The sequence below is a fragment of the Microbacterium sp. MMO-35 genome, from assembly GCF_037147555.1.
Lineage (GTDB): Bacteria > Actinomycetota > Actinomycetes > Actinomycetales > Microbacteriaceae > Microbacterium.
The window spans coordinates 110,770-333,631 of sequence record NZ_JBBCVH010000003.1; the positions used below are offsets into that span (position 1 = coordinate 110,770).

At 71.5% G+C, this 222,862-nt stretch carries 207 protein-coding genes, 3 tRNA genes, 2 pseudogenes and 1 riboswitch; of the genes and pseudogenes, 110 read left to right on the plus strand and 102 right to left on the minus strand.

Annotation, left to right across the window (positions count from 1 at the left end):
• Positions 1-34: 34 nt before the first annotated feature.
• The 3 genes from WFJ01_RS07385 to mgrA all read right to left on the minus strand — a co-directional run bounded on the left by WFJ01_RS07385 (position 35) and on the right by mgrA (position 3,216).
• On the minus strand, positions 35-1,048 hold the full coding sequence (locus tag WFJ01_RS07385) for a LacI family DNA-binding transcriptional regulator (RefSeq protein WP_251446761.1): 1,014 nt from the start codon (positions 1,046-1,048) through the stop codon (positions 35-37).
• A gap of 109 nt (positions 1,049-1,157) precedes the next feature.
• A complete protein-coding gene (locus WFJ01_RS07390) occupies positions 1,158-2,144 on the minus strand; it encodes a 4-(cytidine 5'-diphospho)-2-C-methyl-D-erythritol kinase (RefSeq protein ID WP_336628678.1) in 987 nt (328 codons plus the stop codon).
• Between the two features lie 4 nt (positions 2,145-2,148).
• Positions 2,149-3,216, minus strand: coding sequence for an L-glyceraldehyde 3-phosphate reductase (gene mgrA, locus WFJ01_RS07395; protein WP_308220712.1), 1,068 nt, complete (start codon positions 3,214-3,216; stop codon positions 2,149-2,151).
• Positions 3,217-3,444: 228 nt separating this feature from the next.
• Here mgrA and WFJ01_RS07400 point away from each other — a divergent pair, with 228 nt between their 5' ends.
• Complete coding sequence (locus WFJ01_RS07400) at positions 3,445-4,110, plus strand: DUF998 domain-containing protein (RefSeq protein WP_336628679.1); 666 nt, start codon at positions 3,445-3,447, stop codon at positions 4,108-4,110.
• 158 nt (positions 4,111-4,268) lie between these two features.
• On the opposite strand, the gene rsmA is transcribed toward WFJ01_RS07400, so the two are convergent.
• Positions 4,269-5,117: a 16S rRNA (adenine(1518)-N(6)/adenine(1519)-N(6))-dimethyltransferase RsmA gene (rsmA, locus tag WFJ01_RS07405; protein ID WP_292884490.1), complete on the minus strand. Its 849-nt coding sequence runs from the start codon at positions 5,115-5,117 to the stop codon at positions 4,269-4,271.
• 36 nt (positions 5,118-5,153) lie between these two features.
• On the opposite strand from rsmA, the gene WFJ01_RS07410 reads away from it, so the two are divergent.
• The gene (locus WFJ01_RS07410; RefSeq protein ID WP_292884488.1) at positions 5,154-6,440 is read left to right on the plus strand and encodes an MFS transporter; all 1,287 of its coding nucleotides are present in this window, start codon (positions 5,154-5,156) and stop codon (positions 6,438-6,440) included.
• On the opposite strand, the gene WFJ01_RS07415 is transcribed toward WFJ01_RS07410, so the two are convergent.
• From WFJ01_RS07415 to WFJ01_RS07425, 3 genes are all read right to left on the minus strand, one after another.
• Positions 6,422-7,306, minus strand: coding sequence for a TatD family hydrolase (locus tag WFJ01_RS07415; RefSeq protein WP_336628680.1), 885 nt, complete (start codon positions 7,304-7,306; stop codon positions 6,422-6,424). The two genes, WFJ01_RS07410 and WFJ01_RS07415, sit on opposite strands and share 19 nt — an antisense overlap.
• A gap of 4 nt (positions 7,307-7,310) precedes the next feature.
• Positions 7,311-8,888 carry a methionine--tRNA ligase gene (gene metG, locus WFJ01_RS07420; RefSeq protein WP_336628681.1) on the minus strand — a complete coding sequence of 526 codons (1,578 nt, stop codon included), beginning with the start codon at positions 8,886-8,888 and terminating at the stop codon, positions 7,311-7,313.
• Positions 8,889-9,149: 261 nt separating this feature from the next.
• Positions 9,150-9,764 (minus strand): class I SAM-dependent methyltransferase, encoded by a 615-nt coding sequence (locus WFJ01_RS07425; protein ID WP_336628682.1) that lies wholly within the window; start codon positions 9,762-9,764, stop codon positions 9,150-9,152.
• 117 nt (positions 9,765-9,881) lie between these two features.
• On the opposite strand from WFJ01_RS07425, the gene WFJ01_RS07430 reads away from it, so the two are divergent.
• Positions 9,882-10,448 carry an RNA polymerase sigma factor gene (locus WFJ01_RS07430; protein ID WP_251446738.1) on the plus strand — a complete coding sequence of 189 codons (567 nt, stop codon included), beginning with the start codon at positions 9,882-9,884 and terminating at the stop codon, positions 10,446-10,448.
• Positions 10,414-11,418 carry a CU044_5270 family protein gene (locus tag WFJ01_RS07435; RefSeq protein ID WP_251446735.1) on the plus strand — a complete coding sequence of 335 codons (1,005 nt, stop codon included), beginning with the start codon at positions 10,414-10,416 and terminating at the stop codon, positions 11,416-11,418. The genes WFJ01_RS07430 and WFJ01_RS07435 overlap by 35 nt, the downstream gene beginning before the upstream one ends.
• A 271-nt stretch (positions 11,419-11,689) precedes the next feature.
• Here the strand turns inward: WFJ01_RS07435 and rsmI are convergent, their stop codons facing one another.
• A complete protein-coding gene (rsmI, locus tag WFJ01_RS07440; protein WP_251446732.1) occupies positions 11,690-12,511 on the minus strand; it encodes a 16S rRNA (cytidine(1402)-2'-O)-methyltransferase in 822 nt (273 codons plus the stop codon).
• Between the two features lie 23 nt (positions 12,512-12,534).
• Here rsmI and WFJ01_RS07445 point away from each other — a divergent pair, with 23 nt between their 5' ends.
• The 3 genes from WFJ01_RS07445 to WFJ01_RS07455 are packed head-to-tail and all read left to right on the plus strand — an operon-like array spanning position 12,535 to position 15,293.
• Positions 12,535-14,106, plus strand: coding sequence for a dolichyl-phosphate-mannose--protein mannosyltransferase (locus WFJ01_RS07445; protein ID WP_336628683.1), 1,572 nt, complete (start codon positions 12,535-12,537; stop codon positions 14,104-14,106).
• 1 nt (position 14,107) lies between these two features.
• Positions 14,108-15,070: a magnesium transporter CorA family protein gene (locus WFJ01_RS07450; RefSeq protein WP_336628684.1), complete on the plus strand. Its 963-nt coding sequence runs from the start codon at positions 14,108-14,110 to the stop codon at positions 15,068-15,070.
• A 4-nt stretch (positions 15,071-15,074) separates the two neighbouring features.
• Positions 15,075-15,293 (plus strand): hypothetical protein, encoded by a 219-nt coding sequence (locus WFJ01_RS07455; RefSeq protein WP_336628685.1) that lies wholly within the window; start codon positions 15,075-15,077, stop codon positions 15,291-15,293.
• Between the two features lie 31 nt (positions 15,294-15,324).
• Here WFJ01_RS07455 and WFJ01_RS07460 read toward each other — a convergent pair whose 3' ends face one another.
• The 6 genes from WFJ01_RS07460 to WFJ01_RS07485 form a co-directional block, all read right to left on the minus strand.
• Entirely contained in the window at positions 15,325-15,798 is a 474-nt protein-coding gene (locus tag WFJ01_RS07460; protein WP_251446718.1) for an Lrp/AsnC family transcriptional regulator, read from the minus strand.
• Positions 15,799-15,800: 2 nt separating this feature from the next.
• Positions 15,801-17,216, minus strand: coding sequence for an amino acid permease (locus WFJ01_RS07465; protein ID WP_251446715.1), 1,416 nt, complete (start codon positions 17,214-17,216; stop codon positions 15,801-15,803).
• Entirely contained in the window at positions 17,213-18,370 is a 1,158-nt protein-coding gene (locus WFJ01_RS07470; protein WP_336628686.1) for a histidinol-phosphate transaminase, read from the minus strand. The genes WFJ01_RS07465 and WFJ01_RS07470 overlap by 4 nt, the downstream gene beginning before the upstream one ends.
• A gap of 211 nt (positions 18,371-18,581) precedes the next feature.
• A complete protein-coding gene (locus WFJ01_RS07475) occupies positions 18,582-20,351 on the minus strand; it encodes a thioredoxin domain-containing protein (RefSeq protein ID WP_336628687.1) in 1,770 nt (589 codons plus the stop codon).
• Between the two features lie 62 nt (positions 20,352-20,413).
• Entirely contained in the window at positions 20,414-21,250 is an 837-nt protein-coding gene (locus WFJ01_RS07480; RefSeq protein ID WP_336628688.1) for an aldo/keto reductase, read from the minus strand.
• A gap of 70 nt (positions 21,251-21,320) precedes the next feature.
• A complete protein-coding gene (locus tag WFJ01_RS07485; protein ID WP_336628689.1) occupies positions 21,321-21,920 on the minus strand; it encodes a TetR/AcrR family transcriptional regulator in 600 nt (199 codons plus the stop codon).
• Between the two features lie 101 nt (positions 21,921-22,021).
• Between WFJ01_RS07485 and WFJ01_RS07490 the strand changes: the two genes are divergently transcribed.
• Positions 22,022-22,807 carry an SDR family NAD(P)-dependent oxidoreductase gene (locus WFJ01_RS07490; protein WP_336628690.1) on the plus strand — a complete coding sequence of 262 codons (786 nt, stop codon included), beginning with the start codon at positions 22,022-22,024 and terminating at the stop codon, positions 22,805-22,807.
• Positions 22,808-22,853: 46 nt separating this feature from the next.
• Here WFJ01_RS07490 and WFJ01_RS07495 read toward each other — a convergent pair whose 3' ends face one another.
• Positions 22,854-23,786, minus strand: a complete 933-nt coding sequence (locus WFJ01_RS07495; RefSeq protein WP_336628691.1) for a nucleoside hydrolase — start codon at positions 23,784-23,786, stop codon at positions 22,854-22,856.
• Positions 23,787-23,865: 79 nt separating this feature from the next.
• Here WFJ01_RS07495 and hrpA point away from each other — a divergent pair, with 79 nt between their 5' ends.
• The 6 genes from hrpA (at position 23,866) to WFJ01_RS07525 (ending at position 33,842) form a co-directional block, all read left to right on the plus strand.
• The gene (hrpA, locus tag WFJ01_RS07500) at positions 23,866-27,921 is read left to right on the plus strand and encodes an ATP-dependent RNA helicase HrpA (RefSeq protein ID WP_442928038.1); all 4,056 of its coding nucleotides are present in this window, start codon (positions 23,866-23,868) and stop codon (positions 27,919-27,921) included.
• A 107-nt stretch (positions 27,922-28,028) separates the two neighbouring features.
• Positions 28,029-28,976, plus strand: a complete 948-nt coding sequence (locus tag WFJ01_RS07505; RefSeq protein ID WP_336628692.1) for a quinone oxidoreductase family protein — start codon at positions 28,029-28,031, stop codon at positions 28,974-28,976.
• Positions 28,973-29,803 carry an alpha/beta fold hydrolase gene (locus WFJ01_RS07510; protein WP_336628693.1) on the plus strand — a complete coding sequence of 277 codons (831 nt, stop codon included), beginning with the start codon at positions 28,973-28,975 and terminating at the stop codon, positions 29,801-29,803. The genes WFJ01_RS07505 and WFJ01_RS07510 overlap by 4 nt, the downstream gene beginning before the upstream one ends.
• Before the next feature lie 79 nt (positions 29,804-29,882).
• Positions 29,883-31,232, plus strand: coding sequence for an O-acetylhomoserine aminocarboxypropyltransferase/cysteine synthase family protein (locus WFJ01_RS07515; RefSeq protein WP_336628694.1), 1,350 nt, complete (start codon positions 29,883-29,885; stop codon positions 31,230-31,232).
• A gap of 76 nt (positions 31,233-31,308) precedes the next feature.
• Positions 31,309-32,127, plus strand: a complete 819-nt coding sequence (locus tag WFJ01_RS07520; protein ID WP_336628695.1) for a shikimate 5-dehydrogenase — start codon at positions 31,309-31,311, stop codon at positions 32,125-32,127.
• A 191-nt stretch (positions 32,128-32,318) separates the two neighbouring features.
• Complete coding sequence (locus tag WFJ01_RS07525) at positions 32,319-33,842, plus strand: Mur ligase family protein (RefSeq protein WP_336628696.1); 1,524 nt, start codon at positions 32,319-32,321, stop codon at positions 33,840-33,842.
• 88 nt (positions 33,843-33,930) lie between these two features.
• Here the strand turns inward: WFJ01_RS07525 and WFJ01_RS07530 are convergent, their stop codons facing one another.
• The gene (locus WFJ01_RS07530) at positions 33,931-34,788 is read right to left on the minus strand and encodes a sulfurtransferase (protein ID WP_336628697.1); all 858 of its coding nucleotides are present in this window, start codon (positions 34,786-34,788) and stop codon (positions 33,931-33,933) included.
• A 96-nt stretch (positions 34,789-34,884) separates the two neighbouring features.
• Here WFJ01_RS07530 and WFJ01_RS07535 point away from each other — a divergent pair, with 96 nt between their 5' ends.
• The 4 genes from WFJ01_RS07535 (at position 34,885) to WFJ01_RS07550 (ending at position 38,545) form a co-directional block, all read left to right on the plus strand.
• Entirely contained in the window at positions 34,885-35,907 is a 1,023-nt protein-coding gene (locus WFJ01_RS07535) for a Gfo/Idh/MocA family protein (RefSeq protein ID WP_336628698.1), read from the plus strand.
• Positions 35,908-35,935: 28 nt separating this feature from the next.
• Positions 35,936-36,850, plus strand: coding sequence for an NYN domain-containing protein (locus WFJ01_RS07540; RefSeq protein ID WP_292884444.1), 915 nt, complete (start codon positions 35,936-35,938; stop codon positions 36,848-36,850).
• Between the two features lie 85 nt (positions 36,851-36,935).
• Positions 36,936-37,562, plus strand: a complete 627-nt coding sequence (locus WFJ01_RS07545; protein WP_336628699.1) for a DUF4166 domain-containing protein — start codon at positions 36,936-36,938, stop codon at positions 37,560-37,562.
• Positions 37,559-38,545: an epimerase gene (locus tag WFJ01_RS07550; protein WP_336628700.1), complete on the plus strand. Its 987-nt coding sequence runs from the start codon at positions 37,559-37,561 to the stop codon at positions 38,543-38,545. Before WFJ01_RS07545 ends, WFJ01_RS07550 begins: the two co-directional genes overlap by 4 nt.
• 201 nt (positions 38,546-38,746) lie before the next feature.
• Here the strand turns inward: WFJ01_RS07550 and WFJ01_RS07555 are convergent, their stop codons facing one another.
• The 4 genes from WFJ01_RS07555 to WFJ01_RS07570 are packed head-to-tail and all read right to left on the minus strand — an operon-like array spanning position 38,747 to position 42,499.
• Complete coding sequence (locus WFJ01_RS07555; RefSeq protein WP_295033840.1) at positions 38,747-39,736, minus strand: epimerase; 990 nt, start codon at positions 39,734-39,736, stop codon at positions 38,747-38,749.
• The gene (locus WFJ01_RS07560; RefSeq protein WP_292884436.1) at positions 39,733-40,101 is read right to left on the minus strand and encodes a PLD nuclease N-terminal domain-containing protein; all 369 of its coding nucleotides are present in this window, start codon (positions 40,099-40,101) and stop codon (positions 39,733-39,735) included. The genes WFJ01_RS07555 and WFJ01_RS07560 overlap by 4 nt, the downstream gene beginning before the upstream one ends.
• A 56-nt stretch (positions 40,102-40,157) precedes the next feature.
• Positions 40,158-41,087, minus strand: coding sequence for an aldo/keto reductase (locus tag WFJ01_RS07565; RefSeq protein WP_251446667.1), 930 nt, complete (start codon positions 41,085-41,087; stop codon positions 40,158-40,160).
• Positions 41,084-42,499 carry a DUF2252 domain-containing protein gene (locus tag WFJ01_RS07570; RefSeq protein ID WP_336628701.1) on the minus strand — a complete coding sequence of 472 codons (1,416 nt, stop codon included), beginning with the start codon at positions 42,497-42,499 and terminating at the stop codon, positions 41,084-41,086. Before WFJ01_RS07570 ends, WFJ01_RS07565 begins: the two co-directional genes overlap by 4 nt.
• A gap of 118 nt (positions 42,500-42,617) precedes the next feature.
• Here WFJ01_RS07570 and WFJ01_RS07575 point away from each other — a divergent pair, with 118 nt between their 5' ends.
• The 5 genes from WFJ01_RS07575 (at position 42,618) to WFJ01_RS07595 (ending at position 48,437) form a co-directional block, all read left to right on the plus strand.
• Entirely contained in the window at positions 42,618-44,189 is a 1,572-nt protein-coding gene (locus WFJ01_RS07575) for an amino acid permease (protein ID WP_442928039.1), read from the plus strand.
• A 109-nt stretch (positions 44,190-44,298) separates the two neighbouring features.
• A complete protein-coding gene (locus tag WFJ01_RS07580; protein ID WP_336628702.1) occupies positions 44,299-45,867 on the plus strand; it encodes a Na+/H+ antiporter in 1,569 nt (522 codons plus the stop codon).
• Positions 45,868-45,979: 112 nt separating this feature from the next.
• Entirely contained in the window at positions 45,980-46,360 is a 381-nt protein-coding gene (locus WFJ01_RS07585) for a VOC family protein (RefSeq protein ID WP_336628703.1), read from the plus strand.
• 103 nt (positions 46,361-46,463) lie between these two features.
• Positions 46,464-48,143 carry a glucose-6-phosphate isomerase gene (gene pgi / locus WFJ01_RS07590; protein ID WP_336628704.1) on the plus strand — a complete coding sequence of 560 codons (1,680 nt, stop codon included), beginning with the start codon at positions 46,464-46,466 and terminating at the stop codon, positions 48,141-48,143.
• A gap of 9 nt (positions 48,144-48,152) precedes the next feature.
• Complete coding sequence (locus tag WFJ01_RS07595; RefSeq protein ID WP_336628705.1) at positions 48,153-48,437, plus strand: hypothetical protein; 285 nt, start codon at positions 48,153-48,155, stop codon at positions 48,435-48,437.
• Between the two features lie 10 nt (positions 48,438-48,447).
• Here the strand turns inward: WFJ01_RS07595 and WFJ01_RS07600 are convergent, their stop codons facing one another.
• The 6 genes from WFJ01_RS07600 to WFJ01_RS07625 all read right to left on the minus strand — a co-directional run bounded on the left by WFJ01_RS07600 (position 48,448) and on the right by WFJ01_RS07625 (position 54,460).
• Positions 48,448-48,654 (minus strand): DUF6458 family protein, encoded by a 207-nt coding sequence (locus WFJ01_RS07600; protein ID WP_442928040.1) that lies wholly within the window; start codon positions 48,652-48,654, stop codon positions 48,448-48,450.
• 192 nt (positions 48,655-48,846) lie between these two features.
• Entirely contained in the window at positions 48,847-50,049 is a 1,203-nt protein-coding gene (locus WFJ01_RS07605; protein WP_336628706.1) for an amidohydrolase family protein, read from the minus strand.
• Positions 50,050-50,089: 40 nt separating this feature from the next.
• Positions 50,090-51,715: an ABC transporter permease gene (locus WFJ01_RS07610; protein WP_295033826.1), complete on the minus strand. Its 1,626-nt coding sequence runs from the start codon at positions 51,713-51,715 to the stop codon at positions 50,090-50,092.
• Complete coding sequence (locus WFJ01_RS07615) at positions 51,712-52,497, minus strand: ABC transporter ATP-binding protein (protein WP_336628707.1); 786 nt, start codon at positions 52,495-52,497, stop codon at positions 51,712-51,714. Before WFJ01_RS07615 ends, WFJ01_RS07610 begins: the two co-directional genes overlap by 4 nt.
• A gap of 34 nt (positions 52,498-52,531) precedes the next feature.
• The gene (locus WFJ01_RS07620) at positions 52,532-53,575 is read right to left on the minus strand and encodes an ABC transporter substrate-binding protein (RefSeq protein WP_336628708.1); all 1,044 of its coding nucleotides are present in this window, start codon (positions 53,573-53,575) and stop codon (positions 52,532-52,534) included.
• Positions 53,576-53,689: 114 nt separating this feature from the next.
• Positions 53,690-54,460 carry an FCD domain-containing protein gene (locus tag WFJ01_RS07625; protein WP_336628709.1) on the minus strand — a complete coding sequence of 257 codons (771 nt, stop codon included), beginning with the start codon at positions 54,458-54,460 and terminating at the stop codon, positions 53,690-53,692.
• Positions 54,461-54,627: 167 nt separating this feature from the next.
• Here WFJ01_RS07625 and WFJ01_RS07630 point away from each other — a divergent pair, with 167 nt between their 5' ends.
• Positions 54,628-55,062: an SRPBCC family protein gene (locus tag WFJ01_RS07630; protein WP_336628710.1), complete on the plus strand. Its 435-nt coding sequence runs from the start codon at positions 54,628-54,630 to the stop codon at positions 55,060-55,062.
• Positions 55,063-55,137: 75 nt separating this feature from the next.
• Here the strand turns inward: WFJ01_RS07630 and WFJ01_RS07635 are convergent, their stop codons facing one another.
• Positions 55,138-55,896, minus strand: coding sequence for a patatin-like phospholipase family protein (locus WFJ01_RS07635; protein ID WP_336628711.1), 759 nt, complete (start codon positions 55,894-55,896; stop codon positions 55,138-55,140).
• Positions 55,897-56,097: 201 nt separating this feature from the next.
• Between WFJ01_RS07635 and WFJ01_RS07640 the strand changes: the two genes are divergently transcribed.
• The 4 genes from WFJ01_RS07640 (at position 56,098) to WFJ01_RS07655 (ending at position 57,534) form a co-directional block, all read left to right on the plus strand.
• Positions 56,098-56,283, plus strand: a complete 186-nt coding sequence (locus tag WFJ01_RS07640; RefSeq protein ID WP_292884419.1) for a CsbD family protein — start codon at positions 56,098-56,100, stop codon at positions 56,281-56,283.
• A 47-nt stretch (positions 56,284-56,330) separates the two neighbouring features.
• Positions 56,331-56,597 (plus strand): GlsB/YeaQ/YmgE family stress response membrane protein, encoded by a 267-nt coding sequence (locus tag WFJ01_RS07645; protein ID WP_292884417.1) that lies wholly within the window; start codon positions 56,331-56,333, stop codon positions 56,595-56,597.
• 172 nt (positions 56,598-56,769) lie between these two features.
• Complete coding sequence (locus WFJ01_RS07650; RefSeq protein WP_292884415.1) at positions 56,770-56,991, plus strand: hypothetical protein; 222 nt, start codon at positions 56,770-56,772, stop codon at positions 56,989-56,991.
• Between the two features lie 27 nt (positions 56,992-57,018).
• Positions 57,019-57,534 (plus strand): MarR family winged helix-turn-helix transcriptional regulator, encoded by a 516-nt coding sequence (locus WFJ01_RS07655; protein ID WP_336628712.1) that lies wholly within the window; start codon positions 57,019-57,021, stop codon positions 57,532-57,534.
• Positions 57,535-57,664: 130 nt separating this feature from the next.
• On the opposite strand, the gene nrdF is transcribed toward WFJ01_RS07655, so the two are convergent.
• The 4 genes from nrdF to nrdH are packed head-to-tail and all read right to left on the minus strand — an operon-like array spanning position 57,665 to position 61,513.
• A complete protein-coding gene (gene nrdF, locus WFJ01_RS07660; protein ID WP_251446618.1) occupies positions 57,665-58,642 on the minus strand; it encodes a class 1b ribonucleoside-diphosphate reductase subunit beta in 978 nt (325 codons plus the stop codon).
• A gap of 33 nt (positions 58,643-58,675) precedes the next feature.
• Complete coding sequence (gene nrdE / locus WFJ01_RS07665; protein ID WP_295034648.1) at positions 58,676-60,841, minus strand: class 1b ribonucleoside-diphosphate reductase subunit alpha; 2,166 nt, start codon at positions 60,839-60,841, stop codon at positions 58,676-58,678.
• The gene (gene nrdI, locus WFJ01_RS07670; RefSeq protein WP_251446613.1) at positions 60,817-61,260 is read right to left on the minus strand and encodes a class Ib ribonucleoside-diphosphate reductase assembly flavoprotein NrdI; all 444 of its coding nucleotides are present in this window, start codon (positions 61,258-61,260) and stop codon (positions 60,817-60,819) included. The genes nrdE and nrdI overlap by 25 nt, the downstream gene beginning before the upstream one ends.
• A 19-nt stretch (positions 61,261-61,279) precedes the next feature.
• Positions 61,280-61,513 (minus strand): glutaredoxin-like protein NrdH, encoded by a 234-nt coding sequence (nrdH, locus tag WFJ01_RS07675; RefSeq protein WP_045251249.1) that lies wholly within the window; start codon positions 61,511-61,513, stop codon positions 61,280-61,282.
• A 473-nt stretch (positions 61,514-61,986) separates the two neighbouring features.
• On the opposite strand from nrdH, the gene WFJ01_RS07680 reads away from it, so the two are divergent.
• From WFJ01_RS07680 to WFJ01_RS07690, 3 genes are all read left to right on the plus strand, one after another.
• Positions 61,987-62,598, plus strand: a complete 612-nt coding sequence (locus WFJ01_RS07680; RefSeq protein WP_292884399.1) for a hypothetical protein — start codon at positions 61,987-61,989, stop codon at positions 62,596-62,598.
• A 6-nt stretch (positions 62,599-62,604) separates the two neighbouring features.
• Positions 62,605-62,979, plus strand: a complete 375-nt coding sequence (locus tag WFJ01_RS07685) for a hypothetical protein (protein ID WP_336628713.1) — start codon at positions 62,605-62,607, stop codon at positions 62,977-62,979.
• Positions 62,980-63,058: 79 nt separating this feature from the next.
• The gene (locus tag WFJ01_RS07690) at positions 63,059-64,222 is read left to right on the plus strand and encodes an MFS transporter (RefSeq protein WP_442928045.1); all 1,164 of its coding nucleotides are present in this window, start codon (positions 63,059-63,061) and stop codon (positions 64,220-64,222) included.
• A 16-nt stretch (positions 64,223-64,238) separates the two neighbouring features.
• Here the strand turns inward: WFJ01_RS07690 and WFJ01_RS07695 are convergent, their stop codons facing one another.
• Both WFJ01_RS07695 and WFJ01_RS07700 read right to left on the minus strand, forming a co-directional pair.
• Positions 64,239-64,649 (minus strand): type II toxin-antitoxin system VapC family toxin, encoded by a 411-nt coding sequence (locus tag WFJ01_RS07695; RefSeq protein WP_292884393.1) that lies wholly within the window; start codon positions 64,647-64,649, stop codon positions 64,239-64,241.
• 3 nt (positions 64,650-64,652) lie between these two features.
• Positions 64,653-64,925 (minus strand): type II toxin-antitoxin system prevent-host-death family antitoxin, encoded by a 273-nt coding sequence (locus WFJ01_RS07700; RefSeq protein ID WP_251446532.1) that lies wholly within the window; start codon positions 64,923-64,925, stop codon positions 64,653-64,655.
• 187 nt (positions 64,926-65,112) lie between these two features.
• Here WFJ01_RS07700 and WFJ01_RS07705 point away from each other — a divergent pair, with 187 nt between their 5' ends.
• Positions 65,113-66,480 (plus strand): aspartate aminotransferase family protein, encoded by a 1,368-nt coding sequence (locus tag WFJ01_RS07705; RefSeq protein WP_336628715.1) that lies wholly within the window; start codon positions 65,113-65,115, stop codon positions 66,478-66,480.
• A gap of 103 nt (positions 66,481-66,583) precedes the next feature.
• Here the strand turns inward: WFJ01_RS07705 and WFJ01_RS07710 are convergent, their stop codons facing one another.
• The 9 genes and pseudogenes from WFJ01_RS07710 to WFJ01_RS07750 form a co-directional block, all read right to left on the minus strand.
• Entirely contained in the window at positions 66,584-67,153 is a 570-nt protein-coding gene (locus WFJ01_RS07710) for a dihydrofolate reductase family protein (protein ID WP_336628716.1), read from the minus strand.
• 53 nt (positions 67,154-67,206) lie between these two features.
• Positions 67,207-67,707 carry a nuclear transport factor 2 family protein gene (locus tag WFJ01_RS07715; RefSeq protein WP_336628717.1) on the minus strand — a complete coding sequence of 167 codons (501 nt, stop codon included), beginning with the start codon at positions 67,705-67,707 and terminating at the stop codon, positions 67,207-67,209.
• Between the two features lie 55 nt (positions 67,708-67,762).
• A pseudogene (locus WFJ01_RS07720) lies at positions 67,763-68,140 on the minus strand (sigma-70 family RNA polymerase sigma factor); the annotation flags it as partial.
• 211 nt (positions 68,141-68,351) lie between these two features.
• Complete coding sequence (locus tag WFJ01_RS07725; protein ID WP_251446521.1) at positions 68,352-69,272, minus strand: ABC transporter permease; 921 nt, start codon at positions 69,270-69,272, stop codon at positions 68,352-68,354.
• Positions 69,269-70,159, minus strand: a complete 891-nt coding sequence (locus tag WFJ01_RS07730) for an ABC transporter permease (RefSeq protein ID WP_251446518.1) — start codon at positions 70,157-70,159, stop codon at positions 69,269-69,271. Before WFJ01_RS07730 ends, WFJ01_RS07725 begins: the two co-directional genes overlap by 4 nt.
• Positions 70,152-71,345, minus strand: coding sequence for a polyamine ABC transporter substrate-binding protein (locus WFJ01_RS07735; protein ID WP_251446515.1), 1,194 nt, complete (start codon positions 71,343-71,345; stop codon positions 70,152-70,154). Before WFJ01_RS07735 ends, WFJ01_RS07730 begins: the two co-directional genes overlap by 8 nt.
• Positions 71,345-72,508, minus strand: coding sequence for an ABC transporter ATP-binding protein (locus WFJ01_RS07740; RefSeq protein WP_292884379.1), 1,164 nt, complete (start codon positions 72,506-72,508; stop codon positions 71,345-71,347). Before WFJ01_RS07740 ends, WFJ01_RS07735 begins: the two co-directional genes overlap by 1 nt.
• A gap of 158 nt (positions 72,509-72,666) precedes the next feature.
• The gene (locus WFJ01_RS07745; protein ID WP_251446509.1) at positions 72,667-72,939 is read right to left on the minus strand and encodes a metal-sensitive transcriptional regulator; all 273 of its coding nucleotides are present in this window, start codon (positions 72,937-72,939) and stop codon (positions 72,667-72,669) included.
• A gap of 10 nt (positions 72,940-72,949) precedes the next feature.
• Positions 72,950-74,611 (minus strand): helix-turn-helix transcriptional regulator, encoded by a 1,662-nt coding sequence (locus WFJ01_RS07750; protein WP_336628718.1) that lies wholly within the window; start codon positions 74,609-74,611, stop codon positions 72,950-72,952.
• A 488-nt stretch (positions 74,612-75,099) separates the two neighbouring features.
• Here WFJ01_RS07750 and WFJ01_RS07755 point away from each other — a divergent pair, with 488 nt between their 5' ends.
• The 4 genes from WFJ01_RS07755 to WFJ01_RS07770 all read left to right on the plus strand — a co-directional run bounded on the left by WFJ01_RS07755 (position 75,100) and on the right by WFJ01_RS07770 (position 79,234).
• Positions 75,100-76,374 (plus strand): DUF445 domain-containing protein, encoded by a 1,275-nt coding sequence (locus WFJ01_RS07755; RefSeq protein ID WP_336628719.1) that lies wholly within the window; start codon positions 75,100-75,102, stop codon positions 76,372-76,374.
• Positions 76,375-76,707: 333 nt separating this feature from the next.
• Positions 76,708-77,529 carry a type IV toxin-antitoxin system AbiEi family antitoxin domain-containing protein gene (locus WFJ01_RS07760; protein WP_336628720.1) on the plus strand — a complete coding sequence of 274 codons (822 nt, stop codon included), beginning with the start codon at positions 76,708-76,710 and terminating at the stop codon, positions 77,527-77,529.
• Between the two features lie 420 nt (positions 77,530-77,949).
• Complete coding sequence (locus WFJ01_RS07765; protein ID WP_295035207.1) at positions 77,950-78,852, plus strand: agmatinase family protein; 903 nt, start codon at positions 77,950-77,952, stop codon at positions 78,850-78,852.
• A gap of 7 nt (positions 78,853-78,859) precedes the next feature.
• Positions 78,860-79,234 carry a DUF2568 domain-containing protein gene (locus tag WFJ01_RS07770; RefSeq protein WP_336628721.1) on the plus strand — a complete coding sequence of 125 codons (375 nt, stop codon included), beginning with the start codon at positions 78,860-78,862 and terminating at the stop codon, positions 79,232-79,234.
• Between the two features lie 74 nt (positions 79,235-79,308).
• Here the strand turns inward: WFJ01_RS07770 and WFJ01_RS07775 are convergent, their stop codons facing one another.
• Positions 79,309-79,956, minus strand: coding sequence for an SDR family oxidoreductase (locus WFJ01_RS07775; protein ID WP_292884366.1), 648 nt, complete (start codon positions 79,954-79,956; stop codon positions 79,309-79,311).
• Between the two features lie 197 nt (positions 79,957-80,153).
• Positions 80,154-81,149, minus strand: coding sequence for a LacI family DNA-binding transcriptional regulator (locus tag WFJ01_RS07780; RefSeq protein ID WP_336628722.1), 996 nt, complete (start codon positions 81,147-81,149; stop codon positions 80,154-80,156).
• A gap of 177 nt (positions 81,150-81,326) precedes the next feature.
• Here WFJ01_RS07780 and WFJ01_RS07785 point away from each other — a divergent pair, with 177 nt between their 5' ends.
• The 5 genes from WFJ01_RS07785 (at position 81,327) to WFJ01_RS07805 (ending at position 87,255) form a co-directional block, all read left to right on the plus strand.
• Entirely contained in the window at positions 81,327-82,589 is a 1,263-nt protein-coding gene (locus WFJ01_RS07785) for a sugar ABC transporter substrate-binding protein (protein WP_336628723.1), read from the plus strand.
• Positions 82,590-82,591: 2 nt separating this feature from the next.
• A complete protein-coding gene (locus WFJ01_RS07790) occupies positions 82,592-83,728 on the plus strand; it encodes a carbohydrate ABC transporter permease (protein WP_251446485.1) in 1,137 nt (378 codons plus the stop codon).
• Entirely contained in the window at positions 83,725-84,597 is an 873-nt protein-coding gene (locus WFJ01_RS07795; RefSeq protein WP_251446482.1) for a carbohydrate ABC transporter permease, read from the plus strand. Before WFJ01_RS07790 ends, WFJ01_RS07795 begins: the two co-directional genes overlap by 4 nt.
• Positions 84,594-85,328 (plus strand): peptidase E, encoded by a 735-nt coding sequence (locus WFJ01_RS07800; protein ID WP_336628724.1) that lies wholly within the window; start codon positions 84,594-84,596, stop codon positions 85,326-85,328. Before WFJ01_RS07795 ends, WFJ01_RS07800 begins: the two co-directional genes overlap by 4 nt.
• Before the next feature lie 64 nt (positions 85,329-85,392).
• Entirely contained in the window at positions 85,393-87,255 is a 1,863-nt protein-coding gene (locus WFJ01_RS07805) for a glycogen debranching N-terminal domain-containing protein (RefSeq protein ID WP_336628725.1), read from the plus strand.
• A 162-nt stretch (positions 87,256-87,417) separates the two neighbouring features.
• On the opposite strand, the gene hutI is transcribed toward WFJ01_RS07805, so the two are convergent.
• The 3 genes from hutI to hutH all read right to left on the minus strand — a co-directional run bounded on the left by hutI (position 87,418) and on the right by hutH (position 91,984).
• On the minus strand, positions 87,418-88,659 hold the full coding sequence (hutI, locus tag WFJ01_RS07810) for an imidazolonepropionase (RefSeq protein WP_336628726.1): 1,242 nt from the start codon (positions 88,657-88,659) through the stop codon (positions 87,418-87,420).
• Positions 88,660-88,758: 99 nt separating this feature from the next.
• Positions 88,759-90,450: a urocanate hydratase gene (hutU, locus tag WFJ01_RS07815; protein ID WP_251446471.1), complete on the minus strand. Its 1,692-nt coding sequence runs from the start codon at positions 90,448-90,450 to the stop codon at positions 88,759-88,761.
• Positions 90,443-91,984, minus strand: coding sequence for a histidine ammonia-lyase (hutH, locus tag WFJ01_RS07820; RefSeq protein WP_251446468.1), 1,542 nt, complete (start codon positions 91,982-91,984; stop codon positions 90,443-90,445). Before hutH ends, hutU begins: the two co-directional genes overlap by 8 nt.
• A 291-nt stretch (positions 91,985-92,275) precedes the next feature.
• Between hutH and WFJ01_RS07825 the strand changes: the two genes are divergently transcribed.
• From WFJ01_RS07825 to WFJ01_RS07880, 12 genes are all read left to right on the plus strand, one after another.
• Positions 92,276-93,610 carry a purine-cytosine permease family protein gene (locus WFJ01_RS07825; RefSeq protein WP_295034146.1) on the plus strand — a complete coding sequence of 445 codons (1,335 nt, stop codon included), beginning with the start codon at positions 92,276-92,278 and terminating at the stop codon, positions 93,608-93,610.
• A gap of 86 nt (positions 93,611-93,696) precedes the next feature.
• The gene (locus tag WFJ01_RS07830; RefSeq protein ID WP_251446462.1) at positions 93,697-95,244 is read left to right on the plus strand and encodes a hydantoinase/oxoprolinase family protein; all 1,548 of its coding nucleotides are present in this window, start codon (positions 93,697-93,699) and stop codon (positions 95,242-95,244) included.
• Between the two features lies 1 nt (position 95,245).
• Positions 95,246-96,382 carry a DUF917 domain-containing protein gene (locus WFJ01_RS07835; RefSeq protein ID WP_336628727.1) on the plus strand — a complete coding sequence of 379 codons (1,137 nt, stop codon included), beginning with the start codon at positions 95,246-95,248 and terminating at the stop codon, positions 96,380-96,382.
• Positions 96,379-97,473, plus strand: coding sequence for a DUF917 domain-containing protein (locus WFJ01_RS07840; RefSeq protein WP_295034414.1), 1,095 nt, complete (start codon positions 96,379-96,381; stop codon positions 97,471-97,473). The genes WFJ01_RS07835 and WFJ01_RS07840 overlap by 4 nt, the downstream gene beginning before the upstream one ends.
• 135 nt (positions 97,474-97,608) lie before the next feature.
• The gene (locus tag WFJ01_RS07845; protein WP_251446454.1) at positions 97,609-98,643 is read left to right on the plus strand and encodes a DUF917 domain-containing protein; all 1,035 of its coding nucleotides are present in this window, start codon (positions 97,609-97,611) and stop codon (positions 98,641-98,643) included.
• Positions 98,640-100,202: a PucR family transcriptional regulator gene (locus WFJ01_RS07850; protein WP_336628728.1), complete on the plus strand. Its 1,563-nt coding sequence runs from the start codon at positions 98,640-98,642 to the stop codon at positions 100,200-100,202. Before WFJ01_RS07845 ends, WFJ01_RS07850 begins: the two co-directional genes overlap by 4 nt.
• Before the next feature lie 41 nt (positions 100,203-100,243).
• Positions 100,244-101,026 carry an IclR family transcriptional regulator gene (locus tag WFJ01_RS07855; RefSeq protein ID WP_336628895.1) on the plus strand — a complete coding sequence of 261 codons (783 nt, stop codon included), beginning with the start codon at positions 100,244-100,246 and terminating at the stop codon, positions 101,024-101,026.
• A gap of 220 nt (positions 101,027-101,246) precedes the next feature.
• Complete coding sequence (locus WFJ01_RS07860; RefSeq protein WP_336628729.1) at positions 101,247-102,470, plus strand: OmpA family protein; 1,224 nt, start codon at positions 101,247-101,249, stop codon at positions 102,468-102,470.
• A 31-nt stretch (positions 102,471-102,501) separates the two neighbouring features.
• Positions 102,502-103,023 carry a DUF3060 domain-containing protein gene (locus WFJ01_RS07865; RefSeq protein ID WP_336628730.1) on the plus strand — a complete coding sequence of 174 codons (522 nt, stop codon included), beginning with the start codon at positions 102,502-102,504 and terminating at the stop codon, positions 103,021-103,023.
• 1 nt (position 103,024) lies between these two features.
• A complete protein-coding gene (locus WFJ01_RS07870; RefSeq protein WP_251446442.1) occupies positions 103,025-103,741 on the plus strand; it encodes a response regulator transcription factor in 717 nt (238 codons plus the stop codon).
• Entirely contained in the window at positions 103,738-104,904 is a 1,167-nt protein-coding gene (locus tag WFJ01_RS07875; RefSeq protein WP_336628731.1) for a sensor histidine kinase, read from the plus strand. The genes WFJ01_RS07870 and WFJ01_RS07875 overlap by 4 nt, the downstream gene beginning before the upstream one ends.
• A 239-nt stretch (positions 104,905-105,143) precedes the next feature.
• Positions 105,144-106,616, plus strand: a complete 1,473-nt coding sequence (locus WFJ01_RS07880) for a glycosyltransferase family 39 protein (protein ID WP_336628732.1) — start codon at positions 105,144-105,146, stop codon at positions 106,614-106,616.
• Positions 106,617-106,741: 125 nt separating this feature from the next.
• Here the strand turns inward: WFJ01_RS07880 and WFJ01_RS07885 are convergent, their stop codons facing one another.
• The gene (locus WFJ01_RS07885) at positions 106,742-107,527 is read right to left on the minus strand and encodes a helix-turn-helix transcriptional regulator (protein WP_292884327.1); all 786 of its coding nucleotides are present in this window, start codon (positions 107,525-107,527) and stop codon (positions 106,742-106,744) included.
• Positions 107,528-107,695: 168 nt separating this feature from the next.
• On the opposite strand from WFJ01_RS07885, the gene ilvD reads away from it, so the two are divergent.
• The gene (ilvD, locus tag WFJ01_RS07890; protein ID WP_251446429.1) at positions 107,696-109,552 is read left to right on the plus strand and encodes a dihydroxy-acid dehydratase; all 1,857 of its coding nucleotides are present in this window, start codon (positions 107,696-107,698) and stop codon (positions 109,550-109,552) included.
• A gap of 88 nt (positions 109,553-109,640) precedes the next feature.
• On the opposite strand, the gene WFJ01_RS07895 is transcribed toward ilvD, so the two are convergent.
• Both WFJ01_RS07895 and WFJ01_RS07900 read right to left on the minus strand, forming a co-directional pair.
• Complete coding sequence (locus tag WFJ01_RS07895) at positions 109,641-110,450, minus strand: ABC transporter ATP-binding protein (RefSeq protein WP_336628733.1); 810 nt, start codon at positions 110,448-110,450, stop codon at positions 109,641-109,643.
• Entirely contained in the window at positions 110,447-111,106 is a 660-nt protein-coding gene (locus tag WFJ01_RS07900) for a FadR/GntR family transcriptional regulator (protein ID WP_442928041.1), read from the minus strand. The genes WFJ01_RS07895 and WFJ01_RS07900 overlap by 4 nt, the downstream gene beginning before the upstream one ends.
• Before the next feature lie 199 nt (positions 111,107-111,305).
• Here WFJ01_RS07900 and WFJ01_RS07905 point away from each other — a divergent pair, with 199 nt between their 5' ends.
• A complete protein-coding gene (locus WFJ01_RS07905; RefSeq protein ID WP_336628734.1) occupies positions 111,306-113,084 on the plus strand; it encodes a 2-isopropylmalate synthase in 1,779 nt (592 codons plus the stop codon).
• 21 nt (positions 113,085-113,105) lie between these two features.
• On the opposite strand, the gene WFJ01_RS07910 is transcribed toward WFJ01_RS07905, so the two are convergent.
• Complete coding sequence (locus WFJ01_RS07910) at positions 113,106-113,798, minus strand: TetR/AcrR family transcriptional regulator (protein ID WP_336628735.1); 693 nt, start codon at positions 113,796-113,798, stop codon at positions 113,106-113,108.
• A 67-nt stretch (positions 113,799-113,865) separates the two neighbouring features.
• On the opposite strand from WFJ01_RS07910, the gene WFJ01_RS07915 reads away from it, so the two are divergent.
• Entirely contained in the window at positions 113,866-115,359 is a 1,494-nt protein-coding gene (locus WFJ01_RS07915) for an FAD-dependent monooxygenase (RefSeq protein WP_336628736.1), read from the plus strand.
• A gap of 16 nt (positions 115,360-115,375) precedes the next feature.
• Here the strand turns inward: WFJ01_RS07915 and WFJ01_RS07920 are convergent, their stop codons facing one another.
• Complete coding sequence (locus tag WFJ01_RS07920; protein WP_336628737.1) at positions 115,376-116,386, minus strand: LacI family DNA-binding transcriptional regulator; 1,011 nt, start codon at positions 116,384-116,386, stop codon at positions 115,376-115,378.
• A 113-nt stretch (positions 116,387-116,499) separates the two neighbouring features.
• On the opposite strand from WFJ01_RS07920, the gene WFJ01_RS07925 reads away from it, so the two are divergent.
• Together WFJ01_RS07925 and WFJ01_RS07930 are read left to right on the plus strand one after the other, a co-directional pair.
• The gene (locus tag WFJ01_RS07925; RefSeq protein ID WP_336628738.1) at positions 116,500-117,948 is read left to right on the plus strand and encodes a purine-cytosine permease family protein; all 1,449 of its coding nucleotides are present in this window, start codon (positions 116,500-116,502) and stop codon (positions 117,946-117,948) included.
• A gap of 28 nt (positions 117,949-117,976) precedes the next feature.
• A complete protein-coding gene (locus WFJ01_RS07930) occupies positions 117,977-119,629 on the plus strand; it encodes an amidohydrolase (protein ID WP_336628739.1) in 1,653 nt (550 codons plus the stop codon).
• Positions 119,630-119,811: 182 nt separating this feature from the next.
• Here the strand turns inward: WFJ01_RS07930 and WFJ01_RS07935 are convergent, their stop codons facing one another.
• Positions 119,812-121,413, minus strand: coding sequence for a glycosyltransferase family 39 protein (locus WFJ01_RS07935; protein WP_336628740.1), 1,602 nt, complete (start codon positions 121,411-121,413; stop codon positions 119,812-119,814).
• 127 nt (positions 121,414-121,540) lie between these two features.
• Here WFJ01_RS07935 and WFJ01_RS07940 point away from each other — a divergent pair, with 127 nt between their 5' ends.
• The 4 genes from WFJ01_RS07940 to WFJ01_RS07955 all read left to right on the plus strand — a co-directional run bounded on the left by WFJ01_RS07940 (position 121,541) and on the right by WFJ01_RS07955 (position 129,743).
• On the plus strand, positions 121,541-124,072 hold the full coding sequence (locus WFJ01_RS07940; RefSeq protein ID WP_336628741.1) for a glycosyltransferase: 2,532 nt from the start codon (positions 121,541-121,543) through the stop codon (positions 124,070-124,072).
• 116 nt (positions 124,073-124,188) lie between these two features.
• The gene (locus tag WFJ01_RS07945) at positions 124,189-126,204 is read left to right on the plus strand and encodes a primary-amine oxidase (protein ID WP_336628742.1); all 2,016 of its coding nucleotides are present in this window, start codon (positions 124,189-124,191) and stop codon (positions 126,202-126,204) included.
• Between the two features lie 333 nt (positions 126,205-126,537).
• Positions 126,538-127,059, plus strand: coding sequence for an FHA domain-containing protein (locus tag WFJ01_RS07950; RefSeq protein WP_295034876.1), 522 nt, complete (start codon positions 126,538-126,540; stop codon positions 127,057-127,059).
• Positions 127,060-127,214: 155 nt separating this feature from the next.
• On the plus strand, positions 127,215-129,743 hold the full coding sequence (locus WFJ01_RS07955; protein ID WP_336628743.1) for an HAD-IC family P-type ATPase: 2,529 nt from the start codon (positions 127,215-127,217) through the stop codon (positions 129,741-129,743).
• On the opposite strand, the gene WFJ01_RS07960 is transcribed toward WFJ01_RS07955, so the two are convergent.
• A complete protein-coding gene (locus tag WFJ01_RS07960; protein ID WP_292884302.1) occupies positions 129,667-130,083 on the minus strand; it encodes a hypothetical protein in 417 nt (138 codons plus the stop codon). The genes WFJ01_RS07955 and WFJ01_RS07960 overlap by 77 nt on opposite strands.
• Positions 130,084-130,504: 421 nt before the next feature.
• Positions 130,505-131,161 carry a histidine phosphatase family protein gene (locus WFJ01_RS07965; protein ID WP_251446388.1) on the minus strand — a complete coding sequence of 219 codons (657 nt, stop codon included), beginning with the start codon at positions 131,159-131,161 and terminating at the stop codon, positions 130,505-130,507.
• Between the two features lie 123 nt (positions 131,162-131,284).
• On the opposite strand from WFJ01_RS07965, the gene WFJ01_RS07970 reads away from it, so the two are divergent.
• From WFJ01_RS07970 to WFJ01_RS07980, 3 genes are all read left to right on the plus strand, one after another.
• Positions 131,285-131,938, plus strand: a complete 654-nt coding sequence (locus WFJ01_RS07970; RefSeq protein ID WP_336628744.1) for a PadR family transcriptional regulator — start codon at positions 131,285-131,287, stop codon at positions 131,936-131,938.
• Between the two features lie 11 nt (positions 131,939-131,949).
• Entirely contained in the window at positions 131,950-133,716 is a 1,767-nt protein-coding gene (locus WFJ01_RS07975; protein ID WP_336628745.1) for a sulfatase, read from the plus strand.
• A gap of 79 nt (positions 133,717-133,795) precedes the next feature.
• A complete protein-coding gene (locus tag WFJ01_RS07980) occupies positions 133,796-135,163 on the plus strand; it encodes an MFS transporter (RefSeq protein WP_292884294.1) in 1,368 nt (455 codons plus the stop codon).
• Between the two features lie 73 nt (positions 135,164-135,236).
• On the opposite strand, the gene WFJ01_RS07985 is transcribed toward WFJ01_RS07980, so the two are convergent.
• From WFJ01_RS07985 to WFJ01_RS07995, 3 genes are read right to left on the minus strand one after another with little or no spacing between them, the layout of a single operon-like run.
• Positions 135,237-135,578 (minus strand): YidH family protein, encoded by a 342-nt coding sequence (locus WFJ01_RS07985; RefSeq protein ID WP_251446385.1) that lies wholly within the window; start codon positions 135,576-135,578, stop codon positions 135,237-135,239.
• A complete protein-coding gene (locus WFJ01_RS07990) occupies positions 135,575-135,937 on the minus strand; it encodes a YidH family protein (protein WP_336628746.1) in 363 nt (120 codons plus the stop codon). The genes WFJ01_RS07985 and WFJ01_RS07990 overlap by 4 nt, the downstream gene beginning before the upstream one ends.
• Entirely contained in the window at positions 135,934-136,932 is a 999-nt protein-coding gene (locus WFJ01_RS07995) for a formylglycine-generating enzyme family protein (protein ID WP_336628747.1), read from the minus strand. Before WFJ01_RS07995 ends, WFJ01_RS07990 begins: the two co-directional genes overlap by 4 nt.
• Positions 136,933-137,056: 124 nt before the next feature.
• On the opposite strand from WFJ01_RS07995, the gene WFJ01_RS08000 reads away from it, so the two are divergent.
• Genes WFJ01_RS08000 through WFJ01_RS08010 form a run of 3 tightly spaced genes read left to right on the plus strand, consistent with a single transcriptional unit; the run spans position 137,057 to position 139,843 of the window.
• Positions 137,057-137,428, plus strand: a complete 372-nt coding sequence (locus WFJ01_RS08000) for an ArsR/SmtB family transcription factor (RefSeq protein WP_336628748.1) — start codon at positions 137,057-137,059, stop codon at positions 137,426-137,428.
• A complete protein-coding gene (locus WFJ01_RS08005; protein WP_336628749.1) occupies positions 137,425-138,513 on the plus strand; it encodes a cation diffusion facilitator family transporter in 1,089 nt (362 codons plus the stop codon). Before WFJ01_RS08000 ends, WFJ01_RS08005 begins: the two co-directional genes overlap by 4 nt.
• 49 nt (positions 138,514-138,562) lie before the next feature.
• Positions 138,563-139,843, plus strand: coding sequence for an MFS transporter (locus WFJ01_RS08010; protein WP_336628750.1), 1,281 nt, complete (start codon positions 138,563-138,565; stop codon positions 139,841-139,843).
• Positions 139,844-140,134: 291 nt separating this feature from the next.
• On the opposite strand, the gene WFJ01_RS08015 is transcribed toward WFJ01_RS08010, so the two are convergent.
• Positions 140,135-140,848: a TetR/AcrR family transcriptional regulator gene (locus WFJ01_RS08015; protein WP_336628751.1), complete on the minus strand. Its 714-nt coding sequence runs from the start codon at positions 140,846-140,848 to the stop codon at positions 140,135-140,137.
• 194 nt (positions 140,849-141,042) lie between these two features.
• On the opposite strand from WFJ01_RS08015, the gene WFJ01_RS08020 reads away from it, so the two are divergent.
• The 4 genes from WFJ01_RS08020 to WFJ01_RS08035 are packed head-to-tail and all read left to right on the plus strand — an operon-like array spanning position 141,043 to position 146,395.
• Entirely contained in the window at positions 141,043-142,536 is a 1,494-nt protein-coding gene (locus WFJ01_RS08020) for a flavin monoamine oxidase family protein (RefSeq protein ID WP_336628752.1), read from the plus strand.
• Between the two features lie 10 nt (positions 142,537-142,546).
• The gene (locus WFJ01_RS08025; RefSeq protein ID WP_336628753.1) at positions 142,547-143,701 is read left to right on the plus strand and encodes a CaiB/BaiF CoA transferase family protein; all 1,155 of its coding nucleotides are present in this window, start codon (positions 142,547-142,549) and stop codon (positions 143,699-143,701) included.
• On the plus strand, positions 143,698-144,903 hold the full coding sequence (locus tag WFJ01_RS08030) for an acyl-CoA dehydrogenase family protein (RefSeq protein ID WP_336628754.1): 1,206 nt from the start codon (positions 143,698-143,700) through the stop codon (positions 144,901-144,903). The genes WFJ01_RS08025 and WFJ01_RS08030 overlap by 4 nt, the downstream gene beginning before the upstream one ends.
• A 1-nt stretch (position 144,904) precedes the next feature.
• Positions 144,905-146,395, plus strand: coding sequence for an aldehyde dehydrogenase (NADP(+)) (locus tag WFJ01_RS08035; protein ID WP_336628755.1), 1,491 nt, complete (start codon positions 144,905-144,907; stop codon positions 146,393-146,395).
• A gap of 44 nt (positions 146,396-146,439) precedes the next feature.
• On the opposite strand, the gene WFJ01_RS08040 is transcribed toward WFJ01_RS08035, so the two are convergent.
• From WFJ01_RS08040 to WFJ01_RS08055, 4 genes are all read right to left on the minus strand, one after another.
• A complete protein-coding gene (locus WFJ01_RS08040) occupies positions 146,440-147,597 on the minus strand; it encodes a TetR/AcrR family transcriptional regulator (protein ID WP_336628756.1) in 1,158 nt (385 codons plus the stop codon).
• 258 nt (positions 147,598-147,855) lie between these two features.
• Complete coding sequence (locus tag WFJ01_RS08045; protein WP_336628757.1) at positions 147,856-148,560, minus strand: hypothetical protein; 705 nt, start codon at positions 148,558-148,560, stop codon at positions 147,856-147,858.
• Positions 148,561-148,890: 330 nt separating this feature from the next.
• Positions 148,891-148,963, minus strand: a tRNA-Ala gene (locus tag WFJ01_RS08050).
• An 84-nt stretch (positions 148,964-149,047) separates the two neighbouring features.
• The gene (locus WFJ01_RS08055; RefSeq protein ID WP_251446309.1) at positions 149,048-149,941 is read right to left on the minus strand and encodes a hypothetical protein; all 894 of its coding nucleotides are present in this window, start codon (positions 149,939-149,941) and stop codon (positions 149,048-149,050) included.
• 129 nt (positions 149,942-150,070) lie between these two features.
• Here WFJ01_RS08055 and WFJ01_RS08060 point away from each other — a divergent pair, with 129 nt between their 5' ends.
• Positions 150,071-151,456, plus strand: a complete 1,386-nt coding sequence (locus WFJ01_RS08060; protein ID WP_336628758.1) for an MFS transporter — start codon at positions 150,071-150,073, stop codon at positions 151,454-151,456.
• 144 nt (positions 151,457-151,600) lie between these two features.
• On the opposite strand, the gene WFJ01_RS08065 is transcribed toward WFJ01_RS08060, so the two are convergent.
• Positions 151,601-152,227 carry a GNAT family N-acetyltransferase gene (locus WFJ01_RS08065; protein ID WP_336628759.1) on the minus strand — a complete coding sequence of 209 codons (627 nt, stop codon included), beginning with the start codon at positions 152,225-152,227 and terminating at the stop codon, positions 151,601-151,603.
• 7 nt (positions 152,228-152,234) lie between these two features.
• The gene (galU, locus tag WFJ01_RS08070; protein ID WP_251446300.1) at positions 152,235-153,131 is read right to left on the minus strand and encodes a UTP--glucose-1-phosphate uridylyltransferase GalU; all 897 of its coding nucleotides are present in this window, start codon (positions 153,129-153,131) and stop codon (positions 152,235-152,237) included.
• A gap of 73 nt (positions 153,132-153,204) precedes the next feature.
• Between galU and WFJ01_RS08075 the strand changes: the two genes are divergently transcribed.
• From WFJ01_RS08075 to mscL, 3 genes are read left to right on the plus strand one after another with little or no spacing between them, the layout of a single operon-like run.
• Positions 153,205-153,795 carry a 5-formyltetrahydrofolate cyclo-ligase gene (locus WFJ01_RS08075; protein WP_336628760.1) on the plus strand — a complete coding sequence of 197 codons (591 nt, stop codon included), beginning with the start codon at positions 153,205-153,207 and terminating at the stop codon, positions 153,793-153,795.
• A 29-nt stretch (positions 153,796-153,824) separates the two neighbouring features.
• Positions 153,825-154,100 carry an FmdB family zinc ribbon protein gene (locus WFJ01_RS08080; RefSeq protein ID WP_251446294.1) on the plus strand — a complete coding sequence of 92 codons (276 nt, stop codon included), beginning with the start codon at positions 153,825-153,827 and terminating at the stop codon, positions 154,098-154,100.
• A gap of 27 nt (positions 154,101-154,127) precedes the next feature.
• A complete protein-coding gene (gene mscL, locus WFJ01_RS08085; RefSeq protein WP_336628761.1) occupies positions 154,128-154,541 on the plus strand; it encodes a large conductance mechanosensitive channel protein MscL in 414 nt (137 codons plus the stop codon).
• A gap of 64 nt (positions 154,542-154,605) precedes the next feature.
• Here the strand turns inward: mscL and WFJ01_RS08090 are convergent, their stop codons facing one another.
• Positions 154,606-154,827, minus strand: a complete 222-nt coding sequence (locus WFJ01_RS08090) for a hypothetical protein (protein WP_251446289.1) — start codon at positions 154,825-154,827, stop codon at positions 154,606-154,608.
• Positions 154,820-158,479 carry an AAA family ATPase gene (locus tag WFJ01_RS08095; protein ID WP_251446286.1) on the minus strand — a complete coding sequence of 1,220 codons (3,660 nt, stop codon included), beginning with the start codon at positions 158,477-158,479 and terminating at the stop codon, positions 154,820-154,822. The genes WFJ01_RS08090 and WFJ01_RS08095 overlap by 8 nt, the downstream gene beginning before the upstream one ends.
• Positions 158,480-158,679: 200 nt before the next feature.
• On the opposite strand from WFJ01_RS08095, the gene WFJ01_RS08100 reads away from it, so the two are divergent.
• From WFJ01_RS08100 to WFJ01_RS08120, 5 genes are all read left to right on the plus strand, one after another.
• Positions 158,680-159,237, plus strand: coding sequence for a methylated-DNA--[protein]-cysteine S-methyltransferase (locus tag WFJ01_RS08100; RefSeq protein ID WP_336628762.1), 558 nt, complete (start codon positions 158,680-158,682; stop codon positions 159,235-159,237).
• 129 nt (positions 159,238-159,366) lie between these two features.
• Positions 159,367-160,221: a LuxR C-terminal-related transcriptional regulator gene (locus WFJ01_RS08105; RefSeq protein ID WP_336628763.1), complete on the plus strand. Its 855-nt coding sequence runs from the start codon at positions 159,367-159,369 to the stop codon at positions 160,219-160,221.
• A 77-nt stretch (positions 160,222-160,298) separates the two neighbouring features.
• Positions 160,299-160,363: riboswitch (guanidine-III (ykkC-III) riboswitch) on the plus strand.
• Between the two features lie 11 nt (positions 160,364-160,374).
• Complete coding sequence (locus WFJ01_RS08110; protein WP_251446277.1) at positions 160,375-160,701, plus strand: DMT family transporter; 327 nt, start codon at positions 160,375-160,377, stop codon at positions 160,699-160,701.
• A gap of 54 nt (positions 160,702-160,755) precedes the next feature.
• On the plus strand, positions 160,756-161,100 hold the full coding sequence (locus WFJ01_RS08115; protein ID WP_292884247.1) for a histone-like nucleoid-structuring protein Lsr2: 345 nt from the start codon (positions 160,756-160,758) through the stop codon (positions 161,098-161,100).
• Between the two features lie 212 nt (positions 161,101-161,312).
• Positions 161,313-161,762 (plus strand): winged helix-turn-helix transcriptional regulator, encoded by a 450-nt coding sequence (locus WFJ01_RS08120; protein WP_251446271.1) that lies wholly within the window; start codon positions 161,313-161,315, stop codon positions 161,760-161,762.
• A gap of 88 nt (positions 161,763-161,850) precedes the next feature.
• On the opposite strand, the gene WFJ01_RS08125 is transcribed toward WFJ01_RS08120, so the two are convergent.
• The 7 genes from WFJ01_RS08125 to WFJ01_RS08155 form a co-directional block, all read right to left on the minus strand.
• On the minus strand, positions 161,851-162,780 hold the full coding sequence (locus WFJ01_RS08125; protein ID WP_336628764.1) for an NADP-dependent oxidoreductase: 930 nt from the start codon (positions 162,778-162,780) through the stop codon (positions 161,851-161,853).
• A 70-nt stretch (positions 162,781-162,850) separates the two neighbouring features.
• Entirely contained in the window at positions 162,851-163,534 is a 684-nt protein-coding gene (locus tag WFJ01_RS08130) for a DsbA family oxidoreductase (RefSeq protein ID WP_336628765.1), read from the minus strand.
• A gap of 184 nt (positions 163,535-163,718) precedes the next feature.
• Positions 163,719-163,792: transfer RNA gene (locus WFJ01_RS08135), tRNA-Arg, on the minus strand.
• Positions 163,793-163,823: 31 nt separating this feature from the next.
• Entirely contained in the window at positions 163,824-164,321 is a 498-nt protein-coding gene (locus WFJ01_RS08140) for an HNH endonuclease (protein ID WP_336628766.1), read from the minus strand.
• Positions 164,322-164,684: 363 nt separating this feature from the next.
• Entirely contained in the window at positions 164,685-165,524 is an 840-nt protein-coding gene (locus tag WFJ01_RS08145; RefSeq protein WP_292884243.1) for a M23 family metallopeptidase, read from the minus strand.
• 274 nt (positions 165,525-165,798) lie between these two features.
• Complete coding sequence (locus tag WFJ01_RS08150; protein ID WP_336628767.1) at positions 165,799-166,605, minus strand: M23 family metallopeptidase; 807 nt, start codon at positions 166,603-166,605, stop codon at positions 165,799-165,801.
• 301 nt (positions 166,606-166,906) lie between these two features.
• Entirely contained in the window at positions 166,907-167,599 is a 693-nt protein-coding gene (locus WFJ01_RS08155) for a metal-dependent transcriptional regulator (protein WP_251446253.1), read from the minus strand.
• Between the two features lie 209 nt (positions 167,600-167,808).
• On the opposite strand from WFJ01_RS08155, the gene serC reads away from it, so the two are divergent.
• Complete coding sequence (gene serC, locus WFJ01_RS08160) at positions 167,809-168,921, plus strand: phosphoserine transaminase (protein WP_336628768.1); 1,113 nt, start codon at positions 167,809-167,811, stop codon at positions 168,919-168,921.
• A gap of 79 nt (positions 168,922-169,000) precedes the next feature.
• On the opposite strand, the gene WFJ01_RS08165 is transcribed toward serC, so the two are convergent.
• Positions 169,001-169,681: a DUF3027 domain-containing protein gene (locus tag WFJ01_RS08165; RefSeq protein WP_336628769.1), complete on the minus strand. Its 681-nt coding sequence runs from the start codon at positions 169,679-169,681 to the stop codon at positions 169,001-169,003.
• The gene (locus WFJ01_RS08170; RefSeq protein ID WP_251446244.1) at positions 169,674-170,054 is read right to left on the minus strand and encodes a cold-shock protein; all 381 of its coding nucleotides are present in this window, start codon (positions 170,052-170,054) and stop codon (positions 169,674-169,676) included. Before WFJ01_RS08170 ends, WFJ01_RS08165 begins: the two co-directional genes overlap by 8 nt.
• A 115-nt stretch (positions 170,055-170,169) precedes the next feature.
• On the opposite strand from WFJ01_RS08170, the gene WFJ01_RS08175 reads away from it, so the two are divergent.
• From WFJ01_RS08175 to WFJ01_RS08185, 3 genes are all read left to right on the plus strand, one after another.
• On the plus strand, positions 170,170-170,445 hold the full coding sequence (locus WFJ01_RS08175; protein ID WP_251446241.1) for a multidrug ABC transporter ATPase: 276 nt from the start codon (positions 170,170-170,172) through the stop codon (positions 170,443-170,445).
• Positions 170,446-170,466: 21 nt separating this feature from the next.
• A complete protein-coding gene (locus WFJ01_RS08180; protein ID WP_336628770.1) occupies positions 170,467-172,233 on the plus strand; it encodes a helicase-associated domain-containing protein in 1,767 nt (588 codons plus the stop codon).
• A gap of 77 nt (positions 172,234-172,310) precedes the next feature.
• The gene (locus tag WFJ01_RS08185; RefSeq protein ID WP_251446235.1) at positions 172,311-173,954 is read left to right on the plus strand and encodes a DNA repair helicase XPB; all 1,644 of its coding nucleotides are present in this window, start codon (positions 172,311-172,313) and stop codon (positions 173,952-173,954) included.
• Positions 173,955-173,974: 20 nt separating this feature from the next.
• On the opposite strand, the gene WFJ01_RS08190 is transcribed toward WFJ01_RS08185, so the two are convergent.
• Positions 173,975-174,112: a hypothetical protein gene (locus WFJ01_RS08190; RefSeq protein ID WP_336628771.1), complete on the minus strand. Its 138-nt coding sequence runs from the start codon at positions 174,110-174,112 to the stop codon at positions 173,975-173,977.
• A gap of 38 nt (positions 174,113-174,150) precedes the next feature.
• Positions 174,151-174,744: an NADPH-dependent FMN reductase gene (locus WFJ01_RS08195; RefSeq protein WP_292884226.1), complete on the minus strand. Its 594-nt coding sequence runs from the start codon at positions 174,742-174,744 to the stop codon at positions 174,151-174,153.
• 87 nt (positions 174,745-174,831) lie between these two features.
• On the opposite strand from WFJ01_RS08195, the gene WFJ01_RS08200 reads away from it, so the two are divergent.
• The 3 genes from WFJ01_RS08200 to WFJ01_RS08210 all read left to right on the plus strand — a co-directional run bounded on the left by WFJ01_RS08200 (position 174,832) and on the right by WFJ01_RS08210 (position 177,651).
• On the plus strand, positions 174,832-175,524 hold the full coding sequence (locus WFJ01_RS08200) for a response regulator transcription factor (RefSeq protein ID WP_251446229.1): 693 nt from the start codon (positions 174,832-174,834) through the stop codon (positions 175,522-175,524).
• 3 nt (positions 175,525-175,527) lie between these two features.
• Positions 175,528-177,228: a sensor histidine kinase gene (locus WFJ01_RS08205; RefSeq protein ID WP_251446226.1), complete on the plus strand. Its 1,701-nt coding sequence runs from the start codon at positions 175,528-175,530 to the stop codon at positions 177,226-177,228.
• A gap of 135 nt (positions 177,229-177,363) precedes the next feature.
• Positions 177,364-177,651: a WXG100 family type VII secretion target gene (locus WFJ01_RS08210; RefSeq protein ID WP_336628772.1), complete on the plus strand. Its 288-nt coding sequence runs from the start codon at positions 177,364-177,366 to the stop codon at positions 177,649-177,651.
• A gap of 65 nt (positions 177,652-177,716) precedes the next feature.
• Here the strand turns inward: WFJ01_RS08210 and groL are convergent, their stop codons facing one another.
• The 3 genes from groL to WFJ01_RS08225 all read right to left on the minus strand — a co-directional run bounded on the left by groL (position 177,717) and on the right by WFJ01_RS08225 (position 180,385).
• Positions 177,717-179,336, minus strand: coding sequence for a chaperonin GroEL (gene groL, locus WFJ01_RS08215; RefSeq protein ID WP_251446220.1), 1,620 nt, complete (start codon positions 179,334-179,336; stop codon positions 177,717-177,719).
• 118 nt (positions 179,337-179,454) lie between these two features.
• A complete protein-coding gene (locus WFJ01_RS08220) occupies positions 179,455-180,060 on the minus strand; it encodes a LytR C-terminal domain-containing protein (RefSeq protein ID WP_251446217.1) in 606 nt (201 codons plus the stop codon).
• Positions 180,061-180,127: 67 nt separating this feature from the next.
• Positions 180,128-180,385 carry a DUF3263 domain-containing protein gene (locus tag WFJ01_RS08225; protein ID WP_251446213.1) on the minus strand — a complete coding sequence of 86 codons (258 nt, stop codon included), beginning with the start codon at positions 180,383-180,385 and terminating at the stop codon, positions 180,128-180,130.
• A 106-nt stretch (positions 180,386-180,491) separates the two neighbouring features.
• Between WFJ01_RS08225 and msrB the strand changes: the two genes are divergently transcribed.
• Together msrB and WFJ01_RS08235 are read left to right on the plus strand one after the other, a co-directional pair.
• Positions 180,492-180,908: a peptide-methionine (R)-S-oxide reductase MsrB gene (gene msrB / locus WFJ01_RS08230; RefSeq protein WP_251446210.1), complete on the plus strand. Its 417-nt coding sequence runs from the start codon at positions 180,492-180,494 to the stop codon at positions 180,906-180,908.
• Positions 180,905-181,432 (plus strand): annotated as a pseudogene (locus WFJ01_RS08235) (nitroreductase family protein); the annotation flags it as partial. The gene msrB and the pseudogene WFJ01_RS08235, both read left to right, overlap by 4 nt.
• A gap of 154 nt (positions 181,433-181,586) precedes the next feature.
• Here WFJ01_RS08235 and WFJ01_RS08240 read toward each other — a convergent pair.
• Positions 181,587-182,534 carry a DMT family transporter gene (locus tag WFJ01_RS08240; RefSeq protein WP_442928046.1) on the minus strand — a complete coding sequence of 316 codons (948 nt, stop codon included), beginning with the start codon at positions 182,532-182,534 and terminating at the stop codon, positions 181,587-181,589.
• A 114-nt stretch (positions 182,535-182,648) separates the two neighbouring features.
• Here WFJ01_RS08240 and WFJ01_RS08245 point away from each other — a divergent pair, with 114 nt between their 5' ends.
• Positions 182,649-183,281, plus strand: coding sequence for an SOS response-associated peptidase family protein (locus WFJ01_RS08245; RefSeq protein ID WP_251446207.1), 633 nt, complete (start codon positions 182,649-182,651; stop codon positions 183,279-183,281).
• Positions 183,282-183,302: 21 nt separating this feature from the next.
• On the opposite strand, the gene WFJ01_RS08250 is transcribed toward WFJ01_RS08245, so the two are convergent.
• Both WFJ01_RS08250 and WFJ01_RS08255 read right to left on the minus strand, forming a co-directional pair.
• Positions 183,303-183,375, minus strand: a tRNA-Thr gene (locus tag WFJ01_RS08250).
• A 69-nt stretch (positions 183,376-183,444) separates the two neighbouring features.
• Complete coding sequence (locus WFJ01_RS08255; RefSeq protein WP_251446204.1) at positions 183,445-184,407, minus strand: DsbA family protein; 963 nt, start codon at positions 184,405-184,407, stop codon at positions 183,445-183,447.
• Between the two features lie 282 nt (positions 184,408-184,689).
• Between WFJ01_RS08255 and WFJ01_RS08260 the strand changes: the two genes are divergently transcribed.
• Both WFJ01_RS08260 and WFJ01_RS08265 read left to right on the plus strand, forming a co-directional pair.
• A complete protein-coding gene (locus WFJ01_RS08260) occupies positions 184,690-185,793 on the plus strand; it encodes an ABC transporter ATP-binding protein (protein WP_295032751.1) in 1,104 nt (367 codons plus the stop codon).
• Between the two features lie 104 nt (positions 185,794-185,897).
• Positions 185,898-187,202 (plus strand): DUF4032 domain-containing protein, encoded by a 1,305-nt coding sequence (locus tag WFJ01_RS08265; protein WP_336628774.1) that lies wholly within the window; start codon positions 185,898-185,900, stop codon positions 187,200-187,202.
• A 92-nt stretch (positions 187,203-187,294) separates the two neighbouring features.
• Here the strand turns inward: WFJ01_RS08265 and WFJ01_RS08270 are convergent, their stop codons facing one another.
• The 5 genes from WFJ01_RS08270 to ispD form a co-directional block, all read right to left on the minus strand.
• On the minus strand, positions 187,295-187,936 hold the full coding sequence (locus tag WFJ01_RS08270) for an NAD(P)-dependent oxidoreductase (RefSeq protein WP_292884207.1): 642 nt from the start codon (positions 187,934-187,936) through the stop codon (positions 187,295-187,297).
• Between the two features lie 191 nt (positions 187,937-188,127).
• Positions 188,128-189,147 carry a 23S rRNA (guanosine(2251)-2'-O)-methyltransferase RlmB gene (gene rlmB / locus WFJ01_RS08275; protein WP_251446192.1) on the minus strand — a complete coding sequence of 340 codons (1,020 nt, stop codon included), beginning with the start codon at positions 189,145-189,147 and terminating at the stop codon, positions 188,128-188,130.
• Positions 189,140-190,552, minus strand: a complete 1,413-nt coding sequence (cysS, locus tag WFJ01_RS08280) for a cysteine--tRNA ligase (RefSeq protein ID WP_336628775.1) — start codon at positions 190,550-190,552, stop codon at positions 189,140-189,142. Before cysS ends, rlmB begins: the two co-directional genes overlap by 8 nt.
• A 42-nt stretch (positions 190,553-190,594) precedes the next feature.
• Complete coding sequence (locus WFJ01_RS08285) at positions 190,595-191,572, minus strand: zinc-binding dehydrogenase (protein ID WP_336628776.1); 978 nt, start codon at positions 191,570-191,572, stop codon at positions 190,595-190,597.
• Between the two features lie 113 nt (positions 191,573-191,685).
• Entirely contained in the window at positions 191,686-192,879 is a 1,194-nt protein-coding gene (gene ispD / locus WFJ01_RS08290) for a 2-C-methyl-D-erythritol 4-phosphate cytidylyltransferase (protein WP_336628777.1), read from the minus strand.
• Positions 192,880-193,092: 213 nt separating this feature from the next.
• On the opposite strand from ispD, the gene WFJ01_RS08295 reads away from it, so the two are divergent.
• The 4 genes from WFJ01_RS08295 (at position 193,093) to WFJ01_RS08310 (ending at position 196,262) form a co-directional block, all read left to right on the plus strand.
• Positions 193,093-193,434, plus strand: coding sequence for a PadR family transcriptional regulator (locus WFJ01_RS08295; protein WP_336628778.1), 342 nt, complete (start codon positions 193,093-193,095; stop codon positions 193,432-193,434).
• Between the two features lie 4 nt (positions 193,435-193,438).
• Positions 193,439-194,329 (plus strand): permease prefix domain 1-containing protein, encoded by an 891-nt coding sequence (locus tag WFJ01_RS08300; protein WP_336628779.1) that lies wholly within the window; start codon positions 193,439-193,441, stop codon positions 194,327-194,329.
• Between the two features lie 89 nt (positions 194,330-194,418).
• A complete protein-coding gene (locus WFJ01_RS08305) occupies positions 194,419-195,447 on the plus strand; it encodes an ABC transporter ATP-binding protein (RefSeq protein WP_336628780.1) in 1,029 nt (342 codons plus the stop codon).
• A complete protein-coding gene (locus tag WFJ01_RS08310; RefSeq protein WP_292884195.1) occupies positions 195,444-196,262 on the plus strand; it encodes an ABC transporter permease in 819 nt (272 codons plus the stop codon). The genes WFJ01_RS08305 and WFJ01_RS08310 overlap by 4 nt, the downstream gene beginning before the upstream one ends.
• Positions 196,263-196,333: 71 nt before the next feature.
• Here WFJ01_RS08310 and WFJ01_RS08315 read toward each other — a convergent pair whose 3' ends face one another.
• Entirely contained in the window at positions 196,334-196,816 is a 483-nt protein-coding gene (locus tag WFJ01_RS08315; RefSeq protein ID WP_251446171.1) for a CarD family transcriptional regulator, read from the minus strand.
• A 168-nt stretch (positions 196,817-196,984) separates the two neighbouring features.
• On the opposite strand from WFJ01_RS08315, the gene WFJ01_RS08320 reads away from it, so the two are divergent.
• Positions 196,985-197,536 carry a DNA modification methylase gene (locus tag WFJ01_RS08320; protein ID WP_251446168.1) on the plus strand — a complete coding sequence of 184 codons (552 nt, stop codon included), beginning with the start codon at positions 196,985-196,987 and terminating at the stop codon, positions 197,534-197,536.
• Positions 197,537-197,607: 71 nt separating this feature from the next.
• Here WFJ01_RS08320 and WFJ01_RS08325 read toward each other — a convergent pair whose 3' ends face one another.
• Together WFJ01_RS08325 and WFJ01_RS08330 are read right to left on the minus strand one after the other, a co-directional pair.
• Positions 197,608-198,291 carry a response regulator transcription factor gene (locus tag WFJ01_RS08325; RefSeq protein ID WP_251446166.1) on the minus strand — a complete coding sequence of 228 codons (684 nt, stop codon included), beginning with the start codon at positions 198,289-198,291 and terminating at the stop codon, positions 197,608-197,610.
• Entirely contained in the window at positions 198,288-199,562 is a 1,275-nt protein-coding gene (locus WFJ01_RS08330; RefSeq protein ID WP_251446163.1) for a sensor histidine kinase, read from the minus strand. The genes WFJ01_RS08325 and WFJ01_RS08330 overlap by 4 nt, the downstream gene beginning before the upstream one ends.
• Before the next feature lie 229 nt (positions 199,563-199,791).
• On the opposite strand from WFJ01_RS08330, the gene phoU reads away from it, so the two are divergent.
• Positions 199,792-200,502: a phosphate signaling complex protein PhoU gene (gene phoU, locus WFJ01_RS08335; RefSeq protein ID WP_251446160.1), complete on the plus strand. Its 711-nt coding sequence runs from the start codon at positions 199,792-199,794 to the stop codon at positions 200,500-200,502.
• Positions 200,503-200,675: 173 nt separating this feature from the next.
• On the opposite strand, the gene WFJ01_RS08340 is transcribed toward phoU, so the two are convergent.
• Positions 200,676-201,419: a phosphoglyceromutase gene (locus WFJ01_RS08340; RefSeq protein WP_442928042.1), complete on the minus strand. Its 744-nt coding sequence runs from the start codon at positions 201,417-201,419 to the stop codon at positions 200,676-200,678.
• Between the two features lie 147 nt (positions 201,420-201,566).
• On the opposite strand from WFJ01_RS08340, the gene WFJ01_RS08345 reads away from it, so the two are divergent.
• Positions 201,567-202,532, plus strand: coding sequence for an intradiol ring-cleavage dioxygenase (locus WFJ01_RS08345; protein ID WP_336628782.1), 966 nt, complete (start codon positions 201,567-201,569; stop codon positions 202,530-202,532).
• A 12-nt stretch (positions 202,533-202,544) separates the two neighbouring features.
• Here WFJ01_RS08345 and WFJ01_RS08350 read toward each other — a convergent pair whose 3' ends face one another.
• Entirely contained in the window at positions 202,545-203,048 is a 504-nt protein-coding gene (locus WFJ01_RS08350) for a GNAT family N-acetyltransferase (RefSeq protein ID WP_295032764.1), read from the minus strand.
• Positions 203,049-203,104: 56 nt separating this feature from the next.
• Between WFJ01_RS08350 and WFJ01_RS08355 the strand changes: the two genes are divergently transcribed.
• Both WFJ01_RS08355 and WFJ01_RS08360 read left to right on the plus strand, forming a co-directional pair.
• Positions 203,105-203,926, plus strand: coding sequence for a class I SAM-dependent methyltransferase (locus tag WFJ01_RS08355; RefSeq protein WP_336628783.1), 822 nt, complete (start codon positions 203,105-203,107; stop codon positions 203,924-203,926).
• Positions 203,927-204,044: 118 nt separating this feature from the next.
• Entirely contained in the window at positions 204,045-204,404 is a 360-nt protein-coding gene (locus tag WFJ01_RS08360) for a hypothetical protein (protein WP_295032766.1), read from the plus strand.
• A 9-nt stretch (positions 204,405-204,413) separates the two neighbouring features.
• On the opposite strand, the gene pabB is transcribed toward WFJ01_RS08360, so the two are convergent.
• The 4 genes from pabB to WFJ01_RS08380 all read right to left on the minus strand — a co-directional run bounded on the left by pabB (position 204,414) and on the right by WFJ01_RS08380 (position 208,818).
• Positions 204,414-206,540, minus strand: coding sequence for an aminodeoxychorismate synthase component I (gene pabB / locus WFJ01_RS08365; RefSeq protein ID WP_336628784.1), 2,127 nt, complete (start codon positions 206,538-206,540; stop codon positions 204,414-204,416).
• Positions 206,541-206,553: 13 nt separating this feature from the next.
• Positions 206,554-207,705, minus strand: a complete 1,152-nt coding sequence (gene ygfZ / locus WFJ01_RS08370; RefSeq protein ID WP_336628785.1) for a CAF17-like 4Fe-4S cluster assembly/insertion protein YgfZ — start codon at positions 207,703-207,705, stop codon at positions 206,554-206,556.
• 2 nt (positions 207,706-207,707) lie between these two features.
• Positions 207,708-208,328, minus strand: a complete 621-nt coding sequence (locus WFJ01_RS08375; protein ID WP_292884177.1) for an FABP family protein — start codon at positions 208,326-208,328, stop codon at positions 207,708-207,710.
• Between the two features lie 199 nt (positions 208,329-208,527).
• On the minus strand, positions 208,528-208,818 hold the full coding sequence (locus WFJ01_RS08380; RefSeq protein WP_251446133.1) for a hypothetical protein: 291 nt from the start codon (positions 208,816-208,818) through the stop codon (positions 208,528-208,530).
• Positions 208,819-208,886: 68 nt separating this feature from the next.
• Here WFJ01_RS08380 and WFJ01_RS08385 point away from each other — a divergent pair, with 68 nt between their 5' ends.
• Positions 208,887-209,579 (plus strand): winged helix-turn-helix transcriptional regulator, encoded by a 693-nt coding sequence (locus WFJ01_RS08385; RefSeq protein WP_251446130.1) that lies wholly within the window; start codon positions 208,887-208,889, stop codon positions 209,577-209,579.
• A gap of 7 nt (positions 209,580-209,586) precedes the next feature.
• Here WFJ01_RS08385 and WFJ01_RS08390 read toward each other — a convergent pair whose 3' ends face one another.
• Complete coding sequence (locus WFJ01_RS08390; protein ID WP_336628786.1) at positions 209,587-210,969, minus strand: ATP-binding protein; 1,383 nt, start codon at positions 210,967-210,969, stop codon at positions 209,587-209,589.
• A 178-nt stretch (positions 210,970-211,147) separates the two neighbouring features.
• Between WFJ01_RS08390 and WFJ01_RS08395 the strand changes: the two genes are divergently transcribed.
• The 7 genes from WFJ01_RS08395 to WFJ01_RS08425 all read left to right on the plus strand — a co-directional run bounded on the left by WFJ01_RS08395 (position 211,148) and on the right by WFJ01_RS08425 (position 219,869).
• Positions 211,148-213,313 (plus strand): RNA degradosome polyphosphate kinase, encoded by a 2,166-nt coding sequence (locus WFJ01_RS08395; RefSeq protein ID WP_295034111.1) that lies wholly within the window; start codon positions 211,148-211,150, stop codon positions 213,311-213,313.
• A complete protein-coding gene (locus WFJ01_RS08400) occupies positions 213,310-214,317 on the plus strand; it encodes an NUDIX hydrolase (RefSeq protein WP_295034110.1) in 1,008 nt (335 codons plus the stop codon). The genes WFJ01_RS08395 and WFJ01_RS08400 overlap by 4 nt, the downstream gene beginning before the upstream one ends.
• Before the next feature lie 127 nt (positions 214,318-214,444).
• Positions 214,445-215,572 carry a substrate-binding domain-containing protein gene (locus WFJ01_RS08405; protein ID WP_292884078.1) on the plus strand — a complete coding sequence of 376 codons (1,128 nt, stop codon included), beginning with the start codon at positions 214,445-214,447 and terminating at the stop codon, positions 215,570-215,572.
• A 171-nt stretch (positions 215,573-215,743) separates the two neighbouring features.
• A complete protein-coding gene (gene pstC, locus WFJ01_RS08410) occupies positions 215,744-216,757 on the plus strand; it encodes a phosphate ABC transporter permease subunit PstC (protein WP_251446115.1) in 1,014 nt (337 codons plus the stop codon).
• Positions 216,754-217,848 (plus strand): phosphate ABC transporter permease PstA, encoded by a 1,095-nt coding sequence (pstA, locus tag WFJ01_RS08415; RefSeq protein ID WP_251446112.1) that lies wholly within the window; start codon positions 216,754-216,756, stop codon positions 217,846-217,848. Before pstC ends, pstA begins: the two co-directional genes overlap by 4 nt.
• 18 nt (positions 217,849-217,866) lie before the next feature.
• Positions 217,867-218,646, plus strand: coding sequence for a phosphate ABC transporter ATP-binding protein PstB (gene pstB / locus WFJ01_RS08420; RefSeq protein WP_251446109.1), 780 nt, complete (start codon positions 217,867-217,869; stop codon positions 218,644-218,646).
• 116 nt (positions 218,647-218,762) lie between these two features.
• Positions 218,763-219,869 carry a phosphate ABC transporter substrate-binding protein PstS gene (locus WFJ01_RS08425; RefSeq protein ID WP_336628787.1) on the plus strand — a complete coding sequence of 369 codons (1,107 nt, stop codon included), beginning with the start codon at positions 218,763-218,765 and terminating at the stop codon, positions 219,867-219,869.
• 75 nt (positions 219,870-219,944) lie between these two features.
• On the opposite strand, the gene WFJ01_RS08430 is transcribed toward WFJ01_RS08425, so the two are convergent.
• The 3 genes from WFJ01_RS08430 to WFJ01_RS08440 form a co-directional block, all read right to left on the minus strand.
• Complete coding sequence (locus WFJ01_RS08430; RefSeq protein WP_336628788.1) at positions 219,945-220,676, minus strand: flavodoxin family protein; 732 nt, start codon at positions 220,674-220,676, stop codon at positions 219,945-219,947.
• 76 nt (positions 220,677-220,752) lie between these two features.
• The gene (locus tag WFJ01_RS08435) at positions 220,753-221,643 is read right to left on the minus strand and encodes an aminodeoxychorismate lyase (RefSeq protein WP_336628789.1); all 891 of its coding nucleotides are present in this window, start codon (positions 221,641-221,643) and stop codon (positions 220,753-220,755) included.
• 399 nt (positions 221,644-222,042) lie between these two features.
• Positions 222,043-222,672: a DNA-directed RNA polymerase subunit beta gene (locus WFJ01_RS08440; protein ID WP_251446097.1), complete on the minus strand. Its 630-nt coding sequence runs from the start codon at positions 222,670-222,672 to the stop codon at positions 222,043-222,045.
• Positions 222,673-222,862 lie beyond the last annotated feature (190 nt).

A 222,862-nucleotide genomic window follows, 5' to 3' on the forward strand; every position in this document is an offset into this window, starting at 1 on the left:
GGCAGTGTCAAGTGCCGACGCCGATTTCGTGTCCTTACCGTGACGCGGCGGACTCGCGTCCGCACAGCACCGGCACGACCGGCCCGAACTCCGGCGCCGCGTCCCCCCGCAGCTGCGCCAGCAGGATCCGCACCGCCCGCCGGCCGAGCTCGGCGAAGTCCTGGTGCACGGTGGTCAGCGGCGGCGCGACATGCGCCGCCACCGGGATGTCGTCGAAGCCCACGACGCTCACATCGATCGGCACCCGCAGCCCCGCGTCGCGGAAGCCGTGCATCAGGCCGATCGCCATCAGGTCGTTGGCGGCGAACACGGCGGTGAAGTCACGGCGCCGCGCGAGCTCCTGACCGGCGAAGTAGCCGAAGTCGGCGGTCCAGTCGCCGCGGATGGGCGGGATGGTGGGCAGATCGGCGTCGCGCATCGCATCCAGGTACCCGCGCATGCGCGACTCGGCCTCGATCCAGTCCTGCGGGCCCGCCAGGTGCAGGATGTCGCTGTGCCCGAGCCGGATGAGGTACTCGGTGATCATGCGCGCGCCGGCGAGCTGATCCGCGGAATGGCTGAAGCCGTCCGAGCCGGAGGCGGTCTGCAGGCTGACGAACGGCACCGTCACCGCCATTCCCCGCAGCACGTTGAACACCCGCACCTGCGGCGCGAGCACCACGATGCCGTCGACGGACTCGCCGACGAGCTGCCGCACCGCGGCGCCGATCGCCTCCGGGGTGGTGTCGGGCAGGTTGAGCGTGCTGACCGAGTAGCCCTCGGCCCGCGCCGCGTCCTCGATCGCCGCGATCGAGGACGTCGGGCCGAACTCGCCGGTGGTCGCCGAGAGCACGCCCAGGATGTTCGACCGGCTCGTGGCGAGCGCGCGCGCCGCCACGTTCGGCCGGTAGTCCAGCACGCGGATCGCGTCGAGCACCCGCTCCTTCGTCTCGGGGCGGATGCTGGGGTGGTCGTTGAGCACCCGCGAGACGGTCTGGTGCGACACCCCGGCCAGGCGTGCCACGTCGCGGATGCTGGGCATCCGGGCACGCTCGGAGGAGGTCGACATGCAGAGCCTCCTCGATGTGCACGGTCACATGGATGAGTCCATTATGGAGGCCAAGCCGCCGACGCGCACGCACGGACCCGATCCGTCGGGCGCGAGACGGCGGATCGGCTCAGGACTCGATCGAGACGACGTGCGCGCCGCGCACCGGCCCGTGCGCCCGCAGCGCCGTGCGCCCCCAGCCGCGGAGCATCTCGGCGGTGGCGTCCGCCCCCTCGGCCGTCTCGCAGAGGAACGCGAGGGTCGGCCCGGACCCCGACACGATCCCGCCGACGACCGGCCCGCCGCCTCCGCCGATCACCCTGTCGATGGTCTCCTCCAATTGCGGACGCAGCCGGAAGGATCCCGCCTCCAGCTGGTTGCGCAGGCTCTGCCCGAGCTCGAACGCCTCCCCCGAGAGGAGCGACTCGAAGAAGGACGGAGGCACCTGCACGGGGTCCAGCCGGCGCCGCTCGGCGTGGCGCTCCGCATCGCTCTGCCGGTCCTCCGCCATCACCAGGTCGAAAGCCCGGTACACCGCGGGAGTGGACAGCCCCTCGTCGTCGAGAAGCAGCACCCACTCGTACCGGCCACGGGAGAGCGCGGGGGTCAGCACATCGCCGCGCCCTGAGCCGACGGCGGTGCCGCCCAGGAGCGAGAAGGGCACATCGGCGCCGAGCCTGGCTCCGAGCTCCTGCAGGCGACCGTGGTCGAGCCCCGTGCGCCACAGCTCGTTGCAGGCGACGAGGGCGGCCGCGGCATCGGCGGATCCGCCGCCCATCCCCCCGGCGACCGGCACGCTCTTGCGCACGTCCAGGTGCGCTCCCCCCGCGTACCCCGTGGCCGCGGCGAGGAGCTTCGCCGCGCGCATCGCGAGGTTGCGGTCGTCGAGCGGGACCGTGGACGGATCCGCGACGCCCGACACGCTGATCGTGAAGTCGTCGGCGGGCGTCGCGATGACGTCCTCGGAGAGGGACACCGCCTGGAAGACCGTGGACAGCTCGTGATAGCCGTCGTCGTCGAGGTCTCCCACGCCGAGGAAGAGGTTGACCTTCCCCGGAGCCCGCACGTGCACCCGGCGCACGGGCTGGTCGTCCGGCGCCTCCTCCGCGATGCTCATCGCCTCAGAGCTCCGAGGAGACCGACCACAGGTTCACATCGAGACCCGCGCCGGCCACCCGATCGATGCGCGCGAGCTCCTCGGCCGTGAGCTCGGGCGCGTCGAGCGCCCCGAGGTTCTCGTCGAGCTGCGCGGGCCGCGAGGCGCCGATGAGCGCCGAGGCCACGACGCCGTCGCGCAGCACCCACTGCAGGGCCAGCTGGGCGAGACTCTGACCGCGCTCCCGGGCGAGGTCGTTCAGCGCGCGCAGGACCCCGAGGCCCTCGTCGCTGAGCGGGCGGTCCGGCAGGGAGCCGCGCTTCTGGGCGCGCTCGGCGGTGCCGTCGTCGAGGTACTTGCCGGTGAGCAGCCCCTGCGCGAGCGGTGTGAACGCGATCGCCCCCATCCCCTCCTCGCGGAGCGTCTCGGTGAGACCGTCCTCCACCCAGCGGTTCAGGATCGAGTACGAGGGCTGATGGATCACGAGGGGCGTGCCGAGCTCGCGGGCGATGTCCGCCGCGGCCTCCGTGCGCTCCGCGCTGTAGGACGAGATGCCGACGTACAGCGCCTTGCCCTGCCGGACGAGAGTGTCCAGCGCGCCGATGGTCTCCTCGATGGGCGTCTCCGGATCCACCCGGTGCGAATAGAAGATGTCGACGTAGTCCAGCCCCATCCGGGTCAGCGACTGCTCGGCGCTGGCCAGGATGTACTTGCGGCTGCCGAGGTCTCCGTACGGCCCCGGCCACATGTCCCAGCCCGCCTTCGACGAGATGATCAGTTCGTCACGGTAGGGCCGCAGGTCCTCGGCGAAGATCCGCCCGAAGTTCTTCTCCGCGGAGCCGTACGGCGGGCCGTAGTTGTTCGCCAGGTCGAAGTGTGTGATCCCCCGGTCGAACGCGTGCCGCAGGAGGGCGCGCTGATCGTCCATCGGGATGTTGTCGCCGAAGTTCCACCACAGCCCGAGCGAGATCGCCGGCAGGAAGAGGCCGGACGACCCGACCTGCCGGAAATGGGCCCCCTCATAGCGGTCCGCGGCGGCGGTGTGGGGGCGATGGATGTCGAGGACGTCTGGGCGGAAGCGCGGCTCGGTCACCGTCCCAGGTTAGCGGCGCTGCGCCTCGTCGCACCCGATTCCCCGGCTCTCTTTCCACGGTTCGGGCGGGCCGGGGCCCCGGGCGGCGCTCGCCGATATCTCGCAGACTCGCTAGGATGATCGGCCAACCGCGGACCGAGCCCGATCCGCGTCCGATCACGCTCGCCCCCAGTGCGGATCTCCACCCGAAAAGTGCATTCGCCCGAGCGTGCGGCGACAGGATCCGTCATGCACTGGCCTCGGCGTACCCCCCTCGTGCTCCTGGCCGCGGGAGTGCTCTGCGTATGCATTCCCGCAGCCGCGCTGACCACCGCCGACCCCCGGTGGTGGCTCTCCTGCTTCAGCAGGCTCGGCGCGATGCAGGACGACTCCAGCGCGTACTTCAACCTCGGGATGGTGCTCGCGGGTGCGGTGATCGCCCTCGCCGCCGTGCCGGTCCGTCGCGGCCTCAAGAGCGGATCCCTCGCGGGAATCGGCGCGAATGCGGCTGTTTCGACGGTCGTGCCGCTGCTCATCGTCGGGCTCGGCCTCAGCCTCGCGCTCGTCGGCGTCCTGCCGCTCTCCTACAACGTGTTCGCGCATGAGCGCGCCGCCAACGGCGCCCTCGCCTCCTCCGCGGGGCTGCTCCTCATGCATCGCCTGCACCTGCGCGGGGCGTCCCGCACGCTCGACCGCCTCGCCGTCGGAGCGACGATCGTGCTCGCCGTCGGCATGACGGCCCTGGTCGCCGGGGTCATCACGCTCACGGTGTTCGAGGCGCTCGCCTTCGGCTCCGTGATCGCCTGGCTGCACACCCTCGAGACGCGGGTACGGCGCCCGCTCCCCGCCGCGCCGCGCCCATTCACGGCAAACTCTCAGCATTTGTCCTTGTCCCCCATTTGGGGGACAAGGTGATCCGGTGTTATTGTCGAGACCTCAGCTGAGGAAGTCGACCGGGATCTGGGGACTCGGTCGACGTGAAGGTACCTCCAAGTGAAGTGAATGTGCCCTCTCGGGAACCCGAAACCCGAGAGGGCACAACTTCGGGGGAAATGGATCCGGGCTCGATCCGCTCAGGCCTTCGGCGCGACCCGCGCGATGCGGTGATAGTCGTCCACGGTGAGATCCTCACCCCGCGCCGTCGGCGCGACGCCGGCCGATTCGAGCACGGCGGAGGCCTCGGCGGAACTGCCGAAGATCCCGGACAGCGCCTGACGCAGCATCTTGCGCCGCTGGTTGAACGCGGCGTCCACGATCGCGAACGTGCGCAGACGCTCCTGGTCGGATCCGCGCGGCTGCGGATCCCGATGGAACCCGACGAGCAGGCTGTCGACGTTCGGCACCGGCCAGAACACCTGTCGCGACACCGTGCCGCTGAGCTTCCACGGCCCGTACCAGGCGGCCTTGACGCTCGGGGCTCCGTAGATCTTTGAGCCGGGCTTCGCCGCCAGCCGCTCCGCGACCTCGGCCTGCACCATGACGACGCCGCGCTGGAGGTAGGGGAAGGTCTCGAGGAAGTGCAGCAGCACCGGCACCGAGACATTGTAGGGCAGGTTCGCGACGAGCACGGCCGGCTCGCCCGGCAGCTCCGTCACCCGCATCGCGTCGGCGTCCACGACGGTCAGCGCCCCCTCCGGCACGCCGCGGTCGAGCGCGGTCTGCGGCAGGCGCGCGGCGAGGCGGTGGTCGATCTCCACCGCGGTGACGCTCGCGCCCGTCTCGAGGATCGCCAGGGTCAGCGATCCGAGACCCGGGCCGATCTCCACGACCCGCTCCGACGGCTGCACGGCGGCGGCCTGGACGATCTTGCGCACGGTGTTCGCATCGACGACGAAGTTCTGGCCGAGCTTCTTGGTGGGCGTCACATCGAGTTCGGCGGCGAGCCGGCGGATATCGGCGGCGCCGAGCAGGGAGACGGTCATCTGACCATTGTCCCCTACCGTCGATAGTCTTCTCGGATGTCCTGGATCGGTGAAGTCGTCGCGCCGCGCCGCCTGGGCACCGACTTCCGCTGGCTGCTCGCCTCGAGCTGGACCAGCAACGTCGGCGACGGCGTGGCGCTGGCGGCCGCTCCCCTGTTGATCGCGTCGATGACCTCGTCGCCGATCCTCGTGGCGGCCGGCGCGATCCTGCAGTTCCTGCCGTGGCTGGTGTTCGGGCTGCACGCGGGCGCGATCGCCGACCGCTTCGACCGCCGCCGGCTGGTCATGGTGGCGAACGGTGCGCGCGCGCTCGTGCTGCTCGCGCTGTGCGCGTTCCTCGTGACCGGCGTGGCGAACATCTGGATCGTGCTGGCCTCCGCGTTCCTCTACGGCACCGCGGAGGTGTTCGTCGACACCGCGGGATCCACACTGCTGCCGATGCTCCTGAAGCCGGTGGACCTCGGGCTCGGCAACGCCCGCCTGCAGGCGGGGTTCCTCGTCGCGAACCAGTTCGCCGGTCCTCCGCTCGGCGCGTTCCTGTTCGCCGCGGGCCACGCGTGGCCGTTCCTGCTCGAGGCCGTGTGCGTCAGCCTGGCGGTCGTGCTGATCTCCCGGATCGCGCGGACTCCGGTGCCTCCGCGCGACGCGGGCGGCTCGACGACGGCCGCTGCGGATCCGCGCCCCGCGAAGGTGCACACCGACATCGCCGAGGGCCTGCGCTGGCTGTGGCGGAACCCTCCGGTGCGGATGCTCGTGGTGATCATCCTGCTGTTCAACGTGACCTGGGCGGCACCCTGGGGCGTGCTCGTGCTCTACGCGACCGAGCATCTGCGCATGGGGGCGATCGGCTACGGCATGCTCACGACCGCGTCGGCCGCCGGCGGACTGCTCGCGACGATGAGCTTCGGCTGGCTGGAGCGGCACGTGTCGTTCGCCACCATGATGCGCGTCTGCCTCTCGCTCGAGGTCGTCATGCACCTCGCGTTCGCCCTGACCACCCAGGGCTGGATCGCCCTGATCATCATGTTCGTGTTCGGCTTCTACGCGTTCGTCTGGGGCACGATCTCGACCACGGTGCGGCAGCGGCTCGTGCCGCATGAGCTGCAGGGCCGGGTGTCGTCGGTGAACTCCGTCGGGGTGTTCGGCGGGATGGTCATCGGCCAGGCGCTCGGCGGGGTGCTCGCGCAGGCGTGGGGGCTCACCGCGCCGTGGTGGTTCGCCTTCGCCGGAGCGGCGCTCACCCTGCTGTTCGTCTGGCGGCCGATCTCGCAGATCGTCTCCGCGCGTCCCGTGCTCGACGAGGTTCAGGCGAACGAGCCGTAGACCTCGAGCGTGTTCGCGGCGATCTGCGCGGCGAGCTCGTCGACGTCGACGCCGAGTTCGGCCGCCAGGAAGCGCAGCGTGATCGTGATCAGGTAAGGCGCGTTCGGGCGCCCCCGCAGCGGCACCGGCGTCAGGAACGGCGCATCGGTCTCGACGAGGATCCGCTCCCGCGGCGTGACGGCCAGCGCGTCGCGCAGGTTCTGCGCGTTCTTGAACGTCACGTTCCCGGCGAAGGAGAGGTAGTACCCGGCATCGGCGCAGACCCGCGCCATCGCCTCGTCGCCCGAGAAGCAGTGGAACACCGTGCGCTCCGGGGCGCCGACGCGGCCCAGGGTCTCCAGCACGTCGTCGTGGGCGTCGCGGTCGTGGATCTGCATCGCGATCCCGTGCTTCTTCGCGAGCGCGATGTGCGCCTCGAACGAGGCGTGCTGGGCGGCGCGCCCCGGCTCCTCGGTGCGGAAGTAGTCCAGCCCGGTCTCGCCGATCGCCCGGGTGCGCGGGCGGGCGGCGAGACCGTCGATCACCGCGAGCGCCTCGTCCAGGAGTCCGGCGTCGGCGTAGGCGGGAGCGTCGTTCGGGTGGATCGCGACGGCGGCGAGCACGCGCGGATCCGACTCGGCGGCATCGACGGCCCAGCGCGACGACTCGATGTCGCCGGAGGCCTGCACGACGCCGGCGATCCCGACGGCCTCAGCCCGGTCCAGCTGCTCGGTGAGCGACAGGCCCACGTCGCCGTCGGCGATCTCGAGGTGGCAGTGGTTGTCGTACACCGGCACCGCGAGCGGCTCGGGCGCCTCGGGGTAGCGCAGGTCCTTGCGCCCCTCGGTCGCCCGCTCGCGCACGTAGGTGTCCGGGGTCTCGCTCATGCGGTCAGGCCGTGGCCTCGATGCGCGGGAAGAGCGGTGCGAGCGCCTGCACGCGGATCCCCGCCGGCAGCTGCCCCCAGCGCCCGGCGTCGCGCAGCGGCTGCGCGGTGAGCGCGCCGAGGCCGCTCTCCGCACCCAGGGCGTCCCAGAGCTTCGCGGTCGACTGCGGCATCACCGGCGACAGCAGGACCGCGAGCGCACGCAGCCCCTCGGCGCAGGTGTACAGCACGGTCCCGAGGCGGTCGCGCTGCTCCTCGTCCTTGGCGAGCGCCCACGGCTCGTTCTCGGTGATGTAGCCGTTGAGCGCGTCGACGATCGTCCACACATCGGCGATCGCCTCGTCGATGCGGAACCGCTCGACGGCGGCGTCCGCGTCGACCGCGGCCTTCGCCACGAGCTCCTGCACCGCGAGATCCTGCGGGGTGTACTCCCCCGCCGCCGGCACGACGCCGTCGAAGTAGCGCTCGATCATCGCGATCGTGCGCGAGGCGAGGTTGCCGAACCCGTTCGCGAGCTCGGCCTGGTAGCGGGCCGAGAGGTCCTCCCAGGAGAAGGATCCGTCCTGCCCGAACGCGATCGCGGAGAGGAAGTAGAACCGGTAGGCGTCGGATCCGAAGACGTCGGTGATCTCGGTCGGCGCGATGCCGGTGAGCTTCGACTTCGACATCTTCTCGCCGCCCACGAGCAGCCAGCCGTGCGCGAACACGCCCTTGGGCACCTCGAGGCCCGCCGCCATGAGCATGGCCGGCCAGATCACCGCGTGGAAGCGCAGGATGTCCTTGCCCACCACGTGGTACGCCGGCCAGCGGCGCGCGAAGGTCTCCTCGTCGGAGCCGTAGCCGACGGCGGTCGCGTAGTTGAGGAGCGCGTCGACCCACACGTAGATGACGTGCGAGGTGTCCCACGGCAGCGGGATGCCCCAGTCGAACGTGGAACGCGAGATGGAGAGGTCCTTGAGTCCCTGCGAGACGAACGAGACGACCTCGTTGCGCGCCGAGTCGGGGCGCACGAAGTCGGGCTCGGTCTTGTAGAGCTCGAGCAGGCGGTCCTGGAACTCGCTGAGCTTGAAGAAGTAGTTCTTCTCCTGCAGCAGCTCGAGCGGCTTGGAGTGGATCGCGCAGACCTTGAGGCCCTCGAAGGGACCGGTGCCGTCGACGATCTCGGACTCGGGCTTGAACTCCTCGCAGCCCACGCAGTACAGCGCCTCGTACTCGCCCGCGTAGATGTAGCCCGCGTCGTAGAGCTTCTGGAAGAACACCTGCACGTTGGTCTCGTGCCGCTCCTGGGTGGTGCGGATGAAGTCGTCGTTGGCGACGTCGAGGGTCTTCAGCAGCGGGAACCAGCTCTCGCTGACGAGCTTGTCCACCCACTCCTGCGGGGTCACGCCGTTCGCGGCCGCCGCACGCAGCATCTTCTGGCCGTGCTCGTCGGTGCCGGTGAGCATCCAGGTGTCGTCACCCGACTGGCGGTGCCAGCGCGCGAGGGTGTCCACGGCGACGCTGGTGTAGCCGTGCCCGATGTGGGGCACGTCGGAGGGGTAGTAGATCGGCGTGGTGATGTAGAAGGACTCGCCTGCGGGCATGCGTTCGATTCTAGGCGGGATGCGGGGCGCGGTTCGGACGATGACGACGGCGGACGCTTCGCTCGGAGAAGGACGCGATCTTCGGACGGGATCCGCGGATCCCGTCCGAGCCCGGCGGGCGCCTCGCGCGGAGATGTGCGCTTCGATCGGACGGATTCACCCGTTTCGTCCGAAGCAATCGCACATCTCCGAGCGGCGCGCACGCCCCTCCGCGCGGCGGAACCCCCTGCCAGGGGCCCAGGCCCTGTCTCGACCCCGTCTTCAACGGCGTTCGGCGATCACGGCCCCGTGCGGTCGGACGCTGCCCGCGGCGCCCGGCTCTCGCTCCCGTCGTTCGGCGTGCACGACGTCGAGCCCCGCGTCGCCGAGCAGCGCGGCAAGGGCCTGCGCCGACCAGTAGCGGGCGGGTGCGACGGCGTGGGCGAACTCCTCGCCCGGTGCGCCGTCGAAGAAGCCGATGAGGATCCGGCCTCCGGGGGCCGTCACCCGCGCCAGTTCGGCGAGCATCCCCGGCAGCTCCTCGGGCTCCGCGTGGATCAGCGAGTACCAGGCGAGGATCCCTCCGAAGGCGCCGTCGAGGTACGGCAGGTCGCAGATCGACGCCGCCTCGAAACGCAGGCCGGGATGCGCGGCACGCGCCGCGGCGAGGAACTCGGCGGAGACGTCCGCCCCGATCACGTCCCGTCCGCTCTCCGCGAGGAACGCGGTCCACAGGCCCGGCCCGCAGCCGGCGTCGAGGAGCTGTCCGGGGGTCTCGTCCCGCCAGCGCGCGATGAGCGCCACATCGGCGTCCTCCAGCTGCTCGATGCTCCCGATCAGCGCGATGTACTCGGCCGCCCGCGCGTCGTAGGCCGCCGCCACCTGCTCGTCCCGCATCCTCCCAGCCTTCCCTTCGACCCGGATCCACGGCCCGCGGCGCGCCGTCGAGGACGCCGAGGAGGCCCCACCCGGAAGAATCGTGAACACGAACGACTCCTCCGAGGAATACAGGATGTGAACAACGACAACACGGTGATCGCGAGGTCGGTGACGGATCCGTCGGCCTTCGGCGAGATCTTCCACCGCTACGCAGGAGCAGTGCATCGCTATGCGGCCCGACGGGCCGGTGACGCCGTCGCCGACGACGTCACGAGCGAGACCTTCCTGATCGCGTTCCAGCGCCGCGCCCGGTTCGATCCCGCACGGGAGGATGCCCGACCCTGGCTGTTCGGCATCGCGACGAACCTCATCCACCGCCATCGCATCGCCACCGCGCGGGTGCTGAAGGCGATGGAACGCAGCGCGCCATCGCCGGTGACGACGCACCACCCCGACGAGGCGCTGGACGCGCAGCTCGCGGTCGGACGTCTCGCCGGGCGGATCCGCCGGCTCTCCGCCGGGGACCGCGACTGCCTGCTGCTGTTCGCCTGGGCCGAGCTCTCGTACGACGAGATCGCCGAGGCCCTGCACATCCCCGTCGGCACGGTGAAGTCGAGACTCAACCGCGCCCGGCGCCTGCTCCGCTCCACACCTGAGGAGGGTGAAAATGGACGACCTGACCTTGCTCCGCAGACTGCGTGACGACGTCGCCGAGCCCGACGCGGCCCGGCTCGCTCCTGCGTACCGGAAGCTCGAGACCGCGATGCGCGCGGCCGAGAAGACCTCCGCATCCCGCGCGCCGCGCCGCCGGCACCCGGTGCGCTGGGCCGCCGTCGGCCTCACCGCCGCGGCCGCCGTCGCCGCGGCCGTCGTCGTGGGCGGCGTGCTCGCCCCGCCGCATCCGCAATCGGCGAGCGCCGCGGCGATCGTGCTGCGCCAGGCCGCCGCCGAGGCGATCACCTACAGCGATCCCGAGGCGGGACCGGGGCAGTACCTGAAGTTCCACACCCGCGCCGACTGGGCCAGCTACCAGGGCACGTCCGACCAGACGGTCACGAGGCTGCCGTCGAACATCCAGAACGTCGACGTCTACATCCCCTCCGATCCGGGTGCCGAATGGGCGCTGTACCGGGACTGGGAGCACGGCCAGACCGGAGACGGCGCGTTCGTCGCGGAGACGATCCACGCCCCGGAGGGCCGGTTCTACGGCAGCCCCTGGGCCTCGCAGGACCTGAGCGCGATCCCGATCGGATCCGGCGCCGAGACCCTCGCCTACTTCGACGCGCAGTACCAGGGCGGCTCGGCGAGCCGGGACGAGGACGACTTCGTGCGGATCACGGATCTGCTGCGCACCTACCCGGTGCCGGCTCCCGTGCGCGCGCGTCTCTTCGAGGCGCTCGCGCTGATCCCGGGCACCACGTCGACCGACGGCGTGGCGAACCTCGACGGGCGGGTCGGCGTGGCGATCGGGCGTGACGAGCCGCAGCGCTCGGGCGAGCGCCAGGAGATCATCATCGACCCCGGCACGGGCCAGGTCATCGGAGAACGCCGGTTCTTCCCCGCGGGCGCGGTGGCGGCAGGCGAGGAGCAGACGGTCCTGACCGCGATGTCCGTCACGGTCGTCGACACCGCACCGCCGGCGACCACGCCCGCGCGCGACGAGAACGGGTGACGGCGATGCGACCCGCACTCACCCCCTCCGCGCTGACGCTGCCGCCGACGATCAGCGTGCCTGTGCCGCCGATCTTCCGACCGCCCGCCGATCCCGCCGTCCCCGACCCGCGGCAGTGACGCGACGACAGGATCCGGTGCTCCTCGAAGGCACCGGATCCTGTCGAGTGCACGGGAACTCCGCGCGGAAGACCCGTGCGCTCGACGGCACGGCGTGCGCTCGACAGCGCAGCGGGCGCGCGGCCGGCGCCGGAGGCACGGCGTCGGAGGGGTCAGGCGCTGCGGGCGGCGAGCGCCGCCTGGTACAGATCGCGGGATCCGAGTCCCGTGGCGGCGGCGACCTCGGCGCAGGCGTCCTTCAGCCGCACCCCCGAGGCCACCAGCGCCTGCACCTGGGACAGCGCGTCCTCCGGCGAGACGACGCGGGGCGCGGCGCCCTCCACGACGACGACGATCTCGCCCTTCACGCCCTCGGCCGCCCAGGCGGCCAGCTCGGCCGCACCGCCGCGACGCACCTCTTCGAACAGCTTCGTGAGCTCGCGGCACACGGCGGCGCGGCGGTCCGCACCGAAGGCCGTAGCCATGTCGTCCAGGGTCGCGGCCAGGCGCGACGGCGACTCGAAGAACACCATCGTGCGGGGCTCGGTCGCGAGCGCCGCGAGTGCGGAGCGGCGCTCCCCCGGCTTGCGCGGCAGGAACCCCTCGAACGTGAACCGGTCGGTGGGCAGCCCCGACACGGCGAGGGCCGTCACGACCGCGCTCGGCCCCGGGATCGCGGTGACGGTGACGCCCCGCGCGGCGGCCGCGGCGACCAGCCCGTACCCGGGGTCGCTCACGGTCGGCATGCCCGCATCGCTGAGCACCACGATGTCCTCGGAGGCGGCGAGCTCGGCGAGCTCCGCGGCCTTGGCCTTCTCGTTGTGGTCGTGCAGCGCGATGAGCCTCGGCCGGTTCGCGATGCCGAGGGCCTGCAGCAGCCGCTGCGTGGTGCGGGTGTCCTCCGCGGCGATGATCGTGGCGCCCTCCAGCACCTCGACCAGGCGCCGGGACGCGTCGCCGAGATTTCCGATCGGAGTGGCCGCGAGGATGATCACCCGCCCCAGCATAGGCTGAGCGGGTGACCGCGCCCCTGCTGCCGCCCCTCGAGGAACGGCACGACGACCGTCCCACCGGCTGGGAGCGCCTGCGCGACGCGTGGCTCGGGGATCCGGCGAGGCTGCGGCTGGTGAGCTGGCTCGCCCCGGCCCTCGTCACGCTGCTCGCCGCGGTGCTGCGGATCACGGGGATCGGGCATCCGCACGCGATCGTCTTCGACGAGACGTACTACGTCAAGGACGCCTGGTCGCTGTGGGTGCAGGGCTACGAGGGCACCTGGGGCGACAAGGCGAACGAGCTGTTCGCGTCCGGCGACACGAGCACCCTGCAGACCGCGGGCTCCTTCGTGGTGCACCCGCCGCTCGGCAAGTGGCTGATCGCGCTGGGCATCGCCGCCTTCGGCCCCGGATCCAGCTTCGGCTGGCGCATCTCCACGGCGATCATCGGCACGCTGACGGTGCTCGTCGTGTACCTGCTCGCCAAGGCGCTGACCCGCTCCGTCGTCGCGGCCACCCTGGCCGGACTCCTGCTGGCCGTCGACGGGCTCGGCATCGTGCTGAGCCGGATCGGCCTGCTGGACGGGATCCTGACGTTCTTCATCGTGCTCGGGATCCTCTTCCTCGTGTACGACCGGCAGCGGGTGATGCCCCGCCTGCAGGACCGGACCTCGCACGAGCGCGGCGACGCGCCGACGCTGTGGGGCCGGGTGTTCTGGGGCCGCCCCTGGGTCGTCCTGGCAGGACTCGCGCTCGGCGCCGCGACCAGCGTGAAGTGGTCGGGCGCCTACGTCCTCGCCGCCGCGGGGATCTATCTCGTCGTCACCGACGCGCTGGCGCGACGCCGCGCGGGCGTCGCCCTGTGGCCGACCGATGCCGTGCTGCGCCAGGGGCCGGTGAGCTTCCTGCTGCTCGTGCCGGTGGCCGCCGCCACCTACCTCGCGTCCTGGAGCGGATGGTTCCTGACCTCGGGCGGCTACGACCGCAACGCGGCGGACGGCGCGCTCGCCTCCTGGCTCAAGTACCACTCGGACATCCTGGCGTTCCATGTGGGGCTCACCTCCTCGCACCCGTACGCCAGCCCGGCGTGGCAGTGGCCGCTGCTCATCCGCCCCACCGCATTCTGGGTCGGCGGCCAGGACGCCCCCTGCTTCGGCACCGATCACTGCATCGGCACGATCACGTCGATCCCGAACCCGCTCATCTGGTACCTCGGCGTCGCCGCCGCGGTATACCTGCTGGTGCGCTTCGTGCGCGGCCTCGTGCTGCGCTCCCCGATGCCCTGGAGCTACGCGATCCCGCTGGTCGGGCTCGCCGCCACGTATCTGCCGTGGCTGGCGTTCCCCGAGCGCACGATCTTCCAGTTCTACACGGTGGTGATGGCGCCGTTCCTGATCCTCGCCCTGGTGCTCGCGCTGCGCGACATCGCCGGAAGACGCAGCGCTCCTCGCCATCGCCGCCAGGCCGGTCAGCGCACCGTCCTGGTGATCGTGGTGCTGATCGTGCTCGTCAGCGCCTTCTGGTATCCGCTGTGGATCGGGCTGCCGGTGCCGTGGTGGTTCTGGCAGGCCCACAACTGGATGATCACCTGGATCTGACATGCGCATCCTGGAGACGTTCGACGAGGAGCTCATCGCGCAGCTGCGCGCGCAGGACGAGTTCTTCTGGCTGGATCTGATCGCGCCCTCCGCCGAGGAGATCCAGCGGATCGGGACGGCGCTGGGCTGGCATCCCCTCTCCATCGAGGACACCCAGAGGATGGGGCAGCGGCCCAAGCTGGACGTGTACGGGGACGGGGCGCTGCTCGTGCTGCAGGCCGCGATCGCGGCGCACCCGGAGGACGAGAACGACCATCCGCTGGAAGAGGTGCACTGCCACCTCACCGGCGACTACGTCATCACGGTGCACGGCGGCCGGTTCACCGACCTGAGCCAGGTGCGGACCCTGCTGCAGAACTCGACCAGCCCGAAGACCGAGCGGTACTACGTCTACAAGATCATCGACGTGATCGTGGACAGCTACTTCCCCCTGCTCAGCGACCTGGACGAGGAGATCAACGCCCTCGAGGACGCGATCGTCGCGGGCGGCGGCCGCAAGGAGCTGCAGCAGACCTTCGGCCTCAAGCGCCTGCTGCTCACCCTGCGCCGCGCCGTGGTGCCGATGCGCGACCTGTTCGCCCGGCAGGTCGAGGTGATCACGGATCTCGCGGGTCTGGAGGCCGACAGCCACGACTACTTCCGCGACATCTACGACCACCTCATCCGCATCACCGATGAGCTCGACGGCTACCACGACATGGTCGCCGGCTGCACCGACCTCTACCTCTCGATGGTCGCGAACCGTCAGGGCGAGACCTCGAAGCAGCTCGCGATCATCGCATCGATCTTCCTGCCGCTGAGCTTCCTCACCGGCTTCTTCGGGATGAACTTCGATTGGTCGATCGCCCACGTGCTGTCCGGTCCGTGGTCCTTCTTCCTGCTCGGCATCGGATCCATGGTGATCTCGGGGGCGATCATGTGGTGGTGGTTCCGCCGCAAGGGCTGGACCGGGAACGACGAGTAGGACGATGCCGGCACCTTCGGGCTTCACCTACGTCGTGCGCGGCGAGGACGTCGTCATCACGCACCGCGGCGCGGTCGCGACCACGCTGCGCGGCCGTCGCGCCGCCGAGTTCCTCGACCAGGTGCAGACGCAGGATCCCCAGCTGCTCATGGCCCGGGTCACGGGGAACTACCGGCGCGGCAACGAGCGGGCCGCCCGGCGTCATCCGCGCAACAGCGGCTGAGCCGGATCCCGCCCCAGCGGCCCGCGCGGTGTCAGCCGCGGGCGGCGTGCTCCACGAGCGGCAGCACGCGTCCGCTGAGGTGCGTGCGCATCGCGATCGAGCTGGCGGTGCGGGCCACCCCGGGCACCAGCGCGATGCGGTCCAGCACCTCCTGCAGCTGCTCCGCGCTGTGCGCGACCAGGCGCAGCTGCATGTCGCTCGCCCCGGTGACGGTGTACATGTCCACGACCTCGGGGATCGCCGACGCCAGAGCCTCCGCGACGTCGTCGTGCCCGACCTTCTGGTCGATCTCGACCTGGCAGAACGCCGTCAGGGCGTATCCGAACCCGCGCGGGTCGATGCGCGGCACGATGCCCTCGATCACGCCGTTCTCGTGCAGCCGGGCGAGCCGGCTGGTGACGGTGCCGCGCGCCACGCCGAGCCGCCGCGCGCACTCCAGCACGGGCAGCTGCGGCGAGTCGGTGAGCAGCCGGATGAGGGCCGCGTCGAGGGCATCGATGCGCATCGTCAGCTCCGGAACACCTCGTCGGCGGAGTCCTTGAGCACTCCGGGACGGGACAGGCCGCGCGTGAGGCGCGCCACCACGAGCAGCACCACGGTGAGGCCGATCGTGAGCAGCAGCTGCGTGCGCGCGCCGGCGTCGAACATGGTGAGCACGATCACGGCGCCCAGCAGCACGATGGTGACGATCGAGAGCCACGGGAAACCCCACATGCGCATGGGCAGCGGGGTGCCCTCGGCGTCGGCGCGGCGGCGCAGGATCAGCTGCGTGACCGCCGTCGCCGTCCACATCACCAGCAGGGTGGATCCCACCACGTTCAGCAGGGTGGGAAGCACCTGCTCGGGCCAGATCCAGTTCAGGATCACCGTGACGAAGCTGAACGCGACCGAGGCCAGCACGGCGACGCGGGGCACCCCGGCGAGGCTCGTCCGGGTGAGCGCGAGCGGGGCGAGACCGCGCTCGCCCAGCGAGAACGCCATCCGGGAGGCGCCGTAGATGTTGGCGTTCATGGCCGACAGCAGCGCCACTATCACGATGAGGTCCATCACGAGACCGACGCCCGGGATCCTCAGGGTGTCCAGCACGGCGGAGAACGGACCGGCGAGCACCTCCTTCGAGTTCCACGGCAGCACCGCGACGATCACGAAGATGGATCCGACGTAGAACACCAGGATCCGCACCATCACCTGGCGCACGATGCGGCTGATGTTGCGCGCGGGGTCGTCCGACTCGGCTGCCGCGATCGCGACCACCTCGGTGCCGCCGAATGCGAAGACCACGATGAGCAGGGCGCCCGCGATCCCGGCGATGCCGGTGGGCGCGAAGCCGCCCTGGTCGACGAGGTTCCCCACGCCGGTCGCGGGGGTGCCGGGGATCAGTCCGACGATCGCGAGCACGCCGACGACGAGGAACGCGATGATCGCGGCGACCTTGATCGCCGCGAACCAGAACTCGAACCGGCCGTAGTTGCGCACCCCGAGCAGGTTCACGATCGTGAGCGCGAGGACGAAGAGCAGCACCCACGCCCACTCGGGCAGGCCGGGGAAGCGGTGCGCGACGATGCCGGCGGCCCCGGTCGCCTCCGCGGCGATCACGACGACGAGCTGGATCCAGTACAGCCAGCCGACCGCGCTGCCGACGCTGCGGCCCATCGCCTTCTGCGCGTAGGAGCTGAACGCGCCCGAGGACGGGTTGGCGGCGACCATCTCGGCGAGCATCGCCATCACGAGCACGACGATCGTGCCCGCGACGAGGTAGGAGACGATCACGGCGGGGCCGGCGATGCCGATCGCCTGGCCGGAGCCGACGAAGAGGCCGGCGCCGATCGCGCCGCCGAGGCCCATCATCGAGATCTGCCGACGGGTGAGCCCGGGATGCAGGCCCTTGGTCGTGGTCGTGGTCAGCGGGACTTCGGTGGTCATGCGGTCGCCTCCTCGCGAACGGCAGCGGTGGGGTGAACGGGGTCCGTCGAGGCGGCGAGGGCCGCCGCGACGCGGTCGACGTCCTGGGCGGATCCCGCCGAGATGCGCACTCCCTCACCCGGGAACGTGCGGGCGACGACGCCGCCGTCGTGCAGGAGGCCGTCGAGCTCGGCGGAGCGCTCCCCCGCCGGAACCCACACGAAGTTCGCCTCGGAGCGCACCGCGGGCCAGCCCGCGTCGACGAGCACGTCGTGCAGGCGGTCGCGCTCGGCGGTGACCTCGGCGATCCGCACCGCGAGCTCGTCCTGCGCGTCGAGCGAGGCGACGGCGGCGGCCTGCGCCAGGTCGGTGACGCCGAAGGGCACGGCGACCTTGCGCTGCGCGGCGGCGATCGCGGCGGGCGCGATCGCGTAGCCGATCCGCAGGCCTGCAAGCCCGTAGGCCTTGGAGAACGTGTGCAGCACGGCGACGTGCGGGTGGCGGCGGAACAGCTCGAGGCCCGCACCGCGCTCCGGATCCGTCGCCCCGGGGGCATCGGCGAAGTACGCCGAGCCGTCGAAGTGCACATAGGCCTCGTCGATCACGACGAGCACGTCGCGCGGCACCGCCGCCACGAAGCGCTCGAGCTCCTCGGGGCCCACGACCGTGCCGGTGGGGTTGTTCGGGTTGCAGATGAAGACGAGGCGGGTGCGGTCGGTGATCGCCGCGAGCATCGCGTCGAGGTCGTGCCGGTGCTCCGCGTCCAGCGGGACCATCACCGGGGTCGCACCCGCGATGCGGACGAGCGACGGATACGCCTCGAAGGAGCGCCAGGCGAACACGACCTCATCGCCCTCGCCCGCCACGGCGTGGATGAGCTGGGAGGCCAGCTCGACGGATCCGGCCCCGACCGTGACGAGAGCGGGGTCGACCCGGTAGCGCTCGGCGAGGCGGCCGATGATCTCGGGCGCCGCCATCTGCGGATAGCGGTGGAGGGCTCCGAGCCGGTCGGCGACCGCCGAGACCACGGAGGGCAGCGGCGGGTGCGGGGACTCGTTCGAGGAGAGCTTCGAGGCGCCGGCCGGGGCGGAGCGTCCCTGCTTGTAGGCCGGAACGGCGTCGAGCCGCGGATTGGTGGGCGGGGTCTCGGAGGGCGGGGTGACAGGGAGGGGCATCGTCGTGGCGTCCTTGCTGCGGTTCGTTCGGGCCGGAGGGCGGCGCGTCGGGCGGCAGGGCCGGAGCGGCGACGTCGCCGGGGTCCGGCCACTGTATCCAGGGCGACGATCGCTGGACAAACGGGACAGCTGAGCCTGCGCATGTCGCACAGCCTGTCGCCCTTCTACCGCTCAACCCTGGTCAGAATGTACAGCAATCGATCCGCGGCGCTCAGCGTGCCGCAGGAACGAGCGCCGGATCCGACACCGGCAGACGGCAGACGAAGCCGCGGCAGTCGTAGGCGACGCCGTCGACGCCGTCGCGCCCCTCGAATAGCGTGAAGCCGGCCTCGGCGAAGGCCCGCGCCTGCTGCGGGCTCAGCACCGCCGCGAGGTCGGCGTCCGCCGCGCGCACCGCCGCCGCGAGCGGTCCTCGCGGATCCGAGGTCACCGCGACGATCTGCCGCGGCGGGCGGGCCAGGCCCGCCGCCGCGCGCAGCAGCGCACCGGATCCGAACGGGTGGCGCAGCGCCTGCGCCGCGCCGGCGCGGACGAGGGCGGCCGCGCGCTCGCGATGCTGCTCCCCCGCGCCGAGCCGCCAGGCGGTGAGGTGCGCGGCCGCGCGGGCGGAGGCGCCCGAGGGGAGATCGCCGTCTCCGCCGTCGACGGACCCGGGAATCCCCTGCCCGGCGAGCACGGGGTCGGCGACCGCGTCGGCCGCCAGCACCTCCAGCCCTCGTGCCGCCCACCGCGGGTCGCCCGTGGCCAGCGCGAGAGCCAGCAGGCCGTCGGCGAGCAGCCCGAGGTCGGCATCGGTGGCGACGGCGGCCGAGGGAACGCCGTCGAGCGAGGTGCGCACGAGTCGCCCGCCGGCGTCGCGGTTCACCGTCAGCACGAGCTCCGCGGCGCGCACGGCGGCGTCGATCCACGAGGACTCGCCGAGATCGGCTCCGGCCCGGGCGAGCGCACCGATCGCGAGCCCGTTCCAGCCCGTGATGATCTTGCCGTCCACCGCGGGCGGCTCCAGCTGTGCCCGCGCGTGGAGCGGGACACGGTAGTAGCCGCCCTCGCTGCGCTGCCCCTCGATCCACGACTCCGAGTCCTGCGCGGCGCCGAAACCGCCTCCGGGGCGCTGCAGGACGGCGAGGAGGGAGTCCGCGATGCCCCGCGCGACATCGGCCCGTCCGGCATCGATCGCCACATCGAGCAGCTGGGCGTTGTCGATGAGCATCCGCTCGTAGTGCGGCACCGACCAGTCCTGCTGCGTAGCGTAGCGGAAGAACCCGCCGTCCTCGTCGCGGAGCTCCGAGGCCGCCATCGCGTCCAGGGCGCGCGCGACGACCTCGGTGCGGCCCTCGGCCTGCAGGAAGCGCAGGGTCGTGGCGACGGGGAACTTCGGCGCCGTGCCGAAGCCGCCGTACCGGCGATCCTCCCGGGCGACGATCTCGTCCGCGGCGGCGGCGAGCGCGCGTTCGTCCGGCAGCGGCGCGGCCTCGGATGCCGCCGAGGCCGCGAGGACCTCGGCGACCGCCCCGGCCTGCGCCTCCACCTCCCCGCGACGATCGGTCCACGCCTCGCGCACGGCCGCGAGCACCGTGCGGAATCCGGGCATCCGGCCGCGATCGACCGGCGGGAAGTACGTCCCCGCGTGGAAGGTCCGCCCGGACGGCGTGGCGAAGACCGTGAGCGGCCAGCCCAGATCGCGGGTGAACGCCGAGGCAGCCGCCAGGTATGCGGCATCGACCTCGGGGTGCTCCTCGCGATCGACCTTGATCGACACGAAGCCGCCGTTGAGCTGCGCAGCGGTGTCCGGATCCTCGAAGGACTCGCGCGCCATGACATGGCACCAGTGGCACGTGGAGTAGCCGATCGAGATGAGCACCGGGACGTCGCGGCGCCGCGCCTCGGCGAACGCCTCCTCGCCCCAGGGGTACCAGTCCACCGGGTTGTCGGCGTGCGCGCGCAGATAGGGGCTGCCGGTGCCGGCGAGGCGGTTGCTCATGGCCTCACGCTACGCCGGCCGCGGGCCGCGACCGTGCTCCCCCGCGATCCCGGGTGCGGAGGTCAGTTGACCTCGTCCGGGTGCGAGGCGACGCGACCGGATCCGTCTCCCGGGTCGAGCGCCGAGATCGCGGCGAACTCGGCATCGCTCAGCGCGAAGTCGAACACGTCGAGGTTCTCCCGCAGACGCTCGGCGCGCACCGACTTCGGGAAGACGATGTTGCCCTTCTGGAGGTGCCAGCGCAGCACGACCTGCGCCGGGGTCTTGCCGTGCGCGGCGGCCGCTTCGGCGACGGCCGGGATCCCGAACAGGTCGTACTTGCCCTGACCGAGCGGGCCCCAGGCCTCGATCTTGACGTCATGGTCGCGCGCCCAGGAGGCGACGTCGCGCTGCTGGTACGCCGGGTGCAGTTCGATCTGGTCGACCGCGGGGGTGACGCCCGTCTCGGCGACGATGCGCTCGAGGTGCGGCACGAGGAAGTTCGAGACACCGACGGAACGCGCGAGCCCCCGATCGCGGATCGCGACGACCTTCTCCCAGGCGTGCACGTAGTTGTCCTTCGCCGGGGTCGGCCAGTGCACGAGGTAGAGGTCGACGTGGTCGAGGCCGAGCTTCTCCAGGCTCTCCGCGATGGCGGCATCCGGCTCGTCGCCGTCGTGCCGGTCGTTCCACAGCTTGGTCGTGATGAACAGCTCGTCGCGCGGGATGCCGCTCTTGGCGATCGCCGCCCCGACGCCCGCCTCGTTGCCGTAGATGGCGGCGGTGTCGATGTGGCGGTATCCGATCTCGAGGGCTTCGCTGACCGCGCGCTCGGTGTCGGCCGGATCGACCTTGAACACCCCGTAGCCGAGCTGGGGGATCGTGTGGCCGTCGTTGAGCAGGATTCCGGGGATCGTCATGATTCCACCCTAGGTTCCCGCGCCGACCCGTGGGCCGACGCCCTCGTGCTCGTCCGTGCGGGGCAAGCGCTCAGCGCCCCGGCGCAAGGGCCGTGTAGGCGCGGGAGGCGAGCGCTGCCGGGGACCCGCTCCCGTGCACGCCGGCCTTCGAGCGCGACCACTCCTCCAGCCCGATCCGGATCGCCTCCGTCGCCGCTGCCGCGAGCACGCGCGCGGCGAACCGGTCGTGCTCTCCGCGCTCGACGATGAGGGCGACGAGGCGGTCCTCGGACTCGTGGTTCACCCGATGCCAGACGGCGCGCAGCTCTCGATCGTCGGCGAGGGCGCGCAGCAGCGGACGCATCCGGGCGAGGGCCTCGGCGTCCTCGGGCGTCTCCGGGGTCAGCTGCGCGGCGAGCACCGCCGGGATCGCGGCCGCAGGATCCTCCTCGGCCTCCTCGAGCGCGGCCTGCCAGCGCGCGGCGCCGATCTCGAGCACCGGCGCGACCGCGTCCTCCTTCGTCGGGAAGTAGCGGTAGAAGGTGCGCAACGAGACACCGGAGGCCTCGGCGATCTCGGCCGCGGTGACCTGCGCGACGCCCCGCTCCGCGAACAGACGCGCCGCCTCCTCCGCGATCTCGCCGGCGGTCGCCGCCTTGCGACGCGACATGAGTCCGGTACGGGTCTGCATGCTCCGAGGGTACGGGAATACCTTCCGTTTGACGGTGTTGTGTGTCAATATGACACGTTGTGCCACTTAGGCACGACAAGACTCAGAAAGAAGGATTCGACATGAACCGCTATGAAGGTCGCCGCGCTCTGGTCACCGGCGGCGGATCCGGCATCGGTCAGGCCACCGTGCTGCGCATGCTCGCCGAGGGCGGGCGCGTCGTGGCGGCGGATGTGAGCGCCGCCGGTCTCGCGGACACCGTCGCCAAGGCGGGGGACGCCGCCGGGCGCCTCACCGCGATCGAGGTCAACATCGGCGACGAGGCCTCGGTCGCCGCGGGCGTCGCCGCCGCGGTCGAGGCGCTGGGCGGCCTGGACGTGCTCGTGAACGCCGCGGGCATCCTGCGCTCCTCGCACACCGCCGAGACCACGCTCGACCAGTTCCAGCAGGTCATCCAGGTGAACCTCGTCGGCACCTTCCTCATGATCCGCGAGGCCATCCCCGCTCTGCTCGAGGGCCGCGACGCCGCCGTGGTGAACTTCAGCTCCACGTCCGCGATGTTCGCGCACCCGTACATGGCGGCCTACGCCGCGAGCAAGGGCGGCGTGCAGTCGATGACTCATGCGCTGGCGGCGGAGTACGCCAAGCAGGGCATCCGCTTCACCGCCGTGCAGCCCGGATCGATCTCGTCGGGGATGACCGACGGCTCCGGCCAGAGCGGGCAGAGCCGCGGCCCCGGCCTCCCGGAGGACGCCGACATGAGCCTGTTCACGAAGCTCGCCCCGGCCATCGGCCAGGGCTTCGCGGGCCCCGAGTCCGTGGCCGGCGTGGTCGCGATGCTCGCGAGCGCCGACGGTGCGTTCATCACGGGCACCGAGGTGCGCATCGACGGCGGCACCCACTTCTGAGCCGCGGGCTCCCGTCCAGGGAACCGCGCGAGGCGGCCGGCATCACTCAGGCGAGGGTGCCGACCGCCTCTTCGATGAGGGCCCAGAACCGGTCGACGTCGAGATCCATCGCGATCGTGGCGTTCGGCGCCGTGCCGAGCGCGCCGAGGAGGTCCACGCTCGTCGCACCGCGCGTGAACACGCCCTCGGTCTCGACGTCGAGCCGGGCGCGCACGGTCGTCGCCACGGAGGGGTCGATGAGCATCGCCACCGTGATCGGATCGTGCAGCGGCCCGTCGGGCATGTGCTCGGCGATCTCGTAGGTGGCGCAGAAGAACTCCAGCAGCTCCGCGCCGAACGCCGCGGTCCGCGTGCCGATGCGCCGGATCCGCTCCCGCACCTCTCGAGTGATGAGCGCCTGGTGCGAGATGTTCAGCCCGACCATCGTGAAGTCCACGCCGCTGTCCAGCACGAGCGCGATCGCCTCGGGATCGGTCCAGGCGTTGAACTCCGCGTACGGGGTCGCGTTGCCGCGGCCGGTCGATCCGCCCATCCAGACGACGCGGGCGACGCGGGGCAGCAGGTCGGCGTGGTCGCGCACGAGCAGGCCGATGTTCGTGAGCGGCCCGGTCGCGACGATCGTGACGGGCTCCTCGGCCTCCTCGAGCACCGCGCGCATGAGCGCCAGGGCGTCCCGCGGATCCTCCGGGACGGTCGGCTCCGGCAGCTCGGGACCGCCGAGCGCGTTCGCGCCGTGGATCTGCTCGGCGGGATGCAGCCGGCCGTGGAGCGGCCCGGCCGCACCCGCCGCGATCGGCACCCCCTCGATGCCCGCGACCGTGCACGCGATGCGGGCGTTGCGCGTCGTGAACTCCAGCAGTCCGTTGCCGCCGACGGTGGTGAGGGCGCGCAGGTCGATCGCGGGATGCGCGGCGGCGAGCCAGATCGCGAAGACGTCGTCGTGGCCGGGATCGCAGTCGAGGGTGACGGGTGTGCTCATGATGCCCCCAGTATCGCGGCTCATCGAGACGGCACGAAGACCCGATACGAGGGCTTCTCCCGCGATAGACTGGAGGGCTATGTCTGCGCCCGTGATCTCCTATCCGCCGGAACTCCCGGTCAGTGCCGCGCGCGACGAGATCGCCGCGGCGATCCGCGACCATCAGGTCGTCGTGGTCGCGGGCGCGACCGGATCCGGCAAGACGACGCAGCTGCCGAAGATCCTGCTCGAGCTCGGCCGCGAGCGCATCGCGCACACCCAGCCGCGTCGGCTCGCCGCCCGGACGATCGCGGAGCGCGTGGCGGAGGAGCTCCGCGTGCCGCTCGGCGGGCTCGTCGGCTACAAGGTGCGCTTCACCGACCAGGTCTCGGACGAGACCCGGATCGCGCTCATGACCGACGGCATCCTGCTCAACGAGATCCACCGCGATCGGCTCCTGCGCCGCTACGACGCGATCATCATCGACGAGGCGCACGAGCGCTCCCTCAACGTCGACTTCCTCCTCGGCTACCTGCACCGGATCCTCCCCGAGCGCCCCGACCTCAAGGTCGTCATCACCTCGGCGACGATCGATCCGCACAGCTTCGCGAAGCACTTCGCCGACGCGGAGGGCGAGCCCGCCCCGGTCATCGAGGTCTCCGGGCGCACCTATCCCGTCGAGATCCGCTACCGCCCCCTCGTCGAGGAGGGCGAGGACGCCGGCGCGCCCAAGTCAGCCCGCACCGCGAAGTCCGAGCCCGAGGACGAGGTCACCGCGATCGTGCGCGCGCTGCGCGAGCTCGACCGCGAGGAGCGCGGCGACGTGCTCGTCTTCCTCCCGGGCGAGGCCGAGATCCGCGACGCCGCCGACGCGATCCGCGGCGCCTACCGTTCCCAGACCGCGCCGGTCGAGGTGCTGCCGCTGTACGGGCGGCTCTCCGCCGCCGAACAGCACCGGGTCTTCGAGCCGTCGACCGTGGCGGGACTGCGGCGGCGCGTGATCCTCGCCACGAACGTCGCCGAGACGAGCCTCACGGTCCCCGGCATCAAGTACGTGATCGACACGGGCACGGCCCGCATCTCGCGCTACAGCAGCCGGTCCAAGGTGCAGCAGCTGCCGATCGAGGCCGTGTCGCAGGCGTCCGCGAACCAGCGCTCCGGGCGCGCCGGACGCACGAGCGCCGGCATCGCGATCCGCCTCTACGGTGAGGACGACTTCGACAAGCGCCCGGAGTTCACCGAGCCCGAGATCCTGCGCACCTCGCTCGCCGCGGTGGTGCTGCAGATGCTGAGCCTCGGATTCGGCGACATCGCGGAGTTCCCGTTCCTCACGCCGCCGGAATCCCGCGACGTGCGGTCGGCCTTCGACCTGCTCGTCGAGCTCGGTGCGGTGCAGGTGCCCCCGAGAACCGCGGGGACCGGATCCGAGACCCCTCGGCTCACCCGGATCGGGCGTGACATCGCGCGCATGCCGATCGACCCGCGCTTCGCCCGCATGCTCGTGGAGGCCGTGCGCACCGGCGTCGTCGCTCCCGTGCTCGCGATCGTCGCCGGGCTGTCGATCCAGGACGTGCGCGAGCGCCCCTCCGCCGACGCCCCGCAGGGCGTGCGCGACGAGGCCGAGCGGATGCACGCGCGGTTCGCGGATCCGACGAGCGACTTCCTCTCGATCCTGAACCTCTGGAACCACCTGCGCGAGCAGCAGAAGGAACTCGGATCCAGTGCGTTCCGCCGGCTCTGCCGCGCAGAGCACCTGAACTACGTGCGGGTGCGCGAGTGGTTCGACGTGCATCGGCAGCTGCGCACGCTCGTCCCCGCGAAGGGTCTCCGCGAGACGAAACGCGGCGATCTCACGGGTGACCGCGTCTCGTCTCGGTCGGCTTCGCCGTCCTCGCTCAACGACCCCATCTCCGCCGATCCGGATGCGGTGCACCGCGCCCTGCTCGCGGGGCTCCTCAGCCACATCGGGATCCTCGACGAGCGCGCCCTCACGAAGGGGCCGCCGGCCAAGGGCGGGAAGAAGGATCCGAAGCGCCGCGCCGCCGAGTACCGCGGCGCGCGCGGGATCCGGTTCTCGCTGTTCCCCGGCTCCGCGCTGCGCAAGAAGGCGCCGCGCGCCGTCATGGCGGCGGAGATCGTGGAGACCTCGCGCACGTTCGCGCGCACGGCCGCCGCGATCGACCCGGCCTGGGCCGAGGCGCTCGCGGGCGATCTCGCCAAGCGGCAGATCTCCGAGCCGCACTGGTCCAAGGAGTCGGGGGCCGCGGTCGCGTTCGAGAAGGTGACGCTGTTCGGCGTCGAGATCGTGACGCGCCGTCGCGTGCAGTTCGCCCGCATCGACCGGCCGGCCGCGCGCGAGCTGTTCCTGCGGCATGCGCTCGTCGAGGGCGAGTGGGATCCGGGCCGGATCGACAAACGGGTGTCCGCCTTCTGGCGCAGCAACGCCGAGCTGCGCAAGCGCCTGGAGAAGCTCGAGGAGCGCGAGCGCCGCCGCGACATCCTCGTCGGCGACGAGGCCGTCTTCCGGTTCTACGATCAGCGCATCCCGAGCGACGTCTTCGACGTGCGCTCCTTCGAGGCGTGGTGGCGTGACGCCCTGGCGACGACGCCGAGGCTGCTCGTGATGCGCGAGGCGGACCTGATCGACGACGACGAGCGCGCCGACCAGCAGGACTTCCCCCCGCGCTGGGCGCAGGCGGATCAGGTGCTCGGCCTCGCGTACCGCTTCGAGCCGGGAGCAGCGGACGACGGCGTGAGCGTCGTGATCCCGCTGGCCCTGCTGCAGCAGGTGCAGGACGCCGGGTTCGACTGGCAGGTGCCGGGTCTCCGCGCCGAACTGGTGACGGCGCTGCTGCGGGCGCTGCCGAAGGCGATCCGCCGGCACGTGGTGCCCGCGGCGGACTGGGCCGAGAAGTTCGGCGCCGAGCTCTCCGCCGAGGGGCCCGAGGCCCATCAGGGCCTGCCCGGCCGGAGCCTGCGCGAGGCGCTCGCGCGACTCATCCAGCCCCTCGCGAACCAGCCCGTGTCGGCCGCGGAGTTCGACCTGGAGCGCGTGCCCGCGCACCTGCGGATGAACTTCCGGGCGGTCGACGAGCGCGGACGCGTGGTGGGCTCCGGCCGGGACCTCATGCTGCTCCAGCGCGAGCTCGCGGATCGCTCGCGCGCGAGCGTCGCCCGCTCGATCGAGCGCGGCCCTGAGGCCGCTCGTCCCGCACGAGGGCGCGGCGCCGCGGCGGTGGCCGCGGCCTCCCCCGCTCCGGCCCTCACCCAGCGCGACGGCATCACGACGTGGGACCTCGGCGACCTGCCGGAGGTGCTGGACACCCGCGTGGCCGGGGGCGTGGTGCGCGGCTATCCCGCCCTCGTCGACCAGCGCACCTCGGTCGCCCTGCGGGTGGAGGCGACGGCCGAGGCGGCGCTCTCCGCGACCCGCGAGGGCGTGCTGCGGCTGGTGCTGCTCGGGATCCCCTCCCCCGCGTCGTACGTGCAGCAGCATCTGACGAGCGCCGAGAAGCTCGCGCTCGCCGCCTCGCCCTACCCGAACGTCGCGACGCTCATCGAGGACGCCCGCGCCGCGGTCGCACGGACGGCGATCGATCGGCTGACCACCCCGGCGACGGGCACGGGGACCGCGGGGATCGTCCGCACCGAGGCCGACTTCGCCCGCGTGCGCGACGGCGTCTCCGCGGTCGTCGTGGACGAGCTGTTCGCGCTCGTCTCGCTGGTCGCCAAGATCCTCACGAAGGCGCGCGAGGTCGAGCGGGCCCTGAAGGGGCAGAACTCGCTCGCCCTGCTCGGGCCTCTGAACGACATCCGCGGCCAGCTCGCGGGCCTGCTCCCGAACGGCTTCATCTCGGGTGCCGGCGCCGAGCGCCTCGCCCAGTTCCCGCGGTACCTCGACGGCATCCTGGATCGGCTGCGCACCCTCGCGGACGCCCCGGGCAAGGACCGCACCCGGCAGAGCGAGTACGAGCGCATGGCGCAGGCCTACGCCGATGCCGGGGGCGCGATCCCGCTGCCCGCCGGATCCGCGCCCCGGCTCGTCGAGGTGCGCTGGCTGCTCGAGGAGTACCGCGTGAGCCTGTTCGCCCAGCGCCTGGGCACCGCGCAGCCGGTCTCGCCGCAGCGGATCATGAAGGCGCTCGCCGAGAAGTGAGCCCGGGCGGTCGGGTGGCCTCGATCCGCCTCCGCCCCGGCCTGCGGCACCCGCGGTCCGGCCCCTTCCCCGCGCCCCGCCGCTCCGCCGCGTCGTAGCCTGGAACCATGGCGCAGGCGATCGTGCAGACCGAGCTCGGCGGACCGGAGGTCCTCACCCTCGTGGAGGTGCCGGATCCGGTCCCCGCCGCCGGCGAGGTCGTGGTGCGCATCGAGGCGGCCGGGGTGAATCCGATCGACGTCAAGCAGCGCAGCGGCTTCCGCCCGCTGCCCCCGATCACCGAGCCCCGGCACCAGGGCTTCGACGGCGCGGGCGTCGTGACCGCGGTCGGTCCCGGCGTCGACGATCTCCGCGTCGGCGATCGCGTCGCCATCCGCGACACCCGGGGCACGTATGCGACCGCGCTCGCCGTGCCGGCGGCGCACGCCTCCGTGATGCCCGACGAGGTGACCTCCGCCGAGGGCGCCGCCCTCGGCATCCCCGCCGGCACCGCGTACCAGTCCCTGCGCTCGCTCGGCGTCGGCGAGGGCGATCTCCTGCTCCTGCACGCCGGTTCCGGCGCGGTCGGCCAGGCCGCGATCCAGTTCGCCGTCGCGTGGGGCGCCGACGTCATCGCCACCGGCGGCGCGACCTCGCAGGAACGGCTGCGCGAGCTCGGCGCGATCCCCGTCGTCTACGGCGAGGGCCTCGAGCAGCGGATCCGCGACGCGGCGGGCGATCGCGAGATCACGGTCGCGCTCGACGGCGCCGGCACGGATGAGGCGATCGCCGCCTCCCTCGCCCTCGTCGCCGACCCGGACCGGATCGCGACGATCGTGCGCGGACCCGATGCCGCGTCGTTCGGGATCCGCGCGTTCAGCGGCGGGAGCCCGGTCCCGCTCACTGCGCAGGAGCTCGCCTGGCGCGCCGAGGCCGTGCCGGTCGCACTGCGGCTCATCGCCGAGGGCCGCTTCTCGATCGAGTTCGGCCCGGAGCTGCCGCTCGCGGAGGCCGCCGAGGCGCACCGCCTCGTGGAGGCGCACGCCGCGCGGGGCAAGATCGTGCTGATCCCGTGACCGCCGGCACCGCGACCTCGATGCTCGCCGTGCCCGGGGGGCGGCTCGCGGTCGAGGAGAGCGGCGCGGCCGACGGGGCACCGGTGCTCCTCATCCATGCCGGGGTGACCGACCGGCGATCCTGGGCCGGCCTCGTCGACGTGCTCGGTCCGTCCGTGCGCAGCATCCGCTACGACGCGCGCGGTTTCGGTGAGACGACGACGGAACCGCACGACGGCTGGTCTGCGCTCGAAGACGCGCGCGCCGTGCTCGACGCCGCCGCCGCGGATGCCGCCATCATCGTCGCCTGTTCGATGGGCGGACGCACGGCGATCGACCTCGCCCTCGTCGCCCCCGGATGCGTGCGGGCCCTCGTGCTCATCGCGCCGGCCATCAGCGGTTCCCCCGCGCCCGAGCTCGACGACGTCACCGCCGAGCTCGACCGCCGAGGGGACGCGGCGATCGAGCAGGGCGACCTCGCAGAGCTCAACCGGATCGAGGCCGAGCTCTGGCTCGACGGCCCCGGCCGTGCCGGACGGGTCGGGAAGGAGGCGCGCGAGCTCTTCCTCGCGATGAACGGCGCCGCCCTCGCCGCCGACGATCCCGGCGCGCGGGCGCAGGACGCCGTGGCCTGGCCGCGCCTCGGCGAGATCCGCGTCCCGACGCTCGTGCTCGTGGGCGCGCTGGATCTCCCGCACGTCCGCGCGGCGGCACGCCACGCAGCCGCGACGATCCCCGGCGCCGCCCTCGTCGAGCTCGAGGACGCGGCGCACCTCCCCCACCTCGAGCGGCACGCCGTCGCGCTCTCCGAGATCGCCGCGTTCGTGCACCGTCTCGCGGAGGTCTGACCGCGGGGCTCGCCCGCCGGATCCGCAACAGTCGGAAACATCCCAGCGCGGCCGGCACGGCGCGCCGCAGGATGGGTCCGTGACCGATCCCGCCGCCTCCGCCCCCGCCACCCGTTTCGCGACGAGGCAGGTGCAGGCGGCGTACGTGCCCGGCGCGCCGCAGAACACCGCGGTGCCGCCGCTGTACCAGTCGGCGGCCTACCAGTTCGCGAACCTCGCGGAGGCGCGCGACCTCTTCGCGCTGCGCCGCGCCGGCAACATCTACAGCCGCAACACCAGCCCCACGCAGCAGCTGCTCGAGGAGCGCGTCACCGCGCTGGAGGGCGGCGTCTCCGCGGTCGCCGTCGCCAGCGGGCAGGCCGCGGTCGCGGTCACGATCCTCGCCCTCGCGGGCCGCGGCGGCCACGTCGTCGCGGCCGACCGGCTGTACGGCGGCACGGTCGACCTGCTGCAGGACACGCTCGACGACTTCGGCATCACGGTGACCTTCGTCGACCAGGACGACCCCGCGGCCTGGCGCGCGGCCGCGAACGAGCGCACCCGGCTGTTCTTCGCCGAGTCCGTCGCGAACCCGCTCGCCCAGGTGCTCGATCTCCGGACGGTCGCCGACATCGCCCATTCCGCGGGCGTCCCCCTCGTGATCGACAGCACGGTCGGCACGCCCTTCCTGATCCGCCCCGGAGAGCACGGCGCCGACTTCGTCGTGCACTCCGCCACGAAGTTCCTCAGCGGCCACGGCACCTCGCTCGGCGGCGTCGCCGTCGACCTCGGATCCTTCGACTTCGGTGCGGACCCGGCCCGCTGGCCGCAGTTCACCGCCGTGCACGCACGGTTCGGCCCGCAGTCGCTCTGGGAGCGGTTCGGGCAGGGCTTCGCGTTCGGCGCGCTCGTGAAGGCCAAGTACGTGCACGACCTCGGACCCTCGCTCTCGCCGTTCAACGCGCACCAGATCCTGCAGGGCATCGAGACGCTCGACCTGCGCGTCTCCCGTCAGAGCGCGTCGGCCCAGGCGATCGCCGAGTCCCTCGTCGTGCACCCCGCGGTCGCCGCCGTGCACCACCCCGGGCTCGCCGGCAACCCCTGGCACGAGCTCGCCGCGCGCTACCTCCCCCGCGGGATCCCCTCGGTCTTCTCGATCGACCTGGTCTCCACGGGCGACGAGGAGCGGGATCAGGAGCGCGTGGAGCGCTTCGTGGACGGCCTGAAGGTCGTGCGCCTCGTGGCGAACATCGGCGACGCGCGCTCGCTCGTCTCGCACCCCGCATCGATGACGCACTCGCACCTGAACGCCGCCCAGCGCGCCGCGGCCGGGATCGGCGCGACGACCGTGCGCCTGTCGATCGGGATCGAGGATCCGGCCGACATCCTCGCCGACCTCGAGCAGGCGCTCGCCCTCGCCGTCGTGGAGCCGGCGCTCGCCGCGGTCTGAGCCCTCCGGGGTCGTTGAGCGAGGACGAGCGCAGCGTGCTCAACGTCCCCACCACGGTGCTCGGTACTCTGGACCGGTGCCGATCCTGAACAAAGACATGACCCTGTGCATCTCGCTCTCCGCGCGACCCAGCAACAACGGCACCCGGTTCCACAACCACCTCTATGAGGCGCTGGGGCTGAACTGGATCTACAAGGCGTTCGCCCCGACCGACCTCGCCCAGGCGATCGCCGGCGTGCGCGGACTCGGGATCCGCGGCTGCGCGATCTCGATGCCCTACAAGGAGGACGTGATCGCCCTGGTGGACCGGATGGATCCCTCCGCCACCGCGATCGACTCCGTCAACACGATCGTCAACGACGACGGCGTGCTCACCGCCTACAACACGGACTACTCGGCGATCGCGCAGCTCATCGTCCGCAACGCCCTGGATCCGGCGTCCTCGGTGCTGCTGCGCGGGTCGGGCGGCATGGCGAAGGCGACGGCCGCGGCCTTCCGCGACGCGGGCTTCGCCGACGTCACGATCGTCGCGCGCAACGAGCAGGCGGGTCGCGCGCTCGCCGGCCTCTACGGCTTCGGGTGGGCCGCCGACGTCGACGACCGCACGGCCGACATCCTCGTCAACGTCACCCCGATCGGGATGGCGGGCGGCGCCGAGGCGGACGCCCTCTCGTTCCCGCCCTCCGCGATCGACGCCGCCGGGGCGGTGTTCGACGTCGTCGCCCTCCCCGCCGAGACCCCGCTCGTGCGCGCCGGCCTCGCCGCGGGCAAGACCGTCATCAACGGCGCCTCGGTCGCCACGCTGCAGGCGCTCGAGCAGTTCGTGCTGTACACCGGGATCCGTCCGACCGATGAGCAGGTGCGCGAGGCCGAGGAGTTCATGCGCGCCGGTTGATCCCTCCTCCGGGGGCGTTTCCCCGCGCGGGTGTTCCCCATTCAGGCTGGAGAGCGCCCGAGGGGCCAAGAAGCGGTGTCCGACGTCTCCGCCGAAAGATCCAGCCTGAATTGCGCGCACCGCTTCGTCTCGCTGCCCGGTCCCCGAGCGAGCCGAAGGCGAGACGAAGAGCCCGGTAGACTCGGACGGTCATGCCCTCCGTGTCGAACTACCCCGCTCCGCGCCTGGATTCCCGCCCCGTCGAGACCTTCCGCGCCACGCTCGGCGACCTCGCCGCACACCTCGGCGCGGAGGCGCCCGACGCCGCGGACACCGGCTTCACGGGTGTCGCGCTCGGCACCGACCACGTGCGGCCGGGCGACCTCTTCCTGGGGATCCCGGGAGCGAACGCGCACGGCGCCCGGTTCGCCGAGAAGGCCGTCGCCGCGGGTGCGACGGCGGTCCTCACCGACGCCGAGGGCGCCGCGCTCGTCCCCTCGGACGTGCCGACGCTCGTCGTGGACAGCGCGCGTCTGGCCGCCGGCCCCGCCTCCGCATTCCTCTACCGCGACCCCGCCGCGTCGATGACGTCGATCGGGATCACCGGCACGCAGGGCAAGACCACCACCGCGTTCTACGTGGCCGCCGCGGCCGGCATGGCGCAGTCCGGCACGATCGGATCCATCGGCACGACCGTCGGCGACGACTTCTTCCCGCCCGTGCTGACCACTCCGGAGGCACCGGAGCTGCAGGCTCTCTTCGCGGTCATGCGCGAGCAGCACCTCGGCACGGTCGCCGTCGAGGCGTCCAGCCACGCCCTCACCCTGGGACGCGTGGACGGCTTCGCGTTCGACGCGGGCATCTTCCTCAACCTCGGGCACGACCACCGCGACTACCACCCGACCCAGGCCGACTACTTCGCCGCGAAGGCGCTGCTGCTCACCCCCGAGCACTCCCGGATCGGCATCGTCGACATCGACTCGCACTGGGGGCGCATGATGGCGGCTCAGGCGACCGTCCCCGTGCGCACGACGTCGGCGAGCGGATCCGAATCCGCCGACTGGGTCGCCTCGGACGTCGAGCTGCGCGCGCACGGATCCTCGTTCACCGTCCGCTCCCCCGAGGGCGAGCGGGTGCGGTTCACCACGCAGCTCACCGGCGCGTTCAACGTGAACAACATCCTCGCCGCGGTCGCCGCCCTCGCCGAGACGGGACGCGACCTCGCGGGGCTCGCCCCCGGCATCGCCGCGCTGCCGAGCGTCGAGGGCCGCCTGCAGCGGTTCGACTTCGGGCAGCCGTTCACCGCGATCGTCGACTCCGCGCACAAGCCGGAGGCGATCAACGCGGCCCTGCGCGCGATCCGCACCACGACGCCGGAGGGCCGCCTGATCGCGGTGCTCGGCGCGAACGGCCATCGCGACGCCGCCAAGCGACGAATGATGGGCCGCTTCGCCGCGATGTTCGCCGACGTGCTGGTCATCACCGACGACAACCCCTACGACGACGACCCCGCCGAGATCCGCGCCTCCCTCATCGACGGCGCACGCTCCAGCGTCGTGGAGATCACCGAGATCGCCGATCGCCGCGAAGCCATGGCCGCCGCGGTGCGGATGGCCCGGCCCGAGGACACCGTGGTGATCCTCGGCAAGGGGCACGAGCGGTACCACGCCCTCGCCGACGGGGAGATCGCCTGGTACGACCCCGACGTGCTCCGCGAGGTCATCGAAGCGCTCTGACCCGCCCCGCGCGGTGCCGTCCCGCGGGGTCGGCTCAGCCCTCCAGCGGGTCCGCCTCGGCTCAGCCCTCCAGCGGGTCCGCCTCGGCTCAGTCCTCCAGCGGGTCTGCCTCGGCCGGCACGGGTCCGCGTTCGACCGGGCGCCCCGGCGTGTTCGACCAGGCGCTCCACGATCCCGGGTACACGGTCACCTCCCGGCCGATCAGGGCACCCGCGAGCGCGAGCTGCGCCGCCGTCACGCCGGATCCGCAATAGGCAGCGATCGGCACCTCCTCCCCCGCGCCGACGGCCTCGAACGCGGCCTCTATCTCGGCGGGGGCGCGGAACCGCCCCTCGGCGTCGAGCACCTCGGCGATCGGCAGGTTGCGGGCTCCGGGGATGTGCCCGGCGACCGGATCGATCGGCTCGGTCTCGCCGCGGAACCGCTCGGGTGCGCGGGCGTCCAGCAGCACCCCGGTCCACGCGGCGACCTGATCGGCATCCAGCACGTCGGCCGTTCCCGGGCGGGCGAGCACGACGTCTCCCGACGGTGCCACGACCTCGCCCTCCTCGACGGCTCCCCCGGCGGCCCGCCAGGCGCCGAGTCCGCCGTCGAGCACGCGCACGTCGGCCACGCCGGCGCGGCGCAGCGCCCACCACGCCCGAGAGGCGGGAAGCGAGCGCGCGTCGTCGTACACCACGACCGCCTGCCCCTGACGGATCCCCCAGCGGCGCGCGGCCTGCTCGAGCTCGTCGTCGGACGGCAGCGGGTGACGCCCGTCCGCGGGGGCGCCGTGAGCGGCAAGCTCGCCCTCCAGGTCGGCGAAAACCGCCCCGGGGAGGTGCCCGGCCCGGTAGTTCTCCCGCCCGTCGGTGAACCCGAGTCGGTAGCGCACGTCCAGGATCCGCAGATCCTCGCCCTCGTCGAGGAGGGAGCGGAGTTCGGCGGCGGTGATGAGATCGGCCATGCCCCCATCCTCCCAGCCCGGCGACGGGACCGCACGGGCCTCGGATGCCGCGCGCACGATTCCTCCCCCATATCGGAAGCCCGTACGCTTGTGCCCATGACCGCCCACTCCCCGCAACCAGCTCTGCGCTGGGGCATCCTCGCCACGGGCGGCATCGCCGCCGCCTTCGCCGCCGATCTGCGCACCGCGGGGCTCGACCTCGTCGCCGTCGGATCCCGATCGCAGGAGTCGGCCGACGCGTTCGCCGCCCGCTTCGACATCGCCCGCGCGCACGGCTCCTACGAGGCTCTCGCGGCGGATCCCGAGGTCGACATCATCTACGTCGCGACGCCGCACCCGATGCACCACGACGACGCCCGCCTCGCGCTCGAGCACGGCAAGCATGTGCTCGTCGAGAAGGCGTTCACCCTCAATCGCGCCGAGGCGCAGGATCTCGCCGACCTGGGTCGCGAGAAGGGCCTGCTGGTCATGGAGGCGATGTGGACGCGGTATCTGCCCCACATGGTCCGGATCAGGGAGATCATCGCGGCCGGCACGCTCGGCGAGATCCGCGCGGTCTCGGCCGACCACACGCAGTCGCTGCCCACGGATCCCGCCCACCGCCTGAACGCTCTGGAGCTCGGCGGCGGCGCGCTGCTCGATCTCGGCATCTATCCGATCTCGTTCGTCCACGACCTGCTCGGCGCACCCGAGACCGTCCAGGCGACGGGGCGGCTGATCTCCACCGGCGCCGACGCCGAGGTGGCGACGATCATGACGCACGCCGGCGGGGCGATCTCGACCACCCTGTCCTCCTCGCGCGCGGCCGGTCCCAACACCGCCGTGGTGCTCGGCACCCTCGCACGCATCGAGATCGACCGGGTCTGGTACTCGCCCACCACGTTCCGGGTCATGGCGACGGACGGCACGGTGTGGGAGGAGTTCGACGGCCGCACCACTTCGGACGGGCGCGGCGGCGGTCGAGGCATGCAGTACCAGGCCCTCGCCGCGGAGCGCCACGTCGCCGACGGATCCCTCGACAGCGACCTGCTGCCGGTCGCGGAGTCGGTCGCGATCATGGGTCTGCTCGACGAGATCCGCGCGCAGATCGGCGTCCGCTACCCCGGCGAGACCGCCTGACCGCCTGACCCTTCCGGAGGAGGATCCCATGGCCGAGCCCCAGGACACCCGCGTCGCCGTCTACCTGGACTTCGACAACATCGTCATCTCCTGGTACGACCGCGTGCACGGGCGCAACGCCTACAGCAAGGACCGCCAGCGCATCCAGGACGACCCCGCCGACGCCGAGGTCGCGGAGCGGCTCAAGTCCGCGACGATCGACGTCGGCGCGATCATCGACTACGCGTCGTCGTTCGGCACCCTCGTGCTCACCCGCGCGTACGCCGACTGGTCGTCGCCCGTGAACGCCGTGTACCGCTCGCAGCTGGTCGCCCGCGCCGTCGACCTCGTGCAGCTGTTCCCCGCCGCGGCCTACGCCAAGAACGGCGCGGACATCCGCCTCGCCGTCGATGCGGTGGAGGACATGTTCCGCCTCCCCGATCTCACCCACGTGGTGATCGTCGCCGGCGACAGCGACTACGTGCCGCTCGCCCAGCGCTGCAAGCGCCTCGGCCGCTACGTGGTCGGCGTCGGCGTCGCCGGTTCGACCGCGAAGTCGCTCGCCGCCGCGTGCGACGAGTTCGAGGCGTACGACTCCCTGCCGGGTGTCGAGCGCGCCGCCGCCCAGGCCGAGACCCCGCCGAAGAAGCCCGCCGCCAAGCAGTCCCAGGGCGCGCGCAAGGAGTCCAGGGCGTCCGCGGAGAAGGACGAGCCGACCACCGACGATCAGGAGCAGGCCACGGCGACGCTCGTGCGCGCGCTGCGCCTCGGCCACGACAAGAGCGACGGCGACGAGTGGCTGCACAGTTCGGCGGTGAAGACGCAGATGCGGCGCATGGATCCGTCCTTCAGCGAGAAGGCCCTGGGCTACCGCTCCTTCAACGCCTTCCTGAAGTCGCGCGCCGACATCGCCGAGCTCGAGGAGTCCGGGCACGAGCGCCTGGTGCGCCTGATCGGGAGCTGACCGGCGCCCGCCCCGCCGACGGCCCGCCACGGGGCGAGGGACACGTTCATTCGCCTTTTTTGAACATGTTCGATATCGTGACGGCATGACACCGGACCGGCTCTCCCCCTACGCCGCGGCCCTCGGCGCACGTGCGGAGCGGCTGCATCCTCGCATGCGCGCCTACGTCGCGGCGATCCCCTCGGGACGGGTCGGGGTCGGGCACGGCGTCTTCGAGCGCGTCGGCTGCCGCAGCCGCACGGTCCGGGTGCTGCTCGGCCCGCTGCTGCGCTTGCTCGAGCGCCGTGGCGCGGTCTACGCCGGGTGGGCCGAGGACGTTCCGTTCACGGTGCGCAATCGCGACGGCGGAGGCAGATCCGCCGAGCGCACGCTGCACCTCCCGCACGGCGACCTGACGCTGTGCGATCGCGTGCGATCTCTGCCGCGGGGGCGCATCGCGGACCGCCTCGGGCAGCACGGGGTGCTCGCCGCGGTCTTCCGGGCGACGGCTTCCGACGGCGCGCTGGAGCTGCGCAGCACGCGCGTCGGGCTGCTCCTGGGAGGCCTGCGGATCCGGATCCCGTCGTGCATCGCTCCGCGGATCCGGCTCATCGACGGCATCGAGCACGCCACCGGCCTGCAGCGGGTGGCCCTGACCGTGGACGTGCCACTGCTCGGGCGGATCCACGAGTACGCGGGGACGTTCCGCTACCGGATCGAGGAGGACGCATGAACGAGGAAGACGGCCGCACCCGAGGCAGGGTCGTGCTGGGCGGGTCGACGGGGTTCATCGGGCAGGACCTGCAGCGGCGCTGGCGTGCGGCGGGGCGCGAGGTCGTGACCGTCTCCCGGCACGGCGCCGACCTGACCTGGGACGACCAGGCGGGGATCGACGCCGCCGTGGACGGGGCGAGCCTGGTCGTCGGCCTGGCCGGGAAGAGCGTGAACTGCCGGTACACGGCGGCGAACCGGGCGGAGATCCTCCGCTCCCGCGAGCAGACGACGGCCGCCCTGCGGATCGCGGTGCGCAACGCCGTCACCCCGCCTCCGCTCTGGATCAACTCCTCCACGGCGACGATCTACCGGCACGCGGAGGACCGCCCGCAGACCGAGTCCACGGGCGAGCTCGGGACGGGATTCTCGGTCGAGGTGGCGAAGGCGTGGGAGCGTGAGCTGTTCGCCGGCGACCTCCCGCGCACGCGACGGGTCGCGCTGCGCACGGCGATCGTGCTCGGCGACGGCGGCGTCCTCGGCGCCCTCCGCCGACTCGCCCGGTGCGGCCTGGGCGGAACCCAGCACGACGGCCCGTGGCCGATCGGCCGCGCCCGGCGAGCGGCGGGAACGGCGCACCACTTCCGTGCACGCGGCGGGCTCCAGCGTTTCAGCTGGGTGCACCTGGACGACCTCGCCGGCATCATCGCCTTCCTCGAGGAGCACCCCGAGCTGGAGGGCCCCGTGAACGCCGTCGCGCCGCAGGCGAGCGACAACCGCACGCTCATGGCGACGATCCGGCGCGCCCTCGACATGCGGGTGGGCCTGCCGTCGGCTCGCTGGATGCTGGAACTGGGCGCGGTCGCGCTCCGCACCGAGACCGAGCTGATCCTGAAGAGCCGATGGGTCGCCCCGGAGAAGCTGCTCGACGCGGGCTACGCCTTCGGGCACCCCGCCCTCGACGAGGCCGTCCGCGCCTCCTTCGCCCTCGCCCCCGCGCCCTGACCCCGATCCCCTGACTAGGATCCGGACCCGGATCCGTCGCGCCCCTCCCGTCGCGGATCCGGATCCGCTCCGGTCGCAAAAACTGTCGCTCTGGACGCCGCTCAGCGACATCTTTTGCGACCGGAGCGACCGTTCTGCGACCGGAACGGCGGTTCTGCGGCGGGAGCGACGGTTCTGCGGCGGAAGCGATCGGGCCGGCCGTCAGCGCCCGACGATGGCCTGCACGGCGCCCGCGAGCTGCGGGTAGCGGAACGCGTACCCGGCGTCCTCGAGCACCTGCGGCAGCACCCAGCGGCTCTTGAGCACGAGCTCCGACTCGGTGCGCAGCACCGCCATGCCCGGCTCCAGCACGAAGCGCGGCGCCGGCAGGCCGAACGGCGCCCGGACCGCGCGGCGCAGCGTGCGCATGAGCTCGATGTTGGTCACCGCGTTCGGCGACGCCATGTTCACGGGACCCGCGATCTCGTCGTGGTCACGGAGGAACCGCACCGCCTGCACGAAATCCTGCTCGTGCATCCAGCTCAGCCGCTGCCGGCCCCGGGAGTGCTCGTAGTCGGGGCGGTCGGGCTCGGTGGGGTGGGCGCCGATCCCGCGATAGCGCCGGTGCGGGAACCACCAGCCGTCGTACTGCGGGCCGCCCAGTCCCAGCCGGGCCAGGCGCAGCAGCATGTCCATCACGGGCGCGCCCCGGCCGAGTACCAGCGAGGTCCGCAGGGCGATCCGCCGCGTCCCCGGAGTCTCGCCGTCGAACAGCGCCGCCTCCCACTCCCGGGTCACATCGGGCGAGAAGCCCTTCTCGTCGAGCGGATCCGCCTCGGTGCGCGGCGAGACCAGCGAGTAGCGATACGCCGTCGCCGAACTGCCGTTCATCCACACCGCCGGAGGTGCTGCCGCCGCGGTGACCGCACGGTGCAGCGCCTGCGTCGTCCGCACGCGGGAGCGCAGGATCTCGTCGCGGTTGCGGTCGGTGTACCGGCAGTCGATCCGGCGGCCGGCGAGCCCGATCACCAGGTCGGCGCCGTCGACGAGGCGGAGGACCCCCGCCGGATCGTCCCAGCGCGCGTCCGCGCCGGAGCGGCCGATCGTGCGCACCTCATAGCCGTCGACCCGCAGGGCTCGTGCCAGCGCGGTGCCGAGGTAGCCGCTGCCGCCGCCGATCACCGCGCGGCGCAGATGCGGAGTCGCGTTCATCCGGCGTCCGTCCCGTCCTGCTTCTTGCGCTTCTCGATCTCGGCGCGCAGCCGCCATTCCTCGATCTCGCGGTCGAGGTCGGCGATCTGCTGCTCGGTGCTGCGGGTGTCCGCAGGTCGCGACGGGCCGGAGGGCGCAGGCGGGGCCGGACGTCGCTCGCGCGGGCGCGGCAGCCGGATCCCCTCCCCGTCGTACTCGCGTCCGACGAGGAACCAGATGAGGGATCCGGCCAGCGGCACGATGATCACCAGGATGATCCAGAACACCTTGGGCAGGTGCTTCACCTGGTCGTCACGGCGGGTGATGATGTCGATGAGCGCGCCGACCATCAGCACCAGCACGAGGATCGAGAACACCAGGCCCATGACGACAGCCTGCCAGAGAAGCGGGGATCCTGCGTCCGCTGCGCGCCGGACGGCGGTCAGGGCAGCGTGTGCCCCGCGGCCCGGAACAGCTCGTACCACTCCGCGCGGCTGAGCTCGACGTCGGCTCCGTCCGCCGCCTCCTGCACGCGCGCGGGCGTCGTGGTGCCGAGCACGACCTGCATGCCGGCGGGGTGCCGGGTGATCCACGCGGTGGCGATGCCGGTCGGGGTCACGCCGTGCGCGGCGGCGATCCGGTCGATCGCGGCGTTCAGCTCGGGGTAGGCCGGGTTGTCCAGGAAGACACCGGTGAAGAAGCCCGCCTGATACGGCGACCAGGCCTGGATCGTGATGCCCTCGATGCGGCAGTACTCCACGATCCCGCCGCCGTCCCGCACCACGCTCTGGTCGAGCGCGGCCATGTTCGCCGCGATGGGCTGGGAGATGATCGGCGCGTGCGTGATCGACAGCTGCAGCTGGTTCGCGACGATCGGCTGCGTCACCGCGGTCTTCAGCAGGGCGATCTGCCCCGGGGTGTGGTTCGAGACGCCGAAGGAGCGCACCTTGCCGGAGGCGTGCAGCTCGTCGAACGCGCGGGCGACCTCCTCGGGCTCGACGAGCGCGTCCGGGCGGTGCAGGAGCAGCACGTCGATCCGGTCGGTGCGCAGGGCGGCGAGGGATCCCTCGACCTGCCGGACGATGTGCTCGTAGGAGAAGTCGAACATCCCCTGCGCGGGCACGATCCCGCACTTGGTCTGCAGCGTGATCTCGTCGCGCTCCGCGGCGGACAGCCCCAGGGCGGCGCCGAAGCGCTCCTCGCAGACGTGCATGGCCCCGCCGTAGATGTCGGCGTGATCGAAGAAGTCGATGCCGTTCGCGCGCGCGGTGTCGTAGAGCTCCCGGATCTGCTCGTCGGTGCGGCCGTCGATGCGCATCATCCCGGCGACGACGGCGGGGGCGGATCCGGATCCGAATCGCACCTGCTTCATGATCTGCTCTCCTTCTGCGCAGCATCCTGCGCCGTGCTCGGTGCGGCATCGGGCGCCGCGTCGGCGGCCCGCGCGGTGAACGCGCGGTAGTCCTCCGCGGCCAGGTCGGCGTAGGCGCCCGCCCAGCTCACCAGCGTATCGGCGAGCTGGGCCCCCTTGCCCGCGTACCCGGCGATCTGCGCCGCGGCCGGCGCCTGCGCATGGGCGCGGGCGAGCGTGATCGCGCAGGCGACCGCGTACTCGCGATACCCCTCGTCCTCGATGACGTCGGTGTCGATCGAGCCTTTCATGTCGTGGAACTGGCGCACGTAGTAGTCGTCGCGGGCGCCCTTGATGTGTCCGAGGAAGGGATCCGAGAACGCCTGCAGCACCCGCTGCATGCCGACCACCCGCGCCCCCTCGCCGCGCTCGTCGACGCGCCGCTGCAGCTCGTCGGGCTGCACGATCCCGCCGTACTCCACCAGCACGCTCCGCCCTGCCTCCTTCACCTGCAGCAGCAGCGGCTCGGCGTCCGCCGTGCCGAGCACCGCCAGGTAGCAGCGGGTTCCCACGCTGCCCACCCCGACCACGCGCCGCGCCACGTCGCGCACCCGGTACTGCCGCAGCAGCAGCTGGATGTCGACGTTGGCCGTCGCCGCGTACTGCACGAAGGCGGTGTCGCTGAGCTCACGGATCCAGGGGTCGGCGTGCGTCATGACCGGGGGCTGCTCGATGAAGCGCAGATGCCCGTCGTCCCCGCGCACGGTGAGCTTGCGCGCGGCGCGCTCCCCCGTCCTCTTCTCGGCCGAGGCAATCGCCTTCTGCAGGGCGCGCTTCGAGTCGACGTCGATCCCGTCCCTGGTCGCGGTCGCGTCGAAATGCGCGAAGTAGCGCTGCAGCGGATCCGCACGGACGCCCGCGCGCAGCGCCCTCGCATACGCGAGGACGCACTGGCGGGCCGCCTCGTCCGCGACAGACGGCCCCCTGGTCTCGCGGGCGCCGATCACGACGCTCGCCACGAGGCGCTTCAGATCCCATTCCCACGGAGCCCAGGCGGCCTCGTCGAAGTCGTTCAGGTCGAACATCAGGGTGCGCTGCGGCGATGCGAAGAACCCGAAGTTGCCGATGTGCGCATCCCCGCAGGACGGCACCAGGATCCCCGTGTGGGGCGTCCGGGCCAGATCCGCAGCCATGAGGGCCGCCGTCCCCCGGTAGAAGGCGAACGGGTTCGCGGCCATGCGCTCGGTGCGGAGGGCGATGAGATCCGGCTGCCGCGTGCTGTTCTGCCGGTCGAGGATCCCCAGCGGATCCCGCCCCGACGTCTCGATCTTCGCCAGTGCCGCGCGCGGCGTGCGCTCCCGGACCGCGCGGCCCGCGGCCAGCCCCTCCGCGCGCGTGAACATGCGGTCGCCGACGAGGTTGGTTTCGGTCATGCCTCATTGTCGCCCTCCGCCGGTTCGTTCGTTGCCCTGCGCATAGGATCCCGGGCAAGATCTCCGATGCACACAAGACCGGCTGTCGTCCCGGGGCGGCCCCAGGGAAAGGCACCGCATGAGCGACAAGAACCCCGGCTCGGCCATGGATCCCGAGGACGCCCTCGAGAACGAGCGCGAGCTGACCGGCGACCGCACGATGGCGGTCGAGGACTTCTCCCGGGAGGACGCCGGCTACCACAAGGCCCTCAAGCCCCGCCAGATCCAGATGATCGCGATCGGCGGCGCCATCGGCACCGGCCTGTTCATGGGCGCCGGCGGCCGGCTCGCGTCCAGCGGCCCCGCCCTCATCCTCGTCTACGCCGTCTGCGGCTTCTTCGCCTTCCTCATCCTCCGCGCCCTCGGCGAGCTCGTCCTGCACCGCCCCTCCTCCGGATCCTTCGTCTCCTACGCCCGCGAGTTCTACGGCGAGAAGATGGCCTTCGTCAGCGGCTGGCTGTACTTCCTGAACTGGGCCATGACCTCGATCGTCGACGTGACCGCGGCCGCCCTCTACGTGAAGTTCTGGGCGCAGTACTGGGAACCCCTCCGCGCCGTCCCGCAGTGGGCGATCGCGCTCATCGCACTCGTCGTCGTGCTCTCGCTCAACCTGGTCAGCGTCAAGCTCTTCGGCGAGATGGAGTTCTGGTTCGCGATGATCAAGGTCACCGCCCTCGTCGCCTTCCTCATCGTCGGCACCGTGATCCTCATCATGCAGGCGCCGACCGACGTCGGGCCGACGGGCTTCTCGATCCTGGCGGAGCACGGCGGCGTGTTCCCGATGGGCTTCTTCGCGCCGTTGATCGCGATCTCCGGCGTCGTGTTCGCCTACGCCTCGATCGAGCTCATCGGCACCGCGGCGGGCGAGACCGCGGAACCCGCGAAGGTCATGCCCCGGGCGATCAACACGGTCGTCATCCGGATCGCGATCTTCTACGTCGGATCCATCCTGCTGCTCTCGCTGCTGCTGCCGTTCAGCACCTACAAGGCCGGCGAATCGCCCTTCGTCACGTTCTTCTCCCACCTCGGGGGCGCCGACACCGGCGCCGTCGCCGGATCCGTGATGAACTTCGTCGTCCTCACGGCGGCCCTCTCCAGCCTCAACGCCGGCCTGTACTCCACCGGCCGCATCCTGCGCTCCATGTCCGTGAACGGATCCGCGCCGCGCTTCACCGCCCGGATGAGCCGCAACGGCGTGCCCTACGGCGGCATCCTGCTCACGTCGGTCATCACGCTCGCGGGCGTCCTGCTGAACGCGCTCGTGCCGTCCCAGGCGTTCGAGATCGTGCTCGAGGTGTCGGCGCTCGGCATCATCGGCGGCTGGGCCACCATCATCCTCTGCCAGCTGAGGCTGCACGCGCTCACGAAGAGGGGCGTGCTGCAGCGCGCGTCGTTCCGCATGTTCGGCGCGCCCTACACGGGATATCTCACGCTCGCGTTCCTGCTCTTCGTGCTCGTCACGATGGGGTTCACCGAGACCGGGCGCTGGGTGCTGCTCTCGCTCGTCGCCATCGTCCCCGCGCTCATCGTCGGGTGGTTCGCCGCACGGCGCCGGATCCTCACCGCCGCCGCCGAGCGCGGGGGCTACACCGGCATGCACTCCGTGCTCCCGCACCGGCAGGCGACCCAGGCTCTCCGCGACGACCGCTGAGCGCATGCACGACGACGGGCTGAGCGCGCGAAACGTCCGCGCGCCCGGCCCGTAACAGCGCCGTCATCCAGCTGCGCCAGAGTGGATCCGTCGTCGGAGGGAGGCGCTGATGATCGATCCGCTGGGCGTGGTCGTCCTCGTCGGGACGCTCGTGGTGGCCGGGAGCTGGGCCGCACCCTGGCTGCGCCTCCCCGCGCCGCTGCTGCACCTGTTCCTCGGGCTGCTCAGCGGCTTCGTGCCCGCGGTGCGCGAGATCCATCTGCCGGCCGAGGTCGTGCTGGTGCTCTTCCTGCCCGCGCTGCTGTTCTGGGAGGCGTTCACCACGCCGCTGCGCGAGGTGCGCCGGGACATGCGGGTCATCCTGCTGCTCAGCACGCTGCTCGTCGTCGCCACCGCGTACGGCGTCGCGGGCGCGGGCGTCGCGCTGGGCTGGAGCTGGATGGCCGCGCTCGTGCTCGGCGCGGCGCTCGCCCCGACGGACGCCACCGCCGTCGGCGGCCTCGCCCGTGCGCTGCCGCACCGCAACGCGATCCAGCTGCGCGCGGAGAGCCTCGTCAACGACGGCACCGCCCTGGTGATGTTCACCATCACGGCCGGCGTGGCGGTGAGCGGCGTCTCCCTCACGGGATGGCAGGTGACGGGCCTGATCGTGCTGGCATACCTCGGCGGCGGCGCCATCGGACTGGCCGCCGGGCTGCTGGGGACCCTCGTGCTGAAGAGGCTGCCGGACGCGATCACCGCGAACGCGGCGATGGTGCTCCTGCCGTTCGCCGCCTTCCTCGCCGCGGAGCAGGTGCACGCCTCGGGCGTCATCGCCGTGGTCGTGGCCGGGCTCGTGATCAGTCAGACCGTGCCCCGCACCGGCACCGCCCAGTCGCGTCAGCAGATGACCTCGTTCTGGACGCTCACGACGCGGAGCCTCAACGGCGCCCTCTTCGTGCTCATCGGGATCGAGGCCCAGTCGGCCGTGCGCGCCGTGCCGGCCGCGTCCCTCCCCGGCCTGCTGCTCTTCTGCGGGATCGCCTGGATCGTGCTGCTGCTGATCCGGTTCGTGTTCCAGGTCCTCACCGCGTGGCTGCTCCGCCTCGTCGACCGGCGGCCGTCGCAGCGCGGCCGCCGCATGTCGCACCGTGCGAGGGTGGTCTCGACGATCGCCGGCTTCCGCGGCGCGGTGTCGCTCGCGGTCGCCCTCGCGGTGCCGTCGGGGATCCCGGGCCACGACCAGATCGTCTTCGTGGCGACGGGGGTCGTCGTGCTCACCCTCACCGTGCAGGGCGTGCTGCTGCCCTGGGCGATCCGCTGGGGGCGCTTCGAGCCGGACACCGCGATGGCCGACGAGCTGTCCACCGCCCAGCGGCGCTCGACGCTGGCCGCGCTGGAGGCCGTGGACGACCTGGCTCTGCGGGTGGGCGCACCGGACCCGGTGCGCGACAGGCTCATGGGCGAGTACCGGGACCGCCTGCGGCGCATCGACGGCGCGGGCGACGGGTCGGACCCCTCGCTCTGGGCGGCCGACCCCGAGTACGCCGCCCTCGGTCTGGCCGTACTGGAGCACAAGAGGTCCGTCCTGATCGGAATGCGCGACGGGAAGGCCATCAGCGACACGACACTGCGGGTGCTGCAGACCCGGATCGATCGTGACGTGCTGCGGCTGGCCCCGCCGCCGCCCATCGAGTGAGCATCACGGGCGGCGAGCGATCCCCGGGAGGGCGCCGATGTCGGTGCCCCGGCGTAGCGTCGTGCCCGACGGCGGATCCGCCGAGGTTCTCCCCACCGAAGGAGTGTGCAGCATGGACTGGAAGATCGAGCTCATCTTCGTGCCGGTCACGGACGTCGACCGCGCGAAGGACTTCTACACCCGGATCGGGTTCACCCCCGACCACGACCAGACGCCGTTCGACGGCCTCCGCTTCGTGCAGATGACCCCTCCGGGCTCGGCGTGCTCGATCGCGTTCGGCACCAATCTCGGGATCGACCTCGAGCCGGGCAAGCAGAACACGATCCAGGTCGTCGTGCCCGACGCCGACGAGGCTCTGGCGCACCTGCGCGGCCTCGGCGTGGAGGCCGACGGCGTGGACGAGCTGTCCTGGGGCCGGTTCGTCACCTTCGCCGACCCCGACGGCAACCGCTGGACGCTGCAGCAGCTGCCCGACCGCAGCGCACAGGCCTGAGATCGCCGGGGCGGATCGGAGCCCGGCGGCTCCGGTCCGCCCCGTGCCCCGCGGCGCGCGGTCATTTCGCACGCGCGCCCTCGCGCGGCGCTAGCGTGGGGGCATGACCTCCCCGATCGACGCCACCGCGACCCCTGCCTGGACCGAGCTCACCGCGTTGCGGGAGTCCTTCTCCCCCGATCTGCGGGGCTGGTTCGCCGATGACCCGGAGCGTGTCGAGCGCCTGACCTTCGGCCTGGCCGACCTCCGTGTCGACCTGTCCAAGAACCTGGTCACCGCGGAGGTCCGCGAGGCCCTGGTGCGTCTCGCGGAGCAGACCGGGGTCGCCGAGCGTTTCGCGGCCATGCTCGCCGGGGAGCACATCAATACGACCGAGGACCGCGCGGTCCTGCACACGGCCCTCCGCCGTCCCGCGGATGCGTCCCCGGCTCTGGTCGTCGACGGGCAGGACGTGGACCGCGACGTGCACGAGGTGCTCGACGCGATGAGCGCGTTCGCCGACCGGGTGCGCTCGGGCGACTGGCGCGGTGTGACGGGCAAGGCCGTGACCCACGTCGTGAACATCGGCATCGGCGGATCCGACCTCGGCCCGGTCATGGTCTATGAGGCGCTGAAGCCCTACGGCGGCGGGATCCAGGCCCGTTTCGTGTCGAACATCGACCCCACCGACATCGCGGAGAAGACCGCGGACCTCGACCCGGAGACGACGCTGTTCATCGTCGCCTCGAAGACGTTCACCACGCTCGAGACGCTGACGAACGCACGGCTCGCCCGCGACTGGCTCTGGGAGGGCCTCGCCAAGGCCGGCGTCGACGTGTCCACGGACGAGGCGCGCAGCACTGCGGTCGCACACCACTTCGTCGCCGTCTCGACGGCGCTCGACCGGGTCGCGACGTTCGGGATCGACCCGACGAACGCCTTCGGCTTCTGGGACTGGGTCGGCGGACGCTACTCGGTCGACAGCGCGATCGGCCTGTCCCTGGCGATCGCCTTCGGTCCCGCCGTGTTCCGTGAGCTGCTCGCGGGCTTCCACGCCGTCGACGAGCACGTGCGCACCACCCCCCTCGATCGCAACGTGCCGGTTCTCATGGGGCTGCTGAACGTCTGGTACGTGAACTTCTTCGACGCCCAGTCGCATGCGGTGCTTCCTTACGCGCAGCAGCTCAGCCGCTTCCCCGCGTACCTGCAGCAGCTGACGATGGAGTCCAACGGCAAGTCGGTGCGCTGGGACGGCTCTCCGGTCACCACCGACACCGGCGAGGTGTTCTGGGGCGAGCCGGGCACGAATGGCCAGCACGCGTTCTATCAGCTGATCCACCAGGGCACGCGGCTGATCCCGGCCGACTTCATCGCGTTCGTCAACCCGGCGTATCCGCTCACCGACGACGGACGCGACGTGCATGCCCTGTTCCTGGCGAACTTCCTCGCCCAGACCAAGGCGCTCGCGTTCGGCAAGACCGCGGCGGAGGTCGAGGCCGAGGGCACCACGGGCGCGCTCGTCGCCGCCCGCACCTTCGCCGGCAACCGTCCCACGACCTCCATCTTCGCGCCCGCGCTCACCCCGGCCGTGCTCGGACAGCTCATCGCGCTGTACGAGCACATCACCTTCACCCAGGGCGCGATCTGGGGCATCAACTCGTTCGACCAGTGGGGCGTCGAGCTCGGCAAGCAGCTCGCCCTGCAGATCGCCCCGGCCATCGAGGGCGACCAGGATGCGATCGCGGCGCAGGATCCGTCCACCCGCGCGCTCCTCGCCTACTACCACGAGCGCCGGAACGCCTGAGCGGCGCTCATGGACGACGGCATCGAGATCGGAGCGCTCGCACTGAACGTGTCGATCCCTCTTGCGCTTCGGTGGGAGGACGAGCGCCGAGGCGAGCGGTTCGAACTGCAGTCGCTGACGGTGCGCCTGCTTGCCGACGGGACGCTCGCGGCGAAGGCGTACGGACGCCCGGTCGCCGGCGGACGCGGCGCCTACGTGTCGTTCCCCGTGCGGCACTCCCCCGAGATCGACGCGCTGATCCTGGATGCCGCGACGAGCGCCGGCACTCGCTGGGCCGATCACCGGGGGCTGTGAGCGGCGCTCCTCAGAGCAGATCCTCTTCGTTCGCCGGAGGGGTGCGGCGGCTGCGCCGCGTGATGAGCAGGATCAGGCTGAGCAGGAACACGACCGCTCCGGCGATCATCAGGATGTAGCCGACGAGATGCAGGTCGATCCACGAGACCTGGACGTTGAGCGCGAACTCGAGGATCGCGCCGATGACGAAGAGGACGATGCCGGTTCCGATGCCCATGAGGAGTGTCTCCGTTCGTAGCGGGATGCCGTAGAGACCGACCGTAGGCCGGATCCCGCGGACTTCCACGGGGCTTGACAACCGGCCGCGGAGGCGTCGCGCCGGGTCCGCCCGACCGCCGTGGGTCCGGGGCCGCGGCACCCCGCCGCGGCCCCGGCTCGCTCTCCGCGCCCCGCGGAGAGCCTTCGTCGCTCAGCCTGCGACGGAGACCAGCGCGCCGTCGCGGGCCGCGACCGCGCCGTTCTTCAGGACCAGGGAGCGCGGCGCCGGCTGCACCACGACCTCCGCGACGGCCTCACCGGGAAGCACGACGAGGTCGGCGACCTCGCCGACCTCGACGCGCCGCGCGGCCGAGCCCAGCGCCTGGTGCCCGAGCGAGGTCGCCAGGCGTGCCGCGAGCTCGAGGTCGTCGTCCGTGCGCCAGTAGCTCTTGTACGACATCATCATCGCGCGCGACAGGATGTCGCCGTCGCCCCAGGGCGACCACAGGCTGCGCGAGGAGTCCGAGCCGAGGCACATCGCCACTCCGGCGTCGTGCAGGCCCTTGACGTCCGGCACCGGGAGCAGTCCGTGCACTCCGATCGAGAACGCGATGCCCGCATCCGCGAACGCGTGGCTGAGCCGCCCGAACTGCTCCGGGCTGGGCTCGGCGAGCGCGAACACATCGCACATGCTGACCCTGCCCCCCATTCCGAGCGCCCTGGTCCGCTCCGCGACCCGCTCGACGAGCCAGACTCCCAGCTCCCCGATCTCGTGCGCGTGGAAGTCGGCGGCCACCTGATACTTGTCGGCGAGCCCGAAGACGATGTCGAGCACCTGAGTGGCGTCGCGCTCGACCGCCGCGGGGTCGAGTCCGCCGATGCCGTCCGCTCCGTCCTTCAGGGCCTGCTCGAGCAGGTCCTCCGTTCCGGGCATGCGCAGGATCCCGAGCTGCGGGAACGCGACCACGCGGATGTCCGCGAAGGGCGCGAGCTCCTCCTTCAGCTCGAGCAGGGCGTGGACGCCCTGGAGGTCGAGGCCCGGGAAGACGTCGGCGTAGGCGCGGATGGTCGTGGATCCGGCGGCGATGCTCTTATGGAGGAACCGGCGCGCCCGCTCCTTGATGGACGACTGGGGCAGCTTCCACTGCTCCAGCGTGTCCTCGAACATCTGGTCCATCGTGATGTCCACCGAGTTCCGGCGGACCCAGGGCTCGCCCCACATGCTCTTGTCGCCGTGGGAGTGCCCGTCGACGAAGCCGGGGAGGACGAGCTGACCTCCGAGATCGATCACGTCATCGTCCGGCTCGACGGCAGCGGATCCGGACGGGACGATATCCGTGATCGCTCCGTCGGCGATCACGATATCGGTGGCGTCGGCCCCGTCGATGCGGCCGTTCTTGAGGATTGTGGGCACAGCGATACCTGCTTTCTTCGTTCGGAGGAGGTGAGGTCGGTCAAGCCAGGCGCGCGGCGATCCTGCGCTCCGCGTATCCGGCGAGCTGGTAGAGGAAGAGCGAGATGAGCAGGACCGCGGCGACGCCGCCCCACACGAAGTCGTAGTCCGACATGGTCGCCGCGACCGTCATCGAAGCGCCGAGCCCGGTACCGGTGGCCAGCCACTCGGCGACCATGGCGGCACCGACGGAGAGCGGGAGCGCGACCTTGATGGACGCGAACAGCGCCGGCAAGGCGTACGGGATGAGCAGCTTGCGGATCCGCTGCCCCCGGGTGGCCCCCGCGACCGAGAACAGGTCGACGGCGCCGCTCGGCGCACTGCGCATCGCGAGCAGAAGGTTCACCAGAGTCGGGAAGAACGTCATCATCGTGATGAGCACGGTGACGGCGAGGATCCCGCGACCGAAGATGAGCGCCAGTAGCGGCATGGCCGCCACGATGGGCACCGAGCGGAGGACGATCGAGACGGGCATGATGAGCGCCTCCACCGTCCGGAACTCGTGCACGACGACGGCCATCAGGATCGACAGCGCGGTGCCGACGAGGAAGCCGACGCCGGCGTCCATCGCGGTCTGCCCGAGTGAGGCGAGGAGGGCGTCGAAAGAGCTCTGCGGAGTGCCGCTCTGGCTGACGATCGTCGAGGCCGGATCCGTGAAGTACCGGAAGACGGACAGCGGACCCCGGGCCACCAACTCCCCACCGGGCACGGCCGCCGAGAGTCCCCACCAGAGCAGGATCACGACGGCGAGGGTTCCGACGACCGAGAGGACGACGCGGCCGAGCGCGAGCGGCCAGGGAGCACGCGCGACGCGGCGGACGACTGCGCGGGCGCTGATCGTCGAGCTCGCGTGACCGACCCACGGCATCGTGACCTTCACGATCCACGGGATCGCGAGGAAGGCGATGGCGGCGAGCGCCGAGGTCACCAGTGCGATCGCCCAGGCCCGCGGCACGTCGAACGCGCCCTGAGCCTGGATCATGGCGACGCCGAGCCCCTTGCTTCCGCCCATGTACTCGCCGATGATCGCGCCGAGGATGGCGCTCGGGGCGGCGATCTGCAGGCCGACGACGAGGCTCGGGATCGCGGCGGGGAGGCGGACCTTCCGGATCGCGGTCCAGCTCGAGCCACCGCTCGCGTGCACCAGGTCGAGCGCACTCTGGTCGACGTTCCCGAGCCCGAGGATCATCGAGACCAGGGTCGTGAACACGACGGCCTGCGCGGACAGGATGATTCCGGGGATGTTGTCCGAGAAGACGATCACGAGGATCGGCGCCACGGCGATGAGCGGGAGCGCGATCGCGCTGACGGCCACCCGCTCCAGGACGGCCTGCACGCGCGGAAACGGCAGCGTGAGCAGGGCGAGGACGATCGCGATGCCGTTGCCCCACAGGTAGCCGAGGCCTGCGGTCGACATCGTCTGGGCGATGTTCGCAGGATACGAGGCCGCATCCGCGCCGATCTGCCGCAGCACGGCGAGAGGGGCGGGCACGAGGGGCGTCACCAGGGACCCCAGCTGCCAGATCGCCACCAGGACGAGCACCGACAGCAGCGGGGCCATCGACTGCACGGTGACGTTCCTGCGCCGGCGGACTCCGAGATCGATCGCCCGGGTCGCGGTCGTCATCTTCCTGCCCCCTCGGCGTGGAAGAGCTTGCGCGACAGCCGGTCGCAGAGCGCATGGAACTCCGGATCCTCCAGGATCGCCGCCGTGCGGGGTCGCGGCAGGTCGATCGTCACGACGTCGACGATCGCGCCCGGCCGCGGAGACATCAGGATCACGGTGTCCGACAGCAGCACGGCTTCCCCGATCCCATGCGTGACGAGCACGGTCGTCGTCCCGCGCTCGGACCAGATCCGCTGCAGCTCGAAGTTCAGGTTCTGCCGCGTCAGGTCGTCCAGAGCGCCGAACGGCTCATCCAGCAGGAGCAGATCGGGATCGGTGACGAGGCTGCGCGCCAGCGACACCCGCTGCCGCATCCCGCCGGAGAGCTGCGCCGGGCGCGCCGTGCGGAATGACGAGAGCCCGACGAGGTCGATGAGCTCCTGCACCGTCCCCTCGTCCTTGATGCCGGCGATCTCCAACGGCAATCGGACGTTGGCCTCGACCGTGCGCCAGGGCAGAAGCCCCGCGTCCTGGAAGCCGACGCCGATGCGGTGCCGACGACGCAGCTCGCGCGGGCTCGTGCCGTGCACCTCGACCGTGCCGGAGGTCGGCGCCTCGAGATCGGCGAGCACGCGGAGCACCGTCGATTTGCCGCAGCCGGACGGGCCCAGCAGTCCGATGAACTCGCCCTTGCGCGCCGTGTAAGTGAAGTCCTCGAGCGCGGGGACGGTCGTGCCGTTCGTCTCGAACGTCTTGCTCAGGGCATCGATGCGCAGGCCGGGCTCGGCGATGTCGCTCTGCATGGGGATCTCCGTGGATCTCGGGGGGAGCTGAGGTTCAGGACTCGAGCAGCTCGTTGGTGAACAGGGACTTGTCGGCCTTCACACCGATCAGCGAGAGACTGTCGATGGTCTGCTCGATGAGCTTGTCCGACATGAGGAACAGTTCGGAGGTCTCGTCCCCTGCGACGAAAGGAGCGAGTGCGTCGAGGTTGGCGGTCTGGTCCTTGACGTTCAGGCCGACCTCCTTCCCGTACAGCCTGACGGTGAGCTCCGCCGCCGCCTTGTGGTCGTCCAGCATCTTCTGCGTGCCCTCGCGTGCGGCGAGCAGGAACGCCTTCGCCCTGGCGCGCTTCTCCTTGTCATCCAGGGTGGCCTGGGTGACGAAGAACACCTGCTGCATGCGGTTGAGACCGAAGTCGGCCGTCGGCATGACGTAGGTGTCGATGCCCTTGTTCTTCAGTGCCACCGGCTGGTTGGACACGAAGCCGAGCAGGGCGTCGACCTCCCCCGCCGCGAGCGGCGCCGGGTCGAACTGCGTCGGCACGAAGGTGACGGTGCTCGTGTCCACGCCGTTGCGCTTCATGAACTCGATCATCAGGTTCTGCCCGCTCAGGGTCGAGCCCAGCTTCTTCCCCTCGATGTCCTTCGGGGTCTTGATGGGATTGTCGGCGCGCGAGATCCAGCATTCCGGGCTCTTGCGCAGCCCCGCCCCGACGATGCGGAGCTTCACCCCGTTCTTGATGGCCGAGGCGACGTTCTCCGGAATGGACTCGATTCCGACATCGAGCTTGCCGGTCGTGACCAGGGGCACCACCGGCGAGTTCGGGCCTCCGGGCTGGATCGTGACGTCGAGACCCGCCTTCGTGAACAGATCCTCGTCCTTCGCGATGAACAGGCCCGCGTAGGCGACGTCGGGGATCCAGCCGAGCTTCGTGGTGAAGGGCGTGAGGGACCCGCTCCCGCCGGCCGCGCCGGTCGGTGCGCAGCCGGTGAGCGCGAGAGCCGAGGATCCGAGCGCGATCGCTCCGGCGCCGAGCGCGCCGAGGCGGAGGAAGGCTCGGCGGTCCACAGCGGTCCGGAAATCAGTGTGATGCGACATTGCATTCTCCTTGGGAGGTAGGGCGGGTGGAGTTCGGGTCGGGTCGTGCGGGCATGCCGAGTGAGCACCGGGTCGACGAGGACCCGATACCGGCGATGCGGTGGAGGCGTGGGGTCAGGTGGGCGGAAGGAGCGGCGCGGCGGAGCGATCCGCGTCTTTTCGCAGCTGCTGCAGGAGCACGTCGCCCCATCCGCTGCGCGCGAAGGCCTCGGTCTCCCGGATGGTGGCGTCGAGGTGCGCGAACATCGTCTGTTCGGCGCCGTCGGCATCGCGCTCCGCGATCCGTGCCGCGATGACGCGATGGTCGTTCTCCCACTCGGAGAGCACTCCCTGGCGGAGTCCGACCGTGAGCGTGACGCTCTCGAGCGGGTCGAGGCGCTCCACGAAGAGGGTGTTCGCGATCGCCTGGATCTGCTTGTTGTGCGAGGCATCGCCGACCGCACGGTGAAAGCCGAGGCGGTCGTGGAGCGCAGGCCCCGACGGCTCTGCGAGTTGGCCGAGGAGGACGATCTCCTCGGGAGTCGCGCGCAGCGCCGCCGCGCGGGCGGCTTCGCGCTCGATCCCGCGTCGGGCGATCAGATGATCGATGAGGTCCTCGATGCTGTGCATCTGCAGGGCGCGCTCGAAGTAGGCGCTGCGGTGCCGGTCGAGCTGCAGCACATCGCTCACACGCCGTCCCTCCCCCGTCAGGATTCGGCCCTTGCGTCCGAGCGACTCCGTGAATCCGCGCGAATCGAGTCCGGTGAGCAGCCGGTTGACGGTCGACTCGCTCGTGTCGAAGCCCTCGTCTGCGAGCTCCCGGCAGATCAGGCGAGAACCCGCGGGGGCGACCTGGGCGCGCAGCACCGAGAGGATGACTTCCTCGATCGTGGAGAGATCCCTCATCTCAGCTCCTTCGCGTGGTGATGGGTTCGAGCTTAGAAGCCCGAATTGCGTCTGTCAATACTGACAGACGCAATTCACATCTGAACCTCTTACCCCGGATGTGCTCCATGCTGGACGCCCGCCGGGTCACGGCGCATACTCGACGTGACACGTTCAGGGAGCGCGAGATGACACAGGCAGATCACGTCGCGACCGCCGAGGTCGCGGTCACCGCACGGGCCGAACAGGTCTGGGAGGTGCTCGCTGATCCCGATCGGCTGCCGGAATTGTGGTTCGGCGCCACCGTGCGGACCACCTGGCAGCCGGGATCCCCCATCACCTGGGACGGCGTCTGGAAGGGCACCCCCTACCAGGACAGGGGCGAGATCCTCGTCTTCGATCCGCCGCGCCAGCTGCGGCTCACGCATTTCAGCCCTCTGAGCGGACAGCCGGATGAACCCGAGAACCACCACATCCTGGAGTTCGCGCTCTCTGGCGACGGCTCGACGACGCGCGTGGTGCTGTCGCAGAGCAACAACTCCTCGGCAGAGGCCGCTCGGCATGCCCAGGAGATGTGGGAGCAGCTGCTGCAGACGCTGAAGGAGACCGTCGAGTCATCCTGAGGCGCGTGCCCCCGGCGGGCGCGCCCGCCCTGAGGCGCGAGCCCGATCCCGAGTCCGCCGCCGCGCGCCTCCCGCCTAGGCGGCGGAGAGCAGGCGCCCCTCCTGGTCCGCGGTATCGAGCGCGGACTCCGCGGCGCGGCGGCCTTCGGCGATGAGGCGCGGCACGTCCTTCATCACCCACTGCGCCATGCGCTCCATCTCGGGCTGGATCAGGAGCACCGTGGGGTCCGCGACGAGATCCGCGGTGGCCGTGACGGTGCGCATCATGCGCACGTTCTCCCACTTGGCGTGCAGCCGCACCACGATCGTGCGCTCCGCGCCGAGCGCGCGCGTCACGGCATCGGGAACGTTGTCGATCATCCCGCCGTCAGCGAGCAGGGCGCCATCACGGCGCACCGGCGGCAGCACGCCCGGCACGGCGATGGTCGAGCGCAGGGCGGTGCTGAGCGGCCCCCGGTCGAGGATCACGCCGCGGCGGGTGCGCAGATCCGTCGCATAGGCGCCGAAGCGTCGCGGCAGCTCCTCGATCAGAGGATCGCGGCCGAGGACCCCGTGCACCGCGTCGGTCACCGCATGCGTGTCCAGCAGACCCCAGCGCGGCCGGAACGACCAGCGCGCGATCTCGCTCCAGCGGAACCGGCGCACAGCCTGCTCGATGGTGTCCGCATCCATCCCGGCCGCATAGGCGGCGCCGATGAGCGCACCGGCGCTCGTCCCCGCGACGATCCCGGGACGGATCCCCCGCTCGGCGAGCACCTGCAGTACGCCGGCCTGCGCGGCACCGTAGGCGCCGCCGCCGCTGAGGGTCAGGCCGAGGGTCGGGTCGTCGGTCACGGGGCTCCTGTCGTGGGCGTTCCCGCGACGCTACCAGGGGCCGCCTGCGCAACGGCTGACACGCCCGGCCGCTCTTCGCTCAACGCCGCTCTCGCGACTGACCTCCGCACACGCGTTGCATCCACAACCTGGTTGGTGTTATAAAAGTTATGCCACTCACTGAACTATCTAGCGAGTGTTTCTTATCGAAACGGAGAAGACATGAGCGCTGAAGACAAGCTGTCCGCCGGAGTCGACAAGGTGAAGGGCAAGGTCGAGGAGGTCATCGGGAAGGTGACCGGCGACGACGCCAAGGTGGCCGAGGGCAAGGCGACCCAGGCGAAGGGCGATGTCAAGCAGGCCGCGGAGAAGGCCAAGGACGCAGTCAAGGACGCCCTGGGCAACTGATCGGCATTCGATTCACGACTCAGATCGACGATTGAAGGAGTAGGACGATGGGATTTCTCGGGTTTCTTCTGTTGGGCCTGATCGCCGGAGCGATCGCGAAGGCGATCCTCCCCGGTAAGCAGGGAGGCGGCTGGATCGCCACGCTGCTCCTCGGAGTGGTGGGAGCGCTGCTCGGCGGCTGGCTCGGAAGCGCTCTGTTCAACGCGCCGCTCCAGGACTTCTTCTCGCTGCAGACCTGGCTGCTGGCGATCGTGGGATCGATCGTGGTCCTGCTCGTCTACGGCCTCATCGTCGGGCGAGGCAAGCGGGCGTAGTCGAAGGGGACGACGCCCCGCCAGCACTGCCGCGGCGGCCCCTCCCGTTCTCGGGGCGGGCCGCCGCGGAGCAGGATCGCACAGCCGCTGCACCTCGCAGCAACTGTGTAGACGAGCAACTGTGTAGACAACTGAGTCAGATAGTTCTGCGGGTTTATCATGAGGAGTGATCATGACGATGGCCGTCACGGTTCCCGTCCGGACGAATCCGGCCCACGAGGCCGTCTGGGTCCAGGTGGAGAGCGGCTTCTGGGCAGGCAACCGCACGGGCGAGTTCCTCGGGACGATCGAGGCTCGGGGATCGGGATTCGTCGCCATGGACTCCGCACATCGCCTTCTCGGCTCCTATGCGGAGTTCGAAGCGGCCCGCGACGCGATCACCGGTGAGCAGTGAGCCGGGTGGAGACCTCAGGAGGAGAAGATGCCGCAGACGATCATCCGACATGAGCAGGAGCATCTCTACGCCGAGCAGGCCGGCACGGCCGCGGGCCGCGAGCTGACGCTCGCGCTGCTGCGCCTGCGCCGCGCGGAGCACATCCAGGAGACCCGCGCCCTGAGCGCCTCGGGACTGTCGAACCTGGATCTCCGGGCGCTGCGCTATCTCGTCCAGGCGCAGCGGGACGGCAGGGATCTGGGTCCGAAGGATCTCCTCACCATGCTCGACACCTCCAGCGCGAACATCACGAACGTCGTCGACCGGCTCGTGCGGAAGGGCTACGTCGAACGGGTCGACCACCCCACGGACCGGCGCGCCCGCTACCTGCGCGCCACCGCCGCGGCCGTCCAGCATGTCGATTCCGCCGTCGGCGCCCATCATGCCGAGCTGGTCGCCGCGATCAATGAGATCGACGAGAAGCAGGCGCAGGTGGCCGCATCCGTGATCAGCCGGATCGTCGCCGCTCTCGACCAGCTCTCCGAACGCCAGCTGAACACCTGAGCGGACCGGGCTCCGCCGGTCCTTCCGACCGCCCTCGATTTGTGCAAGACACGAAAGAGGCCTGGACCTGCAGAAATCCGCAGGTCCAAGCCTCTCATCAGCCCTTTCGGGCCCCGGGTGAGTCAGCGACTCAGAAGTCCCAGTCCTCGTCCTCGGTGGCCTCGGCCTTGCCGATGACGTAGGAGGATCCGGATCCCGAGAAGAAGTCGTGGTTCTCGTCCGCGTTGGGCGAGAGCGCCGACAGGATCGCCGGGTTCACGTTCGTCACGGTCGCCGGGAACATCGCCTCGTAGCCGAGGTTCATGAGCGCCTTGTTCGCGTTGTAGTGCAGGAAGCGCTTGACGTCCTCGGTGAGGCCGACCTCGTCGTACAGGTCCTGCGTGTACTGCACCTCGTTGTCGTAGAGCTCGTACAGCAGCGAGAACGTGTAGTCCTTGAGCTCGTCCTTCTTCGCCTGGTCGAGCGTCTCGAGACCGCGCTGGTACTTGTAGCCGATGTAGTAGCCGTGCACGGCCTCGTCGCGGATGATGAGGCGGATGAGGTCGGCCGTGTTGGTGAGCTTCGCCCGCGACGACCAGTGCATCGGCAGGTAGAAGCCCGAGTAGAACAGGAAGCTCTCCAGCAGGGTCGACGCGACCTTGCGCTTGAGCGGCTCGTCTCCGCGGTAGTAGTCCATGACGATCTGAGCCTTCTTCTGAAGGTTCGGGTTCTCCACGGACCAGCGGAACGCCTCGTCGATCTCCTTCGTCGAGCACAGCGTCGAGAAGATCGAGGAGTAGCTCTTCGCGTGCACCGACTCCATGAACGCGATGTTCGTGTAGACGGCCTCCTCGTGCGGGGTGATCGCATCGGGGATGAGCGACACGGCGCCGACGGTGCCCTGGATCGTGTCGAGTAGCGTCAGACCGGTGAACACGCGCATGGTGAGGGTCTGCTCCTCGGCGGTGAGCGTGTTCCACGACTGGATGTCGTTCGACAGCGGCACCTTCTCGGGCAGCCAGAAGTTGTTCACCAGACGGTTCCAGACCTCGAGGTCCTTATCGTCCTGGATGCGGTTCCAGTTGATCGCCTGCACGCGGTCGACCAGCTTGAGCGGTTCGGGAGTCATGTCAATCCTTCAGAAGAGTGGCTGATCAGAGCGTCACAGCATGCAGCTGACGCACTCGGCCATGTCCGTGCCCTCGAGCGCCATCTGACGCAGGCGGATGTAGTAGATCGTCTTGATGCCCTTGCGCCAGGCGTAGATCTGCGCCTTGTTGATGTCGCGCGTGGTCGCCGTGTCCTTGAAGAACAGCGTGAGCGACAGGCCCTGGTCGACGTGCTGCGTGGCCGCGGCGTACGTGTCGATGACCTTCTCGTAGCCGATCTCGTACGCGTCTTCGTAGTACTCCAGGTTGTCGTTCGTCATGAACGCCGCCGGGTAGTAGACGCGGCCGAGCTTGCCCTCCTTGCGGATCTCGATCTTCGACGCGATCGGGTGGATCGAGCTCGTCGAGTTGTTGATGTACGAGATGGATCCGGTCGGCGGCACGGCCTGCAGGTTCTGGTTGTAGATGCCGTGCTTCTGGATGGACTCCTTCAGCTCGGCCCAGTCGGCCTGCGTCGGGATGTGGTGGCCGGCGAACAGCTCGACGACCTTCTCCGTCGCGGGCGCCCATTCCTGGTCGATGTACTTGTCGAAGAACGCGCCGGACGCGTAGGTCGAGTCCTCGAAGCCGTCGAAGGCCGTCCCTCGCTCGATCGCGAGCTTGTTCGACGCACGCAGCGCGTGGAACAGCACCGTGTAGAAGTAGATGTTCGTGAAGTCGATGCCCTCTTCGGACCCGTAGAAGACGTGCTCGCGGGCGAGGTAGCCGTGCAGGTTCATCTGACCGAGGCCGATCGCGTGGGAACGGTCGTTGCCGTCCTCGATCGAGCGCACCGAGGCGATGTGGCTCTGGTTGCTCACCGCGGTGAGGCCGCGGATCGCGGTCTCCACGGTCGCGCCCAGGTCGCCGCCGTCCATCGCGAGCGCGATGTTCATCGAGCCGAGGTTGCAGGAGATGTCCTTGCCGATCTGCGCGTACGAGAGGTCCTCGTTGTACGTCGTCGGGGTGTTGACCTGCAGGATCTCGCTGCACAGGTTGGACATGTTGATCCGGCCCTTGACCGGGTTGGCTTTGTTCACCGTGTCCTCGAACATGATGTACGGGTAGCCCGACTCAAACTGGATCTCGGCGATCGTCTGGAAGAACTCGCGCGCGTTGATCTTCGTCTTCTTGATGCGCGGGTCGTCGACCATCTCGCGGTACTTCTCGGTGACTGAGATGTCGCCGAACGGCACGCCGTAGACGCGCTCCACGTCGTACGGCGAGAAGAGGTACATATCCTCGCCGTTCTTGGCGAGCTCGAACGTGATGTCCGGCACGACGACGCCGAGCGAGAGCGTCTTGATTCGGATCTTCTCGTCGGCGTTCTCGCGCTTGGTGTCGAGGAACCGCATGATGTCGGGGTGGTGCGCGTTCAGGTACACCGCGCCGGCGCCCTGGCGCGCGCCGAGCTGGTTGGCGTAGGAGAAGCTGTCTTCGAGCAGCTTCATGACGGGGATGATGCCCGAGGACTGGTTCTCGATCTGCTTGATCGGCGCGCCGGACTCACGGATGTTGCTCAGCAGCAGCGCCACGCCGCCGCCGCGCTTGGAGAGCTGCAGGGCGGAGTTGATGCCGCGGGCGATCGACTCCATGTTGTCCTCGATGCGCAGCAGGAAGCAGCTGACGAGCTCGCCGCGCTGCGCCTTGCCGGCGTTGAGGAACGTCGGAGTGGCCGGCTGGAAGCGGCCGGAGATGATCTCCTCGACGAGGTTCTTCGCCACGCCCTCGTCGCCGTCGGCGAGCGCGAGAGCGGTCATCACGACGCGGTCCTCGAAGCGCTCCAGGTAGCGCTTGCCGTCGAAGGTCTTGAGCGTGTAGCTCGTGTAGTACTTGAACGCACCGAGGAAGGTCTCGAAGCGGAACTTCTTCGAGTAGGCGAACTCGTTGAGCTCCTTGATGAAGTCGAACGAGTACTTGTCCAGGACGGCGCCCTCGTAGTACTCCTTCTCGACGAGGTAGTCGAGGCGCTCCTTGAGCGAGTGGAAGAACACCGTGTTCTGGTTGACGTGCTGCAGGAAGTACTCGCGGGCCGCGCGCTTGTCGGCGCCGAACTGGATCTGCCCGTTCGCGTCGTACAGGTTCAGCATCGCGTTCAGGGCGTGGTAGTCGAGCCCCTCGTACGCCTGGTTCGCCTTGTAGTCGGCCTCGGCCTTCACTGCTGCTGCTGCTTCCACCATCGTTCCAATCCGTCGCTCACGCGATCGACGTCGTCCTGTGTGCCGTAGATCTCGAGCCGATACAAGTGGGGCACCTGGCACTTGCGGCTGATGATGTCACCGGCGGCGCAGAACGCGTCGCCGAAGTTGGTGTTGCCTGCGGAGATCACTCCGCGGATGTGTCGCCGGTTGCGCTCGTCGTTGAGGAACCGGATGACCTGCTTGGGCACGGCGCCCTTCTCGACGCCGCGCCCCTGTCCCCCGCCGTAGGTCGGAGTGACCAGCACGAACGGCTCATCGACGACGAGCGGCTCCTCCGTGCTGTGCAGCGGGATCCGTCGCGCCTCGAGGCCCAGCTTCTCGATGAACCGGGCGGTGTTGCCCGAGATGCTCGAGAAGTAGACCAGCAGCGGCGCGGCGGTCGCGGTGGCGGCGTTCATGAGATCGCCTCCTCCGTGGTTACGCCAGGCGAGCGGCGAGTTCGTCGATCTTGTCGGGACGGAACCCCGACCAGTGGTCCTCGTCGGTGACCACGACGGGCGCCTGCAGGTAGCCGAGCGACTTCACGTGCTCGAGCGCCGCGGCGTCCTCGGAGACGTCGTGCACCTCGTACTCGATGCCCTTCGCGTCGAGTGCGCGGTAGGTCGCGTTGCACTGCACGCAGGAGGGCTTGGTGTAGACCGTGATGGACATGTGTTGCGCCTCTTCTTCCCCTCAGAACCCGGCTTTCGAGCAGGTGGCCCTGCCGGGAGTTCAATACTACATATAGGTGCGGACATTCGGGTCGACCACAAGGGCTAGTAGTTACAACTGTGTAGTTTTCCACCGTATTCCACCGCTTCGACACAGGTTCTCCACGACTTTGTCCACAGTCGGAGGCGTCGTCCCGGGGCCTTCGATCCGCGATTTCCCGCGGCTCCGGAAGCCCCGGATCGGATCCCTCCACAGATCCGACGCTAGGCGGGGCTTCGGACATTCCCCAGCCTGTGGAATTCGCCCCTCGGCGTGTCGTCGGCGTGTCGCACGGAGGGGTCCGCCGGGGGGGGTGGGGGGGGGGGGGGGGGGGGGGGGGGGCGCCCCCCCCCCCCCCCCCCCGCGGCCGCCTCCGCATAGCGTGAACCCGGGCCTCCAGCCGAGGGCCCGCGTCACGATCGAGAGGGGGCGGGATGTCGATCAAACCGGTGATCCGCGAACTGCGGCAGGCCGTCCTGCACGGGATGGGTCACGCACAGCTCAGGCTGCACCACCTCGCCGACAACATGGTCGACCATCTCGACACCGTCGCGCGCGAGGTGGCCGATCTCGATCAGGTGGACGACGCGGTCGCCCGCGGCTGGTGGAAGGACCGCAAGCTGCGCAAGGGCGAGAAGACGGAGGGCGGCTGGCACTTCCTGCCGGAGGACGACCGGCCGTTCGCCGGCGACGTCCCCCGCTACCCCGGCGAGTACGTGCTGGACCTGCACGGTTCGCCGAGCGCCGTGCAGGGCGCCGACGGGTCCATGCTGACCGCCGAGGACTTCGCCGCGCACGTCAGGAAGCACACCGATTGGGACGGCACGACGCCGATACGCTTGTTCTCGTGCAGCACCGGTGCCGACTCCGACGGCTTCGCACAGCAGCTGTCGAACCATCTGAACGTCGAGGTGACCGCACCGACGAAGCCCGTGTGGTCGTCGTCCCACGGAACGCCGTTCGTGACGGACGTCGATCCCGTGACCGGTAAGCCGGTCAAGCCGCACAACGGCTCGTGGACGAGCTTCCAGCCGAACGGAGAGTGAGAACGCATGATGAAGCAGGTTTCGGTCTTCGCTGAAGCCGGGAGCCTCCCGCCCGGGCAGCGCCCCTCCTTGAACGACGAGCGCCTGAGCCCCGAGGAGGCGTCGCGCGTCGCGACGTACCTCGAGGCCGGAGCGGTGGTCGCGCACACGACCATGCGCGGCGTGGACGTGCTGGCAGACGATGCTCCGGTCGTCCCGCTCACGGCCAGGACCGACGGCGAGTTCCTCTGGACCGGACCGGTCACGTACTACGTGAGGACGTACGGCGTCGCGCCGGACGCCGAATTCCTCGCCCACGTCCGCGCCCGCGACTACGCGCCGCGAGTGCCCAGCGACTCCGAGGTCGAGGCGGCCGCGAAGGAGTTCGCCGAGGCGGACTGATCCGGTCCCCGCCCTGTACCGTTGATCCGTGGCCGGATCGGGATACAAGGAGCTTCTGCGCGTACCGGGAGTCGGACGCATCATCGCCGCACAGCTGACCGCGCGGTTCCCGAACGGAATGGCGAGCCTCGCGATCCTGCTGCACGTGCAGCACGCCACCGGCTCCTACGGCGCGGCCGGCCTCGTGCTCGCCGCGTCGTCGATCGGCCAGGCCGTGTCGGGGCCCGTCACGAGCCGCTGGATGGGCCGCTGGGGCATGCGCCCCGTGCTCACGCTGACGCTGTCGGTCTGCGTGCTCGCGTTCCTCGGACTGGCGTTCTTCACCGCCCTCCCCCTGGCCGGCCTCGTGGTGCTCGGCATGGTCGCAGGGCTGTCCACGCCGCCGATCCAGTCCGCGGCGCGCACGATCTACCCCAAGCTGGTGAACTCGTCGCAGCTGACGCCGCTGTTCTCGCTGGACGCCTCGCTGCAGGAGATCATCTGGATCGTCGCGCCGGTGGTCATCACGATCGTGTCCACCCAGGTCGGGACCGTGCAGGGGCTGCTGCTCGTGGCCGCCGTGCTCGTCGGCGGCGGAGCGTGGTTCATCCTGTCCCCCGAGGTCGGGCGGGTGCGCATCCCGCGCAGCCGTCGCGGGTTCGGCGCCGTCGTGCTGAAGCCCCCCGTGCTGCTGGCGACCGTCACCGGGTTCCTCCTCATCGGGGCGTGCGCGGCGGTCGAGGCCGGCGTCGTGAAGACCTTCGACCACGGGGGTCTGGAGGCGGGACTCGTGCTCGCCGTGTTCTCGGTGGGAAGCCTCGTCGGCGGCCTGGCCTCGGGTCGCGTGCCGATGGGGCCGTGGGCGATGGCCCGGCGCCTCACGATCGTCACCGTGGGTCTCGCGCTCACGATGATCTCCCTCAACGTGTTCTGGCTCGGCGGCACGCTGCTCGCCGCCGGGATCGGCATCGCCCCGGCGCTCGCGGTGCTGTTCGCGATCACCTCGGCGAGCGTGAAGTTCTCCGAGACGGCGGAGGCGTTCGGCTGGGCCGGCACCGGGCAGCTGATCGGCGCCGCCGCCGGATCCGCGATCGCCGGCTTCCTCATCGACAGCCTGCACAGCCCCGCCGGCGCCTATCTGGCCGCCACCTGCTTCGCCGCCGTGGCCCTGATCGTCTCCGTGGTGTTCGTGCGGTACTTCCCGGATCTGCGCGGTCGCGACGCCGCGCCGATGCCGGACACCGAGGTCGTCCCGCTCCCCTGAGCGGGTCAGGCCACGGTCACCCCGAGAAGGGATTGATCACGGCCAGCCCCGGAACATCGAAGTCCTTCTCGTTCCGGGTGACCACCGTCAGACCATGATGGAGCGCCGTCGCGGCGATCAGCGAGTCCGCCCAGGGACGCCGGTCCGGCACGTTGATGCCGGCGCAGATCCGAGCGATCTCCGGCGTGACAGGGAGTATCCGCGCTCCGAGTTCGAGACGGATGCCGTCGATCCATCCGCGCAACGCGTGTGCTTGACGAGGATCTCTCCGCTCCAGCGTCAACGCGCCGAGCTCCAGCTCGTAGTCCGAGACCACGCTGATGAACAGCGACCCCGGTGCGACGGAGCTCATCCAGCGACGCGAACGCTCACCCAAGGATCCTGTCCGCCGCGCCTCCGAGAGCGCATTGGTGTCGACGAGGTACATCCTTCACAACTCCAGCGGTGGACGACCGATGTCCTTCTTCCGGTCTGCGACGATCTCGTCGATGATGCGATCGAACTCTCCGTCATCCCCTTCACCCTCCGGCGCCATCGCGAGCAGGTCGAGCATCGACGCCGGAGCGGATGGTCGCAGCCGCTCGTACTCCTCGATGCTCAGCAGCACGTAGGCCGGCTGCGAGTGCTTGGTGACGAGCACCGGCTCCTTGTCCGCGATGCGCTGCGCCCGGGCGACGGATTGGTTGAACTCGCGCGCGGTCATGCTGAACATCATGCACCTCGGTTCCCTGGAGTAGTGATAGTACTACACAGGATCGGCTCCCTGAGCGCGGTCGACGCGCGACCTCTCCCCCCCACCCTTCGCACGCAACCTCGGAATCCGCAGAATCCAGGCATCCGCACCTTCGATTTCTGTTGTCATTTTTGATTTCGAGTGACAAGATCGGAGCATGAGCGCCGATCTGCAACAGAAAGCACACGATCACCTCTGGATGCACTTCACCCGGCAGTCCACGATGGACCGCACCGGCGTGCCGATCATCGTCCGAGGCGAGGGACACCACATCTGGGACGACACCGGCAAGCAGTACATCGACGGGCTCGCCGGCCTCTTCGTCGTCAACGCCGGCCACGGCCGCAAGCGGCTGGCCGAGGCCGCCGCGAAGCAGGCCGAGCAGCTCGCCTTCTTCCCGCTGTGGTCGTACGCGCACCCGGCGGCGATCGAGCTCGCCGACCGCCTCGCCGGCTACGCGCCGGGCGACCTGAACCGCGTCTTCTTCACGTCGGGCGGCGGCGAGGCCGTGGAGACCGCCTTCAAGCTCGCCAAGCACTACTGGAAGCTGCGGGGCAAGCCGACCAAGCACAAGGTCATCTCGCGCTCGATCGCCTACCACGGCACGACGCAGGGCGCCCTCGCGATCACCGGCATCCCCGCGATGAAGGCGATGTTCGAGCCCGTCACGCCGGGCGGGTTCCGCGTCCCGAACACGAACATCTACCGTGCGGCCGAGATGGGCGCCCCGACGGATCCCGAGGCCTTCGGAGTCTGGGCCGCCGACCGGATCGAGGAGATGATCCAGTTCGAGGGTCCGGACACGGTCGCGGCCGTCTTCCTCGAGCCGGTGCAGAACTCCGGCGGCTGCTTCCCGCCCCCTCCCGGCTACTTCCAGCGGGTGCGCGAGATCTGCGACCGCTACGACGTGCTGCTCGTCTCCGACGAGGTGATCTGCGCCTTCGGCCGGATCGGGCAGATGTTCGCGTGCGACGCCTACGGCTACGTGCCCGACATCATCACCTGCGCCAAGGGCATCACGAGCGGCTACTCCCCTCTGGGAGCCGCGATCGTGAGCGACCGGATCTACGAGCCCTTCGCGCACGGCGATCTGTCGTTCCCGCACGGCTACACGTTCGGCGGGCACCCGGTCTCCGCCGCCGTCGCCCTGGAGAACCTCAACATCTTCGAGGAGGAGAAGCTCAACGAGCGCGTGCGCGAGAACTCTCCGCTGTTCCGCGCGGAGCTCGAGACGCTGCTCGACCTTCCGCTCGTCGGCGACGTGCGCGGCGACGGCTACTTCTTCGGGATCGAGCTCGTCAAGGACAAGACGACCCGGGAGACCTTCGACGACGACGAGTCCGAGCGCCTGCTGCGCGGGTTCCTCTCCGGCGCCCTCTACGAGGCGGGGCTGTACTGCCGCGCGGACGACCGCGGCGACCCCGTGATCCAGCTCGCCCCGCCGCTCACGATCGGCCCGGCGGAGTTCCGCGAGATCACCGGGATCCTGCGCGGAGTGCTCACGGAGGCCGAGAACGTTCTCTGACCCCCGGGGTGGTCGAGCGAGGACGGCGAAGCCGACCGAGACGAAACGCGGTGTCCTGCGAGGGCGCCGCGTTTCGTCTCGCTCGGCCTGCGGCCGTGCTCGCTCAACGACCCCGGACGGACGGGGTCGCGATCACGAGGCTCGTGGGTCCGACCTGCTCGACGCTGACGAGATCGAGTGCCGCGCCGTCGGGGAACAGCCGACGGCCCGCGCCCGTCGCGGTCGGGAACACGCGCAGCCGATACTCGTCGACCACGCCGGCCTCGACGAAGCGCTCGACGAGAGATCCGCTGCCGATCAGGACGACATCGCGCTCGGCGGCGGTCTCGCGGGCCCAGCCGATCGGATCCGCCGCGACCCTCCGGGAGTTCCGCCACCGGCTCAGGTCGACGTCCCCTGCGGTCACGACCGCCTTGTCGGCGGCGTTCAGCGCCCGGGCGAACGCATCGGTATCCTCCCGCGCCGGCCACATCGCCGCGAACGCCTCCCAGGTGCGGCGACCGAAGAGGAAGATCCCGGTCTGCAGGATCGATCCGTAGTGGAACTTGTCCCCCGAGATCGCCGCGGGCCCGTGCCGGAAGCACCACCCGCCGAACGGCGTGCCGCCGGAACCGTCCGGGTCCTCCACGACCCCGTCGAGGGTGATGAACTGCGCCACGATGATGCGTGCCATGTCGTGCTCCTTGTCCCGCCCCGCGCATGGGCCGCGGAGGGCGTCACCAGGGTCTACGCGCGAGCGGGGTCGAACTCATCGGTGCCGGGCGGATCCGATCCCCCGGCGGCGTCGGTGACGGCTCCGTCCCGCTCGAACAGCGCGAACAGCGCGTCGTCGCGGTACACCAGCACGTGCCCGATCCGCTCCCCCGAGGCATCGGCCTCGAACAGCTGCACCGTGTGCGGGCGGGCGCCCTCCTCATCGACGCGCAGCAGCAGGATCCCGTGCTGCCCGTTGGCGGAGATCGGCCGGGTCGCCCAGCGCGACCCCTGCCATGCGAACAGGTGCGCCATGAAGGCGGCATACGTCTCGCGCCCGATCGACCAGTGCGGCACGGGCGGCATCTCGAACAGGACGTCATCGGCGACGAGAGCGGCGAGGGCCGCGACGTCGGCGTGCTCGATCGCTCGCGCGTACCCCTCGACCGTCTCCCGCCGCAACGGCGCAGGACGCGCCGCGCGCTCGGCGACCGCGGCCTTGGCGCGCTGCAGCCCGGAGTTCACCGCCGGCACGGTCGTCTGTCTCGAGGATCTCCGCGGTCTCCGCCGCCGAGTGCCCCAGCACCTCGCGCAGGATGAACACGCCGCGCTGCTTCGGCGGCAGCGCCTGCAGCACGAGGGTCACCGCGAGCCGCACCCCGGATGCCTCGGCGACCGCGCGCTCGGGCTCGGAGTCCGCCCACCAGCCGGTCGGCGCGGGCATCAGCCACGGGACGTCGAGCGCCGGGACCAGCGGCGCCCTGACGTCGATCCCCGCGGCGGTGAGGTCGCGGGGCAGCGGGCGCCGCGGGCTCTCCCGGAGCCGGTCGACGCACACGTTGCGCGCGATCCGGTACACCCAGGTGGACAGGGCGGCGCGGTCGGGCCGGTACGAGGCCCGGCTGCGCCAGGCCCGCTCGAGCGCGTCCTGCACCGCGTCCTCGGCGTCGAACGGCGAGCCCAGCATCTGATAGCAGAAGGCGAGCAGGCCGCCGCGGAGGGCGGCGAGGTCGGGGGGCGTCCACGCAGCCGAGCGTATTGCCTCCCGGTTCGTCCCTCCAGGCCCGGTCGCGGGGACCGGATCCGTTCCCGTCGCAGAAGGTCCGTTCCCGTCGCAGAAGATGCCGCTCCGGGGGTCTCAGAGCGGCATCTTCTGCGACAGGAGCTTCGGATCCGCCTCAGCCGCCGGCCATCGTCCGGGCGATGTCGGCCGCCGAGTCGCCGGCGCGCTTGAGCACCAGGGCGACGAGCGCGAGCGCGCCGAGCGTCAGCACGAGCATGATCGTCGACACCGCGGCGATCTCCGGACGCAGGCCGCTGCGCAGCGCGCTCAGCACGTACACCGGCCACGGCGTCGTGCCGGAGACCTGGACGAACGCGGAGACGATGGTGTTGTCCAGGCCCAGCGTGAACGAGAGCAGGAAGCCGGCGAGCACGGCCGGCATCGCCAGCGGCAGGGTCACCTTGAAGAAGGTGGTGAGCGGCCTGGCGTAGAGATCCGCCGACGCCTCCTCGAGCTTCGCGTCCAGTCCGACCAGGCGCGCCCGCACGATGTACGACACGATCGCGATCGAGAACAGGGACTGGCCGATCACGAGGCGCACCGTTCCGTCGTTGAAGATCGACATCCCCAGATCCTGGCCGAGGAACACGACCCACGGCAGCAGCGCGACCGCGTCCACGATCTCGGGGGTGACCGAGATGAGCAGCAGCAGCGCGAGGAACCAGGGCACCCACTTGCCTGGGGTGCGCGCCATCGCGATGCCGGCGAGCGTGCCGAGGGCGGTCGCGAGCACGGCCGCGATGAGACCGGTGCGCAGCGACACGAGCACCGCGTCGCGCACCGCGGGCTTGGTGACGATCGCCGCGAACGAGTCGAACCCGAAGTGGTCCCACGAGATGAGCAGGCGGCCGACGTTGAACGAGTACACGATCACGACGGCGATCGGCAGGAAGAGGAAGACGAACACGAGCGTCGCCCACAGCGGCAGCAGCCAGCGGCTGACGTTGCGCGGCGCCCGGGTGCGCGCGCCGGCCGCTGCACGTGCGGACGGCGAGGGGTCCGCCTGCTCGGCGGGTCGTTCTGCGACGACGGTCATCGTGCCTCCTCGAGCGTCAGGCGGTAGCTGCGGCGGATCGGGATCGTCACGAGCCAGCCGATCGCGGCCGCGACCCCGATCGACAGCGCGATGGTGAGGATGAGCAGCACCGCCATCGCGGAGCCGAGCGCCCAGTTCTGCGCGGTCTGGAACTGGCTGGCCACGATCTGACCCACCATGTTGCCCTTCGCTCCGCCCAGCACCGTGGCCGTGATGTAGTCGCCCATGAGCGGGATGTAGACCAGCAGCACTCCGGCGATGATGCCGGGCTGCGCGAGCGGGACGGTGACCCGGAGGAACGTCTTCCAGCTGCCGGCGCCGAGATCCTTGCTGGCCTCGCGGAGCGGTCCGCTCACACGGTCGAACGCGACGAACAGCGGCAGGATCATCAGCGGCAGGTAGTTGTAGACCACGCCGAGGAGCACCGCCCCGCGGGTGTTCAGCACTCCGAGTGGACCGGGGATCACCCCCAGGAACTGCAGGGCGTGCGAGAGCCACCCCTCCGGGGCGAGGATGATCTGCCAGCCGATCGTGCGCACCAGGAAGTTGGTCCAGAACGGCACCATCACCAGCGCGAGGAACATGCCCCGGCGGCTCGGCGCGCACTTCACGGCGATCCAGTACGCGACGGGGGCGCCGATCAGCAGGCACAGGACCGTGCCCGCGACGCCCACCCAGAGCGTGTTCTGGAAGGTCGCGAAGAACGTGGGCGAGAGCGCCTCGATGTAGCGGTCGAAGGACAGCTTGTCGTTCGCGTTGGTCGCGAAGATGCTCGGCTTGTAGCCGAAGCTGTACCAGACGACGACCCCGATCGGCACGACGAAGAAGACGAGCAGCCACACCCAGGCGGGCAGGGCCAGACCGAAGCGGATCCTGAGCTTATGCACCGGCGGCCGCCTTCGTCGCGTTCCAGATCGCCACGATCCGCTCCTGGGCGCTCGTGAACTTCTGCTCGTGCATCGTCTGCACCTGCGCGTCGTCGAAGTACACCATGTCGAGCCGCTCCAATCCGGCCTCCTCGGCCTTCTGCTGCGTGCCCTGCACGCCCGTGTCGTAGCCGATGTAGTCGACCTGGGCGAGCTGCACATCCGGCGCGATGATGAAGTCGATGAAGGCGTGCGCCGCCTCGGGGTGCGGAGCACCCTTCGCGATCGCCCAGTTGTCCATCCACAGCTCCGTCGCCGGACCGCCGAGCACCCACTGCCAGCGGTCGGGGTTCTTCGACTGGGAGATCCCGGTGCGCGCATCGCCGCTGTACGACTGCACGAGCGCGGCCGAGGCCTGCGGGATGATCTGCCCGCCGGGCGCCGAGTCGAAGGTGGTGATGTGCGGCGCGAGTTCCTTCGTCATGAACGTCTCGCAGGCGTCGAGGTGCTTCTTCTCGGTGGTGTTCCAGTCGATGTCGTGCGACCAGAAGTAGATGCCGCACAGGGGCGCCGGATCGTCCAGCACCGCGGTCCGGCCCGAGGCCTCCTTCTGCGCGGCGTCGATGAAGTCGGCCCAGCTCGTGAGCTCGCGCTTGATCACGGTCCTGTCGTAGACGAAGCCCGTCGTCCCCCAGGCCTTGCAGATCGAGTACTCGTTCTTCGGGTCGAAGGAACGATGGATGAAGCTCGGGTTCATCGTCGCGAAGTTCGGGATGAGATCGAGGTTGAGCTTCTCCAGCAGTCCGTTCTCCGCCATCGGCAGGATGAACAGACCGCTCGGCACGACGATGTCGTAGCCCGAGGTGCCGCGCGCCGCGACGAGCTTGGCGATCAGCTCCTCGTTGGAGTTGAAGGCGTCGACGACGACCTTCGGCCCCTTCTTCTTCGTGAAGGCGGTGAGCACCTCCGGGGCGTCGTAGTCGCTCCACGTGTAGATCGAGAGCTTGTCCTCGAGCGGCCCGCCGTGCGCGCTCGAGGCGGCGGAGGCCTTGCCGGGGGCGCACGCCGTGAAGAGCACCGCGCCCGAGGCGGCGATCGCGGTGGCGAGGAACCCCCGCCGGGTCAGCTCGGTGCGGATCTTCCGCGCCGAGGCCGTGTTCGCGAGCACCCGGACCGGCGGGCGGTCGGGGATCCCGCCGTACGCCATCAGGCGGCCTCCTTCGGGAGCGCGATCACGTGCGTCGCGGTCTCGGGGATGCCGTCGCCGATGAAGATGCGCACGTCGGCAGGACTCCAGGTGCAGCGCACCGCATCGCCGACGGCGACCGAGGGCGCCCCCGGCGCCGGGATCCGCACGAGGAACGCCTGCTCGCGGCCCACGTCGACCGCGACCTGCAGGGTCTCGCCGAGGTGGGAGACCCCGAGCACCGTGCCGTCGACACCGGGCCCGTCGGCGGTGCCGGCCGGCGCGAGCCGCAGGAACTCGGGACGGATCGCGGCGACCGCGGTGGATCCGGGCTGCCCCTGCTCCCCGCCCCAGCGGCCGTGCACGGCCCCGGCGAAGGTGTCGACCGCGTCGCCGCCGCCGAGGACGGTGCCGTGCAGGAAGTTCTGCTGGCCGATGAACGACGCCACATAGGCGGAGGCCGGCTCGGCGTAGATGTCGGCGGGGGCGGCCAGCTGCTCGATGCGGCCGGCGCGCATCACCGCGATCCGGTCGCTCATCGACAGGGCCTCGGCCTGGTCGTGCGTGACGAAGACGAACGTGGTGCCGAGCCGCGACTGCAGCAGCTTCAGCTCGAGCTGCATCTCCTCGCGGAGCTGGCGGTCCAGTGCCGCGAGCGGCTCGTCCAGCAGCAGCACGGACGGGCGGTTGATCAGGGCGCGGGAGAGCGCGATGCGCTGCTGCTGCCCGCCGCTGAGCTGGGTGGGCTTGCGGTCGGCGAAGCGGCGCAGCTGCACCATGTCGAGCGCCTCGGCCACGCGCTCGCGCTGCTCGGCCTTGGGCACCTTGCGCTGCTGCAACCCGTAGGCGACGTTCTCCGCGACGGTCATGTGCGGGAACAGAGCATAGGCCTGGAAGACCGTGTTGACCTCCCGCTTGTGCGGGGGAAGGCCGAGGACGCTGCGGCCGCTCAGGCGGATGTCGCCCTCGTCCGGGTGCTCGAAGCCGGCGATCATGCGCAGCGTCGTGGTCTTGCCGCACCCCGACGGGCCCAGCAGGGAGAGGAACTCCCCGGGACGGATGGACAGCGACAGCCGGTCGACGGCGGTCGCATCGCCGTAGTACTTGGTGACACCAGAGATCTCGACCCCGCCGGTCGGCGCGTCGGTCGTGCTCTGAGCAGGTACGGGCACAGGACTGCTCATGGAACCTCCACATCGAGTAATTCGCTGCAGAGAGTCTGTCACAGGATCTGAGGTCGGTACAGAGGAAAACGAAGGAATCTCAGATATTTGCGACGATATTCGTTGTCAGTGAGGTCATCTCCAACGAAAATGCGTGTTTCGAGTGTGTTTCGGGCGAGCTACTTCCCCTGGAAGTCGAACGCCTTCAACAGCTCGTCGATCGCCTGCTCGCGCTGGGCGCCGCCCTCGTCGAACATGTGGGCGACGTGCGTGCGCAGGTGGTTCTCGATGAGGAGCCGGTTCAGCGATTCCAGGGAGCGCTGGATCGCACGGGACTGCGTGATGATGTCCATGCAGTAGTCCTCGTTCTCGATCATCTTCGCGACGCCGCGGAGCTGACCCTCGAGAATGCTGGTGCGGTGCAGAGCGCGCTTCTTGATGTCTTCGATCACGAAGACGAGGCTACCGTCCGTCCGGCGGACCGTCGCGGAGCAGAATGGCGCCGATCGCCGCCCGGGAGGCGATGTCCCAGCGCTGCAGGATCGCCCCGACGTGCTTCTCGACCGTGAACTCGCCGATCCCGAGCAGGGTCGCGATCTCGCGGTTGGAGGCGCCCGAGGCGACGAGCTCCGCGACCTGGCGCTGCCGCGGGGTGAGCGCCGCCGTGCCGGACGGCGGCGCTGCGCCGGCCGGATCCCCCGTCCCGGCGAGCGCGCTCGCGACGCCGGCGCGGGTGGGCGTTCCGAAGGCGAACAGGATCCGCGAGACATGACCGCGCACCGTGTGCGGTGAGATGAACAGCGCCGCGGCGATGTCCGCGTTGGAGTCGCCGCGCGCGAGCAGCACCGCGACCTCCCGCTCCCGGTCGCTGAGCCCGTTCCAGGCGCGGCGCCGATCCGGCGGCAGGCGGCGCCCGGTGCGCCGCAGCTCGCGGGCGGCCATCGCCCGCACCACGTCGCGACCGGCGCCCTCGCTCGCCTCGACCACCGCGGTCAGCCGGCGCACCGACTCGGCCACCTCCCCCGCGGCGATGCGGGCACGGGCGGCGAGGATCTCCCCCTCGGTGGCCTCCACGACGCGGCGCCGGTCGATCGCACGCGCCACGCTGCGCTCGGCGAGCGCGGCCGCCCGCGCATCGTCGCCCTCGGCGTGGGCGATGCGGCTCGCGATGCGATCCATCACCGTGTCGGCGATCGGGTGGTCCACGAGCACCGACAGCTCCTCGTGCCACGCCCGGGCCGCGTCGAGGTCCCGATCGTCCAGCGCCGCGCGCACGAGGATCTCCCCGCAGAGCGCGCGATCGACGACACGGAGGTTGGAGAGCCGGGCGTCGACGCCGGCGCGCAGCACGAAACGCGCCGCGGTGCGCACGTCGTTCTGCGCATTCGCGGCGTACGCGCCGATCACATGGATGCCGCTGACCAGCAGGTGCGTCGGCGGTGCATCGACCGTCGCGAGCTCGCGCAGCGCCTCGCGCATCGCCGCGCGCTGATCGGCATTGCTGTCGACGAGCGCGACGCAGGCCGCCGCGAACGCGTGCATCAGCGGAGGCAGACCCGGCGTCCTCTCGGCGGCGCGCGCGAAGGCCTCAGCCGCGACCACGTCCCCGCCGAACAGTCGCACGCGCGCCAGGATGCAGCGGAGCAGCGCGCGCACCGGATCGTCCGGCCCGTCGAAGCCGACGGGGTCATCCGGGTCGCAGTGCGCCGCGAACTCCGCCGCCAGATCGAGGCGCGAGCAGCCCAGCGCCGCCTCGATCAGCAGCAGCTCCAGCGGGCGCCGCATCCGCCGGCCGAGCGGTCGCGGATCCGCCGCGGCGTCCTGCAGCGGATCACGATGCACGCGCGCCACGGCGGGCCACGCCGCCCGCGCCCAGCCCGCCACCGCCCTGGCGAGGGCGAGGGCGTCGACGTCGGAGGGATCCACGGCATCCAGCGCCACGGCAGCCGCCTCGCCGTCCGTGCCCTGGCCCGCGCAGAGATCGACGAAGGCGCGCAGCGCCGCGACGAACGCCTCGTCGCCGGGGACGGCGTCGGCGAGGGCGCGCCGGAGGAGCGGGTCCTCGGACGGGCGCACCGTCACGACCGCCCTCAGGACCACCTCGAGGCGCTGTTCACGAAGCACGCCTCCACCGTATCGGCCGCCGGATCCGCTGACCCCGGCGCAGGAATACGCCGGATCCACCACGCGCACGAGGCCGGAATGCGGGATCCTTGAGCCGACGACACGTACATCCGCCGGCCGTTCGTGATACCCGCACGAAACGGCCGCCTCCCGGGTCGCCGGCGCGGGACGCCGTGCGCCGGGAGCGCCGTGCGGTGGTCGCCGGATGCGGGCGTCGGACCTCCGACGCCGCAGCCGATCGCGCTGGGGCGCTTGCGAGAGGGATCCGTTTGGGGACGGATCCCTCTTCCCCCGCCGTCACCTGTCGCCGCGCCCGCCGGCTGTCGTCCCTCTCCCGTCTCCTGTCGCCGTACCCGCCGGCCGTCGTCCCTCTCCCGCCTGCATGCCCGCCGGCTTCACGCGCCACAGGCGCCGTCTGCATCGATCGCACACTCGGCCCGTCGTGCACGCTACGGCCGCTCCGGCCCCCGGGATGGAAGGATGGCCCCATGGCGCACGCCCGTGAAGCACTGCTGTCCCCCGCCGATCAGGAGCGCCTCCGCGCCCTGCGCCGGATGAAGGCCGTCGCCCTCGCCGCGCTCGGGATCATGGCCGTCGCCTTCGTGCTGGCGTTCTGGCTGCAGGCCCGCTATCCGTGGCTCGAGTACGTGCGCGCCGCCGCGGAGGGCGGCATGGTGGGCGCCCTCGCCGACTGGTTCGCCGTGACGGCGCTGTTCCGCCGTCCGCTCGGGCTGCCGATCCCGCACACCGCGATCATCCCCAACCGCAAGGACGAGATCGGACGCACGCTCGGCGAGTTCGTCGAGACCAATTTCCTCTCCGCCGAGGTCGTGCGCACGAAGCTCTCCGAGACCTCGATCGCCGCGCGGCTCGGATCCTGGCTGGGAGATCCCGCCCACGCCGAGCGGGTCTCCAGCGAGGGATCCACGATCGCCTCCGCCGTCCTGCGCGCCCTGAGCGACGACGATGTGCAGAGCGTGATCGCCGAGCTCGCGCGCGAGCACCTCGTGGAACCGGAGTGGGGCACGCCGGCGGGCGCCTGGCTGCAGCGGATCGTCGAGGCGGACGCCCATCGCGGGGCGGTCGACCTCGCCGTCGACAGCATCGCGACCTGGCTGGACGGCAACGCGGCGGCGTTCCAGGGGCTGCTCTCGCGCCGGCTGCCGGGGTGGGTGCCGCGACTCGCGCACCGGTTCGTGGACGAGGCCGCCTACAACGAAGCCGTGCGGTTCGTGCGGGCCGTGCAGGCGGATCCGCGCCACCCGGCCCGGCTCGCGCTGGACGGCTACCTCGCCCGCCTCGCGGACAACCTGCAGCACGACGCCGGCACTCGGGCGCGCCTCGAGAACGCCAAGGCCGCCGTGTTCGACAGCCCCCGCGTCGGGGCGCTGGCGGCAGAGGCTTGGAACGCGGCGAAGACCGGACTGCTGTCGGCACTCGCGGATCCGGAGAGCGGCCTGCGCCGTCGGGCCGCGGCGGCGCTCGCCGAGCTCGGGGGCCGCCTCGCCACCGAGGAGCCCTTGCAGCGGCGGGTGGACGGCTGGGTCACCGACGCCGCCGTGTTCCTCGTCGACCGCTACCGGCACGACATCGCCTCGATCATCACCGACACCGTGGAGCGGTGGGATCCCGCCGAGACCACGGAGAAGATCGAGCTCATGGTCGGCCGAGACCTGCAGTACATCCGGCTGAACGGCACGGTCGTCGGAGCGCTCGCCGGACTCGCGATCTTCGCCGTCGCGCACGCGGTCATCCCGGTGTAGCGGGGCCGGCGCTCGGGGCGCGTGGGGCGCGCGGGCCGCGGGGGCCGCGGCGTGGGACGGGCGGGGCGTGGGCGTGCGGGGCGTGGGCGTGCGGGGCCTGGGCGGGCGGGGTGCGCGCGGGGGCGTGGATCCCGCCAAGCCGTCACGATCAGCACACCCTGTCACGATCAGCGCACGGATCTGGCGCTTTCGTGTGCCGATCGTCGCATCATGTGCTGATCGTGTCAGTCGAGGTGCCCGCCGATCGTCCTCCACAGCCGACGGTCATCGAGGGTTGTGCACAGATCCTGTGACCACCGCCCCGGGGACGACGGAGTTCGCCACCCTCGTAGCATGCTTTCTCTGATCGATACGATCCGCCGCCGGGGCGGCATCGCCCCTGGTCCGGAACTGCAGCGCCTCGGCTTCACGCGGACGACGCTCTCCCGAGCCGTGCGCGCCGGAACGGTCGACCGCCTGAGGGACGGCGTGTTCGCCGTCGGTCCGATCGCTCCCGATGTCCGTGCCGCGGTCGCGCACGGTGGCGCGCTCACCTGCGCGAGCGTGCTGACGGAGCGAGGGATCTGGGTGCTGCCCGAGGTCACCGGACCGCACGTCTGGCTCGGCGCGGGGCGGCATGGCCGCACGCACCCGGACTGCGCCTGCGTTCCGCACTACTACCGCGGCTCGCCACCGCTCGGTCAGACCAGCATCGAGACCGCCCTGCTGCACCTGCGCCTCTGCGCCGGGGACGAGGCGTTCTTCGCCGCTTTCGAGTCGGCGTGGCGGAAACGGCTTCTGCCGGCGGCGGCGCGGAGGCGGATCCGCGATGCGCTGCCGGCCTCGGCACGCTGGCTCACGGAACTGGCGCGACCCGATGCCGACAGCGGACTCGAATCGCTGCTGCGGCTGAGGCTGCATGCGATCGGTCTGCGCCTCGCCTGCCAGGTGCAGATCGACGAGGTCGGCAGAGTCGACTTCATGGTCGGCCGGCTCATCATCGAAGTGGACGGCAAGGAGAACCACGACGGACCGGTGAAGCGGCACCGGGATCTCGTGCGCGACGCGGCCGCCGCGCGTCTCGGATACCGCACCCTCCGGTTCGACTACGCGCAGGTCGTGCACGACTGGCCTTCGGTGCAGGCCGCGATCCTCGCCGCGCTCCGTGGTCTGTGACGATCGGGGTGTGACGATCGGCACACCCTGTCACGATCAGCACAGGAGTCCGGGGGTGTCGTGTGCTGATCGTGACGGCCTGTGCCGATCGTGACATCCTGTGCGATCGTGACGGACGGTCCAGGACCGGCGTGGAGGGGCCGACCCCAAAGCCGGGCACCAGCCCAGGGTGGGGCCGGCGCCAGGAGCCTGGCGTGGCGGAGGGGCCGACCCCAAAGCCGGGCACCAGGCCAGGGTAGGGCCGACCCCAAGGCCAGGGGCCGGGCCAAGGCGAGGGCTGGCGTGGGCTCCGCACCACACGCCGCACGAAGCCGGGTGTCTCGTGGGCCAGACAGCGCTCGGCGGCACGCCACCGCCGAGGGCCGGCGCCGTGGCACGCTTTCTATCGGATGCGGTCCGCGCCTCCGAGAAGGGACTCCCATGGCACTGTCGCACGATCCCCTCTGGCCCCGCGGGGGCGACTGGCCCGCGTTCGGCACCCCCGCCGACGCGGTCGTGCTCGGAGTTCCGACCTGGCGCACGTCGCTCTCCCCCACGGGCGCGCATGCGACGCCGGCCGCGATCCGCGAAGCGCTCCGCCGCTACAGCCCGACCCTGATGGGCCCGCCCATCGTGGATCTGAACGCCGTGCTGCAGATCTCCGACGCCGGCGACGTGCACGAGCCCGACGGCGACGAGGGTGTCGCGCGCACGATCGCCCGCGTGTCCCAGCTCGCCGCGGCCTCCCGGCTGGTGATCGCCCTCGGCGGCGACAACTCCCTCACCTACCCCGTCGCCCTCGGATCCGGATCCACGGGTCTCATCACGATCGACGCGCACTTCGATCTGCGCGACGGCGTCTCGAACGGTTCGCCGGTGCGCCGCCTCGTCGAGGACGCCCCCGAGGGATCCGCGATCGATCCGCACCGGATCGTGCAGATCGGCATCGCGGACTTCGCGAACTCCGCGGCCTACGCCCAGCGCGCCGCCGACTGGGGCATCCGGGTCATCACGCTGGACGAGGTGCGCCGCCGCGGCATCGACGACGTCGTGGCCGAGGCCGTCGAGATCGCCGGCGCCGGAGACGCCTCCCGCGTGCACCTCGACATCGATGTGGACGCCTGCGACCGCGCCGCGACGCCGGGGTGCCCGGCCAGTGTGCCGGGCGGGTTCGCCGCCTGGGAGCTGCGCGCGCTGGTGCGCGGCATCGCCGGCGACCCCCGCGTCGTTAGCGCCGACATCGCCGAGGTGGACGCCACCGCCGACGACGAGGATGCGCGCACCGTCCGCCTCGCCGCGCTCTGCGTGCTGGAGCTGCTCGCAGCGCTCGCCGGCCGGGCCTGATCCGCCGATGAGCGGGAGCCGCGCGCGCGATCCGTTCCTCGGGGGCGGCCCCGCCGTGCGCGTCGCGCTGGGGCTGCGGTTCGTGATCGAGCTCGCGCTGCTGGCCGGCGCGGCGACCGCTGCGGTACGGCTCCTGCCGGGCTGGCCGGGGTGGATCGGCGCCGTCGTCGCGGTCGCGGTGCCGGCTGTGATCTGGGGGCTCCTGCTCTCGCCCCAGGCGCGCTTCGACATCCGCCCCGGGGGACGCGTGCTCCTGGAGACTGTGCTCTTCGGCGCGGTCGGAGCGGCGCTGTGGGCGAGTGGACTCGGCCTCGCCGGGGTCGCGCTCTTCGCCGTATGGGGTCTGGACCGGATCGCGCTGGCGGCGCTCGACCGCCGCTGACCGCCCGCGCCGCCCGGCTCGACGGCTCCACAGCCGCCCGCTGGCTCGGCTGCTGGTCGACCGATGCTCGGTGCTCAGCCGGCGCGCAGAGCCTCGTCGACGGGCACCTCTCCGGCGTTGAACCGGATCGTGCGCCCGATGGTCGCCGGCTCGAGGAGCGTCTGTGCGATGACCTGCGCGACGTCGGCGCGGGACACGCTGCCCGAGGTCTCCGCCGTGGCGTCGATCCGTCCCGTCGCCTCGTCCAGGGTCAGCCGACTGGGGGCGAGCACCGTCCAGTCCAGGCCGGATGCCCGCAGTGCCTCATCGGCCTGCGCCTTCGCCTCGGCATAGGCGAAGAAGGAGTCGGTCGCGGGGATCCCGTGCTCGAGCGAGGATCCGAAGTATGACACCATCACGTACCGCGCGACGCCCGCGTCGGCCGCCGCCGCCATCGACCGGACCGCGGCATCGAGGTCGACGGCACGCGTGCGTTCCGCCGATCCGCCGCCGGCGCCTGCCGACCACACGACCGCGTCGTGCCCGGCGATCAGTGCGGCCATCGCCTCCCGCGACGCCGATTCGACGTCGAAGACGACCGGGTCCGCGCCGGTCGCGCGCACGTCGTCGCTCTGGCCGGCGTCGCGGATCACCGCCGTCACCTGGTCGCCGCGCGCCGTGAGGAGGGGTTCGAGGAGCAGGGCCACCTTGCCGTGGCCGCCGAAGATCAGGATCCGTGCCATGCCTCCACGCTATGCCCGATCCGGCGGACGCGGGCGGGCGGATCCGGATCCGCTCCTCACGCGACGAGACCCGGGACGACTCGCCCGGCCGGGCCGCAGACGACGCGAGCGCCGGCACCAGCCCGAGCGCCGGCACCAGCCCGGCACCAGCCCGGCACCAGCCCGGCACCGCCGCCGTACCATCGCCGCCGCTTCGGCTAGCGCACCACCAGGCGGGGCTCGATGAGCGCGTGCGCCGTGCCGGCCCGCACGTCCCGCGGGGTGACCGTCTCGCCGGTCGGCCCCATGAGCAGCTCCAGGGTCGCCGCCGCGACGTCCTCGGGGCGCTGCTCCACGCTCGAGAAGCCGAGCGCCTCCGCGGTCGGCGTGTTGTCGAACCCGATCACGGGCACCCGTGCGGATCCCTCCGTCTGCGCGAGGAGGGCGCCGATCGCGAGGGAGTCGCTCGCGCACACCACCGCGTCCACGTCCGCCTCCGCGCCTGCGACGACGGCCCGCGCCCGCGCGACGTCCTCCTGGGTCGTCCACCGCGGACCCGTCGCGCCGGCCGCGGCCATCGCCTCCCGCCAGCCGCGTTCGCGATCGTCTCCGGTGCCCGATCCCGTCGGCCAGCCGAGGAACGCGACGCGGGAGCCGAAGTCGAGCGCGTGCTCGGTGGCGGCCCGGGTGCCGGCGGCCCCGTCGACGTCGACCCAGAGGTGCTCGGGGGCGGCCAGGTCGTCCTCGCCCCAGGGGCGCCCGAAGGCGACGAAGGGCAGCTGCGCGTCGCCCAGCCACCGGGTGCGCGGGTCGCCGTGGAACGTGCCGGTGATGATCGCCGCGTCGATCTCCGACCCCTCCCAGAGCTCCGCGAGCCGGGCGATCTCGTCGTCGGCCGTGCGGGCGGCATAGACGAGCATGCGCATGCCGCGCTCGCTCGCGCGCTCGGTGAGGGCGTGCACGAAGCGGTCCAGCACGACCCCGGAGACCCCGCCGACATAGGGATCCAGGTGGATGCCGATCGTGGAGCTGCGGCGGGTGCGCAGCTGACGGGCGGCGGCGTGCCGCCGGTAGCCCAGCTCGACGATCGCCTGCTGCACGCGCTCTCGGGTGGCCGGCTTCACGATCGCCGGGGTGTTCAGCACGTTCGACACGGTCTGCCGCGACACACCGGCGCGCTGCGCCACGTCCTCGACGGTCGGCGTCCTGACCATGTCTCTCCCCTTCCGGATCCGGCTCGGGATCCGGGACCACCTTCCCACCTTGACACCCCGGGCTCCTGCCGCCTAGCGTATTCGACACGGAGTTTGATCGTTCAAATTCTTGCGACGGCGTCCCGTCGCCACCGAGAAGCACACATCATCACGGATGCTCATCAAGGGAGAAGAGACATGACACGGCACAGCATGTGCGCCGCGATCGGGGCCGGAGCCCTCGTCCTCGCCGGCGCGATCGCACTCACCGGCTGCGGTTCGGGGTTCTCCGGCGGCGACGCCGGCAGCACCGGATCCTCGACGCTCACCTCGTCCGACAAGCCGCTGAACATCCTCATCGGCTCATCCGGCGACGCGGAGACCAAGGCGGTCAACGACGCCGTGGCCGCCTGGTCGAAGACGTCGGGCGTCAAGGCGACGGTGACCGCGGCGAGCGACCTGAACCAGCAGCTCTCGCAGGGCTTCGCCTCCGGCTCCCCCGCCGACGTGTTCTACCAGTCCACCGACGCCCTGGCCGGCTACGCCTCGAACGGGTCGCTCCTCGCGTACGGCGACCAGCTCAAGAACAAGGACGACTTCTACCCGAGCCTGCTCACCTCGTTCACCTACGACGGCAAGCTGTACTGCGCCCCGAAGGACTTCTCCACGCTGCAGCTGGTGATCAACACCGATCTGTGGGCGAAGGCCGGGCTCACCGATGCCGACATCCCGAAGACCTGGGACGAGCTCGCCACCGTCTCGAAGAAGCTCACCGCGGACGGCCACGTGGGCCTGTCCATGAGCGGCGAGTACGCCCGCGTCGGCGCCTTCATGGTCGCCGCCGGCGGCGGCCTGATGAACGCCGACTCGACCAAGGCCACGGCCGACGCCGAGGGCAACGTCAAGGCGCTCGACTACCTCAAGGGGCTGCTGAACGACGGCTCGATGAAGTTCGCGGCCGATCTCGGATCCGGCTGGGGCGGCGAGGCCTTCGGCACCCAGAAGGCGGCGATGGTCGTCGAGGGCAACTGGATCACCGGCGCCATGACCAACGACTACCCGACCGTGAAGTACAAGGCGGTGGAGCTGCCCGCCGGCCCCGACGGCAAGAAGGGCACGCTGCAGTTCACCAACTGCTGGGGCATCGCCGCCGACAGCAAGAACCAGAAGGCCGCCCTCGACCTCGTCGAGCACCTCACCAGCGCCGACAGCCAGCTGGCGTTCTCGAAGGCGTTCGGCCCGATGCCGTCCATCAAGTCGGCCGCGGACCAGTGGAAGAAGGACAACGCCGCTCTCGTGCCGTTCCTCAACGGCGCCGAGTACGCCCAGGGCGTGCCGACCCTCAAGGGCGCGAGCGATGTCGTGACCGACTTCAACGGCAAGCCCGGCTCGCTCGCGACCGGCGACCCGAAGGCGATCCTCGATGCCGCGCAGAAGAACCTGGAAGCCCTGACCAAGTAATCATGGCCTCCTCCACCGTGCGGTCTCCCCGTTCCGCGGCCCATCAGGGCCTGCGGCGCGGTGAGACCGCATCGGGGTGGCTCTTCACCGCCCCGATGCTGATCCTGCTCGGCCTGTTCCTGGTCGTCCCCGTCCTCATGGCGCTCTGGGTGAGCGTGAGCGACTGGGGCGGCCGGGGCTCGCCCTTCTCCGGCGGCGTCTCGTTCGTCGGCCTGAAGAACTACGCCGCCCTGCTGCTCGGCGGCGGACTCGCCGAGGCCGACTTCGGCATGAGCCTCAAGAACAACGCGTGGTACGTGATCCTCGTGGTCCCCTGCCAGACCGCGCTGAGCCTGTTCCTCGCGGTGCTCGTGAACCGGCAGATCCTCAAGGGACGCGGGTTCTTCCGCACCGCCTTCTACTTCCCCTCGGTGACCAGCTCCGTCGCGATCACCGTCCTGTTCCTGTTCCTGTTCTCCACGACCGGCGCGGTGAACGCGGCGCTCGGCTGGCTCGGCATCAACGGGCCGAACTGGCTCAACGACCCGTCCGGGATCCTGCATTTCGGCGCGACCGGCGGACCCGCGGCGCTCATGCAGAACAGCTTCCTCGGCGTCTCGTTCTGGGACTGGATCGGCGGTCCCAGCGTCGCGATGTGCGTCTACATCATCATGGCGATCTTCACGACGAGCGGAACCTTCATGCTGCTCTTCCTCGCCGCGCTGCAGAACATCTCCGGCGAGGTGCAGGAGGCCGCGATGATGGACGGCGCGAACGGCTGGCAGCGCTTCTGGCGGATCACCCTGCCGCAGCTGCGACCGACCCTGTTCACGGTGCTCACGCTCGGCCTGATCGGCTGCTGGCAGATCTTCGACCAGATCTACACCGGCACCCGCGGCCAGCCCGCCAAGACCACCATCACCCCGGCGTATCAGTCGTACCAGTCGTCGTTCCTCAACCAGGAGTGGGGACAGGGCGCCGCGATCGCGTTCATCCTGTTCGTGATCATCATCGCCTTCACGCTGATCCAGCGCTGGGTGCTGCGCGAGCGCCCGGTCTCGCGGCGCCGCAACCGTCTGTATCTGGAGGCCGCCGAGCGCGCCGCCCGTGCGGTGGCCGCCGACCGGACTCCTGCGACGAGCGAAGGAGCTCCGCGATGACCGCCCCCGCCTCCCCGGTCCCCCGCCGCACGCGGCGCGGCACCGTGCGGATCGCGTCCACCTCGCTGCTGTACGCGCTGCTGATCGCCCTCGCCCTGGTCTACATCTACCCGTTCCTCATCCAGGTCGCCACGAGCTTCAAGACGGATCCGGATGCGGCGGCGAACCCGCTCGCGCTGGTGCCGCAGACGTTCACCACCGAGGCGTACACGCAGCTGTTCCTGCGCAGCGACTTCCCCACCTGGTTCAAGAACTCCGTGGTCGTGACGATCGTGGTCACCGCGGGCCGGGTGTTCTTCAACTCGCTCGCGGGCTACGCGCTGGCGCGCCTCCGCTTCCGCGGGCGCACCGTGGTGTTCGCCGGGCTCATCGCCGTCATGAGCGTTCCGGCCGTGGTGCTGCTGATCCCGAAGTTCCTGGTGATCAACACCCTCGGCATGTACGACTCGTACGCGGGCATGATCCTGCCGCTCCTCGTCGATGCCGCCGGGGTGTTCATCATGAAGAACTTCTTCGAGTCAATCCCCGTCTCCGTCGAGGAGCAGGCGCGGATCGACGGCGCCGGCACCTTCCGGGTGTTCTGGTCGGTCGTGCTGCCGATGGCGCGCCCCGCCCTCATCACGATCGTGATCCTGTCGTTCCAGGGATCCTGGAACGAGCTGGCGCACTTCATCGTCTCCACCCAGTCGCCCGAGCTGACCACGCTCACGAAGGGCGTGGCGCAGCTCGCGAACGGACAGCTCAGCCAGGGCCGCCAGTATCCGCTCAAGCTCGCCGCGGCCATCATCATGACGATCCCGGTGGCGGTGATGTTCTTCCTGTTCCAGAAGCGCATCATGAACTCGAGCGACGGGGCGGTGAAGGAGTGACCGCCGACGCACCGACGATCCTCGCCACCTGCGGAGGGATGGTCGACGGCGGCTGGCACGACGCCGCCTACGGGCCCCTGGTGCACCTCGCGATCGAGCTCGCCGGCGTGACCGGGCGCGCTCCCCGCGTCGCCCACGTGAACACCGCCGGCGGCGATCCACGGTCCGCCGAGGGTGCGGAGCTCGAGGCCGCCCGCGCGTCCGGAGTCGAGGGCAGCCACATCCGGCTGTTCCCGCATCCGAACCACGAGCGCCTCGCGGAGCACGTGCTGAGCCGCGATGTGATCTGGGTGAGCGGAGGCAGCGTGGTGAACCTGCTCGCCGTGTGGCGGGCGCACGGCCTGGACGACCTGCTGCGGCAGGCCTGGGAGGCCGGCGTCGTCCTCGCGGGCGGATCCGCCGGCGGGCTGTGCTGGCACAGCGGCGGGACCACCACCTCGTTCGGCCCGCAGGCGACGGCGGTGGCCGACGGCCTCCGCTTCCTTCCCGGATCCTTCAGCCCGCACCACGACTCGCAGCCCGCCCGGCGGCCGGCTTTCCGCGACGCCATCGCGGAGGGCCGGATCCCGCCCGGATACGGCGTCGAGGAGGGCGTCGGCCTGCTCTACCGCGGCACGGAACTCGCCGAGGTCGTGACGGAGCGACCGGACGCGCACGCCTGGGCCGTCTCCGCCGATGGCGCCGAGGAGCGCCTGCCCGCCCGGATCCTCCCCTCCCGCCCTCTGTCCTGATCCCCGTCCTCTCCCCCGCCCGGCGGGCACCCCGCCCGCGCACCGCCCCTCACGAAGGAGCCCCATGACCGACACCCCACTGCAGCCCCTCCTGAACGACGCCGTCATCGTCCTCCAGGCGCCGACCCAGGTGTGGTCGGATCAGACCGGAGACATGGGATCCGCGCCGATCCACGGGGTCTACCACGGCGACCTGCGTCACGTGCGCGCGCTGAGCGTCGCCATCGAGGACACCGAGATCGAGACGATCGCGTGCTCCGCCCCGACCCCGCAGCAGGCGGTGTTCGCGGCGGTGCTGCGCGGCGTCGACGACGACCAGCCCGACCCCAAGGTGCGGCTCGACCGGACGCGGACCGTGGGCGCCGGCCGGGTCGAGGAGCGGATCCGGGTCTCCTCGCACCGCGAGGTGCCCGTCCCCATCGCTCTGACCGTGACGCTCGCGCCCGACTTCGAGCCGCTGCAGCGCGTCAAGGCCGGACTCCCCGACCCCGGAGCCTGGGCCTGGGACGGCGAGCACGCGTCCTCGGGGCCGGCGTCGTTCGCGCTGACGGCTCCGGGAGCGGCGATCGCGGTCGAAGGGGTGACCCTCGCGGTCCGCTGGACGACCGTGCTGGAGCCGCGCTCGACGGCGGAGTTCTCGTTCGCGCTCGCCCTCGAGGATGCGACGCTGGTCGTGACGGCTCCCGCGGACGCCGCGCACGCGGCCGTGCCCGCTACGGGCGACCCGCGCCTGCGCCACTGGCTCGACCGCGCCGCCGGCGACCTCGCCGCCCTGCGCCTCGCGCTTCCCGCGCACCCGGACGACGCGTTCTACGCCGCCGGCGCACCCTGGTTCTTCACCCTGTTCGGCCGCGACTCGATCTGGGCCGCGCGCCTGGCGCTGCGCCAGGACCCGGAGATCGCCGCCTCGACCCTACGGGTGCTCGCGCGCCTGCAGGGCACGAAGAAGGATCCGGCCACCGCCGAGGCTCCGGGCAAGATCCCGCACGAGCTGCGCAGCGGCGCGCTGTCGCTGCCGAACGAGGGCGTGCACCTCCCCCCGCTGTACTACGGCACGGTGGACGCGACCCCGCTCTGGGTCTGCCTGCTCGCCGACGCCCGCGACGCGGGCATGCCCGAGGCCGAGGTACGGGAGCTCCTGCCGAGCCTCCGGGCGGCGCTGGGCTGGATGACCGAGCACGGCGACGCGAGCGGATCCGGCTTCATCGACTACGTCGACGAGACCGGGCACGGACTCGCCAACCAGGGCTGGAAGGACTCCGGCGACTCGATCCAGTGGCGCAGCGGCCGGCTGGCGGAGGGCCCGATCGCGCTCAGCGAGGTGCAGGCCTACGCCTACGAGGCCGCCGTGCGCGGCGCGGACCTCCTCGATGCCCTGGGCGAGGACGGCGCTGAGGGGCTGCGCGCCTGGGCCGCGGATCTGCGCGCCCGCTTCCGCGCCGCCTACTGGGTGACCACGCCCGAGGGACGCTACCCGGCGATCGCGCTGGACGCGCACGGCGCGGCGGTCGACACCCTCACGAGCAACATCGGTCACCTGATCGGCACCGGCCTGCTGGATCCGGACGAGGAGCGCGCCTGCGCGGCGCTGCTGCTCGGCGACTCGATGTCGAGCGGCTTCGGGATCCGCACGATGTCCTCCGGGGCCACCGGTTTCTGGCCGCTCAGCTATCACGGCGGCAGCGTCTGGGCGCACGACACCGCGGTGGCCGTGCACGGCATGCTCCGCGCGGGGCTCCGCGACGAGGCGGCCGCCGTCGCGGGTCAGCTCGTGGACGCCGCCGAGGGCTTCGACTACCGGATGCCGGAGCTGCACGCCGGCGACACCCGCACCCCGGGCGTCGCACCCGTGCCGTACCCCGCCTCGTGCCGCCCGCAGGCGTGGTCGGCCGCCGCGGCCGTGGTCTGCGCGGAAGCGCTGGGCTGAGTCCCGCCCTCGCCGAACGGGTGGTCCGCCAGGCTCGGGCCGTCACGATCAGCACACGGTGCGACGATCGGCACAGGATTCAGACCAGATCCTGTGCCGATCGTCACAACCTGTGCTGATCGTGACGTCGCCGGTCGGCGCGCGCCGGCCGGCGAACCCGTCTCAGACCGCGCGCACGCCGTCCTTCCAGACGGCGTCGACGAGCGGCACGCCGGGACGGTAGGCCAGGTGCACACGGCTGGGGCTCTTCAGCAGCACGAGGTCGGCGCGCATCCCCGGAGCGATGCGGCCGATGTCGGTGCGGCGCAGGGCCGCCGCTCCCCCGGCCGTCGCCGCGTGGATCGCCTCGGCGACGGTCATCCGCATGTCGCGCACCGCGACGGCGATGCAGAAGGGCATCGACGAGGTGAAGCTCGATCCGGGGTTCGTGTCGCAGGCGATCGCCACGGTCACGCCGGCGTCGATGAGCCGGCGGGCGTCGGGATAGGGCTGGCGGGTGGAGAACTCCACGCCGGGCAGGAGCGTGAGGACGGTGTCGGATCCGGCGAGCGCCGTCACGTCGTCGTCGGTGAGGTAGGTGCCGTGGTCGATCGAGGCGGCGCCGAGGTCGACCGCCAACTGCACGCCCTCGCCGGGGCCGAGCTGGCTCGCATGCACGCGCGGCTGCAGGCCGCGCGCGATGCCGGCCTCGAGCACGCGCCGCGACTGGGGCACGGTGAACGCACCCGTCTCGCAGAACACGTCGATCCACTTCGCATGCGGAGCGCAGGCGTCGAGCATCTCCCCCGTGACGAGGTCGACGTAGTCGTCGCCGCGATCGGCGTACTCGGCGGGCACGACGTGCGCGCCGAGGAAGGTGACCTCGGGGGTGACCTCGGCGGCGAGGCGCACCAGGCGCTCCTCGGTCGCGACGTCGAGTCCGTAGCCGCTCTTGATCTCGACCGTCGTGGTGCCCTGGGCGAGCATCTCGTCGAGGAAGCCGCGCAGGCGCGCCCGCAGCTCGTCGTCGCTCGCCGCCCGGGTGGCGGCCACCGTCGAACGGATGCCGCCGGCGGCATACTTCTGGCCCTGCATGCGGGCCTCGAACTCCGCGGCCCGATCGCCGCCGAAGACGAGGTGGCTGTGGCTGTCCACGAAGCCCGGGATCACCGCGCGCCCCGCCGCGTCGACGACGGTGAGCTCGTCGGCGTGCGACGGCTCGTCTCGCTTCGCTCGCTCAACGACTCCGTCGGCGTCCGCCGCCGCTCCGACCCACGCGATCCGGTCGCCCTCGATGAGCACGGCGGCATCGTGCCGCGTGCCGCAGGGGTCTCCGGTAGCTCCGACCGATCGATCCGGCTCTCCGACCGCGGGGGCCGGGTCGTTCGTCGTCAGCTCGCCGATGTTCGTGATGAGGATCCGCATGTCCCGCCGCCTTTCCAGAAATGGTCGCGTCCCGCCCTGCGCTCCCCCATCCCCCGACGAGGTGCGCAGAGCGGGACGCCGTCTGTGTCCGAGCTCGGCTCAGAGTCCCATCGGGACCTTGAGGCCGCGCTCGCGCGCGATGTCCTTCGCGTGGTCGTAGCCCGCGTCGACGTGCCGCATGACGCCGGTGCCCGGGTCGTTGGTGAGCACGCGCTCGAGCTTCTCGGCGGCCAGGGCGGATCCGTCCGCGACGGTCACCTGACCGGCGTGGATGGAGCGGCCGATGCCGACGCCGCCGCCGTGGTGCAGCGACACCCAGCTCGCCCCCGACGCCGTGTTCAGCAGGGCGTTGAGGAGCGGCCAGTCGGCGATCGCGTCGGATCCGTCCTTCATGGCCTCGGTCTCGCGGTACGGGCTGGCGACCGAGCCGGAGTCGAGGTGGTCGCGGCCGATGACGATCGGCGCGGACAGCTCGCCCGAGGCGACCATCTCATTGAACTTCAGGCCCGCCAGGTGGCGCTCCTTGTAGCCCAGCCAGCAGATGCGGGCCGGCAGACCCTCGAAGTGCACCTTCTCGCCGGCCTTCTCCAGCCAGCGGTGCAGCGCGGCGTCCTCCGGGAAGAGCTCCGCGATGGCGCGGTCGGTCTTGTAGATGTCCTCCGGGTCGCCCGAGAGCGCCGCCCAGCGGAACGGGCCGCGGCCCTCTTCGAACTGCGGGCGGATGTACGCCGGCACGAAGCCGGGGAACTCGAACGCGCGGTCGAAGCCTCCGAGCACCGCTTCGGCGCGGATCGAGTTGCCGTAGTCGAACACCGCGGCGCCCGCGTCCTGGAACGCGACCATCGCGCGGACGTGCGCGGCCATGGCCTCGCGCGAACGGCGGGTGAACTCCTCGGGGTCGCGCTCGGCCTCGGCCTTCCAGTCCTCGACCGAGATGCCGATCGGCAGGTACGCGAGCGGGTCGTGCGCGCTGGTCTGGTCGGTCACGATGTCGATCGGCACGCCCCGGCGGAACAGCTCGGGGAAGATCTCCGCCGCGTTGCCGACGATGCCGACGGAGAGGGCCTCGCCCGCCTCCTTTGCGGCGACCGCACGGGCGATCGCCTCGTCGAGGTCGGTGTAGTAGACGTCGAGGTAGCCGTGGTCGACACGGCGCGCGAGACGCGACTCGTCGACGTCGACGATCAGGCAGGCGCCGTCGTTCAGGGTGACGGCGAGCGGCTGCGCACCGCCCATGCCGCCGGCGCCGCCGGTGAGCGAGAGCGTGCCCTTGAGGGAGTCCTTGCCGAGCGAGCGGGCCACGGCCGCGAACGTCTCGTAGGTGCCCTGCAGGATGCCCTGGGATCCGATGTAGATCCAGGATCCGGCCGTCATCTGGCCGTACATCATCAGGCCCTCGGCCTCGAGCTTGCGGAACTCGGGCCAGGTGGCCCAGTCGCCGACGAGGTTGGAGTTGGCGATGAGCACGCGCGGCGCCCACTCGTGCGTGCGGAACACGCCGACCGGCTTGCCGGACTGCACGAGCAGGGTCTCGTCGGGCTCGAGCTCGTCGAGCGTGCGCACGATCGCGTCGTACGCCTCCCAGCTGCGCGCGGCGCGGCCGGTGCCGCCGTAGACCACGAGGTCCTCGGGGTGCTCGGCGACCTCGGGGTCGAGGTTGTTCATGAGCATCCGCTTCGCGGCCTCGGCGCCCCAGCTCTTCGCGGTGCGCTCGTTGCCGCGGGTGGCGCGGATGGAGCGGGTCGGGTCCGACAGGGTCGGGCCCGCCGTGGTGGTGGTGGTGTCAGTCATTCGCGTGCTCCTTCGCAATCGCAGCGATCTGGCCGGACTGCACGAGCGCAGCGACGGCCTCCATGTCAGGGCTGAGGAATCGGTCGGGGCCGGGGCCGCCGGCCACGGTGCGGACGAGGTCGCGGACCGCACCGGTGGCGGGTCCGGCCTCGAGGGGCGCGCGCAGGTCGAGTGCGCGGGCGCCGGTGAGGATCTCGATCGCGAGGACGCGGCCGAGGCCGTCGATCGCGCGGCGGAGCTTGCGGGCCGCGGCCCAGCCCATCGAGACGTGGTCCTCCTGCATCGCGGAGGACGGGATCGAGTCGACCGAGGCCGGCACGGCGAGGCGCTTGAGCTCGGAGACGATGCCGGCCGCGGCGTACTGAGCGATCATCAGACCGGAGTCGACGCCGACCTCGTCGGCGAGGAACGGCGGCAGGCCGTGACTGCGGGCCGGGTCCAGAGCGCGGTCGGTGCGGCGCTCCGCGACCGAGGCGACGTCGGCGACCGAGATCGCGAGGAAGTCGAGCACGGCGGCGACGGGCGCGCCGTGGAAGTTGCCGTTGGACTCGATCCGTCCGTCGCTGGTGACGACGGGGTTGTCGACGACGCTCGCGAGCTCGCGCTCCGCGATGGTGGCGGCGTAGGATGCGGTGTCGCGGGCGGCGCCGTGCACCTGCGGCGAGCAGCGCAGCGAGTAGGCGTCCTGCACGCGCCCGTCCTCCGGGCCCTTGTGGCTGTGCACCATCGGCGAGGATCCGAGGAACGCGCGCAGGTGCGCCGCGGACACGGCCTGGCCGAGCTGCGGGCGCAGTGCCATGAGGTCGGCCGCGAAGACCGCGTCGGTGCCGAGCTGCGACTCGATCGACATGGCCGCCGAGATGTCGGCCGTGAGGAAGAGGTCCTCGAGGTCGTGGAGGGCGAGGACGAGCATGCCGAGCATGCCGTCGGTGCCGTTGATGAGGGCGAGGCCCTCCTTCTCGACGAGCTGCAGCGGGGCGATGCCGGCCGCGGCCAGCGCGTCGGCGGCCGGCACCTTCTCACCGGAGGCGTCGCGGACGTCGCCCTCGCCCATCGAGGCGAGCGCGATGTGCGCGAGCGGGGCGAGGTCGCCCGAGCAGCCGAGGGAGCCGTACTCGCGCACGATCGGGGTGATGCCCGCGTTGAGCATCGCGGCGTAGGTCTCGACGACCTGCGGGCGGACGCCGGTGTGGCCGGAGGCGAGGGTCTGCAGGCGCAGCAGCTGGAGGGCGCGGATGACCTCGGTCTCGACCTCGGGTCCGGTGCCGGCGGCGTGCGAGCGGATGAGGCTCTGCTGCAGCTGGCGGCGGCGCTCGGGCGCGATGAAGGTGGTGGCCAGCGCCCCGAAGCCGGTGGAGACGCCGTAGTGCGGGTTCGGGTCGGCGGCCATGCCGTCGATCACGCCGCGCGCGGCGGCGACCCGGTCGAGGGCGCCCGCATCGATGACGATCGGGGCGTGGTGGCGGGCGACGGCGACGACATCCTCGGGGCGCAGCGGCGCCGCACCGACGGTGACAGGGGAAGTGTGGGGCATGAGACGATTCCACACCCTCGCCTGCCGCTCGAACAGGGCGCAGGACGACGTCTTGTCTGTGATCACAGACAGTCGTGGCGAGCACGCACATCGCTTGAATCGGGTGTCGAGACCCCGTGCACCCGGCGGGAGCGATGACCACGATCCGCGGCCCCAGCACACCGCGAGCGGGACGGCGGATGTGCGACCTGTCGATCAGCAGACGACATCAGTGCAGATCGCACATGGTGGGGCGCGCGGCACGTCACTAGCGTGAGCGGCACCATCCTCTTCCGCCCGAAGGAAACCACCATGGCCCGCATCGCGCCGCACGACGACTTCGCCCTCTCCCGCGTGACACCCGAAGCACGAAAGCCCTGGTTCGGCATCGCCGTGCAGCGCTTCGGCCAGGTCTCCGCCCTGTCGCAGTTCCTCCTCGGCGCCACCCTGGGCTACGGGATGAGCTTCGGGGAGGCGGCGCTCGCGTTCCTCCTCGGATCCGTGATCCTCGAGGTCATCATGTGCATCGTCGGATTCATCGGGCAGCGCGAGGGCCTGAACACGGCGCTCCTCGCCCGCTGGACCGGCTTCGGCGAGATCGGCGCGGCGCTCGTCGGGCTCGCGATCGGCATCAGCCTCATCGGCTGGTTCGGCATCCAGTCCGCGATCTCGGCGCAGTCGCTCGACGCGCTCATGCCCGGCGTGCTGCCGACCTGGCTGTGGAGCCTGCTGTTCGGCCTCGCCGTCACCGCGATCGTCGCGTTCGGCTTCCTCGGCATGCAGTGGCTCGCGAACATCACCGTGCCGCTGTTCCTCATCCTCGTGGGCTGGTCGGTGATCTCCGAGCTCAGCCGCCACGACCTCGGCACGCTGCTCACGAGCCCCGCGCCGGGACCGCACATCAGCGTCTGGGCCGGCACCGGCATCGTCGCCGGCGGTCTCATCGTGGGCGCGATCATCACCGGCGACATGACCCGCTTCAACCGCTCCCGCGCCGACGTCGTCAAGCAGACGGTCGTGGGCGTCACCCTGGGCGAGTTCGTGATCGGCCTGGCCGGGGTGCTCCTCGCGCACGCCGCGAAGTCGGGTGACATCGTCGCGATCGTGACGAGCTCAGTCGGCCTGGTCGGTCTCATCATCGTCATCACGGGAACGCTCAAGATCAACGACTGGAACCTCTACTCCTCGGCCCTGGGCCTGGTGAACTTCGTGTCCACGACGTTCGGCAAGAACCTGCACCGCGTGACGACGACGATCGTGCTCGGCGTGGTCGGATCCGTCCTCGCCGCCGCCGGGATCCTCGGGCAGTTCACCCAGTTCCTCATCGTGCTGAGCGTCGCGTTCCCGCCGATCGCCGGCATCATGGTCGCCGAGTACTTCGTCGTGCGGCGCTGGCGCGGGGAGCTCGACGCCAGCCGCGAGGAGGGGGTGCTCCCCGCTTCCGCCCCGCGCATCGTCCCCGCCACGATCGTGGTCTGGCTGGTCTCGTCCCTCGTCGGCTACTTCGTGACCTGGGGGATCCCGTCCCTCATCAGCCTGTTCCTCTCGATGGTCCTGTACATCGCGGCGGGCAAGCTGGGCCTCGTCCGCGGCGTCGGCGCGGTCCCCACCCGTCAGGCCGACCCCGCGGAGACCGCGGCGGTCTGACCCCCAGACTCCGTCGCGGGGCACGGCGCCTTCCGATTCCCCGCGACGGGACCATCCGTCTCAGAAACACCGAGAAAGCGAGAACCATGCACATCGGCATCGACGTCGGCGGCACCAACACGGATGCCGTCCTCATGGACGGCGCCCACACCCTCGCCGGGGTGAAGCACTCCACCACCCCCGACGTGACCGACGGGATCGTGCAGGCGATCGAGGATCTGCGCGCGCACCACCCGTTCGAGGGATCCGACATCGAGGCCGTGATGATCGGCACGACGCACTTCATCAACGCGCTCGTGCAGGCCAGCCGCCTCGCGCCCACCGCCGCCCTCCGGCTCGGTCTGCCCGCGACCCGCGCCCTGCCGCCGCTCGTCGACTGGCCCGGCGAGCTGCTCGAGGCCGCCCAGGCGCGCAGCTACCTCGCGCACGGCGGCTACGAGTTCGACGGCCGCCCGATCTCCCCGCTCGATCCCGAGGAGCTGCGCGGGATCGCCGCGGACATGAAGGAGCACGGGATCCGCTCGGTCGCGATCTCGGCCGTCTTCAGCCCGGTCAACCACGACCTCGAGGTGCGCGCCGCCGAGATCCTCGGCGAGGTCCTCGGCGACGACGTCGCGATCTCCCTCTCGCACGAGATCGGCCGGATCGGCATCCTCGAGCGCGAGAACGCCACGATCATCAACGCCGCCCTGCGCGAGCTCGCCTCCGAGATCGTCGACGGCCTCACCGCCGCCGTCCGCGCGCACGGCATCGAGGCGCCGATCTTCCTCAGCCAGAACGACGGCACGCTCATGGACGACGAGTACGTGCGCCGCTACCCCGTCGCCACCTTCGCCTCCGGCCCGACGAACTCGATGCGCGGAGCCGCGGCCACGAGCGGCCTGCAGGACTGCGCGGTGATCGACGTGGGCGGCACCACCGCGGACATCGGCCTGCTCGTCAACGGCTTCCCCCGCGAGACCGCGAACGAGGTCAAGGTCGCCGGCATCCGCACGAACTTCCGCATGCCCGACGTGCTCTCGCTCGGGATCGGCGGCGGCAGCATCGTCGACACCTCCACGGCCGAGGTCGGCCCGGCCTCGGTCGGCTACCGCCTCGGCACCGAGGCGCTCGTCTTCGGCGGCTCGACGCTGACGGCGACCGACATCGCGGTCGCCGCGGGCCGCGCCCAGGTCGGCGACCCCGCGAAGGTCGCGCACCTCGACCCGGAGTTCGTGCAGCGCGTGCTCACGCGCATCGCCGAGCGGGTCTCGGAGGCGGTCGACCGCATGCGCACCTCCCCCGACCCCATCGCGGTGGTCGCCGTCGGCGGCGGATCCATCCTGCTGCCCGACGTGCTGGAGCCGTTCGGCCCCGTGCACCGCCCGGAGAACTACGCGGTCGCGAACGCGATCGGCGCCTCGATCGCCCAGGTCGGCGGTGAGATCGACAAGGTCTACGCGATCGCCCCCGGCGCGCGCGACGAGACCATCGCCGCGGTGCGCGCGGAGGCCGTCGACAAGGCGATCGCCGCCGGCGCGAAGCCGTCCACGGTCGCGATCATCGACTTCGACGAGGTCCCGATCCCGTACCTGCCCGGCAACGCCACGCGCATCCGCGCCAAAGCCGTCGGCGACCTGGACATGGGGGCATGAGATGGGCTGGCAGATCGACGCCGCGCAGATCGAGGATCTCGCCCGCGGCGCCGCCGTGTTCGGCACCGGCGGCGGCGGCGACCCGTACATCGGGTCCCTCCTCGCCCGTCAGGCGCTGTCCGGCGGACCCGTCCCGGTCCTCGACCTCGCCGAGGTCCCCGACGACGCGCACGTGCTGTTCGTCGCGATGATGGGCGCGCCGACCGTCATGGTGGAGAAGCTCCCGAGCCTGGACGAGGTCGTCGAGCCCGTGCGCGCCCTCGGCGCGCACCTGGGCCGCCCCGTCACGCACATCGCGTGCGCCGAGGTGGGCGGCGTGAACTCGACGATCCCCGTCGCGGCCGCCGCGGCGCTCGGACTGCCGCTCGTGGACGCCGACGGCATGGGCCGCGCGTTCCCCGAGCTGCAGATGGTCCTGCCCACGCTCATCGGCGTCACCGCCTCGCCGCTCGCCCTCAGCGACGAGAAGGGCAACATCGCGGTGCTGCAGACGGTCGACAACACTTGGACGGAGCGGATCGCGCGCGTCGCGACCGTCGAGATGGGCTGCTCCACGATGATCGCCGGGTTCTCGATGACCGGCGCGCAGGCCAGAGCGGGACTCGTCGGCGGCTCGCTGTCCCGGTGCATCACGGTGGGGCGGGCGATCGCCGACGCCCGTGCCGCGAAGACGGACCCGGTCGAGGCCGCGGTCCGCGAGCTGTCCGGGCGCGAGCTCTTCGACGGCAAGGTCGTCGACGTGCAGCGCGCCACGACGACCGGATTCGCCCGAGGCCGCGCCCGCATCGAGGGCGACGGCGGCACCGCGCTCACCCTGCAGTTCCAGAACGAGCACCTCGTCGCCGAAGCCGACGGGCGGATCCTCGCCACCACGCCGGACCTCATCATGGTCGTCGAGGGCGAGTCCGGAGAGCCGATCACGACCGAGGCCCTCCGCTACGGGCAGCGTGTGCGCGTGCTCGCGGCCCCCGCCGACGAGCGCTGGCACGCCGCCGAGGCGCTCGCGATGGTCGGCCCCGGCTACTTCGGCTACGACATGCCGGCCCACCGCTTCGACGGGACCGTCTCGCACGGTGCGGGAGCGGACGGACCGGAGCAGGCGCCCGAGGCGTCGCGCGAGCGGATCGAGGCGCGATGAGCTGGCTGCTCACCGCGGCCGACCTCCCCGATCTCGCCCGCGGCGCGACGCTGCTGGGCACGGGCGGCGGCGGAGACCCCTACATCGGCAGCAAGCTCGTCGAGCGCGTCCTCGGCGACGGGGCGATCACGATCCTGGATCCGGAGGACCTTCCCGACGACCTCTTCGTGATCCCGACCGCGCAGATGGGCGCGCCGACCGTGATGGTCGAGAAGATCCCGGCGGGCACCGAACCCACGCTCGCGCTGCGCGCGCTCGAGGCGCACCTCGGGCGGACGGCCGACGCCACGATGCCGATCGAGTGCGGCGGGATCAACTCGATGATCCCGCTCGTCGTCGCCGCCGAGACCGGGCTGCCCGTGGTCGATGCGGACGGGATGGGGCGTGCCTTCCCCGAGCTGTCCATGGAGACGTTCGCGGTGTACGGCGTGCACGGCTCCCCCCTCGCCCTCGCCGGCGAGCGCGGCGAGACCGTGATCATCGACACCGGTGACGACGACCGCCAGATGGAGTGGCTCGCCCGGGCGATCACGATCCGCCTCGGCGGTGTCGGGCACATCGCCGAGTACGCGATGTCCGGCGCGGACGTGCGCCGCACCGCCGTGCCCCGCACGCTCTCGATGGCGCTCGCCCTCGGCCGCGCGATCCGCGAGGCCCGCGAGCAGCACCGCTCCCCCTTCGAGGCGATCGCCGAGACGCTCTCGCCCACGCTGTACAGCCACGTCCGCGAGCTCGCCGTGGGCAAGGTCGTCGACGTCGAGCGCCGCACCACCGAGGGGTTCGCGAAGGGACGCGCCGTGATCGCGCCGCTCGAGGGCGACGGGGTCTTCGAGATCCTGTTCCAGAACGAGAACCTCATCGCGCGGCGCGACGGAGAGGTCGTCGCGATCGTGCCGGATCTCATCTGCGTCGTGGATCACGAGACGGCCGAGCCGATCACGACCGAGGGGCTGCGCTACGGCCAGCGCGTGCGCGTGCTGGGCATCTCGACGCCGGACATGATGCGCACCGAGGGCGCCCTCGCCGCGTTCGGCCCCTCCGCCTTCGGCCTCGCCGAGCCGTTCCTCCCGGTCGAGCGGCTCGGCGCCTGAGCCGGCTCTCTCCGCCGTCCGCACGCCGACGCCCCCTCCGCGCATCCGAACCCCTCCGCAGGGACGTAACTGACGGGGGGCGCGGGTCGCGTGAGGGGGCCTCGGCGAACAGGCCCGGAAAGCTAGTCTGGGACGATGGCGTGGCGACTGCGACCCGAGGACGTGACCGCGCTCGCACGGGGCTGCGCACTGCTCGGCTCCGGCGGCGGCGGCACGACGACCATGCTCGAGCTGATGCTCGCCGGTGACGACCGCGGACCCCGCGCTCTCGCGGATGTGGACGAGCTGGATCCGGAGACCCCCTGCTTCGGCGCCGCCTTCGTGGGCTCCACGATCCTGCTCGGCGAGCGCCTGCCGTCGCTGCAGCCGTTCGGCCATCTCGTGGCCGCGGCGGAGCGCTGGCTGGGCACGCGGATCCCCGCCGTCTGCTCGATCGAGGGCGGCGGCCTGAACGCCCTCGCCCCGTTCCTCTTCTCCGGGGAGCGCACGATCGTGGACGCCGACTGCACCGGGCGCGCCGTGCCGGAGCTCGACCAGATGTCGCTCTTCGTCGACCGGGTGCCGGGGCTCGTGTTCACCTGCGACAGCGGCGCCGGCGGCGTCGCGCTCGTCGAGACGGACCGCGCCGTGGACGCCGAGCGCATCGTGCGCTCGGCCATCATCCAGGCGGGAGGGACCGGCGCGGCCGTGCTCGCCGGGTTCACGGTCGGGGATCTCCGCGAGCACGCGATCCCCGGACATCAGCGCCGCGCCCTCGAGCTGGGTCGAGCCTTCCTCGCCGCCCGCTTCGCGCCCCCGGCGGAGCTCGCCGCACGGCTCGGCGCGAGGCTCCTGACCGAGGGGCGGATCGATCGCGTCTCCCCGCACCACGCCGACCCGCACGTGCAGTCCGTCGAGATCGCGGGTCCCGGCGGCGCGGTCGACCGCGTCGTGACTCGCTCGGAGTCCCTGGCGGTGCTCAGCGACGGAGAGCTGCTCGCCTCCGCGCCGGCGATCATCGTCGTGCTCGACGCCGCGTCGCGCGAGATCCTGCAGGTCACCGACCTCGGCCCGGGGCGGCGCGTGGTCGTCCTCTCCCTGCCCGCGCCGGACTGGTGGCTCGCACGTCCGGAGCGCCTGCGCCGCGTGCTGCCCTCGACGTACGGACTCGCCGAGCTGGACGCCGCATGAGCGCGCGGCTGTCGCTCGCGGGCCTCCGCGCGCATCCCGAGAACGGCGGCCTGCGCCGGATCGCCGGGCCCGAGGACGCCGAATGGGACGCGGTCGCCGTGGAGACGGCGGAGGCCGACCTGCCCGCGCTCCTCGACGGCGGCCTCGCGGTGCTGCTCGACGCGGCCCCGGAGACGCCCTGGCAGCAGGACGCGATGCTGCGCCGGATCCGCGAGCGCGGGTTCCGCGGCGTCGCGATGCCGGACGCCGGCGCGTTCGACCCCGGCGCGCAGCGGCTCGCGGAGCGGCTGGGGATCTGCCTGCTCGACGTGCAGCGGCCCATCGTGCTCGCCCAGGCGTGCTGGATGCTCGTGCAGGCGCAGGACGCCCTCACCCTCTCGCACGTGCGCAAGGTCGCGCGCTCCTTCGAGTACCCGGCCCGCGACCTGTCGGACCTGCTGCGCCAGGTGTCCGCCAACCTCGGTCATCCCCTCGCCCTCGTCGACGGCACCGAGGTGCTGCATTCCTCGGGCGGCGTGCTCGATCCGGCGCTGCACGCGGCGATCGACTTCCGCCCCTGGGTCGACCTCGCCCGCGCCGGCGACGCCGCGGCCGCCTCGGTGCGCGTGGACAGCCCGAGCCGGCCGGGTCTGCGCCTGGTCGTCTTCGGCACGGGACTGAGCGAGAGCCAGCTCGCCGCACTCTCGGTGGCGGCGGAGATCGCGATGCCGGCCGTCGCGGCGCGGATCCTCATCGACGAGGTCGCGGAGGTCAACGACGTCTCGGCCTCGTCCGCCCTGCTCCGCGACTTCGTCGACGCACGCGGCCTCGCCGACGACGACATCGAGCGCCGCATGGGCGAGCGCGGCTGGCGCACGGCCGGACATCATCTCGGCTTCCGGATGGTCGGGCGCGGCCGGCTGGACCCGCTGCCGCTGCTGCGCGCGGTGCGCGCGGCGCTCGGCGGCATCGCCGCGGAGGCGCACGTGACGACCGCGGGCCGCGGGCTGAGCGGGTGGCTCGCGTTCTCCGAGGCGCCGGATCCGGTGACGGTCGAACGGCTCGCGCGGGGGCTGCGCTCCCTGCACCGCGAGGTGGGGCGCTCGTTCGCGATCGCGACGGGCGTGGGATCGCTCCAGCGCGGCTCCGCGGGGCTCGCCGTGACCCTGGACGAGGCCGCGGACGCCGCCCGGATCGCGGCGTCGCGCTCGGCGACGGGGTGGTTCGTCCGCGTCGACAGCCTCGGGCTCGAGCAACTGCTGCTCGCCTGGACCGGCAACGACACCTTCGTACCCGCGGCGGCGTCGCTGCTCGCGCCGCTGCAGGGCGCGAGCGGAGACCTGCTGCGCACGCTCTCGGTGTATCTCGACCAGGAGTCGAGCCTGGTCGCGACCGCTGCGGCGCTGAACCTGCATCGCAACACGGTCGCGGTGCGGATCCGGCGGGTGCAGGAGCTCCTCGGCGTCGACCTCACGGATCCCGAGACCCGCCTCGCCGTGCACCTCGCCTGCCGCGCCGTGCTCGCCCCCGCCGCGGGCGACGGCCCGGCGCGTCGCGAGCATGGCATCCTGGGAGCGTGAACGCCGATCGCACCGACCACGGCGCCGGGACGGGCTCGCCGATGAGCGCCCGCGACGACCGGCCCCAGGTGCCGGCGGCCGAGCACACGCTGCGGATCCTGCGGTTCCTGGCGCGACGGGCGGGACCGGTGGCGGCCTCCGCCCTGGCGCGCGAGCTCGACATCCCCCGCTCCACCGTCTACCACCTGCTCGCGACGCTCGAGGCGCACGGTTTCGTCGTGCACCTGCCGCAGGAGCGCCGCTGGGGCCTCGGCACGAGCGCCTTCGAGCTGGCCGGCGGCTACGCGCGGCAGGAGCCGCTGGCGCGGCTCGGCCGTCCGCTCCTGGCGGGCCTCGCCGACCGCCTCGGTGAGAGCGCGCACCTCGCCGTGATGACCGGGCGCGACGTGCTCTACATCGTCGAGGAGCGCGCGCTCCGGCGCCCCGCCCTCATCACCGACGTGGGCGTGCGGCTCCCGGCGCACCTCACCGCGACGGGCCGCGCCATGCTCGCCGCCCTCCCCCGCGAGCAGGTGCGCGCGCTGTACCCCGATGCCGCATCGTTCGCGCAGCGCACCGGCGGCGGACCCGCACGCCCGCGCGAGCTGAACGAGCTGCTGCGGGAGATCCGCCGCGACGGCATCGCCCACGAGGACGGTGAGGTGACCCCGGGCTTCCGCTCGGTCGGCGCCGCCGTGCGCGACCACGTGGACTGGCCGGTCGCGGCCGTCGCCGTGACCTGGGCAGAGGAGGCGCCGGTGGACGAGACGGCGATCCAGACGGCCGTCGCCGAGACCGCCCGGCAGCTGCAGCGCCGCCTCGGCTACGGCCCGCGCCCGGCCTGACCCCGGATCCGTCCCGGGAGGCCGGATCGGTCCCGGGAAGCCGGATCGGTCCCGGGAAGCCGGATCGGTCCCGAGTAGCCGGATCAGTCCCGGGACGCCGCATCGGTCCCGGGGAGCTCGGATCGGATCCGGTGCGGAGGGGGATCCGATCAGCCCGGATGTCGCAGGATCGCGACAGCCCGGCGACGGGGCGGAGACACGGGCTCGATAGCCTCGTGTCATGAGCACCACGCAGCAGCGCGCGCCTCACCGGATCCGGCGCGGCGCCCTCACCACCGCCACCACGACCGCACTCGCCGTCCTCGTCCTCACCGGCTGCTCGCCCGCCGCGCCGAGCGACGGGGCGAAGAAGACCCCGTCGTCGACCGCTCCCTCCGCGGCGGCCGCGGCGAAGCCCGCGGTGGCGACCGTGCCCGGCTACGACGTCGGCCAGTTCCCGCCGGTTCCGCTGTTCCGGCTGCCGGACCTGGGGCTCCTCTCCGGCTCGGCCGACGCCTTCGCGATCGAGGTGGACAAGAGCTTCGCCGACGTCCCCGGCGTCACCGTCTCCCCCGCGCGCTGCGACGACGGCGGGAAGGTCGTCTCCGGCGCCGGATCCGCGATGCTCTACGGCGACGGCTCCGGCAACTACACCGGCCCGGACGGCACCGTGCAGAACTTCGGCGACGGCTCCGGCGTCTCCACGATCAACGGCGTCACGATCGAGAACTTCGGCGACGGATCCGGGAACTACACCTCGGGATCGGTCCGGATCCAGAACTTCGGCGACGGCTCGGGCAACTACGCCGACGGCCGGATCTCCGTCGAGGTCTTCGGCGACGGATCCGGCAACTACACCGCCCCCGGGATCCGGATCCAGAACTTCGGCGACGGATCCGGCAACTACGCGGCGGGCTCGGTGAGGATCGAGAACTTCGGCGACGGCTCCGGCAACTATGCGGCACCGGGACTCTCGATCCAGAACTACGGCGACGGCACCGCCAAGGTGAACGGCACCACGGTGAAGGCCGCGAAGCTGCCGGCCGTCGCGAGGCTCGGCAGCTTCCCGCCGATCGCCGCGCTCGCCCCCGTCGCCTCGTGCGGCACCACGATCACCTTCCAGGACGGCGTGCTGTTCGACTTCGACCGCGCCGACATCCGCGCCGACGCGGAGAAGACGATCGCCGCGGTCGCCCAGGTGCTCATCGCCCAGAAGGTCGCGAACGCCGAGATCTCGGGTCACACCGACGCGATCGGCGACGACGCGGACAACCAGGACCTCAGCGAGCGCCGCGCCCGTTCCGTGGTCGCGGCCCTCCAGCACGCCGGGGCGAAGACGGCGATGGATCCGGTCGGCTACGGCGAGACGCGCCCGGTGGCGCCCAACGAGATCGACGGACAGGACGACCCGGCCGGTCGCCAGCTGAACCGTCGCGTCGAGATCTTCATCCCCGCCGCGGTCTGACCCGCCCGACCTGACGACGACCGGAGAAACCATGCCCAACCTCCGCCGGATCCCGGCCCTCCTCTGCGGACTCGCCGCAGCCCTCGCCCTCGCCGGCTGCTCGGTCGGCCTCGTCGACGGGGCGAAGCCCACGTCATCCCCGCGGCCCGACAGCACCAGCCGCGCCGAGGTGCAGGGCGGCGCGGCCTCTCAGCCGCCGAGCCCCGCGCCCGTGACGGATCCCCCCGTGACGATGCCCGGAGGGCCGGACCGCGCCGCCGTGATCGCCGCCGCCACCCGCACCGTGCGATGCGACGGCGAGTACTCCCTCATGGACGATGCGATGGTCGTGCGCGTCGAGGGCGCCTGCGACCGGATCATCGTCAACGCCTCCGGCTCGCAGCTGGTCGCCGACGACGTCGGGATCGTGGAGGTCATCGGCAACAGCAACGTCGTGCTCACCGGCGCCGTGCAGAAGGTGCTCGTGAACGGCGAGGCGAATGTCGTGCACTGGAGGGGCGCGACGCCGACCGTGAGCGACATCGGATCCACGAACACCCTGACGGCGGGCTGACATGGCCGAGGCCCGCCCCCGCATCCTGCTCGTCGACGACGACGAGGCCATCACCGGCGCCCTCGGGCCGTTCCTGGAGCGCAGCGGCTTCGACGTCGAGATCGCCGCGGACGGCGCACAGGGTCTCGCCGCGGTCGAGCGGCGCGCCCCCGATCTCGTCGTCTGCGACGTGCTCATGCCCCACCTCGACGGCCGCGAGTTCGTGCGGCGCATGCGCGGACGCCGGCTCTGGCTGCCGATCATCCTGCTCACCCAGGTGGGCGAATCCTGGGAGCGCAGCGCGGCCCTCGACGAGGGCGCGGACGACTATCTCAACAAGCCCTTCGACCCGCACGAGCTCATCTCCCGCATCCGCGCGGTGCTGCGCCGCACCGCGGCCGGCGGCCCCTCGCTCGCGGCGGCCGCACGGCTGCGCGCGCACGGCCTCGTGCTGGATCGCACCGCGCGGCGGGCGTGGCTCGACGACGCCGAGCTCACGCTCACCCCGAAGGCGATGACCCTGCTGGAGTACCTGATGCTGCACCCCGACGAGGTGCACACCCGCGACCGCCTGCTGGAGACGCTCTGGGGCTTCGACTTCGCGACGTCCAGCCGGGCGGTCGACCACCGCGTCTCGGAGCTGCGCCGCGTGCTCGGCGACGACGCCGCCGCGCCCCGGTTCGTGGAGACCGTGCAGAGCTTCGGCTACCGCTTCGCGGCGCCCGTGGGTGCGGCATGAGCGGGCGGACCGACGCGACGGGGGCGACCGGGATCCCCGAGCCCGGCGGACCGGCGGACCGGCGGACCCTGCCGGCGCCGACCGGGACGGCGGCGACTGGGATCCTCGGGCCGACCGGGATCCCCGGACCGACCGGGACGGCGGCGACCGGGATCCCCGGGCCGACCGCGGCCGGGAGCCCCGGACCGACCGCGACCGGGATCCCCGGACCGACCGGACCGGCGCGTCCGCCCCGGGGGCGCCGGTCCCGCGGCCTCTGGTGGATCCTCGGCGCCGTGCCCGCCGTGCTCGGCACGGCGATCGCGGCGCTGCTGCTCGCGACCGGGGAGACGCGTCAGGTGCAGGTGAGGATCGCGCTGCCCGCCGTGGCGGCCGGCGCAGGGATCCTGCTCAGCGTGATCGCGCTGGGAGTCCTGGCCGCTCTCGCCGCGCAGGCCCGGGGTCGTGCCAGGGCGCAGGCCGCGCACGCCGAGGCCGCGGCGCGCGGCGCCCAGCAGGAGCGGGAGAACCATGCGCGCTTCCTCGCCCGGCTCGACCACGAGCTGAAGAACCCCCTCACCGCCATCCTGGCGACCTCCGCGGCGGCCCAGAACGACGCGGGCAGCACCGCATCCTGGCCGCTCGTGGACGCGCAGGCCGCGAAGCTCGGCGGCCTGGTGCGCGATCTGCGCAAGCTCGCCGACCTCGAGTCGCGGCCGCTGGAGCGCGAAACCCTCGATCTGGAGCAGCTCCTGGTCGAGGCGATCTCCGCGCTCGCGCAGCAGGATCCCGCCGCCGGCGCGCGCATGGCCCTGACCGTCACCCGCGTGCCCTGGCCGGTGCCGCCGATCTCTGCCGATCCGGATCTGCTGGCCCTCGCCGTCGACAACGTGCTCGGCAACGCGGCGAAGTACGCGGATGCCGGCCCGATCGAGGTGCGCCTGCGCGAAGAGGCCGGTCAGGCCGTGATCGAGGTGGCCGACACCGGCCGCGGCATCCCCGGCGCCGATCTGCCGCACGTGTTCGACGAGCTCGCCCGGGCGCAGAACGCCCGCGATGTCGCCGGCTCGGGCATCGGGCTGAGTCTCGTCTCGGCGATCCTGCGCCGGCATGGCGGGACTGTGGCGCTGCGCTCCGCCGAGGGCTCCGGCACCGTGGTGACGCTGCGATTGCCGCTGGTCTGACGCTGCCACTGCCGCTGGTCTGACGCCGTGCCGAAGACTCCGCATCGGGGGGCCGTGCGCAACTCAGGCTGTCTTCAGGCCAGGGCAGCAGGTCGTCGCGGAAACTTGCGGCGATGATCGGCACCGACGGTCGTCCAGCCTGAAATGTGCGCACGGCGCCGACCAGCCGCCGCCTGCACGGCGCCGACCCCTCTCCGTCCGCACGGCCGGTGCACAGGCCCAGGCGGAAGGATCGGGCTGTGCGGACGTGGACCGACCGTGCGCGGTCGCGCCGCGCCGCCCTGATCGCCGGCCTGATCGGTGCGTGCGCCGGAGTCCTCGGATCCTGGATCCCGTCGTTCTGGGGCGATGAGGCGGCCAGCGTCATGTCGGCCTCGCGCACCTGGCCCGAGCTCTGGCGGATGCTGCAGCACGTCGACGGCGTGCACGGGGTCTACTACGCGTTCCTGCACGGATGGATCGGCCTGTTCGGCGCGGGCGAGTTCTCGGTGCGGCTGCCGAGCGCGCTCGCGGCCGGGCTGCTCGCCGCCGGCACCGCGGTGCTCGCCGGCCGGTGGTGCGGTCCCCGGCTCGCCCTCGCCGCGGGCCTGCTCGCCGCGCTCCTGCCGCGGACGGCGGTGATGGCGGCCGAGGCCCGCTCCTACGCGATCGGATCCGCGATCGCGGTGTGGCTGACGGTGCTGCTGGTGACCCTGCTGGAGACCCACGGCCGGCGATGGGCGTGGGCGGGCTACGCCGTGGCGGCGGCCGCCGCGGTCTACGTCTTCCTCTATCTGGCGCTGCTGCTGCTCGTGCACGGGGTGTTCGTGCTTCTCGCCCACCGCGGGCGGATCCGGGTGTGGGCCGGCTGGGCCGTCGCGGCGGTCGCGCTGGCGACGCCGATCGTGCTCCTCGCCGTGTCGGAGCGCAACCAGATCGGCTTCCTCGCGCATCGCGACTACGCGACGGCCGAGAACGTCCTCGCCCTGCAGTGGTTCGATCCGGTGACCGTCTGGCCGTGCGCGGCGCTCATCGCGATCGGTGCGGCGGCGGTGCTCCGAGCCCGCCGGCGCGACCCCGGGGCCGCGCGGCTGGCGCTGCTCGCCGGGATCTGGCTCGTGCTGCCGACCGCCGTGATCCTGCTCGCGAGCGCGACGGTCGCCCCGATGTACACGGTGCGGTATCTGTCGTTCTGCACGCCGGCCGCGGCGGTGCTGGTCGCCCTCGGCGTGCGGGCGGTCGCGCATGCGGTGCGGAGGATGGCGCCCGCCGGGGCGACCGCGGTCGGCGCCGGCCTGCTGGCGGTGATGCTCGCCGCCTTCGTGCCGAATCTCGTCGTGCTGCGCGGTCCGTATGCGAAGGACGGCAGCGACTGGCGCGAGGCGGCCACGTATCTGCACGGCGCCGCCCGCCCCGGCGACAGCGTCGTGTACGACGACCGGCCGAAGGACTCCGAGCAGCCGCGCCTCATCGCCGCCGTCTACCCGGCCGACGTCGCCCGACTGCGGGATCCCGCTCGGATCGCGTCGTTCCGCACGCAACCGGGCCTGTGGGACCGCACCCGGCCGAACGACGCCCTCACGGCCACAGACCTCACCCCGGACGTGTGGGCGGTCGAGCGGGGCTCGGATCCGGAGCGATCCCCCGATGTGCGGCACCTGGAGTCGCTCGGCTATCGGATCTCCTCGCTGCATCGGATCCATGTCACGACCGTGCTGCGGCTGCAGCGCTGAGCGGAACCGCCGTTCCCGCGGGCACCGCGTTTCGTCTCGGTCGGCTACGCCGTCCTCGCTCAACGCCCCCGAAGGGTGTCCGGGTCTGCTCCCGTCGCGATCGTCGTCGCTGCCGAGCCCGCGGATCAGACGGGCACGTACATGACGACCGAGAGGCCGGGCGCGTCGGAGGGCACCAGGCTGTGGTGCTCGAAGACGCGCCGGCCGTCCTTCGGGTGCTGGAACACGCGCTGCCGCGAGGTGAAGCGCTCGACCGCGTGCTCGGCCCACTGGATCCGGAAGTCCTCGCTCCCCTCGAGCAGCCGCTCGATGAGCGCCCGATGCCGATCCGAGCTCAGCCGCACTCCGGACTCCGCGCGGAACTCGGCGAGGAACCGCCGGCTCTCCTGGTCCCACTCGGGCAGCATCCGACGCAGCCGCGGGTCGGTGTAGATGAGCCAGAGCAGGTTGCGATCATCGGGATCCACGACGGCGATCGGCTCGTACAGGCGCGCATACGGGGCGTTCCACCCCAGGATCGCCCAGTCGCTCGCGACGACGAAGGCCGGGAAGTCGAGCGCGTCGACGAGCCGCTGCAGGTGCTCCGGGATCCGCTCCGCCTCCTCGGCCGCGCCGTCTTCCTCGGGGCCGGCGAGCCGCACCACATAGTCGATCTCGGCCGGGCTCAGCTGCAGCACGCGCGCGACCGCGCCGAGCACCTGGCGGGAGACGCCGATGTCGCGCCCCTGCTCGAGCCAGGTGAACCAGCTCGCGCTCACTCCGGCGAGCGCCGCCACCTCCTCCCGGCTGAGACCCGTGTCCCCGCGGCGGGCGGCCTGCGGCAGGCCCAGGGCGGAGCGGCTCGCCGCGCGGCGCCGCGAGGCGAGGAACTCCCCCAGCTGCTCGCGCCGAGGCGTGCGCGGGCGGATCATGAGCGCCGCCGCCGTCCGAGGGCAGCCGACCGGTCGGATCCCCTCGGTTCCGGATCCCCTGCGCTCTTCGCGTGATGGCTCATGCGAAAACAGTACTCCGAGTACTAGTACAAGCCCTCCTCGCCCGAGGGCTCGGCAGATCCGTGCGGCGGGTCCACAATGGTCACCATGGTCGCTTATCGCTCTCGCACGGTCACCCACGGACGCAACATGGCCGGCGCCCGCGCCCTCTTCCGCGCCGCCGGCGTGAACGGCGCGGACCTCGGTCGCAAGCCCATCATCGCCGTCGCGAACTCCTTCACCGAGTTCGTCCCCGGCCACACGCACCTCGCACCGGTCGGGCGCATCGTCTCCGAGGCCATCTCCGAAGCCGGCGGGATCCCGCGCGAGTTCAACACGATCGCCGTCGACGACGGCATCGCGATGGGCCACGGCGGCATGCTCTACTCGCTCCCGTCGCGCGACCTCATCGCCGACTCGGTCGAGTACATGGTCAACGCGCACTGCGCCGACGCCCTCGTCTGCATCTCGAACTGCGACAAGATCACCCCGGGCATGCTGCTCGCGGCCCTCCGCCTGAACATCCCGACGGTCTTCGTCTCCGGGGGCCCGATGGAGGCCGGCCGCGCGACGCTCGTCGACGGCACTGTCCGCTCCCTCGACCTCGTCGACGCGATCAGCGACGCGGTGAACGAGAAGATCTCGGACGCCGACATCCTGCGCATCGAGGAGTCGGCCTGCCCGACCTGCGGATCCTGCTCCGGCATGTTCACCGCGAACTCGATGAACTGCCTCACCGAGGCGATCGGGCTCTCCCTGCCCGGCAACGGCTCGGTGCTCGCCACGCACACGGCCCGCCGTGCGCTGTACGAGAAGGCCGGCTCGCTCGTGGTCGACATCGCCAAGCGCTACTACGACGGCGACGACGAGAGCGTCCTGCCGAAGAGCATCGCCACGCACGCCGCGTTCGGCAACGCGATGGCGCTCGACATCGCGATGGGCGGATCGACCAACACGATCCTGCACCTGCTCGCCGCCGCGCATGAGGCGGGCGTCGACTTCGGCCTCGCCGAGATCGACGCGATCTCGCGCCGCGTGCCCTGCCTCGCGAAGGTCGCCCCGAACTCCGCCGGCAGCCGCACCTATTACATGGAGGACGTGCACCGCGCCGGAGGCATCCCCGCCCTCCTCGGCGAGCTGCGCCGCGGCGGACTCCTCGACGACCAGGTGCACACGGTGCACGCCGCGACGCTCGGCGAGTGGCTGGACGAATGGGACATCCGCGGCGGCTCGGCCTCGGCCGAGTCGCAGGACCTGTGGCACGCCGCACCGGGCGGCCGACGCTCGTCGACCGCGTTCTCGCAGTCCGAGCGCTGGGCCTCGCTCGACACCGACGCCGAGGGCGGCTGCATCCGCGACGTCGCGCACGCCTACTCCAAGGACGGCGGCCTCGGCGTGCTGCACGGCAACATCGCCGAGAACGGCGCGGTCGTGAAGACCGCGGGCGTGGACGAGTCGATCTGGACCTTCTCCGGCCCCGCCGTCGTCTGCGAGTCGCAGGACGAGGCGGTCGAGAAGATCCTCAACAAGCAGGTGAAGGAGGGCGACGTCGTCGTCATCCGCTACGAGGGCCCCAAGGGCGGCCCCGGCATGCAGGAGATGCTCTACCCGACGTCGTTCCTCAAGGGCCGCGGACTCGGCAAGGCCTGCGCGCTGATCACCGACGGGCGCTTCTCCGGCGGCACCTCGGGCCTGTCCATCGGGCACGTCTCGCCCGAGGCCGCCGCGGGCGGCATGATCGCGCTCGTCGAGGACGGCGACATCATCTCGATCGACATCCCCACCCGAAAGCTCGAGCTCGACGTGCCGTGGGAGGTGCTGGAGCGCCGCCGCGAGCAGCTCGAGGCGAACGGCGGCTACCGCCCCAAGAACCGCGTCCGCGAGGTGAGCCCCGCGCTGCGCGCCTACGCGCACTTCGCCCAGTCGGCGGACAAGGGCGCGATCCGCATCGTCCCCGAGCTCTGAGCCGGCCCCGGTCTCTCCGAGTCGTCCCCGCCAGCGGCGCCCAGAGGGTGCGCTGACGGGGACGACGCGGTTTCCGCGCCAGGGCAGGTCAGGCGGGGACCGCCGCCCCTCGGGAGCGGCGGGTCCTCGCCGACCAGCGCGCGCCGGTCCGGGTGACCTCGATCGGATGCGCGAACGCGCGGGAGATCGTCTCGGTCGTGACCGCGCTCTCGACCAGCCCCTGCGCGGCGATCTCGCCCCGGGAGATCACGAGCGCGTGCGAGGTGGTCTCCGGCAGATCCTCCAGGTGGTGCGTGACGAGGATCGACGCGAGCTGCGGATCCCGGTGCGCGAGCGCGTCGATCGTCTCCAGCAGCTGCTCCCGGGCAGCCACGTCGAGTCCGGTCATCGGCTCGTCGAGCAGGAGCAGCCGCGGCCGGCACGCGAGCGCCCGTGCGATGAGCGCCCGGCCGCGCTCCCCCTGCGAGAGCGTCGGCCACAGCGCCTCGCGCCGGTGCGAGAGCCCGACGTCGGCGATGAGCTCGTGGGCGAGGGCGGTCTGCGCAGGCTCCGGCGACCAGCGCATCGGGGTCTCGATCGTGCCGGTGAGCCCGGTCAGCACGACCTCGGTCACGGTCAGCGGCGAGCGCAGCGGGTGCCGCGGATCGACGTGCCCGATCAGCCGGCGCAGCTCTTGCAGGTCGACGCGGCCGATCCGGTGGCCGAGGACCTCGGCGGTGCCGCTCGACGGATGCGTCCGAGCCCCGCAGATCCCGAGGATCGTGCTCTTGCCCGCGCCGTTCGGCCCCAGCAGCGCCCAGTGCTCCCCCGCGCGCACGGTGAGGCCGATCTCGTGCAGGATGTCCTTCCCCTCGCGGCGGAGCGTCACGGCGTCCAGGCGCACGACCTCGGCGCTCACCGCAGGCCGTCCTTGAGCGAGGCGAGGTGCTCCCGGCTGAGCCCCGCGGCGAGCGCGGCGTCCCCGGCGCGGATCGCGTCGGCGAGGCGCTCGTGGGCCGCATGGTCCTCGGCGCCGCCGAAGATCGTGCGGATCCGCAGCATCGCGACCATCGTCTGCCGCAGCCGCGGGGTGAACCCGTCGAACAGCTCGATGAGGATCGGGTTCGCCGCCGCGACGACGATCGCCCGGTGGAAGGCGAGGTCGGCGTCGACGTGCTCCTCGAGATCCGCGCGGCGCTGCTCTCTGACCTTCAGGGCGCGCCGGATCGCCCGCAGATCGGTCGCGGTGCGCCGCTCCGCGGCGAGGGCGGCCGCCTCGCTCTCGATCGCGGTCCGCGCCTCGATCACGCTCACGATGTCGGCGCGCTGCAGCACCGCATCCCAGTCGTCGCGTGCGTCGAGCGCCGCGACGAAGACTCCGGCGCCCTGCCGTGCGGCGAGAACCCCTCGTCCGGAGAGCTGCCGGATCGCCTCGCGCACGGTCGAGCGTCCCACGCCGAGCTGCGCCGCGAGCGTCGTCTCCCCCGGCAGTCGCGCCCCGAGAGCCCACTCCTCGGCGCGGATCCGGCCGAGGAGCACCTCTGCCGCCTGATCGGCCATCGATGTGCGCTGCACGGCACCACTCCCCGGCGCATGGGCTCCCGACATCTCAACTCCTCAACTTGTCTGAGGAGTTAACGCTACACTGCCTGCATGCTCCTGCGCACAGCGCTTCTTCTTCTCCGCCACGACGGGGTCTGACCGGACCGGCGCCCCCGTCGTGGCTGATGCGCCGCGCCGGTCGCCGAAACCGCAGTCGAAGGAACCGACAACCATGAGCAGCACCGCCTTCCCCGGCATCTCCACGCCGGCCGGCCCCCTCCCCGCCGACGCCCCCGCGTGGAATCGTCAGCGGCATTCGCAGATGCCCTCCCACCGCTACACCGACCCCTACTACCGCGTCGAGGTCCCGCTCGCCGACGCCGAGCGCCGATGGCCGTCACGACGTCTCACCGCCGCACCGCTCTGGGTCCCCGTCGACCTCCGCGACGGCAATCAGGCGCTCGCGGAGCCGATGGATCCGGCCCGTAAACGACGTCTCTTCGACCTCATGGTCGCGATGGGCTACAAGGAGATCGAGGTCGGCTACCCCTCCGCCTCGCAGACCGACTTCGACTTCGTCCGCCTCATCGCCGAGCACGACGTCGCCCCGGACGACGTCACGATCGTCGTGTTCACCGCCGCCCGGCGCGACCTCATCGCCCGCACGGTCGAGGCGATCCGCGGCATCCGCAACCCGGTCGTGATCCACCTCTACACCGCGACGGCCCCGATCTGGCGGGAGACGGTGCTCGGACGGGACCGGGATGCGCTGCGGGCCCTGATCCTCGAAGCCGGGCGCGACGCGCTCGATCTCGCCGGGGACCTGCCGCACGTGCGCTTCGAGTTCTCCCCCGAGGTGTTCATGCTCACCGAGCCCGACTATGCGCTCGAGATCTGCGACGCCATGACGGCCCTCTGGGATGCGACGCCGGAGCGGCCGGTGATCCTGAACCTGCCGGCGACGGTCGAGATCGCGACCCCCAACGTCTACGCGGATCAGATCGAGTACATGCACCGCCACCTCGCCCGTCGCGACGGCGTCATCCTGTCGGTGCATCCGCACAACGACCGCGGCACCGGCGTCGCGTGCGCGGAGCTCGCGGTGCTCGCCGGGGCGCAGCGCGTCGAGGGCTGCCTGTTCGGCAACGGCGAGCGCACGGGCAATGTCGACCTCGTCACCCTCGCGCTGAACCTGCACGCCCAGGGCATCGACCCGATGATCGACTTCTCCGACATCGACGAGATCCGGCGCACGGTCGAGCACAGCAACCGCATCGAGGTGCACCCCCGCCATCCCTACGTCGGCGACCTCGTGCACACGGCGTTCAGCGGCACGCATCAGGACGCCATCCGCAAGGGGTTCGCGGAGCACCGGGCGCGCGCTGCGCGGGAGGGACGCTCCGAGCGCGAGATCGCCTGGCGCGTCCCCTACCTCCCCGTCGACCCGGCCGACCTCGGCCGTTCCTACGACGCGGTGATCCGCGTCAACTCGCAGTCGGGCAAGGGCGGCATCGCCTACCTGCTCGAGACGGAGTTCGGGATCCGGCTCCCGCGCCGGCTGCAGCTCGACCTGGCGGGCCACGTGCAGCGCCGCGCCGACGAGAGCGGCCTGGAACTCGGCGCCGAGGAGCTCCGGAGAATCTTCGAGGACGCCTACCTCTCGCCCCGGGATGACGCGCGGGTCGTGCTGGCTGCGGCGCAGATCGAGGCGGCGGAGCCGCAGCCGCGCACCGCGCTCCGGCTGCGGGTGGACGGGGTGGAGCACGCGGCCGTGCATCCGGGCGTCGGCCCCGTCGAGGCGCTGACCGCGGAGCTCGCGGCGCACGGCATGCCCATCGAGGTCCTCGACCTGCAGCAGACGAGCCTGGGCGCGGGGACCGACGCCGAGGCGCTGACGCTCATCGAGTACCGCGGCGCGCGGGGAACGGGCTGGACCGCCGGCAGGGATCGCTCCGTGCTGACCGCGACCCTCAGAGCCGTCGTGGCCGCGGCGAACGTCGCGGCCGGCTGAGCGCGGCGCCGCGGATCCGTCTCACCGGGGACGGACGGGATCCGCGGCGCTCCCGCTCGCGGCGCCGAGCCCGTCACGGAGCGCCGCGAACGCGCGAACACGCACCTCGGCGCGGCCCGCGCGGATCGCCGGAGAGGTCGCCCCGCGAGCGACCTGCCCATAGGGCCACCAGTCCACGAGGTGCACCGCCTCGGCGAGCATCCACGCGACGACGGCGCACTCCGCTTCGGGGAGCGTTTCCGGCAGCGCCGCGTCGATCGCGTCCCTGACGTCGAGGTACTGCGCGTGGAACCGCAGGGTGAGGGCCCTGCTGCCGAGCACGAGGGCGGCGAAGCCCCGCCACGCATCGGGATCGGCCGTCGCGAGTGCGCGCGCGGTGCCTCCGGTCCGCTCGCGCTCGACGCAGTACCCCTCGATCGCGTCCACCGCCTCCAGGACCGACGAGACCCCGGCGATGACCCCGGCGACTCGACGCACATCGCCGTCGAACTCGTCGAAGACCAGGTCCTCCTTGAGCGGGAAGTGATTGGTCACCGTCATCTTCGAGACTCCTGCGGCGTCCGCGATCTCGGCGATCGACACCCCGTCGAAGCCGCGCTCGGCGAAGAGCATCATCGCGGCGCCGGAGATGCGCTCGCGGCGACGCTGCTTGGCGCTCATTCCGCCCTCGTCCGCAGCGCGGCGCGGATCCGGCACTTCCGGGCTTGACGTCATGCGGCCAGTCTAGCAATATTGGGTTCGACCTAGTTTTATGTTCAACCTAATCAAGAGGAGCGGGACCATGTGGATGGACGGAATGAACGACGCGATCATCGTCGGAGGCGGACCGGTGGGCCTGATGCTCGCCCTCGAGCTCTCCCTCGCCGGCGCGGATCCGCTGGTGCTGGAGCGCTTCGAGACGGTCGATCCCACCATCAAGGCCGGGTCTCTCAACGCCCGGGCGGCCGACGCGCTGCGCCGTCGCGGCGTCGCCTTCGCCGGGGACGACCCCCGGGCGACGGCCCCCCTCGGCCCGCGCAGCCCGAGCCTTCCGGGCGCGCCGCAGCCGGAGCCCGCGCCGTTCACCCCGCCGCGCTTCGCGGGGCATGTGGCCGGGATGACCCTGCGGCCCGACCTGGTGCGCTGGGACGAGCTCGGCCGCAGCTCCGACTCGGCCCTCGTGGCCCAGCAGCAGGTGCAGGCCGTGCTGCGCGAGCGGCTCGTGGAACGCGGCGTGGAGGTGCGCCAGGGCGTGACCGTGACGGGGGTGACCCCGCACGCCGACCACGTCGTCGTGCACAGCGACGCCGGCGAGCTCGAGGCGCTGTGGGTCGTCGGCGCCGACGGGGGCCGCAGCACGGTGCGCAAGAGCGCGGGCTTCGGCTTCCCGGGGCTGGACGGCGTCATGACCGGGTATCAGGCCCTGGTCGCCGGCGACGGCCTCGATGACGTCCCGCTCGGCTGGCACATCACGCCGACAGGGGTGTTCCGGCGCATGCCGAACAACCTGATCCTCACGGCGGAGTTCGACGGGGCGCCGGCCGATCGCACGGCGGAGATCACCGCCGCGGAGCTCACGCGGGCGATCCGCGCCGTCACCGGCGTCGACGCCACGGTCACCGCCGTGCTCAGCGCGACCCGGTTCACGGACAACACGCGCGCGGCCGACCACTACCGCCGGGGGCGCGTCCTGCTCGCCGGCGACGCCGCCCACGTGCACCCGCCGTTCGGCGGCCAGGGCCTCTCCCTGGGCATGCTCGACGCCACGGCGCTGGGGTGGCGTCTGGGCGGGGTGATCGCCGGCCGCCTGCCGGAGCGCGTGCTCGAGGACTACGAGCAAGAGCGCCGCCCGGAGGCCGAGCGCATCCTGGACTGGAGCCGCGCGCAGGTCGCCGTGATGCGCACGGACGAGCGCTCCCGCGCCGCGGGCCGGCTGGTGCGCCGCCTGATCGACACCCCCGACGGCGCGACCGAGATGGTGCGCGTGCTCTCCGGCGAGGTGGTCGGATACGGCGTCCCGGGCGAGCTCGCCGGCTCGTTCGCGGCCGACTGGGCGGGCGCACCCGGGGAGACCGGCTCGTACTTCGACGCCGCGGCCGACGGCGCCTTCGTGCTCGCGCATCGACCCGATGCCGCCGCGCCCGCATCCGCGGCTCGGGACGGGGTGCGGGTTTTCACGACCGCCGACGCACCGGCCTCGCTCGCGCTGGTGCGCCCGGACGGGGTCATCGCGTGGGCGGGCGACGACGCCGCGGGACTCGCCGACGCCCTCACGGGCTTCCTCCCGGAACGGTAGCCCCGGGCGCGGGCTCTCAGACCCGGCTCGACCTCCGCTCGACCAGGGTCCCGTGCTCGGGCTCCGGCACCTCCAGCGCGAGCCCCGGCTCGAGCTGCCGCAGCAGCTCCGCCGCGGCCTGCCGGCCGAGGGCCTGCGGCTGCAGATCGACGGCGGTGATCTCGGGCACGGAGTTGCGCAGACTGTCGGCGTCGGATCCGCAGACGACGCGCACGTCCTCCGGGACGCGCACCCCCCGCGCGACGAGCCGGTCCACGAGCGCGCGCGCATGGTCGCTCGTCATGCAGTACACGCCGTCGGGCGGCTCGGGCAGGGCGAGCAGCTCGTCGGCCGCGGCCGCGCCCTCCGACGGGTCGGAGCGCTCCGGCACGTGACGCACCAGCTGGTCCGCGGGCGGGGTGCGCTCGCGGTAGCGCCGTTCGGTCGCCGCGTTCCACTCGATCGGATCCGTGCCCAGGACCAGCGCGATGCGCGTCGCGCCGGCGGCGGCCAGGTGATCCAGCACCCGATCCGTGATGGGCCCGGTCGCGATGTCGATGACGTGCGGATCGTCCGGATCCTCGGGGTCAGCCCCGACCAGCGTGTACGGCATGCCCCCGGCCCGCAGCGCCGCCACGAGCGGGTCGTCGACGACGGGGTCGGTCACGATGATGCCGTCGCACGCCCAGGCCGTGGTCGGCGCGTGCGGCACGGTCGGGTCGGCGACGAGCATGAGCGCATAGCCCTGTCCGAGCGAGGCCAGCGCGGCCGCTCCCGCGAACCGCGGGAAGTAGTCGACGTCCTGGATCTGCTGCGGCTCCGCGCCCACCGCGGGGCGCAGCACGAGGCCGATCACGCCGAGCCGGCTGCGGCGCAGGCCGCTCGCCACGACGTCGGGGTGGTAGCCGAGCTCGGTCGCGGCCGCGCGGACGCGGGCCTGCGTCGCCTCGTTCACGACGCCGTTGCCGGAGAACGTGTGCGACACCGTGGTGACCGAGACGCCCGCCTTGCGGGCCACATCGCGGATCGTCGATCGCTGTCTGCGCATGCCGCGATGATAGATCCCGGAATCTCCTTGCCCAAATCGTTTTGGCTATTTAGCGTTGCGTGTCGAGCGCGAACAAGGACGTCGCGCACCCGACCTTTCGCCCTGGAGGATCCATGTCGCAGACGACACCCCCCGAGACCGCGGCCCCGTCCCCCGCCCTCACGCACCCCGTCCCCACCGACAGCGCCACGCGCGTGGAGACGCACGGCATCGACTACATCCCGAACGCCGAACGGCACGGACGCGCCCGCGACCTCTTCGCGGTGTGGGCGGCCCCCAACGTCAACTTCCTCGCGGTCGTGATCGGCGTGACCCTCGTGCTGCTCGGCCTGAACCTTTGGCAGGCGCTGCTGGTGATCGTGATCGGCAACCTGTTCTCCGTCATCACCGGCATCGTCGCCGGATCCGGGCCCGCCGCCGGAACCCCGAGCGAGATCATCACGCGGGCGATGTACGGCATCACCGGCAACCGGTTCAACGTCGCGATCGCCGGCTGGCTGATCAGCGTGTGCTACCTCGCGATCAACTGGGCCGCCGCCACGACCGTCGCGGTCGGCCTGCTCGGCCGGCTCGGCGTCGCATCGAACGGGTGGACCATCGCGATCAGCGCCATCGTGATCGCCGCGGCGACCATGGTGATCAGCGTGTACGGCCACGGCCTGATCATGCGCCTGTACCAGCCGCTCGCGATCCTGCTCGCGGTGATCTTCGCCGGCATGGCCGTGTTCGTCGTCGGCGGCGCGCAGTGGAACTACGCCCCCGCGCACCCGCTGCACGGGCTCGACCTGGTCGCGATGATGGCCGCCGGGATCGCACTGGTCGCGTCCGGGCCGCTGTCCTACACGAACAGCGCCGACTTCGCCCGCTACCTGCCCGCCGCCACCCGCGTGCGCGACGTCGCACTGTGGACGACGCTGGGCATGGTGATCCCCGGAGTCCTCGCGACCTTCGTCGGCGTGCTCGCGGCGAGCTCGGTGGACATGTCGGATCCGGAGGCGGGACTGGAGAAGTTCCTGCCCGGCTGGTTCGCTCCGATCTTCCTCATCTCGGTGATCGTCGGCACCATCGCCAACAACGCGATGACCGCCTACAGCTCGGGCCTCGCCCTGCAAGCGGTCGGCATCCGCCTGCCGCGCTCGCGCACGGTGCTGCTGGACGGCACGGTCGGCGTGCTGATGACCCTGTTCGCCCTGCTGGTGTGGAACTTCCTCGACAGCGTCTCGAGCGTCCTGCAGCTCGCGGTGACCGTACTCGCCCCGGTGATGGGGGTCTACCTCGCCGACATGCTGTGGCGGCGCAACCGCTACGACGGGGCGGCCCTCGCCGACGACAGCCGGGGCAGCCGGTTCTGGTTCACCGGCGGCGTGCACATCCCGGGCGCGGTCGCGGTGCTCGTCGGCATCGGCGCCTCGCTGATGTGCAGCGCGACCCTGGTCTTCACCGGCCCGATCGCCGCGGCGCTCGGCGGCATCGACCTCTCGGTGCCGGTCGGACTGCTCGTGCCGTTCGTCCTCTACCTGCTGCTGGTGCGCCGGTCGCCCCGCTCCCAGGCCTCGCTCTGACCACCCGCACGACAAAGGATCCGCACTGATGACTTCGCACGAGACCCGCACCACCCACTACCGGGGTGGGTCGATCTTCACCTCCGACACCCGGCCGTGGGCGCAGTCGCTCATCGTCGAGGACGGCCGGATCCTCTTCGTCGGGGACACCGCCGCCGCCGACGCCTTCGCCGCGGACGACGTCGTCGACCTCGACGGGGCGCTCGTGATCCCCGGCATCGTCGATGCGCACACGCACCTCATCGGGCTGGGCGAGTCTCTCGAGCAGGTGGACCTGCACGACGCCCCCGACCTCGCCGAGATCCAGGCGCGCATCGCCGCTGCGGCGGCCACCGACCCGGATGCGCCGCGGCTCCTCGGCCGCAGCTGGCTGTTCTCCAGCCTGGGCGGACGCGCACCGCACCGCGACATGATCGACGCCGTGGTCGCCGACCGCCCCGTCTACCTGAACGCGAACGACAACCACTCCGCCTGGCTGAACTCCGCGGCGCTGGCGGAGCTGGGCATCGACGACACGACCCCGGATCCGCTCGGCGGCACGATCCAGCGCGACGCGGACGGCCGGGCCACCGGGATGCTGCTGGAGAACGCGGTGTTCGCCTTCCTGCGCGTGCGGCTGGACGCCCTCACGCGCGATGCCGACCGGGAGGCGCAGTTCGAGGCCGCCCTGCGCACCTACCTCGACGCCGGCGTCACCGCCGCGGTCGACATGGCGCTGAGCGAGCCGGACCTGCGCGCGATGCTCGCCGTGCAGGAGCGGCACCGCGGCGTGCTGCCGATGCACGTCGCGGCGCACTGGGCCGTGTACCGCACGGCGACCGCCGAGGGCGACGCCGCCGCGGTCGACCGGGCGATCGCGCTGCACCGGGAGCACTCCGGCCCCGGCCTCCGCATCGCCGGCATCAAGCTGTTCGTCGACGGCGTGATCGACAGCTGCACGGCGGCCATGCGTGCGCCGTTCGCCGACGGTTCCCAGCCCGACGCGCTCTGGGACCTCCCGTCGCTGACCGCCGTGGTCACGCGCGCCGATGCGGCCGGCCTCCAGATCGCGATGCACGCCATCGGCGATGCCGCCTCGGCCCTCGCGCTCGACGCCCTCGAGGCCGCGGTCGCGACGAACGGCCCCCGCGCCGGCCGCCGGCACCGGATCGAGCACCTGGAGACCGTGGACCACGCGACCCCGCTGCGCCTGGCCCGCCTCGGCGTCATCGCCTCGATGCAGCCCGTGCACTGCGATCCGGCGATCCAGGACAACTGGCGCGCGATGCTCGGCGACGACCGCGTCGAGCGCGGCTACCCGTGGGCCGAGTTCGCCGAGGCGGGCGCGACGCTCGCGCTCGGCACCGACGCCCCGACGGCGCCGTTCGACCCGCTGCCGAACCTGTTCATCGCGACCACGCGGCGCTCGGCGTTCGACCCGGACCTTCCGGCGAACGTCCCCGGCAATGCGATGGCGATCGCCGACGCGGTGCGCCGCGCCACCCGCGACGCCGCCTACGCCTCGCACTGGGAGGACGAGCTGGGCGTGCTCCGCACGGGGGCGTCCGCCGACTTCGTGGTGCTCGACGCGGATCCGTTCCGCGAGGGCCCCGAGGTCTTCCTCACCGCGCGGGTGCGCACCACGATCGTCCGCGGTCGCGAGCACGCCGCCGTCCTCGCCGCAGGCCCGGGAGCTCGCTGAGTATCCCCACCCCTCGGGTTCGTTGAGCAGGCACGGCACAGCGACCACTCCCCTCGGGGACGTTGAGCGAGGACGGCGCAGCCGACCGAGACGAAACGCGGTGCTCCCGCAAGGGCACCACGTCTCGTCTCGCGCTGCCTCCGCCCGTGATCGCTCGACGACCCCTGTCGCGGATCCGATCCTCAGCGCTCGTAGAGCAGGATCACGCTCCCGGCGCCGTCGTGGCGCGCGGTCTCGCGGTAGCCGAGCTCGCGCAGGTCGCTGAGCCCCCAGGAGTCCACGACGCCGTCGAAGCGCAGTTCGACCACCCACACCCGCTCGACCCCGTCGAAGCGACCCATGCCCGCCGCGCGGGGGATCCCGTAGGTCTGGTCGTACCAGGTGTACGACTTCTGATACGGCGTCTTCAGCAGCAGATCGGCGGTGTTGCGGAACGCGGCGGGATCCGTCGCCTTCGCCAGGCGGGTGCGCTGCGACGGCCGGGCCCCGTCGTCGAACACGATCCCGTCGCCCGGCTCGGCGTTCGCGCTGATGAAGGCGGAGATGTCGTTCCAGTCCGACTGGTTCTTCGCATAGGGGCCGCGCTGCAGCACCGCGACCGGCACGGCGGCGATCACGACCGCCGCGATCGCGAACCACGCGAACCACGCCCCGCGCCGCGAGCCGGCCCACCCCCGCGCGTCCGTTCCGCCGCCGGATCGATCGCCGATCCGGGCCAGTGCGCGCACCCCGAGCGCCATCACGATCGCCACCCCGGGCGCCGAGAACGTTCCGTAGCGGGCGGTGTAGACCGCCATGAACGGGGTGACCGCGAGCAGCAGCCCCATCGGCACGATCATCCAGCTCAGCGCCACCACCTCGAGGCGCACCCCGGGGGTGCGCCACAGCCGGCCGCCACCGCGCCGGATGAGCACGACCTCGCGGACGAACACGACCACGGCGACGAGGATGAGGGCCCAGGCGATCGCGGTGAACCACCACTCCTGGAACCACATGTTCTTCAGCACCACCTCGGGGGTGACCGACTCACGCACCGCGAGGAAGGCGATCTGCCGGCGCTGCAGGAAGCCGAACCACGCCAGGGGCGTGCACAGCAGGAGGGCGATCCCGGTGCTCAGAGCCCATGCTCGCCAGCGTCGTCGCAGTTTGGGCGACAGCAGCACGACCGCGAGGGCGGCGAACACCATGAGCGCGAAATAGAGGAAGGTCCAGACCGCGACCGTGAGCACCGCCGCGTAGCCGACCCACCACCGGATCGCCCGGCCGGGCCGCCGCGCGATCTCGACGAGGAGCACGAGCAGGACGGCCGCGAACGCCGCCCCGATCGCGTACGAGCGCGCTTCCTCCCCCGCGAAGATCAGGCGGGGCTCGAGCGCGGTGAACACCCCGGCGACGACGGCGAACCAGGTCCGCTCGAACCGCCCGCACAGCCACACCACGGCCGCGGTGCACACGCCGATCGCGAGCGCCGACGGGAAGCGGATCGAGAACGCGCTCGGTCCGAACACGTCGATCCACGCGTGCAGTCCGACGTAGTACAGCCCGTGCACGGCGTCGACGTAGCTCAGCATGTGCCAGAGCGAGGACAGCGGACGCGTCGCCGACATGAGGCTCGCCGCCTCGTCGCCCCAGAGCGAGGGGATCCAGGATCCGGCGGCGCTGGCCGCGACCCCGAACAGCCCCAGGAGCCCGGCCCACAGTCCGAGCCGCCGCGGATCGGCCGTCACCCGCGCCGGGGCGGGGAGGGACCGCTCCGAGGCGGTGCCGACAGCGGAGGAGGTCACGCCCCGAGGGTAGCGGCCTCTGCTGGGCCGCTGCTCCGAGGTCCCTGTCAACGGGCCGCCCCGTCACCGTCCGTCCACCCGACGTTCTCCGAGCGTTCGCTCGGCGTGCGCCCAATATCCTTGTTCCGTGTCCCTCTCCTCCTCCGCGCGGCGCCTGAAGTCCACTGCCCGACGCCTGAAGCGGGCGGTCGAGGCCGAGCGCATCGCGTTCTGGCGCTCCCGTCCGGTGCGCCCCGATCAGGTGCTGTACGAGTCGTTCGCCGGCAACGGCATGCTGTGCAACCCCGAGGCGATCTTCCGCCACCTGCTCGCCGACCCCGCCTATGCGCACCTCACCCACGTCTGGGCGATCGCCGACGACGACGCGATCGAGCGCTTCCGCGCCGAGTTCGGCTCCGACCGACGCGTCTCGTTCGTGCGCCGCGGATCCGCGTCCTACCGTCAGGCGCTGGCCGTCAGCGGCTGGCTGATCAACAACGCGACGTTCCCCACCTGGTTCGGGAAGCGGGAGGGTCAGGTCTATCTGAACACCTGGCACGGCACCCCGCTCAAGCTGATGGGCTTCGACATGCCCGCGGGCGCCGTGCAGTCGGCGAACACGCTGCGCAACTTCCTGATGTCGGACTACCTGCTGGCCGCGAACCCGTTCATGGCCGAGACCATGTACGAGGGCGCCTACCGGCTCACCAACGTGTACCCCGGCACGCTCATCGAGGAGGGGTATCCGCGCATCGACCGTCAGCGGCTCGACGCCGCCGACGAGGCATCGGTGCGGGCCGAGCTCGAGCGCAGCGGCGTCGCGCTCGACGGCAAGCCGATCGTGCTGTTCGCGCCCACCTGGCGCGGCAGCTCCTTCGACGACCCCGAGGACAACATCGACGAGCTGGCCGCCCAGCTGGCGGATCTGCAGGCGGGAGTCGGCGACGAGTACGTCGTCGTGTTGAAGACGCACCAGATCGTGCATGCCCGCGCCGCGTCGCGGCCGGCGCTCGCCCGCTCGCTCGCCCCGAACACGATCCCCACCAACGTGCTGCTCGGAGCTTCGGCGGGTCTGGTCACCGACTACTCGTCGATCTTCTTCGACTATCTCGCGACCGGCCGGCCGATCGCGTTCTTCACGCCCGACGCCGACCTCTACTCCTCGGGCCGCGGCACCTACATGCCGCTGGACACGCTGCCCGGCCCGGTCGACGCCGACGCCGCCGGAACCGGCCGCGCCCTCGCCGCGCTGCTGCAGGGCGCGGAGCCGCACCCGCAGTACGCCTCATGGGCCGAGCGGTTCACCCCCTTCGACGACGGCGGGGCGACCGCCCGCGTGGTCGACATCGTGTTCGGCGGCGCCCGCGAGGGCTATCGCGCCCGCCCCGCCGCACAGGACGGCCGCAAGCGCCTTCTCGTCTACCTCGGCGGCATGAAGCCGAACGGCATCACCACCAGCGCGCTGAACCTGCTCGGCGCGATCGACCACAGCCGCTACGACGTGACCGCCCTGCTGCCGAAGCGCCGGCTCAGCACCGACCCGCTGACGCAGGCGCGCATCCCCGCCGAGGTGCGCCAGGTGTTCCGCATCGGGGGGATGAACGGATCCAAGGCCGTGCATCTGCGCCGCCGCATCGACGATTGGCGCGGATCCCCGCGCACCCCCGGCACCGAGCCGTGGCACGAGAACCTGTGGAACGACGAGTGGATGCGCGTGTTCGGCGATGCGCGCTTCGACTGGGTCGCCGACTTCAGCGGCTACGGCCCGCTGTGGACCACCCTGCTGCTGCACGCCCCCGCGCCGCGCGAGGACGGCCCGGGTCCGGTGCGCGCCATCTGGATGCACAACGAGATGGCCTCCGACCGCGAGCGCACCGTGAACGGGCGCGCCAGCATGAAGCGGGGTCTCGGGGCCGTGTTCGCGATGTACTCGGAGTACGACCAGCTCGTGTCGGTGTCGCACCAGCTCACCCGGCTGAACCGTGCGGAACTCGCCCAGTACGCCCCCGCGGACCGCTTCCGCACGGTGCGCAACTTCCCCGACGTCGAGCACGTCACCCGCGGCGCACGCCGCCCCCTCAGCGACTTCTTCGCCGAGTCGGACGCGCAGTTCGAGGCCGCAGACCAGGAGATCCCGCCGCGGCCCGACTGGTACGAGGCGCTCCAGGCCGACGAGGGCGAGCTGCGCTGGTTCGTGACCGTCGGCCGGCTGAGCCCGGAGAAGAACCACGCCCGCCTGATCCGCTCCTTCGAGAAGGTGCACGCCGCCCACCCCGAATCGCGTCTGCTCATCGTCGGCGCGGGGCCGCTGCGCGTCGACCTGCAGCAGCAGATCGACGACGCCGGTCTCGGCGAGGCCGTCTTCCTCACCGGCGCGCAGCGCAACCCGTACGCGCTGCTCGCGGCGTCGGACTGCTTCGTCCTGTCCAGCCTGTACGAGGGGCAGCCGATGGTGCTGCTCGAGGCCGCGATCTGCGAGCTGCCGATCGTCTCGACGGCGTTCGGATCCGTCTACGGAGCACTCCCCGACGGTGCCATCCGCATTGTCGAGCAGGACGACGACGCGCTGGCGGCCGGCATGACGGCGTTCCTCGACGGCGACGTCCCGGCCGCGACCCTGGACGTCGACGCGTACCGCGCCGACGTCAAGGCCGAGTTCGAGGCGCTGCTCGACGGCTGAACGCCCCGCAGATCGGGACCCGCGCCTCTCGCGCCGCGACGGGCGGTGATGGCAGACTCGAAGTCCGCTGGGATGCGCGATGAGGCGCGCCCAGGAACGATCGAACGGGGAGCAGCATGACCTCACCTCACCCCCTGAACTCGCTCACCGGGGCCGAGTTCTCCGCCACCGCCGCCGCGCTCGCGAGGGAGCACGGCGTCGACGCCGGCTGGCGGTACGCGTCGATCATCCTCAAGGAGCCGCCCAAGGCCGAGGTGAAGGCCTGGCGCGAGGGGGATCCGGTCGTGCGCCGGTCGCTCTCGGTGCTCTGGCGCAAGCAGACCAACGAGGTGTACGAAGCCGTGGTCAACCTCACCGACGACGCCGTCGAGTCGTGGACGCACGTGCCCGGCGTGACGCCGAACTTCACGATCGACGAGTACCACGACTGCGACCACGCGATGAAGGAGAACCCCGAGGTGCGCGCCGCCCTGGAGGCCCGCGGCGTCGACGTCGACCTCGTGCTCTTCGACGTGTGGACCTACGGGGGCGCGGTGATCCCCGACAAATGGCGGGATCGGCGGCTCGGCTGGGTCGACCTGTGGATGCGGGCGACGCCGGACGGCAACCCGTACGCGCACCCGGTGAGCGGCCTGAAGATCATCGTCGACATGAACACCCTCGAGGTGCTCGAGATCGAGGATCACCACGATTTCGGCTTCCCCGAGGTGCACGGCGAGTACGTGCCCGAGCTCGCCGGCATCACGCCGCGCACCGACCTGAAGCCGCTGCAGATCGTGCAGCCCGAGGGCGTCTCGTTCACGGTGGACGGATCCCGGATCCAGTGGCAGAACTGGGACTTCCGTCTCGGCTTCAACTACCGCGAGGGGCCGGTGATCTACCAGGTCGGCTTCGACGATCAGGGCACCCGCCGTGAGGTCGCCTACCGGCTCTCGTTCGCCGAGATGATCGTGCCGTACCGCGACTCCAGCTTCGACCACTACCGCCGCACGGCGTTCGACGTCGGCGAGTGGGGCCTCGGCTACATGTGCACCTCGCTGGAGCTCGGCTGCGACTGCCTCGGCGAGATCACCTACCTCGACGCGGTGCTGCCCGACACGGCCGGCCAGCCCTGGACGATCACGAACGCGATCTGCCTGCACGAGGAGGACAACGCCGTGCTGTGGAAGCACGTCGACCCCGATGCGGGCACGGAGGTGCGCCGGCAGCGGCGGTTCGTCGTCTCGGTGCACGCGACCGTCGCCAACTACGAGTACCTCGTGTACTGGCGGTTCTACCAGGACGGCAACATCGAGTGCGAGGTGCGCGCCACCGGCATCATGGTGACGACCCCCATGGCCGAGGGCGAGACCGCCAAGGCCACGGGAACCACGATCGACACCCGCACCTACGCGCCGTTCCACCAGCACTTCCTCATCGCCCGGCTCGACCTGGACGTCGACGGCGGCGGCAACACGGTCATCGAGTCCGACTCGATGCCCGCGCCGATCTCGGAGTCGAACCCGTTCGGCCTCGACCTCAACACCCGGGCGACGGTCATCCGTTCGGAGTCCGAGGCGGGCCGCAGCTTCGACTGGGAGCGCCAGCGCGGCTGGAAGGTGCAGAACCCGAGCAAGCTCAACGCCTGGGGCGCGCCCGTCGCCTACAAGCTCGTGCCCTCGGCATCGTTCCCGGCGATGTTCGACGAGGCGTCGCCGATCCTGAAGCGCAACCCCGTCATCGGCAAGACCCTCTGGGTGACCCGCCATCACGACGACCAGTTCTGGCCGGCCGGCGACTACCCCACCCAGTCGGTCGACGACCTCCACAACGGCATGTCGGCGTGGATCGCGGACGACGAGAACCTCGTCGACGAGGACGTGGTGCTCTGGTACAACTTCGGGATCCACCACATCACCCGCGCCGAGGACTGGCCGATCATGCCGGCGGACACGATCTCGTTCTGGCTCAAGCCGTTCGGGTTCTTCGACCGCAATCCCTCGCTGGACGCCCCCCGCACGATCAAGGGCGCGGCCTGCGCCTGCGGCGACGGCGAGTGCCGGTGCGGGCACGATCACGGCGCGGGCCACGGCTCCGACGGAGGCCACGCGCACGGTCACGACGAGGGCCATCAGCACGACCACCACGGCTGAGGCCGCTCAGGGTCGGCGCGACCCGGCGAACGAGATGGCGAATGCCCCCGCCCGAGGTCGTTGAGCGAGCACGGCCGAAGGCGGGGCGAGACGAAACGCGGTGCTCTTTCGAGGGCACCGCGTTTCGTCCCGCTCCCCTCGCTCGACGACCCCGGAAACCCCGCCCGCCCCGCGACCCCGGGCTTACGGCTCCCGCTCACGGCCTTTCCGGATCCGGCGCCGTGCGCTGCCGACGGGGTTACGATCGCGGTATGCGAGAGACCAGGGCGACGCACGGCTGAACGTCCTGGAGCAGCGCCCGTGCCGCCCGGCCTCCGCGAAGGAGGCCCGATCATGAACACGCAGGAGCAGCGCGGCACCACCACGCACGCCGACTGGGGTGCGGGACACCCGCATCTGCTGATCACATCCGACGACGCCCGGTTCGTGCACGAGATCGTCGACGACGAGACGCGCATCGGATCCGGTACGGACTGCCAGATCCGTCTCGCCGGGCTCGCGGCGGTGCACGCGGTCATCCGGCACGACGGATACGACGACTACGACCTGGAGATGATCGGGCAGGGGCAGACCAGCGCGAACATCGCGAAGGCCGCCGAGGAGGAGGGACGACCGGTCGAGACGCTGCACACGGGCGCGCGGTTCACCGCGGGCGAGTGGCGCTTCGTCTTCGTCCGGGACGAGTTCGCCGACCACGGCCGTCCGTACGGCGGGCGTCTGGGCGGCGAGGGGGCGCACCAGCGTCGCCAGCCGCCGCGGCCCGACTACGCGAGTGAGGGGCACACCGGAGCGATCCCCGCGGTGCCGGTCCCTCCCGCGGACGACCACGGCGACGACACGCACGACGCGGACTGACCGGCGCCTCCCCACGGCGCCCCGCTCTGCGGAATACTGGGGGCGTCGGAAGGAGGCCGCGTGTTCCAGGTCGATGTGCAGGGTGTTCCGCAGGTCTGCTCCGCGGCCGGAGCCTGTCCCCCGCGCGCGAGAACCGCGCGGACAAGGTCCGACGCATGACCGCACCGTCGCCTGCCGGATCGCCCGCGACCGAACCGCGGGCGACCCCGGACACCGACCCGGCGACCGGTCTCGACGACGCCGCAGTCGCCGCACGCCTCGCGGACGGGCGCGACAACGCCTTCCAGGCCGACACCAGCCGCAGCGCCTGGAACATCGTGCGGGCGAACGTCTTCACGCTCTTCAACGGCATCGTGTTCGCGTGCTTCTTCGTGCTGTTCCTCGTGGGGCGGTGGCAGGACGCGCTGTTCGGATTCGCCGCCTTCGGCAACGCCATCATCGGCTGCATCCAGGAGTTCCGCGCCAAGGCCGCGCTCGACAAGCTCGCCCTGCTGAACGCCCCGCACGCCACCGTGCTGCGCGAGGGCGAGGAACGCGACATCGCCTCCGGAGAGGTGGTGCTCGACGACGTGCTGATCCTCCGCGCGGGCGACCAGATCGCCGCCGATGCGCGGGTGCTCACGACGCGCGCGCTGCAGGTCGACGAGTCGATGCTCACCGGCGAGTCGGACCCGGTCGACAAGCACCCGGGCGACGAGCTGCTGTCGGCCTCGATCGTGGTCGCGGGGTCCGCCCGGGCACAGGTGATCCGGGTCGGCGCCGATTCCTATGCCAATCGCTTCGCCGGCGAGGCCAAGCGCTTCTCCCTCGTCTCGAGCGAGCTGCGCACCTCCGTGGACCGGGTGCTGCGCTGGATGAGCTGGCTCATCGGGCCGATCGGGCTGCTCGTGTTCAACGCGCAGGTCATGGTCGCCGGCGGCTACGAGAAGGCGTTCCGCACCGGCGCGTGGGTGCAGGCCGTGGTGAACACGATCGCCTCGCTCACCGCGATGATCCCGCTCGGCCTCGTGCTGATGACGAGCATCGCGTTCGCCGTGGGCGCCGCCCGCCTGGCTGCGCAGAAGGTGCTCGTGAACGAGCTGCCCGCCGTGGAGGGCCTCGCGCGGGTCGACGTCGTGTGCCTGGACAAGACCGGCACCCTCACGGTGGGCGAGATCGCGTTCGACGAGGCCCACCCCGTCGCCGCCGACCCCGGAGAGACGACCGATTCCGCCGGCTGGCGGCCCGTGCTGGGCTGGTACGCCGCCGCCCCAGACGCCAACGCCACGGCCCGCGCCCTGCGCGACGCCTTCCCCGTCGCCGAACCCGGAAGCGCAGAGCCGGCGACCATCCCGTTCTCCTCGGCCCGCAAGTGGAGCGCGGTGTCGTTCCCCGGCACCGGGGAGTCCTGGGTGTTCGGCGCGCCCGAGATGGTGTTCGGCGACGCCGCCGCCGACCCGGCCGACCCGCTCGGGGCGGTCGTGTCGCGGCTCGCGGACACGGGCCGCCGCACGCTCGTGCTCGCCCGAGCAGGGACGGCGCTGACCGAGAAGCAGATCGCGGCGGAGACCCTGCCGGAGCGCCTCGCGGCCGTGGTGGTGCTCACCTTCCGCGAGCAGGTGCGCCAGGATGCCGCGGACACGCTCTCGTACTTCCGCGAGCAGGGCGTCGGGATCCGGATCATCTCCGGTGACAACCCGCGCACGGTCGCGGCGATCGCCCGCGAGGTCGGGCTCGACGCCGCGGACGGCTTCGATGCGCGCAGTCTCCCCGACGACGACGCCGCACTCGCGTCGGTGCTCGACGAGCATCGGGTGTTCGGCCGCGTCACGCCGGAGCAGAAGAAGCGCATGGTGGTGGCGCTGCAGTCGCACGGCCACGTCGTGGCGATGACCGGCGACGGCGTGAACGACGCCCTCGCGATCAAGACGGCCGACATCGGCATCGCGATGAACTCCGGCTCGCCCGCGACGAAGGCGGTCGCGCGCCTGGTGCTGCTGGACGGGCAGTTCTCGCACCTGCCGGACGTCGTCGCCCAGGGCAGGCAGGTGATCGCGAACATCGAGCGCGTCTCGATGCTGTTCCTGACCAAGACCGCCTACGCGACCGGGCTCGCGATGCTCTTCGGCGTTCTCGTGATGGAGTTCCCGTTCCTGCCCCGGCAGCTCTCCATCACCGATGGCCTGACGATCGGGATCCCCGCGTTCTTCCTGGCGCTGATGCCCAACAGCCGGCGCTACCTGCCCGGGTTCCTGCGCCGTTCGCTGAGCTTCGCGATCCCGGCCGGTGTGCTCATCGCGCTCGCCCTGACCGTGTACGCGCGCCTCGCGACCGATCTCGGCGTGCCGGCGGACCGGCTGAGGACGGGCGCGACACTGATCCTCGCCGTGGTCGGGATCTGGGTGCTCACGGTGCTGTCCCGCCCGGTCACGCGCCTCAAGGTGCTGGTGATCGGGGCGATGTTCCTCGCCCTCGTCGTGGTGTTCACCGTTCCCCTCGCGACGACGTTCTTCGCGCTCGTGGATCCCGGGCGCGACGCCGCCTACCTCGTCGCGACGATCACGATCCTGACGATCTGCGGCATCGAGATCGTGCGGTTCGTGCACACCCGCTTCGTGCTGCGTGCGCTCAGCCCGGATCAGCAGCCCGCGCCGGACGCGCGAAATAGCGCGCCCCGGGAGGAAGCCACAGCGCCAGGAGCGTGAGCAGGTCGAGGGCGATCCCGACCACGCCCCACCAGTCCCAGTCGGTGAGGGTGAAGGTCAGCACGCCGAGCAGCAGCTGGGCGCCGAGATAGAGCGACGCCAGCAGCCGGGCGAGGCGGCTGCCGCGCCCGATGCCGCCGGCGATGGCGAGGGTCAGCAACCCGAACAGGATCACGGCCGCGCCGATCAGCGACACCGCGAGCACGTCGTCCGCGGGGACGTCGTACCGGCTCAGCAGGATCAGCGTTCCGACGAGTGCGCTGCCGATGCCGTTCAGCGCGGCGAGCACGACCACGAGCGTGATGAGCAACGGGCGCCGGGACGCCGGTGGGGCGGTCATGCGCTCACTGTAGCGGGCGGCGTCGGGCCCTGAATCCTTCTCCTCCGAGTCGTCCCCCTGAGCACGAGCCATAGGCCGTGCTCAGGGGGACGACTCAATTGAGGGGGCGGGAGGCCGCCGCCCGGGAGATGTGCAGAGCGGCGGCCACCTCGGCGAACATGGACCGCTCCGCGCTCTCGAACCCGACGGCGCCCGGAGGCACCTCGTCGAGCAGCAGCTGGACGCGTTACCCGAGCAGCGCGGACCTCTCCGCCTCGAGCGCCGCGATCCGACGGTCGAGCTCACGACACCGATCGACGATCTCGCCGCTGCGGACGAGGTACGGATCGGCGGTTCTGGTCATGCCTCCAGACGAGAACGCACGTGCGGCGGTCAGGGGGCGAGAACGAGATCTGTGGACAACCAGCGTCGAATCCCTCTCTCAGGACTCGGACGGCGCCAGCGGCAGCTGCGGCCCGTGGTTCCAGGCCAGGATCGCCGGCTGCTCCCGGGTGAAGCCGAGCACCGAGACGGATCCGGCGTCGAGCGTGATCGCGGCGCCGAAGCGCGGCGCCTGACGCAGGAACACCGCCGTCAGGATCCGCAGATAGTGACCGTGGGCGATCAGCGCGACGTCGCCGTCGACCATCGCGGGCAGCACCCGGGTGAGCACCCGGGAGGCCCGCGCGGCGACCTCCTCGACGGTCTCCCCCGGGGTCTCGCCGCGGATCACGCCGTGCGTGAACGCGCTCCAGTTGTAGCCGAGCTCGGCACGGATGTCCTTGGTGGTGCGCCCCTCGTAGCCGCCGTAGTCCCATTCCACGAGCAGCGGGTCGACGTCGGCGTGCAAGCCCGCGAGCTCGGCCGTGCGGCGGGCGCGCTGCAGGGGCGAGGACAGCACGAGCCGGAAGTCGTAGCCCGTCACGAGCGCTCCCGCGAGCCGGGCCAGCTCCTCTCCGCGCGGGGTGAGCGGGATGTCGGTGCGCCCCGTGTGCCGCCCGCTGCGCGACCATTCGGTCTCGCCGTGGCGCAGCAGCACGAGCTTGCCCTGCGGGTTGTCGGGCGCGGGATGGTCGGGCAGGGGGTCGAGAGTCTCCACATCGCCACCGTACGCCCCGGACCTCTGCGCCGTCGCCGAGGCCGGCTCTTGACGCACCCATGACTCTTGTGTCATCCTCGGTCTGTCATCGCGAGGATGACACAAGAGTCATAGGTTGGATCAATGAAGCTCGAGCACCTCCTCCTCGGCCTGATCGGCGAGAAGCCGTCCACCGGCTACGAGATCAAGCGCTACCTCGACACGCACGGCCGCTTCCTGCGCTCGAACACGACGATGAGCCAGGTGTACCGCTCGCTCGCCGGCATGGTCGAGCGCGGATGGGTCGTCTTCACCGTCGACGACCGGCCCGGCGCCCAGGACGCCAAGATCTACCGCGTCACCCCCGAGGGCATGACCGTCCTGCTCGACTGGCTGACCGGCCGCTACAGCCCGCCGAGCCGCTTCCAGGATCCCGAGTTCGGCGCACGCCTCAGCTTCGCGGGGTTCATGACCCGGGAGCAGCTCATCGGCCTCATCGAGACCGAGCTCGCCGCCCGCGAGGACCAGGTCGCGCGCTTCCGCCTCCGCGACCGCACCCTGCAGGTCGCCCCCGACGTCGAGTTCGACTACGAGTTCGCCGCCGCCTTCAACGAGCGCCTGCACGTCTATGGCATGGCGGCGATCGACCGCTACATGGACATGCTGCGCGAGCTGCGCCGCGACCTGCTCGACGGCGTGATCGGATCCGCCCAGGCCGCCTCCGACCGGCGCGCCGCGAACCCGGCGCCCTCGGACCCTGTCGCCACCGGGACGCCCGCGAGCGGAGCGACCCGCTGATGCGCGCGATCATGGTCATGTTCGACAGCCTGAACCGGCACATGCTGCCGCCCTACGGCTCGGACGAGATCCACGCCCCGAGCTTCCGCCGCCTCGCCGAACGCACCGTGACGTTCGATCGCTTCTACGCCGGATCCATGCCGTGCATGCCCGCGCGGCGCGAGCTGCACACCGGACGGCACAACTTCCTGCACCGCTCGTGGGGCCCGCTCGAACCCTGGGACGACTCGATGCCCGAGATGCTCGGAAAGGCGGGCGTGCACACCCACCTCGCGAGCGATCATCCGCACTACTGGGAGGACGGCGGCGCGACCTACCACACCCGCTATACGACCTGGGAGTTCTTCCGCGGTCAGGAGGGCGACACGTGGAAGGCCGATGTCGCGGCGATGGGGCCCACGACCGGATTCAAGGACCGCCTGCACCGCCAGGACGCCATCAACCGCGGGTACCTCGCCCGCGAGACGGACCATCCGCAGACCCGCACGTTCGATGCCGGGCTGGAGTTCCTTGCCACCAACGCGGACACGGACAAGTGGTTCCTGCAGATCGAGTGCTTCGACCCGCACGAGCCGTTCTTCACCTACGAGGAGTACCGCCGGCTCTACCCGCATCGCTACGAGGGCCCCGAGTTCGACTGGCCGCCGTATGCGAAGGTCACCGAGCCCGAGGATCAGGTCGAGCACGCCCGCTCCGAATACAAGGCCCTCGTCTCGATGTGCGACCGATCGCTGGGCCGGGTGCTGGACTTCATGGACGAGCACGACATGTGGGACGACACCCTGCTGCTCGTGAACACCGACCACGGGTTCCTCCTCGGAGAGCACGGCTGGTGGGCGAAGAGCGTGCAGCCCTGGTTCGAGGAGCTCGTGCATCTTCCCGCCTTCCTCTGGGATCCCCGCACGGGCCAGGCCGGCACGCGCAACGACGACCTGGTGCAGACCATCGACATCGCCCCGACGCTGCTGGACCTCTTCGGCGTCGCCCCCACGGACGACATGCTCGGGATCGCGCTCCGCACCGGTGGTTCCGAGACCCGTGAGGACACGGGCGCCTCCGCCGCGCAGGCCCACGAGGGCGCGCTCTTCGGCATCCACGGAGGACACGTCAACGTCACGGACGGCCGCTATGTCTACCTGCGCGCGTGCGCGACGCCGGAGAACGCGCCGCTGGAGGAGTACACCCTCATGCCGACGCACATGCGCGGACGGTTCACACCCGCGGAGTTCGCCGGCGCGGAGCTCGCCGAGCCGTTCCCGTTCATGAAAGGCATCCGCCCGCTGCGGCTGCACGGCACGGCGATGGTGAGCCCGTTCCTGCACGGAACGCTGCTCTTCGATCTGCAGGAGGATCCGCAGCAGCAGCATCCCCTGGACGATCCCGCACTGGAACTGCGGATGCTCCGCCTGCTCGCGCGGCTCCTGCACGAGAACGACGCCCCGGAGAGCCAGTACGCGCGGCTCGGGATCCCCTCGGACGCGGAGCCCGGCGAGGAGCACCTGCTCGTCGCCGCACAGGCCGCGCTCGCGACCGCTGCGGCCCAGCCGCTCCCGCCGCTGGACGCGTTCCCGGCCGGACGGTTCGGGCTCGGCACGCCGCTGCCCGAGCTGCTCTCGCACCCGCTCGCCGTCGAGGTCCTGCGGTGCGCGGTGCCGCAGCTCGTGCACACCGAGACCCTCGGCATGCTCGGCAGCACGTCGCTCTATCAGCTCGCGGCGACGATCGCCCTGCCTCCGGCGCTGCTGCACGGCGTCGCCCGAGAGCTCGCGACCCTCTGACGCCCTCCCCTTCGCGTTCCCTTCCTTCCCCCTTCCGCATCCACCCGCTCGACGATCGACGATGATCCAGGAGACCCCTATGTCCGCTCCCGATTCCGCCCCGCCCCTCGCGCCCGCCGCGACGACTCCCACGTCCGTGGTCCGCGCCGAGAAGGCGGCGCACGTGCCGCACCGCTGGCGCAATCTCTTCACGCTCACCGGCATGCTCGTGGTCGACGGCACCGAGGGCGGCCTGACCACGACGCTGTTCCCGACGATCGCCAAGGCCCTCGGCCTCGACAACGGCCACCTGGGCCTCCTCGCCGCCGCCGGGAAGATCATCTCGGTGCCGTTCGGACCCGCCTGGGTCTGGATCTCGAGCCGGACGTCGCGCCGCACCGCGCTCGCGCTCAGCACCGCACTGGCCGGGGTCTTCGGCATCGCCGCGGGCTTCTCGAACGACTTCCTGGCCCTCCTGATCTTCAACACCCTGATGGCGGCCGCGCTCATCGGCGCCCAGCCGATCGCGAACGCCGTGGTCTCGGACCTCTTCGACGACAAGAACCGCGCCCGCGCCGTCGGCATCTTCTACGGCGCCGCCGCGGGCATCGGCGCGGTCCTCAGCCCGCTCATCGCGCAGCTCTCGCACTTCGCCGACGGCTGGCGCTGGGGCATGTGGGCGCTCGGCGGCGTCTGCATCCTCGCGGGTGCGGCGATCCTGGCGCTCTTCAAGGATCCGGGCGTCGGGGCCGCGGAGAAGCAGCTCGCCGGCCTGGACGCCGAGAAGCGCGCCGAGGTCAAGCCCACCTTCCGCAGCGTGATGTCGCTGTTCCGCGTCCCCTCCTACGTGGTGATGATGATCTCCCGGCTGCTCTCCGGGCACCTGCTGATCGGCGTGTTCGGGATCCAGTTCCTCGTCACGGTGCGCGGGTTCGACAACGCCACCGCCGCGATCGCGGCGCTCCCCTTCGGCATCGGCTACTTCCTCGGCACGCTCGGCGGGGGCTTCCTCGTCGGCGTGCTCGACCGTCGGGCGCCGCAGCGCGGCCGTGTCGCCTACATCCAGGCCGCGCAGGTGCTGTTCGCGGTCGTCGCGTTCTTCGGCACCCAGTTCGCCTACACCGGCATCGGCGTCTACGCGCTGATCTGGGGACTCATGGGGATCGCGCAGGGCATGAACCCGGGGGTCAACCGGCCGATCATCATGGCGATCACGCTGCCCGAGCTGCGCGGCCAGGCGTTCGCGATCATGATCACGATCTTCGAGGCGATCGGCTGGGCCGTCTTCTCGATCGGCGCGGGCTTCCTCGCGAACGCGCTCGGCCTGCAGGCCGTGTTCCTCTGGGTGCTCGTGATCCTCATGCTCGTCAACGCGGCCGTGCTGGGGATCCTGTACCGCACCTACCCGCGCGACGTGAGGAAGGTCGCCGACGAGCTCGAGGCCCGCCGGCTCGCGCTCACCTCCTGACCCGGCCCGCATGACGAAGCGGCCCGCCCCGAGAGGGACGGGCCGCTTCGTCATGATGCGAGCCCCGCGGCGTTCAGCCCCGGCCGAGCACGAACAGCAGGCAGAGCACGCCGACGAGGAGCGTCGCGCCGGTCAGCGCGGCGACCGGCCAGCCCGAGCGCAGCACGACGGGCTCGGTCGAGGTGAGCGCCCGGTGCTGGCGCCGGTAGCGCCGATGCGAGCCGACCAGCACCACCACGGCGAGGGCGAGCCCTGCGAAGCCGAGCACGAGCGCCGCCCCGCCGATCACGGACGGGAGGATCCGCATGATCACGACGGATCCCCCGGCGAGCGCGAGCGCCGTGCGCCGCCACGCCAGGGCGGTGCGCTCGGGCTGCAGGCCGGGGTCGAAGACCCGTTCGGGATCCCCGCTCACGCCAGCAGCACCCCGAGCAGCACCAGCACGCCGGTCGCGACGACGACGATCACCAGCGGGATCGCGATCCACGGCGGGCCCAGGGGCGTCGACTCCCGCAGCGACCGCTCGGTGCGCATCCATCCCAGCCACGCCTGCACCGGGGTCAACAGCCCCGCCACGATCAGCAGGATCGACGCCGCGTGCCGGAATCCGGGGTGCATCCCCAGCCCCAGGGCCTCGAGCGCGACACCGCCCGCGAGCAGCGCGAGGGAGGTGCGGATCCAGGCGAGGAAGGTGCGCTCGTTCGCGAGCGTGAACCGGGCGTCCGGCTCCTCGCCGCGGTCGTAGACGCGCCGGGGGAAGCGGCTGGTGCTCATGCGTTCTCCGTTCGGAGCGAGACGGTGCGGAATCCGGCGTTGCCCATCGACGAATCGGGGGTGTTCGAGCTGCGCGCGGAGTTGCGGTAGCGGTTGCAGTAGGAGATGTGGCAGAGGTAGCTGCCGCCGCGCAGCACCCGCGCCGCACCGAGCGAGGGGCCACGCGGATCCGCTTCGGCCGACCGCTCGTAGGCTCGCGGATCGAACCAGTCCGCACACCACTCCCAGACGTTGCCGACCGGCTGGAAGAGGCCGTAGCCGTTCGGGGAGAAGGCCCGCACGGGAGCGGTGGTCAGCCAGCCGTCGTCGAGGGTGTTCTCCCTCGGGAACGCGCCCTGCCAGATGTTCGTGCGCCAGCCGCCGTCGTCCGGCTCCGCGTCGCCCCAGGGATACTTCGCCCCGTCGATCCCTCCGCGGGCGGCGTATTCCCACTCCGCCTCGGTGGGCAGCCGCCGGCCGGCCCAGGCGCAATACGCCACCGCGTCGTTCCAGCTCACATGCACGACCGGGTGGTCGGCGAGCCCGTCCAGATCCGAGCGGGATCCACCCGGGTGCGCCCAGTCCGCGCCGCGCACGCCGTACCACCACGGGGTGCCGGCGGCGGGGCCCATCACGTCGGCGTCGGGAGCGCTCACGGCCAGGTGGAACACGGCCGAGAACCCGAAGACCTCGGCCTCGGTGCGATACCCGGTGGCCTCGACGAAGCGGGCGAAGTCGGCGTTCGCGACCGTGGTCGCGTCGATCTCGAACCCCTCCAGCGCGACCCGGTGCCGGGGAGTCTCGCCGTCGCCGCGGTTCTCGTCGCCCGAGGAGTCGCCCATGACGAAGGATCCGGCCGGGACCCGCGCCTGAGCGATCAGGTGCCGCCCGGCGGCCCTCTCCTCGTCCGCGCTCGGCGCGCCGAGCAGGGGCAGCACGGCACGGTGGCCTGTGAGAACGGAGCGCGGCGGAGCGCCGCAGGCGCAGTCGGGACCGCAGGAGGGGGAATCGGCCATGGATCCATCATCCCCGCTTCGGTCCGGGCGGAGCGAACCCGACTCGCCTCGCTCCGGGAGTGCCCGTGACGGGGTCCGCGAGTCCGACCGCGGAGCCGTCGAACGCCCATGACATAATCTGCGTGTGCACGTAGATAAGCAGATTTGCGGACTGGGACCCGAGTCGGAGTTCGTCGAGCTCGCGGTGGAGGTGTTCGCGATGCTCGCGGATGCCACGCGGGTGCGGATCATCCTCGCGCTGCGCGGCGGTGCGGAACTCTCGGTGAATGCGCTCGCGGACGCCGTGGGCAAACCCGCGGCCGCGGTGTCGCAGCACCTTGCGAAGCTGCGTCTGGCGCGGATGGTGCTCACCCGTCGCGACGGCACGACGGTGTTCTACCGTCTCGCCGATGAGCACGCCTCCGAGCTCGTCAACGACGCCGTGCGGCAGGCCGAGCACACCGTGTCGGACGGCGGGGTCCCCCACCACCACCGGGCGACGGGCACCGGCTCATGAGTACGAGCGCCGATCCGGAGCACGCCCGGGTCCACCGGCACGACCCTGCCCCCGGACTCGACCACGCACACGGACACCAGCACGACGGCCACGAACACGACGGCCACGAACACGAACACGAACACGGCCACGACCACGACCACGACCACGACCATCCCCACGGCGGGGTCCGCGGATTCCTGTACGACCTGTTCGTCCCCCACTCGCACGATGCGGCGGACTCGATCGACGACGCCCTCGAAGCGAGCCGCGCGGGCGTCCGCGCGCTGAAGATCTCCCTGTTCGTGCTGCTCGGCACGACGATCCTGCAGGCCGCTCTCGTCGTCGTCACGGGATCGGTCGCCCTCCTCGCCGACACCATCCACAACTTCGCCGACGCCCTCACCGCGGTGCCGCTGTGGATCGCCTTCGTGCTCGGACGCCGTGCGGCGACCCGCCGGCACACCTACGGGTACGGGCGCGCGGAGGATCTCGCCGGCCTGTTCATCGTCTTCGTCGTCGCGCTTTCCGCCGTGATCGCCGGAGCCGAGGCGATCGACCGCTTCATCCATCCCCGCCACGTCGAGGCGCCCTGGCTGCTCGTCGCCGCTGGACTGATCGGCTTCGCGGGGAACGAGGCCGTCGCGATCTACCGGATCCGCGTCGGCCGGAGGATCGGATCCGCCGCGCTGGTCGCCGACGGAGTCCACGCCCGTCTCGACGGCTTCACCTCGTTGTCCGTCGTGCTCGGCGCGATCGGCGTCCTCCTCGGCTTCCCGCTCGCCGACCCGATCATCGGGCTCATCATCGCGATCTCGATCCTCGTCCTGCTCTGGAGCACCCTCCGATCGATCGGCGCCCGGCTCATGGACGCGATCGATCCCGCCCTCGTCGACCGGGCCGAACGCGCCCTCCGGCAGACCCCGGACATCGTCGACGTGGACCGCGTGCAGCTGCGCTGGATGGGACACCGGCTCACGGGATCCGCGACGATCCACGTCGAGGAGACCACCCTCGCCGGCGCCGCCCGGATCTCCGAGCACGCTGCCGCGCACGTCCGCGAGGAACTCCGCAATCTCGACGACTTCACGGTCGTCGCGAGATGATCCCCTTCCTCGTGCACCCGGCCGTGCCGGAATCCCCGGAGGACGCGTCATGACCGCCCCGCCCCCGCCGACCGGGACCGTTGCCGCCCGCCTGCGCCCGTGGCACTTCATCCTCGCGTTCGGGATCGTGAGCCTCCTCGCGGACATGGTGTACGAAGGGGCGCGGAGCATCATCGGCCCTTACCTCGCCACTCTCGGTGCGTCGGCGACCCTCGTCGGGGTCGTCGCCGGCGCCGGCGAGTTCATCGGCTACGGGCTGCGCGTGGTCACCGGCTATGCGACGGTGCGCACGCGCCATTACTGGACCTGGACCATCGTCGGCTATGCCCTGACGGTGCTCAGCGTCCCCCTGATCGGCGTGACAGGAATGCTCGCTCCCGCGCTGCTCCTCTACGGCACCGAGCGCCTCGGCAAGGCCGTGCGGTCGCCCGCGAAGGACACGCTCCTGTCCTACGCCTCGGCGAGCACCGGTCGCGGGAGCGCCTTCGGCGTCCACCAGGCGCTGGACCAGACCGGGGCCGTGCTCGGGCCGCTGCTGCTCGCCGCCGTCCTGGGCTGGCGCGACGGCGACTACGCGCTCGCGTTCGGCGTGCTCATCGTGCCCGGTGCGCTCGTGCTGGCCCTGCTGCTCTGGCTGCGCCACCGCGTGCCCGACCCGCTCGTCTACGAGCAGCCCGAGCGCGCGAGCACCGCACCCGCGGAGCGCGCCGACGCTGCCGGAGCCCCCGGCGACGTGGTCACGCGCACTCCCTCCGGACGCCGTCCCCTGCCGGGCCGGTTCTGGTTCTACGTCGCCGTGATCGCCGTGCTGTCGATCGGGACGGCCTCCTTCCCGCTCCTCGCCTTCCACGCTCAGTCGCACGGACTGCTCCCGGACGCACTGGTACCGATCCTCTTCGCGGTCGCGATGCTCGTCGACGGCGCGAGCGGCCTGGTCGTGGGCCGCGCCTACGACCGCTTCGGCGCCCGCGTGCTCCTGCTCATCCCGGTCGCGGCCCTCGCCTCCGCGATCGCCTTCACCGATGAGGTCGCGCTGCTCTGGATCGGCGTCGCGGTCTGGGGCCTCGTGAGCGGGGTCCTCGACTCCACCGTCAAGGCCGTCGTCACCGAACTCGTCTCCTCGGGCTCACGCGCGATCGCGTTCGGCTGGCTCGCCTTCGCCCGTGGCTTCGGCCTGCTGCTCGCCGGCGCCGCGCTCGGCTTCGCCTACGACCGCGGCGCGGTCTGGGTGGTCATCGCCATGGTCGCCGCCAACGTCCTCGGCTTCGCCGGGCTGCTCGTCGTGCTCCGCCGGATGGCGTCTCCCGCCGCTGCAGCCCGGGGCCGATGACGCAGGACTGCTGCACGCCTCCACGCCTCCACGCCTCGCTCGGAGATGTGCGCCTCACTCGGAGATGTGCGCCTCACTCGGAGATGTGCGCTTCGCTCGGACCGATTCACGCATTCCGTCCGAAGCACCCGTACAGTTCCGAGCGAGACGCACGCCCAGCCCGCGCGACCGCGCACACCTGAGCACGACCGCGCACACCTCCGCATGACCGCGCACACCTCCGCATGACCGCGGATCTCCGCATGACCGCGGATCCGATCATCGCGACCGCGGAACAGGGAGCCGCACTCCTCAGGCGCGAGCCCGCCGCGCGGCGCCCCAGAGCTGGTGCATCCCGGTGAGCAGGGAATCGAGGCCGATCTCGAACAGCAGGTCGCCCGGGCTCAGCGCGCGCTCCTCGGCGACCCTCGCGAAGGCAGCGGAGGCGCGCGCGAGCAGCGGCGAGCGCTCCGGATCCCGGGGCTCGTACACGCCCGCCGGCGTCGGGGTGTCCAGCGCGGCGCCGAAGATGAAGGTCTCGAGCACGCTCAGGGACGCGACGATGCTCTCCTCGGGCCAGTGCGCATCGGAGAATCCCGCGGCCACCCGCTGGTACACGAGTGACGTGTACGGGGTGTGCGCGAGCGGCACGGCGACGATGAGCGGCACGAGCTCGGGACGCTCGCGCAGCCGGTTCAGATAGCTCCACGCCCATCGTGAGAGGGCCTCGCGGAGCGGCTCGACCCCGAAGCCGGACGTATCGATCCCCGCGGCGAAGCGCTCCTGCAGCAGGGCGAGGACCGCGGCGCGCGAGGGGACGTGGTTGTAGAGCGCCCCCGGGGACACCCGCAGCCGCCGCGCGAGCGCGCGCATCGTCATCCCGCCGAGGCCCGCGGAGCGGATCTCGGCGAAGGCGGCGTCCGCGATCCGGTCCCGGTCCAGGATCCGCTCCCGCGGCCTTCCGCGCCCGCGCGCCGCGGCGGCGCGCCCCGTCGTCCGCGCGAGCCGTGCGGGCTCATCGGGCATGGCTTCTCCCGGCCTCGTAAATGAACATGGATCCGGATCGGTTGTCTGATATTACAAGTGTCAACGGATCAGAAATAAACGACACGCCTCCCTGCTCGTCCGGTGCGCGCCGGGGACCCTAGCATCGTGACGTCATCCGCCGCACCGCGCAGCGACGCGCGGAAGCCCGAGCGGATCGACGGGAAAGGACCGCCATGAGCACGCCCGTGATCGACCTCGCCGACGAGGCCCCCGCCCCCGGTGAGAGGCCCGCCGCGCACGCCACGACCCGGATCGACCGCGACGTCGTCGTGATCGGAGCCGGGATCACCGGGCTCGTGGCCGCGCGCCGGCTGGTCGAGGCCGGCCGTACGGTCGCGGTGCTCGAGGCCCGCGACCGGGTGGGCGGGCGCACCTGGTCGCAGACGATCGACGGCTCCTTCCTCGAACTCGGCGGGCAGTGGATCTCCGTGGAGCAGACGGCGCTCAAGGCGCTCCTAGCCGAACTCGGCAAGGAGACCTTCTCGCGCTACCGCGACGGGAACTCGGTGTACCTCGGCCCGGACGGTGAGCGCCGCGCCTTCACCGGATCCTTCCCCGTCGGCGACGAGACCCTCGCCGAGATCGACCGGCTCGTCGCGGCGCTCGACGCCCTCGCCGCCGAGCTCGACGTCGACGCACCCTGGGACCACCCGCGCGCCGGCGAGCTCGACCGCATGCCGTTCGGCAGTTGGCTCGCGTCGCTCTCCGACGACGAGGAGGCGATCCGGATCGTGGACCATTACATCGCGGCGGGCATGCTCACCAAGCCCTCGCACGCGTTCTCGGTGCTGCAGGCCATGCTCATGGTCGCCTCCGCGGAGTCGTTCGAGAACCTCATCGACGAGGGACTGCTGCTCGACGAGCGGGTGGTCGGCGGGATGCAGTCGGTCTCGGAGCAGATCGCGGCGGAACTGGGCGACGAGGTCGTGCACCTGTCGACGCCGGTGCGTCGCATCCAGTGGAGTGCGACAGCCGACGGGGCTCCGGGGGAGGTCGTGGCGATCGGCGACGGGCTCCGGGTGCACGCGCGCTCCGCGGTGATCGCACTACCGCCGAACCTCTACTCCACGATCGACTACGTCCCCGCGCTGCCCCGGCTGCAGCAGGTCGCGCACCAGCACCAGTCGATGGGGCTCGTGATCAAGGCGCAGGCCGCGTACGAGCGCCCGTTCTGGCGCGAAGAGGGCCTGAGCGGCACGGGCTTCGGATCCCGGGAGCTGGTCTGCGAGGTCTACGACAACACCTCGCCGCACGAGGAGCGGGGCACGCTCGTCGGATTCATCGCGGGAGCGCGCGCGGAGGAGGCCTGGGCGCTGCCCGAGGCCGAGCGCCGCCGGGCCGTTCTCGACTCGTTCGCGGCGTACTTCGGCGACGAGGCGCGGCATCCCCTCGCCTTCTTCCTCTCGGACTGGGGCAGCGAGCGCTACACGCGCGGCGCCTACGCCTCGAGCTACGACCTCGGCGGGCTCAGCCGCTGGGGGCACCTGCAAAACCGGCCGGTCGGCCCGCTGTACTTCGCGAGCTCCGACATCCAGGGCGCCGGCTACATGCACGTCGACGGAGGGGTGCGGATCGGATCCGACACCGCGCGCCGCATCGACGCGGGCCTCGCCTCGTCCGGCGCGATGTCGCCCGAAGCCGCGCTCGTCGGCGTCGCGGCCGAGTGAGGCGGCACGCATGAGGGAGCAGAGGAACGAACCGCGCGGGCCGCTCGACGGCGTGCGCGTCGCGGACTTCTCCCGTGTGCTCGCCGGGCCCTACGCGACCATGACGCTCGCCGACTTCGGCGCCGACGTGATCAAGGTCGAGCCGCCGACGGGCGACGATACCCGGCACTGGCGCCCTCCGGTCGACGCCGAGGGCACCGCGACCTACTTCGGCAGCGTGAACCGCAACAAGCGCTCGGTCGCACTCGACCTCGCCACCGAGGCGGGACGCACGGAGGCGATCCGCCTCGCCGCGTCCGCCGACGTCGTCGTGGAGAACTTCCGCCCGGGCGTCATGGCGCGCTTCGGGCTGGACCACGCCGCCGTGCGGGCGCGCAACCCCGCGGTCGTGTACTGCTCGATCACCGGCTTCGGTGCGGGCGCCGGGGCCGAGCTCGCCGGCTACGACCTGCTCGTGCAGGCGGTCGGCGGCCTCATGTCGATCACCGGGGATCCGGACGGCCCGGCGACGAAGGCGGGCGTCGCGCTCGTCGACGTCCTCTGCGGGCAGAACGCGGTGAACGGGATCCTGCTCGCCCTGCGCGAGCGCGACCGCACCGGCGAGGGGCAGCGGGTCGAGGTGAACCTGCTGCACAGCCTGCTCTCGGCGCTGACCAATCAGGCCGCATCGACGCTCGCGACCGGCCGGTCCCCGCAGCGGCTCGGCAACGCGCACCCCTCGATCGCGCCCTATGCACTGTTCCGTGCGGCCGACCGCGACCTCGTGATCGCGGTCGGGAACGACCGCCAGTTCGCCGCGCTCGCGACGACGCTCGGACGGCCCGGGCTCGCCGAGGATCCGCGCTTCGCGACCAACACCGACCGCGTCGCCCACCGCGAGCCCCTGACCGCCGAGATCGAGGCCGCGCTGGCCGCCGCTCCCGCCGGGGCCTGGATCGAGCGGTTCCGCACGGCTCGGATCCCTGCGGGCCTCGTGAACGACGTCGCCGAGGCGATCGCTTTCGCCGAGGCGCTGGGCCTCGATACCGTGGTCGGACTCGGCCCCTCCCGCACGATCGCCAGCCCCATCGGGCTGAGCGCCACCCCCGCCCGCTACCGCACCGCACCGCCGGCCCTCGATGCCGCCGCCGGCGCCGACTGGCACCCCCGGAAGGACCCCTCATGACCACCCCACCCCTCCCCCGCGCACCGAGGATCGACGCGGTCTTCGATTTCGACGCCCTGCTCAGCGAGGAGGAGCGCGACTGGCAGCAGAAGGCGCGCGCCTTCGCGCAGGAACGGATCCTTCCGATCATCGAGGACGACTTCGAGAAGGCGCACTTCCGGCGCGAGCTGATCCCCGAGCTCGGTGCGGCAGGCTTCCTCGGCATGCACCTCAGCGGCTACGGCTGCGCGGGCGCCGGCGCCGTCTCGTACGGGCTGGTCTGCCTCGAGCTGGAAGCGGCCGACAGCGGGTGGCGCACGTTCGTGTCCGTGCAGGGATCCCTCGCCATGAGCGCCATCGCGAAGTACGGATCCGAGGAGCAGAAGCAGCGGTGGCTGCCCGGCATGGCCGCGGGCGAGCTCGTCGGGTGCTTCGCGCTGACCGAGCCGCAGGGCGGCAGCGATCCCGCGGCGATGACGACGACCGCTCGCCGCGACGGCGACGCATGGGTCATCGACGGCGCCAAGCGCTGGATCGGCCTCGCCTCCCTCGCCGACGTCGCCGTGGTCTGGGCGCGTGTCGACGATCCGTCGTTCGGCGAGGGCGGCCAGGCCGTGCGCGGCTTCCTGGTGCCGACCGCCACCCCCGGCTTCACCGCGACACCGATCGCCGGCAAGCTCTCCATGCGCGCCTCGGTGCAGTGCGACATCGCACTCGAGGGTGTGCGCCTCCCGGCCGACGCGCTCCTGCCCGGCGCCCGCGGGCTGTCCGGCCCGTTCGGGTGTCTCAACGAGGCCCGCTACGGCATCGTCTGGGGCGCGATGGGCGCGGCGCGCAGCTGCCTCGAGGCGGCGCTCGAGCGCTCGACGACCCGTGAGGTGTTCGGCAAGCCGATCGGCGCCAACCAGCTCACCCAGGCCAAGCTCGCCGACATGCTGCTCGAGGTCGAGAAGGGGATCCTGCTGGCCCTGCACCTCGGGCGCCTCAAGGAGCGCGGCGCGCTCACGCCCGCGCAGATCTCGGTCGGCAAGCTCAACAGCGTCCGAGAGGCGCTGGAGATCGCGCACCAGGCGCGCACGATCCTCGGCGGCGACGGCATCACCGGCGCGTTCCCGGTCATGCGCCACGCCGCGAACCTCGAGTCGGTGCGCACCTACGAGGGCACCGATGAGATCCATCAGCTGGTGCTCGGGCGGGCGCTGACCGGACTGAACGCGTTCTGAGATGGACGGGCTTCTGATGCATGAGCCGGATCCGGCCGCCGCGATCGCGACCGATCCGGTGGATCGAGCCGTGCGCGCGGCCGCCGGCTCCGGCCTCGAACGCTCCTCCCGCGAAGCACGGGCGCGCTGGCTGCGCGCTCTCGCCGACGCTCTGAGCGCGCACACCGAGGAGCTCGTCGGGATCGCGCACCGCGAGACCCACCTGAGCGCCGCGCGGCTGAGCGGCGAGGTCGTCCGCACGGCGACCCAGCTGCGGTTCTTCGCCGACGTCATCGAGGAGGGCTCCTACCTCGAGGCCACGGTGGACGGACCGGATCCGGCACTCCTCCCGCCCCGGCCCGACCTGCGCCGGATCCTGCGCCCGCTCGGGGTGGTCGCGGTGTTCGCCGCGTCGAACTTCCCGTTCGCGTTCTCCGTGCTGGGCAACGACACGGCCTCGGCCCTGGCCGCGGGCTGCCCGGTCGTGGTGAAGGCGCACCCCGGGCACCCCGCACTGTCGCGCCGGGTCGCGGACATCGCCCGCGCCGCCCTCGTCGAGGCGGACGGCCCCGCCGACGCCCTCGTGCTGGTGGAGGGCTTGGACGCCGGGCGTGCGCTGGTGCGCCACCCGCTCGTGCGGGCCGTCGGGTTCACCGGATCCACCCGGGGCGGACGCGCGCTGTTCGATCTGGCGTGCGAGCGGCCCGACCCGATCCCGTTCTACGGCGAGCTCGGATCCGTCAACCCGGTCGTCGTGACACCCGCGGCGCTCGCCGAGCACGGCGCCGAACTCGCCGCCGGCCTCGCCGCCTCCTTCACGCGCGACGGCGGGCAGTACTGCACGAAGCCCGGGCTGGTGTTCGTGCCGGGCGACGGCGCCGAGGCCTTCGAGCAGGCGCTCACCACCGCGGTCGCCTCCACCCCCGGACAGCGCCTGCTCACGGCGGGCATCGCCGACGCCTTCGCCGCGAGCGGCTCGGTGCTCACCGCGCGGGACGACGTCGCAGTGCCGGCCGTCGCCGACCGCTCGGAGGACGGGACGACGCCGATCGTCGCCGCGACGACGGCGTCGGCCTTCGCGAAGGATCCCGGGGCGTTCCAGGAGGAGCACTTCGGCCCCCTGACCCTGCTGGTCCGCTACCGCGACGTCCCGGAGCTCGAGCGCGCCCTCAGCCTGCTCGAGGGGAGCCTCACCGGCACCCTGTGGCATGGAGCAGAGGAGGATCCCGCACTGCTGGACGGGATGACCGCCGCCCTCGCCCGCGTCGCCGGACGGGTGCTCTACAACGGCTGGCCCACCGGAGTCGCGATCGCATGGGCGCAGCACCACGGCGGCCCCTGGCCCGCGTCGACGGCATCGGTGCACACCTCGGTGGGCGCCACGGCGATCCGCCGTTTCCTCACGCCGCTGACCTACCAGGACGCCCCCGCGTCGGTCCTGCCGGCCGAACTGCGCGACGGGAACCCGCTCGGCATTCCGCGTCGAGAGGACGGCGTGCTCGTCGGGGTGTGAGCCGGCGCCGGCTCGCCGCGTCCTGCGCTCCGGGGTTCAGACGGTCACGGCTGTCGGAGGACCCGGGTCACTGTGTCCCCCAGCACGACCGCGGGATCCGCTTCCCACCCGTCGTACATCCACCCGACGATCGACCCCAGAGCGAGCGCCACGAGCCCATCCGCCACCGGCCGCGCGACGTCATCCGCGACGCCCGATCCTTCGAGCGATGCCCTCGCGACCTCGCGTCCGGCCGCCAGGCGGGCACGCAGAGCGTCGTGCGCAGGGTGCGACGGCACCGTCGCCTCGCACAGGAGGACCACCTGCGCCGCGTTCAGCCATCGCGGACGGTCGCCGATGGAGGACATCCACGACATCATCCAGTCCAGGCTGTCCTCGAGGTTCTCCGCGAAGAGCTCGCTGACGACCAGGTGCAGCAGCGCCTCCTTCGTGGGGGCGATGTGGATCAGGGCGGCCAGGCTGACGCCCGCCTCTTCCGCCACGGATCGCATCGACGCTCCGTAGTAGCCGCTGAGTGCGTAGCGGCGCGCGGCCGCCTCGATGACGACTCGACGACGGGATCGCGCCGCCCCGCCCTCAGCGGGACCCTCGTCGGCAGATCGAGCGGTGGGGAGGCGAGAGCGCGGCACACCGTGCGCTTCGATCTCTTCGGCGTACGCGTCAAGATGCCCGGGGAGATCGATCTCGCCCGGGAAGTACAGCGAGAGGATCTGCAGACCGTCCCACAGGGCGGCCAATCTCAGCGCCTCGACCCGCGCGCTGTCGTCATCGGGGCTGAACGGCGCGAGCAGCCGCTGGACCAGCGCGAGCCCGGCATGCCGGCGACCGAGCATCAGCTCATGACCGGGGTGCTCGGGGCTGGTCGCCTCGCCGAGAAGCGCCGTGAACAGCTCCACCCAGCCCGGCGTGGCCTGACTGCGGCGGGCGATGTCCCCGGGACCCGGGACAGTCGAATCCGAGTCCCCCGACCCGTCCAGCCAGGCGCTCGCCTGGACGTCGAGCTTGCGCACGAGCGCCGTGAGGACGTCTCCCTTGGTCGAAAAGTACCTCAGGAGGGCCGGATGGGAGATCCCGACCGCGGCGGCGATCCCCCGCAACGAGGTCGCACCGTAGCCTTCGGCGATGAACAGCTCCTGCGCCGCCGCGAGGATCTCCTCGGCACGCGCTCGGCCCGTTCGATACGAGCCGCGGATCCTGGTCACCGCACCATTATCGCCGCCCGCGGTGATCGGAACACGCGAGAAGGGCTGCACGTGCGCCGGGACAGCCGGGCTCGCCCGCCGTGCCGGAACTCGGGGGGAATTCCTCAGGCGGGCGAGACCGGCCTCCCACTCGATGCAGTTTCGACGGCCCCTCGACGATGCGGGTTGCCGGGAGCACCGCTGCTGCTGCACCGCCCGCAGGCCGCCACGCGGGCGTCCTGCAAGCTCTCTTGCGGGGTCGGGAACCCCGCGTGCCGATCAGGTGATCCAGAGGTAGGAGACCTGCGCGCCATCTGCCGGGCTGAGCACCGTCCTGCCCCGCGTGCAGACGTAGCCTTCGGCCGACGGCTTGTCACCGGCCAGATCGGAAAGATCGGGCTGATCGACGATGGATTTCGTCGATTGCCACTCGATCGTGACGACCGTGCCCGAGACGATCGGCCCGGCCAGGCGGAAGGCGCCAGAGAGGTTGAAGCTCGGGACGAGGGGGTCGGTCGGGGTGAACCCGATGGCACTCACTCCCGGTGGCGAGATCACCGTGAGCGAGCCGGCGACGACCTTCCAGTCCCCGTAGTAGATCCCCATGCTCGGCTCCCGCTTGCCGAAGGATCCGATGGCGAAGGTGCTCGTGTCCAGGGGAACCGCGCCCATGTAGGTGAACGTGAGGCGCATACCGACCCGGATCGTCGGATAGACCGCCGGATCGTAGTAGTACTCCGTCGTCGAGCCCGGGATGGTCGCCGTCGGCCGGTCGAGAGGCCGGGTCGTCAGCACTCTGTTCGTGAACCAGCCGGGTCTGACGCTCTGACAGAACGAAGCGACCGACGCCGTCGAGACGGGGGCCGCGACAGCAGCGGCGATCACCGGCAACGACCATGCAGCGCTCTTCACGACGGCCCTCCTGCCGTGGAGCCTCTGCGCCACCGACTCCGTCTCTTCGATCCGGTTGTTCTCATCGAGCATGCTGCGTCCCCTTGTTTGCTCTGAGCCTCACTGTCACACCGCCCCGCCCCGTGCCGCTCCCCCAGGAGCCGCGGCAGGTCGTCCTGTGCGTGACACCAAATGTTACCATCATGATGGTAACTTATTCGGCGCGCGATCGGAACCCGAAGTCCCGATCCATACGCTCCGCCGTCGCGTCATTCTGGAGGCGAGAGCCTCCTCCGCGTGGGACTGCCCACGGGGGCGCCGGAATCGGCTGATCGACACAGCCGAGCGGATGGCGGGAGTCCTCCGACCGGATCCGCATACGACGAAGGCCCCGAGCGTGATGCTCGGGGCCTTCTGTTCCGGTGGACCCAAGGGGATTTGAACCCCTGACCTCCTCGATGCGAACGAGGCGCGCTACCAACTGCGCCATGGGCCCGTGAACCAGACAAGCCTAACACGGGCTCACCGGCGCGCGTGCCCTCAGCGCGTCTGCGGCGCCCGCCGGGCGTGTCGGAGAGACTCAGCCTGCTGCGCGCTGGGCGAGGAGCCGGCGCACGTGCGCCTCGATCTCGGCGTCGTCGACGTAGCCCATCCGGGCGTACGGCGACGCCTCCGCCGTCCGCTCCCCGGCATCGGCCGACGCGGCAGCAGGCGACGGCAGCTCGACGGGAGCCGGCGGCGCCAGCTCGTCCGCCCTGCGCTGCAGCTCCGCGGCACGGGCCGCCTCACGCGCGAGCGTCTGCGCGTCGATCGTGGCGCGGGCGGCATGAGCGCGCGACCCCGTGACGGAGACGAGCGGCTCGGGCAGCGTGCGCGGCGTCCAGGTGCGCGGTCCCTGATCGTGCAGCTCGGCCTCGCGCACGGGCACCGAGACGGCCGGAGCGCCGGCGACGCGCGCGGCGCGTCGAGCGGCACGGCGCGCGACCGCCGCCATCCGCTGCAGCAGGCCGAGCGCCAGCACGACGACGGCTCCTGCGATCCACAGCAACAGCGAGGATCCGCCCGCGAGGAACTGCCACACGCCGAGACCCGCCGCGGCGAGCGCCACGACGAGGAGCACGGTGGCGACCAGGCGCGTGCGGCGGCGCGCGCGGGCACGGCGGAACGCGGGATCCGCGCGCGTCGCGGCGAGCTCCTCGCGCAGTCGCTGCAGATCCGCCTGCTCGCGGTCGGACTGCAGTCGCCGTGCGAGCCGCTGCTGCGCCAGCGCTGTGCGCGCGTTCAGCTCCAGCTGCACCTCGCGCGGCGCCTCGCTGGTCTCGGCCAGCACCCGCAGTGCGCGATTGAGCCGCAGCGCATTGCGCTCGGCGGCGTCGTACTGGTGCTGCCCCCGCCAGGACGGCAGGAAGTAGAGCAGCCACAGCAGCGCCGCGACCAGGACGATCACGCCCCCGCTCAGCACCGGCCCGTTCATGCCCTCCACGGTATGCGAGGGCCCGCCCCGGATCCCGCAGACACGCGCATGCGGACGTGCGCGACGTCAGCACGGCGCGGATCCGGCGCGGCGACCCCGGCGTCCGCTCCGGCGAGTAGGGTCGGCTCCGTGGCCTCGTTCACCCCTCTGCACCGGCTGGTCATCGCGGTCGCGGTCCTCGCATCCTTCGTCACCTTCCTCGACGGAACGGTGGTGACCGTCGCCCTGCCGGCGATCAGCCGCGAGCTCGGCGGCGGCATCACCACGCAGCAGTGGGCGGTCGACGCCTACCTCATCACCCTCAGCGCGCTCATCCTGCTGGCCGGATCCGTCTCGGACGCCTACGGGCGGGTGCTGGTGATGCGGATCGGGCTCGTCGCCTTCGGCATTGCGTCGATCGCGGTCGCCGCAGCGCCCACCCCGCTCGTGCTCATCGTCGCGCGGGCGGCGCAGGGCGCCGCGGGCGCGCTGCTGGTGCCGAGCTCGCTGGCGCTCATCACCGCGGTCATGCGGGGCGAGGTGCAGTCGCGGGCGATCGGCGTGTGGACGGCCTTCACGACGGCCGCGCAGCTGGTCGGCCCCCTCCTCGGCGGCCTGTTCGTCGACCTGCTGTCCTGGCGCTTCGTGTTCCTCATCAACGTGCTGCCGATCGCCGTCACCCTCGTGCTGCTGTCGCGCCTGCACCTGCCCGAGGCGGGACGCACCGCCCAGGTCGACTGGCTCAGCGGCGCGCTCTGCGCGATCGGACTCGGCGGCGTCGTGTACGCGCTCATCGAGCAGCCGCACCAGGGCTGGGGCTCCCCCGTGATCCTCCTCACCGGGATCGGCGGCGCCGTGCTGCTCGCACTCTTCCTGCTGCGTCAGCGCCGCCCGCACCCGCTGATGCCGCTGTCGCTGTTCCGCGTGCGCAATTTCGCCTGGGGGAACCTGTCCACGCTGTTCGTCTATGCGGCGCTCTCGCTGAACGGCTTCGTCATCGGCGTCTACCTGCAGCAGGGCGCGGGCCTGAAGGCCACGGAGGCGGGCCTCGCGAGCCTGCCCATCACGATCCTGATGATCCTGCTCAGCTCGCGGGCGGGACGCCTCGCCGGGCGACTCGGTCCCCGGCTGTTCATGACCGCCGGCCCGCTGATCATGGCCGCGGGGACCCTCCTGCTCCTGCTCGTGGCCGAGCACTTCAACTACTGGTGGCAGGTGCTGCCGGCCATGATCGTGCTGGGCGTGGGGCTGTCTCTGACGGTGGCGCCTCTCACCTCCGCGATCCTCGGATCCATCGACGAGAGCAGATCCGGCATCGCCTCGGCCGTGAACAACGCCGTCTCGCGCGTCGCCGGGCTGCTCGTCGTGGCGATGCTGTCGACGATCGTCGGCGGCACCCTGAATCTGGCCGGCTTCCACACGGCGACGATGGTCACCGCCGCCCTGTTCGCCATCGGCGGTGTCGTGTCCTGGATCGGGATCCGCCGGCCCGCCGCGGATCCGACGGCACCCGAGCCGGAGCCCGCCGCGAACTGAGCCTGCTCCGCCTCTCGCCGATGCCCCCTTGCGGCATCGGTGCCCCCTCGCAGCATCGGTGCCCCCTCGCACCGACGGCCATACGAGGGGGCGAGGATGCTGCGAGGGGGCGTCGATGTCCGCGGGCTCGGCGTCCGCTCTGCCTCAGCGCGGCAGATCCGACTCCGGCACTGCGGCCCAGTCCGCCGGCACGCGCCCCTCGGCCCAGCGGCGCAGCACGCCCTCGGGGACGTCCTCGCGCACGAGCGAGAACGCGAGGTGATCGCGCCAGTCGCCGTCGATGTGGATGAACCGGCGCCGCAGGCCCTCATAGCGGAAGCCGAGCTTCTGGACGACGCGCAGGCTGGGGCGGTTCTCCGGTCGCAGGCAGATCTCGATGCGGTGCAGGCCGAGTTCGGCGAAGGCGAGATCGGTCGCCATCGCGACGGCGGCGGGGGTGATCCCGCGCCCGGCGAAGCGCTCGCTCACCCAGTAGCCGATGGTCGCCGAGCACAGGGAGCCGCGCATCACGCCCCAGATGTTGAGCTGCCCGGCGATGGCCCCGCCGTACTCCATGACGAACGGGTACCCCGAGCCGTCGCGATACTGCTGCAGCAGCCGCCGGATGCTCACGCGCATGTCGATGCCGGTCTGCAGCCCGGGCAGCGTCGCCTCCCACGGCTCCAGCCAGCGGCGGTTCGTGACGAGTTCGTGCTGCAGCGGGCGCGCGTCCTTGGGCCGGATGAGCCGCAGCTCCACCGGCCCATGCCGCATCGGGGTCGAGAAGTCCATGCGCCGCTCAGATCCCCTCGGCGAACTCCTTGAGCCAGACCCGCAGGTCAGGCCCGAGATCGTCGCGATCGGCGGCGAGCTGCACGATCGCCTTGATGTACTCCAGGCGGTCGCCCGTGTCGTAGCGGCGCCCGCCGAAGACGACGCCGTGCACGCCGGGCCCGTCCGGGTCGGCCGCGAGCTCCTGCAGCGCGTCGGTGAGCTGGATCTCGCCGCCCTTGCCCGGAGGCGTGCGCTCGAGGATGTCGAAGATCGCCGCCGGCAGCACGTAGCGGCCGATGACGGCGAAGTTCGACGGCGCCTCCTCGCGCGCCGGCTTCTCGACGAGGCCCGTCACGCGCCGGACGTCTCCCGGGGAGCCCTCCGGCGTGCCGTCGACCGCGGCCGTGCCGTAGAGGTGGATCTGTTCGGGGTCGACCTCCATGAGCGCGATCACGGCAGCGCCCGTGCGCTCGTGCTCGGCGATCATCTCGGTCAGCAGCGGATCGCGCTCATCCATCAGGTCGTCGCCCAGCAGCACGGCGAACGAGCTGTCCCCCACGTGCGTCCGCGCCCGCAGCACGGCGTGGCCGAGGCCCTTGGGCTCGCCCTGGCGCAGGTAGTGGATGTCGGCCATGTCGCTGGAGGCGACCACGCGGGCGAGCCGGCGGTGGTCGCCCTTCTGGGTCAGCTTGCCCTCGAGCTCCGGCATCTGATCGAAGTGATCGGAGATGGAGTTCTTGTTGCGTCCGATGATGACGAGGATGTCGTCGATGCCCGCGGCCACGGCCTCCTCGACCACGTACTGGATCGCCGGCTTGTCGACGACGGGCAGCATCTCCTTCGGCATCGCCTTCGTGGCGGGCAGGAAGCGCGTACCCAGACCGGCCGCGGGGATCACGGCCTTGATGCGTGCCTTCGTCATCTGCTCAGCTTAGGGCGCATGGCCCGGCAGGGACCCGCGGACGCCACGCGCGAGCCCCGGTAGAATCGGGATCATGCCGGGCGCCATCGACCACGCGAAACGCGCGCTGCGCGCCGACCTGCGCGAGCGCCGCGGCCTGCTGTCCGACGCGCAGCGCGCGGCGGCGGAGGCGGCGCTGACCGCCCGGTTGCACGCGCTCGTGGCCGCGACCGGGTCCCGCTCGATCTCCTGCTTCCTGTCCACCACGACCGAACCGGGGACGCGCACCTTCATCCGCGAGGCGGTCGCCGAGGGGATCCGCGTGCTGCTGCCGATCACCCGTGAGGACGGCCTGCTCGACTGGGCGGTGGCCGGTTCCGACGACGAGATCACGACCGGTCTGCACGGCCTCCCGGAGCCGACCGGCGAGATCCTCAACCCGATGGCCCTGGACGAGGTCGACCTGCTCCTGATCCCCGCCGCGGCCGTGGACCGCACCGGCATGCGCATGGGCTGGGGGCGCGGCTACTTCGACCGCACGCTCGGCTCGATGCAGAAATGCCCGCCCGTCTACGCGATCGTGTTCGACTCCGAGATCCTCGACGAGGTGCCGAGCGACGTGCACGACCAGCCCGTCACCGGCGCGGTGACGCCCCTGCGCACCGTCGTCTTCCCCCTGACCTGATCCTTCCGAACCGAGACCTGCGAGGCCCCATGCCCACCTACTCCTACGCCTGCACCGCGTGCGGGCACCGCTTCGACGCCGTGCAGTCGTTCTCCGACTCCGCCCTCACCGAGTGCCCCGAGTGCCAGGGACGGCTGCGCAAGGAGTACGGATCCATCGGCGTGACCTTCAACGGCTCGGGCTTCTATCGCACCGACTCGCGGGCGGGATCCGGCTCCTCGTCGTCTGCGGGGGCATCATCGAAGGCGGAGTCGACGGCGAGCGCCAAACCGGCGCCCGCCTCCGCACCGGCCTCGGGATCCTGAGGCCGACGTTCAGGGGAGAGAAAAAGCATGATCAAGGGGTTCAGGGAGTTCATCCTCCGCGGGAACGTGGTCGATCTGGCGGTCGCGGTCGTCATCGGCGCCGCGTTCTCCGCCATCGTCAACGTCGTGGTCGAATCGCTCGTCAACCCGCTCATCAGCCTGTTCTTCAAGGCGGACAGCCTGGACAACGCGCTGAAGCTCACGGTTCCCGGCTTCTTCGGGGGCTCCGCGACCTTCGCCTTCGGTGCGATCATCGGCGCGATCATCAACTTCCTCGCCGTCGCCATCGTGGTCTACTTCGCGTTCGTGATGCCGATGAACCACTTCAACCAGCGCCGGGCCGCCAAGGCCGGTGTCGCGGAGGAGCCCGAGGCCCTTCCGAGCGAGCAGGAGCTGCTCATCCAGATCCGCGACCTGCTCGAGAAGCAGAAGTCGGCCTGACCGTCTCCTCGATGCCCCGGCGCCCTCGCGGTGACCGGGGCGTCGTCGTCTGCGGGCGGCGCCCTCAGTAGTGCGGCGGCACCTCGCGTCGCATCCGGTCGTCGTTCGGGCCGCCGGACGCCGGACCCGCCGCCGGCGCGGGGCGGTCGCGCTCATCCGGTTCCGCGTGCGTCCCGGGCGCCGGTGTCAGCTTCGCCCGCCGGGATCCGCGCACGCGGACGATCCGCTGGCGGGATCCGGATCCCTCCGGCCCCGGTCCGTCGGAGGCCTCGGGGCCCTCAGGCATCGCCGACGTCGAGCGGCTGCGTGTCGCCGTCCACCCGCGGCGCGTCCAGCGGCACCCCGAGCACCTCGCCGATGCGCCGCGCGACGCCGGCCGGGTCGCTGTACAGATCGAAGGCGTGCACGCGGATGTAATGCCACCCCAGGCGGCGCAGCACCTGCGGGCGCAACCGCAGCGTCTCGCGGAGCGACTCGGGGCGGGACTCGGGGTCGGGCTCGATGACCACCGCCTTGCCGGCGTGCTGGGCGACCAGCGGCAGCAGTCCGCGGTAGTCGACGTCGACGGCGATTCCGAGACGCCGCAGCTCCCGCGCGAGGGCGAGGGTGAGCGGATCCGCCTGGTCCTCCGCCCGTTCTTCGCGCGCGTGGCCGGCGAGGTCGCCGAGGATCGACATGAGCGTCGCGGCGCCATGCTCGAGACGCCCCTCGTCGAAGGACGACGGGCGGATCGAGGAGACGATCACCATCGACCGGCGAGCCCGGGTCATGCCGATCGTGAGCAGACGGTCGCCGTCGGGAGACGACAGGTCGCCGAAGTCGCTGAGCACGCGTCCGTGCTTGGTGACGCCGAACCCGAGGGAGAAGATCACCCGGTCCCGACTCTCGGCCGCCGCCTCTTCGAGGGTCAGCACGACGAACGGCTCCTGCGTGTCCCGGCCGACGAACTCCGCGACGTCGCTGCGGCCGGCGAAGGCGACGGACACGGCCGCAAACACCCGCTCCGCATGAGTGCGGCTCGCCGTGACCACCATGAGCGACTCCGCCGGGCGGTGCACGGCGTGCTCGACGACGAGGGTCACCACGCGCGCGACCTCGGCCTCGGGGCTCTCCATCGCACCCGTCACCGGGTTCGGGATGCCCACGCCGCCCGTCACGTAGTCGACCGTCAGCGATCCGCGTCCGAGATAGGACCCCGCCCACGGCAGCGACGCGATCTCGCCGCCGTAGAACGCGTCGTTGATGAGGGAGGCGAGATCCTCGCCGCCCGCGCGATAGCTGCGCGTGAGGGTGACGACCGGGAGCAGCTCGGAGAGCCGTTCGAACACGGAGACCTCGTCGAAGGGCTCCTCGTCATCCCGGTCCTCGGCGGGCACGGTCGCCACCTGGAACGGCGTCGGCTTCTGCAGCACCGGGTCGCCGAACGCGACGATCTGGCGGGCGCGGCGGATCGCCGGCGTCGCCTCGGCCAGGTTGATCGCCGCGGCGTCGACGAGGATCACCGTGTCGAACTCGGCGGAGTCGGGCAGGTCGGGCACCTGGTAGGGAGACGCGATCCACACCGGTGCGAGCACGCGCATGAGCGTCGGGGCTGCGGCCACCAGCTCCGCGACCGTGGTGCGGTGCTGCGAGAGGGCGTGGCGGAGGTTCTGCGCCTCCACCGCCTCGTCCACGATCCCGATCTTCCACTGGCCGCTCAGCTGCCAGGCCAGCAGCGGGCCCGCCGCACCGGCGTGCGCCTCGTCGACGAGGCGGAAATCGCGCTCCAGCTGATCGACGACCGAGGTGTTCGCGCCCAGCAGCGAGCGGTTCTGGCGCAGCGCCTGCTCGAGCAGCGACTGCCACCAGGCGTACTCGAGCTCGGCGCCGACCCGGTCCTCGGACAGATGGCGCGTCGAGAGGTCCAGCAGCAGCGGCTCGAGGCCGAGCGCGGCGAGCTCGTCACGGATCCGGGCCCGCTCGATGAGGTTCTCGAACACGTCGGATCTCGCCGCGAGTCCCGCGAGCGTCCGCAGCAGGCGCGCCACCGGCAGCGCCGAGAGCGGCTCCCGCCGCCCCAGCGCGGTGTCGAGTTCGGCGAGCTGCGCATCGACGTCGCGCCAGGCGGCCGACGCGTCGGCGAGCCCGAGCGGCACCTCCGGGGCGACCCCCGCGTCGACGTAGCGCTGCCATTCGGTGCGCTGCGCCTGGATGCGGCTGAGCGCCTCGTGCATATCCCCCACGTGCGCGCCGGGGCGCACGTACTCCTTGGCGAGCTGACGGAGGCGCCGGCGGTTCGCGCCGGTCATCGTCGGGGCGTCCCGCCTGCTGCCGTGCGCCTTGATCAGCTCACCCAGCGGCCGCTCGAACACCGCGGGCGTGAAACGGTCCAGGGAGTCGCGCACGCCGCGCAGCAGCTGCAGGTACTCGCCGAACTCGGCGATCGTCGCGAAAGGACGCATCCGTGTCTGCGCGACGAGCTCATACCCCTGCTCGAGCAGATCCGGCACCGTGCGGGCATGCAGGCTCTCCGCGAGCGCGTGCACGCGGTGGGCCTCGTCCGAGGACGAGAACACCACCCCGTACCAGGGCGAGTCGTCCGGGCCGAAGCGGAACTCGCCGAGTCGCGCGGCCTGCGCGAGGGCTTCGGCGGCCTGTGACCGATCCTCCGCGAGGCTCTGCAGCGCCGCGCGCCCCAGGCGCGCCGTCGTGGTCGGCGGCGTGGGGAGCAGGGCGAGCCGGGTCAGCATCCGGGTGGCATCCAGCACACTGGCTCCCAGAGCCGGATCCTTCTCGGTGAGTGCGCGCCGGTAGTCGCGCAGCACGGTGCGCAACCGCAGCAGGGCGTCGTCGATCTCGGCGAGCTTGGGCGCGGCGGCCTTCTCGTTGCGCCCGATCGCCCGCACGAGGTCGCGGCGCACCGACGCCGGCGACACCGCGAAGCCGTCGAGGCCGATGCCGCTGAGGCGGTGCCGCACGCCGTCGAGCGTGGAGCGGCGCGGAGAGACGACGAGCACCCGACGCCCGGCGCGCACGAGCTCGCCGATCGCGTTGATGACGGTCTGGGTGCCGCCGGTGCCGGGCAGCGTCGACACGGTGAGCGAATGGCCCGCGGCGATGCGGGCGAGCACCTGCTCCTGCTCGTGATCCGCATCGAGGAGCAGGTTGTCCGAGGCGGGGGCCCGGTCGTCGGGGCCCGCCGTCGACGGCATCGGGCCGGGAGCGGTGACGCGCTCCCGGTCGGCCGCATGGCCGGCGAGGGCGTTGAGCATGGGGTGGTCGAGATCGTGCGCGTCGCGGGCCATCGCGGTGCCCACGTCCGCGAACGTCGAGACCACCATCCGGGGCTGGACGGAGAACGTGTCGACGGACTTCGTCGCCGCGCGCAGCATGTCGATCGCCGGCTGGGGCGCGAACACCCCGTTCTGATAGGCGAGGGCGGCGAGCCGGGCGTCGTCGATGGTGATGCCGAAATGGTCGCGCGCGATGCGCACCAGCTCCGGGTTGAGGAAGAACTGACCGTGCAGCTTCAGCTCGTAGTCGGCATAGTGGCGGCGGATCGCCAGGGGGCGCAGCAGCATCGGCGCGGCGTAGTCCACGCCGCCGATGCGCCAGGTGCACAGTCCGACGGCGAGATGCACCGCGTCGAGCCCGCGCACGGTCCGCAGCTCGGTGTTCTTCGCGGTGATCCGATCGGCCGCGAGTCGCGCGTTACGCAGGCCCACCTCGTCCCGGAACAGGTTCGACAGCAGGGTGGAGCGGCCGGTGATGAACTGCGGCAGGCTGCCGGGATGGGCGCGGGAGATGTCGATCCCGCTCGCCGAGACGTCGCGGTACGCGGTCAGCGGCGAGGGGCCGCCGAGCTGGGCCGCCTCGGCGCGCAGACGTGCGCGCTCGGTCGTCGCCGCATGGGCGACGCGCACTCCCGGCTCCGCCACGTCGACGTCGCCGGGCGTCACGGACTTCTCCTCCGCGTTCTTCCCGTCACGTCGCCACACACGACAAAGACTAGGCGTGTCGGGCGGATGGAGTCGTCTGATCCGCTGGGTTTTGCCGGATTCAGCCGCTTTCTTCCTCCACAGCGGGCCTTTTCCGGTTTCAGTGCACCGATTGCGCCTCCTCCGCTGCCCCCGTCGGCGACGTGACCGAGGATGGGGACATGAGTTTCCGCTACGACTTCGCCGACACCCCGTTCGGGGACGCCCTTCTCGTCTTCTCCGACGACGGCCTGGTCTCGTTCGACCTCCCGGAAGGGATGCACCGCGATTCGCCCTGGGCGCTCGAAGCCGTCTCGCGGATGCTGCACGCCCTGCCCGAGCCGGATCCGGGGGCCGGCGCCGAGGTCGACGAGCTGCTGCGCGCCTACTTCGACGGCGAGCCCGTGCGCTTCGATGCGGAGCTGACGCTCGACTGGCGGCTCGCGCACGGCTTCACGCGCCGCGCGCTGCAGGCGGTGTGCGAGATCCCCTGGGGCGAGAGCGCGAGCTACGGCGAGGTGGCGGCGCTCGCGGGCAGCCCGGGGGCGGCCAGGGCCGTCGGCACGGCGTGCCGGAACACGCCGTTCTCGATCGTGGTGCCCGTGCACCGGGTGGTGCGCGCCGACGGCTCCCCCGGCGAGTACGGCGCGCACCCGGAACGCAAGCGATACCTCCTGGACCTCGAGGCCGACGCCGCCGCGCGCCGCCCGCCCGTGGACGGCGTCCGCCCCGGCGTGTAGGCCGCCGGGGCGGACGCGACCCGGTCCGCAAGCAGGAGGGCAAGGGCTCGATGCTCCTCCCGGCCAGGTGATAGCGTCGACGCGACAAAGGGCGCAGACGTAGACGTCGCCCCCGGAAGCTGGTAGTCGGTGAGCACCTTCGAGACAGTCGGATCCGATGCGGATCTGGTCGCGCAGGCCGTGCGCGAGCTGATCCGCCGCACCCGCTTCCCGGTCGCGTTCGGCGGGCTGCTCTCCGACGGCGAGGTGCCGGTCACGTCGATCGTCGGCTCCCGCACCCGCAGCCTCGAAGGTCTGCGCGTCCAGCCGCAGCGGGGACTCGGCGGACGGGCGATGACCGAGCTGCGCCCGCGGATGACCCACGACTACGGCTCGTCGCAGCAGATCACCCACGACTACGACGGATACGTGCTCGGCGAGGGCCTGCGCACCCTGCTGGCGATCCCGGTGGTCGTCTCGGGCCGTCCGCGCGGCGTGCTGTACGCCGGCTCCTGGGACGAGCCGTCCTCCGACGGGGTCGCGACAGCCCCGGCGATGCAGATCGCGGACGCGCTGGCGGTCGAGCTGCGCATCCGCGAAGAGGTCGAGCGCCGCGTGCGCACGACCAGCACCCCCTCTCCCCCGCCGACGCTGACCCCGGCTCATCGTGAAGAGCTGCGCGCGAGCTTCGCCGAGCTGCGCTCGATCGCGGCCCTGGTGCAGGACACGAGCGTGCGCGCGCGCATCGGCGACGTCGAACGCCGACTGCTCGCGCTCGCCTCGTCCGCGCGCCCGCCGAGCACCTCCGAAGTTCGTCTCTCGCCGCGGGAACTCGATGTGCTCGCCTGCGCGGCCCTCGGGCAGACGAATGCGGGGATCGCCGAAGAACTGGGACTGCGCGAATCCACGGTGAAGGCGTACCTCGGCACGGCGATGGCGAAACTCGATGCTCCGACCCGGCATGCGGCCGTGGCACGGGCGCGTCGCGACGGCCTGATTCCCTGAACGTCGCCGACTGCGGAACGTCGCCGACTGCGGAACGATCCTGCCCTGCTCCTGCACAGGTGCGCTCGCTATCCTGAACACAGCGCATTGCGCACCCGGACGAGGCGGGCCAGTACCCGGACAGCGAAAAGACTGGCTCTCAGGAGGCCCGCCATGGCGTGGATCGTGCTCATCATCTCGGGAATGTGCGAAGCCGTCTGGGCGACGGCACTCGGCAAATCCGAGGGCTTCACCAGACTGTGGCCGACGGTCGTCTTCGTCGTCGGCCTCGCGGCATCGATGTTCGGACTGGGCTGGGCGATGCGCGAGATCCCGACCGCCACCGCCTATGCGATCTGGGTCGGAATCGGCGCCTCCCTCACGGTGATCTGGGCAATGATCACCGGCGATTCGGATGTGTCCTGGATCCGGATCCTGCTCATCCTCGGATTGGTGGGATGCATTATCGGGCTGAAACTCATCGACCCCGGTCATTCCTGACATTCCGCATTCCAATGATTGCCAAGCGCATTTCCTGCCCGTAGGTTTGTCGACATGGCACGCAAAATCGTTCATCAGCTCGTCGACGATATCGACGGCACGGTTCTCGAGGTCGGAGAAGGCGAGACCGTGCATTTCTCGCTCGACGGATCCGCCTATGAGATCGACCTGACCAGCGCGCACGCGGCAGAACTGCGCGCCGCGCTCGCGTCCTACATCTCATCCGCACGACGCACGCAGCGGGCCGGCGGCGGCCGTCCCTCCGCGGCGTCCAAGCGTCCCAACCGCAACCCGGAGACCGCGTCGATCCGCGCCTGGGCCAGCGAGAACGGCCACAAGCTCTCCGAGCGCGGCCGCATCCCGGCCGACGTGGTCGCGGCGTACCGCGCCGCGCACTGACCGCGATAAGAAGCAGTCCGCGACACGCAGCGGAAAGGGGTCATCCCGCGGGATGACCCCTTTCCGTTGCCTCCCGCGGGGAATGCGACACGAGGCCGCGGCCCTCGGAGATCTGGTGAGGGAGCGCGTTCCTGTTCCGTCCTGGTCACATACTTGTAGTGCGGTAGCAGACCGGACGGTCTGCAGCCATTCCGGGATGAAGGGTGTGCGAGATGGCCAGGGCCAAGACGATCAGCGGGCCGTGCCAGGCATGGCCGGAGGAGAGCACGTTCATCCGCGAGGTGCTCGATCGGATCGGGGAGAAGTGGACGGTCCTGATCATCAGCACCCTGGGATCCGGACCGCTGCGTTACTCCGACCTGCAGGCGAGCATTCCCGGCATCTCCCAGCGAATGCTCACGGTGACGCTGAAGGCCCTGGAACGCGACGGTCTGGTCACGCGCACCGCATACGCCGAGGTGCCGCCACGGGTCGAGTACGCCCTGACCACGCTCGGCCGCTCGCTGCTGGAGGCCGTGATGACGCTCGCCGGCTGGGCGGCCAGCCATCACGAGGACGTCGCCGCCAGCCGACGTGCGCACGAGCTGACCGGCGTCGGACGCGAGAAGACCGCCGCGGACCGCAGCCCCCACTCCTCCGACCCGTCGGCGGCGCTCGGGTGAGCGTGCGCGCGCGCCTGCGGACCTGGGCCTGCGGACCTGGAGGGCGTCCTCCGAACATGCCATCCGGGGCTCGCCTGACGGCGCGTGGTCAGGGCACGATGACGATCTTGCCCCGCACGCTGCGGTTCTCCAGGGCCGCGAAGGCGGCCACCGCCTCCTCCAAGGGGTAGGTGCGACCCACTCGTGGAGTGATCACGCCATCGGCGAGGTACGCGGTGAGCTCGCGCAGGACGCCGTCGGACTGCGCGCCCTGTCTGATGACCTTCAGTCCCCGCTGGTCCGCCTGGGCCTGGTCGATCTCACCACTGACGCTGACGAGCGTGCCGCCGCGCCTGAGGATGCCGTAGGCCTTGTCCAGAGAGGCGCCGCCCACACCGTCGAGGACGGCGTCGAAGTCGCTGAGATGCTCGGAGAAGTCACTGCTCGCGTGATCGAACACCTCGTCTCCGCCCAGCGCGCGGGCGAGGTCGACACCGTCTCCGCTGGCGGTGGTGGCGACGTAGGCACCGAGGTGCTTGGCCAGCTGGACGGCTGCCGAACCGACGGCGCCCGAGCCACCGCTGATGAAGACCCGCTGGCCGGACTGCACTTTCAGGCTGTGATCGATCGCCTCGACGGCGGTCGTTCCGGCAACCGGCATCGACGCGGCATCGACGAAGTCCAGGCCCACGGGGATCGGTGCGAGATTATCGGCCTGGACAAGGGCTTGCTCGGCGATCGCACCGCTGCCTCCCAGCAGCGTGTAGGCGTTGCCGTAGACGCGGTCGCCGACGGCGAACTCGGTCACGTCCGGCCCGACGCCGGCGACCACGCCCGCCACATCGCCGCCGAGGGTCGCGGGGAACCGCAGAGGCATGAGCGCCTGGGCGTATCCGGCGCGGAGCGTCGCATCGAGCGGGTTCAGCGCCGCGGCCTCGACATCGATGAGGACCTGTCGGGCGACGGGGGCTGGTAGCGCCACCTCGGCGATGGTCAGGACGCTGTTGTCGCCGTACTCGGTGATCTGCAGAGCGCGCATGGGCGTCGTTCCTTTCGTGGGATCGGGTAGGAGGCGAGGCAAGGGGACGCAGAGACCGGGGCCTGCTCGGTCACGCCCCCGGATTCTCGGACGAGAGCATCCCGACCACCTGGTCGAGGGCCTGGCCGTAGATGGCCACCGACTGGGCGCCGGACACCGCGAGCCGGCGGCCGAACACCATGAACGGCACCCCCTGCGCGCCCAGCGCGGCGCCTTCGGAGGCGTCGGCGCGGACGGCATCGGCGAACTCGTCGCCGTCGAGGATCGAGTGCACGCGGTCGCCGTCGAGGCCGAGAGACTCCGCCAGGTCGACGACGACGTCCGCATCGTAAGGGTCGATCTCGCCGGAGAAGAACCGATCTTGGACCTGCGAGAAGAACTCGAGCCCCTTGCCAGTCTCCTCGGCGAAGTGCATCACGCGGTGCAGGTCGAACGTGTTGGCGTTCATGCGGTCGAGGTCGAACGCCAGCCCTTCGCTCTTCGCGATGCCCTGGATGCGCTTCTCCGCCTCGAGGACGACCGCAGGATCACCTCCGTGCTTGCGCATGAAGACGGCGGCGATCGGCTCCGGCTCTTTCGGGGAATCCGGGTTGAGCTCGAACGATCGGATCCTCAGCTGAAAGCGGCCCGCGTCGGGCCGCTCTTCGATTGCGCGCTGAAGCCGGTGCTTGCCGACATAGCACCAGGGGCACCCGAGGTCCGCCCAGACCTCCACGACGACGGGGCGCTGTCCGGCTGCGCTGCTCTGCTCCACTTCAACACCTCACTCTTTGTTCGTAACCCCATTGTGAGTGTGATTGTCGAACCGTACAAAAGGCACCTTGAAGTGCGCCCACCGCCGGAGACGACAGAGCAGGGCCCCTGGGCGAACGGAGCCTCGGCCGCCGGAGACGACAGAGCAGGAAGGGACCACCCTCCGGGCGGTCCCTTCCTGCTCGTGCCCCCGACAGGATTCGAACCTGCGACCTGCCCTTTAGGAGAGGGCCGCTCTATCCGACTGAGCTACGAAGGCGCAGCACCAGTCTAACGATCCGGCGTGCGCGCTATGCAGCCATCGCCAGATAGGGCTCCCAGCGGGGGTCGCTGCGCTCGGAGCCGCGCACCGTCCATCCCGTCCCGCGCGGTGGCGCAGGGGTGAGCCTGAGCGCCCACCCCATCTCCTGGGGCGTGCGGTCGCTCTTGACGTTGTTGCAGCGCAGGCAGCACGCGACGAGGTTCTCCCAGGAGTTCTTGCCGCCGCGGGAGCGCGGCAGCACGTGGTCGATCGTGGAGGCGGACTTCCCGCAGTAGCCGCAGCGGTTGCCGTCGCGGCGCAGCACCCCTCGTCTTGTCACCGGCGCGTACCGGGTTCTCGGCATCCGCACGTAGCGACTGAGCACGATCACGGCGGGCCGGTCGAAACGCGCGTTCGCCGCCCGGACCGGATCGTCGTCGACGCATGCGACGACCGACGCCTTCTTGTTCATCACCAGGACGAGAGCGCGTCGGAACGACACGATCGCGAGCGGTTCGTACCCTGCGTTGAGCACCAGTGTGCGCATCCTGCATCCCTTCGATTCGCCCGGGACGGCTTCCCGGGCTCTCGACCGTGCGCAGGCGGAGGGTCCGCTGGATACGAAAACGGCGCCGTCTACGAGAGACAGCGCCGTGAGCGCACGGGTGATCCGTGCAGATCCAGCGGGCAATGCCGAAGGACGAGTCGACCGAGTGCATCCGTGGTTCGGTGTCCCGGTATTCGTCCCATCGTGTTCCTCCGCCCTTGCGACGACGGACTCAGGCTAACCCATGGGCCGACGACGAGGCGGGGAACATCCGGTGAACGCCGCCCGTGTCGGGTCGCCGACCGCGGGACGCGAAGGAGCCGCGCCGAGGGGGCGCGGGCTGCCGCGCCGCATGGGAACGCCTCAGAGCACGTTGGCCTGGAGCCAGGCGAGCGGGTCGATCTCGGTGTTGTTGATGAGCACCTCGAAGTGCAGGCAGGATCCGGAGACCCAGCCGGTGTTGCCGACCTCGCCGAGGTACTGCCCCGCGGTGACGCACTGCCCGACGGAGACCGCACGGTAGCTCATGTGGCCGTACAGCGTGGAGAGCGCACCCGAGCCGCTGAGGGCGGGGTGGGAGATCTGGACCGTGTCGCCGTACCCGCCGTAGTCGCTCTGCGAGATCTGCACGCAGCCGTCCGAGATCGCGTAGATCGGGGTGCCGATCGGCGCGGCGAAGTCCTGTCCCATGTGGCTGCGGCCGGTCCGGGCGGCACCGAAGCCGTCGCTCAGCGTGTAGCTGCCGGCCGCCATCGGGTAGATCACCTGTCCGGGCAGGGCGATGGACGGCATGCTCGTGCGGACCGAAGCAGTGGTCGGCGACGAGAGGGACGCGAGGGCGGCGGCCTTGGCGGCCTCGAGGGCGCGTGCGGCCTCTTCGTCGGCCTTCTTCTTCGCGATCTCGTCGGGCGTGGTGGCGGTGAACTGCTCGCGCGTGCTCGGCGCCTGCGTCGCCTCGGAGGCGACGACGATGGACTGCGCGTTGTGCGCGGCGAGCTGCTGCGCGGTGGCCGGGGATGCTCCGGCCGACGCGGGCGCCCCGGTGACCAGGGCGGGAAGCGCGATCGCCGTCACGAGCGCCCCCACGGCGGCGAGGATCGCCACCGTGCGCAGCGGTCGCACCACGGATCGCCCGACCGACCTCTCCCGCGTCCTCACGCGTGCCGTCTCGGACGTCGAGGTCTGCTCGAGTTCTCCAGCCACAGGGCTTCCTCCAGGCCTCGGCGCGAGCGCCGGTCCGTCCGAATTCGCATGCACGACGACCTGCGCCGTGCTCGGGTGACCGTGACGGTGACGAACCGGGAGGCTACCGCCACGGTGATCGACGGCGGGCTTCTCGCCGACGACCTCCCTGACGTTACCCGATCGTGATGATGCTGTCACCCCTCGATTCCCAGGAACATCTCCGGGCATGCCCCCGAGCACACGGGATCAGCGGTCGGCAGGCAACGGGATCCGCAGTCGGCGGGCGACGGGATCAGCCGGCGTTGGCGGCCAGCCAGGGTTCGGGGTCGAGCACGGAGCCGCCGATGCGCACCTCGAAGTGCAGGTGGGATCCGTAGGAGTTGCCGGTGTTCCCGACCAGGCCGATGAGCTGTCCCGCCGAGACCTGCTCTCCGGCCTGCACCATCCGGCTCCCGTAGACCATGTGCCCGTAACGGGTCTCCACCATGGTGCCGTTGATGTTGCTCATGATCATGATCGAGACGCCGTACCCGCCGATGCTCTCGGCCGAGGCGGTCACGGTGCCGGCGGCCGCGGCGTAGATCGGGGTGCCCTCGGGCGCGATCATGTCCCAGCCCTCATGGCCGCGACCGGATCCGGGCCCCTCGCCGGGCGTGAAGCTCGTCACCGGGTAGCGGACGGCCCCCGAGCCCGGCGCCACCAGGGCGAGACCGGCGATGGAGGGTCGCGAGGCCGACGCCACGGTCGCCGCGGCGGCCGCGGCGCGGGCGGCCGCGGCCTCCTCCGCCTTGCGCTTCTCGATCTCGTCGGGAGTCGTCGCGGTGAACTGCTCGCGTGCGCTCGGCGCCTGCGTCGCCTCGGAGGCGACCACGATGGACTGCGCGTTGTCGGCCGCCAGCTGCTCCGTGGTCACGGGGGCGGCCGTGGCCGGCCCGCTGGCGGAGGCGAAGGCGGGGAGCGCGATGGCGGCGACGAGCGCGCCGACGGCACCCAGGATGGCAACGGTGCGCACGGGACGCACCAGCCCGGCGGCTCGGGAGCCTGCCGGCGAGCGGTCGGGCGTCGCGGCGGTCTTCGTCTCGATCGTGGTCTCAGGCAAAGTCTGTCCTCCGGCCTCGACGCGCTGCCGCGTCGGTCCGTCGTCGTGCGTTCGGTCCGCACAGGGCGCGGACACACGTCTGTCCGCGGCGGCGACGGACCGAGGAGGCGAGCGCCGTGGACTCCGTCGGCGGGTAGGACGACGGCCCTTTCGACGCTACCGGAAAGTCACGAACGCGTCACACCGACCTAGGGATCCGCTGAACGTTGATTTCCCGCGGATTCCGGGCCCGGCACTCAGGTGATGCCCAGGCTGCGGCGGACGCCGGCCCCCGCGCGGAGCACTCCGGCGACGACGACGCTCAGGCGACGAGGAAGATGTGCGACGCCAGCTCGACGGGCAGCTCGAGCCCCTCGTCCTTGCCGTCGACCTCGATGAGCACGTAGCCCTCGTTGAAGCGGAACCGGCCGCGCGCCCCCGGGACGACTCCCGCGTCGCGCAGCTGCTCCAGCAGCTCCGGATCCACCTGCGCCGGCTCCGCGAGTCGGCGCACGGTGCCCTCGGTCGGGGTGCCCGCGGTGTTCATGTGCTCGACGAGACCGATCACGCCCTCGTCGAAGGTGCGCGCCGGGGTGCCTCCGAGCTGGTCCAGCCCCGGGATCGGGTTGCCGTACGGCGACTCCGTGGGGTGCCCGAGGAGCTCGACCAGGCGCCGCTCCACCTGCTCGCTCATCACGTGCTCCCAGCGGCAGGCCTCCTCATGGACGTAGGCCCAGTCCAGCCCGATCACGTCGGAGAGCAGGCGCTCGGCGAGACGGTGCTTGCGCATCACGTCGACGGCCTTCCGGCGGCCGGCGTCGGTCAGCTCGAGGCGGCGGTCCTCCGAGACGACGACCAGGCCGTCGCGCTCCATGCGGCCGACCGTCTGCGACACCGTGGGGCCGGAGTGCCCGAGGCGCTCGGAGATCCGGGCGCGCAGCGGCACGATGTTCTCCTCCTCGAGTTCGAGGATGGTGCGGAGGTACATCTCCGTGGTGTCGATCAGATCGGCCATGGATCCCCCTGGTGGTCGTGCCGCCTCTGCAGGCGCTGGCTGTTAGGCAAGCCTACCTTCTGCGGATGTGCACCGGCTCTGCACGGGCCCGGCACGCACGACGGGGGTCGTGTGCCCGGCCGCGCAGGATCCTCGTTCCCCCGCGCACGGACCGTCGCGCGGCGTCACACGGTCGGGGGCGCCCCCGCGCCGACACCTAGAATCTGTGCATGGCGATCGAGATTCCCCGCGAACTTCTGCCCGTCGACGGCCGCTTCGGCTGCGGTCCGTCCAAGATCCGCCCGGAGCAGGTGAGCGCCCTCGCGGCCGTGGGATCGAGCCTGCTGGGCACGTCGCACCGGCAGGCGCCCGTCAAGGGTCTCGTGCGCAGCGTGCGCGAGGGCCTGGCGTCGCTGTTCCGCCTGCCCGAGGGCTACGAGATCATCGTCGGCAACGGCGGATCCACCGCCTTCTGGGACGCCGCCGCGTTCGGCCTCATCGAGAACCGCAGTCAGAACCTCGTCTCGGGCGAGTTCGGCGGCAAGTTCGCCAAGGCCGCGAAGACCCCGTGGCTGCAGGCGCCCGACGTCCGCAACGCCGAGCCCGGATCCCGCGCCGAGGCGGAGGTCGTCGAGGGCGTGGACGTCTACGCCTGGCCGCACAACGAGACGTCCACGGGCGTCGCCTCCCCGATCCGCCGTGTCGCCGCAGAGGGGGCGCTCACCGTGATCGACGCGACGAGCGCCGCAGGCGGCATCGACTTCGACGTCACGGAGACCGACGTCTACTACTTCGCCCCGCAGAAGAACCTCGGCTCCGACGGCGGCCTCTGGTTCGCCGCGGTGTCCCCCGCGGCGATCGAGCGGATCGAGCGGATCGCGGCCTCCGACCGGTACATCCCGGAGTTCCTCAGCCTGAAGAACGCCCTCGACAACTCGCGCCTCGATCAGACGCTGAACACTCCGGCACTGACCACGCTGCACCTCCTCGACTCCCAGCTGCAGTGGATCAACGGCAACGGCGGACTCTCCTGGGCCGCCGGCCGCACGAACGAGTCGTCCCAGGAGCTCTACCGCTGGGCCGAGGCGTCCTCGGTCGCGACCCCCTTCGTCGCGGACCCGGCCGACCGCTCCCCGGTCGTCGCCACGATCGACTTCGACGATTCCGTCGACGCCTCCGCGATCGCCAAGACCCTGCGCGCGAACGGCGTCGTCGACACCGAGCCGTACCGCAAGCTCGGCCGCAACCAGCTGCGCATCGCGACTTTCGTCTCGATCGAGCCGGACGACGTGCGTCAGCTCATCCGCTCGATCGACTACGTGCTGGAGCACCGGGACGCCTGAGCCCCGGACGACGACAACGGGCCCGTCGAGTGAAGACTCGACGGGCCCGTCTCGCTCAGCCACCCGGGGGTGGCGCGGCTCACTCCTCTTCGGAGTCGTCCTCTTCATCGACGTCGTCGTCCTCGGAGTCGTCGGCATCCGCCGCGGACTCGTCGAGCTGGTCGATGTCCACGCCGTCGAGATCGCCCGCGTGAAGGCGGGGCGCGTCGTCGTCCTCATCGAGATCGTCGTCCAGGTCGTCCTCATCGAGGTCGTCGACGTCGGACTCCCCCTCGAGGTCCTCGTCGGCAAGCTCCCCGGATCCTTCGGCGGCATCGTGCTGCGCCGAGGCGGCGAGCTCGGCCTGGTGCGCGCGGTAGTCGGCGAGACGCTCGGCCCACGGCACCCACTCCGGTGCGAGGAGCGCGCCGTCACCCGGCAGCAGCTCGGCCTCGAGCACGGTCGGCTCCTCGTCGCCGACCTGCGCGACCGAAACGGTCCAGTACCAGCCCGGGTAGCCCCCCAGGCGGTTCTCGAAGCGCAGCGAGATCACGCCGTCGACCTCGGGCAGATACCCCGCGGCCGGGCCGACGGATGCGGCCGGAGTGATCTCGTGCAGGGCGGCGAGCGCCAGATCCCGTGCCCCGAGCAGGCGCTCGTTCACGGGCAGCACGGCGACGGGCTCATCGGCCGAGAACTGCTTCTCGACCGCGGGGGCGACGGCGTCGACGGCGGGCGCGTCCGTCGCGGACACCGCCTGCTCCGCGTCGCTCTCAGGCATCGAAGTCCTCGGCCACGTTGCGCAGCACGGCTGCGATCTTGCGCCCGTGGCTGGAAGAGGGGTAGCGGCCACGGCGAAGATCGCCGCCGATGCCGTCGAGCAGCTTCACGAGATCCTCGACGATCACGGCCATGTCGTCCGCCGGCTTGCGCTTCGTCTTGGCGAGGCTGACCGGGGCTTCGAGCACGCGGACCGACAGCGCCTGCAGGCCGCGCTTGCCGTCGGCGACGCCGAACTCGACGCGGGTGCCGGCCTTGACCGCGGACCCGGCGGGGAGGGACGTGGCGTGCAGGAAGACGTCCTGGCCGTCATCCGTGGTGATGAAGCCGAACCCCTTCTCGTCGTCGTAGAACCTGACCTTGCCGGTGGGCATGGGAGAAACCTCGCTGCATCGTTCGGGACGAAAGGATCCGGGGGATCCGATCGGGTGGAGTGCGGAAGCCCGCACCCACCAGCCTACCGGTCGCGGGGCGGGTAGGCTGGGACGGATGAGCACACGGCCGCCAGCCCCCGAACCGGAGATCCGCCCGATCGACCGGTACCTCACCTTCGGCGCGCTGACGCTCGCGGCCCTCTCGGTCGTCTGCTTCTTCGCGATCATCATCGGCACCGCGGTCGGCATGAAGCAGGCCGACTTCGCGCACGGCGCCTGGCCGGTCGTCGGCGTCTTCCCGTTCTGGGGTCTGCCGATCGCCTTCGTCATGATCATCGCGCTGCTCATCATGAGTTCCGTGCGGAGAGGCCGCGCAGCCCGGCGTTCCTGACGCCCTGCGAGCTGTTCTCCCATGAGCACCCACGCGCGCCTTCTCGCCGAGGCGCTGTCCGCGCGCACGGACGCACAGCTCGCGGCACTGTTCCGTCATCGGGACGTGCGTCCCGATGCGTCCTGGAACGACTTCTTCGACGCGGCAGAGGCGCTGCTGGATCCGTCCTCCGTCGCGAAGGCCCTTCCCCGGCTGACCCAGGCCGAGGCGGTCGGCCTCTCGGCCGCTGCGGCGGGAGCCGACCCCGGCGGCGCAGCGGACGCGCTACGCGCCCTCGCCCTCCTCCCGCCCTCGGACGGCGGTCTGCCGCCGTCGATCGCCGCCGCCGTGGCGGGGCGCGGACTCGCAGAGCCGCACCCGACGGGCCCCGCGCCGGAACCGGACGAGGCCGCCGTCGCCCGTGCGGCCGAACGGGCCTTCACCACGGTCGCGACGCTCGCCGATGCGCTGCTGCTGGCCGAGGAGAGCCCCCTCGCGCTGCTCGCCGGCGGGACGGTCGGGCTGTCCGAGAAGCGCCGTCTCATCGAACGCGGGATGCCCGACGACCCGGCGCTCCTCGACGATGTGCTGGCGCTCGGCGCCGAGGCGGGCCTGCTGCTCGCCGTCGAGCGCACGCTGCGACTGTCGGATGAGGGCACCGCCTGGCTTCGCCTGGCGGGTCCGGAACGCTGGGCGCGGCTGGTCGCCGGCTTCCGCGCGGCGCTGCCCTCCGCGCTGCGGACGCACGAGGGCGGCTGGACGCCGATGCTCTCCTGGGCGGACGAGCACCCGTGGGATCCGGCCTGGCCGGACCGCGCCGATGCGCTGATCCGCCAGGCGCGCCTGCTCGGGCTCCTCGCCGACGGCCCGGACGGCGCCACGAGCGCGTCGGGCGCCGAGACCCCCTGGGCTCGGGCTCCCCGGCTCGGCGCGGATCCGGATCCGCACCCGCTGAGCGCCTTTGTGCCGGCCGAGGTGGACCGGATCTTCCTGCAGAACGACCTGACCGCGATCGCCCCGGGGCCGCTCCTCCCCGCGCTCGACCTGCGCCTGCGGACGATGGCGGCGCGGGAGTCCGCGAGCCAGGCCTCCTCCTACCGGTTCACTGCGGACACCCTGAGCGCGGCGCTCTCCTCCGGCGAGACCGAGGAGGGCGTGCTGGCCTTCCTCGAGGGCATCTCGCTGACGGGCGTGCCGCAGCCGCTGCGCTACCTGCTCGCGCAGAGCGCCAGCAGGCACGGACAGGTGCGGGTCGGAACGGATCCGGAGACCGGCCGCACGCAGGTGCGCAGCGCCGATGAGCATCTGCTGCAGGCGATCGGCGTGGACCAGGCGCTCCGGCCGCTCGGGCTCGTGCCGGAGACGACCGTGCGGGGCGACGCCGTGCTGGCGACGCGCGTGAACCGCGACACGGTGTTCTGGGCGCTCACGGATGAGCACTACCCCGCCGCGCTCGTCGACGCCGACGGCGCCGTCGAGCGGCCCGTGCGCACCACCGCGGCGAGCGCGCCGGCAGCCCCCGATGACACGGAGGTGTACGCGACGCTCATCGCCCGCCTGCGGGCGGCCCGAGAGGAGGACGCCGACGCGGCCTGGCTCGAGCGCGAGCTGGAGCACGCGGCGAAGCAGCGCGCCGTCCTTGCCGTGGAGGTCGCGATGCCCGACGGCACCGCGCGCGAGCTCGTGCTCGAGGTCACCGGCTTCGGCGGCGGCCGTCTGCGCGGACGCGACCGGGCGAGCGATGTCGAGCGCACCCTGCCGATCCGCTCGATCCTCTCCACCCGCGCGATCGAGGATCCGGCTTCCTGAACCGCACCCCGGGGGCGCCGAGCGAGCCGCACCCCGAGGAGGACCGATGGCTCCCCGGACCGGTAGACTGGGCCGCTATGTCTGATGGCCCGCTGATCGTCCAGAGCGACCGCACCGTGCTGCTCGAAGTCGCGCACGCCGACGCCGAGAGCGCCCGCCACGAGCTCGCGATCTTCGCAGAGCTGGAGCGCGCGCCCGAGCACATCCACACCTACCGGATCACCCGGCTGGGCCTGTGGAACGCCCGTGCGGCCGGCCACACCGCCGACGACATGCTGGACACCCTCGACCGCTGGTCCCGGTTCCCGGTGCCGCCGTCGGTGTCGGTCGACATCCGCGAGACCGTGAACCGCTACGGCCGTCTCGTCATCGAGCGCGACGACGAGGGCGTGCTGATCCTCCGCTCCACGGATCCGGCGGTGCTCACCCAGGTCGCCGGGAACAAGCGGATCCAGCCGCTGCTCATCGGCCATCCCTCGGCCGACACCTACGTCGTGGACGCGTGGGCGCGCGGGCAGATCAAGCAGGAGCTGCTGAAGATCGGCTGGCCCGCCGAAGACCTCGCCGGCTACACGCCGGGAACGCCGCACGAGATCACCCTCGCCGAGGACGGCTGGACGATGCGTCCGTACCAGCAGGACGCCGTCGACGCGTTCGCGAAGGACGGATCCGGCGTCGTCGTGCTCCCCTGCGGCGCCGGGAAGACGATCGTCGGCGCCGGCGCGATGGCCGCGACCAAGACGACCACGCTGATCCTCGTCACGAACGCCGTCTCCGCGCGGCAGTGGCGCGACGAGCTCATCAAGCGCACCAGCCTCACCCCCGAGGAGATCGGCGAGTACTCGGGGCAGGTGAAAGAGGTCAAGCCCGTCACGATCGCGACCTACCAGATCCTCACCGCGAAGCGGAAGGGCCAGTACGCGCACCTGTCGCTGCTGGACGAGATGGACTGGGGCCTCGTGGTCTACGACGAGGTGCACCTGCTGCCCGCGCCCGTGTTCAAGCTGACCGCCGACCTGCAGGCGCGCCGCCGGATCGGCCTGACCGCCACGCTCGTGCGCGAGGACGGCCGCGAGGGCGACGTGTTCAGCCTCATCGGTCCCAAGCGCTTCGACGCGCCGTGGAAGCAGATCGAGGCCCAGGGCTTCATCTCCCCCGCCGCCTGCTACGAGGTGCGGGTCGACCTGCCGCCGGACGACCGGCTCGAGTACGCCGCCGCGACCGACGACGAGCGCTACCGCCTCGCCGCCTCGGCGCCCGCGAAGATCACCGCCGTGCGGGAGCTCATCGCGAAGCACCCCGGCGAGCGCATCCTCGTGATCGGGCAGTACCTCGATCAGCTCGAGGAGCTGTCCGAGGCGCTGAACGCCCCGTCGATCACGGGGGCGACGCCGGTCGACGAGCGCGAGCAGCTGTACCGTCAGTTCCGCGAGGGCGAGATCGAACTGCTCGTGGTGTCGAAGGTCGCGAACTTCTCGATCGACCTGCCCGAGGCGTCGGTCGCGATCCAGGTGTCCGGATCCTTCGGCTCCCGGCAGGAGGAGGCGCAGCGGCTCGGGCGCCTGCTGCGCCCGAAGCAGTCCGGCCACACGGCGAGCTTCTACACGCTCATCGCCCGCGACACGGTCGACCAGGACTACGCGCAGAACCGCCAGCGCTTCCTCGCCGAGCAGGGCTACAGCTACACGATCATGGACGCGCACGAGCTCGAGGCCGCCTAACCCCGAGGCGACGTGCGGCCTCAGTCGCGGGGCGCCTCCCCCGGTCTCAGGCCGCACCGCCAGCACGGCGCGGAGAGGTCGTCGAGCAGCGCCCCGCATTCCGGGCACACCCGGGAGAGCCAGCAGGCGGCTTCGCCGCCCCGCTCATCGTCAGTCATATCCGGATGCTCCGTCGCGATGGCCGCGAGACCGACGCTCAGGTCTGCGGGATGACCGTCAGCACCCGCGCCGTGAACTCGGCGAACGCCGTCATGAACTGACGCAGGAACTCCGCGGTCCCCGGCGTCGTGACCCGTCCGTCGTCGTCGATGAGGCCGGGCGAGTAGTGGATGTAGGCCTCGGGTGCGGTCATCTGACGGGCGTTGAGGAAGCCCAGGGTTCCGCGCAGCGACTGCTGCCCCACCGCGGTGCCGATCGCCCCCATCGAGGCTCCCACGACGCCCGTCGGCTTGTGCGCCCACACGTTCTGTCCCCAGGGCCGGCTGCCCCAGTCGATCGCGTTCTTCAGCGGTCCGGGCAGCGACCGGTTGTACTCGGGCGTGACGAACAGCAGCGCATCCGCGCTCGCGACCTGGGCCTTGAAGTCGAGCGCGACCTGCGGATAGTCGGCGTCGAAGTCGCGGTTGTACAACGGAAGGTCGGCATAGGAGATGTCGAAGAACTCGAATCCCTCGGGCGCGAGAAGGGTCAGCGCGTGCGCGAGACGGCGGTTGATGGACTCCTTGGAGAGGCTGCCGACGATGACGCCCACCCGGTAGGGGCCCTCGTGCTCGATGATGTCGATCTTCATGGCTTCACTCTGCACCCGGAGCCGGTGCTTCGCCAGGGAAAAGGTCGCAATCAGCGCGAACACGGATCCGGTCACCATAATGGGGGCATGACTGAAGCGCGCATCCTGGTCGTCGACGACGAACCCAACATCCGCGATGTCCTCTCCACGGGCCTGAGCTTCGCCGGTTTCTCGGTGAAGACGGTGGCCAACGGCGCGGCCACCATCTCGGCCGTGCTCGAGGAGGAGCCAGACCTCATCATCCTCGACGTGATGCTGCCCGACATGAACGGGTTCAGCGTGACCAAGCGCCTGCGCGGCGCCGGATTCACGGCGCCGATCCTGTTCCTCACGGCGAAGGACGACACAGAGGACAAGATCGAGGGACTCAACGCGGGCGGCGACGACTACGTCACCAAGCCCTTCGCCCTCGACGAGATCGTCGCCCGCGCACAGGCGATCCTCCGCCGCACCATGCAGGCTGACGAGGAGTCGATCATCCGCGCCGGCGAGCTGTCGATGGACCAGGACACGCACGACGTGTTCGTCGGATCCAGTCCGATCGAGCTCAGCCCGACCGAGTTCAAGCTGCTGCGCTACCTCATGCTCAACCCCAACCGCGTGCTGTCGAAGGCGCAGATCCTCGACCACGTCTGGGAGTACGACTTCAACGGCGACGCGGGCATCGTGGAGAGCTACATCTCCTACCTGCGCCGCAAGATCGACCCGCACACCGAAGAGCCCGTGATCCAGACCAAGCGCGGGTTCGGCTACATGCTCAAGGTGGGGAAGACCGCGTAGCGGATGGGCGAGACCGACGCGATCACGCGATGGTGGCGCCGGATCAGCCTTCGCGCGAAGGTGACCGGCGTCACCGTCGGCGTGCTCGCCCTCGGGCTGGTGGTGACCGGGATCGGGACCATGCCGATCCTGCGCAACCTCCTCATCGACAACGTCGAATCCCAGCTCCCCGCGCTCGTGACGAGCGACCTGGCGACGATCACGCCGAGCACGGACGGCACGGGCTTCAGCGCCGCACTGAAGGACGAACGCCTCGGACTGTCCGAGTACTTCGTGGCCGTCTACGACGCCCAGGGCGCCCTCGTGTTCTCCGGCGGCGGGGCGCCGAAGGCCTCGAAGCCCGAGTTCCCCCCGACCTACACGCTCGCCCAGGCCACGCTCGACGCCGGCCGCACCGACCCGATCGTGCTGCGCGGCACAGACGGATCCGAGTTCCGCGCCGCGGTCGCCGTGCGCGAGGATCCCACCTCCAACATCACCTTCATCCAGGTCGTCGCGCTGTCGCTGGACGAGCCCGATCGCATCATCGCGACGTTCTTCGGGGTGTTCACGACGGTCGCGCTGGTCACGATCATCATCGCCGCCCTCGCCACGCGCGGCCTGGTCACGCTGACCTTCCGCCGGCTCGGTCGCGTCGAGTCCACGGCGATGGCGATCGCCGCCGGCGACTTCAGCCAGCGCCTCACCGACCTCGAGCCGACCACGGAGGTCGGCCGTCTCAACGGCGCCATCAACACGATGCTCGACCGCCTGGACGCGTCGATCGCGCAGCGGGACCGCTCCGTGCAGCAGATGCGCCGCTTCGTCGGCGATGCCAGCCATGAGCTGCGCACCCCGCTGGTCAGCGTGCGGGGCTATGCGGAGCTGTACCGGATGGGGGCGATCAAGGGCGACGAGGACACCGCGCGGGCGATGGACCGGATCGAGAAGGAGGCGCTGCGGATGGGCGTGCTCGTCGAGGATCTGCTCGCCCTCGCGCGTCTGGACGAGCAGCGGGAGCTCACGATCGAGCCGCTCGATCTGCGCCCGCTCGCACAGGACGCCGCCCTCGACCTGCGGGCGGCGGCGCCCGACCGCACCGTGACCGTGGTGGACATGACCGCGGAGAAGCCGGAACCGGAGCCGTCGGCCACCGCGATCACCCGCCCCGCTCCCCCGACGCGCACCGTGAGCACCCGCGGCCGCATCCCCGCCATCCTGCGCCGCCGACCGCGCGAGGGCGGCACGGTGCCGGAGATCGACTTCTCCGAGGCGATCGTCGCGCCCGTCTCCACTCCGCCGATCGTGCTCGGCGAGGAGAACAAGGTGCGCCAGGTGATCGCCAACCTGCTGGGCAACGCCCGCCGCTTCTCCCCCGGCGACTCCCCGATCGAGGTCGTGGTCGGGGCGGACCGTCGTCGGGGTGTGGGCTGGTTCTCGATCGTCGACCACGGCGAGGGCGTACCAGAGCAGATCCGGGACCAGATCTTCCAGCGGTTCTGGCGGGCCGACTCGTCCCGCACGCGCGACACCGGCGGAGCCGGGCTCGGGCTCGCCATCGTGGCCTCGATCGTGCGCGCCCTGAACGGCTCGGTGCAGGTCACGGAGACCGAGGGCGGAGGCGCGACGTTCACGGTCTCGCTGCCGCTCGCACCGTCGCGCGCGACCCCTGAGCATCTGCTGCAGGACACTCAGCCCATCGAGCCGCTCGACCTGTCGCACTGATCGGGCGCGGACCCGACCGGTCCGCACAGCCGGCCCGGATCCCGGGCTCCCCACCGGTTCCGGGAGCCCCGCTCCCGGCGCCCACGCGGATGCCTAGCGTCGGAGGCATCCGATGCCCCCGACGAAAGGGTTCCCATGTCCGTCTTCACCGTCGACACCGAGGCCGTCGCCACCACGAGGCTCTCGGTGAGCGCCACCGCCGAACGGCTGCAGAGCGACGCCGCGGCCATGATGGCGCAGCTCACGCAGCTGCAGTCCTCGTGGACCGGCGCGGCCTCGGTCGCCTGCCAGGACGCGGCCGAGCAGTGGCGCGGCGCCCAGGCGCACGTGGAGCAGGTGCTCGCGGCGATCGGGCAGGCGCTCGGCTCTGCGGCGCAGTTCTACGCCCAGGCCGAGACCGACTCCATGGCCCTCTTCCGCTGAGCCGTCCGTGGACGCAGAAGGCCCCCGGGACGGATCCCGGGGGCCTTCTGGATGGAGGTCTGGACTCAGAAGTCCATGCCGCCGGACGGGTCGGCCGGCAGAGCCGACGCCTTCTCCGGCTTGTCGGCCACGACCGCCTCGGTGGTGAGGAACAGGCCGGCGATCGACGCGGCGTTCTGCAGCGCGGAGCGGGTGACCTTGGCCGGGTCGATGATGCCCGCGGAGAACATGTCCACGTACTCGCCCGAGGCCGCGTTCAGGCCCTGACCGGCGGGGAGCTCGGAGACCTTGTGCGCCACGACGCCCGGCTCCAGACCGGCGTTGAGCGCGATCTGCTTCAGCGGGGCCTCGATCGCGACGCGCACGATGTTCGCGCCGGTCGCCTCGTCGCCCTGCAGCGCCAGCGCGTCGAGCGCCTTGTTGCCGGACTGGATGAGCGCGACGCCGCCGCCGGGGACGATGCCCTCCTCGACAGCCGCCTTCGCGTTGCGCACGGCGTCCTCGATGCGGTGCTTGCGCTCCTTGAGCTCGACCTCGGTGGCCGCGCCCGCCTTGATGACGGCCACGCCGCCGGCGAGCTTGGCGAGGCGCTCCTGCAGCTTCTCGCGGTCGTAGTCGCTGTCGGTGTTCTCGATCTCGCGACGGATCTGCGTGACGCGGCCCTCGATCTGGGACTGCTCGCCCGCACCCTCGACGATGGTGGTCTCGTCCTTGGTGACGATGACCTTGCGCGCACGGCCGAGCTCGGCGAGCGTGGTGTTCTCGAGTTTGAGACCCACCTCTTCGGTGATCACGGTGCCGCCGGTGAGGATCGCGATGTCCTGCAGCTGCGCCTTGCGGCGGTCGCCGAAGCCCGGGGCCTTGACGGCCACGGACTTGAAGATGCCCTTGAGCTTGTTCAGCACGAGCGTCGCGAGAGCCTCGCCCTCGACGTCCTCGGCGATGATGACGAGCTCCTTGCCGTCCTGGATCACCTTGTCGACGACGGGGAGAAGGTCCTTGATGTTCGAGATCTTCTGGTTCGCGATGAGGATGTACGGGTCCTCGAAGACGGCCTCCTGGCGCTCCGGGTCCGTGACGAAGTACGGGTTCAGGTAGCCCTTGTCGAAGCGCATGCCCTCGGTGAGCTCGAGCTCGGTGCCGAAGGTCTGGGACTCCTCGACGGTGACCACGCCCTCCTTGCCGACCTTGTCGATGGCCTCGGCGATGAGCTCGCCGATCTCCGGGTCAGCGGCCGAGATCGACGCGGTGGCGGCGATCTCCTCCTTGGACTCGATCTCCTTGGCGGAGGCGAGCAGCTCGGCGGTGATGGCGGCGACGGCCTTCTCGATGCCCTTCTTCAGGCTGATCGGGTCGGCTCCGGCGGCCACGTTGCGCAGGCCCTCGCGGACGAGCGCCTGGGCGAGCACGGTGGCGGTCGTGGTGCCGTCTCCGGCGACGTCGTCGGTCTTCTTCGCGACCTCCTTGACGAGCTCCGCGCCGATCTTCTCGTACGGGTCGTCGAGCTCGATCTCCTTGGCGATGGACACGCCGTCGTTCGTGATGGTGGGGGCGCCCCACTTCTTCTCGAGCACGACGTTGCGGCCACGCGGGCCGAGGGTCACCTTGACCGCGTCGGCCAGGATGTTCAGGCCGCGCTCGAGGCCGCGACGGGCCTCCTCATCGAAAGCGATGATCTTTGCCATGAGTTCTGTCGTCCCTCCTGGACGTAGACATTGGGTTTAGCACTCAGATCAGTAGAGTGCTAAACCCAGTCTGGCACTCGCCCCCTGAGAGTGCAAGCCGCGGCGCACGCGGCGGCGTTCAGCCCGCGGAGCCGTCGCCCGAGGTGTCGGCGGGCGTGGGCTCGGTGGTCGGCGCGTTCTTCGCGAGGTCCATCCCGAGCACGACGGTCAGCTGCTTCTGGCCGGGCACCACATCGTCGCCGTAGCGGTCGCTCTGCGCGATCTCCTTCGCCCCGACGAGATCGGCGAGCGCCCGTGCGGCGTTCTCGTCCGCGGCCGTCTTGTAGTAGACGGTGGAGGTCGGGAAGTCCTGCGAGTCGGCGTCCCCTGCGACCACGGCATCCGCGGCGAAGCCGGCGTTCACGATCGTGTCGCGCGTGGCCGCGGCCAGGCCGTTCGCGCCGGTCGCGTTGAGGACGAACACCGCGTAGGTCTTGTCGAGCGGCGGGGCGCTCGCGGTCGCCGTCCGCGACACGCTGGGCATCGGCGTGCCCTGGTCGAAGCTGATCTTGCCCATGGCCAGCATCGCGGCGAAGATGCCCACGGCGATGAGCACGACCGTGGCGACGGCCGCCCACAGCAGCACGAACCAGCCGCGCATCCCGGGGTTCTCGGCGCGATGGGCGCCGACGCGGCCCTGCGCGTGCGGGATCTCGTCGAATCGGTCGCGGGCGGATTCAGGCATTCCCCGATGTTATCCGGCCCGTTCCGGTGGATTCCATGAACGACAGGCGGATCCGCCCGGCGCGCCGTCAGCCCGCGGACAGGGCGGTGCGGTCGGCCCGGCGCGCCGCGGCGTCGTCGCGGATCCGGCGCAGCCGGCGAACGAGCATCGGGTCGGCGACGAGGGCCTGCTCCGAATCGATCACGCGGTCCAGAAGCTGGTAGTAGCGCGCCGGGGCCAGCTCCAGCTCGCCGCGGATCGCCTCCTCCTTCGCGCTGGAGTGCCCGGGGCGGCGCGCCTCGAACTCGAGGATCGCGCGCTCGCGGTCGCTGAGCAGCTCGGTCACCCCCTCAGGCTACGTCCGCACCCTCCTGGCGCCGGGAGGCGCGCCCCGGTCTGCGCCCCTCGACGCCCGAGAAAGCGGGAGAATGGATCCGACCCCGGGAGGATCCATGTCGCACCGCGTGACCAAGACCGACGCCGAATGGCGCGCCGAGCTCGCACCGCAGCAGTACGCCGTGCTGCGCGAGGCGGCGACGGAGCGCCCGTGGACGGGTGAGCTGCTCGACGAGCAGCGCGCCGGCCTCTACACCTGCGGCGCCTGCGGCGCGGAGCTGTTCCGCAGCGGCACCAAGTTCGACTCCGGCTGCGGCTGGCCGAGCTTCTACGAGTCGGTGCGCCCGGAGGCCGTCGAGCTCATCGAGGACAGCAGCCTCGGGATGGTCCGCACGGAGGTGCGCTGCGCCGCCTGCGGTTCGCATCTGGGCCATGTCTTCCCGGACGGCTTCGGCACTCCCACCGGCGACCGCTACTGCATGAACTCGATCGCGCTGTCCTTCCAGCCGGACGAGGGCGCCGCGGACGCATGAGCGCACTCGAAGCCGTCACCCGCAGGCAGTCGTGGTCGAAGGTGACGCCCGACGCGCCGACCCGTGAGCAGCTGCTCCCGCTCGTCGCCGCCGCCGGGCGCGTCGCCGACCACTCCTCGCTGCGCCCCTGGCGCCTGATCGAGCTGCGCGGCCGGGACCGGGACCGGCTGGCGGCCGCGATCGCCGAGGCCGAGGGCGACTCGTCCCCGTCGTCCAAGCCGCTGCGCGCATCGCTGCTCATCGCCGTCGTCGCGAGCTACCGCGGCAGCCACAAGGTGCCCCGCTGGGAGCAGGAGGCCGTCGCCTCCGGCGTCGCGCATGTGCTCAGCCTGCTGCTCGACGAGGCGGGCTGGGGCGTCATCTGGCGCACCGGCGGATACACCCGCAGCGCCGCCGTGGCACGCGCGCACGGGCTCGGTCCGGAGGAGGAACTGCTCGGATGGCTGTACGTCGGCGGCAAGCCGGGCAAGGAGCCCGGCCGGCGCAAGCCCGTCGACGCCGAGTCCCTGCTCTCCCGCATGCCCGCCGAGCGCACGGACGCGGACGACGCCTCGCCGGATCCCGGCAGGGCCGATCCCCACGGCACGAAGCCGAAGAAGAAAGCCGGGAAGAAGCGGAAGAAGGCGGCCGAGAAGGCGCAGAAGGCCGCCAAGAAGGCGAAGAAGGCCGAACGACGGCTCAGGAAGGCCGCGAAGCGGAGCTGACCGGGCGGCGCCGCCACGGCAGCGCGATCAGCACCGAGAGCCCTGCGGCGAGCACCATGGCGACGATCTGCCACGGCGCCGGCCCCGCGGCGGGCGGCCAGATCGCATCGATCAGCACCGAGACCACGAGCTGTCCGAGCACGGCCCCGAGGCCCATCAGGAGCACGCCGGTGCGCGCCACGATGACGACCCCGAGCAGGATGTAGGCGGCGCCGAGCAGCCCGCCCAGATACAGCCACAGGTCTCCCGGGAACGCCGCGGGCAGCGGCTCGGGCGCGCCGGTGACGAGCAGGCTCACGCCGACGGAGACGGAGAGCACGAGCACGCCGCCGAGGAAGCTGATGTAGGTGGCGCCGAGCGGGGAGGCGATCCGCTGCCCCAGCCGCCCGTTCACCGCGGACTGGAAGGCGATGCCCGCGCCGGTGAGGAAGGGCAGCACCAGCATCCACAGCGGCGCGCGGGAGAGCACGTCCCCGCCGAGGGAGAACCCGACGGCGACGAGGGCGAACAGCCCACCGATCAGGCGTCCCGGGGTGATCGCGACCACACCCGCCGGCCCGAATCCGACCCGGTCGAGCAGCAGGCCGTGCAGGGCCTGACCGGCCACCACGCCCACCGTGAACAGCGCGACGCCGAGGATCCCTGCGACGAGCCCCTGGGTCGAGACCGTCAGCGCACCGCAGGCGCCGCCGAGCAGCATCCACCACGGCACGTGCCCGGTGCGCACTCCGCGCCAGACCCGGGCGAGCGCCGCACGCCCCGCCCGGCCGAGCAGCACGGGGACGCTCAGCAGCACCAGGCCGACGGCGAACGAGACCCAGCCCGCGAGGATGCCGTTGTCGAGCCGCACCCCGAGCTGGCCGTTGACCCGTGCCTGGATCGCGGTCATCGCGCCGATCGCGACCGCGCCGCCGAGCGCCAGGGCGGTGCGACCGCGGGTCGGGGGCGGCGGAGGAGCGGTCACCGTTCCGAGCCTACCCGCGGCCGGATCCGCCCAGGACCGGCCCTTGTCGGTGCCCCGCGCTACGCTCCAGACATGTGCGCGAGCTATGGTCTGGATCCCCGCTTCAGCGATCAGCAGCTGATCGAGGAGGCCGATGAGGAACTCATGGAGGGCATCCGCGCCTGGGCGCGGCGCAACGCCGACGAAGCGGTCCGTCCGACCGGGCGGCTGCTGCGCAACCTCAATCCGATCCTCGTGCCGGCCGCATCCGGAGCAGCGCTCGAGGAGGCGTGGTGGGGATTCCTGATCGACGGCAAGCCGTCGCGGTTCCCGTCGATCAACACCCGCTCCGAGCGCCTGCAGGAGCGCCCCGGCGGTCTGCGCGGCCGCGCGATCGTTCCCGCGACCCGGTGGTTCGAGATGCAGAAGCCGTCGAAGACCTGGCACGAGTTCGGCCTGGACGGCGCCCTGTTCGGCATGGCCGCGGTCACCCAGCGGGGTCGAACCGAGGACGGATCCTGGTTCACCTGCTACTCGATCGTGATGCAGCCCGCACCCGATCGGCTGGCCGGGATCCACGATCGGATGCCGGTGCTGATCCCCGCCGCCTTCGCGGACGACTGGCTGGAGGGCGAGCCCACCCGCGCCCTCATGGACGACGCACTGCTCGCGTCCGCCGATGCGACCCGGTGGGTGCAGTCCGCGACGATGACGACGGCGCCCTGAGCGCACCGTCCTGAGGATCGGAGCCTCCTGCCGGACTCGAACCGGCCACCTGCGGTTTACAAGGCCGCTGCTCTACCAGATGAGCTAAGGAGGCGTCACGGTCGTCGCCGTGCGGCGCGACCGCTCCACAGCGTAGCAAGCTCCGCGGCCGGCCCCGGTGGCGTCAGGGCGTCGCGGTCGGGCTCGGCGTCGGCGTGACGGTGGGCCCGGGCGTCCCGTAGTACGAGTCGCTCGCCACGGAGAGCACGAACTGGCTGAACTCGGCGGCGTCGGTGAGCGAGCCGGCGTAGACCTGGCCGTTCACGACGATCGTCGGCGCGCCGGTCAGGGCGGCCTTCTTCGAGCCGGGCAGCGGGCCGTCGACGGCACGCTGCGTGACATCCTTCACCCAGGAGTCGTAGGTGCTGTCCTCGATGCAGCCCTGCATGCCCGAGGTGTCCTTGACGCCGCTGTCGACCGCGAGCTGGATCAGGTCCTTGTCGCTCTTGCCGTCCGTGTCCTGCTTGGGCTGGTCGATGAGCAGCGCGTGGTTGAAGGCGTAGAACACGTCGGGCTGCCGTGCCGCGACGCAGGCCGCCGCCGACGCGGCGCGCAGCGAGTACTTGGTGCCGTTCGAGTTGGCGGTGAGCAGCGCGACCGGGTGATAGGTCACGGTCGCCGCGTCCTGGTCGACCCAGGTGGCGAGCTGCTTGGCGTTGGCGCGCTCGAAGTCGCCGGCGCCCGGGGAGAGGTAGTCCACGTACACGTGGATGTCGACCGGGCCGGAGGAGGAGGTCGGGTCGGGGGTCGGCGTCGACGAGGCGGAGGGGTCGGCCGAACCTGCGACGGTCGGCGTCGGAGTGGGGGCCGACGCGGCGCGCGCGGCCGCGAGGTCGCCCTTCGTCACGAGGACGCCGTCGTCCTTCAGGTTCGACGGGCTGAGCGAGGGCTTCGACACGGCCGATCCCACCGCCCAGGCCACGGCACCGCCGGCGGCGCCGACGATCACGACGGCGACGAGCCCGAGGATCACGCGTCGCATGATCCGGGCGCGGGACTGCTGGGCGTTCACCTGCTGGGCCTTCTCCCGCACGGCCGCACGCGAGTGCGAAGGCGTGGGGACGTTCGGCGTTTCGTCGCTCGACATCGTTCCTCTTGGTTCGTTGGGGATGGGCCATCCCGATGTCCGGCCGCCAACGGGCGCGGCGCGGCACGGGTTCGATGCTAGCCAGGCAGGCTGAGAAATGCCCAGACGAGCACTGGCCGATCCCTGCGAGGTCCCGCCGGAAAGCGCTTCAGGAGCACTGGACCGTGCCGAAGCTCTCGTGTCATACTGAACCCGGCCCGATGGCGGGCCACGGCGGGTTCACCCTCGTCGCTTTTTCACTACGGATCGTCCGGCACGTACCTGCCGGTGAAGGAGAAGACAATGGCAACTGTGACCTTCGACGAGGCCACCCGGCTCTACCCCGGAGGCACCCGCCCCGCGGTCGACAAGCTGAACATCGACATCGCCGACGGCGAGTTCCTGGTTCTGGTCGGCCCCTCCGGCTGCGGAAAGTCCACCTCCCTGCGCATGCTCGCCGGCCTCGAAGAGGTCAACGCGGGCCGCATCCTCATCGGCGACCGCGACGTGACCGACGTCCCGCCGAAGGACCGCGACATCGCGATGGTCTTCCAGAACTACGCGCTGTACCCGCACATGACGGTCGCCGAGAACATGGGCTTCGCGCTCAAGATCGCCGGCGTCGGCAAGGAGGAGCGTGCGCAGCGCGTCCTCGAGGCCGCCAAGCTCCTCGACCTCGAGCAGTACCTGACCCGCAAGCCGAAGGCGCTCTCCGGTGGTCAGCGTCAGCGCGTCGCGATGGGCCGCGCGATCGTCCGCCAGCCGCAGGTGTTCCTCATGGACGAGCCGCTGTCGAACCTCGACGCCAAGCTGCGCGTGCAGACCCGCACCCAGATCGCGTCGCTGCAGCGCCGCCTCGGCGTCACGACCGTCTACGTCACCCACGACCAGACCGAGGCGCTCACCATGGGCGACCGCATCGCCGTGCTGAAGGACGGCCTGCTGCAGCAGGTCGGCTCGCCGCGCGACCTGTACGAGAACCCGCAGAACGTCTTCGTGGCCGGCTTCATCGGCTCGCCCGCGATGAACCTGTTCAGCTCCGACCTCGCCGACGGCGGCGTGCAGTTCGGCACCGAGGTCGTCCCGCTCGAGCGCGAGACCGTCGCCGGCACGAGCGGCTCCCAGATCACGGTCGGCGTGCGCCCCGAGGACATCACCGTGGGCCCCGCCGACGGCAAGGGCCTCTCGGTCACGGTCGACCTCGTCGAGGAGCTCGGCGCCGACGGCTACCTCTACGGCCACACCGAGATCAACGGCAAGCGCACCGACCTGGTCGCGCGCGTCGACGGCCGCAACCACCCGAACGCGGGCGACACCGTCACCCTGGCGGCGAACCCGGGTCACGTGCACGCGTTCGACCTGGAGTCGGGCGAGCGCCTCAACAAGAAGCCGATCGCGGCTTCCTGATCCACTGATCGCGCGACGCGGCGCGGGGGTCCTCCCCCGCGCCGCGTCGTCGTTCCCGGGCCCGTCCGCGCCGGACCCGGGACCACGAGGGCCGAGGAGCAGACATGAAGGATGCACTGAGCATCACCGCGAGCGCCGTGGATCCCGGGCTGCTGTCGCTGCCCTGGTCGCTGCCGCTGGCGAAATGGCCCTCCGAGGTGATCGTGTCCCTGCCGAAGGGGCTGTCTCGTCACCTCGTGCGCTTCGCCGATCTCTCCGGATCCGTCGTCGCCGTGAAGGAGACGACCGAGGAGATGGCCCGCCGCGAGTACGAGATGCTCGGCAACCTCGCCCGTCTCGACGTGCCGTGCGTGTCCCGCGTCGCCGTGATCGCCGGCCGCACCGACGCCAAGGGCGCTCCCCTGCCCGCCGTGCTGGTCACCTCGCACCTGCGGTTCTCCATGCCGTACCGCGCGCTGTTCACGCGCGTGCTGCGACCCGACACCGCGACCCGCCTCGTGGACGCCCTCGCGCTGCTGCTGGTGCGCCTGCACAACGTGGGCTTCTACTGGGGCGACGTGTCGCTGTCGAACGCCCTGTTCCGCCGGGATGCCGGGGCGTTCGCCGCCTACCTCGTCGACGCCGAGACCGGCGAGCTGCACGAAGAGGGCCTCACCGACGGCCAGCGCGCCTATGATCTGGACCTCGCTCGCACCAACATCGCCGGGGAGATCCTCGACCTCGCCGCCGGAGGACGCCTGGAGCGCGGCGTGGACGCCATCGCCATCGCCGACGGGATCGTTTCGTCCTACCGGTCGCTGTGGGCCGCGCTCACGGCGCACGAGTCGTTCGCGGCGGGTGAGGCGTGGCGGATCACGGAGCGGGTGGAGCGGCTGAACGCGCTCGGTTTCGACATCGGCGAGATGTCGATCCAGACCACCTCCGACGGCACCCGCGTGGAGATCGAGCCCAAGGTCGTCGACGCCGGGCATCATCAGCGCCGGCTCATCCGCCTCACCGGCCTCGATGTCGAGGAGAACCAGGCACGGCGGCTGCTGAACGACCTGGACGAGTTCCGCGCCCGCTCGACCAAGCAGTGGGCCGACGAGGAGATGTACGCGCACGAGTGGCTCACCCGGGTGTTCGAGCCCGTGGTGCGCGCGATCCCCTACGACCTGCGCGCCAAGCTCGAGCCCGCCGAGGTCTTCCACCAGGTGCTGGAGCACCGCTGGTACATGTCGCAGCGCGAGGGCCGCTCGGTGCCGCTGGCGGAGGTGCTCACCTCATACATCAACGACGTGCTGCGGCATCGCCGCGACGAGGCCACCATCATGGGCCCGCCCACCGAGACTATGTCGCTGCCGGTGATCACCGGATCCGTGCCTCTGGACGACGAGGATCCGGACGTCGACTGGCGGGATCTGGTCTAGCCCGCGGCACTGCCCGAGACCGGGCGGCGGTTCCCGGGTCGTCGAGCGAGGACGCCAAGGACGCTCTCGCTCGACGACCCGGGACGGATCCGTCAGTAGCCGACGGTGAAGCGCTCCCGGTGGTGGTTGCCCTGCTCGATCTCGTCGACGACGGCGAGCGCGAAGTCGGCACCGGAGATCGTCGAGTTGCCGTCGGCATCGCGCACCACGACGTCCCCGCCGTCGCGGTAGGCGCCGGTGCGCTCGCCCTCGGCCCAGGGCCCGAAGACCTCGGCGGGGTGGACGAGGAACCAGTCCAGGGATCCGTCCGTGGCCTCGAGCAGTGCGAGCGAGTCGACACCCACCTGGGCCTCGTGCTTGTACTCCTCGGGGAAGTCGACGTCGATCAGGCGCGGACCGCCGGGGGCGGTGAGGCTGCCGCCGGCGCCGCCCACGACGCCCAGGCGCGTGTCCGTGCCGCTGAGCTTCGCGACGAGCTCGGCCAGCACGCCGAGGACCGCGTCCTCCATGTCGCCGCGCGGGCTCAGCGCCGAGACGACCGCGTCGGCGCCGTCGAAGACGTCGCCGAGCGAGGCGAGGTCGCGCACGTTGCCCTGCACGTCCGTCACGCCCGCGACCGGGGCGGAGGGCACGGAGCGCGAGATCGAGACGACCTCATGCCCGCGAGCCGCGGCCTCCTGGACGATGTGACGTCCGGCGTAGCCGGTGCCTCCGATGACGATGATGCGGGCCATGCGCGTTTCCTTCCGTTGCTGCACTGGGTACGGAGAGTGGAAGGATCCGCGCCCGCCCGCTATTCCGCGCCGGCGCGATCCCTGCACGGATGTGCACTCCGGATCAACGCCGTGCGCGGGCGGTCATGCCCGGGCGCGGTACGCCGGGACGGCGCACCGGCTCCGGCGGCATCGCGCCTCGGGCCCCGCGGTCAGCCCTTCGCGCCCCGGACGGTCGAGACCTGGTACAGCGCGACGGAGGCCGCGATGCCCGCGTTGAGCGACTCGGTCGCCGCGGAGATCGGGATCGAGACGATCTGATCGCAGGTCTCGGTGACCAGGCGCGACAGCCCCTTGCCCTCCGAGCCGACCACGATCACGACCGGACGGTCCGCGAGCTCGATCGCGGGCAGCGAGACGTCGCCGCCGCCGTCCAGGCCGAGCACGAACACGCCCTGCTTCTTGAACTCCTTGAGCATGCTGGTGAGGTTCGCCGCGAGCGCGACGGGGATGCGTGCCGCCGCTCCCGCGCTGGTCTTCCAGGCCGCCGAGTTCACGCTCGCCGAGCGGCGCTGCGGCAGGATCACGCCGTGGCCGCCGAACGCGGCCGTCGAGCGGATGATCGCGCCGAGGTTGCGCGGGTCGGTGATCCCGTCCAGCGCCACGAACAGCGGGGTCTGGCCGCGGTCGATGACCTCTTCGAGGAGGTCCTGCGGGTGCGCGTACTCGTAGGGCGGCACCTTGAGCGCGACGCCCTGGTGGACGCCGTCGAAGCCGGCCATGCGGTCCAGCTCCTGACGGGTGACCTCGAGCACGGGGATCTCGCGGTGCCGGGCGATGGCGAGCATCTCCTTGACGCGGTCGTCCATCTCCACGCGCTGCGCGATGTACATCGTGGTCGCCGGGATCTTGGTGCGCAGTGCCTCGAGCACCGAGTTGCGCCCGGTGACGGTCTCGGTGTCGTTCGAGGCCGCCGACGACGACACGCGGCGGTTCGGGTTGGATCCCGACTGCGGCTTCTGCCCCGCCCGCGATCCGGGACGGCCCTTGCCCCCGGCAGCGGCGTAGCGCTCCTGCGCCGCCTTGCGCTTGCCCGCGACGTGCCAGGCGCGGTCCTCGGCCTTCGGGGTGTTGCCGCGGCCCTCGAGCGCCTTGCGACCGTTGCCGCCGGTGCCCTTGGTGGCGCCCTTCTTCTTGCTGTTGCCCGCTCCGGGGCGGCTCGGCTTAGCCATCGATGCTCCAATGAGTTCCGTCTGGAGTGTCCTCCAGGGTGATGCCCGCCGCACCGATCGCATCGCGGATGCGGTCGGCGGCGGGCCAGTCCTTGTCGGCGCGGGCCTGCGCGCGCTGGGCGATCATCGCCTGCACGAGCGCATCCAGCGCCGTGGTGGTCTTCGTGTCGGATCCGGTCCCGCGCCACTCCGGCGAGAACGGGTCGATCCCGAGCACGCCGGTCATCGCCCGCACCGCGCCCAGCGCGATGCGGACCTCGTCGACGTCGCCGCGGTCCAGGGCGGCGTTGCCCGCGCGCACGGTCTCGTGCACGACCGCGAGGGCCTGCGGCACGCCGAGGTCGTCGTCCATCGCAGAGGCGAACGCGGCGGGGAGGGACTCCGCTGCCGGCTCTTCGCCCTGACCGGCCGTGCGCTGCGCGCGCTCGAGGAAGGTGCGGATCCGGCCCAGGGCCGCCTCGGCCTCGGCCCAGGACGAATCGGACAGGTCGAGGCTCGAGCGGTAGTGCGCCGCGGCGAGCGCGTAACGGACGACGAGCGGGTCGTGCTGCGCGAGCACGTCGGCGGCGAGGGTGAAGTTGCCGAGCGACTTCGACATCTTCTGCCCGTCGACGGTCACGAGGCCGTTGTGCACCCAGTACCGGGCGAACGCGTCGCCGGCCGCGGTCGACTGCGCCAGCTCGTTCTCGTGGTGCGGGAAGCGCAGGTCGAGACCGCCGCCGTGGATGTCGAACTCGGCGCCGAGGTAGCGCCGCGCCATGGCCGAGCACTCGATGTGCCAGCCCGGGCGCCCGGAGCCCCACGGAGACGCCCAGGTCGCGTCGGCCGGCTCCCCCGGCTTCGCCCCCTTCCACAGCGCGAAGTCCTGCGGGGCGCGCTTGCCGCGGGGATCCGCGTCCTCTGCGGCCTCCATCGCGTCGACGGACTGACGTGTGAGCTCGCCGTAGCCGGCCCAGCTGCGCACATCGAAGTACACGTCGCCCGAGCCGTCGGCCGCGGGGTACGCGTGACCGCGCTCGATGAGGCGCGCGATGAGCTCCTGCATCTGCGGGATCGACGCCGTCGCGCGAGGCTCGTAGGTGGGCGGCTGGATCCCGACCGCGGCGTAGGCGGCCGAGAACTCCTGCTCCATCCGGTAGGCCAGACCCCACCACGACTCGGCATCCGTCGCGTTCGCGAGCACCTTGTCGTCGATGTCCGTGACGTTGCGGACGAACGTGACGCGTCCGTAGCGCCGCTGCAGCCAGCGCCGCAGCAGGTCGAAGCTCAGTGCCGCGCGCACGTGCCCGATGTGCGGGCCGGACTGCACGGTGGGTCCGCACACGTACATCGTCACGTTCGAGGAATCGAGCGGAACGAAGTCGCGCAGTTCCTGCGCGCGCGTGTCATGGAGGCGGATCGTCACCGCTCAAGCCTACCGGGGCGCCCCTGACAGTTCCGGGGGCGGTCAGGGCTGCAGCAGGATCTTGCCCTCGCGTCCGGCGCGGAGGTTGCCCTCGGACGCCTCCGCGATCCGCTCGAACGGCAGGACCGCGGAGACGGGCAGCGTGAGCACGCCCTCGCGGATCCGCTGCAGCAGCTCGCCGAACAGGGCTCCGCGCTGCTCGGCGGGCATGGCTGCGGCGACCTTGGAGCCCCAGAATCCGCGCACGGTCAGCTGCTTGAAGATCACGTCCCCCGAGGAGATCCGCATGGTCGGAGAGGCCATCGCGCCGAAGACGACCAGCAGACCGCCCTCACCGAGCATCGCCGCGACCTGGCCGCTGGCGTCGCCGCCGACCGAGTCGATGCCGGCACGGATCGGGGATCCCCCGGTGAGAGCGCGCACCTGATCCTGCCAGCCCTCGGCATCGGTCGCGACCACGTTGCGCACGCCCTGCGCCTCGAGCTCGGCGATCCCCTCGGCACGCCGGACGAGACTGACCACGTGCACGCCGCGGGCGGCGCCGAGCTGGGCGACCATGCGCCCGCCGGCGCCGTTCGCGGCGTTCTGGATCATCCAGTCTCCGGTCGCGAGCCCCAGCGAGTCCAGCACGCTGATCGCGCTGAACGGCATGGATCCGAGCTGCGCGGCCTGCTCGTCCGGGATGTCGTCGGGCACGGGGATGAGCCCCGCCGCGGGGGCGAGCACGAACTCGGCCCAGGCCCCGAACGCACCGCCGACGGTGAACCGGCGCCCGACGAGACCCGCGTCGACGCCCTCTCCGACCGCGTCGACGACGCCGACGGCCTCGGTGCCGGAGCGCGCCGGCAGCTCGGGCTTGTACCCGTAGAGACCGCGCACGGTCAGCAGGTCGTGGTTGTGCACGGTGGCCAGCAGCACGCGCAGCCGCACCTGCCCCGGTCCGGGCTCGGGCGTCGGCACATCCTGGACGGTCAGGACTTCGGCGGGATCCCCGAAGGAGGAGTGGACGAGTGCGCGCATGACGATGACCTCTCTACGACGTCTGCTGAACGCGGCGGGTGGCCGCGCCCTCCAGCGTAAGCACGCGCGCCCGGTGTCGGATCCGAATCCGGAGGATCCCTACGGTTAGGGATTCAGCTCAGGGCGATCGGATGCACGAGAGCCACAGCCGTGACCGCGATGCCCTCGCCGCGTCCGGGGAAGCCGAGCCCGTCGGTCGTCGTCGCGGAGACGGCGACGGGTGCTCCGCCGAGCGCCGCCGACAGGGTCCGCTCGGCCTCGGTGCGACGGGCGCTGAACCGGGGGCGATTGCCCTGGAACTGCACGGAGACGTTGCCGATCGCGAACCCGGCCTCCGCGAGGATCTCGGCGGTGCGGGCGAGGAAGACCTCCCCGTGCGCGCCCGCGTACTCGGGGTGCGCGGTGCCGAAGTGCAGCCCGATGTCGCCGAGCCCCGCGGCGCCCAGCAGCGCGTCCACGATCGCGTGCGCGACGGCGTCGCCGTCCGAGTGGCCCTCGAGGGCGGGCTCCCCCGGCCAGTCCAGGCCGGCGAGACGCAGCGTGCCTCCCGCGGCGAAGGCGTGCACGTCCGTGCCGATGCCGACGCGAGGGACGACGGGCCCCTCGGCCGGGTGCTGGGACGAGGACGAGAGGATCATGCGGGCGCGCTCCAGGTCGTGCGGGGTGGTGATCTTGAAGGCCTCCTCGGATCCGAGGACGTGACGCACCGCTCCCCCGGCCGCGGCGAAGAGCGCCGCATCGTCGGTGTACTCCACGCCCTGCTCCGCGGCCTGCGCGTAGGCGGCGAGGAGCTCGGCGCGCGGGAAGCCCTGCGGGGTCTGCGCGGCGGCGAGCTCGGCGCGGTCGACCGGAGCGATGACGTCCTCGCCGTGCACGCGCTTGAGCGTGTCGACGACAGGCAGCGCCGGGATGACACCGACCCCGGGGCCGACGGCGGTGGCCACCGCCGCGAACTGCGCCGGCGGGGTCAGCGCCCGCGCCGCGTCGTGCACGAGCACCGTGTCGACCCCCTCGGCGAGCGCCGCGAGTCCGGCCGCCACGGAGCGCTGCCGGGTGTCGCCGCCGGCGACGACCCGGACGGGACGATCCGCCGCCAGGTCCGTCGCCTCGGCCTCGAGCCCGGCGGGGACGACGAGGATCACCTGGGCCGGCGTGGCCGCGAAGACGCCGTCGAGCGCGTGCTCCAGGATCGTGCGGCCGTCGAGCGGCACGAACGCCTTGGGCGCCCCCGCGGCGAGCCGGGTGCCGGAGCCGGCAGCCACGACGATGACGGCGGTGCGCACGAGCGGCGCGGGGAGGTCGGTCACGCTCTCACGTTAGCGCGCGCCGACTCACGACGTTCTGCAGGGAGCCGCCGCCGTTCTGCAGGATCCACCCTCCTCGCCGGGCGCATCACGTCGCGGAACGGTGCCGGATGCACCGCGCGCCGACCCTCTTCGCCCTGCACAACGGCCGAGCCTCCCTGCAGAACGGCGCAAACTCTTGCCTGAACCAGTACTTGATCTGATACAGTACTTGACATGAACGATGACGCCTTCTCCGCGGACCTCCTGCGCGGGCACACCGACACGATCGTGCTCGGGATGCTCCGCGACGGCGACCGCTACGGCTTCGAGATCTACAAGACCATCCGGGACGCCACCGGTGGAGACCACGAGATCAAGGAGGCCACCCTCTACGCGACCTACCGCCGTCTGGAGAAGGACGGACTGGTCGAGTCCTACTGGGGCGACGAGACGCAGGGCGGACGCCGCAAGTACTACCGGATCACCGACGCCGGCCGCGCGGTGTACCGGCGCAACGTCGCGGCCTGGGTCGCCACCCGCCGCGTGATCGACACGCTTCTGGACGCGAAGGACTGAGCACATGAACACCGACATCCACCGCCTGCTGGACGACGCCTTCGCCGGGGTCGAGATGACACCGGCCGCACAGGACCTGAAGGAGGAGATCCGCGCGAACATCGCGGCGCAGGTCGACGAGCTGGTCGCCGCGGGCGCTTCCCCCGCCGAAGCCGCGCAGCGGGCGATCGCCGAGCTCGGCGATGTCCGCACCCTCCTCGACGACGAGCCAGCCGAAGCCGTGCGCTCCCTCGGCTGGGAGGCGCTCACCGCTCGGAACAGGGTGCGACCGAAGCCCGGATTCGTGGTGCGGACCGTGCTGCTGAGCCTCCTCGCCACCGCCGCCCTCGTCGGGATCCTCCTCGTCGTCCTGCTCGTGCACCCGGCCGCCCCGCTCGCCGTCGCCGCTCTCGGTGCGGTCGTCGCGATCGCGCTCGGCATCGTCACGGCGGACGCCCTGCTGCAGGAGACCACGACGAACCACCCGCTGCCCGCCATCCGCGCCGTCGGCTTCGGCCTGGCCACGGGCGGGACCCTGCTCGCGCTCGGCCTCGGAGGAGGCTTCGCGCTCGCCCTGGACCAGCTCTGGCTCGTGATCCTCGCGGCCGTGCTCCTGGTCGGATCCCTCGCGCTGTTCTCCTACCTCGGCGCGACGCAGACCAATCGCCACAAGGCCTGGACCCGCGGCGCGATCACGCAGATGCCTCCGAACCGCTTCGAGACGGATCCGGAGTCCGCCGCCCGCTTCGGCATCTATACGGCGGTGATCTGGTTCCTCACCCTGGCGGCGATCGTCGTGCTGGTCTTCACGGTCGGCTGGTGGTGGGCGCCCGTGGCGTTCGTCGGCGGCCTCGCCGCCATGATGCTCCTCCTCGCACGCATGCTCTTCGCACCGCGCAGCGGCGACCGCCGCTGACCGACCGGCGGATCCGGCGCCCCTCGGCAGACCGGATCCGCCCTCCATCTCCACGCAGAAAAGCCCTCAGAACGGAAGGGATGTTCGTCATGCCCGCACACCAGCGCAACGACGGCGATGCCATCATCGCCGAAGACCTCGTCAAGGAGTACCGCGGCCGCGGCCGCCGCCCCGCTGTCCGCGCCCTGGACGGCCTGAGCTTCGCCGTCCCGGCCGGTCGCGTCTTCGGGCTGCTCGGCCCGAACGGCGCCGGCAAGTCCACCACCACCAAGATCCTCACCACGCTGTCCCGCCCCACCGCGGGCCGCGTCCGCGTGGCCGGCCACGACGTGAACGACGCCCCCGCCGACGTGCGCGCAGCGATCGGCTACGTCTCCCAGGGCACCGGAACGGATCCGAACCTCACCGCGACCGAGAACCTCGAGATCGCCGCACGCATGCGGGGCCTCGGCGGCTCCGATGCCCGAGCGCGCGCCGCACGGCTCCTGACCGAGTTCGGCCTCGACGACGCGACGCGGCGGCCGGTGCGCACCTTCTCCGGCGGGATGCGACGGCGCCTCGACGTGGCCGCCGCGCTCGTGCATCGCCCGCAGGTGCTCTTCCTCGACGAGCCCACCACCGGCCTCGACCCCGAGGCCCGCGCGGCCATGTGGGCCGAGATCCGGCGACTGGCCGGCGAGGAGGCCCTCACCGTCGTGCTCACCACGCATTACATGGAGGAGGCCGACCGGCTCGCCGACGAGCTGCTGCTGGTGAACCGCGGGCGGGCCGTCGCCCAGGGCACGCCGGAGGAGCTCAAGGCGGCGCTGCACGGCGACGCCGTCCGTGTGACCCTCGTGGAGCCGGATCCGGTCGCCGTGCGCGCGGCGGTCTCGTCCGTGCCCGGACTGCGCGACGTGCTCGTCGAGGCGGCCGGCGTCGACGGCCTGCTCGTCGCCCGCACCGACGACGCCGCCTCCGCGGTCGGCGCGGTCATCGCCGCCCTCGACGGCGCCGGGATCCGCTACGGCCAGGTCGCCGCCTCCCACCCCACCCTCGACGACGTGTACCTGCACTTCGTCGGCCACACCTTCGGCGACGCACCCGCGGCCGCCCTCACGGAAGAAGTCGCCGCATGAGCGCGATCGCCCTCTCCCCCGCCCTCGGCACCGCCCCGGCGCGCCCCGGCTGGTTCACGCAGACCGGGCAGGTGCTGCGGCGCTGGTCGATCGTCTCGATCCGTCAGGCCTGGGGACCCGTCATGAGCCTCATCCAGCCGGTGATCTGGATCCTGCTGTTCGGGCAGGTCTTCCGCACGCTGGGCGCCCTCCCCGCGTTCGGCGGGCACGGCTACATCGACTACCTCGTCCCCGGGATCCTGATGATGACGGTGCTGTACTCCGGCGCCTGGGCCGGCACCGGCTACATCGACGACATCGACTCCGGCGTGATGGACCAGTACCTCACGTCGCCGCTGCGGCGCTCGTCGATCATCGCGGGACAGCTCCTGCAGCAGCTGGCGATCAACGTGCTGCAGTCGCTCGTCGTGCTCGGCATCGGCTGGCTGGGCGGCGCGCGCTACCCCGGCGGCGTCGGCGGCGTGCTCGTCGCGCTGGGCGTCGCGACGCTGCTCGCGACGATCTTCTGCTGCGCGTCCACGGCGGTCGCGCTCCTGTCGCGCAGCCAGATCGCGCTGATCAGCCTCTCGCAGCTGATCGTGCTGCCGGCGACGTTCCTGTCCACCACGATGATGCCCGCCGCGGCGATGCCCGAGTGGGTGCAGAACGTCTCGCGCGGCAACCCGATGACCTGGGCCGTCGAACTCGGCCGGGGCGGCCTCACCGGCTCGTACCCCGCGGAAGGGTGGTGGCAGGCCGGCGGCCTCGTCCTGCTGGCCGTGCTCGCGTTCGGCGGGGCGCTGAGCGCGATCCGCAGCTACCAGCGGTCGATCTGAGCCCCTCGGACCGCACCGCGGACACGAAGAAGGGGTGGATGCCTCGGCATCCACCCCTTCTCACGCAGAACTCAGGAGGCGAGGACCTCGTCGAGGAGCGTCCCGGCCTTCTCCTCGTCGATCTTCTCCGCGAGCGCGAGCTCGGAGGTGAGGATCTGACGGGCCTTGGCCAGCATGCGCTTCTCGCCGGCGGAGAGACCGCGATCCTGGTCGCGGCGCCAGAGGTCGCGGACGACCTCGCTGACCTTGATCACATCGCCCGAGGCGAGCTTCTCGAGGTTCGCCTTGTACCGGCGCGACCAGTTGGTCGGCTCCTCGGTGAACGGGGCGCGGAGCACCTCGAACACCCGATCCAGTCCCTCCTGGCCGATCACGTCGCGAACGCCGACCAGGTCGACGTTCTCGGCAGGCACCTCGATGATGAGGTCTCCCTGCGTGACGTTCAGCTTCAGGTACTTCTTGGTCTCCCCCTTGATCACACGGTCCTTGACCTCGATGATCGTCGCGGCGCCGTGGTGCGGATAGACCACGGTCTCACCAACCTCAAAAAGCATAAAGTCGTGTCCTTTCGGCAACCTCCAGGATACCACAGCCAGAATGCGCTAAGGTTCGCGCCCCCGGCCGCTCCCTTCCCGGCATCGCGCGCGTGGGCCGAGCCGTGCGCCGGCGGCGCGTGCCCCTAGAATGGTGCTGGATCATCACGTGAATTTTCTGGAGGACCCGTGAAATCGCGCCTTGCTGCGTCCATCGCCCTCAGCGCCCTGATCATCGTCGGCGCCACCGGGTGCGCGGGGATCACTCCGCAGGCGACCACGATCGACTACTCGGCCTCCGACGGCGCGAACGTGCCCAAGAGCGGTCCGATCGAGGTCCGCAACGCCTTCTTCGTCGCCGACGAGTCCGGCACCACGGGCAACCTCGTGGCCGGTCTGGTGAACACCACGTCCGACTCCGCCACGATCCACATCACCGTCGGCGACGGCCCCGCCCAGAGCGTGCGCGTCGCCGGCCAGAAGTCGGTGAGCCTCGGCGGCGACGACGCCCAGCCGCTGACGTTCGAGGGCCTGGACACCAAGGCGGGCGAGACGGTCGACGTCTACTTCCAGTCCGGCGACGCCGAGGGCATCAAGTACGCGATCCCGGTGCTCGACGGCACCCTGCCCTACTACTCCACGCTGGTGCCGACCGCCCCGCCCAGCCCGACGCCGACCACGACTCCGGTCGCCCCGGCGGTCGAGCCGACCCCGACTGCCAGCGAGACCCCCGTCGGCTGACTCGGCGCAGACCACGCGGAAGGCCCCCGGATCCCTCGGATCCGGGGGCCTTCCGCTTCTGCGCGGCGCGCTCAGCCCTCGAAGCGGTAGCCCAGACCGCGCACGGTGACGAGCATCACCGGCTCGGACGGGTTCTCCTCGATGCGGGAGCGGATCCGCTTGATGTGCACGTCGAGGGTCTTCGTGTCGCCGAAGTAGTCGCTGCCCCAGACCCGGTCGATCAGCTGGCCGCGCGTGAGCACGCGGCCCGAGTTGCGCATCAGCACCTCGAGCAGCTCGAACTCCTTGAGCGGCATGTTGATGACCTCCCCGTCCACGGCGACCGTGTGCCGGTCGATGTCGACGGTGACCCTGCCGCCCTCGAGGATGCGCTCGTCGACGTCGTCCTCGGCCTGGACGACACGGCGCAGCACGGCCCGCATCCGGGCGAGCAGCTCGCGCGACGAGTACGGCTTCGTGATGTAGTCGTCCGCGCCCAGCTCGAGCCCCACCACGATGTCGACCTCGGAGTCCTTCGCGGTGAGCATGATGATCGGGACGGCCGAGGAGGTGCGGATCTGGCGGCACACCTCGGTGCCCGGCATCCCCGGGAGCATGAGGTCGAGCAGGACGATGTCCGCGCCGCTCTCGCGGAACAGGGTGAGAGCGGTCGGGCCGTCCTCGGCGATCTCGACCTCGTAGCCCTCCCGGCGCAGCAGGTACGCGAGCGGGTCGGCGAGATCGGGCTCGTCTTCGACGAGGAGGATGCGGGTCATACGAGTTCTCCGGAATCGGTGCGGGGCTGGTCCGTGCTGATCACGGGCGGCGCGGCCAGGCGGGAGGCCTTGCGGGCCTTCCGCTTCTTCTTGTTCTTGCTCTTGTCCTTGGCCGGCTTCTTGCGCGCGCCCGGATCGTCCTCGATCTCGGGCGCCGCGATCTGCGGCAGGCGCATGGTGAACGTGGAGCCGCGACCAGGGCGCGACCACAACCGCACCTCCCCGCCGTGGCGCTGGGTGGCGTGCTTGACGATCGACAGCCCGAGGCCGGTGCCTCCGGTGCGGCGGGACCGGGCCTCGTCGGCGCGGTAGAACCGCTCGAAGATGCGGTCGCGGTCCGCCTCCTCGATCCCGATGCCCTGGTCGGACACCGAGATCTCGACCACGCCGTCGTCGACGCGCACGCCGACGCCCACGCGGGATCCGCGCGGCGAGTAGACGATCGCGTTGGCGATGAGGTTCCCTACCGCTTCGATGAGGATCTGCGCGTCGCCCTGCACCCACGCTCCGCGGTCGCCGCCGCGCGTCAGCTCCACACCCGCGGAGGAGGCCTGCACCGCATGGCTCTCCACGCTCGCCGCGATGACCTCGTCGATCGCGACCGGGCCGAAGCGACCGAGCCCGTCGGAGGACTGCAGCCGGGACAGGCTCATGATCCGTCCGGTGAGCTGTCCCAGACGCGCCGCCTCTGCCTGGATACGGGAGGCGAAGGCGCGCACCTGGGCGGGATCGTCGGCGGCGGACTCGATCGCCTCCGCCAGCAGGCTCACGGCGCCCACGGGCGTCTTCAGCTCATGGCTGGTGTTGGCGACGAAGTCGGTGCGCATCTGCTCGAGGCGCTCCTGCTCGGTGATGTCGCGGATGATGAGGAGGCTCAGGCGCGGTCCGATGCGGCTCGCGCGTGCGGCGACCAGCCGCGGATCCAGGCTCCGCCCGCCGCGGGCGAGACGCAGGGTCGCCGTCTCGCTGCCGCCCTCGCGCACCGCGCGCACGAGCTGGCGCAGCTCGGGGTTCTCCAGCGTGGCGCCGATTCCGATGCCGAAGCGCCCGGCGGCGGTGCTCGCAGCGGTCACGAGCCCGGACGGATCCACCGCGCAGGCGGCGTCGTCCATCGCGGCCAGCACGTCGGTCAGACCGTCCGGAAGCTCACTGGACGCCTGCTGCTCGGCGGCCGTGCGCGCCCGCATCGCGGCGACGATCATCGCGGCGATGCCCGCGCCGATCGCGACCCCCAGCCCGAGGGCGAGCAGGGCGAGCAGGGTGCTGTCCATGCCTCCAGCGTAGAGGTCGTTCACCCCCGGAATCGGCGGGTTCCCGGCCGTCCCACCCCCTGGCGCGCTACTGTTCACGAGCACGGCACCAACCGTTAACCTTCGCCGAACAGAATCGGCTCGTGCGCGTCACGACCCGTGGCGGGCACCGCCCCGTGCCCGCGCCGCGGGCCGCCGTGCGACCCGCACCGTGCCGGAGCCAGGGTCACCGAACGAAAGGTGCGCAGCCATGCGCGAAGTCTTCCACCAGTCTCTCGAGGACCTGCAGGCGCAGCTCGTCGAGATCGCCGACCTCGTGGCCGTGTCGATCGAGAAGGCCACCCGCTCGTTCGCCACCAGCGACGTGGCGCTGGCCGAGGAGGTCATCGCCGACGACGCCCGCATCGACGAGCTCGCGGTCGCGCTCGACGAGCAGGCCATCGAGATCCTCGCCCGCCAGCAGCCCGTCGCCCGCGACCTGCGGATCGTCGTCACCGCGCTGCGGGTCAGCGCCTCGCTCGAGCGCATGGGCGACATGTCCGAGCACATCGCCCAGCTCGCGCGCCTGCGCTTCCCGGAGCGGGCGATCCCCAAGGGCCTCAAGGGCACGTTCACCCGCATGGGAGAGCTCGACGTCGAGATCGCCCGCACCCTGAGCGAGCTGCTGCGCACCCAGGATCTGCGTCTCGCGGACACGATCCGCAATGCCGACGACGACGTGGACGAGCTGCACGCGAGCGTCTTCGAGAAGGTGCTCAGCGACAACTGGAAGGGCGAGGCCGGCGCGACCGTCGACGCGACCCTCGCGAGCCGCTACCACGAGCGCTTCGCCGACCACGCGGTCGCCGTCGCGAAGAAGGTCGTCTACCTCGCGACCGGCGACTGGGCCGTCGACGAGGAGGACATCGCCCTCGCCGTCGAGGCGCAGGCCGAGGCGGAGGCCGGATCCGGGCTCGCCTGATCCCCCGCGCCGCCGTCAGATCGTCGAAGATCCGCCCCGCCGTTCCGGCCCGGGCGGATCTTCTCCTCTCGGGACGCATCCCCGACCTCCGTCGGGAGGCGGACCGACGACGGATCCCGCCCCGGGCCGGTTCGGAGAACCGGGCGGGACGGGATCCGTCGTCGGTCCGGGTGCTACTTCTTGCCCTGGTTCGCCACGGCGGCGGCGCCGGCGGCGGCGGCCTCGGGGTCGAGGTAGCGGCCGGGCCCGGTCGGCACGTTGTTGTCGTCGAGCTCGTAGACGAGCGGGATGCCCGTCGGGATGTTCAGCTCGGCGATGTCGTCGTCGCTGATGCCCTCGAGGTGCTTCACGAGACCGCGCAGCGAGTTGCCGTGCGCGGTGACGAGCACCGTCTTGCCCGCTTCGAGGTCGGGGACGATCGCGGACTCCCAGTACGGCAGCAGACGGTCGATCACGAGCTTGAGCGACTCGGTGCGCGGCACCTCGCCGTCGATGCCCGCGTAACGCGGGTCGTTCACCTGGCTGAACTCGCTCGCGTCGTCGAGCGGGGGCGGCGGAACGTCGAAGGACCGGCGCCACAGCTGGAACTGCTCGGGACCGAACTCCTCGAGCGTCTGCGCCTTGTCCTTGCCCTGCAGGGCTCCGTAGTGGCGCTCGTTGAGGCGCCAGGAGCGGGTCACCGGGATCCACAGCCGGTCGGCGGCGTCGAGCGCGATGTTCGCCGTCTGGATCGCGCGGCTGAGCAGCGAGGTGTGCAGCACGTCGGGCAGGATGCCCGACTCGGCGAGCAGCTCGCCGCCGCGGTGGGCCTCGCCCTTGCCCTGCTCGGTCAGCCGGACGTCCACCCAGCCGGTGAACAGGTTCAGTTCGTTCCATTCGCTCTGCCCGTGACGGAGCAGGATGAGGGTGCGCGTCATGCTCACAGCCTACGGCGTGCGGGCGCGGCTCCCGCGTCGCGGGTCCCTGCGTGACAGCGACGCCTTAGGCGACGCATAGCAGGCGCACAGGTCTGGTCCCGACGCGGTCGAGAGGATCCTTCTGTCACCGCACGAGAGGATCCGGACATGAGCACCTTCCCCGACCCGACCCGCACTCCGCAGGGCCCCGCCTACGAGGGCCGACTGCTCGACCGCCCCGAGGAGGAGGTCGTCGATCAGGGGGCGCCGTTCGACCTCCGCACCCTGTTCTCGCGCCGGACGGTGCTGAGCCTGGTCGGCCTCGGCGCCGGCGGCGCCGTGCTGGCCGCGTGCACGCCGAGCACGTCCACCGCCGCGTCCACGGTCACCTCGACGCCGGCGCCCACCGTCACCAGCACCACCCCTGCCGCCACGGCCGCGGCCACGACCGTCGCGGTCCCTGCCGCGGAGATCCCGGACGAGACGGCCGGCCCTTACCCGGGCGACGGCTCGAACGGCCCGGATGCGCTGACCGAGTCCGGGATCGTCCGGCAGGACATCCGCTCGTCGATCGGCACCGGCACCGCCGCCGCCGGCGTGCCGCTGACGTTCTCGCTGAACATCCTCGACATGGCGTCCGGCGACGCGCCCTTCGCCGGCGTCGCCGTCTACGCCTGGCACTGCAACGCCGCCGGCGGCTACTCGATGTACTCGTCGGGCATCGAGAACGAGACCTACCTGCGCGGCGTGCAGGTGGCGGACGCCGACGGCAGGGTGTCGTTCACCTCGATCTTCCCGGGGTGCTATTCCGGCCGCTGGCCGCACATCCACTTCGAGGTGTACCCGAGCGCCGCCGACGTCACCGACTCCGCGAACGCGATCGCGACGTCGCAGATCGCGCTGCCGCAGTCCGCCTGCGACGCCGTGTATGCGACCAGCGGCTACGACGGCTCGGCGCAGAACCTCGCCCAGACGTCCCTGACCTCGGACAACGTCTTCGGCGACGACGGCGGGGCGCTGCAGCTGGCGGCGGTGACGGGCGACACTTCGAAGGGCTACTCCGCGACGCTCACCGTGCGCGTGGACACGAGGACCGCACCCACCGGCGGATCGATGGGCGGCGGACCGCGCTGACCGACGGACGGGCTACGACCCCGTCGGCGGCGTGCCCGCCGCCGGGGTCAGGTCCTTCCGGTACCAGCGATCGGCGTACGGGGCGTCGTTGAACGCCTCGACCGGGCGGAACCCGAGGCTCTCGTACATCGCGCACGCCTCGACGAGGTCGGAGCGGGTGTCCAGCCGGAGCGATCGCAGCCCGCGGTCGAGAGCCGCCTCCTCGACCTGGAGGACCAGCCGACGCGCGATGCCCCTCCCCCGCGCTTCCGGCAGCGTGAAGACCTTGGTGAGCTCGGCGTGGCCGTCCACGAAGCGCGCTCCGGCGCAGGCGACCACGGCGTCGTCGTCCCGTGCCAGGAGCAGGATCCCGGTGTCGCCCTGGAGGTCATCGTACGGCTCGTCCGCGAGGACCGCATCGCGCTCGCGGTGCGTCGCGGGTCTTCCGTGGTATCGCGAGACCACCTCGGTCAGGTAGGTGCGCACGATCCCGTCCGCATCCGCCGTCCCCGGGATCCCGATCTCGATCGTCTGCACGCACAGCAGCCTAGGCCGGGACCGCGCCGGCCACCGGGACCGGGCAGGATGGAGGCATGGCGTCCTCACCGCTCGGCCGGCCCACCCGGGGTACGACCGGCACCAACCGGCTGCGCCGCAACGACCGCTGGATCGCCGCCTCCGACGCCTTCCGTCGCGCCGCGGATCCGCTCGTCGTCGACCTCGGCTTCGGCGCCAGCGGCGTGACAGCGTTCGAGCTCGCCGCGCGACTCGCGCGGGTGCGCGCGGATGCCGAGGTGCTCGGGCTCGAGCTCGATCCTGAGCGCGTGTCGACCGCTCGCGCCCAGCTCGCCGAGCTGCGCCGCGGCGCGGGGCACTTCCCCGCCGACCTGCCCGTCTCCTTCGCCCGCGGCGGGTTCGAGGTCCCGCTGCCCGACGGCCGCCGCCCCGCGGTGATCCGCGCCATGAACGTGCTGCGGCAGTACGACGAGGCCGACGTGCCCGACGCGTGGGCGCGGATGGCCTCCCGCCTCGCCCCCGGCGGCCTGCTCGTGGAGGGGACCTGCGACGAGATCGGACGCATTGCGAGCTTCGTCGACGTCGATGAGGCAGGGGCCCCGCAGCGCTTCACGATCTCGCTGCGGCTGGCCGATCTGGAACGCCCGTCGATCGTCGCCGAACGGCTGCCGAAGGCCCTGATCCACCGCAATGTGCCGGGCGAGCGGATCCACGCGCTGCTCACCGACCTCGACCGGGAGTGGGAGCGCGCCGCGGGTCTCTCCGCCTTCGGGGCGACGCAGCGCTTCCTCGCCGCGGTCGCCGCCCTGCGCGCCGCCGGGCGCCCCGTGCTCGGCGGCCGCACTCGCTGGCGCCTGGGCGAGCTCACCGTGCCGTGGAGCGCGGTCGCCCCGGCCTGAACGATCCTCCCCAGCGACGGGAGGATCCGGCTTCTGCACCGATTCCGCACGAGAAGCCGAGAGGTACAAGTGCCGCTCTAGGCTGGCCCTCACCACCCGGAACGCACAGAATGGGGGCATGTACATGTCCACGGACACCCTGGCCGTGATCGGCAGCGGCATCGGCGGCCTGCTGACGCTCGGCATCGCGATGTTCGCGGGCTTCGCGTGGGTGATCCGGCGGATGGACGCGATGGAGCACCGGCTCATCGTCCGGATGGACAGCGGAGATCAGAGACTCGACGAGAAGATCGATGCTGTCGAGCACAAGCTCAGCCAGAAGATCGACGCCGTCGACCAGAGACTCAGCCGAAAGATCGACGCCGTCGACCAGAGACTCAGCCGGAAGCTCGACGCACTCGAGCACGAGTTCACCGAGGTGAAGATCGCCGTCGCGCGCATCGAGGGCCCGCGCCCGCGCCTCATCGTCGAGCGATAGAGCCTGGACTCAGGCCTCGGGGAACACCGCACCGGTCAGACGCAGCAGAGGGCGGGCTTTGACCACGGTCTCGGCGTACTCCTCTTCCGGATCGGAGAGGGAGACGATCGCTCCCCCGACGCCGTAATCGAAGCCCCGATCGTGGCGGATCATGGTGCGGATCACCACGCTGAGGTCCACGGAGCCGTCGAAGGAGAAGTACCCGAGGGCTCCGCTGTAGAGCCCGCGCGGGCCGCCCTCCAGCCGATCCAGGATGGCCATCGTGCGCAGCTTCGGCGCGCCCGTCATGGATCCGGGAGGGAACGCCGCACGCACGCACGCGACGGGCGACGCGGCGCGCCGAGAGCGGACCGTGCTGACCAGCTGGTGCACCGTCGCGTAGCTCTCCACCCGGAACAGCCCGTCCACATGCACGGATCCGAGCTCGGCCGTGCGTCCGAGGTCGTGGCGGACCAGATCCACGATCATGAGGTTCTCCGCGCGATCCTTCTCCGAAGCGGCGAGCTCGGCGCGGATCCGCTCGTCCTCCGCCCGGGTGGCGCCGCGCGGACGCGTCCCCTTGATCGGACTCGATTCGACCGCGCCGTCCGCGGTGATGCGCAGGAAGCGCTCCGGGGAGGTGCTCAGCACGCTCACCCCATCGATGCGCAGGAACGCGCCGAACGGGGCCGGGTTCTGCCGGCGGAGCATCCGGTAGACCTCGAGCGGATCCGCGGCGTCCTCACCGTGCAGCAGGTTCGTCAGGCAGGCCTCGTACGTCTCCCCGGCCGCGATCTCCTCCTGCGCGGCGGCGATGAGCTCGAGGTAGCGCGCACGCGAGTGCCGCGCGGTGAGCACCGGCGGCACGCCCTGCTCCGCGGGCGGTGCGGAGCGCTCGGCGGCATCATCGGGGAGGGCGGCGATGCGGGCGGCCGTGCGCTCGATCCAGCCCGCGTCGTCGAGGGCGAGGAGGTGGATCCGGCCCTCGCGATGATCGACGACGAGCGCCCGATCGAGTCGGACGAGCAGGGCGTCGGGCGTCTCCGACCTCCGTTCGTGCGGGGAGCCGCACTCCGCCCGCAGCTCGTAGCCGAGCGCGCCCACCCAGCCCAGCGCGAAGGGAAGGTCTCCCGCGACGACCGCGGTCGCGGCCAGCTCGGCGTCCAGCCAGTCGAAGAACCCGGACCGGATCTCGCGGATCCCGTCGCGGTCGCGCACCGTGACGGTGCCGGCGTGCACATCGGCGAGCGCGGTCGGGAGCGTGTCGCCGCCACCGAGGATCGAATAGCGCGCACGGTCGTCGCCGGGCCGGTTCCCGTCGAGCCATACGGCCTGGGCGGCGTCGCGGTACAGCGCCGTGAACAGGGCCTCGGTGTCGACGGCACGGGTCAGCGTGCGCCGCAGGATCTCGCGCGGTGCGGTCCGGGAGCCGGCGACCTCCGGCGCGGCCCCTTCCGGCCGTGTGCGCTCGAGGACCTCCGCCGGCCGCGGGCGGTCGTCGAGCTCCTCCCGGACGAGCGCGATGAAGTTCGCCATCATGCGGGCGCCGTCGCGGGTGCCGATCGATTCGGGATGGAACTGCACCCCCCACAGCGGCAGCTCCCGGTGCCGGATGCCCATGATGACACCGTCGTCGGCGCGGGCCGTGACGACCATCTCCTCCGGCACCTCGTCGATCAGCAGCGAGTGGTAGCGGATGACCTCCACCGGCGACGGCAGCCCGTGGAACGGCCCGGTGCCGTCGTGCAGGACCGGCGAGGGCCGCCCGTGGCGGGGCTCCGGGGCGCGGCGGACCACGGCGCCGAAGGCGTGCGCCAGACCCTGGTGCCCCAGGCAGACGCCCAGCAGCGGGATGCGCCGTCGTGCCGCGAGGCGGATGACCTCGGCGCAGATCCCGAAGTCCTCCGGCACCCGCGGATCCCCCGGGCCGGGCGAGAGCACGACCGCGTCGAAGGCGTCGAGCACCGACGGGTGCCAGCCGGGCCAGTCGTTGTGCACCACCGTGGGCGCCTGCCCCGCGGTGGCCGCGATCTGATGCACCAGGTTGTAGGTGAACGAGTCGTAGTTGTCGATCAGCAGGATGCGCAGCGGCCGGGACGGCGCGACGCTCCCCGTGTTCGCGCCGATCGGTCCCGCCTCCCCGGTCGCGCCGCCCACCGCCGGCACCGCGTCAGTGCGCGCCGCGCGGATCCGGCGCGGACGGCCGTCGGGAGAGCCGGGTCAGCCGCGGCACCTCCGCCGTGGCGCCGGCGTCGGCGGGGACGATGACCTCCTGCGCCGCCGCGACGTCCCCCTCCGGGGTGCGCACGACGAGGTCGCCGGCGGGCGCGCGCCGGGACAGGATGGCGAGCGCGATCGGCCCGAGCTCATGGTGACGTGCCGCCGAGGTGACGTGGCCGACCTCGTCCTCGGCGGATCCGTCCGCCGCCTGCGCGAGCACCGGGCTCCCCGGAGCGGGCAGCACGCTCTCGCTGCCGTCCAGGTGCAGGGCCGCGATGCGGCGGGGCGGGTGCCCGAGGTTGTGCACCTTCGCCACGGTCTCCTGCCCGCGGTAGCAGCCCTTGTTCAGGTGCACCGCGCTGCGGATCCAGTCGGTCTCGTGCGGCAGCGACCGCTCGTCGACCTCGGCGGCCCAGCGCGGACGCCAGGCCGCGATGCGCAGGGCCTCCGCGGCGAGCGCGCCGGCCCAGACGGTCGAGGGGTCGGCGGCGAGTCCGGCCGCGGCCTCGGCGTCGATCACGGCGGTGCGCCAGTGATAGCCGGCACCGGGGTGCTCGCTGCCGTCGCCTCCGACGCCGACGTAGTACTGGTGCCCGCCGGGCTGCACCCGGGGCCACGGGTCCGTCCAGACCACGGCGACCCCCTGCGGAGCGAGGGCGGCGCGCTCGGCCTGCTGCTCGGCGGCGGCGCCTGCGAAGAAACCGACCACCGTCAGCTCGGGACGCACGGCGACCGTGACGTCGGCGCGGAAGACCATGCGCTGCAGCCAGACGGCCAGCGGCTCGGCGTCCGCGGCATCGGCGATCAGCCAGGTGGAGGCGCCGTCGTCGACGACCGCGGCGACGTGCTCGACCCTCCCCTGCGGATCCAGCACGAGCAGTTCCGTGCTCTCCCCCGCGCCCAGGCGCGCGACGGACTGAGAGGTGATCGAGTCGAGCCAGCCGAGCCGCTCGGATCCGGTCAGCTCGATCACGGTCCGGTCGGTGAGCGGGGCCAGCGCCTCGCCTGGCTCGAGGGCGCGCTGCTCGCGCACCGGATCGCCGAAGTGCGCCACGGCGTCGCCGTCGAGGATCGCCCCGGGCAGTGCCGGGAAGCCGGCCACGATCAGACCTTCGCCAACCGCGCGGAAGCGTGCGAGCCCAGCCCGGCGCCGAGGGCGGCGATGTCCCACGCCCACAGCAGATGACCGTCGACGAGACCGTACATGCGACTTGCGGCGCCGTATTCCTTGGCGCCCTCGGCCCGGACGATCGCGTCGGTCGCGATGTCGATGCGCGGGCCGTCGATGCGGCCGAGGTAGAGCTCGAGCGTGCCGTCGGAGTGCGCGATCGACACCTCGATCGCGAAACCGCCCTCCGGCAGTCGCAACGCCTCGACGTCGTCGACCGTGCGCGCCGCGGAGCGGCTCTCGCGCGGCGGCAGCAGTGCGGGACCCGCGTCCTGGGCGTCGGCGGGACGCGCCAGCCGCCAGTAGCCGGACTCGGCGACGAGCGCGACGGATTCGCCCTCCTCGGGCGTGAACGTCGCCGTCGCCGCGTAGTTCAGGAACGGCCCGCCGTCGTGGCTGAAGCTCACGCGGTGGGCGAACTCGCCGCGGAACCGGTGGTCCTCGCCGCCGTCGGGGTCCGGCACGTCGTAGTCGATGACGCCGGTGCCCTCCCAGACGCCGAGCAGCCACGACAGCGGAACGATGTCGGCGGGCAGGTCAGAGGGGAGATCGAGCATGCGCGGCCTTCCGGATCGGCGGAGTCAGTCCGGCGGAAGCGATCAGCGCTGGCCGCGGAACAGGTTGACCAGTACGGCTCCCGCGCAGAAGGCGATCGCAAGCCCCGCCAGAGCCAGCAGGCCGACGAAGAAGAGTTCGAGCGCGACGATGTCCATGCCCCTACTCTAACGCGGTCGACAGGGTCGTCGGCGCGCGGGGTCAGGCGCCGAAGAGCGCGGCGACGCCGAAGCCCGCCGAGACGATGCCCATCACGAGGAGCGCACCGAGGCAGCCGGCCGAGACCCGGAGGATGAACCCGCGGGTCTCGCCGCGGAACAGCTGCACCGTGAACGAGAGCAGCACGCAGAGCCCGAATCCGATCACGTACCAGGGCATGAGCAGCCCTGCCGGCGCGATCACCCCGATCAGGATCGCCGCGACGGCGGCGGCGGCCCAGGTGACGACGAGCCCGACGAAGGGGCTGCGCGGTGCGAGGACGGGTTCGGCCATGCGCCCATTGTCACCCATCCGCGCTGTGCCTGCGCTGCTGAGTAGAGTGTCAAACGGAAAGGATCCGCGTGGCGCAACTCCTGGTGCTGACGTCTCCCAGCAGCGAAGGGCCTGTTCTTCCCGCCCTCGAGCTGCTGGGCCACCGCGTCCGCGTCATCCCCGCGCAGCCGGCGGAGCTGGTCACGGCGCCCGACGCCGACGCCGTGATCGTGGATGCCCGCACCGACCTCGTGGCCGCCAAGTCGCTCTGCACGCTCATCCGCACGACGGGGCTGCGGGGACCGCTGCTGCTCGTCGTCACCGAGGGCGGGATGACCGCCGTGAACGGCGAATGGCGCATCGACGACGTGCTGCTCACCGGGGCCGGCCCGGCCGAGATCGACGCCCGGATCCGTCTCGCCCTGTCCCGCGAGGCTCCCGCGTCCGAGCCGGTGCGCGTGCAGACGTCCGGGCTCACGATCGACGAGCAGTCGTACTCGGCGAAGCTGCGCGGCACTCCCCTGGACCTCACGTACAAGGAGTTCCAGCTCCTGCACTTCCTCGCCACGCACCCGTCCCGGGTCTTCACCCGCGAGCAGCTGCTCAGCGAGGTGTGGGGGTACGACTACTTCGGCGGCACCCGTACCGTCGACGTGCATGTGCGGCGACTGCGCGCCAAGCTCGGCGACCAGGAGCACATCATCGGCACCGTGCGCAACGTCGGCTATCGCTTCGCCGTCGACGAGGACGACACGCGTCCGGTCTCGCCCGGCCCCCGCTGACGCCCGCTCAGCATGCGCCGTGGGCCGGGAAGCCCTGCGGCGCACTCCCCTCCCCGGCGCCGGGGTCGTCGCCCAGCATCCGCCGGGTGAGCTCCTGCCGTGCGTCGAGGAGCTCCGCGAGCGCCGCCGACAGGTCCGCATCCACGGGAGCCTCCCCGCGCTCGGCCGCGCGCAGCACGCTGCGGCGCACGAGCTCCTTCGCGAACGATCCGGTCACGCCCTCGGTCGCGTCGGTCGCCGCGCGCAGCGCCTCGTCGCCGAAGCCGAGACCCCGCGCGTAGTGGCGGTAGAGCCGCTCGCGCTCGGCGCGCGCCGGCCGCGGCACCTCCACGGCGAGATCGACCCGGCCGGGTCGCTCGGCGAGGGCGCGCTCCAGCACCTCGACGCGGTTGGTGGTCATCACGAAGGCGACGTCGGCATCCCCGTCCAGGCCGTCCAGCGCCTCGAGCACCTCGAACAGCAGCGGCTGCGGCGAGGCGTTCCGCTCCATCGCGACGAGGTCGATGTCCTCCAGCACCACGATCGACGGCTGGAAGGTGCGCGCGACCTCCGCCGCCGCCGACACGAACCGGATGCTCGGGCCCGACAGCAGCACCACGGTCATGCCCGGCGCACGGGTGAGCAGGTGGCGGACGGTGAGCGTCTTCCCGGTCCCCGGCGGGCCGTAGAGCAGCACGCCGCGCTTCAGATGCTGCCCCGAGGCCCGCAGCAGCTCGCGGTGCTCGCCGATCCCGATCACGTGCTGGACGACCCCGTCGAGCAGGCCGTCGGGGAGGACGACGTCCTCCGCCGCGACCGACGGACGCGGCACGAAGGTCGCACCGGCGTCCTGCCCGTACTCGGTGGGCACGAAGGACAGCACCCGCCCGCGCAGGACGCTGTGCGAGATCATCCGGGCGCGAACCGCGGCGAGGAAGCCCGAGACCACGTCGGAGTCCGCCCCCATGACCTCCAGCGATGCGCTCCTGCGCCCGAACTGCGGCGCGGCGCCGCGCTGCGTCACCGCCAGGGGCTGTCCGTCGAAGTGCAGCAGGCGCACCCCCAGCGCCACGACGCGCCGCGTCGTCCCCGGCCCCGAGGCGCGCTCCACGTAATCGACCGGACCGGGCCCGTACGGGAAATGACCGTTGCCGACGTACTCCGTCATGCTCTGGTGCTGACGCTGTTCGCCGCCGGTGACGCCGATCAGACGGCCGTCCGACTCGGCGGACAGCAGCTCCAGCGCGATGTCCGCGTCGACGAGGCGATGCTCGGCGATGCTCTCCTTCACGATCGGCAGAGTCTCGGCGTCCACGCCGAGGTGGGCGCTGATCACGTCGCCGAGCGGAGTGCGCCTGGCCCGCAGCTCCGCGTGGGCGAACTCCTGCGCCGAGGTCAGATACCCGCTCACCGCGCAGCAGTTCGCGATCGTCCTGATCGAAGTCCATGGATCCCCCCGGGTCGCCTGCTTCGTAACCTACCAACGCCCACCCGGCCGCGACCAGGGTCGGACGGGCACCTGGCGGGCCGCGCGGAGCGGATTCCGACCCGTTCACCTGCAGGCAACATCCTCCTGACATGATGGGCGCATGATCGATCCCGCACTGGCAGATTCCGGTCTCGGCGACGCCGAGGACGACGACTTCGACGAACTCGTGGCGCCGGACGACTCGCTCCTCCCGGAGAACCGGTACCTCGACCGCGAACTGAGCTGGCTGGCGTTCAACCAGCGCGTGCTCGAGCTCGCCGAGGACGAGACCCTGCCGGTGCTGGAGCGGGCGAACTTCCTCGCGATCTTCGCGAGCAACCTGGACGAGTTCTTCATGGTGCGCGTCGCCGGCCTCAAGCGCCGCATCGTCACCGGGCTCGCCGTGCCGACGAACGTCGGCCGCGCACCGGTCGAGGTGCTCGCTGACATCTCCGCCGAAGCGCACAAGCTGCAGCTGCGTCATGCCGCGGCCTGGACCGGCCTGGTGCGGCCGGCACTGACCGCCGAGGGCATCAGGATCGTGGACTGGGACGACCTCGACGGCGAGGCCAAGGCCGAGCTGACCGACTACTTCCAGGCCAACGTCTTCCCCGTGCTGATGCCGCTCGCGGTCGACCCGGCGCATCCGTTCCCGTACATCTCCGGGCTCTCGCTGAACCTCGCGATCCGGATCCGCAACGCCCGCACCGGCCGGCAGGAGTTCGCGCGCCTCAAGGTGCCGCCGATGCTGCCGCGCTTCGTCGAGGTGCCCTCCGACGACGGTCAGCTGCGCTTCATCCGGCTCGAGGAGCTCATCGCCAACCACCTCGACGACCTCTTCCCCGGGATGGAGGTGCTCGACCACCACGCGTTCCGGCTCACCCGCAACGAAGACGTGGAGATCGAGGAGGACGAGTCGGAGAACCTCATCCAGGCGCTCGAGGCCGAGCTGCTGCGCCGCCGCTTCGGGCCGCCGATCCGCCTCGAGATCACCGACGACATGGACGACGTGACGCTCGACCTGCTGATCAGCGAGCTCGACATCACGGATCAGGAGGTCTACCGGCTCCCCGGGCCCCTCGACCTGCGCGGCCTCTTCGGCCTCGGCAGGATCGACCGCCCCGATCTGCGGTACACCCCGCACGTGCCCACGACCGCCCTCGCGTTCAAGCCGGGCGCGAACGAGCGCATCGACATCTTCAAGGCGATCCGCAAGGCCGATGTGCTCGTGCATCACCCCTACGAGTCGTTCACGACGAGTGTCGTGGCGTTCCTCGAGCAGGCCGCGCGGGACCCGCACGTGCTCGCGATCAAGCAGACCCTGTACCGCACCTCGGGCGACAGCCCCATCGTGCAGGCGCTCATCGACGCCGCCGAATCGGGCAAGCAGGTGCTCGCGCTCGTCGAGGTCAAGGCCCGCTTCGACGAGGCCAACAACATCGTGTGGGCGCGCAAGCTCGAGAAGGCCGGCGTGCACGTCGTGTACGGCCTGGTGGGCCTCAAGACGCACTGCAAGCTCGTCAACGTCATCCGCGAGGAGGACGGCGTGCTGCGCAGCTACAGCCACATCGGCACGGGCAACTACAACCCGAAGACCAGCCGCATCTACGAGGACTTCGGCCTGTTCACCGCCGACCCGCAGGTCGGCAAAGACCTCACCCGCCTGTTCAACGAGCTCAGCGGCTACGCGATCGAGAAGAAGTTCAAGCGTCTGCTCGTCGCCCCCCTGCACCTGCGCAAGGGCCTGCTGCGGCAGATCGAGCACGAGCGCAAGAACGCCCTGGACGGCAAGCCGGCGCACATCCGCATCAAGGTGAACTCGATGGTGGACGAGGAGATCATCGACGCCCTGTACCGCGCGAGCGCGGCCGGCGTGCCCGTGGACGTGTGGGTGCGCGGCATCTGCAGCCTGCGCACCGACCTTCCCGGCATCACCGACAACATCACGGTGCGCTCGATCCTCGGGCGGTACCTCGAGCACTCGCGCATCTTCGCGTTCCACAACGACGGCGACCCCCAGGTCTACATCGGCAGTGCCGACATGATGCACCGCAACCTCGACCGTCGCGTCGAGGCGCTGGTGCGGGTCACCGACCCCGCGCACATCGACGAGCTGGTCGGGTTCTTCGACCTCGCCCTCTCCCCCGAGACGTCGTCCTGGCACCTGGGAGCGGGCGGCGAATGGACCCGGCGCGCGTTCTCCGAGGTTGGCGCTCCGCTCGTGGACCTGCAGGATAGGACCATGTCGCAGATCCAGAAGCGTCGCAGGGCACGGGCGGTCCGATGACCCCCAGCCCCTCCGGATCCTCCGTCGCCACCGCCGACACCACGGGGATCACCGTCCTCGCCGACCGCCCCGACCGTGCCGTGTACGCCGCGGGCGGGCTGGTCTGGCGCGTCGTGGAGGACAAGCTGCGGATCCTGCTGATCCACCGCACGAAGTATCGCGATGTGACGCTGCCCAAGGGCAAGGTCGATCCGGGCGAGATGCTCGCGGAGACCGCGGTGCGCGAGATCTTCGAGGAGACCGGCATCCGGGTCTCGCTGGGCGCCCCCGTGGGCGTCTCGCGGTACACGATGGCCAACCGCAAGCAGAAGGTGGTGCACTACTGGGCCGCCGAGGCCACCGACGACGCCGTGCGCGCGTCGGTGTTCGTGCCGAACCGCGAGATCGCGGCCCTGGAATGGGTGAGCCTGAAGAAGGCGCGCGCACGGCTCAGCTACCCGGTCGACGTCGAGATCCTGGACGCGTTCGCGAAGCTCGTCGACGACGGGGCGCTGCGCACCTTCCCGCTCATCGTGCTGCGGCACGCGAAGGCCGCGAGCCGCGGGGTGTGGCTCGGAACCGATGCCTCCCGTCCGTTGACCCCCCGCGGGCACGCGCAGTCGAAGGCGATCGTGGGACCGCTCCGCGCCTTCGGCGTGCAGCGCATCGTGACCAGCGACGCGCGCCGCTGCGTGGAGACGGTGACGCCGCTGTCGAAGGCCATCGGCCAGAAGATCCGAAAGACCGAGCTGCTCAGCCAGGAGGCCTGGGAGGAGGGGAAGTCGGATCCGCGCACGGTGATCGGCAAGCGCGTGCGCTCCGGCAAGCCCGCGGTGCTGTGCAGCCACGGCCCCGTGCTGCCCGACATCCTGCGCGAGATCGCCCTCGCGACCGGCACCATGCACGGCTCCTACCTCGGCAGCGCCTCCGCGCTCGAGGTCGGCGCGTTCAGCGTCGTGCACCTCAGCGCCACCAATCCCGGATCCGGGATCATCTCGATCGAGACGCACCTGCCGAAGATCTGAGTGCTCGGGTCGCTGACGGCCGTTCACCCCCCGTTTACCTTCGATCTTTGATCGCGTAACAGACGCCGCATATCGTCTGGCGTGGCCCTGCACCAGGGCACACTCGACACAGCGAAGGACTTGAATAGTGAAGCTCAACCGCATCACCACGATCGGCGCAGCCGGCGTGCTCGCCGCGATCGCGCTCGCGGGCTGCTCCTCGACGCCCAGCAGCACGAGCACCGAATCCTCCTCGGCCGCTCCGACCTCGAGCGGCGTCACCTCCCCGGTGGACGCCTCGCTGACCGGCACGATCACCTCGGGCGGATCCAGCGCCCAGGCGAATGCACAGGCCGCGTGGACCGCTGCGTACAACGCTCAGGCCAAGGGCGTCACGATCAACTACGACAAGTCGCAGGGCTCGGGCGGTGGCGTCACCAACTTCCTCAGCGGCGCCTACGACTTCGCCGGCTCCGACTCCCCGCTGAACGCGGACCAGACCACCCAGTCGAAGGGCCTGTGCACCGAGGGCGGCATCAACATCCCCGTCTACCTCGACGGCGTGGCGATCGCCTTCAACATCCCGGGCGTGACCGACCTCAAGCTCAGCGGCGAGACCATCGCCAAGATCTTCGCCCTGCAGATCACCGACTGGTCGGACGCGGCGATCACCAAGGACAACGGCAAGGCGCTCCCCGCCGGCAAGATCACCACGGTCGCGCGCTCGGACGGGTCCGGCACCACGGCGAACTTCACCAACTACCTCGCCGCCACGCAGTCGAGCGTCTGGACCTTCCCCGCGGGCAAGGACTGGCCGGTCGAGGGCGACGTCTCCAAGCAGAAGGGCGGCTCCGGCGTCGTCCAGGCGATCGAGGCCGGCACCGGCACGATCGGCTACGCCGACCACTCCGCGATCGGCAAGCTCGCCAGCGTCGCGATCCTGCAGGACGGCAAGGCCATCCCGTTCAGCGCCGAGGCCGTCTCCAAGACGTTCGAGGTCGCCGCGGTGGAGGCGTCCAACGGCGTCAAGGGCGATCTGTCGAAGAAGTTCGACTACTCGAAGCTGACCGCCGAGACCTACCCGATCCCGCTGGTCTCGTACGCGATCGCGTGCACCACCTTCAAGACCCCGGCCCAGGCCGAGCTGGTGAAGTCGTACATCGGCTTCATCGACAGCACGATCGGCCAGCAGGTCGCCGTCAAGAACGCCGGCGCCGCCCCGCTGCCGGAGTCGGTGCTCAAGGCCGCTCAGGAGTCGCTCGCGACCATCAAGTAATCCTCAGACCGGGTCCGGGTCGGCTCCCTGCGGAGCCGACCCGGGCTGGGCAGGACAGCCGATCCACGCGGAGGTCCTGCCGAGTTTCCGTGCTGGCCCGATCACCTCTCCGGCCCCTGGGGCGGAGCACAAACGAAAGACGCGCACACATGCGAGATCAGGAGTGGGACCGTGACTGACGTCGCGCAGACCGGTGGCGCGACAGCGGCCCCGACCGACAAGCTCGTCGGCAAGCGTCGAGCCGGCGACGGCTTCTTCCTCGGCCTGTCGACGACGGCCGCCGCCTCGATCATGGTGATCCTCGCCGGCGTCGCGATCTTCCTGATCCTCAAGGGCCTTCCCGCCATCACCGCGAACTGGGAGACCAACCACGATCTGGCGGGCTACCAGAACAAGAACTGGGGCAGCTTCTGGAACTACGTCGCCCCGCTCCTCTGGGGCAGCCTGTGGTCCTCGCTCATCGCGCTGGTCCTCGGCGCCCCGGTCGCCATCGGCATCGCCCTGTTCATCTCGCACTACGCGCCGCGCAAGCTCGCCGGGCCGCTCGCCTACGTGGTGGATCTGCTCGCGGCCGTGCCCTCGATCGTCTTCGGCCTGTGGGGCGTCATCGTGATGCGCCCCTTCCTCACGCCCCTCGCCCAGTTCCTGAACGAGTACCTGGGCTGGATCCCGCTCTTCCGCGGACCCGTCTCGAGCACGGGTTCCACCATGCTCGCGGGCGGCGTCGTGCTCGCGGTGATGATCCTGCCGATCATCACCGCCCTGACCCGCGAGATCTTCCTGCAGACGCCTCGGCTCAACGAGGAGGCCGCGCTCGCCCTGGGCGCGACGCGCTGGGAGATGATCCGCCTGGCGGTGTTCCCCTATGCGCGCAGCGGCATGATCTCGGCGATCCTGCTCGGCCTCGGGCGTGCGCTCGGCGAGACGATGGCGATCGCGCTGATCATCTCGCCGTCGATCCTGTTCTCCTTCGCCGTCCTGACCGACGGGTACAACTCCCAGACGATCGCCGGGAACATCGCCAACAACTTCCCGATCGCCACCGACATGCAGCGCTCCGCCCTCATCGGCACCGGTCTCATGCTGTTCGTGGTCTCGCTGGCGGTCAACATGCTCGCCCGCGGCATCATCGGCCGCTCCACGAACCGCACACGCAAGGCCCCGAAGATCGGAAAGCGCGCATGACCGCCGTCACCTCCTCTCCGGCGACCGCTTCGTCGATCACGCTCACCAGCGGCCAGCTGCCGCGCTGGATCGAGCCGGTCCTGGCGGTCGGCACGGCGGCCGTCGTCGCCGCCGTGCTCCTCGTGCTCCAGCTCTTCAACCCGGCCGTGTGGCTCGTCCTCACCGCCGTGTTCTACCTCCTCGCCATCGGCATCGGGGCCGGCATCGTCGAGGGGCGCCGCAAGGCGGTCGATCGCGTGGTGCGCGGTCTCGTCGTGTGCGCGTTCATCCTCGCCGTGGCCCCGCTGATCTCCACGCTCTGGACCGTGGTCGCCCAGGGACTGAAGGTGCTCACCTGGGACTTCGTGACCAAGGTCGGCGGCAGCGTCTTCGACCCGAACACGCTCGCCGTGACGAACACCCCCGGCGCGCTCCAGGCCGTCGTCGGAACGCTGATCATCACCGGGATCGCCGCCGTGATCTCGGTGCCGATCGGCATCCTGGCGGCGGTGTACCTGACGGAGTACGCGCAGCCGAGCAACCCGATGCGCCGCGTGATCACGTTCCTCGTGGACGTGATGACCGGCATCCCCTCGATCGTCGCCGGTCTGTTCGCCTTCTCGCTGTTCGCGCTCATCGTCGGCCCGAAGGCGTTCAGCGGCTTCTCCGCGTCGATCGCCCTCTGCGTGCTCATGATCCCGATCGTGATCCGGTCCACCGAGGAGATGATCCGCCTCGTCCCGAACGAGCTGCGCGAAGCGTCGCTCGCCCTCGGCGTCCCGCGGGCGACCACCATCATCAAGGTGGTGCTGCGCACCGCGGCGAGCGGCATCGTCACGGGCGTCGTGCTCGCCGTCGCCCGCGTGGTCGGCGAGACCGCCCCGATCTTCATCGCGGCGAGCTTCACGGACAACTTCAACGCGGACCCGTTCAGCGGCCCGATGCAGACCCTGCCCGTGATGGCCTACACCTCCTGGGCGTTCCCGGGCAAGGACATCGAGGCCTCGCAGGCGCAGGCCTGGGGCGCCGCCCTGCTCCTGGTCATCGTCGTCGTCATCTTCAACCTCATCGCTCGGATCGTCGCGAAGGCATTCGCGCCGAAGAGCCGCTAACTCCCGAAGGAACTCACCGTGTCCAAGAGCATCGAAGTCAACGACCTGAACGTCTACTACAGCGACTTCCTCGCCGTCGAAGGCGTGTCCATGAACATCGAGCCGCGCACCGTGACCGCCTTCATCGGGCCGTCCGGCTGCGGGAAGTCGACGTTCCTGCGCACGCTCAACCGCATGCACGAGGTGATCCCGGGCGCGACCGTCAAGGGCAGCGTCTACATCGACGGCGAGGACCTGTACGCCCCGGGCGTGGATCCGGTGCTCGTGCGCCGCCAGGTGGGCATGGTGTTCCAGCGCCCGAACCCGTTCCCGACGATGTCGATCAAGGAGAACGTCCTCGCCGGCGTGCGCCTGAACAACAGGCGGATCTCGGCGTCCGACGCGAACGACCTCGTGGAGAAGTCGCTGCGCGGCGCGAACCTGTGGAACGAGGTCAAGGACCGCCTCGACAAGCCCGGCGCGGGTCTCTCCGGCGGCCAGCAGCAGCGCCTGTGCATCGCGCGCACCATCGCGGTCTCCCCGCAGGTCGTGCTGATGGACGAGCCCTGCTCGGCACTGGACCCGATCTCGACGTTCGCGATCGAGGAGCTCATCACCGAGCTCAAGAACGAGTTCACGATCGTGATCGTGACCCACAACATGCAGCAGGCCTCGCGCGTGAGCGACAAGACGGCCTTCTTCAACATCGCGGGCACCGGCAAGCCGGGCAAGCTCATCGAGTACTCCGACACGGCGGCGATCTTCACCTCGCCCAAGGAGCAGGCCACCGAGGACTACGTCTCCGGTCGCTTCGGGTGATCCCGGGCCGCGTGCTTCCGGTCGGATCCTGATCCGCCCGGCGGTCCGGCGCCCGTCGCCCGGATCCCCCCTCCGGGACCCTGGGCTATCCTGGGCGACGACCGAGGGGATCCATCGTGACGAACCGCCGCATCTCGACGGCCGCCGCAATCGCCCTCGCATCGGCCCTCGCCCTCGCAGGCTGCACCGCGCCCGGCGGCGCTCCCCGCACGTCCGCCGCAACGACTCCGCCGCCCGCGCCGGTCTCCGGCAGCATCCTCGGCGCAGGATCGACGGCGCAGAAGAGCGCCCTCCAGGCGTGGGCCGGACTCGTCGCCGCCGCGCATCCGGGTGCGCAGGTGGGCTTCGATGCCCGCGGCTCCGCCCTCGGCCGCCAGGCGTTCCGGGAGGGGCAGGTCCCGTTCGCCGCCTCCGACGTGCCGTTCTCGACGGATGAGGTCGCGGCAGGCGGCTTCCGGGCCTGCGCCGAAGGGGCGCAGCTCGTCGAGATCCCCGCCTACGTCTCCCCCGTCGCGATCGTCTTCGCACTCGACGGCGTCGATGCGCTGAAGCTCTCCCCCCGGGCCCTCGCGGGCATCTTCGCCGGGATCGTGACCCGATGGGACGACCCCGCGATCGTCGCCACCAATCCGACCGCGGCGCTGCCGTCGAAGCCCATCCTTCCCGTGCACCGCTCCGACGCCTCGGGCACCACGGCCCACGTCACCGACTATCTGTCGCAGACCGCTCCCGACGTGTGGACCGCCGGCACGGTGGACACCTGGCCCTCCGCCCTCGACGGCCGTGCCGCGCAGGGCGCGGCCGGCCTCGCCGCCGTCGTCCGCGCCACCGACGGCGGCATCGGGTACGTCGACGCGTCCGCCGCCGGCGACCTGCCCTCGGTGCAGATCAAGGTCGGCGGCGGCTGGGTGGAAGCATCGGCCGCCGGTGCGAGGACGGCGATGGACGCCGCCCGGATCGAGCAGGGTCGCGCGCCGGGCGACCTCGCGACCACGATCGACCGCGGCACTCCCGCCCGCGGCGCCTACCCCGTGCTCCTGGTCGGCTATCTCATCGGCTGCTCCCGCTATGAGGACGCCGAGACCGCCGCCCTCGTGAAGACCCTCTTCTCGACCGCGGTCTCGGCGGAGGGGCAGCAGCGGGCGGCCGACGCCGCCGGAAGCGCGCCGATCTCGGAGGAGCTGCGCACCAGGGCGCAGGCCGCGATCGACCTGATCTCCTAGGCCTCCGACCGCCCTCCGGATCCGCCGCCTCCGAGCCGAGGACGGCTCCGCCCGAGGACCGCCGTCTGCGCGCGCTCAGCGGTACTCGGGATTGGCGTCGTAGCCCCACCGCTCGCCGTCGTTCCAGGCCTGGCGGAGGTTGCCGTAGGCGGGGATGCCGCCGGCGTCCTTCAGCCGGCGCGCGGTGTGCAGGAGATTCCAGGTCATGAACGTGGTGTTGCGATTCGTGAAGTCGTTCTCCGGTCCGCCCGACCCCGGATCCAGATAGCTCGGCCCCGGTCCGATCGCCCCGATCCAGCCGGCGTCCGCGGCCGGCGGAATGGTGAACCCGATGTGCTGCAGGCTGTACAGGATCGACATCGCGGCGTGCTTGACGCCGTCCTCGTTGCCCGTGATGATCGCCCCGCCGGTCTTGCCGTAGTACACGTACTGGCCCTTGTCGTTGAAGAGCCCGCTCATGGCGTAGAGCCGTTCGATGAGCTTGCGGGTGATCGAGGCGTTGTCGCCCAGCCACAGCGGGCCGCCCACGACGAGGATGTCGGCGGCGGCGATGAGCGGCCAGATCCGTTCAGGCCACTCGTCGCTCGTCCAGCCGTGCTCCCGCATGTCCGGGTAGACGCCGGTGGCGACGTCGTGGTCGATGAACCGGATGTTTTCGACGGCGACACCCTGCGAGCGCATCAGCGCGATGCTGCGATCCATCAGCCCCTGCGTGTGGCTGGGTTCGGGGCTCCGCTTCAGGGTGCAGTTGACGAACACGGCGCGGAGGTCGTCATAGGCCGCCGGAGCGGCCGGGTGCTCTGCCATGGGGGCAGACTACGTCGATCACGCCGCCCCGGCCAGCCCCCGGGCGCCGGTGGACCCCGGTGCACGACCCGTCGGATCAGTCCCGCGCGGAGAGCAGGTACGCGTTCAGGGTGTCGGTGAACGCGCGATCGATCGGGAGCGGACGGTCGTCGATCGCCGCGATCGGGGCGGCGAGGCGCACGCTGGAGACGAGCCAGGCCTGGTCCGCGGCGGCGAGGTCGGTCGTCGGCACCGTGGCGTACTCCGTGGCGAAGCCCTGCTCCTCGAGGTGCGCGAAGAGGCTGATCTGCGTGGTGCCCTGCAGGATCCCGCCGTGCGGGGCCGGGGTGACGAAGCGGTCGCCGAAGCGCAGGATGAGCGACGCGGTCGGGGCCTCCAGCACGACGCCGTCGGTCGTGACGAAGATCGCGTCGTCGGCGCCCCGGCGGTGCGCCTCGCGCAGAGCCGCCATGTTGATCGCGTAGGACAGGGTCTTCGCGCCGAGCAGCAGCCACGGCGAGCGCTCGGCGGCGCCGCTGTCGTAGCCCCGGTCGAGCGTGACGACACGGATCCCCTCCGTGCGGGCGGCAGCGAAGTCACCCGCAGGAGCGGCCGTGACCCACGCCGTGGGCGCCGGACCGTGGTCGACGCCGCGGCTCAGGATGAGCTTGATGACCCACTCCCCCGGACCGCACTCGGCCGCCGCGATCGCGATCGCCTGCCGCCACTGCTCGCGGTGCGGTTCGGGCAGGTCGCACAGCGCCGCCGAGTGCGCCAGCCGCTGCACGTGCGGCTCGACCTCCTGGGCGTGCCCGTCGACGACCCCGATCGACTCGAAGATGCCGTCGCCGCGCTGGGTGCTCAGCTCTCCGACACTGAGCGCGGGCGCACTCGGGTCGATGCGGCGGAAGCTGTCGCTGAAGTCGGCGCGCTCCCCGTCCGTGGACTCGGCGGGGGTGATCAACAGGGCGAAGCGGGCGGCGGCCATAGGACGAGCTTAGGGCGTGCGCGGGGAGGGCCGGATCCTGCTGTGCACCTCGCGCGGAGATGTGCGCCTCAGTCGGACAACCTCACTCGTTTCGTCCGAAGCAGCCGTACATTTCCGAGCGAAGCGCACGCCCATCCGCGGACCTCCGCGGGCGTGCGCCCTGCCGGAGGCGACTCGCCCGAGCTCCCGGTCGCGGGGAATACCTCCGGGTGCGACGCGTTACACTGGATCGGCCGGGCCGCATAACCCCGGGCTCCATTTTTCGCCGCTGCGAGCGGCCTTCCGCCGAGAGGCGTTCTTGCGGCCCGGCTTCTTCGTCTCCGGATCCGGTCCCTCCGGGATGGATCCGGTCCCTCCGGGATGGATCCGGTCCCCTCCGGGATGGATCCGGGAGTCTGGTCAGGTCAGCGATCCGTCGCGCCAGGCGGCGGCCGACGCCGTGAGGTCCTGGGCGAAGGCGCTGAGGCGGGCGGCACGCGTGGTCAGCTCGCTCGCCCGGTCCGGCTCGGTCGGGTCGTAGTCGTCGGCGATGTGCGTCGATCCGGAGGCCTGCACGCGACAGAACGCCGCGGCCCGTTCGAGCGCGATCGCGAAGTCGCCGGTGAACGCGCCGCGCAGGATCGTGTCGATCAGCCCGACGAGCTCCTCGGGGCCGGCCGGCACCGGCGCGCCGGCGACGAGGGCGTCGACCGACGGCAGCTCCACCCGCCCGCGCTCGTGCAGGAGCGCGGCGAGGGACGGATCCGCGTGGATCGACACCTGCAGGAGGTACAGACGCCACAGGGCTCCGGGCAGCGACACCGCGGGACTCTTCGCCCAGAGCTCGGCGACCTCGTCGATGCCGTGCTCGGTGGCGTAGGCCACCAGCCGCTCGGCGCTCACGCCGCTGTCGTCGGCCCGGACGCGCGCCAGCAGCGCCGAGGCCGTGGCGTGCGCCATCCGCGTCTGCTCGGCCGGATCGTGGGATCCGAGCAGGTTGTCGAACGTCTCCGGGGAGAGGCGGACGGGGCGGTGGAAGGGAGCGGGCACCGACCCAGGCTACGCGCGGTGCCCGACTCGGGCACCCAGTCGCGACCTATAGACTCGGGGACACGGGCCTCTAGCTCAGTTGGCAGAGCATCGGACTTCAACACAATAGGAGCGCCTCGGGGGAAACGCCGAGGATGACACCACTCAAAGTCGGGGAACCCTTCCTGGGAGACCAGTTGGCAATCCCGAG

What these genes read in the sequence shown, in the direction of transcription:
- WFJ01_RS07385 (WP_251446761.1), bottom strand. Translation starts at nt 1,048, where the DNA reads ATGTCGACCTCCTCCGAGCGTGCCCGGATGCCCAGCATCCGCGACGTG.
- WFJ01_RS07390 (WP_336628678.1), bottom strand. Translation starts at nt 2,144, where the DNA reads ATGAGCATCGCGGAGGAGGCGCCGGACGACCAGCCCGTGCGCCGGGTG.
- WFJ01_RS07400 (WP_336628679.1), top strand. Translation starts at nt 3,445, where the DNA reads ATGCACTGGCCTCGGCGTACCCCCCTCGTGCTCCTGGCCGCGGGAGTG.
- rsmA (WP_292884490.1), bottom strand. Translation starts at nt 5,117, where the DNA reads ATGACCGTCTCCCTGCTCGGCGCCGCCGATATCCGCCGGCTCGCCGCC.
- WFJ01_RS07410 (WP_292884488.1), top strand. Translation starts at nt 5,154, where the DNA reads ATGTCCTGGATCGGTGAAGTCGTCGCGCCGCGCCGCCTGGGCACCGAC.
- WFJ01_RS07415 (WP_336628680.1), bottom strand. Translation starts at nt 7,306, where the DNA reads ATGAGCGAGACCCCGGACACCTACGTGCGCGAGCGGGCGACCGAGGGG.
- metG (WP_336628681.1), bottom strand. Translation starts at nt 8,888, where the DNA reads ATGCCCGCAGGCGAGTCCTTCTACATCACCACGCCGATCTACTACCCC.
- WFJ01_RS07425 (WP_336628682.1), bottom strand. Translation starts at nt 9,764, where the DNA reads ATGCGGGACGAGCAGGTGGCGGCGGCCTACGACGCGCGGGCGGCCGAG.
- WFJ01_RS07435 (WP_251446735.1), top strand. Translation starts at nt 10,414, where the DNA reads ATGGACGACCTGACCTTGCTCCGCAGACTGCGTGACGACGTCGCCGAG.
- WFJ01_RS07450 (WP_336628684.1), top strand. Translation starts at nt 14,108, where the DNA reads ATGCGCATCCTGGAGACGTTCGACGAGGAGCTCATCGCGCAGCTGCGC.
- WFJ01_RS07455 (WP_336628685.1), top strand. Translation starts at nt 15,075, where the DNA reads ATGCCGGCACCTTCGGGCTTCACCTACGTCGTGCGCGGCGAGGACGTC.
- WFJ01_RS07460 (WP_251446718.1), bottom strand. Translation starts at nt 15,798, where the DNA reads ATGCGCATCGATGCCCTCGACGCGGCCCTCATCCGGCTGCTCACCGAC.
- WFJ01_RS07465 (WP_251446715.1), bottom strand. Translation starts at nt 17,216, where the DNA reads ATGACCACCGAAGTCCCGCTGACCACGACCACGACCAAGGGCCTGCAT.
- WFJ01_RS07470 (WP_336628686.1), bottom strand. Translation starts at nt 18,370, where the DNA reads ATGCCCCTCCCTGTCACCCCGCCCTCCGAGACCCCGCCCACCAATCCG.
- WFJ01_RS07475 (WP_336628687.1), bottom strand. Translation starts at nt 20,351, where the DNA reads ATGAGCAACCGCCTCGCCGGCACCGGCAGCCCCTATCTGCGCGCGCAC.
- WFJ01_RS07480 (WP_336628688.1), bottom strand. Translation starts at nt 21,250, where the DNA reads ATGACGATCCCCGGAATCCTGCTCAACGACGGCCACACGATCCCCCAG.
- WFJ01_RS07485 (WP_336628689.1), bottom strand. Translation starts at nt 21,920, where the DNA reads ATGCAGACCCGTACCGGACTCATGTCGCGTCGCAAGGCGGCGACCGCC.
- WFJ01_RS07490 (WP_336628690.1), top strand. Translation starts at nt 22,022, where the DNA reads ATGAACCGCTATGAAGGTCGCCGCGCTCTGGTCACCGGCGGCGGATCC.
- WFJ01_RS07495 (WP_336628691.1), bottom strand. Translation starts at nt 23,786, where the DNA reads ATGAGCACACCCGTCACCCTCGACTGCGATCCCGGCCACGACGACGTC.
- hrpA (WP_442928038.1), top strand. Translation starts at nt 23,866, where the DNA reads ATGTCTGCGCCCGTGATCTCCTATCCGCCGGAACTCCCGGTCAGTGCC.
- WFJ01_RS07505 (WP_336628692.1), top strand. Translation starts at nt 28,029, where the DNA reads ATGGCGCAGGCGATCGTGCAGACCGAGCTCGGCGGACCGGAGGTCCTC.
- WFJ01_RS07525 (WP_336628696.1), top strand. Translation starts at nt 32,319, where the DNA reads ATGCCCTCCGTGTCGAACTACCCCGCTCCGCGCCTGGATTCCCGCCCC.
- WFJ01_RS07530 (WP_336628697.1), bottom strand. Translation starts at nt 34,788, where the DNA reads ATGGCCGATCTCATCACCGCCGCCGAACTCCGCTCCCTCCTCGACGAG.
- WFJ01_RS07535 (WP_336628698.1), top strand. Translation starts at nt 34,885, where the DNA reads ATGACCGCCCACTCCCCGCAACCAGCTCTGCGCTGGGGCATCCTCGCC.
- WFJ01_RS07540 (WP_292884444.1), top strand. Translation starts at nt 35,936, where the DNA reads ATGGCCGAGCCCCAGGACACCCGCGTCGCCGTCTACCTGGACTTCGAC.
- WFJ01_RS07545 (WP_336628699.1), top strand. Translation starts at nt 36,936, where the DNA reads ATGACACCGGACCGGCTCTCCCCCTACGCCGCGGCCCTCGGCGCACGT.
- WFJ01_RS07550 (WP_336628700.1), top strand. Translation starts at nt 37,559, where the DNA reads ATGAACGAGGAAGACGGCCGCACCCGAGGCAGGGTCGTGCTGGGCGGG.
- WFJ01_RS07555 (WP_295033840.1), bottom strand. Translation starts at nt 39,736, where the DNA reads ATGAACGCGACTCCGCATCTGCGCCGCGCGGTGATCGGCGGCGGCAGC.
- WFJ01_RS07560 (WP_292884436.1), bottom strand. Translation starts at nt 40,101, where the DNA reads ATGGGCCTGGTGTTCTCGATCCTCGTGCTGGTGCTGATGGTCGGCGCG.
- WFJ01_RS07565 (WP_251446667.1), bottom strand. Translation starts at nt 41,087, where the DNA reads ATGAAGCAGGTGCGATTCGGATCCGGATCCGCCCCCGCCGTCGTCGCC.
- WFJ01_RS07570 (WP_336628701.1), bottom strand. Translation starts at nt 42,499, where the DNA reads ATGACCGAAACCAACCTCGTCGGCGACCGCATGTTCACGCGCGCGGAG.
- WFJ01_RS07575 (WP_442928039.1), top strand. Translation starts at nt 42,618, where the DNA reads ATGAGCGACAAGAACCCCGGCTCGGCCATGGATCCCGAGGACGCCCTC.
- WFJ01_RS07580 (WP_336628702.1), top strand. Translation starts at nt 44,299, where the DNA reads ATGATCGATCCGCTGGGCGTGGTCGTCCTCGTCGGGACGCTCGTGGTG.
- WFJ01_RS07585 (WP_336628703.1), top strand. Translation starts at nt 45,980, where the DNA reads ATGGACTGGAAGATCGAGCTCATCTTCGTGCCGGTCACGGACGTCGAC.
- pgi (WP_336628704.1), top strand. Translation starts at nt 46,464, where the DNA reads ATGACCTCCCCGATCGACGCCACCGCGACCCCTGCCTGGACCGAGCTC.
- WFJ01_RS07595 (WP_336628705.1), top strand. Translation starts at nt 48,153, where the DNA reads ATGGACGACGGCATCGAGATCGGAGCGCTCGCACTGAACGTGTCGATC.
- WFJ01_RS07600 (WP_442928040.1), bottom strand. Translation starts at nt 48,654, where the DNA reads ATGGGCATCGGAACCGGCATCGTCCTCTTCGTCATCGGCGCGATCCTC.
- WFJ01_RS07610 (WP_295033826.1), bottom strand. Translation starts at nt 51,715, where the DNA reads ATGACGACCGCGACCCGGGCGATCGATCTCGGAGTCCGCCGGCGCAGG.
- WFJ01_RS07615 (WP_336628707.1), bottom strand. Translation starts at nt 52,497, where the DNA reads ATGCAGAGCGACATCGCCGAGCCCGGCCTGCGCATCGATGCCCTGAGC.
- WFJ01_RS07620 (WP_336628708.1), bottom strand. Translation starts at nt 53,575, where the DNA reads ATGTCGCATCACACTGATTTCCGGACCGCTGTGGACCGCCGAGCCTTC.
- WFJ01_RS07625 (WP_336628709.1), bottom strand. Translation starts at nt 54,460, where the DNA reads ATGAGGGATCTCTCCACGATCGAGGAAGTCATCCTCTCGGTGCTGCGC.
- WFJ01_RS07630 (WP_336628710.1), top strand. Translation starts at nt 54,628, where the DNA reads ATGACACAGGCAGATCACGTCGCGACCGCCGAGGTCGCGGTCACCGCA.
- WFJ01_RS07640 (WP_292884419.1), top strand. Translation starts at nt 56,098, where the DNA reads ATGAGCGCTGAAGACAAGCTGTCCGCCGGAGTCGACAAGGTGAAGGGC.
- WFJ01_RS07645 (WP_292884417.1), top strand. Translation starts at nt 56,331, where the DNA reads ATGGGATTTCTCGGGTTTCTTCTGTTGGGCCTGATCGCCGGAGCGATC.
- WFJ01_RS07650 (WP_292884415.1), top strand. Translation starts at nt 56,770, where the DNA reads ATGACGATGGCCGTCACGGTTCCCGTCCGGACGAATCCGGCCCACGAG.
- WFJ01_RS07655 (WP_336628712.1), top strand. Translation starts at nt 57,019, where the DNA reads ATGCCGCAGACGATCATCCGACATGAGCAGGAGCATCTCTACGCCGAG.
- nrdF (WP_251446618.1), bottom strand. Translation starts at nt 58,642, where the DNA reads ATGACTCCCGAACCGCTCAAGCTGGTCGACCGCGTGCAGGCGATCAAC.
- nrdE (WP_295034648.1), bottom strand. Translation starts at nt 60,841, where the DNA reads ATGGTGGAAGCAGCAGCAGCAGTGAAGGCCGAGGCCGACTACAAGGCG.
- nrdI (WP_251446613.1), bottom strand. Translation starts at nt 61,260, where the DNA reads ATGAACGCCGCCACCGCGACCGCCGCGCCGCTGCTGGTCTACTTCTCG.
- nrdH (WP_045251249.1), bottom strand. Translation starts at nt 61,513, where the DNA reads ATGTCCATCACGGTCTACACCAAGCCCTCCTGCGTGCAGTGCAACGCG.
- WFJ01_RS07680 (WP_292884399.1), top strand. Translation starts at nt 61,987, where the DNA reads ATGTCGATCAAACCGGTGATCCGCGAACTGCGGCAGGCCGTCCTGCAC.
- WFJ01_RS07685 (WP_336628713.1), top strand. Translation starts at nt 62,605, where the DNA reads ATGATGAAGCAGGTTTCGGTCTTCGCTGAAGCCGGGAGCCTCCCGCCC.
- WFJ01_RS07695 (WP_292884393.1), bottom strand. Translation starts at nt 64,649, where the DNA reads ATGTACCTCGTCGACACCAATGCGCTCTCGGAGGCGCGGCGGACAGGA.
- WFJ01_RS07700 (WP_251446532.1), bottom strand. Translation starts at nt 64,925, where the DNA reads ATGACCGCGCGCGAGTTCAACCAATCCGTCGCCCGGGCGCAGCGCATC.
- WFJ01_RS07705 (WP_336628715.1), top strand. Translation starts at nt 65,113, where the DNA reads ATGAGCGCCGATCTGCAACAGAAAGCACACGATCACCTCTGGATGCAC.
- WFJ01_RS07710 (WP_336628716.1), bottom strand. Translation starts at nt 67,153, where the DNA reads ATGGCACGCATCATCGTGGCGCAGTTCATCACCCTCGACGGGGTCGTG.
- WFJ01_RS07725 (WP_251446521.1), bottom strand. Translation starts at nt 69,272, where the DNA reads ATGACCGTCGTCGCAGAACGACCCGCCGAGCAGGCGGACCCCTCGCCG.
- WFJ01_RS07735 (WP_251446515.1), bottom strand. Translation starts at nt 71,345, where the DNA reads ATGGCGTACGGCGGGATCCCCGACCGCCCGCCGGTCCGGGTGCTCGCG.
- WFJ01_RS07740 (WP_292884379.1), bottom strand. Translation starts at nt 72,508, where the DNA reads ATGAGCAGTCCTGTGCCCGTACCTGCTCAGAGCACGACCGACGCGCCG.
- WFJ01_RS07755 (WP_336628719.1), top strand. Translation starts at nt 75,100, where the DNA reads ATGGCGCACGCCCGTGAAGCACTGCTGTCCCCCGCCGATCAGGAGCGC.
- WFJ01_RS07760 (WP_336628720.1), top strand. Translation starts at nt 76,708, where the DNA reads ATGCTTTCTCTGATCGATACGATCCGCCGCCGGGGCGGCATCGCCCCT.
- WFJ01_RS07765 (WP_295035207.1), top strand. Translation starts at nt 77,950, where the DNA reads ATGGCACTGTCGCACGATCCCCTCTGGCCCCGCGGGGGCGACTGGCCC.
- WFJ01_RS07770 (WP_336628721.1), top strand. Translation starts at nt 78,860, where the DNA reads ATGAGCGGGAGCCGCGCGCGCGATCCGTTCCTCGGGGGCGGCCCCGCC.
- WFJ01_RS07775 (WP_292884366.1), bottom strand. Translation starts at nt 79,956, where the DNA reads ATGGCACGGATCCTGATCTTCGGCGGCCACGGCAAGGTGGCCCTGCTC.
- WFJ01_RS07780 (WP_336628722.1), bottom strand. Translation starts at nt 81,149, where the DNA reads ATGGTCAGGACGCCGACCGTCGAGGACGTGGCGCAGCGCGCCGGTGTG.
- WFJ01_RS07785 (WP_336628723.1), top strand. Translation starts at nt 81,327, where the DNA reads ATGACACGGCACAGCATGTGCGCCGCGATCGGGGCCGGAGCCCTCGTC.
- WFJ01_RS07790 (WP_251446485.1), top strand. Translation starts at nt 82,592, where the DNA reads ATGGCCTCCTCCACCGTGCGGTCTCCCCGTTCCGCGGCCCATCAGGGC.
- WFJ01_RS07795 (WP_251446482.1), top strand. Translation starts at nt 83,725, where the DNA reads ATGACCGCCCCCGCCTCCCCGGTCCCCCGCCGCACGCGGCGCGGCACC.
- WFJ01_RS07805 (WP_336628725.1), top strand. Translation starts at nt 85,393, where the DNA reads ATGACCGACACCCCACTGCAGCCCCTCCTGAACGACGCCGTCATCGTC.
- hutI (WP_336628726.1), bottom strand. Translation starts at nt 88,659, where the DNA reads ATGCGGATCCTCATCACGAACATCGGCGAGCTGACGACGAACGACCCG.
- hutU (WP_251446471.1), bottom strand. Translation starts at nt 90,450, where the DNA reads ATGACTGACACCACCACCACCACGGCGGGCCCGACCCTGTCGGACCCG.
- hutH (WP_251446468.1), bottom strand. Translation starts at nt 91,984, where the DNA reads ATGCCCCACACTTCCCCTGTCACCGTCGGTGCGGCGCCGCTGCGCCCC.
- WFJ01_RS07825 (WP_295034146.1), top strand. Translation starts at nt 92,276, where the DNA reads ATGGCCCGCATCGCGCCGCACGACGACTTCGCCCTCTCCCGCGTGACA.
- WFJ01_RS07830 (WP_251446462.1), top strand. Translation starts at nt 93,697, where the DNA reads ATGCACATCGGCATCGACGTCGGCGGCACCAACACGGATGCCGTCCTC.
- WFJ01_RS07835 (WP_336628727.1), top strand. Translation starts at nt 95,246, where the DNA reads ATGGGCTGGCAGATCGACGCCGCGCAGATCGAGGATCTCGCCCGCGGC.
- WFJ01_RS07840 (WP_295034414.1), top strand. Translation starts at nt 96,379, where the DNA reads ATGAGCTGGCTGCTCACCGCGGCCGACCTCCCCGATCTCGCCCGCGGC.
- WFJ01_RS07845 (WP_251446454.1), top strand. Translation starts at nt 97,609, where the DNA reads ATGGCGTGGCGACTGCGACCCGAGGACGTGACCGCGCTCGCACGGGGC.
- WFJ01_RS07850 (WP_336628728.1), top strand. Translation starts at nt 98,640, where the DNA reads ATGAGCGCGCGGCTGTCGCTCGCGGGCCTCCGCGCGCATCCCGAGAAC.
- WFJ01_RS07855 (WP_336628895.1), top strand. Translation starts at nt 100,244, where the DNA reads ATGAGCGCCCGCGACGACCGGCCCCAGGTGCCGGCGGCCGAGCACACG.
- WFJ01_RS07860 (WP_336628729.1), top strand. Translation starts at nt 101,247, where the DNA reads ATGAGCACCACGCAGCAGCGCGCGCCTCACCGGATCCGGCGCGGCGCC.
- WFJ01_RS07865 (WP_336628730.1), top strand. Translation starts at nt 102,502, where the DNA reads ATGCCCAACCTCCGCCGGATCCCGGCCCTCCTCTGCGGACTCGCCGCA.
- WFJ01_RS07870 (WP_251446442.1), top strand. Translation starts at nt 103,025, where the DNA reads ATGGCCGAGGCCCGCCCCCGCATCCTGCTCGTCGACGACGACGAGGCC.
- WFJ01_RS07875 (WP_336628731.1), top strand. Translation starts at nt 103,738, where the DNA reads ATGAGCGGGCGGACCGACGCGACGGGGGCGACCGGGATCCCCGAGCCC.
- WFJ01_RS07885 (WP_292884327.1), bottom strand. Translation starts at nt 107,527, where the DNA reads ATGATCCGCCCGCGCACGCCTCGGCGCGAGCAGCTGGGGGAGTTCCTC.
- ilvD (WP_251446429.1), top strand. Translation starts at nt 107,696, where the DNA reads ATGGTCGCTTATCGCTCTCGCACGGTCACCCACGGACGCAACATGGCC.
- WFJ01_RS07905 (WP_336628734.1), top strand. Translation starts at nt 111,306, where the DNA reads ATGAGCAGCACCGCCTTCCCCGGCATCTCCACGCCGGCCGGCCCCCTC.
- WFJ01_RS07910 (WP_336628735.1), bottom strand. Translation starts at nt 113,798, where the DNA reads ATGACGTCAAGCCCGGAAGTGCCGGATCCGCGCCGCGCTGCGGACGAG.
- WFJ01_RS07915 (WP_336628736.1), top strand. Translation starts at nt 113,866, where the DNA reads ATGTGGATGGACGGAATGAACGACGCGATCATCGTCGGAGGCGGACCG.
- WFJ01_RS07920 (WP_336628737.1), bottom strand. Translation starts at nt 116,386, where the DNA reads ATGCGCAGACAGCGATCGACGATCCGCGATGTGGCCCGCAAGGCGGGC.
- WFJ01_RS07925 (WP_336628738.1), top strand. Translation starts at nt 116,500, where the DNA reads ATGTCGCAGACGACACCCCCCGAGACCGCGGCCCCGTCCCCCGCCCTC.
- WFJ01_RS07930 (WP_336628739.1), top strand. Translation starts at nt 117,977, where the DNA reads ATGACTTCGCACGAGACCCGCACCACCCACTACCGGGGTGGGTCGATC.
- WFJ01_RS07945 (WP_336628742.1), top strand. Translation starts at nt 124,189, where the DNA reads ATGACCTCACCTCACCCCCTGAACTCGCTCACCGGGGCCGAGTTCTCC.
- WFJ01_RS07950 (WP_295034876.1), top strand. Translation starts at nt 126,538, where the DNA reads ATGAACACGCAGGAGCAGCGCGGCACCACCACGCACGCCGACTGGGGT.
- WFJ01_RS07955 (WP_336628743.1), top strand. Translation starts at nt 127,215, where the DNA reads ATGACCGCACCGTCGCCTGCCGGATCGCCCGCGACCGAACCGCGGGCG.
- WFJ01_RS07960 (WP_292884302.1), bottom strand. Translation starts at nt 130,083, where the DNA reads ATGACCGCCCCACCGGCGTCCCGGCGCCCGTTGCTCATCACGCTCGTG.
- WFJ01_RS07970 (WP_336628744.1), top strand. Translation starts at nt 131,285, where the DNA reads ATGAAGCTCGAGCACCTCCTCCTCGGCCTGATCGGCGAGAAGCCGTCC.
- WFJ01_RS07975 (WP_336628745.1), top strand. Translation starts at nt 131,950, where the DNA reads ATGGTCATGTTCGACAGCCTGAACCGGCACATGCTGCCGCCCTACGGC.
- WFJ01_RS07980 (WP_292884294.1), top strand. Translation starts at nt 133,796, where the DNA reads ATGTCCGCTCCCGATTCCGCCCCGCCCCTCGCGCCCGCCGCGACGACT.
- WFJ01_RS07990 (WP_336628746.1), bottom strand. Translation starts at nt 135,937, where the DNA reads ATGAGCACCAGCCGCTTCCCCCGGCGCGTCTACGACCGCGGCGAGGAG.
- WFJ01_RS07995 (WP_336628747.1), bottom strand. Translation starts at nt 136,932, where the DNA reads ATGGCCGATTCCCCCTCCTGCGGTCCCGACTGCGCCTGCGGCGCTCCG.
- WFJ01_RS08005 (WP_336628749.1), top strand. Translation starts at nt 137,425, where the DNA reads ATGAGTACGAGCGCCGATCCGGAGCACGCCCGGGTCCACCGGCACGAC.
- WFJ01_RS08010 (WP_336628750.1), top strand. Translation starts at nt 138,563, where the DNA reads ATGACCGCCCCGCCCCCGCCGACCGGGACCGTTGCCGCCCGCCTGCGC.
- WFJ01_RS08015 (WP_336628751.1), bottom strand. Translation starts at nt 140,848, where the DNA reads ATGCCCGATGAGCCCGCACGGCTCGCGCGGACGACGGGGCGCGCCGCC.
- WFJ01_RS08020 (WP_336628752.1), top strand. Translation starts at nt 141,043, where the DNA reads ATGAGCACGCCCGTGATCGACCTCGCCGACGAGGCCCCCGCCCCCGGT.
- WFJ01_RS08025 (WP_336628753.1), top strand. Translation starts at nt 142,547, where the DNA reads ATGAGGGAGCAGAGGAACGAACCGCGCGGGCCGCTCGACGGCGTGCGC.
- WFJ01_RS08030 (WP_336628754.1), top strand. Translation starts at nt 143,698, where the DNA reads ATGACCACCCCACCCCTCCCCCGCGCACCGAGGATCGACGCGGTCTTC.
- WFJ01_RS08035 (WP_336628755.1), top strand. Translation starts at nt 144,905, where the DNA reads ATGGACGGGCTTCTGATGCATGAGCCGGATCCGGCCGCCGCGATCGCG.
- WFJ01_RS08045 (WP_336628757.1), bottom strand. Translation starts at nt 148,560, where the DNA reads ATGCTCGATGAGAACAACCGGATCGAAGAGACGGAGTCGGTGGCGCAG.
- WFJ01_RS08055 (WP_251446309.1), bottom strand. Translation starts at nt 149,941, where the DNA reads ATGAACGGGCCGGTGCTGAGCGGGGGCGTGATCGTCCTGGTCGCGGCG.
- WFJ01_RS08065 (WP_336628759.1), bottom strand. Translation starts at nt 152,227, where the DNA reads ATGGACTTCTCGACCCCGATGCGGCATGGGCCGGTGGAGCTGCGGCTC.
- galU (WP_251446300.1), bottom strand. Translation starts at nt 153,131, where the DNA reads ATGACGAAGGCACGCATCAAGGCCGTGATCCCCGCGGCCGGTCTGGGT.
- WFJ01_RS08075 (WP_336628760.1), top strand. Translation starts at nt 153,205, where the DNA reads ATGCCGGGCGCCATCGACCACGCGAAACGCGCGCTGCGCGCCGACCTG.
- WFJ01_RS08080 (WP_251446294.1), top strand. Translation starts at nt 153,825, where the DNA reads ATGCCCACCTACTCCTACGCCTGCACCGCGTGCGGGCACCGCTTCGAC.
- mscL (WP_336628761.1), top strand. Translation starts at nt 154,128, where the DNA reads ATGATCAAGGGGTTCAGGGAGTTCATCCTCCGCGGGAACGTGGTCGAT.
- WFJ01_RS08090 (WP_251446289.1), bottom strand. Translation starts at nt 154,827, where the DNA reads ATGCCTGAGGGCCCCGAGGCCTCCGACGGACCGGGGCCGGAGGGATCC.
- WFJ01_RS08100 (WP_336628762.1), top strand. Translation starts at nt 158,680, where the DNA reads ATGAGTTTCCGCTACGACTTCGCCGACACCCCGTTCGGGGACGCCCTT.
- WFJ01_RS08110 (WP_251446277.1), top strand. Translation starts at nt 160,375, where the DNA reads ATGGCGTGGATCGTGCTCATCATCTCGGGAATGTGCGAAGCCGTCTGG.
- WFJ01_RS08115 (WP_292884247.1), top strand. Translation starts at nt 160,756, where the DNA reads ATGGCACGCAAAATCGTTCATCAGCTCGTCGACGATATCGACGGCACG.
- WFJ01_RS08120 (WP_251446271.1), top strand. Translation starts at nt 161,313, where the DNA reads ATGGCCAGGGCCAAGACGATCAGCGGGCCGTGCCAGGCATGGCCGGAG.
- WFJ01_RS08125 (WP_336628764.1), bottom strand. Translation starts at nt 162,780, where the DNA reads ATGCGCGCTCTGCAGATCACCGAGTACGGCGACAACAGCGTCCTGACC.
- WFJ01_RS08140 (WP_336628766.1), bottom strand. Translation starts at nt 164,321, where the DNA reads ATGCGCACACTGGTGCTCAACGCAGGGTACGAACCGCTCGCGATCGTG.
- WFJ01_RS08155 (WP_251446253.1), bottom strand. Translation starts at nt 167,599, where the DNA reads ATGGCCGATCTGATCGACACCACGGAGATGTACCTCCGCACCATCCTC.
- serC (WP_336628768.1), top strand. Translation starts at nt 167,809, where the DNA reads ATGGCGATCGAGATTCCCCGCGAACTTCTGCCCGTCGACGGCCGCTTC.
- WFJ01_RS08165 (WP_336628769.1), bottom strand. Translation starts at nt 169,681, where the DNA reads ATGCCTGAGAGCGACGCGGAGCAGGCGGTGTCCGCGACGGACGCGCCC.
- WFJ01_RS08170 (WP_251446244.1), bottom strand. Translation starts at nt 170,054, where the DNA reads ATGCCCACCGGCAAGGTCAGGTTCTACGACGACGAGAAGGGGTTCGGC.
- WFJ01_RS08175 (WP_251446241.1), top strand. Translation starts at nt 170,170, where the DNA reads ATGAGCACACGGCCGCCAGCCCCCGAACCGGAGATCCGCCCGATCGAC.
- WFJ01_RS08180 (WP_336628770.1), top strand. Translation starts at nt 170,467, where the DNA reads ATGAGCACCCACGCGCGCCTTCTCGCCGAGGCGCTGTCCGCGCGCACG.
- WFJ01_RS08185 (WP_251446235.1), top strand. Translation starts at nt 172,311, where the DNA reads ATGTCTGATGGCCCGCTGATCGTCCAGAGCGACCGCACCGTGCTGCTC.
- WFJ01_RS08190 (WP_336628771.1), bottom strand. Translation starts at nt 174,112, where the DNA reads ATGACTGACGATGAGCGGGGCGGCGAAGCCGCCTGCTGGCTCTCCCGG.
- WFJ01_RS08195 (WP_292884226.1), bottom strand. Translation starts at nt 174,744, where the DNA reads ATGAAGATCGACATCATCGAGCACGAGGGCCCCTACCGGGTGGGCGTC.
- WFJ01_RS08200 (WP_251446229.1), top strand. Translation starts at nt 174,832, where the DNA reads ATGACTGAAGCGCGCATCCTGGTCGTCGACGACGAACCCAACATCCGC.
- WFJ01_RS08205 (WP_251446226.1), top strand. Translation starts at nt 175,528, where the DNA reads ATGGGCGAGACCGACGCGATCACGCGATGGTGGCGCCGGATCAGCCTT.
- WFJ01_RS08210 (WP_336628772.1), top strand. Translation starts at nt 177,364, where the DNA reads ATGTCCGTCTTCACCGTCGACACCGAGGCCGTCGCCACCACGAGGCTC.
- groL (WP_251446220.1), bottom strand. Translation starts at nt 179,336, where the DNA reads ATGGCAAAGATCATCGCTTTCGATGAGGAGGCCCGTCGCGGCCTCGAG.
- WFJ01_RS08220 (WP_251446217.1), bottom strand. Translation starts at nt 180,060, where the DNA reads ATGCCTGAATCCGCCCGCGACCGATTCGACGAGATCCCGCACGCGCAG.
- msrB (WP_251446210.1), top strand. Translation starts at nt 180,492, where the DNA reads ATGTCGCACCGCGTGACCAAGACCGACGCCGAATGGCGCGCCGAGCTC.
- WFJ01_RS08245 (WP_251446207.1), top strand. Translation starts at nt 182,649, where the DNA reads ATGTGCGCGAGCTATGGTCTGGATCCCCGCTTCAGCGATCAGCAGCTG.
- WFJ01_RS08255 (WP_251446204.1), bottom strand. Translation starts at nt 184,407, where the DNA reads ATGTCGAGCGACGAAACGCCGAACGTCCCCACGCCTTCGCACTCGCGT.
- WFJ01_RS08260 (WP_295032751.1), top strand. Translation starts at nt 184,690, where the DNA reads ATGGCAACTGTGACCTTCGACGAGGCCACCCGGCTCTACCCCGGAGGC.
- WFJ01_RS08265 (WP_336628774.1), top strand. Translation starts at nt 185,898, where the DNA reads ATGAAGGATGCACTGAGCATCACCGCGAGCGCCGTGGATCCCGGGCTG.
- WFJ01_RS08270 (WP_292884207.1), bottom strand. Translation starts at nt 187,936, where the DNA reads ATGGCCCGCATCATCGTCATCGGAGGCACCGGCTACGCCGGACGTCAC.
- rlmB (WP_251446192.1), bottom strand. Translation starts at nt 189,147, where the DNA reads ATGGCTAAGCCGAGCCGCCCCGGAGCGGGCAACAGCAAGAAGAAGGGC.
- WFJ01_RS08285 (WP_336628776.1), bottom strand. Translation starts at nt 191,572, where the DNA reads ATGCGCGCACTCGTCCACTCCTCCTTCGGGGATCCCGCCGAAGTCCTG.
- WFJ01_RS08295 (WP_336628778.1), top strand. Translation starts at nt 193,093, where the DNA reads ATGAACGATGACGCCTTCTCCGCGGACCTCCTGCGCGGGCACACCGAC.
- WFJ01_RS08300 (WP_336628779.1), top strand. Translation starts at nt 193,439, where the DNA reads ATGAACACCGACATCCACCGCCTGCTGGACGACGCCTTCGCCGGGGTC.
- WFJ01_RS08305 (WP_336628780.1), top strand. Translation starts at nt 194,419, where the DNA reads ATGCCCGCACACCAGCGCAACGACGGCGATGCCATCATCGCCGAAGAC.
- WFJ01_RS08310 (WP_292884195.1), top strand. Translation starts at nt 195,444, where the DNA reads ATGAGCGCGATCGCCCTCTCCCCCGCCCTCGGCACCGCCCCGGCGCGC.
- WFJ01_RS08315 (WP_251446171.1), bottom strand. Translation starts at nt 196,816, where the DNA reads ATGCTTTTTGAGGTTGGTGAGACCGTGGTCTATCCGCACCACGGCGCC.
- WFJ01_RS08325 (WP_251446166.1), bottom strand. Translation starts at nt 198,291, where the DNA reads ATGACCCGCATCCTCCTCGTCGAAGACGAGCCCGATCTCGCCGACCCG.
- WFJ01_RS08330 (WP_251446163.1), bottom strand. Translation starts at nt 199,562, where the DNA reads ATGGACAGCACCCTGCTCGCCCTGCTCGCCCTCGGGCTGGGGGTCGCG.
- phoU (WP_251446160.1), top strand. Translation starts at nt 199,792, where the DNA reads ATGCGCGAAGTCTTCCACCAGTCTCTCGAGGACCTGCAGGCGCAGCTC.
- WFJ01_RS08340 (WP_442928042.1), bottom strand. Translation starts at nt 201,419, where the DNA reads ATGACGCGCACCCTCATCCTGCTCCGTCACGGGCAGAGCGAATGGAAC.
- WFJ01_RS08345 (WP_336628782.1), top strand. Translation starts at nt 201,567, where the DNA reads ATGAGCACCTTCCCCGACCCGACCCGCACTCCGCAGGGCCCCGCCTAC.
- WFJ01_RS08355 (WP_336628783.1), top strand. Translation starts at nt 203,105, where the DNA reads ATGGCGTCCTCACCGCTCGGCCGGCCCACCCGGGGTACGACCGGCACC.
- WFJ01_RS08360 (WP_295032766.1), top strand. Translation starts at nt 204,045, where the DNA reads ATGTACATGTCCACGGACACCCTGGCCGTGATCGGCAGCGGCATCGGC.
- WFJ01_RS08375 (WP_292884177.1), bottom strand. Translation starts at nt 208,328, where the DNA reads ATGCTCGATCTCCCCTCTGACCTGCCCGCCGACATCGTTCCGCTGTCG.
- WFJ01_RS08380 (WP_251446133.1), bottom strand. Translation starts at nt 208,818, where the DNA reads ATGGCCGAACCCGTCCTCGCACCGCGCAGCCCCTTCGTCGGGCTCGTC.
- WFJ01_RS08395 (WP_295034111.1), top strand. Translation starts at nt 211,148, where the DNA reads ATGATCGATCCCGCACTGGCAGATTCCGGTCTCGGCGACGCCGAGGAC.
- WFJ01_RS08400 (WP_295034110.1), top strand. Translation starts at nt 213,310, where the DNA reads ATGACCCCCAGCCCCTCCGGATCCTCCGTCGCCACCGCCGACACCACG.
- pstA (WP_251446112.1), top strand. Translation starts at nt 216,754, where the DNA reads ATGACCGCCGTCACCTCCTCTCCGGCGACCGCTTCGTCGATCACGCTC.
- WFJ01_RS08430 (WP_336628788.1), bottom strand. Translation starts at nt 220,676, where the DNA reads ATGGCAGAGCACCCGGCCGCTCCGGCGGCCTATGACGACCTCCGCGCC.
- WFJ01_RS08435 (WP_336628789.1), bottom strand. Translation starts at nt 221,643, where the DNA reads ATGGCCGCCGCCCGCTTCGCCCTGTTGATCACCCCCGCCGAGTCCACG.